At 73.0% G+C, this 230,686-nt stretch carries 189 protein-coding genes, 1 tRNA gene, 3 pseudogenes and 1 riboswitch (1 of these 194 only partly in view); of the genes and pseudogenes, 61 read left to right on the top strand and 132 right to left on the bottom strand.

Annotation, left to right across the window (positions count from 1 at the left end; translation table 11 throughout):
• Window positions 1-146, bottom strand: the 5' end (the start) of a protein-coding gene (locus AC3CHW_RS28090) for a DMT family transporter (RefSeq protein WP_459247111.1). It extends 175 nt beyond the left edge of the window; 146 of the gene's 321 nt are visible here — the first part of the coding sequence; it begins with the start codon at window positions 144-146; its stop codon lies off the left edge, out of view.
• Between the two features lie 165 nt (window positions 147-311).
• Here AC3CHW_RS28090 and AC3CHW_RS28085 point away from each other — a divergent pair.
• A pseudogene (locus AC3CHW_RS28085) lies at window positions 312-776 on the top strand (mycothiol transferase); the annotation flags it as partial.
• A 388-nt stretch (window positions 777-1,164) separates the two neighbouring features.
• Here the strand turns inward: AC3CHW_RS28085 and AC3CHW_RS28080 are convergent.
• The 9 genes from AC3CHW_RS28080 to AC3CHW_RS28040 form a co-directional block, all read right to left on the bottom strand.
• Window positions 1,165-1,530 carry a VOC family protein gene (locus AC3CHW_RS28080; RefSeq protein ID WP_488468307.1) on the bottom strand — a complete coding sequence of 122 codons (366 nt, stop codon included), beginning with the start codon at window positions 1,528-1,530 and terminating at the stop codon, window positions 1,165-1,167.
• Window positions 1,531-1,674: 144 nt separating this feature from the next.
• Window positions 1,675-2,010 (bottom strand): metal-sulfur cluster assembly factor, encoded by a 336-nt coding sequence (locus AC3CHW_RS28075; protein WP_176161018.1) that lies wholly within the window; start codon window positions 2,008-2,010, stop codon window positions 1,675-1,677.
• Window positions 2,007-2,471 carry a Fe-S cluster assembly sulfur transfer protein SufU gene (sufU, locus tag AC3CHW_RS28070; protein WP_176161019.1) on the bottom strand — a complete coding sequence of 155 codons (465 nt, stop codon included), beginning with the start codon at window positions 2,469-2,471 and terminating at the stop codon, window positions 2,007-2,009. The genes AC3CHW_RS28075 and sufU overlap by 4 nt, the downstream gene beginning before the upstream one ends.
• A 13-nt stretch (window positions 2,472-2,484) precedes the next feature.
• Window positions 2,485-3,741 (bottom strand): cysteine desulfurase, encoded by a 1,257-nt coding sequence (locus AC3CHW_RS28065; protein WP_176161020.1) that lies wholly within the window; start codon window positions 3,739-3,741, stop codon window positions 2,485-2,487.
• 115 nt (window positions 3,742-3,856) lie between these two features.
• Window positions 3,857-4,621, bottom strand: coding sequence for a Fe-S cluster assembly ATPase SufC (sufC, locus tag AC3CHW_RS28060; RefSeq protein ID WP_187061408.1), 765 nt, complete (start codon window positions 4,619-4,621; stop codon window positions 3,857-3,859).
• A gap of 7 nt (window positions 4,622-4,628) precedes the next feature.
• Window positions 4,629-4,964, bottom strand: a complete 336-nt coding sequence (locus tag AC3CHW_RS28055; RefSeq protein ID WP_488468306.1) for a non-heme iron oxygenase ferredoxin subunit — start codon at window positions 4,962-4,964, stop codon at window positions 4,629-4,631.
• Window positions 4,961-6,139, bottom strand: a complete 1,179-nt coding sequence (gene sufD / locus AC3CHW_RS28050) for a Fe-S cluster assembly protein SufD (protein WP_398609855.1) — start codon at window positions 6,137-6,139, stop codon at window positions 4,961-4,963. The genes AC3CHW_RS28055 and sufD overlap by 4 nt, the downstream gene beginning before the upstream one ends.
• Window positions 6,140-6,205: 66 nt before the next feature.
• Entirely contained in the window at window positions 6,206-7,627 is a 1,422-nt protein-coding gene (gene sufB, locus AC3CHW_RS28045; protein ID WP_359331770.1) for a Fe-S cluster assembly protein SufB, read from the bottom strand.
• On the bottom strand, window positions 7,624-8,397 hold the full coding sequence (locus tag AC3CHW_RS28040; protein ID WP_488468305.1) for a helix-turn-helix transcriptional regulator: 774 nt from the start codon (window positions 8,395-8,397) through the stop codon (window positions 7,624-7,626). Before AC3CHW_RS28040 ends, sufB begins: the two co-directional genes overlap by 4 nt.
• Window positions 8,398-8,979: 582 nt before the next feature.
• Between AC3CHW_RS28040 and AC3CHW_RS28035 the strand changes: the two genes are divergently transcribed.
• The 3 genes from AC3CHW_RS28035 to AC3CHW_RS28025 all read left to right on the top strand — a co-directional run bounded on the left by AC3CHW_RS28035 (window position 8,980) and on the right by AC3CHW_RS28025 (window position 11,889).
• The gene (locus AC3CHW_RS28035; protein ID WP_398609854.1) at window positions 8,980-9,960 is read left to right on the top strand and encodes an ABC transporter ATP-binding protein; all 981 of its coding nucleotides are present in this window, start codon (window positions 8,980-8,982) and stop codon (window positions 9,958-9,960) included.
• Window positions 9,960-10,760: an ABC transporter permease gene (locus AC3CHW_RS28030; protein ID WP_488468304.1), complete on the top strand. Its 801-nt coding sequence runs from the start codon at window positions 9,960-9,962 to the stop codon at window positions 10,758-10,760. The genes AC3CHW_RS28035 and AC3CHW_RS28030 overlap by 1 nt, the downstream gene beginning before the upstream one ends.
• Window positions 10,761-10,869: 109 nt before the next feature.
• Window positions 10,870-11,889, top strand: a complete 1,020-nt coding sequence (locus AC3CHW_RS28025) for a COX15/CtaA family protein (RefSeq protein ID WP_488468303.1) — start codon at window positions 10,870-10,872, stop codon at window positions 11,887-11,889.
• Here the strand turns inward: AC3CHW_RS28025 and AC3CHW_RS28020 are convergent.
• The 3 genes from AC3CHW_RS28020 to AC3CHW_RS28010 form a co-directional block, all read right to left on the bottom strand.
• Window positions 11,829-13,040: an amidohydrolase gene (locus AC3CHW_RS28020; RefSeq protein ID WP_488468302.1), complete on the bottom strand. Its 1,212-nt coding sequence runs from the start codon at window positions 13,038-13,040 to the stop codon at window positions 11,829-11,831. The genes AC3CHW_RS28025 and AC3CHW_RS28020 overlap by 61 nt on opposite strands.
• Window positions 13,041-13,116: 76 nt before the next feature.
• Entirely contained in the window at window positions 13,117-13,506 is a 390-nt protein-coding gene (locus AC3CHW_RS28015; RefSeq protein WP_488468301.1) for a hypothetical protein, read from the bottom strand.
• A 143-nt stretch (window positions 13,507-13,649) separates the two neighbouring features.
• Window positions 13,650-14,594 (bottom strand): heme o synthase, encoded by a 945-nt coding sequence (locus AC3CHW_RS28010; RefSeq protein ID WP_488468300.1) that lies wholly within the window; start codon window positions 14,592-14,594, stop codon window positions 13,650-13,652.
• A 441-nt stretch (window positions 14,595-15,035) separates the two neighbouring features.
• Here AC3CHW_RS28010 and tkt point away from each other — a divergent pair, with 441 nt between their 5' ends.
• The 5 genes from tkt to pgl are packed head-to-tail and all read left to right on the top strand — an operon-like array spanning window position 15,036 to window position 21,750.
• Window positions 15,036-17,114 (top strand): transketolase, encoded by a 2,079-nt coding sequence (tkt, locus tag AC3CHW_RS28005; protein WP_488468299.1) that lies wholly within the window; start codon window positions 15,036-15,038, stop codon window positions 17,112-17,114.
• 34 nt (window positions 17,115-17,148) lie between these two features.
• A complete protein-coding gene (gene tal, locus AC3CHW_RS28000; protein WP_488468298.1) occupies window positions 17,149-18,291 on the top strand; it encodes a transaldolase in 1,143 nt (380 codons plus the stop codon).
• Window positions 18,292-18,293: 2 nt separating this feature from the next.
• Window positions 18,294-19,829 carry a glucose-6-phosphate dehydrogenase gene (gene zwf / locus AC3CHW_RS27995; RefSeq protein ID WP_398609847.1) on the top strand — a complete coding sequence of 512 codons (1,536 nt, stop codon included), beginning with the start codon at window positions 18,294-18,296 and terminating at the stop codon, window positions 19,827-19,829.
• Window positions 19,826-20,947: a glucose-6-phosphate dehydrogenase assembly protein OpcA gene (opcA, locus tag AC3CHW_RS27990; RefSeq protein WP_488468297.1), complete on the top strand. Its 1,122-nt coding sequence runs from the start codon at window positions 19,826-19,828 to the stop codon at window positions 20,945-20,947. The genes zwf and opcA overlap by 4 nt, the downstream gene beginning before the upstream one ends.
• Window positions 20,944-21,750: a 6-phosphogluconolactonase gene (pgl, locus tag AC3CHW_RS27985; protein WP_488468296.1), complete on the top strand. Its 807-nt coding sequence runs from the start codon at window positions 20,944-20,946 to the stop codon at window positions 21,748-21,750. Before opcA ends, pgl begins: the two co-directional genes overlap by 4 nt.
• 147 nt (window positions 21,751-21,897) lie before the next feature.
• Here the strand turns inward: pgl and pgi are convergent, their stop codons facing one another.
• The 12 genes from pgi to AC3CHW_RS27925 all read right to left on the bottom strand — a co-directional run bounded on the left by pgi (window position 21,898) and on the right by AC3CHW_RS27925 (window position 35,125).
• The gene (gene pgi / locus AC3CHW_RS27980) at window positions 21,898-23,550 is read right to left on the bottom strand and encodes a glucose-6-phosphate isomerase (protein WP_488471189.1); all 1,653 of its coding nucleotides are present in this window, start codon (window positions 23,548-23,550) and stop codon (window positions 21,898-21,900) included.
• 249 nt (window positions 23,551-23,799) lie between these two features.
• The gene (locus tag AC3CHW_RS27975) at window positions 23,800-24,135 is read right to left on the bottom strand and encodes an RNA polymerase-binding protein RbpA (protein ID WP_176161036.1); all 336 of its coding nucleotides are present in this window, start codon (window positions 24,133-24,135) and stop codon (window positions 23,800-23,802) included.
• A 165-nt stretch (window positions 24,136-24,300) separates the two neighbouring features.
• On the bottom strand, window positions 24,301-24,534 hold the full coding sequence (gene secG / locus AC3CHW_RS27970; protein ID WP_176161037.1) for a preprotein translocase subunit SecG: 234 nt from the start codon (window positions 24,532-24,534) through the stop codon (window positions 24,301-24,303).
• 148 nt (window positions 24,535-24,682) lie between these two features.
• On the bottom strand, window positions 24,683-25,459 hold the full coding sequence (gene tpiA / locus AC3CHW_RS27965; protein ID WP_488468295.1) for a triose-phosphate isomerase: 777 nt from the start codon (window positions 25,457-25,459) through the stop codon (window positions 24,683-24,685).
• A 5-nt stretch (window positions 25,460-25,464) separates the two neighbouring features.
• Complete coding sequence (locus tag AC3CHW_RS27960; RefSeq protein WP_488468294.1) at window positions 25,465-26,676, bottom strand: phosphoglycerate kinase; 1,212 nt, start codon at window positions 26,674-26,676, stop codon at window positions 25,465-25,467.
• A gap of 198 nt (window positions 26,677-26,874) precedes the next feature.
• Window positions 26,875-27,879 (bottom strand): type I glyceraldehyde-3-phosphate dehydrogenase, encoded by a 1,005-nt coding sequence (gene gap, locus AC3CHW_RS27955; protein WP_176161040.1) that lies wholly within the window; start codon window positions 27,877-27,879, stop codon window positions 26,875-26,877.
• A 329-nt stretch (window positions 27,880-28,208) separates the two neighbouring features.
• Entirely contained in the window at window positions 28,209-29,207 is a 999-nt protein-coding gene (gene whiA, locus AC3CHW_RS27950) for a DNA-binding protein WhiA (protein WP_176161041.1), read from the bottom strand.
• On the bottom strand, window positions 29,198-30,244 hold the full coding sequence (locus tag AC3CHW_RS27945; RefSeq protein ID WP_176161042.1) for a gluconeogenesis factor YvcK family protein: 1,047 nt from the start codon (window positions 30,242-30,244) through the stop codon (window positions 29,198-29,200). Before AC3CHW_RS27945 ends, whiA begins: the two co-directional genes overlap by 10 nt.
• Entirely contained in the window at window positions 30,241-31,170 is a 930-nt protein-coding gene (gene rapZ, locus AC3CHW_RS27940) for an RNase adapter RapZ (protein WP_176161043.1), read from the bottom strand. The genes AC3CHW_RS27945 and rapZ overlap by 4 nt, the downstream gene beginning before the upstream one ends.
• Entirely contained in the window at window positions 31,167-33,287 is a 2,121-nt protein-coding gene (gene uvrC, locus AC3CHW_RS27935) for an excinuclease ABC subunit UvrC (RefSeq protein WP_488468293.1), read from the bottom strand. Before uvrC ends, rapZ begins: the two co-directional genes overlap by 4 nt.
• Before the next feature lie 301 nt (window positions 33,288-33,588).
• Window positions 33,589-34,500 carry a hypothetical protein gene (locus AC3CHW_RS27930; protein ID WP_398609841.1) on the bottom strand — a complete coding sequence of 304 codons (912 nt, stop codon included), beginning with the start codon at window positions 34,498-34,500 and terminating at the stop codon, window positions 33,589-33,591.
• Between the two features lie 4 nt (window positions 34,501-34,504).
• On the bottom strand, window positions 34,505-35,125 hold the full coding sequence (locus AC3CHW_RS27925) for a papain-like cysteine protease family protein (RefSeq protein WP_176161045.1): 621 nt from the start codon (window positions 35,123-35,125) through the stop codon (window positions 34,505-34,507).
• 270 nt (window positions 35,126-35,395) lie between these two features.
• Between AC3CHW_RS27925 and AC3CHW_RS27920 the strand changes: the two genes are divergently transcribed.
• Window positions 35,396-36,340, top strand: coding sequence for a hypothetical protein (locus tag AC3CHW_RS27920; RefSeq protein ID WP_176161046.1), 945 nt, complete (start codon window positions 35,396-35,398; stop codon window positions 36,338-36,340).
• A 103-nt stretch (window positions 36,341-36,443) separates the two neighbouring features.
• Here the strand turns inward: AC3CHW_RS27920 and AC3CHW_RS27915 are convergent, their stop codons facing one another.
• Both AC3CHW_RS27915 and AC3CHW_RS27910 read right to left on the bottom strand, forming a co-directional pair.
• A complete protein-coding gene (locus AC3CHW_RS27915) occupies window positions 36,444-36,872 on the bottom strand; it encodes a protein-tyrosine phosphatase family protein (protein WP_381164233.1) in 429 nt (142 codons plus the stop codon).
• A 98-nt stretch (window positions 36,873-36,970) separates the two neighbouring features.
• Window positions 36,971-37,393, bottom strand: a complete 423-nt coding sequence (locus AC3CHW_RS27910; protein WP_398609839.1) for a Rieske (2Fe-2S) protein — start codon at window positions 37,391-37,393, stop codon at window positions 36,971-36,973.
• A 249-nt stretch (window positions 37,394-37,642) separates the two neighbouring features.
• Between AC3CHW_RS27910 and AC3CHW_RS27905 the strand changes: the two genes are divergently transcribed.
• The gene (locus AC3CHW_RS27905) at window positions 37,643-37,834 is read left to right on the top strand and encodes a LacI family DNA-binding transcriptional regulator (RefSeq protein WP_488468292.1); all 192 of its coding nucleotides are present in this window, start codon (window positions 37,643-37,645) and stop codon (window positions 37,832-37,834) included.
• Between the two features lie 87 nt (window positions 37,835-37,921).
• Window positions 37,922-38,863 (top strand): carbohydrate kinase family protein, encoded by a 942-nt coding sequence (locus AC3CHW_RS27900; RefSeq protein WP_488468291.1) that lies wholly within the window; start codon window positions 37,922-37,924, stop codon window positions 38,861-38,863.
• Window positions 38,864-39,077: 214 nt separating this feature from the next.
• Here the strand turns inward: AC3CHW_RS27900 and uvrA are convergent, their stop codons facing one another.
• Window positions 39,078-42,077: an excinuclease ABC subunit UvrA gene (uvrA, locus tag AC3CHW_RS27895; protein ID WP_488468290.1), complete on the bottom strand. Its 3,000-nt coding sequence runs from the start codon at window positions 42,075-42,077 to the stop codon at window positions 39,078-39,080.
• A gap of 181 nt (window positions 42,078-42,258) precedes the next feature.
• Here uvrA and AC3CHW_RS27890 point away from each other — a divergent pair, with 181 nt between their 5' ends.
• Complete coding sequence (locus AC3CHW_RS27890) at window positions 42,259-42,972, top strand: maleylpyruvate isomerase family mycothiol-dependent enzyme (protein WP_488468289.1); 714 nt, start codon at window positions 42,259-42,261, stop codon at window positions 42,970-42,972.
• Window positions 42,973-42,976: 4 nt separating this feature from the next.
• Window positions 42,977-43,633 (top strand): MBL fold metallo-hydrolase, encoded by a 657-nt coding sequence (locus tag AC3CHW_RS27885; protein ID WP_459247089.1) that lies wholly within the window; start codon window positions 42,977-42,979, stop codon window positions 43,631-43,633.
• A 156-nt stretch (window positions 43,634-43,789) separates the two neighbouring features.
• Here AC3CHW_RS27885 and AC3CHW_RS27880 read toward each other — a convergent pair whose 3' ends face one another.
• From AC3CHW_RS27880 to uvrB, 4 genes are all read right to left on the bottom strand, one after another.
• A complete protein-coding gene (locus AC3CHW_RS27880) occupies window positions 43,790-44,770 on the bottom strand; it encodes a TerC family protein (RefSeq protein WP_488468288.1) in 981 nt (326 codons plus the stop codon).
• Between the two features lie 318 nt (window positions 44,771-45,088).
• Window positions 45,089-47,062 (bottom strand): TerD family protein, encoded by a 1,974-nt coding sequence (locus tag AC3CHW_RS27875; protein ID WP_488468287.1) that lies wholly within the window; start codon window positions 47,060-47,062, stop codon window positions 45,089-45,091.
• Window positions 47,063-47,356: 294 nt separating this feature from the next.
• On the bottom strand, window positions 47,357-47,935 hold the full coding sequence (locus AC3CHW_RS27870; RefSeq protein WP_176161055.1) for a TerD family protein: 579 nt from the start codon (window positions 47,933-47,935) through the stop codon (window positions 47,357-47,359).
• A gap of 187 nt (window positions 47,936-48,122) precedes the next feature.
• Complete coding sequence (gene uvrB, locus AC3CHW_RS27865) at window positions 48,123-50,249, bottom strand: excinuclease ABC subunit UvrB (protein ID WP_459247087.1); 2,127 nt, start codon at window positions 50,247-50,249, stop codon at window positions 48,123-48,125.
• Window positions 50,250-50,431: 182 nt separating this feature from the next.
• On the opposite strand from uvrB, the gene AC3CHW_RS27860 reads away from it, so the two are divergent.
• Window positions 50,432-50,632, top strand: a complete 201-nt coding sequence (locus tag AC3CHW_RS27860; RefSeq protein ID WP_176161057.1) for a DUF4177 domain-containing protein — start codon at window positions 50,432-50,434, stop codon at window positions 50,630-50,632.
• Window positions 50,633-50,861: 229 nt separating this feature from the next.
• On the opposite strand, the gene AC3CHW_RS27855 is transcribed toward AC3CHW_RS27860, so the two are convergent.
• Complete coding sequence (locus AC3CHW_RS27855; protein WP_488468286.1) at window positions 50,862-51,779, bottom strand: phosphotransferase enzyme family protein; 918 nt, start codon at window positions 51,777-51,779, stop codon at window positions 50,862-50,864.
• A gap of 128 nt (window positions 51,780-51,907) precedes the next feature.
• On the opposite strand from AC3CHW_RS27855, the gene AC3CHW_RS27850 reads away from it, so the two are divergent.
• Both AC3CHW_RS27850 and AC3CHW_RS27845 read left to right on the top strand, forming a co-directional pair.
• The gene (locus AC3CHW_RS27850) at window positions 51,908-52,834 is read left to right on the top strand and encodes a glycerophosphodiester phosphodiesterase (RefSeq protein ID WP_398609828.1); all 927 of its coding nucleotides are present in this window, start codon (window positions 51,908-51,910) and stop codon (window positions 52,832-52,834) included.
• Between the two features lie 306 nt (window positions 52,835-53,140).
• Window positions 53,141-53,728, top strand: coding sequence for a methylated-DNA--[protein]-cysteine S-methyltransferase (locus tag AC3CHW_RS27845; RefSeq protein WP_488471188.1), 588 nt, complete (start codon window positions 53,141-53,143; stop codon window positions 53,726-53,728).
• A gap of 58 nt (window positions 53,729-53,786) precedes the next feature.
• Here the strand turns inward: AC3CHW_RS27845 and AC3CHW_RS27840 are convergent, their stop codons facing one another.
• The 3 genes from AC3CHW_RS27840 to AC3CHW_RS27830 form a co-directional block, all read right to left on the bottom strand.
• Entirely contained in the window at window positions 53,787-54,431 is a 645-nt protein-coding gene (locus AC3CHW_RS27840; RefSeq protein ID WP_488468285.1) for a nucleoside/nucleotide kinase family protein, read from the bottom strand.
• A gap of 82 nt (window positions 54,432-54,513) precedes the next feature.
• Window positions 54,514-54,975: a type II toxin-antitoxin system PemK/MazF family toxin gene (locus AC3CHW_RS27835; protein WP_488468284.1), complete on the bottom strand. Its 462-nt coding sequence runs from the start codon at window positions 54,973-54,975 to the stop codon at window positions 54,514-54,516.
• 183 nt (window positions 54,976-55,158) lie between these two features.
• Complete coding sequence (locus tag AC3CHW_RS27830) at window positions 55,159-55,854, bottom strand: S1 family peptidase (RefSeq protein WP_488468283.1); 696 nt, start codon at window positions 55,852-55,854, stop codon at window positions 55,159-55,161.
• A 501-nt stretch (window positions 55,855-56,355) separates the two neighbouring features.
• Here AC3CHW_RS27830 and AC3CHW_RS27825 point away from each other — a divergent pair.
• A complete protein-coding gene (locus AC3CHW_RS27825) occupies window positions 56,356-56,679 on the top strand; it encodes a DUF6343 family protein (protein ID WP_488468282.1) in 324 nt (107 codons plus the stop codon).
• A 150-nt stretch (window positions 56,680-56,829) separates the two neighbouring features.
• Here AC3CHW_RS27825 and AC3CHW_RS27820 read toward each other — a convergent pair whose 3' ends face one another.
• From AC3CHW_RS27820 to AC3CHW_RS27805, 4 genes are all read right to left on the bottom strand, one after another.
• Entirely contained in the window at window positions 56,830-57,201 is a 372-nt protein-coding gene (locus AC3CHW_RS27820; protein ID WP_176161062.1) for a tetratricopeptide repeat protein, read from the bottom strand.
• Between the two features lie 316 nt (window positions 57,202-57,517).
• Window positions 57,518-57,979 (bottom strand): DUF3592 domain-containing protein, encoded by a 462-nt coding sequence (locus AC3CHW_RS27815; RefSeq protein ID WP_488468281.1) that lies wholly within the window; start codon window positions 57,977-57,979, stop codon window positions 57,518-57,520.
• A gap of 217 nt (window positions 57,980-58,196) precedes the next feature.
• The gene (gene coaE / locus AC3CHW_RS27810; RefSeq protein WP_488468280.1) at window positions 58,197-58,799 is read right to left on the bottom strand and encodes a dephospho-CoA kinase; all 603 of its coding nucleotides are present in this window, start codon (window positions 58,797-58,799) and stop codon (window positions 58,197-58,199) included.
• 162 nt (window positions 58,800-58,961) lie between these two features.
• A complete protein-coding gene (locus tag AC3CHW_RS27805) occupies window positions 58,962-59,909 on the bottom strand; it encodes a PAC2 family protein (RefSeq protein ID WP_398609821.1) in 948 nt (315 codons plus the stop codon).
• 381 nt (window positions 59,910-60,290) lie between these two features.
• On the opposite strand from AC3CHW_RS27805, the gene AC3CHW_RS27800 reads away from it, so the two are divergent.
• A complete protein-coding gene (locus AC3CHW_RS27800) occupies window positions 60,291-61,316 on the top strand; it encodes a right-handed parallel beta-helix repeat-containing protein (protein WP_488468279.1) in 1,026 nt (341 codons plus the stop codon).
• A gap of 119 nt (window positions 61,317-61,435) precedes the next feature.
• Here AC3CHW_RS27800 and rpsA read toward each other — a convergent pair whose 3' ends face one another.
• On the bottom strand, window positions 61,436-62,947 hold the full coding sequence (rpsA, locus tag AC3CHW_RS27795) for a 30S ribosomal protein S1 (protein ID WP_176161067.1): 1,512 nt from the start codon (window positions 62,945-62,947) through the stop codon (window positions 61,436-61,438).
• A 370-nt stretch (window positions 62,948-63,317) separates the two neighbouring features.
• On the opposite strand from rpsA, the gene AC3CHW_RS27790 reads away from it, so the two are divergent.
• Both AC3CHW_RS27790 and hrpB read left to right on the top strand, forming a co-directional pair.
• Window positions 63,318-64,304 carry a class I SAM-dependent methyltransferase gene (locus AC3CHW_RS27790; RefSeq protein ID WP_488468278.1) on the top strand — a complete coding sequence of 329 codons (987 nt, stop codon included), beginning with the start codon at window positions 63,318-63,320 and terminating at the stop codon, window positions 64,302-64,304.
• Between the two features lie 115 nt (window positions 64,305-64,419).
• Complete coding sequence (gene hrpB, locus AC3CHW_RS27785; RefSeq protein ID WP_488468277.1) at window positions 64,420-67,269, top strand: ATP-dependent helicase HrpB; 2,850 nt, start codon at window positions 64,420-64,422, stop codon at window positions 67,267-67,269.
• A gap of 170 nt (window positions 67,270-67,439) precedes the next feature.
• On the opposite strand, the gene AC3CHW_RS27780 is transcribed toward hrpB, so the two are convergent.
• Both AC3CHW_RS27780 and polA read right to left on the bottom strand, forming a co-directional pair.
• On the bottom strand, window positions 67,440-69,290 hold the full coding sequence (locus tag AC3CHW_RS27780; RefSeq protein ID WP_488468276.1) for a lytic transglycosylase domain-containing protein: 1,851 nt from the start codon (window positions 69,288-69,290) through the stop codon (window positions 67,440-67,442).
• 420 nt (window positions 69,291-69,710) lie between these two features.
• Complete coding sequence (gene polA, locus AC3CHW_RS27775; RefSeq protein ID WP_488468275.1) at window positions 69,711-72,440, bottom strand: DNA polymerase I; 2,730 nt, start codon at window positions 72,438-72,440, stop codon at window positions 69,711-69,713.
• 281 nt (window positions 72,441-72,721) lie between these two features.
• Between polA and AC3CHW_RS27770 the strand changes: the two genes are divergently transcribed.
• Complete coding sequence (locus AC3CHW_RS27770; RefSeq protein ID WP_488468274.1) at window positions 72,722-75,004, top strand: FdhF/YdeP family oxidoreductase; 2,283 nt, start codon at window positions 72,722-72,724, stop codon at window positions 75,002-75,004.
• A 73-nt stretch (window positions 75,005-75,077) separates the two neighbouring features.
• Window positions 75,078-75,566, top strand: coding sequence for a PaaI family thioesterase (locus tag AC3CHW_RS27765; RefSeq protein ID WP_217197613.1), 489 nt, complete (start codon window positions 75,078-75,080; stop codon window positions 75,564-75,566).
• Between the two features lie 70 nt (window positions 75,567-75,636).
• On the opposite strand, the gene AC3CHW_RS27760 is transcribed toward AC3CHW_RS27765, so the two are convergent.
• A complete protein-coding gene (locus tag AC3CHW_RS27760) occupies window positions 75,637-76,293 on the bottom strand; it encodes an ANTAR domain-containing response regulator (protein WP_176161072.1) in 657 nt (218 codons plus the stop codon).
• Between the two features lie 99 nt (window positions 76,294-76,392).
• Here AC3CHW_RS27760 and AC3CHW_RS27755 point away from each other — a divergent pair.
• Window positions 76,393-76,465, top strand: a tRNA-Leu gene (locus tag AC3CHW_RS27755).
• Window positions 76,466-76,936: 471 nt separating this feature from the next.
• Here the strand turns inward: AC3CHW_RS27755 and pyk are convergent.
• Both pyk and AC3CHW_RS27745 read right to left on the bottom strand, forming a co-directional pair.
• Window positions 76,937-78,367 (bottom strand): pyruvate kinase, encoded by a 1,431-nt coding sequence (gene pyk, locus AC3CHW_RS27750; protein WP_277322784.1) that lies wholly within the window; start codon window positions 78,365-78,367, stop codon window positions 76,937-76,939.
• Between the two features lie 145 nt (window positions 78,368-78,512).
• Window positions 78,513-79,208 (bottom strand): SIMPL domain-containing protein, encoded by a 696-nt coding sequence (locus AC3CHW_RS27745; protein ID WP_176161074.1) that lies wholly within the window; start codon window positions 79,206-79,208, stop codon window positions 78,513-78,515.
• A gap of 154 nt (window positions 79,209-79,362) precedes the next feature.
• Here AC3CHW_RS27745 and AC3CHW_RS27740 point away from each other — a divergent pair, with 154 nt between their 5' ends.
• Window positions 79,363-81,204, top strand: a complete 1,842-nt coding sequence (locus tag AC3CHW_RS27740; protein WP_488468273.1) for a bifunctional metallophosphatase/5'-nucleotidase — start codon at window positions 79,363-79,365, stop codon at window positions 81,202-81,204.
• Window positions 81,205-81,768: 564 nt separating this feature from the next.
• On the opposite strand, the gene AC3CHW_RS27735 is transcribed toward AC3CHW_RS27740, so the two are convergent.
• From AC3CHW_RS27735 to pepN, 4 genes are all read right to left on the bottom strand, one after another.
• Complete coding sequence (locus AC3CHW_RS27735; protein ID WP_488468272.1) at window positions 81,769-83,226, bottom strand: lysine N(6)-hydroxylase/L-ornithine N(5)-oxygenase family protein; 1,458 nt, start codon at window positions 83,224-83,226, stop codon at window positions 81,769-81,771.
• Window positions 83,223-84,881 (bottom strand): pyridoxal phosphate-dependent decarboxylase family protein, encoded by a 1,659-nt coding sequence (locus AC3CHW_RS27730; protein ID WP_488468271.1) that lies wholly within the window; start codon window positions 84,879-84,881, stop codon window positions 83,223-83,225. The genes AC3CHW_RS27735 and AC3CHW_RS27730 overlap by 4 nt, the downstream gene beginning before the upstream one ends.
• Window positions 84,882-85,341: 460 nt before the next feature.
• Complete coding sequence (locus AC3CHW_RS27725; RefSeq protein ID WP_488468270.1) at window positions 85,342-86,193, bottom strand: SDR family oxidoreductase; 852 nt, start codon at window positions 86,191-86,193, stop codon at window positions 85,342-85,344.
• Window positions 86,194-86,652: 459 nt separating this feature from the next.
• Entirely contained in the window at window positions 86,653-89,181 is a 2,529-nt protein-coding gene (pepN, locus tag AC3CHW_RS27720) for an aminopeptidase N (protein WP_488468269.1), read from the bottom strand.
• 313 nt (window positions 89,182-89,494) lie between these two features.
• Here pepN and AC3CHW_RS27715 point away from each other — a divergent pair, with 313 nt between their 5' ends.
• Entirely contained in the window at window positions 89,495-90,748 is a 1,254-nt protein-coding gene (locus AC3CHW_RS27715; protein WP_488468268.1) for an amidohydrolase, read from the top strand.
• Between the two features lie 21 nt (window positions 90,749-90,769).
• On the opposite strand, the gene AC3CHW_RS27710 is transcribed toward AC3CHW_RS27715, so the two are convergent.
• From AC3CHW_RS27710 to AC3CHW_RS27695, 4 genes are all read right to left on the bottom strand, one after another.
• Window positions 90,770-91,138, bottom strand: a complete 369-nt coding sequence (locus AC3CHW_RS27710) for a chorismate mutase (protein WP_187060298.1) — start codon at window positions 91,136-91,138, stop codon at window positions 90,770-90,772.
• Window positions 91,139-91,684: 546 nt separating this feature from the next.
• Window positions 91,685-91,939, bottom strand: a complete 255-nt coding sequence (locus AC3CHW_RS27705; RefSeq protein ID WP_488468267.1) for a hypothetical protein — start codon at window positions 91,937-91,939, stop codon at window positions 91,685-91,687.
• Between the two features lie 185 nt (window positions 91,940-92,124).
• Window positions 92,125-93,339, bottom strand: coding sequence for a helix-turn-helix domain-containing protein (locus tag AC3CHW_RS27700; protein WP_488468266.1), 1,215 nt, complete (start codon window positions 93,337-93,339; stop codon window positions 92,125-92,127).
• A gap of 792 nt (window positions 93,340-94,131) precedes the next feature.
• A complete protein-coding gene (locus AC3CHW_RS27695) occupies window positions 94,132-95,013 on the bottom strand; it encodes a helix-turn-helix domain-containing protein (RefSeq protein ID WP_488471187.1) in 882 nt (293 codons plus the stop codon).
• 375 nt (window positions 95,014-95,388) lie between these two features.
• On the opposite strand from AC3CHW_RS27695, the gene AC3CHW_RS27690 reads away from it, so the two are divergent.
• The gene (locus tag AC3CHW_RS27690) at window positions 95,389-97,155 is read left to right on the top strand and encodes a glycoside hydrolase family 35 protein (protein WP_488468265.1); all 1,767 of its coding nucleotides are present in this window, start codon (window positions 95,389-95,391) and stop codon (window positions 97,153-97,155) included.
• Between the two features lie 95 nt (window positions 97,156-97,250).
• The gene (locus tag AC3CHW_RS27685) at window positions 97,251-97,649 is read left to right on the top strand and encodes a VOC family protein (RefSeq protein WP_488468264.1); all 399 of its coding nucleotides are present in this window, start codon (window positions 97,251-97,253) and stop codon (window positions 97,647-97,649) included.
• 808 nt (window positions 97,650-98,457) lie between these two features.
• Here AC3CHW_RS27685 and AC3CHW_RS27680 read toward each other — a convergent pair.
• The 4 genes from AC3CHW_RS27680 to AC3CHW_RS27665 all read right to left on the bottom strand — a co-directional run bounded on the left by AC3CHW_RS27680 (window position 98,458) and on the right by AC3CHW_RS27665 (window position 105,025).
• Window positions 98,458-101,577 carry an endo-alpha-N-acetylgalactosaminidase family protein gene (locus AC3CHW_RS27680; RefSeq protein WP_488468263.1) on the bottom strand — a complete coding sequence of 1,040 codons (3,120 nt, stop codon included), beginning with the start codon at window positions 101,575-101,577 and terminating at the stop codon, window positions 98,458-98,460.
• A 183-nt stretch (window positions 101,578-101,760) separates the two neighbouring features.
• Window positions 101,761-103,545, bottom strand: coding sequence for a caspase family protein (locus tag AC3CHW_RS27675; RefSeq protein WP_488468262.1), 1,785 nt, complete (start codon window positions 103,543-103,545; stop codon window positions 101,761-101,763).
• The gene (locus AC3CHW_RS27670; protein ID WP_488468261.1) at window positions 103,538-103,957 is read right to left on the bottom strand and encodes an effector-associated constant component EACC1; all 420 of its coding nucleotides are present in this window, start codon (window positions 103,955-103,957) and stop codon (window positions 103,538-103,540) included. The genes AC3CHW_RS27675 and AC3CHW_RS27670 overlap by 8 nt, the downstream gene beginning before the upstream one ends.
• Window positions 103,958-104,302: 345 nt before the next feature.
• Window positions 104,303-105,025 carry a dienelactone hydrolase family protein gene (locus AC3CHW_RS27665; RefSeq protein WP_488468260.1) on the bottom strand — a complete coding sequence of 241 codons (723 nt, stop codon included), beginning with the start codon at window positions 105,023-105,025 and terminating at the stop codon, window positions 104,303-104,305.
• A gap of 536 nt (window positions 105,026-105,561) precedes the next feature.
• On the opposite strand from AC3CHW_RS27665, the gene AC3CHW_RS27660 reads away from it, so the two are divergent.
• Entirely contained in the window at window positions 105,562-106,431 is an 870-nt protein-coding gene (locus AC3CHW_RS27660) for an SDR family oxidoreductase (RefSeq protein ID WP_198427397.1), read from the top strand.
• A gap of 40 nt (window positions 106,432-106,471) precedes the next feature.
• On the top strand, window positions 106,472-108,262 hold the full coding sequence (locus tag AC3CHW_RS27655; protein WP_488468259.1) for a thiamine pyrophosphate-requiring protein: 1,791 nt from the start codon (window positions 106,472-106,474) through the stop codon (window positions 108,260-108,262).
• Between the two features lie 106 nt (window positions 108,263-108,368).
• Here the strand turns inward: AC3CHW_RS27655 and AC3CHW_RS27650 are convergent, their stop codons facing one another.
• Window positions 108,369-109,568 carry an FUSC family protein gene (locus AC3CHW_RS27650; protein WP_398609798.1) on the bottom strand — a complete coding sequence of 400 codons (1,200 nt, stop codon included), beginning with the start codon at window positions 109,566-109,568 and terminating at the stop codon, window positions 108,369-108,371.
• A 213-nt stretch (window positions 109,569-109,781) separates the two neighbouring features.
• Between AC3CHW_RS27650 and AC3CHW_RS27645 the strand changes: the two genes are divergently transcribed.
• A complete protein-coding gene (locus AC3CHW_RS27645) occupies window positions 109,782-110,810 on the top strand; it encodes an aminoglycoside phosphotransferase family protein (RefSeq protein WP_488468258.1) in 1,029 nt (342 codons plus the stop codon).
• A gap of 297 nt (window positions 110,811-111,107) precedes the next feature.
• Here AC3CHW_RS27645 and AC3CHW_RS27640 read toward each other — a convergent pair whose 3' ends face one another.
• Together AC3CHW_RS27640 and AC3CHW_RS27635 are read right to left on the bottom strand one after the other, a co-directional pair.
• Window positions 111,108-111,839, bottom strand: a complete 732-nt coding sequence (locus AC3CHW_RS27640; RefSeq protein ID WP_197996018.1) for a S1 family peptidase — start codon at window positions 111,837-111,839, stop codon at window positions 111,108-111,110.
• An 879-nt stretch (window positions 111,840-112,718) separates the two neighbouring features.
• On the bottom strand, window positions 112,719-113,528 hold the full coding sequence (locus tag AC3CHW_RS27635) for a S1 family peptidase (RefSeq protein ID WP_488468257.1): 810 nt from the start codon (window positions 113,526-113,528) through the stop codon (window positions 112,719-112,721).
• A 312-nt stretch (window positions 113,529-113,840) separates the two neighbouring features.
• Here AC3CHW_RS27635 and AC3CHW_RS27630 point away from each other — a divergent pair, with 312 nt between their 5' ends.
• Window positions 113,841-114,749, top strand: a complete 909-nt coding sequence (locus AC3CHW_RS27630; RefSeq protein ID WP_488468256.1) for a hypothetical protein — start codon at window positions 113,841-113,843, stop codon at window positions 114,747-114,749.
• A gap of 79 nt (window positions 114,750-114,828) precedes the next feature.
• Here AC3CHW_RS27630 and AC3CHW_RS27625 read toward each other — a convergent pair whose 3' ends face one another.
• The 6 genes from AC3CHW_RS27625 to AC3CHW_RS27600 form a co-directional block, all read right to left on the bottom strand.
• Window positions 114,829-115,554 (bottom strand): alpha/beta fold hydrolase, encoded by a 726-nt coding sequence (locus AC3CHW_RS27625; RefSeq protein ID WP_488468255.1) that lies wholly within the window; start codon window positions 115,552-115,554, stop codon window positions 114,829-114,831.
• A gap of 267 nt (window positions 115,555-115,821) precedes the next feature.
• A complete protein-coding gene (locus tag AC3CHW_RS27620; RefSeq protein WP_488468254.1) occupies window positions 115,822-117,402 on the bottom strand; it encodes a glycosyltransferase family 39 protein in 1,581 nt (526 codons plus the stop codon).
• A 47-nt stretch (window positions 117,403-117,449) separates the two neighbouring features.
• A complete protein-coding gene (locus tag AC3CHW_RS27615; protein WP_488468253.1) occupies window positions 117,450-118,442 on the bottom strand; it encodes a hypothetical protein in 993 nt (330 codons plus the stop codon).
• Window positions 118,439-119,368, bottom strand: coding sequence for an ABC transporter ATP-binding protein (locus AC3CHW_RS27610; RefSeq protein WP_488468252.1), 930 nt, complete (start codon window positions 119,366-119,368; stop codon window positions 118,439-118,441). The genes AC3CHW_RS27615 and AC3CHW_RS27610 overlap by 4 nt, the downstream gene beginning before the upstream one ends.
• A 70-nt stretch (window positions 119,369-119,438) precedes the next feature.
• Window positions 119,439-119,840, bottom strand: coding sequence for a GntR family transcriptional regulator (locus AC3CHW_RS27605; RefSeq protein ID WP_398609791.1), 402 nt, complete (start codon window positions 119,838-119,840; stop codon window positions 119,439-119,441).
• Between the two features lie 166 nt (window positions 119,841-120,006).
• Window positions 120,007-120,747 (bottom strand): SDR family NAD(P)-dependent oxidoreductase, encoded by a 741-nt coding sequence (locus AC3CHW_RS27600; protein WP_488468251.1) that lies wholly within the window; start codon window positions 120,745-120,747, stop codon window positions 120,007-120,009.
• 83 nt (window positions 120,748-120,830) lie between these two features.
• Between AC3CHW_RS27600 and AC3CHW_RS27595 the strand changes: the two genes are divergently transcribed.
• Window positions 120,831-121,424: a MarR family winged helix-turn-helix transcriptional regulator gene (locus tag AC3CHW_RS27595; RefSeq protein ID WP_488468250.1), complete on the top strand. Its 594-nt coding sequence runs from the start codon at window positions 120,831-120,833 to the stop codon at window positions 121,422-121,424.
• Window positions 121,425-121,463: 39 nt separating this feature from the next.
• Here AC3CHW_RS27595 and AC3CHW_RS27590 read toward each other — a convergent pair whose 3' ends face one another.
• From AC3CHW_RS27590 to hisI, 18 genes are all read right to left on the bottom strand, one after another.
• Complete coding sequence (locus AC3CHW_RS27590) at window positions 121,464-122,564, bottom strand: NsdA family TPR-like regulatory protein (protein ID WP_488468249.1); 1,101 nt, start codon at window positions 122,562-122,564, stop codon at window positions 121,464-121,466.
• Window positions 122,565-122,819: 255 nt separating this feature from the next.
• Window positions 122,820-124,280, bottom strand: a complete 1,461-nt coding sequence (locus AC3CHW_RS27585) for a glutamate synthase subunit beta (RefSeq protein ID WP_488468248.1) — start codon at window positions 124,278-124,280, stop codon at window positions 122,820-122,822.
• The gene (gltB, locus tag AC3CHW_RS27580; protein WP_488468247.1) at window positions 124,273-128,895 is read right to left on the bottom strand and encodes a glutamate synthase large subunit; all 4,623 of its coding nucleotides are present in this window, start codon (window positions 128,893-128,895) and stop codon (window positions 124,273-124,275) included. Before gltB ends, AC3CHW_RS27585 begins: the two co-directional genes overlap by 8 nt.
• Window positions 128,896-129,208: 313 nt before the next feature.
• Window positions 129,209-129,940: a VIT1/CCC1 transporter family protein gene (locus AC3CHW_RS27575; protein ID WP_381164081.1), complete on the bottom strand. Its 732-nt coding sequence runs from the start codon at window positions 129,938-129,940 to the stop codon at window positions 129,209-129,211.
• A gap of 282 nt (window positions 129,941-130,222) precedes the next feature.
• A complete protein-coding gene (gene lgt / locus AC3CHW_RS27570; protein ID WP_488468246.1) occupies window positions 130,223-131,215 on the bottom strand; it encodes a prolipoprotein diacylglyceryl transferase in 993 nt (330 codons plus the stop codon).
• 98 nt (window positions 131,216-131,313) lie between these two features.
• Window positions 131,314-132,102, bottom strand: coding sequence for a DsbA family protein (locus AC3CHW_RS27565; RefSeq protein WP_488468245.1), 789 nt, complete (start codon window positions 132,100-132,102; stop codon window positions 131,314-131,316).
• Window positions 132,103-132,251: 149 nt separating this feature from the next.
• A complete protein-coding gene (locus AC3CHW_RS27560) occupies window positions 132,252-132,830 on the bottom strand; it encodes a Clp protease N-terminal domain-containing protein (RefSeq protein ID WP_488468244.1) in 579 nt (192 codons plus the stop codon).
• Between the two features lie 2 nt (window positions 132,831-132,832).
• On the bottom strand, window positions 132,833-133,042 hold the full coding sequence (locus tag AC3CHW_RS27555) for an HTH domain-containing protein (RefSeq protein WP_176161103.1): 210 nt from the start codon (window positions 133,040-133,042) through the stop codon (window positions 132,833-132,835).
• 170 nt (window positions 133,043-133,212) lie between these two features.
• Window positions 133,213-134,028, bottom strand: a complete 816-nt coding sequence (gene trpA / locus AC3CHW_RS27550; protein ID WP_488468243.1) for a tryptophan synthase subunit alpha — start codon at window positions 134,026-134,028, stop codon at window positions 133,213-133,215.
• Window positions 134,025-135,296, bottom strand: a complete 1,272-nt coding sequence (gene trpB, locus AC3CHW_RS27545) for a tryptophan synthase subunit beta (protein ID WP_398609781.1) — start codon at window positions 135,294-135,296, stop codon at window positions 134,025-134,027. Before trpB ends, trpA begins: the two co-directional genes overlap by 4 nt.
• Before the next feature lie 338 nt (window positions 135,297-135,634).
• On the bottom strand, window positions 135,635-135,802 hold the full coding sequence (trpM, locus tag AC3CHW_RS27540) for a tryptophan biosynthesis modulator TrpM (protein ID WP_359328093.1): 168 nt from the start codon (window positions 135,800-135,802) through the stop codon (window positions 135,635-135,637).
• Window positions 135,803-135,810: 8 nt separating this feature from the next.
• Complete coding sequence (trpC, locus tag AC3CHW_RS27535) at window positions 135,811-136,620, bottom strand: indole-3-glycerol phosphate synthase TrpC (protein ID WP_398609780.1); 810 nt, start codon at window positions 136,618-136,620, stop codon at window positions 135,811-135,813.
• Between the two features lie 161 nt (window positions 136,621-136,781).
• Window positions 136,782-137,279 (bottom strand): DUF2752 domain-containing protein, encoded by a 498-nt coding sequence (locus tag AC3CHW_RS27530; RefSeq protein WP_488468242.1) that lies wholly within the window; start codon window positions 137,277-137,279, stop codon window positions 136,782-136,784.
• Between the two features lie 104 nt (window positions 137,280-137,383).
• Complete coding sequence (locus AC3CHW_RS27525) at window positions 137,384-138,136, bottom strand: type 1 glutamine amidotransferase (protein ID WP_488468241.1); 753 nt, start codon at window positions 138,134-138,136, stop codon at window positions 137,384-137,386.
• Window positions 138,137-138,265: 129 nt separating this feature from the next.
• Entirely contained in the window at window positions 138,266-138,499 is a 234-nt protein-coding gene (locus AC3CHW_RS27520; protein ID WP_176161110.1) for an HGxxPAAW family protein, read from the bottom strand.
• Window positions 138,500-138,801: 302 nt separating this feature from the next.
• On the bottom strand, window positions 138,802-139,479 hold the full coding sequence (locus AC3CHW_RS27515; protein ID WP_398609777.1) for a TIGR02234 family membrane protein: 678 nt from the start codon (window positions 139,477-139,479) through the stop codon (window positions 138,802-138,804).
• Between the two features lie 114 nt (window positions 139,480-139,593).
• Window positions 139,594-141,171: an anthranilate synthase component I gene (locus AC3CHW_RS27510; protein WP_488471186.1), complete on the bottom strand. Its 1,578-nt coding sequence runs from the start codon at window positions 141,169-141,171 to the stop codon at window positions 139,594-139,596.
• Between the two features lie 240 nt (window positions 141,172-141,411).
• The gene (gene hisI, locus AC3CHW_RS27505) at window positions 141,412-141,738 is read right to left on the bottom strand and encodes a phosphoribosyl-AMP cyclohydrolase (protein WP_488471185.1); all 327 of its coding nucleotides are present in this window, start codon (window positions 141,736-141,738) and stop codon (window positions 141,412-141,414) included.
• Window positions 141,739-142,381: 643 nt separating this feature from the next.
• Between hisI and AC3CHW_RS27500 the strand changes: the two genes are divergently transcribed.
• Window positions 142,382-143,230, top strand: coding sequence for a hypothetical protein (locus tag AC3CHW_RS27500; protein WP_232543973.1), 849 nt, complete (start codon window positions 142,382-142,384; stop codon window positions 143,228-143,230).
• Window positions 143,231-143,369: 139 nt separating this feature from the next.
• Window positions 143,370-144,002, top strand: coding sequence for a TIGR03085 family metal-binding protein (locus AC3CHW_RS27495; protein WP_488468240.1), 633 nt, complete (start codon window positions 143,370-143,372; stop codon window positions 144,000-144,002).
• 127 nt (window positions 144,003-144,129) lie between these two features.
• Here AC3CHW_RS27495 and AC3CHW_RS27490 read toward each other — a convergent pair whose 3' ends face one another.
• The 10 genes and pseudogenes from AC3CHW_RS27490 to hisD form a co-directional block, all read right to left on the bottom strand.
• Complete coding sequence (locus tag AC3CHW_RS27490) at window positions 144,130-144,588, bottom strand: type II toxin-antitoxin system VapC family toxin (protein WP_359328074.1); 459 nt, start codon at window positions 144,586-144,588, stop codon at window positions 144,130-144,132.
• Complete coding sequence (locus AC3CHW_RS27485) at window positions 144,578-144,847, bottom strand: type II toxin-antitoxin system prevent-host-death family antitoxin (protein WP_359328071.1); 270 nt, start codon at window positions 144,845-144,847, stop codon at window positions 144,578-144,580. Before AC3CHW_RS27485 ends, AC3CHW_RS27490 begins: the two co-directional genes overlap by 11 nt.
• A gap of 96 nt (window positions 144,848-144,943) precedes the next feature.
• Entirely contained in the window at window positions 144,944-145,714 is a 771-nt protein-coding gene (gene hisF / locus AC3CHW_RS27480) for an imidazole glycerol phosphate synthase subunit HisF (RefSeq protein ID WP_187065024.1), read from the bottom strand.
• An 83-nt stretch (window positions 145,715-145,797) separates the two neighbouring features.
• A pseudogene (locus tag AC3CHW_RS27475) lies at window positions 145,798-146,214 on the bottom strand (Rid family hydrolase); the annotation flags it as partial.
• Window positions 146,211-146,936, bottom strand: a complete 726-nt coding sequence (priA, locus tag AC3CHW_RS27470; protein ID WP_387602853.1) for a bifunctional 1-(5-phosphoribosyl)-5-((5-phosphoribosylamino)methylideneamino)imidazole-4-carboxamide isomerase/phosphoribosylanthranilate isomerase PriA — start codon at window positions 146,934-146,936, stop codon at window positions 146,211-146,213. The gene priA and the pseudogene AC3CHW_RS27475, both read right to left, overlap by 4 nt.
• A 90-nt stretch (window positions 146,937-147,026) precedes the next feature.
• Entirely contained in the window at window positions 147,027-147,671 is a 645-nt protein-coding gene (hisH, locus tag AC3CHW_RS27465; RefSeq protein WP_488468239.1) for an imidazole glycerol phosphate synthase subunit HisH, read from the bottom strand.
• Window positions 147,671-147,835, bottom strand: coding sequence for a hypothetical protein (locus AC3CHW_RS27460; RefSeq protein WP_187065020.1), 165 nt, complete (start codon window positions 147,833-147,835; stop codon window positions 147,671-147,673). Before AC3CHW_RS27460 ends, hisH begins: the two co-directional genes overlap by 1 nt.
• An 85-nt stretch (window positions 147,836-147,920) precedes the next feature.
• Window positions 147,921-148,514 (bottom strand): imidazoleglycerol-phosphate dehydratase HisB, encoded by a 594-nt coding sequence (hisB, locus tag AC3CHW_RS27455; protein WP_187065019.1) that lies wholly within the window; start codon window positions 148,512-148,514, stop codon window positions 147,921-147,923.
• Window positions 148,514-149,656, bottom strand: a complete 1,143-nt coding sequence (locus tag AC3CHW_RS27450) for a histidinol-phosphate transaminase (protein ID WP_187086122.1) — start codon at window positions 149,654-149,656, stop codon at window positions 148,514-148,516. Before AC3CHW_RS27450 ends, hisB begins: the two co-directional genes overlap by 1 nt.
• Window positions 149,653-150,981, bottom strand: a complete 1,329-nt coding sequence (gene hisD, locus AC3CHW_RS27445) for a histidinol dehydrogenase (RefSeq protein WP_488468238.1) — start codon at window positions 150,979-150,981, stop codon at window positions 149,653-149,655. The genes AC3CHW_RS27450 and hisD overlap by 4 nt, the downstream gene beginning before the upstream one ends.
• Before the next feature lie 154 nt (window positions 150,982-151,135).
• Between hisD and AC3CHW_RS27440 the strand changes: the two genes are divergently transcribed.
• The 4 genes from AC3CHW_RS27440 to AC3CHW_RS27425 all read left to right on the top strand — a co-directional run bounded on the left by AC3CHW_RS27440 (window position 151,136) and on the right by AC3CHW_RS27425 (window position 154,403).
• Window positions 151,136-152,737: an oxidoreductase gene (locus AC3CHW_RS27440; RefSeq protein ID WP_459247033.1), complete on the top strand. Its 1,602-nt coding sequence runs from the start codon at window positions 151,136-151,138 to the stop codon at window positions 152,735-152,737.
• A 139-nt stretch (window positions 152,738-152,876) separates the two neighbouring features.
• Entirely contained in the window at window positions 152,877-153,617 is a 741-nt protein-coding gene (locus tag AC3CHW_RS27435) for an LON peptidase substrate-binding domain-containing protein (protein ID WP_176161125.1), read from the top strand.
• A gap of 76 nt (window positions 153,618-153,693) precedes the next feature.
• Window positions 153,694-154,230, top strand: a complete 537-nt coding sequence (gene ybaK, locus AC3CHW_RS27430; protein ID WP_459247032.1) for a Cys-tRNA(Pro) deacylase — start codon at window positions 153,694-153,696, stop codon at window positions 154,228-154,230.
• 98 nt (window positions 154,231-154,328) lie between these two features.
• Window positions 154,329-154,403, top strand: coding sequence for a 50S ribosomal protein bL37 (locus AC3CHW_RS27425; protein ID WP_468064039.1), 75 nt, complete (start codon window positions 154,329-154,331; stop codon window positions 154,401-154,403).
• Window positions 154,404-154,554: 151 nt separating this feature from the next.
• Here AC3CHW_RS27425 and AC3CHW_RS27420 read toward each other — a convergent pair whose 3' ends face one another.
• From AC3CHW_RS27420 to AC3CHW_RS27405, 4 genes are all read right to left on the bottom strand, one after another.
• On the bottom strand, window positions 154,555-155,370 hold the full coding sequence (locus AC3CHW_RS27420) for a hypothetical protein (RefSeq protein ID WP_488468237.1): 816 nt from the start codon (window positions 155,368-155,370) through the stop codon (window positions 154,555-154,557).
• Window positions 155,371-155,430: 60 nt separating this feature from the next.
• Window positions 155,431-156,309: an ABC transporter permease gene (locus AC3CHW_RS27415; protein WP_488468236.1), complete on the bottom strand. Its 879-nt coding sequence runs from the start codon at window positions 156,307-156,309 to the stop codon at window positions 155,431-155,433.
• Between the two features lie 439 nt (window positions 156,310-156,748).
• Window positions 156,749-157,729, bottom strand: a complete 981-nt coding sequence (locus AC3CHW_RS27410; RefSeq protein ID WP_398609915.1) for an ABC transporter ATP-binding protein — start codon at window positions 157,727-157,729, stop codon at window positions 156,749-156,751.
• Window positions 157,730-157,930: 201 nt separating this feature from the next.
• On the bottom strand, window positions 157,931-159,235 hold the full coding sequence (locus AC3CHW_RS27405) for an NYN domain-containing protein (protein ID WP_176165959.1): 1,305 nt from the start codon (window positions 159,233-159,235) through the stop codon (window positions 157,931-157,933).
• Window positions 159,236-159,488: 253 nt separating this feature from the next.
• Here AC3CHW_RS27405 and AC3CHW_RS27400 point away from each other — a divergent pair, with 253 nt between their 5' ends.
• Window positions 159,489-159,662: a hypothetical protein gene (locus AC3CHW_RS27400; protein ID WP_187065013.1), complete on the top strand. Its 174-nt coding sequence runs from the start codon at window positions 159,489-159,491 to the stop codon at window positions 159,660-159,662.
• A 410-nt stretch (window positions 159,663-160,072) separates the two neighbouring features.
• Here the strand turns inward: AC3CHW_RS27400 and dnaE are convergent, their stop codons facing one another.
• The gene (dnaE, locus tag AC3CHW_RS27395; protein WP_398609767.1) at window positions 160,073-163,615 is read right to left on the bottom strand and encodes a DNA polymerase III subunit alpha; all 3,543 of its coding nucleotides are present in this window, start codon (window positions 163,613-163,615) and stop codon (window positions 160,073-160,075) included.
• Window positions 163,616-163,806: 191 nt separating this feature from the next.
• On the opposite strand from dnaE, the gene AC3CHW_RS27390 reads away from it, so the two are divergent.
• The 5 genes from AC3CHW_RS27390 to AC3CHW_RS27370 all read left to right on the top strand — a co-directional run bounded on the left by AC3CHW_RS27390 (window position 163,807) and on the right by AC3CHW_RS27370 (window position 170,063).
• Window positions 163,807-165,132 (top strand): DUF2252 domain-containing protein, encoded by a 1,326-nt coding sequence (locus AC3CHW_RS27390; protein WP_176161130.1) that lies wholly within the window; start codon window positions 163,807-163,809, stop codon window positions 165,130-165,132.
• Between the two features lie 85 nt (window positions 165,133-165,217).
• The gene (locus AC3CHW_RS27385; protein WP_488468235.1) at window positions 165,218-166,381 is read left to right on the top strand and encodes a thioredoxin domain-containing protein; all 1,164 of its coding nucleotides are present in this window, start codon (window positions 165,218-165,220) and stop codon (window positions 166,379-166,381) included.
• A 194-nt stretch (window positions 166,382-166,575) separates the two neighbouring features.
• On the top strand, window positions 166,576-167,256 hold the full coding sequence (locus AC3CHW_RS27380) for a hypothetical protein (protein ID WP_176161131.1): 681 nt from the start codon (window positions 166,576-166,578) through the stop codon (window positions 167,254-167,256).
• Between the two features lie 178 nt (window positions 167,257-167,434).
• Window positions 167,435-168,283, top strand: a complete 849-nt coding sequence (locus tag AC3CHW_RS27375) for a thioredoxin domain-containing protein (protein ID WP_488468234.1) — start codon at window positions 167,435-167,437, stop codon at window positions 168,281-168,283.
• A gap of 121 nt (window positions 168,284-168,404) precedes the next feature.
• A complete protein-coding gene (locus AC3CHW_RS27370; RefSeq protein ID WP_488471184.1) occupies window positions 168,405-170,063 on the top strand; it encodes an alkaline phosphatase D family protein in 1,659 nt (552 codons plus the stop codon).
• A gap of 127 nt (window positions 170,064-170,190) precedes the next feature.
• Here AC3CHW_RS27370 and AC3CHW_RS27365 read toward each other — a convergent pair whose 3' ends face one another.
• Window positions 170,191-170,814, bottom strand: a complete 624-nt coding sequence (locus tag AC3CHW_RS27365) for a dienelactone hydrolase family protein (RefSeq protein WP_488468233.1) — start codon at window positions 170,812-170,814, stop codon at window positions 170,191-170,193.
• A 63-nt stretch (window positions 170,815-170,877) separates the two neighbouring features.
• On the opposite strand from AC3CHW_RS27365, the gene AC3CHW_RS27360 reads away from it, so the two are divergent.
• Complete coding sequence (locus tag AC3CHW_RS27360; RefSeq protein WP_488468232.1) at window positions 170,878-171,981, top strand: mechanosensitive ion channel family protein; 1,104 nt, start codon at window positions 170,878-170,880, stop codon at window positions 171,979-171,981.
• 54 nt (window positions 171,982-172,035) lie between these two features.
• Here the strand turns inward: AC3CHW_RS27360 and AC3CHW_RS27355 are convergent, their stop codons facing one another.
• The 4 genes from AC3CHW_RS27355 to AC3CHW_RS27340 all read right to left on the bottom strand — a co-directional run bounded on the left by AC3CHW_RS27355 (window position 172,036) and on the right by AC3CHW_RS27340 (window position 177,007).
• Complete coding sequence (locus AC3CHW_RS27355; protein WP_488468231.1) at window positions 172,036-173,646, bottom strand: Na+/H+ antiporter; 1,611 nt, start codon at window positions 173,644-173,646, stop codon at window positions 172,036-172,038.
• Window positions 173,647-174,028: 382 nt separating this feature from the next.
• Window positions 174,029-174,970, bottom strand: coding sequence for an RluA family pseudouridine synthase (locus tag AC3CHW_RS27350; protein ID WP_176161136.1), 942 nt, complete (start codon window positions 174,968-174,970; stop codon window positions 174,029-174,031).
• Between the two features lie 190 nt (window positions 174,971-175,160).
• A complete protein-coding gene (gene lspA / locus AC3CHW_RS27345; RefSeq protein WP_398607749.1) occupies window positions 175,161-175,757 on the bottom strand; it encodes a signal peptidase II in 597 nt (198 codons plus the stop codon).
• 80 nt (window positions 175,758-175,837) lie between these two features.
• Complete coding sequence (locus AC3CHW_RS27340) at window positions 175,838-177,007, bottom strand: TraR/DksA family transcriptional regulator (protein ID WP_488468230.1); 1,170 nt, start codon at window positions 177,005-177,007, stop codon at window positions 175,838-175,840.
• Between the two features lie 620 nt (window positions 177,008-177,627).
• Here AC3CHW_RS27340 and ileS point away from each other — a divergent pair.
• Window positions 177,628-180,783: an isoleucine--tRNA ligase gene (gene ileS, locus AC3CHW_RS27335; protein WP_488468229.1), complete on the top strand. Its 3,156-nt coding sequence runs from the start codon at window positions 177,628-177,630 to the stop codon at window positions 180,781-180,783.
• Between the two features lie 312 nt (window positions 180,784-181,095).
• Here ileS and AC3CHW_RS27330 read toward each other — a convergent pair whose 3' ends face one another.
• The 16 genes from AC3CHW_RS27330 to rsmH form a co-directional block, all read right to left on the bottom strand.
• The gene (locus AC3CHW_RS27330) at window positions 181,096-182,217 is read right to left on the bottom strand and encodes a DivIVA domain-containing protein (RefSeq protein ID WP_277322714.1); all 1,122 of its coding nucleotides are present in this window, start codon (window positions 182,215-182,217) and stop codon (window positions 181,096-181,098) included.
• Window positions 182,218-182,266: 49 nt separating this feature from the next.
• Window positions 182,267-182,551 (bottom strand): YggT family protein, encoded by a 285-nt coding sequence (locus AC3CHW_RS27325; protein ID WP_176161141.1) that lies wholly within the window; start codon window positions 182,549-182,551, stop codon window positions 182,267-182,269.
• A 65-nt stretch (window positions 182,552-182,616) separates the two neighbouring features.
• The gene (locus tag AC3CHW_RS27320) at window positions 182,617-183,228 is read right to left on the bottom strand and encodes a cell division protein SepF (RefSeq protein ID WP_488468228.1); all 612 of its coding nucleotides are present in this window, start codon (window positions 183,226-183,228) and stop codon (window positions 182,617-182,619) included.
• Window positions 183,229-183,352: 124 nt separating this feature from the next.
• Complete coding sequence (locus AC3CHW_RS27315; protein WP_176161143.1) at window positions 183,353-184,072, bottom strand: YggS family pyridoxal phosphate-dependent enzyme; 720 nt, start codon at window positions 184,070-184,072, stop codon at window positions 183,353-183,355.
• Window positions 184,069-184,830 carry a peptidoglycan editing factor PgeF gene (gene pgeF / locus AC3CHW_RS27310; protein ID WP_488468227.1) on the bottom strand — a complete coding sequence of 254 codons (762 nt, stop codon included), beginning with the start codon at window positions 184,828-184,830 and terminating at the stop codon, window positions 184,069-184,071. Before pgeF ends, AC3CHW_RS27315 begins: the two co-directional genes overlap by 4 nt.
• 36 nt (window positions 184,831-184,866) lie before the next feature.
• Window positions 184,867-186,135: a cell division protein FtsZ gene (ftsZ, locus tag AC3CHW_RS27305; RefSeq protein WP_488468226.1), complete on the bottom strand. Its 1,269-nt coding sequence runs from the start codon at window positions 186,133-186,135 to the stop codon at window positions 184,867-184,869.
• Between the two features lie 298 nt (window positions 186,136-186,433).
• Window positions 186,434-187,234 carry a cell division protein FtsQ/DivIB gene (locus tag AC3CHW_RS27300; RefSeq protein WP_488468225.1) on the bottom strand — a complete coding sequence of 267 codons (801 nt, stop codon included), beginning with the start codon at window positions 187,232-187,234 and terminating at the stop codon, window positions 186,434-186,436.
• Window positions 187,235-187,262: 28 nt separating this feature from the next.
• Window positions 187,263-188,357 carry an undecaprenyldiphospho-muramoylpentapeptide beta-N-acetylglucosaminyltransferase gene (gene murG, locus AC3CHW_RS27295; RefSeq protein WP_488468224.1) on the bottom strand — a complete coding sequence of 365 codons (1,095 nt, stop codon included), beginning with the start codon at window positions 188,355-188,357 and terminating at the stop codon, window positions 187,263-187,265.
• Between the two features lie 6 nt (window positions 188,358-188,363).
• A complete protein-coding gene (ftsW, locus tag AC3CHW_RS27290) occupies window positions 188,364-189,851 on the bottom strand; it encodes a putative lipid II flippase FtsW (protein ID WP_466294453.1) in 1,488 nt (495 codons plus the stop codon).
• Between the two features lie 57 nt (window positions 189,852-189,908).
• Window positions 189,909-191,342: a UDP-N-acetylmuramoyl-L-alanine--D-glutamate ligase gene (gene murD, locus AC3CHW_RS27285; protein ID WP_488468223.1), complete on the bottom strand. Its 1,434-nt coding sequence runs from the start codon at window positions 191,340-191,342 to the stop codon at window positions 189,909-189,911.
• Entirely contained in the window at window positions 191,339-192,403 is a 1,065-nt protein-coding gene (gene mraY / locus AC3CHW_RS27280; RefSeq protein ID WP_176161149.1) for a phospho-N-acetylmuramoyl-pentapeptide-transferase, read from the bottom strand. Before mraY ends, murD begins: the two co-directional genes overlap by 4 nt.
• Window positions 192,400-193,836, bottom strand: a complete 1,437-nt coding sequence (locus AC3CHW_RS27275) for a UDP-N-acetylmuramoyl-tripeptide--D-alanyl-D-alanine ligase (protein WP_176161150.1) — start codon at window positions 193,834-193,836, stop codon at window positions 192,400-192,402. The genes mraY and AC3CHW_RS27275 overlap by 4 nt, the downstream gene beginning before the upstream one ends.
• 62 nt (window positions 193,837-193,898) lie before the next feature.
• The gene (locus AC3CHW_RS27270; RefSeq protein WP_488468222.1) at window positions 193,899-195,605 is read right to left on the bottom strand and encodes a UDP-N-acetylmuramoyl-L-alanyl-D-glutamate--2,6-diaminopimelate ligase; all 1,707 of its coding nucleotides are present in this window, start codon (window positions 195,603-195,605) and stop codon (window positions 193,899-193,901) included.
• 252 nt (window positions 195,606-195,857) lie between these two features.
• Window positions 195,858-197,939, bottom strand: a complete 2,082-nt coding sequence (locus AC3CHW_RS27265; RefSeq protein WP_488471183.1) for a peptidoglycan D,D-transpeptidase FtsI family protein — start codon at window positions 197,937-197,939, stop codon at window positions 195,858-195,860.
• Window positions 197,940-198,770: 831 nt separating this feature from the next.
• A complete protein-coding gene (gene ftsL, locus AC3CHW_RS27260) occupies window positions 198,771-199,469 on the bottom strand; it encodes a cell division protein FtsL (RefSeq protein WP_488468221.1) in 699 nt (232 codons plus the stop codon).
• On the bottom strand, window positions 199,466-200,425 hold the full coding sequence (rsmH, locus tag AC3CHW_RS27255; protein ID WP_176161151.1) for a 16S rRNA (cytosine(1402)-N(4))-methyltransferase RsmH: 960 nt from the start codon (window positions 200,423-200,425) through the stop codon (window positions 199,466-199,468). Before rsmH ends, ftsL begins: the two co-directional genes overlap by 4 nt.
• 385 nt (window positions 200,426-200,810) lie before the next feature.
• Here rsmH and AC3CHW_RS27250 point away from each other — a divergent pair, with 385 nt between their 5' ends.
• The 4 genes from AC3CHW_RS27250 (at window position 200,811) to AC3CHW_RS27235 (ending at window position 206,515) form a co-directional block, all read left to right on the top strand.
• A complete protein-coding gene (locus tag AC3CHW_RS27250; protein ID WP_398607758.1) occupies window positions 200,811-201,380 on the top strand; it encodes a beta-class carbonic anhydrase in 570 nt (189 codons plus the stop codon).
• 346 nt (window positions 201,381-201,726) lie between these two features.
• On the top strand, window positions 201,727-202,725 hold the full coding sequence (locus AC3CHW_RS27245) for an AAA family ATPase (protein ID WP_176161153.1): 999 nt from the start codon (window positions 201,727-201,729) through the stop codon (window positions 202,723-202,725).
• Window positions 202,725-204,089, top strand: coding sequence for a DUF58 domain-containing protein (locus tag AC3CHW_RS27240; protein WP_488468220.1), 1,365 nt, complete (start codon window positions 202,725-202,727; stop codon window positions 204,087-204,089). Before AC3CHW_RS27245 ends, AC3CHW_RS27240 begins: the two co-directional genes overlap by 1 nt.
• On the top strand, window positions 204,086-206,515 hold the full coding sequence (locus AC3CHW_RS27235) for a transglutaminase TgpA family protein (protein ID WP_398607760.1): 2,430 nt from the start codon (window positions 204,086-204,088) through the stop codon (window positions 206,513-206,515). The genes AC3CHW_RS27240 and AC3CHW_RS27235 overlap by 4 nt, the downstream gene beginning before the upstream one ends.
• Before the next feature lie 553 nt (window positions 206,516-207,068).
• On the opposite strand, the gene AC3CHW_RS27230 is transcribed toward AC3CHW_RS27235, so the two are convergent.
• From AC3CHW_RS27230 to AC3CHW_RS27220, 3 genes are all read right to left on the bottom strand, one after another.
• A complete protein-coding gene (locus tag AC3CHW_RS27230; RefSeq protein WP_176161156.1) occupies window positions 207,069-207,476 on the bottom strand; it encodes a DUF3040 domain-containing protein in 408 nt (135 codons plus the stop codon).
• A gap of 304 nt (window positions 207,477-207,780) precedes the next feature.
• A complete protein-coding gene (locus AC3CHW_RS27225; RefSeq protein ID WP_176161157.1) occupies window positions 207,781-208,554 on the bottom strand; it encodes a class I SAM-dependent methyltransferase in 774 nt (257 codons plus the stop codon).
• 115 nt (window positions 208,555-208,669) lie between these two features.
• Entirely contained in the window at window positions 208,670-209,191 is a 522-nt protein-coding gene (locus AC3CHW_RS27220) for an SAV_6107 family HEPN domain-containing protein (protein WP_176161158.1), read from the bottom strand.
• Window positions 209,192-209,744: 553 nt separating this feature from the next.
• Here AC3CHW_RS27220 and AC3CHW_RS27215 point away from each other — a divergent pair.
• The 4 genes from AC3CHW_RS27215 to AC3CHW_RS27200 all read left to right on the top strand — a co-directional run bounded on the left by AC3CHW_RS27215 (window position 209,745) and on the right by AC3CHW_RS27200 (window position 215,632).
• Complete coding sequence (locus tag AC3CHW_RS27215; protein WP_488468219.1) at window positions 209,745-210,695, top strand: ATP-binding cassette domain-containing protein; 951 nt, start codon at window positions 209,745-209,747, stop codon at window positions 210,693-210,695.
• Window positions 210,667-212,898: a YhgE/Pip family protein gene (locus tag AC3CHW_RS27210; protein ID WP_488468218.1), complete on the top strand. Its 2,232-nt coding sequence runs from the start codon at window positions 210,667-210,669 to the stop codon at window positions 212,896-212,898. Before AC3CHW_RS27215 ends, AC3CHW_RS27210 begins: the two co-directional genes overlap by 29 nt.
• 44 nt (window positions 212,899-212,942) lie before the next feature.
• Window positions 212,943-213,611 (top strand): TetR/AcrR family transcriptional regulator, encoded by a 669-nt coding sequence (locus tag AC3CHW_RS27205; protein ID WP_187059679.1) that lies wholly within the window; start codon window positions 212,943-212,945, stop codon window positions 213,609-213,611.
• A 458-nt stretch (window positions 213,612-214,069) separates the two neighbouring features.
• Window positions 214,070-215,632: a phytoene desaturase family protein gene (locus AC3CHW_RS27200; protein WP_488468217.1), complete on the top strand. Its 1,563-nt coding sequence runs from the start codon at window positions 214,070-214,072 to the stop codon at window positions 215,630-215,632.
• A 214-nt stretch (window positions 215,633-215,846) separates the two neighbouring features.
• Here AC3CHW_RS27200 and AC3CHW_RS27195 read toward each other — a convergent pair whose 3' ends face one another.
• The 5 genes from AC3CHW_RS27195 to AC3CHW_RS27175 form a co-directional block, all read right to left on the bottom strand.
• Window positions 215,847-217,028 carry a hypothetical protein gene (locus AC3CHW_RS27195; protein WP_488468216.1) on the bottom strand — a complete coding sequence of 394 codons (1,182 nt, stop codon included), beginning with the start codon at window positions 217,026-217,028 and terminating at the stop codon, window positions 215,847-215,849.
• Window positions 217,029-217,073: 45 nt separating this feature from the next.
• Window positions 217,074-217,991, bottom strand: a complete 918-nt coding sequence (metF, locus tag AC3CHW_RS27190; protein ID WP_387593461.1) for a methylenetetrahydrofolate reductase [NAD(P)H] — start codon at window positions 217,989-217,991, stop codon at window positions 217,074-217,076.
• Between the two features lie 122 nt (window positions 217,992-218,113).
• A complete protein-coding gene (gene thiE / locus AC3CHW_RS27185; RefSeq protein ID WP_398607765.1) occupies window positions 218,114-218,800 on the bottom strand; it encodes a thiamine phosphate synthase in 687 nt (228 codons plus the stop codon).
• 188 nt (window positions 218,801-218,988) lie between these two features.
• Entirely contained in the window at window positions 218,989-219,354 is a 366-nt protein-coding gene (locus tag AC3CHW_RS27180; protein WP_176161165.1) for a helix-turn-helix domain-containing protein, read from the bottom strand.
• Window positions 219,355-219,672: 318 nt separating this feature from the next.
• Window positions 219,673-220,905: an NAD(P)/FAD-dependent oxidoreductase gene (locus AC3CHW_RS27175; RefSeq protein ID WP_488471182.1), complete on the bottom strand. Its 1,233-nt coding sequence runs from the start codon at window positions 220,903-220,905 to the stop codon at window positions 219,673-219,675.
• Between the two features lie 227 nt (window positions 220,906-221,132).
• Window positions 221,133-221,244: riboswitch (TPP riboswitch) on the top strand.
• A 273-nt stretch (window positions 221,245-221,517) separates the two neighbouring features.
• Here AC3CHW_RS27175 and thiO point away from each other — a divergent pair.
• The 5 genes and pseudogenes from thiO to AC3CHW_RS27150 form a co-directional block, all read left to right on the top strand.
• Window positions 221,518-222,711: pseudogene (thiO, locus tag AC3CHW_RS27170) on the top strand (glycine oxidase ThiO); the annotation flags it as partial.
• Window positions 222,712-222,909: 198 nt separating this feature from the next.
• Window positions 222,910-223,134, top strand: a complete 225-nt coding sequence (gene thiS, locus AC3CHW_RS27165) for a sulfur carrier protein ThiS (protein WP_176161167.1) — start codon at window positions 222,910-222,912, stop codon at window positions 223,132-223,134.
• A gap of 10 nt (window positions 223,135-223,144) precedes the next feature.
• Window positions 223,145-224,035: a thiazole synthase gene (locus AC3CHW_RS27160; protein ID WP_488468215.1), complete on the top strand. Its 891-nt coding sequence runs from the start codon at window positions 223,145-223,147 to the stop codon at window positions 224,033-224,035.
• A gap of 210 nt (window positions 224,036-224,245) precedes the next feature.
• Window positions 224,246-226,255 carry a Stk1 family PASTA domain-containing Ser/Thr kinase gene (gene pknB / locus AC3CHW_RS27155; RefSeq protein ID WP_488468214.1) on the top strand — a complete coding sequence of 670 codons (2,010 nt, stop codon included), beginning with the start codon at window positions 224,246-224,248 and terminating at the stop codon, window positions 226,253-226,255.
• 137 nt (window positions 226,256-226,392) lie between these two features.
• Window positions 226,393-227,268: a deoxyribonuclease IV gene (locus AC3CHW_RS27150; RefSeq protein WP_459248710.1), complete on the top strand. Its 876-nt coding sequence runs from the start codon at window positions 226,393-226,395 to the stop codon at window positions 227,266-227,268.
• A gap of 36 nt (window positions 227,269-227,304) precedes the next feature.
• Here the strand turns inward: AC3CHW_RS27150 and AC3CHW_RS27145 are convergent, their stop codons facing one another.
• Window positions 227,305-227,928, bottom strand: coding sequence for a sulfite oxidase-like oxidoreductase (locus AC3CHW_RS27145; RefSeq protein ID WP_176161169.1), 624 nt, complete (start codon window positions 227,926-227,928; stop codon window positions 227,305-227,307).
• Window positions 227,929-228,085: 157 nt separating this feature from the next.
• Here AC3CHW_RS27145 and bfr point away from each other — a divergent pair, with 157 nt between their 5' ends.
• Window positions 228,086-228,565, top strand: a complete 480-nt coding sequence (gene bfr / locus AC3CHW_RS27140) for a bacterioferritin (protein ID WP_398607770.1) — start codon at window positions 228,086-228,088, stop codon at window positions 228,563-228,565.
• A 56-nt stretch (window positions 228,566-228,621) separates the two neighbouring features.
• Here bfr and AC3CHW_RS27135 read toward each other — a convergent pair whose 3' ends face one another.
• Together AC3CHW_RS27135 and AC3CHW_RS27130 are read right to left on the bottom strand one after the other, a co-directional pair.
• Window positions 228,622-228,894, bottom strand: a complete 273-nt coding sequence (locus AC3CHW_RS27135; RefSeq protein ID WP_488468213.1) for a (2Fe-2S)-binding protein — start codon at window positions 228,892-228,894, stop codon at window positions 228,622-228,624.
• 161 nt (window positions 228,895-229,055) lie between these two features.
• Window positions 229,056-230,399, bottom strand: coding sequence for a class II 3-deoxy-7-phosphoheptulonate synthase (locus AC3CHW_RS27130; protein WP_398607990.1), 1,344 nt, complete (start codon window positions 230,397-230,399; stop codon window positions 229,056-229,058).
• Window positions 230,400-230,686 lie beyond the last annotated feature (287 nt).

Below are 230,686 nucleotides of genomic sequence, written 5' to 3'. Positions count from 1 at the left end.
GTGTACGCGAGCAGCGAGAAGGCCACCAGATAGCCGACCAGCGTGCCGAGCGAGGGCCAGAGCTTGCTGAACCCGTCGCTGTACTTCATCGCGATGGTTGCCACGATCTCCGCCGAGATCGCCCCGGCGAGCGTCAGATACACCATGCGGACGAGCGTACACATCGTTGCGTACGTACGTACACAACGTCGCCGAGTCGGCGCGGACCCTTCCCCCTCGCGGACAGAGGCTGACCTGAAGGCTGGCTAGCGTCGGTGTCGTCGGGCCGCAGGGAACGAGCCCGGCGCCCTACATCACCGGAGGACGACCCGATGACGACCGCACCCGCGACCCCGCCGCCGGCCCGCGCGACCGAGCGCGATCCACACGCCGAGCGCGACGCGCTGCTGCACGCGCTCGCCGAGCAGCGCGGCACGCTGCTGATCACGCTGCGGGGGCTCACCGACGCACAGGCCGGGCGGCGCTCCACGGCCAGCGAACTGACCCTGGGCGGCATCCTCAAGCACCTCACCCAGGGCGAGCGGGTGTGGGCACAGCTCATCAGCGAGCGGCGCGGCGAGACGCCGGACGGCATGTGGGACATGGGCCAGTACCACCTGACGGCGGACGACAGGCTGGCCGACCTGCGCGCGGCGTACGCGGCGGCGACCCGGGCCATGGACGCCGCCGTCGGCGCCCTGCCCGACCTGGACGTCGCGGTGCCGCTGCCGCCCGTCCCGTGGGACCCCGAGGCCGCCCCGGAGACCTGGACGGCGCGGCGGGCCCTGCTCCACATGCTGCGCGAGACGGCCCAGCACGCGGGGCACGCCGACATCATCCGGGAGTGCCTGGACGGCGCGAACACCACGGCCCAACTGGGCGACGCCCCGACGCCGGCTGACTCACCCGTCTCACCCGTCGCTCGCGCGGGCCGCGCCACGAACACCGCGCGCTCCAGCGGGCTCAGCGTCTCCAGCACCACCGCGCGTGCCACTCGCCCACACCACCACGTCAGCGGCGACCCACCCGCTCCGCCTCCTGCTGACGACCACGGGATGGGTCGAGCCGGTCCGTTCATGACACGGGACCGGTGTGACGCGCGGCACAGCCCGCGCGGGTCGTCGCAGCTCGCCAGCGGGCCGGCCCCGATCGCACGGGCCGGCCCGCCACCCGGGGAGAGCGCGCTCAGCCCAGCAGCGTCTGCTTGGGCCGCAACACGCAGAACTCGTTGCCCTCGGGGTCGGCGAGCACCCGCCACGTCACCTCCGGGCCCTGTCCCACGTCGACGGGGCGGGCGCCGAGCGCGATCAGGCGGTCCACCTCGGTCTGCTGGTCGTCCGGGTTCAGGTCGAGGTGCAGCCGGTTCTTGATCGTCTTCTCCTCCGGGACGCGCAGGAAGACGATGCCGGGCATCGCGGAGGCGTCCGCGCCGATGATGATCTCCTCGGGGTCCTCGTAGACGATCTGCCAGTCGAGGGCCTGGGTCCAGAAGGCGGCGAGGGCTTTGACGTCGTGTGCGTCGACGGCGACGGTGTAAAGAGAAACAGCCATGCCCGCCAGTCTGCCTGGCGGGCATGGCTGTGTCAGGAGATCACCTCACGTCACGGAGGCGTCGTCCCTGCGCGCGACCTGCTCGGCGACCGGACCGGTGCCCGGCGGGCGACGCCGGGCCCGGGCCGGGCCGCGCGAGGTGGCTCAGACGTTGAACCCGAGCGCCCGAAGCTGCTCGCGGCCGTCGTCCGTGATCTTGTCCGGGCCCCACGGGGGCATCCAGACCCAGTTGATGCGCAGCTCGTTGACGATGCCCTCGGTGGCCGACTTCGCCTGGTCCTCGATGACGTCGGTCAGCGGACAGGCCGCCGACGTCAGGGTCATGTCGAGGGTGGCGATGTTGGCGTCGTCGATGTGGATGCCGTAGATCAGGCCCAGGTTGACGACGTCGATGCCCAGCTCGGGGTCGACCACGTCGTACAGCGCCTCGCGGACCTCCTCCTCGCTGGCGGGCTTGGTGATCGTTGCGTTCTCGCTCATGCGGTCTTCCTCCCGGTGCCCTCGCCCAGTGCCTGGGCCGTGGCGTCCTTCCAGGCCATCCAGCTCAGCAGCGCACACTTCACGCGTGCCGGGTACTTCGAGACGCCCGCGAACGCCACGGCGTCCTCCAGGATCTCTTCCATCGCGTCGTCCGGCTCGATCTTGCCCTTGGACTGCATCAGCTCAAGGAACGTCTCCTGGACCTTGCTGGCCTCGGTGAGTTCCTTCCCCACCAGCAGTTCGTTGAGCACCGAGGCGCTCGCCTGACTGATGGAGCAGCCCTGTCCCTCGTACGACACGTCGGCGATGGTGTCGCCGTCCAGCCGCACGCGGAGCGTGATCTCGTCCCCGCAGGTCGGGTTGACGTGGTGCACTTCGGCGTCGCCATCGCGCAGCCCCCGGCCGTGCGGGTGCTTGTAGTGGTCCAGGATGACGTCCTGGTACATCGAATCAAGCTTCACGAGTCAGCAGCCCCTACCCGAAGAAGTTCCGTACGTGCTCCAGCCCCTCGACCAGGGCATCGACCTCGGCCGGCGTGGAGTACAGATAGAACGACGCTCGCGTGGTCGCTGGAATTCCGTACCGCAGGCAGACCGGGCGCGCGCAGTGGTGTCCGACGCGCACCGCGATGCCCTGCTCGTCCAGTACCTGCCCCACGTCGTGCGGGTGGATGTCGCCGAGCGTGAAGGAGATCGCCGCGCCCCGGTCCTCGGCCGTGGTCGGGCCGATGATGCGCAGGTCGGGGACCTCCTGGAAGCGGCGCACCGCGTACTCGGTGATCGCGTGCTCGTGCGCCTCTATGCGCTCCATGCCGATCGCCGACAGGTAGTCCACGGCCGCGCCGAGGCCCACGGCCTGGGCGATCGGCGGCGTGCCCGCCTCGAACTTGTGCGGTGCCGGGGCGTACGTCGAGGAGTGCATCGAGACGGTTTCGATCATCTCGCCGCCGCCGAGGAAGGGCGGCAGGTCCTCCAGGAGTTCCTGGCGGCCCCACAGGACGCCGATGCCGGTCGGGGCGCACATCTTGTGGCCGGTGAAGGCGACGAAGTCGGCCTGTAGCGCCTGCACGTCGAGCACCATGTGCGGGGCCGCCTGCGAGGCGTCGATCAGCACCAGCGCGCCGACCTCCTGGGCGCGGCGCACGATGGCCTCGACCGGGTTGACGGTGCCCAGGATGTTGGAGACCAGCACGAACGAGACGATCTTCGTCTTGGGCGTGATGATCTCTTCCAGGTTGGACAGGTCGAGCCGGCCCTCGTCGGTGAGCCCGAACCACTTCAGCTTCGCGCCGGTGCGCTGCGAGAGCAACTGCCACGGCACGATGTTGGAGTGGTGCTCCATCTCCGTGATGACGATCTCGGTCTCGTGGTCCACGCGGTAGGGCTCGTCGGCCCAGCCGAGCATGTTCGCCACGAGGTTCAGCGACTCGGAGGCGTTCTTGGTGAAGATCACCTCGTCGCGGCTGGGCGCGTTGATGAAGGCCGCGACCTTGTCACGGGCGCCCTCGTAGAGCGCCGTGGCCTCCTCGGCGAGCACGTGCACGCCGCGGTGCACGTTGGAGTTGTGCCGCTCGTAGTACGCGTTGAGGGCGTCGAGCACCTGGCGCGGCTTCTGCGAAGTCGCCGCGTTGTCCAGGTACACGAGCCTCTTGCCGTCGTGGACCACACGGTCCAGGACGGGAAAGTCCTTGCGGATCGCCTCGGTGTCGAGGAGGCCCGGCAGCGGTGTCACGCCCCTCCCCTTTCGGTCGTCGCGTGGCCCGCGGGGCCCCTCCTCGCGGATGAGCGAGGAGGCACGGCCCGCGGGTCGTGGATCTTCCGCGGGCCGATGGCCTCGCGTGCGGGGGTCACGAGTGCGCGCCGCCCTTCACGTACGCCTCGTAGCCCTCGTTCTCCAGCTTGTCGGCCAGCTCCGCGCCGCCGGACTCGGCGATCCGGCCCTGCGCGAAGACGTGCACGAAGTCGGGCTTGATGTAGCGCAGGATGCGGGTGTAGTGCGTGATCAGCAGGGTGCCGACCTCGCCGCTCTCCCGCACCCGGTTCACGCCCTCGGACACGACGCGCAGCGCGTCGACGTCCAGGCCCGAGTCGGTCTCGTCGAGGATCGCGATCTTGGGCTTGAGCAGTTCGAGCTGAAGGATCTCGTGGCGCTTCTTCTCACCGCCGGAGAAGCCCTCGTTGACGTTGCGCTCGGCGAACGAGGGGTCGATGGAGAGCCGCTCCATGGCCTCCTTGACCTCCTTGACCCACAGCCGCAGCTTGGGGGCCTCGCCGCGGACGGCGGTGGCGGAGGTGCGCAGGAAGTTGGAGACGGAGACGCCGGGCACCTCGACCGGGTACTGCATGGCGAGGAAGACGCCGGCCCGCGCGCGCTCGTCGACGGACATCTCCAGGACGTTCTCGCCGTCGAGGGTGACGGTGCCACCGGTGATGGTGTACTTCGGGTGCCCCGCGAGCGAGTACGCGAGGGTGGACTTGCCGGAGCCGTTCGGGCCCATGATCGCGTGCGTCTCGCCCTGCTTCACGGTCAGGTCGACGCCGCGCAGAATCTCCTGGGGGCCGTTGTCGGCCTCGACGGAGACGTGCAGGTCGTGGATCTCAAGCGTTGCCATGGGTGCCTCAGGACTCCTGGGTGACGGAGACGAGCACAGAAGCGTCTGGGCCGTCCCCTTCGATCTTGACGGGGTATACGGGTACGGGGCGCGTCGCGGGCAGCCCGGACGGCTTGCCGGTGCGCAGATCGAAGCTCGATCCGTGCAGCCAGCACTCGATGGAGCAGTCCTCCACCTCGCCCTCGGACAGCGAGACGTTCGCGTGCGAGCAGACGTCGTTGATCGCGAACACCTCACCCTCGGTGCGGACGATCGAGACGGGCACGCCGTCCAGCTCGACGCGCTTGGGGGTGTCCTCTTCGAGCTCGCTCAGCGCGCAAGCCCGTACGAACGGGGCGCTCATCCGACGGACGCCTCCAGCTCCGCCTCGATCTTGCTGAGCAGGCGGTCCTCGATGTCCGGGATGCCGATCTGCTGGACCAGCTCGGCGAAGAAGCCACGGACGACCAGGCGGCGGGCCTCCTCGGCGGTGATGCCGCGCGCCATCAGGTAGAAGAGCTGCTCGTCGTCGAACCGGCCGGTGGCCGAGGCGTGGCCGGCGCCGACGATCTCGCCGGTCTCGATCTCCAGGTTCGGCACCGAGTCCACGCGCGCGCCGTCGGTGAGCACGAGGTTCCGGTTGAGCTCGTAGGTGTCGGTGCCCTCGGCCGCGGCCCGGATGAGCACGTCGCCGATCCACACCGCGTGCGCGTCCTGGCCCTGCAGCGCGCCCTTGTAGACCACGTTGCTCCGGCAGTGCGGGGTGTCGTGGTCCACGAACAGCCGGTGCTCCTGGTGCTGGCCGTCGTCGGTGAAGTACAGGCCGTACAGCTCGGCCTCGCCGCCGGGACCGCCGTAGATCACCCGCGGGTGCAGTCGGACCAGGTCGCCGCCGAAGGTGACGATGACGGACTTGAACGTGGCGTCGCGGCCCACCAGCGCGGTGTGCTGCGCGACGTGCACCGCCTCGTCGTCCCAGTCCTGCACGGAGACGACGGTCAGCTTGGCGCCGTCGCCGATCACGTACTCGATGTTGGCCGCGAGCGTCGCGTCGCCGGTGTGGTCGACGACGACCAGCGCCTCGGCGAAGTTGCCGACCTCGATGACCTGGTGGCCGTAGGCCACGCCGCCCTCGCCGTGCACGGCGATCCGCACCGGCTCGGTGAGCACCGTGTCCTTGGGCACGGAGATCACGGACGCCTTCTCGAACGAACTGTACGCCTGCGCGGCGACGCGGTCCACCGGCTTGCCGGCCCGGCCGAGCCGCGGGTCCTCGCGGTCCACGGTCTCGACGGTGACGCCCTCGGGGGCGCTCACGTCGATCCGCAGCCCGCCCTTGGCCTCGGCGGTGCCGTCGTGCAGGCCCCGCAGGCGCTCCAGCGGCGTGAACCGCCACTCCTCCTCGCGACCGTGCGGCACCGGGAAGTCCGCCACGTCATACGAGGCGGGGGCGCTGACCCGGGCGTCGATGGGCTGCTGCGGCCCCCCGACCTGAATGGCGCCGTCGGTGGTGCTGCCGGCGGGAGTGTTCTCAGCCATGGCTGTCGTGGTGCTCTCTCTCTGCGTCAGAAAACAGGTGCTGCTCCAGTGGTGCGCGGGTCGGCATCAACCGACCGCGCCCTCCATCTGCAGCTCGATCAGCCGGTTGAGCTCCAGCGCGTACTCCATCGGCAGCTCGCGGGCGATCGGCTCGACGAAGCCACGGACGATCATGGCCATCGCCTCGTCCTCGGACAGACCGCGACTCATCAGGTAGAAGAGCTGGTCGTCACTGACCTTGGAGACGGTCGCCTCGTGGCCCATGGACACGTCGTCCTCGCGGACGTCCACGTACGGGTAGGTGTCCGAGCGCGAGATGGTGTCCACCAGGAGCGCGTCACAGAGCACGTTCGACTTCGAGCCGTGCGCGCCCTCGCCGATCTCGATCAGACCGCGGTAGGAGGTGCGACCGCCGCCCCGGGCCACCGACTTGGAGACGATGTTCGAGGAGGTGTTCGGCGCCATGTGCACCATCTTGGCGCCCGCGTCCTGGTGCTGGCCCGCGCCCGAGAAGGCGATGGACAGCGTCTCGCCCTTGGCGTGCTCGCCCATCAGGTAGACGGCCGGGTACTTCATGGTGACCTTGGAGCCGATGTTGCCGTCGACCCACTCCATGGTCGCGCCCTCGTAGGCCACGGCGCGCTTGGTGACCAGGTTGTAGACGTTGTTCGACCAGTTCTGGATCGTCGTGTAGCGGCACCGGCCGCCCTTCTTGACGATGATCTCCACGACGGCGCTGTGCAGCGAGTCCGAGGAGTAGATCGGGGCGGTGCAGCCCTCGACGTAGTGCACGTAGGCGTTCTCGTCGACGATGATCAGCGTCCGCTCGAACTGGCCCATGTTCTCCGTGTTGATACGGAAGTAGGCCTGGAGCGGAATGTCGACGTGGACGCCCGGCGGGACGTAGATGAACGAGCCACCGGACCAGACGGCCGTGTTCAGCGCGGCGAACTTGTTGTCGCCGGCCGGGATCACGGTGCCGAAGTACTCCTGGAAGATCTCCGGGTGCTCCTTGAGCGCCGTGTCGGTGTCCAGGAACAGGACGCCCTGCTCCTCCAGGTCCTCGCGGATCTGGTGGTAGACGACCTCCGACTCGTACTGCGCCGCGACACCGGCGACCAGGCGCTGCTTCTCCGCCTCCGGGATGCCCAGCCTGTCGTAGGTGTTCTTGATGTCCTCCGGCAGGTCCTCCCAGCTCGCGGCCTGCTTCTCGGTGGAGCGCACGAAGTACTTGATGTTGTCGAAGTCGATGCCGGACAGGTCCGAGCCCCACGTGGGCATCGGCTTCTTGCCGAACAGCTTCAGGCCCTTGAGCCGAAGCTTCAGCATCCAGTCGGGCTCCGACTTCTTGTCCGAGATGTCACGCACGACCTCTTCCGAGAGGCCGCGCTTGGCACCGGCACCGGCGACGTCGGAGTCGGCCCAGCCGTATTCGTACGTGCCCAGGCCCTCGAGCTCGGGGTGAGCAGTCTCCGTGGGGAGAGTCATGCGGGTTTCCTCCCGGACGTGCTTGCGGATGCTGTGGTGGTCTTCTTGGGGATGAACGTCGTGCACACCCCGTCGCCGTGGGCGATGGTGGCCAGACGTTGCACATGGGTCCCGAGCAGGTGGGAGAAGACCTCGGTCTCCGCCTCACAGAGCTGCGGGAACTGCTCGGCGACATGCGCAACCGGACAGTGGTGCTGGCAGAGCTGTTCACCCTGCTGAGGGTTGGGCGCGCTGCGCGCCGTAGCAGCGTACCCGTCGGCGGTCAATGCCTTGGCCAGGGCCTCCGTACGGGACTCCGGGGCCGCGGCCTCGACCGCCTCCCGGTACCCCGCCGCCTGCGCGGCCAGCCGCGCGCGGGCGAACGCCGCCACCGCGGCCTCACCCATCACGCCGCCGCCGGCCGACTGCGCGATCCAGCGCAGCGCGTCGGCCGCCAGTTGGTCGTACGCCTGGTCGAAGGCGTCCCGGCCGCAGTCGGTCAAGGCGAAGACCTTGGCCGGACGGCCGCGACCGCGCGCGCCGTACACCCGCTGCTCGCGGGGTTCGACGATGCCCTCGGCGACCAGGGTGTCCAGATGACGGCGGACCGCGGCCTGGGTGAGCCCCAGCCGCTCGGCGACCGCCGCCGCCGTCGACGGGCCGTGGTCGAGAATGGAGCGCGCCACCCGGTTACGGGTCCCGCGCAGGTCGTCGTGGGTGGATACGGGAGGCACGCCAGCCGCCACGGCCGGCTTGGCCGCGGACCCCTGGTTGTCGCTCGCGTATTTCACAACGCCATTGTTGCGTAATTCCCGAGGCCGATACAACCCGCTCCCCAGGCGACCTCGGTGGGGTACGTCACTTAGGGAGACCTAAGTTGACCTGCGTAAACGATCACGTCGGCGCGGCCCCACCGGCTCCTTCCGCAGGTCGCGCGGGTGCGGCCGGAGGCGGCCGGCCCCCTCCCCGTCCGCAGATCCTGACCTGCGCGGATGGGCGCGCGGACGGCGAAGACCCGCATCGATCGGAGCCGCCTCGCGCGCCGGGGCGCACGGGTCAGGCCGACGCCCGCCGCTCAGCACCGGCGCGCGACCGCGGCGGACCGAGGCGACCCGCGCGCCCGAAGGCGAGCCCGCAAACCAGCCATCCGCCGCCCAACCCGTTGCCCGGCACGCCGCCGGTACGGGCGCACGGCCGGGTGCCGGGCCCCGTTCCGCGCCTGTGGCCCGACCCCGGCCCGCGCTCGGGCGCGCCGCCGGGACGACCGCACCTGCGCGCACGCCCCCTGAGCGCCGGTCGAGCGCCCGCCCAGCCCTCGCCCGAGCGCGGCCCTGCCGGCCGGCAGGCCCCGGGAGCTTCGTAGACTTCCGCCCATGCGAGACGAGCCCTCCCCCAGCCCCCGCCCCAGGCCCGCGCCGGGGGACGTCACCGGGGAGGCGCCGGCGGTCGAGGTCGTCGGCCTGGTCAAGCGGTACGGGACGAAGACCGCGGTGGACGGCCTCACGCTGTCCGTCGCACGCGGCAGCGTCACCGCCGTGCTCGGCCCGAACGGCGCCGGAAAGACCACCACCATCGAGACCTGCGAGGGCTACCGCCGGCCGGACGCCGGGACCGTGCGCGTGCTCGGCCTCGATCCGCTGGCCGACGCGGCCAGGCTGCGCCCGCGCGTCGGCGTGATGCTCCAGTCGGGTGGCGTCTACCCCGGCGCCCGGGCCGCCGAGATGCTCCGGCACACCGCCTCCCTGCACGCCCACCCGGTGGACGTGGACGCGCTCATCGAGCGGCTGGGCCTGGAGAGCTGCGGGCGCACGGTCTACCGCCGGCTCTCCGGCGGACAGCAACAGCGGCTGGCCCTGGCCATGGCCGTCGTCGGCCGCCCCGAACTGGTCTTCCTCGACGAGCCGACCGCCGGCCTCGACCCGCAGGCCAGGCGCGCCACCTGGGACCTGGTGCGGGAGCTGCGCGCGGACGGCGTCAGCGTCGTCCTCACCACGCACCACATGGACGAGGCCGAGCAACTCGCCGACCAGGTCCACATCATCGACGCGGGCAGGGTGATCGCCTCCGGCAGCCCGGAGGAGCTGTGCCGGGGCGGCGCGGAGAACTCGCTGCGCTTCTCGGGCCGCCCCGGGCTCGACGTGGCCTCGCTGCTCACAGCGCTGCCGGCGGAGTGCACGGCCGTCGAGCTGGCCCCGGGCTCGTACCGCATCACCGGGAAGGTCACACCCCAGTTGCTGGCCACCGTGACCTCCTGGTGCGCCCAACACGGGGTGCTGCCCGACCGGCTCTCGGTGGAGCGGCACACCCTGGAGGACGTTTTCCTGGAGCTGACCGGCAAGGAGCTGCGCGCGTGATGGCCGACACCGCTGAGACCACGGAGCCCGGCGGCGGGCCCGGCACCTTCACGCCGCGCCCCGGGGCCGCGCCGCTGGGGCGGATGATCCGCGCGCAGGCCGCCCTCGAGACCCGGCTGCTGCTGCGCAACGGCGAGCAACTGCTGCTCGTCATCATCATCCCGACCCTGCTGCTGACCCTGTTCAGCAGCGTGGACGTCGTGGACACCGGCGACGGCGACGCCGTGGACTTCCTGGCGCCCGGGGTGCTGGCGCTGGCGGTGCTCTCCACGGCGTTCACCGGACAGGCCATCGCGACCGGCTTCGAGCGGCGCTACGGGGTGCTCAAGCGGCTCGGCGCCTCACCGCTGCCGCGCTGGGCGCTGATGACGGCCAAGACGTGCGCGGTGCTGGTGACCGAGGTGCTCCAGATCGCGCTGCTGACGGCGGTCGCCCTCGCGCTCGGCTGGTCACCGCACGGCAACCCGGCCACCGTGGCCCTGCTGCTCCTCCTCGGCACCGCGGCCTTCTCCGGGCTCGGGCTGCTGATGGCCGGCACGCTCAAGGCCGAGGTGACGCTGGCCGCGGCCAACCTGGTCTTCCTGCTGCTGCTCTTCGGCGGCGGCGTCATCGTGCCGCTGTCGAAGTTCCCCGGCGGCATCGAGACGGTGCTGCACCTGCTGCCCGTCGCCGCGCTCTCCGACGGGCTGCGCGACGTGCTGCGGGACGGCGCCGGGGTGCCCTGGTCCAACCTGGGCGTGCTGACCGCGTGGGCCGTGCTCGGCCTGGGCGCGGCGGGCCGCTTCTTCCGCTGGGAGTAGCCCGCCGCAGGCGCCCGTGCCCGCCGTACGGAGGGGGCTCGGGCGGGACGCGCGCCGGGCGGGCACCCCCTCGTGAATCGGTGCACAAGGTGCGGCCTACCATGATGTCGTGCCGAATTCGTGGAATCCCCTTGAGCTGATCGCCCGCCGTTGGACGCCGTCCGCGCGCCTGGTGCGGCTGGCAGCGCTGATCACCGTGGTGATGGCCGTGGTCATCGTCGTGACCGGGGGCGCCGTGCGGCTGTCCCAGTCCGGGCTCGGCTGCGAGACGTGGCCCAAGTGCACCGACGAGAGCCTCACGCCCACCTCGGAGATGGGTGTACGCGGCATCATCGAGTTCGGCAACCGGCTGCTGACGTACGTGCTGTGCGCGGTCATCGGGTTCTTCATCATCGTGGCCCGTGCCGCCAAGCCGATGCGCCGCCCGCTCACCCGGCTCGGCTGGTTGCAGTTCTGGATCGTGATGGGCAACGCCGTGGTGGGCGGGATCACGGTGCTGACGGGCCTGAACCCGTACATCGTCAGCTCGCACTTCCTGATCTCCACCGCGCTGCTCACGGTCGCGATGATCACCTGGCAGCGCACCCGTGAGGGCGACGGCCCGGCCAGGCTGCTGGTCGCGCCCGCGGTGCGGCAGTTGTCGTGGCTGCTGGTGGTCGCCGCCGCCGCGCTGATCGTGATCGGCACCGTGGTCACCGGCTCCGGGCCGCACGCCGGTGACGCGACGAAGGTGCACCGGATCCCGCTGGACTGGCAGGAGATCACCCAGCTCCACGTGGACTTCGTCTACATCGTCTTCGGCCTCACCGTCGCGCTGTGGTTCACGCTGCGCGCCGTGAAGGCTCCGCCGGCCGCCTCGCGCACGGTGGTCGAGCTGTTCGTCGTCCTGCTCTCCCAGGGCGTGGTCGGCTACGTCCAGTACTTCACGCACCTGCCGGAGTTCGTCGTCGGCATGCACATGTTCGGCTCGTGCCTGGTGTGGATCGCGGTGCTGCGGGTCTTCCTCGCGCTGCGCGAGCGGGCGCAGGCGCCGGCCGTCCCCGCCCCCTCCGGCGAGCACGAGGCGCTTCAGCCCCGGGCCGAGGAGGGCGCGGGAGCCGAGGAGCCGGCCTCCGCCGGCAGCCGGTAGACCCGGCGGGCGGTGCCGGAGGCCACCAGGTCGGCGATCCGCTGCGCCTGCGGCGGCGTGCACACCCCCTCGGCGCACCACTCGGCGGCCAGGCGCGTCATCGCCGCCGCGAACTGGCGCGCCGCCACCACGTACAGCTCCGGCAGGCCCCGGGCGCCGGTCGAGAACAGCAGCTTCCCGAACGGCGCGAGGCGCAGCGTCTCCCACGGCGCGGGGCCGACGTCCGCGTACACGTGCGGGAACGCCGCCGCGAGCCGTGCCGCGCTCCGGTGCCCGCCGTGGCCGGGCAGCAGCACCAGATCGGTGCCGAGGCCGACCGTCGCGGCCAGGAAGTCGGCGACCCGGTCGGGCTCGGGGCAGTGCAGTTGGACCGGCAGGCCGGTGGTGAGCGCACTCCACAGCAGGTGGCGCAGGAGCACCGGGTCGCTCGGTCGCGCCCCCCGCGCGCGGGCGCGCAGCCAGCGCTCCGCCGCTTCCCGCACCGCGCGCGCGTCCGGCGGCGCGGCGGGCAGCGGGCCGGGCGCTATGGCGAAGGCCACGACCCGCCGCGCGGGCGCCCCGGCCAGCGCGTCGGCCGTCGCGGCGAGGAAGCCACGGGCGGTGTGCGAGCCGTCGGCGACCTGCCCGGCGAGCGCCTGGACGGGGACGATCTCGTACGTGGGCGCGCCCGTGGCCGAGGCCAGCTCGGCGGCCGACAGCGGCGCCTCCACCGCGCCCGCCGCCAGCAGGTACGTGCCCACGCCGCAGCCGCGCAGCAGCAGCCGGGTCGCCTGGTAGGCGCCGAGGGCGCGGCGCGCGGCGAGGTAGTGCGCGGGCGTGCAGTGCGGCTCGACGCCGAGCAGCGGCGGGCACCAGCGGCGTACGGCGAGCCCGAGCCAACTGTCGAAGAAGGTGGTGCCGGGCGCGGCGGGCCCGCGCGAGCCGACCGCGGCGGCCAGATGTGACTCAAATGCGCCGAGCCCGATTTCAGCATGCGAGACACCGAGGCCGTACTGGTCCACCAAGGGGGGCACCACGAAGCCCGGCTCCTCGTCCGCGACGGAGCCGGGCTCGTCCTGGGAAGCCGCGAGGGGCCGGTCCGCCCCCGCTCGCCGCAGGTGCCGGGGCCCCGGCGGGACGGATCGTCGCCGCTCAGGGCCGTCCAGCAGCATCCGCATCTCCCTGCCCGTGCCGATTCCGGGCGGTCTGACGCGCGCGGGACCGTCTGAGGTGTCGGTGCGGGGAAGGCTACGGGTTGCGGGGGCCACCAAGCTGGATACCGGCCATCCGCGACCACTCGTACGGGCCGGTGCGCACCTGGGCGGCGAACTCGCCCCCGAAGTCGTCGTGCACGGTCAGCCCGGCCAGCTCGACGGCGCGCTGGGCGCTGGCGTACGAGGGGGCGACCAGGTTGCCCCACTCGCCGTTGGCGCCGACCAGGGCGATGCGTACGGAGCCGCGGGCGATGTGCGCGAGCTGGCCCTCGGCGCTCCCGCCGTGGGCGCGCGCGAAGGCGTCGATCTGCTTGGCCAGTCGGGCCGCGTGCCGTTCCACCTTGCCATCGCGGACGGCCTCGTCGGCCGCCGGCGTGCTCGCGTCGGCCCGCTGGGTGTCTTCGGCCTGTTCGGTGTCTGCCATGCCCAGGATGCTACCGATCGGTAGATCACCTTGGCGACGGGGCGGTCGCGTGGCCTGCGCCACGCGGTCGGGGCGGCGCCCCGGGTGCGGGCGCCGCCCCGAACGGCAGCGGTGGGTGGCGGGCGGCTGGCCCGCGCGGGGTCTCAGCGCAGGAAGGGGTCCACGGCCACGGCCACGAACAGCAGCGAGACGTAGGTGATGGACCAGTGGAAGAGGCGCATCTCCTTGAGCTTGGCGCCCGTCACTCCGGACTTGGCCCGCGACTGGAGGGCATGCGCCTCCTTGAGCCAGAAGGCGCCGAGCAGGACGGCGACCGCGGGGTAGAACCAGCCGGTGTAGCCGAGCGGCCACAGCGCCAGCGAGACCGCGACCATCACCCAGCTGTAGACCACGATCTGCCGGGCCACGACCTTGTTGCCCGCCACCACCGGCAGCATCGGCACGCCGACGCGCTCGTAGTCGTCCTTCACCTTCATCGACAGCGGCCAGTAGTGCGGCGGCGTCCAGAAGAAGATGACCAGGAAGAGGACCACGCCGGCCCAGGAGACGGAGTTGGTCACGGCGGACCAGCCCACGAAGACCGGCATGCAGCCGGCGATGCCGCCCCAGACGATGTTCTGCGCGGTACGCCGCTTGAGCAGCATCGTGTACACGAGGACGTAGAAGAGCAGGGCGCTCAGCGCGAGCATCGAGGACAGCGGGTTGACCAGGACCCACAGCCACACGGTGGAGACCACGGTGAGCGTGTAGGCGAAGACCAGGCACTCGCGTGGCGAGACCATCCCGGTCACCAGGGGCCGCTGGGACGTGCGGTCCATCAGCGCGTCGATGTCCCGGTCGATATACATGTTGAACGCACCGGCGCCGCCGGCGGACATGAAACCGCCCACGCACGTGGCGAGCACCAGCCAGAGGTCGGGAACACCCTCGGCGGCCAGGAACATCACCGGAACGGTCGTCATCAGCAGCAGCTCGATGACGCGCGGCTTCGTCAACGCGAGGAACGCCTTGGCACGGGCCCCGAACGGCCGGTGACTGGTGCTCTGGGTAGAGAGCGACCCCGCAGGACGGGATTCGACGGCCGTCACGCACACCCCTGGTTTAGTGACATCAGCGGCAGTGAGCCGCGGGCAGACCAGCAAGCACCGGACATGAAGACCCGGTAAAGACTTGCGCGTACCACGCCACTCTAGACGTTGCCGCTCTCCCGCCCGTCGCCGGGGTGGGGTCGTGTTGGCGACCGGAGCCGACCGCCGGGAACGCGCGGATCCGCTGCGCTCCGTGCGCTCGACGGGCGCTTCTCCGGGTACCCGGGCAGGGTGGAAGGGGGCCGCGGTACCGGCCGACGGCCCCGGCGACGACGCACGGGCGACACCCCGGGGAACCCGCGTGGCCAGCGGCTCAGAGCGGTTGTCCACAGGCTGTAGCGGTCGAATGGATGACCGCTGTCGCGGGGGTAGGCTCGGCCCTGCCCGGCGTGAAGAACCCTCACCGGCATTCGACCTTGTGGAGAGGAGCCCTGACTCAGGGTGAGCACCAAGCCGACCACCACAGATCTTGAGTGGACCGAACTGGACCAGCGGGCCGTGGACACCGCCCGCGTCCTGGCCATGGATGCCGTGCAGAAGGTCGGTAACGGCCACCCTGGCACGGCCATGAGCCTGGCTCCCGCCGCGTACCTGCTCTTTCAGAAGTTGATGCGGCACGACCCGTCGGACGCGAACTGGACCGGCCGCGACCGGTTCGTTCTCTCGCCGGGCCACACCAGCCTCACGCTCTACATCCAACTCTTCCTCTCCGGCTACGGCCTGGAGCTGGAGGACCTCAAGGCGTTCCGTACCTGGGGCAGCAAGACGCCGGGGCACCCCGAGGTCGGGCACACCACGGGCGTGGAGACCACCACCGGGCCGCTCGGCCAGGGCATCGCGAACGCGGTGGGCATGGCCATGGCCGCTCGCTACGAGCGCGGTCTCTTCGACCCCGAGGCGCCGCGCGGCGACTCCCCCTTCGACCACACCATCTGGGCCATCGTCTCCGACGGCGACCTGGAGGAGGGCATCTCCGCCGAGGCGTCCTCGCTGGCCGGCCACCAGAAGCTGGGCAACCTGGTCGCGCTCTACGACGACAACCACATCTCGATCGAGGGCGACACCGCGACCGCGCTCTCCGAGGACGTGCTGGCCCGGTACGAGGCGTACGGCTGGCACGTGCAGCGCATCGAGCAGGCGCCCAGCGGCGACTTCGACGTCAAGGCGCTGTACGCGGCGTTGAAGGCGGCCCAGGACGAGACGGAGCGGCCCTCGATCATCGCGGCCCGCACGATCATTGCCTGGCCGGCGCCGAACGCGCAGAACACCGAGGCGTCGCACGGCTCCGCGCTCGGCGCGGACGAGGTCGCGGCGACCAAGGAGGTGCTGGGCTTCGACCCGGAGCGGCACTTCGAGGTGGACGAGGCGGTGCTCGCGCACGCCCGCGCGGTCATCGAGCGCGGGCGCGCGGCCCGCAGCGACTGGGACAAGCGGATCCTGGCCTGGCGCGAGGCCAACCCGGAGCGGGCCGCCGAGTTCGACCGGATCAGCGCGGGCGAGCTGCCGGCGGGCTGGGAGAAGTCGCTGCCGTCGTTCCCCGTCGGCAAGGACGTGGCCACCCGCAAGGCGTCCGGCGAGACGCTCAAGGCGCTGGGCGCGGTCATCCCCGAGCTGTGGGGCGGCTCCGCCGACCTCGCCGGTTCGAACAACACGACCATCGACGCCTCGTCCTCCTTCCTGCCGGCGGACAACCCGCTGCCGGAGGCGAACCCGTACGGGCGCACGGTCCACTTCGGCATCCGTGAGCACGCCATGGGCTCGACCATGAACGGCATCGCGCTGCACGGCAACACGCGCGTCTACGGCGGCACCTTCCTGGTCTTCTCCGACTACATGCGCCCGGCGGTGCGGCTCGCCGCGCTGATGAAGCTGCCGGTCACCTACGTGTGGACGCACGACTCCATCGGCCTCGGCGAGGACGGCCCGACCCACCAGCCCGTCGAGCACATGTCCGCGCTGCGCGCCATCCCGGGCCTGAACATGGTCCGTCCGGCCGACGCGAACGAGACGGCCATCGCCTGGCGCGAGATCCTGCGCCGGCACCACGACAAGCCGGCGCCGCACGGTCTCGCCCTGACCCGGCAGAACGTCCCCACCTACGAGGCCAACGAGAACACGGCCAAGGGCGGGTACGTGCTGCGTGAGGCCGAGGGCGGCCAGGCCAAGGTGATCCTCATCGCCACCGGCTCCGAGGTGCAGCTCGCTGTCGAGGCGCGCGAGCAGCTCCAGTCGGCCGGCGTGCCGACCCGCGTGGTGTCGATGCCGTCGGTCGAGTGGTTCGAGGAGCAGGACCAGGCGTACCGGGACAGCGTGCTGACGCCGACCGTCAAGGCCCGGGTCGCGGTCGAGGCCGGGATCGGCCTGACTTGGTACCGCTTCGTGGGCGACCACGGGCGCGTCGTCTCCCTCGAGCACTACGGCGCCTCGGCCGACTACAAGGTGCTGTTCCACGAGTTCGGCATCACCGCGGACGCGGTGGTCCAGGCCGCGCGGGAATCCCTCGACGCCGCCGCGCGCTGACGCTCGTATACGACTAGTAGGAGTTGCAATTCCCATGACAGACGCACTCAAGCGCCTCTCGGACGCAGGCGTCGCGATCTGGCTGGACGACCTGTCCCGCAAGCGGATCACCTCCGGCAACCTCGCCGAGCTGATCGACCAGCAGCACGTCGTCGGCGTCACGACCAACCCGTCGATCTTCCAGAAGGCCATCTCCCAGGGCGACGGGTACGAGCAGCAGCTCGCCGACCTCGCGGTGCGCGGGGTGACCGTCGAAGAGGCCGTCCGCATGATCACCACGGCGGACGTCCGGGACGCCGCCGACATCCTGCGGCCGGTCTTCGACGCGACCGAGGGGCAGGACGGCCGGGTCTCCATCGAGGTGGACCCGCGCATGGCGCACCGTACGGACGCCACCGTCGCCGAGGCCAAGCAGCTCGCCTGGCTGGTGGACCGGCCGAACACGCTGATCAAGATCCCGGCCACCAAGGCGGGCCTGCCGGCGATCACCGAGACCATCGGCCGCGGCATCAGCGTCAACGTCACGCTGATCTTCTCCCTCGAGCGGTACCGCGAGGTCATGGACGCCTACCTGGCCGGCCTGGAGAAGGCCAAGGCCGCCGGGCTCGACCTCGCCAAGATCCACTCGGTGGCGTCGTTCTTCGTCTCCCGGGTCGACACCGAGATCGACAAGCGCCTGGACGACCTGGGCACCGAGGAGGCCAAGAAGCTCAAGGGCAAGGCCGCCCTCGCCAACGCCCGGCTCGCCTACCAGGCGTACGAGGAGGTCTTCGGCTCCGTGGACGGCTCGGTCGCGCCGTCGGAGCGGTTCGCCGCGCTGGACAAGGCGCACGCCAACCGGCAGCGCCCGCTGTGGGCGTCGACCGGCGTGAAGGACCCGGCGTACAAGGACACGCTGTACGTGGACGACCTGGTCGCCCCGGGCACGGTCAACACCATGCCGGAGGCCACGCTGGAGGCCGCCGCCGCGCGCGGCGAGATCACCGGCGACACCGTGCGCGCCACCTACGCGCAGTCGCAGGCCGACCTGGACGCCCTCGCCGGTCTCGGGGTCAGCTACGACGACGTCGTGCGGGTACTCGAAGAGGAGGGCGTCGAGAAGTTCGAGGCGTCCTGGACCGACCTGCTGAAGTCCACCGAGGCGGAGCTCAAGCGCCTCACTCCGGCAAAGGACTGACCTTGTCTCAACCCGCACGCGGCGACAACCCGCTGCGTGACGCTCAGGACCGACGGCTCCCGCGCATCGCGGGGCCGTCGGGCCTGGTCATCTTCGGCGTCACGGGCGATTTGTCGCGTAAAAAGCTGATGCCAGCCGTTTACGATCTGGCCAATCGCGGACTGCTGCCCCCGGGCTTCTCCCTCATCGGGTTCGCCCGGCGCGACTGGGAGGACGAGGACTTCGCCCAGGTCGTGCACGACGCGGTCAAGGAGCACGCCAGGACGCCCTTCCGCGAGGAGGTCTGGCAGCAGTTGGCCGAGGGCTTCCGCTTCGTCCCCGGCGAGTTCTCCGACGACGAGGCGTTCAAGCAGCTCAAGGCCACCATCGAGGAGCTGGACGCGGCGCGCGGCACGGGCGGCAACTTCGCCTTCTACCTGTCGGTGCCGCCCAAGTTCTTCCCCACCGTCGTCGAGCAGCTCAAGAAGCACGGCCTGTCCGAGAGCCAGGGCGACTCCTGGCGGCGCGCGGTCATCGAGAAGCCCTTCGGGCACGACCTGGCCAGCGCGCAGGAGCTCAACCAGGTCGTGCACCAGGTCTTCCGGCCGAGCGACGTCTTCCGCATCGACCACTACCTGGGCAAGGAGACGGTCCAGAACATCCTGGCGCTCCGCTTCGCCAACACGATGTTCGAGCCGCTGTGGAACCGCTCGTACGTGGACCACGTACAGATCACCATGGCCGAGGACATCGGCATCGGTGGCCGGGCCGGGTACTACGACGGCATCGGCTCCGCGCGCGACGTCATCCAGAACCACCTGCTCCAACTCCTGGCGCTGACCGCCATGGAGGAGCCGGCCTCCTTCGACGCGAAGGCCCTGGTCACCGAGAAGCTCAAGGTGCTCACGGCCGTCAAGCTGCCGCACGACCTGGGCCGGCACACCGTGCGCGGGCAGTACACGCACGGCTGGCAGGGCGGCACCGAGGTCTGCGGCTACCTCGAGGAAGAGGGCATCGACCCGCAGTCCAAGACGGACACGTACGCCGCCATCAAGCTGGGCATCGACAACCGCCGCTGGGCGGGCGTCCCGTTCTACCTGCGCACCGGCAAGCGCCTCGGCCGTCGGGTCACCGAGATCGCGGTGGTCTTCCAGCGCGCCCCGCACTCCCCCTTCGACACCACCGACACCCAGGAGCTGGGGCAGAACGCCCTGGTCATCCGGGTGCAGCCGGACGAGGGCGTGACGATCCGGTTCGGCTCCAAGGTGCCCGGCACCTCGATGGAGATCCGGGACGTGACCATGGACTTCGCCTACGGCGAGTCCTTCACGGAGTCCAGCCCGGAGGCGTACGAGCGACTGCTGCTCGACGTGCTGCTCGGCGACGCCAACCTCTTCCCCCGCCACCAGGAGGTCGAGGAGTCCTGGCGCATCCTCGACCCGATCGAGGCGTACTGGGACCGGCACGGCAGGCCGGAGGAGTACACCGCCGGGACCTGGGGTCCCAAGGCGGCGGACGAGATGCTCGCACGAGACGGACGGAGCTGGCGGCGGCCATGAACATCGATCTCACGGACACCACGTCCAGCCAGATCAACTCCGCACTGGTGCGGGCGCGCCGGGCCAGCGGGACGCCGGCGGTCGGGATGGTGCTCACCTTGGTGATCGTCACCGACGAGGGCAACCACTACGACGCGCTCAAGGCCGCGAGCGAGGCGTCCAAGGAACACCCCTCGCGCATCCTGGTCGTCATCCGCCGGCCCGGCCGCTCGCCACGCGACCGCAAGATCGCCCGGCTGGACGCCGAGGTCCGGGTGGGCGGCGAGAGCAACACCGGCGAAACGGTGCTGCTGCGCCTGCACGGCGAGTTGGCCAGCCACGCCCACTCGGCCGTGCTGCCGCTGCTGCTGCCCGACGCGCCGGTCGTGGTCTGGTGGCCGGAGGACGCGCCGGAGCACCCGAGCGACGACCTGCTCGGCCAGCTCGCCGCGCGCCGCATCACCGACGCCCAGGCCACCGAGGACCCGGTCGCGACGCTCGCCCTGCGGGCGGGCACCTACACCCCCGGCGACACGGACCTGGCCTGGACCCGGATCACCCCCTGGCGCAGCGTGCTGGCGGCGGCCCTGGACCAGAAGCACGCGCCGATCACCTCGGCCTCGGTCGAGGGCGAGGCGTACAACCCCAGCAGCGAGCTGCTCGCGCTGTGGCTCGCCGACCGGCTGGGGGTGCCGGTCGAGCGGACCGTCTCGGACGGGCCCGGCCTCACGGCGGTGCGCCTGGAGACGGCCGACGGCACGATCTGCCTCGACCGCGCGGACGGCTCGCTGGCCGAGCTGGCGATGCCGGGCCAGCCCGACCGGCACGTGGCGCTGCACCGGCGCGACACCGCCGAGCTGATCGCCGAGGAGCTGCGGCGCCTGGACCCGGACGAGACGTACGCCGCGGCCGTCAAGTACGGCGTGCAGCGGCTGGGCTCGGGCGCCCCGGCGACCAAGGGCGCCGCCAGGACCGGCGCCGTGCGCGGCCAGTCGGCCGCGCCCGCCGCGCCGGCGGAGACCGCGTCGCAGGGTACGTCGGACGGTTCGCCGGAGGGCGAAGGGGGGGCCGAGGCCCCGGCCAAGTCGGGTAAGAAGAAGGCGTCATCGGCCACGGCCAGGAAGGCGTCGTCCACGTGAGCGCGCCGCAGGTCGTGGTCCACCGCGACAAGGAGCTGATGGCCCGGGCCGCCGCAGCGCGGCTGATCACCCGGGTGGTCGACGCGCAGGCCGCCCGGGGCTCGGCCTCGGTCGTGCTCACCGGTGGCCGCAACGGCAACGGGCTGCTGGCTGCGCTGGCCGAGTCGCCGGCGCGGGACGCGATCGACTGGTCGCGGCTCGACCTGTGGTGGGGCGACGAGCGGTTCCTGCCCGACGGCGACCCGGAGCGCAACGTGACCCAGGCCCGCCAGGCGCTGCTGGACGCGGTGCCGCTCGACCCGGCCCGGGTGCACCCGATGCCGGCGTCCAACGGTACCTACACCGGGGACGCCGACGGGGCGGCTGCCGCGTACGCCGCGGAGCTGGCCACCGCCGCCGCGCGGGAGACCGCGTCACCGCCGGCCGGCGCCGGCGGTCGCGGCGTACCGGCCTTCGACGTGCTGCTCCTCGGCGTCGGCCCGGACACGCACGTGGCCTCGCTCTTCCCGGAGTTGCCCGCGGTGCGGGAGACCGAGCGGACGGTGGTCGGCGTGCACGGCGCGCCCAAGCCGCCACCCACCCGGATCTCCCTGACGCTGCCGGCGATCCGCGCGGCCCGTGAGGTGTGGCTGCTCGCCGCGGGCGGCGACAAGGCGGGAGCCGTGGCCATAGCCCTGTCGGGCGCCGGCGAGGTGCAGGCCCCGGCCGCGGGCGCGCGCGGGCAGAGCCGCACCCTGTGGCTCCTCGACCAGAGCGCGGCGGCCGAGCTGCCTCGCGGCCTGTACCCACCGTCGTCGCCCTGAGCGACCGCGTCGCTCGGGACGGCTCGGGCCCTACGCCCGGCCGCCGCGCGAGCGACGCGACAGCGCCCGGCCGCCACCCCGCGCAGGGGGTGGCGGCCGGGCGTTTTCGCAGCCGCGCGGCCCGCTACCGCATCGGCCGCGGCGGACTCAACGCCCGCGCAGGGCCCGGTACTTGGCGACCAGGGTCGCCGTCGAGTTGTCGAGGCCCGGCACCTGTTCGTCGGCGCGCAGCGCCGGCTCGACCCGCTTGGCCAGGACCTTGCCGAGTTCGACGCCCCACTGGTCGAAAGAGTCGATGTTCCAGATGGCGCCCTGAACGAAGACCTTGTGCTCGTAGAGCGCGATCAACTGGCCGAGCACCGACGGCGTGAGTTCGCTGGCGAGGATGGTGGTGGTCGGCCGGTTGCCGTGGAACGTCTTGTGTGGCACCAGTTCCTCGGCCACGCCCTCCGCCCTGACCTCGTCGGCCGTCTTGCCGAACGCCAGCGCCTGGCTCTGCGCGAACAAATTGGCCATCAGCAGGTCGTGCTGGTCCACGAGGCCGGGCGGCAGGTCGTCCACCGGCTTGGCGAAGCCGATCAGGTCCGCGGGGATGAGCTTGGTGCCCTGGTGCAGCAACTGGTAGTAGGCGTGCTGGCCGTTGGTGCCGGGCGTGCCCCACACCACGGGCCCGGTCTGCCAGGTCACCGGCCGGCCCGCGCGGTCCACCGACTTGCCGTTGGACTCCATGTCGAGCTGCTGGAGGTAGGACGTGAACTTGGACAGGTAGTGGCTGTACGGCAGGACCGCGTGTGACTGGGCGTCGTGGAAGCCGCCGTACCAGACGCCGAGCAGGCCGAGGAGGAGCGGCACATTCTCCTCGGGCGGCGCGCTGAGGAAATGCTCGTCGACCAGGTGGAAGCCCGCGAGCATCTCCCGGAACCGGTCGTGACCGATGGCGATCATCAGGGAGAGCCCGATGGCGGAGTCGTACGAGTAACGCCCGCCGACCCAGTCCCAGAACTCGAACATGTTGGCCGGATCGATGCCGAATTCGGCGACCTTCTCCGCGTTGGTGGACAGCGCGACGAAGTGCTTGGCCACCGCGTCCTGGCCGGCCCCCAGCTCGCTCAGCAGCCAGTCGCGGGCGGACGTCGCATTGGTGATCGTCTCGATGGTGGTAAAGGTCTTGGAGGCCACGATGAACAGCGTCTCGGCCGCGTCCAGATCACGGATTGCCTCGTGCAGATCGGCGCCGTCCACATTGGATACGAAACGGAAATCCAGGTGGCGTGCGCTGTACGCGCGCAGCGCGTCATAGGCCATGGCGGGGCCCAGATCGGAGCCGCCGATACCGATATTGACGACCGTCCTGATCCGCTTACCGGTGTGACCGGTCCAGTCACCCGACCGGACGCGGTCGGAGAAGGTCGCCATCTTGGTGAGCACCGCGTGCACGGCGGGCACCACGTTCTCGCCGTCGGACTCGACGACCTTCGACAGCGGGGTTCGCAGCGCCGTGTGGAGCACGGAGCGGCCCTCGGTGACGTTGATCTTGTCGCCGCGGAACATCGCGTCCCGCAGCTCGGCGACGCCGCTCGCCGCGGCCAGCGCCCGCAGCAGTCGCAGCGTCTCGTCGGTCACCAGGTGCTTGGAGTAGTCCAGGTAGAGATCGCCGACCTGGAGGGCGTAGCGCTCACCGCGCGTGGGGTCGGCCGCGAACACCTCGCGCAGGCGCACCTCCCCGAGCTGCTCTCGGTGCTCTCCCAGCGCGATCCACTCCGGCATCTGGTCGAGCCGGGTTCGGCCTTCAGCGTTCATCTCGGACATCAGCCCTATTCTTCTCGTCATTGCGCGCCAGCGTCGCCCAACCTAGTTGATCAGGGCGGTGGGTACGTCCTCATCGCGACCCGACGCACGACATCGCGTCCCGGCGCACGACAAGGGCCCGGCAGCGCCTTCCGCGGGGGAAGTGCTGCCGGGCCCTGTCATGCCGGAGGGGACGTGCGCTGCGTGGCGGTCACGACCCGGGTGCCGGACGGGGTCCGTGCGGGGCGGCCCTGCGGTGCGTCAGATCTCGCCGCGGAGCTTGGCCAGCGCCTCCGCGAGGATCGCCTCGCCGTCCGCGTCGCTGCGCCGCTCCCGCACGTAGGCGAGGTGCGTCTTGTACGGCTCGGTGCGCGGCGGGTCCGGCGGGTTCTCCCGGTCCTTTCCGGCGGGGAAGCCGCAGCGCGGACAGTCCCACGTTTCGGGAATCTGCGCATCGCTGGCGAAGCTCGGCTGAGTCTCGTGCCCGTTCGAGCACCAGAAGGAAATGCGGAGGCGCGGCGCTGACTCGCCTCGCTCCGCCTCCCCCATCGGCCCCGCTCCGACCCGACTTCCTCGGATCGCGTTGCCACTTGCCACGGTTGTAACTCCCTGCGTGATGGTGCCGCGAAGCATCCGATAGGCGGCTCCGCTGCCGGGCGCCCCAGTCTATGTAAGGCCCAACGCGCGTCCAGCGACAGGAGTTACACCCCGCCCCCGAGGACGCAAGCCCAATAATAGGCTGCGCTTACGACGGTGTGTCAGTTAATCCAGCTTCATCAGCACGCCAAGCACGACGATGCATGCGAACCACAGGAGACCGACCACAACGGTGATCCGGTCAAGGTTACGCTCGGCGACAGAAGAGCCGCCGACAGAGGACTGCATTCCGCCACCGAACATGTCGGACAGGCCGCCACCCTTTCCCTTGTGCATGAGCACGAGCATCATCAACAGCCCACTGAAGATGATGAGGGCGATTGAGAACCCAGTTTCCACGGCTGGACCAACTCTCTCGGATGCAAGAATTCTGAAAACGATCTGATGAAACTGATGGAACCGTTGAACGCCGTCGGGGCCGGACAGCGCGTTAACGCCGGTCCCGGCCCCGACAGGGTACGACGGGGTAGCCCCGTCGTCATAGCTGCTACTGGTCGCGGAAGCGGACGATCTTGACGAACTCGTCCGCGTCGAGCGCCGCGCCGCCGATCAGCGCGCCGTCCACGTCGGGCTTGGCCATGATCGCAGCAATGTTGGCCGCCTTGACCGAGCCGCCGTACTGGATGCGCACCTTGTCGGCGAGGTCCTTGTTGTACAGCTCCGCCAGGCGCTTGCGGATGGCGGAGCAGACCTCCTGCGCGTCCTCGGGCGTGGCCACCTCGCCGGTGCCGATCGCCCAGACCGGTTCGTAGGCGATGACGATGGACTCGGCCTGCTCGGCCGGCAGGTCCTCCAGCGCCCCGTCCACCTGCGCGAGCGTGTGCGGCACGTGCTGCCCGGCCTTGCGTACTTCCAGACCCTCGCCCACGCACAGGATCGGCGTGATGCCGTGCTTGTAGGCGGCCTTGACCTTGGCGTTGCAGACCTGGTCGGTCTCGCCGTGGTACTGGCGGCGCTCGGAGTGCCCGACGGCCGCGTACGCGCACTTGAGCTTGGCGAGCATGGGGCCGGAGATCTCACCGGTGTACGCGCCGGAGTCGTGCGCCGAGATGTCCTGGGCGCCGTACTTGATCTTGAGCTTGTCGCCGTCGACCAGCGTCTGCACCGACCGCAGGTCGGTGAAGGGCGGCAGGACGGCGACCTCGACGGTGTCGTAGTCCTTGTCGGCGAGCGCGAAGGCGAGCTTCTGGACGTGCGCGATGGCCTCAAGGTGGTTGAGGTTCATCTTCCAGTTGCCCGCCATCAGCGGGGTGCGGTCACTCACGGTGTTCAGTCCTCCAGTGCGGCGAGGCCGGGGAGCGTCTTGCCTTCGAGGTACTCGAGGCTGGCGCCACCACCGGTCGAAATGTGGCCGAAAGCGTTCTCGTCGAAGCCCAGGATGCGCACGGCCGCGGCCGAGTCTCCGCCGCCGACCACCGAGAAGGCCGAGCTGTCGAGGAGCGCCTGGGCGACGGCCTTAGTGCCGTCGGCGTAGTCGGGGTGCTCGAAGACGCCCATCGGTCCGTTCCAGAAGACGGTGGCCGCGTCGGCGAGCTTCGATGCGTACAACTTGCGGGTCTCCGGGCCGATGTCCAGGCCCATCTTTCCGGCCGGCATGGCGTCCGCCGCGACCGTCTCCGGGTGGGTGGCGGCCTTGGCCGCGAGGTCCGGGAAGGCGGGCGCGACCAGCACGTCCACCGGCAGCACGAACTCCACGCCGCGCTCCTCGGCCCGCGTCAGGTACTCACGGACGGCCGGGAGCTGGTCCTCCTGGAGCAGCGAGGAGCCGACCTCGTGGCCCTGTGCCTTGAGGAAGGTGTAGACCATGCCGCCGCCGATGAGGATGCGGTCGGCCTTCTCCAGGAGGTGGTCGATGACGCCGAGCTTGTCGGAGACCTTGGCGCCGCCGAGGACGACCGCGTACGGCCGCCGCACGTCGTCGGTGAGCTTCCGCAAAACGCCGACCTCGGTGGCGATCAGGTCGCCGGCGGCGTGCGGCAGCTTGGCCGGCAGGTCGTAGACCGAGGCGTGCTTGCGGTGCACCGCGCCGAAGCCGTCGCCGACGTACAGGTCGGCGAGCGCGGCGAGCTGGTCGGCGAAGGAGGCCCGCTCGGCCTCGTCCTTGCTTGTCTCACCGGCGTTGAAGCGGAGGTTCTCCAGCAGCGTGACCTCGCCGTCACCCAGAGCGGCGACGGTGGCCTTCGCGCTGTCCCCCACGGTGTCGGTGGCGAACGCGACGTCCTTGCCGAGCAGCTCGCCGAGCCGGGTCGCGACCGGGGCGAGCGAGTACCGCTCGTCCGGCGCGCCCGCCGGGCGGCCGAGGTGCGAGGCGACGATCACCTTGGCGCCGGCGTCGGCGAGCTTGGCGATCGTGGGGGCGACGGCCCGGATACGGCCGTCGTCGGTGATGGTGGCGCCCTCGAGCGGCACGTTGAGGTCGGCGCGAACGAACACCCGCTTGCCCGCCAGGCCGTCCTTGCTGAGGTCGTCGATCGTCTTCATTGCTTCCTGGACTCCTTGAGTCTCCACGGTGGGCCTGCATGGGACAGGGCCCGGACGACGCGCCGTCGCGTCTCCCGAGCCCTGTCCGCAACACATCTCGGTGACCCGGTGGCCGGGGACACCACCCCGCGCCCCCGTGCCCTCGGCCCGCCCCCACCGTGATCGCGGGGGCGCGCCGGGCAGTGCGGCTGGGGAATCTTAGAGCTGGCCGCCGACGAACGTGGTCAGGTCGACCAGGCGGTTGGAGTAGCCCCACTCGTTGTCGTACCAGCCGACGACCTTCACCTGCGCGCCCTGCGCCATGGTCAGCGAGGAGTCGAAGGTGCAGGAGGCGGGCCAGTTGACGATGTCCGAGGAGACGATGGGGTCCTCGGTGTACTCCAGGTAGCCCTTGAGCTCGCCCTCGGCGGCCTTCTGGAAGGCGGCGTTGACCTCTTCCCTGGAGACCTCGCGGCTCAGCTCGATGACCAGGTCGGTGACGGAGCCGGTGGGCACGGGCACGCGCATGGCGATGCCGTCCAGCTTGCCCTTGAGCTGCGGGAGGACCAGGGCGGTGGCCTTGGCGGCGCCCGTCGAGGTCGGGATGATGTTCTCCGCGGCGGCGCGGGCGCGACGCAGGTCCTTGTGCGGGAAGTCCAGAATGCGCTGGTCGTTGGTGTACGCGTGCACCGTGGTCATCATGCCCTTGACGATGCCGAAGCTCTCGTCGAGGACCTTGGCCATCGGCGCCACACAGTTGGTGGTGCAGGACGCGTTGGAGATGACGTCGTGCTGGGCCGGGTCGTACTTGTCCTGGTTGACGCCCATGACGATCGTGATGTCCTCGTCCTTGGCGGGCGCGGAGATCAGGACCTTCTTGGCGCCGGCGGCGAGGTGCTTGGCGGCGTCGTCGCGCTTGGTGAAGATGCCGGTGGACTCGATGACGATGTCGGTGCCGAGCTCGCCCCAGGGCAGGGCGGCCGGGTCACGCTCGGCCATCGTCTTGAAGGTCTGGTTACCCACCGTGATGGTGTCTTCGGTGTGGCTGACGTCCTGCTTCAGCCGGCCCAGGATCGAGTCGTACTTCAGCAGGTGGACCAGGGTGGCGTTGTCGGTCAGGTCGTTGACACCGACGATCTCGATGTCCGCACCCTGCTCAAGGAGCGCGCGGAAGTAATTGCGACCGATACGGCCAAAGCCGTTGATGCCTACGCGGATCGTCACGAACCGATCTCCTCGTTGGTGTGCCGGTCTGGACGCCGGCGAGCTGTATGGGATGTCCCCGACCGCCCTCGACCCTACCGCGTACGCGACCCGTACGTGACATTTGACCGGGGCCGGACAGGCGCCGCCACCAAGGGCCCGCGAGGCCGCTCCAGCCCTTGTGGGAAGCGGTCGAACGGGCCTTCGCGCGCGCCCGGCAGAGCCCGGACCGCCGGGCCTCTCGGGTACCCGGTCACGACCCCCGGCACACCCTCGGCGCGCCCCCGGCCAGGGCGGTCACGCCGGCGGGCGGGCGCGCGCCGCGCGCGTCGGGTGGCTCGGCGCGGCGGTCAGCCGACGGCGCCTTCCACCATCTCCTCGCCCAGGTCGGCCAGGTTGGACTCGGTGCCCGGGATGCCCAGATCCTGGGCACGCTTGTCCGCCATGGCCAGCAGCCGCCTGATCCGACCGGCCACCGCGTCCTTGGTCAGCGGCGGGTCGGCGAGGGCGCCCAACTCCTCCAGAGACGCCTGCTTGTGCTCCATGCGCAGCCGGCCGGCCGCGGCCAGGTGCTCGGGCACCTCCTCGCCCAGGATCTCCAGGGCGCGCTGCACCCGGGCGCCCGCGGCCACGGCCGCACGGGCGGAGCGGCGCAGGTTGGCGTCGTCGAAGTTGGCGAGCCGGTTGGCGGTGGCCCGCACCTCGCGCCGCATCCGGCGCTCCTCCCAGGCCAGCACCGACTCGTGCGCGCCCAGCCGCGTCAACAGCGCGCCGATCGCGTCCCCGTCCCGGACGACGACCCGGTCAACGCCGCGCACCTCGCGCGCCTTGCTGGCGATCTGCAGTCGGCGCGCCGCGCCGACCAGCGCGAGGGCGGCCTCCGGCCCGGGGCACGTCACCTCGAGCGAGGACGAGCGGCCGGGCTCGGTGAGCGAGCCGTGGGCCAGGAACGCGCCGCGCCAGGCCGCCTCGGCGTCGCAGGTCGCGCCGGAGACCACCTGCGGGGGCAGGCCGCGGATCGGACGGCCGCGGCCGTCGACCAGCCCGGTCTGTCGCGCGAGCTGATCGCCGCCCGCCACCACCCGCACCACGTACCTGCTGCCTCTGCGCAGCCCGCCCGGCGCCATCACCACCAGGTCGGAGGCGTGCCCGAAGATCTCGAGAATGTCCTTGCGCAGCCGCCGGGCCGCGATGCCGGTATCGAGTTCGGCTTCGATCACGATCCGCCCGCTGACCAGGTGCAGCCCGCCGGCGAAGCGCAGGATCGAGGAGACCTCCGCTTTGCGGCAGCACGTCCGGGTGACGGGAAGCCGGGAAATCTCATCCTTCACCGCAGCCGTCATCGCCATGGGCCGATCCTTCCATGCATCCGAAAAATACGGTCATACGCGGCGGCCAACAGCTCGGGGTCGTGCCTGGCCGAGCCTTCCCCGGCCTCGGGCTGGGAACAGCTTCCAGGCACGGCCACCGGCGCCAGCTCGACCGTGCCGCCGAGCCGCGCAGCGGCCTCTCGGAGGGTGTCTCGATCGGGCACGGCAGCCTCGTCGGCCAGCACCACGTCCAGGGCGAGTTTAGGGGCGTGTCGGGCCAAAACCTCCAAATGACGCTGCGGAGAGAAGCCGTCGGTTTCACCGGGTTGTGGCGCGAGGTTCAACGAGAGGACCCGTCGGGCCTTCGTCTCGATCAGCGCCTCCAGCAGTTCCGGCACCAGCAGATGCGGTATCACCGAGGAGAACCAGGAGCCGGGGCCGAGGACGACCCAGTCGGCGTCGAGCACCGCGCTGACCGCCTCCGGCACGGCCGGCGGGTCGTTCGGCACCAGGTGCACCGACTGCACCTCGCCGGGTGTGAGGGCGACGGTGGCCTGCCCGCGCACGGTGCTGATCTCCTCGGGCCGCCCCGGGTCGTGCCCGCGCACCAGCGCCTGGAGTTCCAGCGGTACGGCCGACATCGGCAGCACCCGGCCGTGCGCGCCCAGCAGCCGGCCCACCCACTCCAGGGCCTTGACGTGGTCGCCGAGCTGTTCCCACAGGGCCACGATGAGCAGGTTGCCCACCGCGTGCCCGTGCAGCTCGCCCTCGCTGGCGAACCGGTGCTGGATCACCCGGGCCCAGGTCTGGCCCCAGTCGTCGTCGCCGCACAGCGCGGCCAGCGCCTTGCGCAGGTCGCCGGGGGGCAGCACGCCCAGCTCGTCGCGCAGCCGGCCGCTGGAGCCGCCGTCGTCGGCGACGGTGACGACGGCGGTGAGGTCGCCGGTGATGCGGCGCAGCGCCGCGAGCGAGGCGGACAGCCCCCGGCCGCCGCCGAGCGCGACGACCTTGGGCTGGGTGCCCCGGTTGGTACGGGCTCCGACCAGGCGCCGGAACCGTCGGGAGCGGACGGTCACTCGCGCCCCATGTCCCGGTGCACGATCACGGTCTCCACTCCCTCGGCGGCCAATCGGGTCGCCAGCTTCTCCGACATGGCCACGCTGCGGTGCTTGCCGCCGGTGCAGCCGACGGCGATGGTCACGTACCGCTTGCCCTCGCGGCGGTATCCGGCCGCGATCAGCTGGAGCAGCTCCGCGTACCGGTCGAGGAACTCCTTGGCGCCCGGCTGGTTGAAGACGTAGCCGGAGACCTCCTCGTTGAGGCCGGTGAAGGGGCGCAGCTCGGGGACCCAGTGCGGGTTGGGCAGGAAGCGGCAGTCCACCACCAGGTCGGCGTCGACGGGCAGGCCGTACTTGTAGCCGAACGACATGACCGTGGCCCGCAGCTCCGGCTCCTCGTCGCCGGCGAACTGGGCGTCCATCTTGGCCCGCAGCTCGTGCACGTTGAGGCTGGAGGTGTCGATCACCAGATCGGCGTCGCCGCGCAGCTCGCGCAGCAGGTCGCGTTCGGCGGCGATGCCGTCGACGATGCGGCCGTCGCCCTGGAGGGGGTGCGGTCGGCGCACCGACTCGAAGCGCCGCACCAGGGCGTCGTCGGACGCCTCCAGGAACAGCACGCGGCGCTTGACGTGCTTGGCCTCCAGGTCGGCCAGCGACTCGCGCAGGTTGTCGAAGAAGCGGCGGCCCCGCACGTCGACGACGACGGCGATCCGCGCGACGTTGCCCTGCGAGCGCGCGCCGAGATCCACCATGGTGGGGATCAGGGCGGGCGGCAGGTTGTCGACCACGAACCAGCCGAGGTCCTCCAGGCACTTGGCGGCCGTGCTGCGGCCGGCGCCCGACATGCCAGAGATGATCACCAGCTCGGGGATGGCCACCGGTTCGGCGGCCTCGCCCGTGATGCCCGTACTCACCTGTGCTTCATCTCCATCGATCGCGTTCATGCCGTGTCCCCCCGTTCCGATGCCGCCGCCGTGGGTGCGGCGTCATCTTCGATAATCTCTCCCGTGGCGGTGTTCACCGCCGGGGCGGCCGGAGCCGCCTGTGCCAGGGCCGCGGCGACGGTCTCGGCGGTCTTGCGACCGATGCCGGGCACCTCGCAGAGTTGGTCGACCGTGGCGGCGCGCAGCCGCTTGACCGACCCGAAGTGCTTGAGCAGGGCGCGCTTGCGGGTCTCCCCCAAGCCTGCCACCGCGTCCAGCGGTCCGGCCCTGAAGCTCGCCGCGCGCTTGGTGCGCTGGTAGCGGATGGCGAACCGGTGCGCCTCGTCGCGCACCCGCTGGAGCAGGTACAGCCCCTCGCTGCTGCGGGGCAGCACGACCGGGTCGTCCTCGCCCGGCAGCCAGACCTCCTCCAGTCGCTTGGCCAGTCCGCACACGGCGACGTCGTCGATGCCCAGGTCGTCCAGGGCCCGCTGGGCGGCGGCGACCTGCGGTTGCCCGCCGTCCACGACCACGAGCTGCGGCGGGTAGGCGAAGCGGCGCGGCCTGCCGTCCTCGTCGCGGCCGGAGTCGGCCACCGAGCCCGGGGCGACCGCGCCGGCGGGGGTCAGCTCCTCGACGCTCACCTGGTCCGGGGCGCCCGGGGCGTCCGAAGTGTCCGGGGCGTCGGGCGTGTCGCCCGCGTCACCCGCGTCGGCGAGGTCCCACTCGCCGGTCTTCTGCTTCTCCTGGAGGTAGCGACGGAAGCGGCGGCTGATCACCTCGTGCATCGAGCGGACGTCGTCCTGGCCGGCGAAGGACTTGATCTGGAAGCGCCGGTACTCGCTCTTGCGCGGCAGGCCGTCCTCGAAGACCACCATGGAGGCGACCACGTCGTCGCCCTGTAGATGGGAGATGTCGAAGCACTCGACCCGCAGCGGCGCGGTGTCCAGGCCGAGCGCCTCGGCGATCTCCTCCAGGGCCCGGGAGCGGGTGGTCAGGTCGGAGGCGCGCTTGGTCTTGTGCAGCACCAGGGCGTGCTCGGCGTTCCTGGCGACGGTCGCCATCAGGTCCTTCTTGTCGCCGCGCTGGGGTATGCGCAGGGACACGGCGGCGCCACGGCGGTCGGTGAGCCACTGGTTGAGGGCGGCGGTGTCCTCGGGCAGCACCGGGACCAGCACCTCCTTGGGCACCGCGTCGCCGCTCTCCTCGCCGTACAACTGCTGGAGCGCGTGCGCCACCAGGCCCGCGGTGTCCACGGCCTCGACCTTGTCGGTGACCCAGCCGCGCTGGCCGCGCACGCGCCCGCCGCGCACGTGGAAGATCTGCACGGCGGCCTCCAACTCGTCCTCGGCGACCGCCATCAGGTCGGCGTCGGTGGCGTCGGTGAGGACGACGGCGTTCTTCTCCATCGCGCGCTTGAGCGCCTCGATGTCGTCCCGCAGCCGGGCCGCCTTCTCGTACTCCATCTCCTCGGACGCCTCGCGCATGCGCGTCTCGAGGCGTCGGATGTAGGCGCCGGTGCGGCCGGCCATGAAGTCGCAGAACTCCTCGGCCAGCGCCCGGTGTTCCTCGGCGCTCACCCGGCCCACGCAGGGGGCGGAGCACTTGCCGATGTATCCCAGCAGGCAGGGCCGGCCGATCTGGGCCGAGCGCTTGAACACCCCGGCGGAGCAGGTCCGCACGGGGAAGACCCGCAGCATCAGGTCCACGGTCTCGCGGATCGCCCACGCGTGGCCGTACGGACCGAAGTAGCGCACGCCCTTGCGCTTGGGGCCGCGCATCACCTGCACCCGGGGGAACTCCTCGTTCAACGTCACGGCCAGCGACGGATAGCTCTTGTCGTCGCGGTACTTGACGTTGAACCGGGGGTCGAACTCCTTGATCCACGCGTACTCCAACTGGAGCGCCTCCACCTCGGTGGAGACCACGGTCCACTCGACGGAGGCGGCCGTCGTGACCATGGTGCGGGTGCGCGGATGGAGGTTCGCCAGGTCCTGGAAGTACGAGGACAGCCGCGGGCGCAGGCTCTTCGCCTTGCCGACGTAGATCACGCGCGCGTGCTGGTCCCGGAACTTGTAGACCCCGGGCGAGTCGGGGATCTGTCCCGGCTTGGGTCGGTAGCTGCTGGGGTCGGCCATGGTCACCACCCTACTGGCGGGCAGTGACAGTCCGTCCTCGGTGCGGCGCCGGTTCGGGCCGGGCGCCGGCCACCCCGAGACGGCCGCCAGCCGCCGGTTCGCGCGCCGCGCGCCGCCCGCGCCACCGGGGCGCACGCCCCGGCGCCGGTCGCGGGCCCGCCGACGACAAGGCCGTGCCGCACCAGTCCGGTGGGACCGGTGCGGCACGGCGGGCGGCACCCTGCTGACGAGACGGCGTACGGCACGGGGCGGACCCGGCGCGTAGGAGCGGCGTACGCCTCGGCGTGGTGCGCCGGGTGGGCTAGCGCCGGCGCAGCCGCAGGGCCACCGCGCCGGACAGGCCGAGGGCGACGAGCGCCGCCAGCGCGGTGAGCGCGGAGGTGGCGGTGAGCAGGCCCTCGTCGCCGGCGGACGCGGTGGCGCTGTGCTGGACGGCGTCCCGCGCGCCGTCGGCGGGCCGCGCGTCGGTCGGCGGCGCGGCGTCGGACCGCGGGCCGTAGCCGCCGGCCTCTCCCTTCTTGGCGTACGGGGAGCCGGGGAGCTTGTCCGCGTACGCCTTGTGGACGCGCTCGCGGTAGGCGTCCACCGTCGTGCCGCGCGCGCCGACGGCCCGCTCGGCGTCGGCGTCGAGGGGCAGCACGCGGGCCCCGCGCTGGACGTACCAGGCGTCGATCTGCGGCTCGCGGAAGACGGTGCCGCCGGCGAGCTTCTTCGCGCCCTTGGCCACGTAGTACGTCTCGTCCCCGCCGGTGGCGATGTTGACCACCTTCCAGGAGCCGCCGGTGTGCGCGGTCCACACCGAGGCGACCTGGCCGTCCGCCGACAGTGCCTTGCTGGCCAGGAAGTCCAGCTTGGCGATGGGCGCGCGGTCGGCACCCGAGGCGTCGGCGACGAAGCCCGGCGCCAGGGTGTAGACGGGCACCGTCGCCCCCTCGATCCGCGGCTGCGCCTTCGCCCTGGCGACGGCGCCGTCCCGGGCGAAGAACCGGGCGAGGCTGTCGAGGGTGCTCGGCGCGGTGGTCGCGGCGCGGGCCGCGCTGACGGCGGTGGCCGCGGGGGCCTTGGGCGCCGCCGGGGACTCGCTGGCCGCGGCCTGCGGGGCGCCGGCGACCAGCACGGCGATCGCGGTCGCGAGGGTGGCCGCGCCCACGGTGGAGCGGGCGCGCGACGGCTGGGCGGTCGTGACCGACCTGGGGGTGCGCTCGACGGTCATGACCTCACGCTCCGATCCGGTAGAGCGAGTGGGTCCAGGAGAACTCGTTGTTGCCCACGTACCAGCCGTGCGAGGCCCAGTTGTACCGGTTGTTGGAGGGCCAGGGGTCGCCCCAGTAGACGAAGCCGTTGGCGTTGTCGTAACCGTAGATGACGTGCATGTGGCCTCCGCCCGATGACCACTGGATGCGGGTCTCAATGGGGCGCTCCGCGTTGATCTCGTTCTGTATCGCGCCGTACTGCAGCCAGTCGTTGATGTACGAGCCCGGCCTGATGCCCGCCCAACGCAGCGCAGTCTGCACGTTACCGAGGGTAGCTTGATTGTTGGGGCAGTCGAGGCCCTGCTGCCGGTTGAAGGCGGCGTTGCAGAACTGGTTCTGGCTGTAGTTCTTGCCCATCCAGGTGGCGATCGTGTTGCCCGCGGCCGACCAACACCAGTTGGTCTTCTGCTGCGCCTGCATGGTGATGTTCAGCCGGTTCGCCGCGCGGGTGTCCCGCGTGTCGTCGGTGGCCGCGGTCGCCGTGGCCGTGGGCACGGCCAACACGGCGACCGCGGCGAGCGCGGTCACGGTCAGCCGTCTGGGGTGGGGACGGCGCGCGCGGCGCTGTCGAAGGGTGAGGGGCATGGCGTTCCTCCCAGCGAGCGAGGGGTGTGGGGTGGAGGAGCGCGTCCGGACGCTGCGAGGAGCATCAGGTGTTGTCCGAGCACAGTCAACACGCTTCAATGCGTGGTGATAATCGACGTGAACAGTCGGCGCGACATGTGAACGCCCCTGCGCCCCGCTAGCTGGATCACGGCACGCAAGGCGCCGAATCGGCGGATTCCGATCGTGAATGTTCACGTAGGGCACCGGTGTGTGAATATCCGGCCTGACATGGCTCAGGGGAGGCATGCGATGCGACAGACCGCCGCACAGTCGGATGTGGCCGAGGCCGAGCTGGCCCAGGCCCTGCGCACCGGCCCGTTCCACCTCGCCCTACGCACCGCGCTCGCCGCGCGCGGGCTGGCGCTGCACCGCGTGCAGCACCGGCTGGCGCAGCGCGGCGTCAAGGTCGGCGTCACCAGCCTCAGCTACTGGCAGCAGGGCGCCAGGACCCCGCGCCGCGCGGAGTCGCTACGCGCCGTACGCGCCCTCGAAGACGTCCTGGACCTCCCCAGCCACGCCCTGACCCGACTCCTCGAACCGGCGCTGCGCCCCGAGGCCGAACGCCCCGCCGCCCGCTCCTACCGCACGCTGCACGAACAGGCCGAGTCCGTCGCCCTGTTGATCGCCGACCTCGGTTCCCCCCTCGACGGCGGCCTGCACACCGTCTGCCACCTGGAGCGCATCCACATCGGCGCCCGCCGGGAGCTGGCGGCCCGCGACTCACAGCACGTGGTCCGGGCGCACCGGGACGGCGTGGACCGGTACCTCGCCATCCACCAGGGCGACCACGGCTGCGAGCCCGGCCAGGTACGGGTGCGGGCCACGGACAACTGCCGCGTGGGCCGGCTGCGTTGGCACTCGGGAACGGGCGTGCTGGTCACCGAGTTGCTCTTCGACACCCGACTGCGCGCCGGCGACACGCACGTGTTCAGCTACGTCGTCGAGGACGGCACGGGCGGCCAGAGCACCGAGTACGTGCGGGGCTTCCCGTTCGCGGGCGGCCAGTACGTGCTCCAGGTCCGCTTCGACCCGGCCGCCCTGCCCGTACGGTGCCATCGCTTCGCGCAGGGCTCGGCGGGCGCGGCCCGCAGCGGTCAACGGGAACTCACCCTGAGCGGCCAACACCGCTCCGTCCACCTGGCCGAGCAGGGCGTCCGCCCCGGCATCCTGGGCATCGCCTGGGACTGGTCGTAACCCACGTCCCCGCGCCCGCCGCGTACGCTCGCGCCCGCTCGCACCGTCACGTCCGCTCGCACCGTCACGTACGCCCGCGGCCGGCGTGCGCCGGTGCTCCCGACTACCCGAAACCGGCCACGAAGCGCCGCTGCCACGGCGTCTCCACGGCCCGGGGCGCGTAGTGCCGCCGGACGTACGCCACGGCCTCGCGGGCGGGCACCCCGTCCAGTACGGCGAGGCAGGCCAGCGCGGTGCCGGTGCGGCCGACCCCGCCGCCGCACGCGACCTCGACGCGCTCGGCCTCGGCGCGCGCCCACGCCTGCCGCAGTGCCTGACCGAAGACCGCGCGGTCCGTCGGCAGCCAGAAGTCCGGCCAGCGCACCCACCGGGCCTCCCACGCGACGGGAGGCGGCCTACGGCCCCGCAGGTAGAGGGCGAAGTCCGGTCGCGGCCCGGCCGGCAGCGGATGCCGCAGCCCCCGTCCGCGCACGAGCCGGCCCGACGGCAGTCGCAGCACTCCGGCCGCCTCGGGCTCCCAGGTAGCGATCACACCGCGAGCCTAACTCCCCCGTCACCGCGGCGCCTTGCCCCAGCCCGCCGGCGTTCACTCACGGACGCCTCGCGTCGCCGCCGGCGGGGCCACGGGCGCTACGCCTTGGGGCCCGCCACCAGCTTCCCACCCTCCAGGCGCACCGGCACCGCGGGCAGCGGCGCGCCGGCCGGGCCGTCGAGCACCTTGCCCGTCACCGGGTCGAACCTGCTCCCGTGGCAAGGGCACTTGGCCTCGCCGTCCTCGATCTTGCTGAGCGTGCACCCCGAGTGCGTACAGACCGCGCTGCGCGCCGTGAACTGCCCCTTCGCCGGCTGCGCGACCAGCAGCCGGTCCTCGCGGTAGAGCTTCGTACCGCCCACCGGAACCGCGTCGGGAGCCCCCAGGTCCACCGGGGCGGTCGGCGTCGCCGGCCCGGGCCCGTCGGCGCCCGCCGAGCACGCGGCTGCGCCGAGCCCCGCGACCCCCGCCAGTGCCGCCCCTCGCAGCACGGTCCGACGGCTGGCGGGCTGGCAACTCATGGGAACTCCACGGGGATGTTTCAGGGAACTGGATCACGAAATGAGCACCGTCGACGATACCCGGCCGGAGCTGCGGGCCAGCGCCCACGCGAGCGTTTACGCACCCCGCTCTCGTACGGTAGCTTCGGCCCGGCCCCAGGCGCCGAGCGGCCCCCTCGCCCCGGTGATCGCACCGCCGATCGCGCTCCCGGTCCACGGCCCGGGCGGCGTGGCGAACCGGCCGCGGCACGCCCGTCGAAAGGCTCCGACGTGACGACCCTGCACGACGTGGCGCGCCACGCGGACGTCTCGGTGGTCACCGTCTCCCATGTGCTGCACGCGCCCCGGCTCGTACGCCCCGCCACCCGTGGGACCGTCCTCCGGGCCGTCGACGAGTCGGCTACCCGCCCAACGCCCTGGCCCGCTCCCTCGTCGCCTCCCGCACCCGCGCCGGACCCCTGACCGGGCACACCCCACCGTCCCGCGCGCCGCTGGCCGGCGCGCCCTCGCCTTGACCACCGCCTCACCCCACGGAAAGGACTCCCACCCGTGATCGTCGTCGCCGGAGAAGCCCTGATCGACCTCGTACCGAGCACCGCGACGCCTCCCGAGGCCGACGCACGGCTGACGCCGCTGGTCCCCCGCCGGGGCGGCGGGCCGTACAACACCGCCCTGGCCCTGGGCCGGCTGGGCTCCCCGACAGCGTTCTGCTCCCGTGTCTCCACCGATGGTTACGGGGGAGCCCTCCTCGACGCCCTGCACGCCGCCGGCGTCGACACCGCCCCCGTGCAGCGCGGCCCGGAGCCCACCACGCTGGCCGTGGCCGAGGTCAACGAGGAAGGCTCGGCCGGCTACGTCTTCTACGTCGAGGGCACGGCCGACCGACTCTTCGAACTCCCGGCTGCCCTGCCCCCCGGCACCACCGCGCTCTCGCTGGGCACGTGCTCACTCGTCCTGGAGCCGGGCGCCACCGCGTACGAGGCACTGCTGCGGCGGGAAGCGCGGCGCGGCGTGTTCACCGCGCTCGACCCGAACATCCGGGCCGACCTGATCGCGGACCCCGGCGCCTACCGGGCCCGCTTCGCCAGTTGGTTGCCGCACCTCAACCTCCTCAAGCTCTCGGTGGAGGACGCGACATGGCTCGCCGGTTCGCCCGACGTGGCCGCCGCCGCGCGGGGCTGGCTCGCGGCGGGCCCCGCGGCCGTCGTCGTCACGCATGGCGCGGACGGGCTCGGCGTCCACACACGGGACGCCGCCGAGTTGCGGGTGCCCGGGGTACGGATCGACGTGGTGGACACCATCGGGGCTGGCGACACGGTCAACGCCGCGCTCCTGCACCGGCTCGCCGCGCACGACGCGCTCTCCGGGGCCGCCGTGGCCAACCTCACGCCCGACACCTGGCGGGACATCCTCACCTTCGCCGCCCGCGCCTCGGCCCTCACCTGCTCCCGCGCCGGCGCGGAGCCCCCCTTCGCCGCCGAACTGGCCTGATCCCCAGCCCCTCCCCTGCGGCGCGGGGACGCGGCGGCTCGCCGCCAGGTCGCCGCCTGCACCGGTCATCGACCTGGCGCATGCGTGTACGTACGGCATGGGCGGGGCCGGGCCCGCCCATGCCCGGCCCCTCCGTGGCGGGGCCGGCCCACCTGCCGCGCGAGGCCACGCCCGGCGGGTAGGCGGGCGGGCGCGGCCTCGTGCGGTGCGCCCCCTAGCGCGCGGTCCGCTTCGTCGCGGTCTTCTTGGCCGTGGCCTTCTTCGCCGCGCCGGCCTTCTTCGCCGCCGTCGCCGACGCTGCCGCGGTCTTCTTCGCGGGCGCCGCCTTCTTCGCGGTTCGCTTCCGCGCCGGGGCCGCGTCCACGTCGCTGACCCGGTCGCCCAGCAGGTCCCGGAGGAACTTGCCGGTGTGGCTGGTCGGCACGGACGCCACCTGCTCCGGCGTGCCCTCCGCGACGACGAGCCCGCCGCCGCTGCCGCCCTCGGGGCCCATGTCCACGACCCAGTCGGCCGTCTTGATCACATCGAGGTTGTGCTCGATCACGATCACGGTGTTGCCCTTGTCGACCAACCCCGACAACACCCGGATCAGCTTGCTGATGTCCTCGAAGTGCAGCCCGGTGGTCGGCTCGTCCAGAACGTAGACCGTGCGACCCGTGGACCGCTTCTGCAGCTCGCTGGAGAGCTTGACGCGCTGGGCCTCGCCACCGGAGAGGGTCGGCGCGGACTGCCCGAGCCGCACATAGCCCAGTCCGACCTCGTTGAGCGTCCGCAGGTGGCGCGAGATGGCCGGCACGGCCTCGAAGAAGTCCAGGGCCTCCTCGATGGGCATGTCCAGCACCTCGGCGATGGACTTGCCCTTGTAGTGGACCTCCAGCGTCTCGCGGTTGTAGCGCGCGCCGTGGCAGACCTCGCACGGTACGTACACGTCCGGCAGGAAGTTCATCTCGATCTTGATGGTGCCGTCACCGGAGCAGTTCTCGCACCGGCCGCCCTTGACGTTGAACGAGAAGCGGCCCGGCAGATACCCGCGGACCTTGGCTTCCATGGTCTCCGCGAACAGCTTGCGGACGTGGTCGAAGACGCCGGTGTAGGTCGCCGGGTTGGAACGCGGGGTCCGACCGATCGGCGACTGGTCCACGTGCACGACCTTGTCGACCAGGTCGTCGCCGTCGACCCGGGTGTGCCGGCCCGGAACCGAGCGGGCTCCGTTGAGCTCGCGCGCCAGGTGCGTGTACAGGATGTCGTTGACCAGGGTCGACTTCCCCGATCCGGACACACCGGTGACCGCGGTCAGCACGCCCAGCGGGAACGACACGTCGATGTCCCGCAGGTTGTTCTCCCGCGCGCCGTGCACCGTCAACTGCCGGTCGCGGTCGACCGCGCGCCGCTGCTGCGGGGTCGGGATGGCCTTCTTGCCGGCCAGGTACTGCCCCGTCACCGAGGCGTCGTTGGCCAGCAGCTCGGCCAGCGGCCCGCTGTGCACGACCTTGCCGCCGTGCTCGCCCGCGCCCGGGCCGATGTCCACCACCCAGTCCGAGGTCTTGATGGTGTCCTCGTCGTGCTCCACGACGATCAACGTGTTGCCGAGGTCGCGCAGTCGCACCAGGGTCTCGATCAACCGGTGGTTGTCGCGCTGGTGCAGGCCGATGGAGGGCTCGTCCAGTACGTAGAGCACGCCGACGAGGCCGGAGCCGATCTGGGTGGCCAGCCGGATGCGCTGGGCCTCGCCGCCGGAGAGGGTGCCGGCGGCCCGGTTGAGCGAGAGGTAGTCGAGGCCCACGTCCACGAGGAAGCGCAGCCGCTCGTTGACCTCCTTGAGCACCCGCTCCGCGATGGTCTTCTCGCGGGCGCTCAGCTTGAGGGCGCGCAGGAACTCGGCGCACTCGCTGATCGACATCGCCGAGATGTCGGCGATGGACCGGTCCTGAACGGTCACCGCGAGGACGATGGGCTTGAGCCGCGTGCCCTCACAGGTCGGGCACGGCACCTCGCGCATGTAGCCCTCGAAGCGCTCCCGGCTGGCGTCGCTCTCGGCCTCGGAGTGGCGCCGCTTGACGAACGGCACCGCTCCCTCGAAGGCCGTGGTGTACGCGCGCTCGCGCCCGTACCGGTTGCGGTAGCGCACCTCGATCTGCGTCTTGTGCCCGTTGAGCAGGGCCTTCCTGGCCCGCTGCGGCAGCCCGGCCCACGGGATGTCGGTACGGAATCCCAGCGCGTCCGAGAGCGCGCCCACGAGGCGCGCGAAGTAGTCCTTGGTGTGGCCGTGCGACCACGGGTGGATCGCGCCCTCGTCCAGCGACTTCTCCTCGTCCGGAATGATCAGCTCCGGGTCGACCTCCATGCGGGTGCCGATGCCGGTGCAGTCCGGGCAGGCGCCGAAGGGCGAGTTGAAGGAGAAGGAACGCGGTTCGAGCTCCTCGAAGGACAGGTCGTCGTACGGGCAGTAGAGGTGCTCCGAAAACATCCGCTCGCGCTGCGGGTCGTCCTCGTCGAGGTCCACGAAGTCCAGGATGACCATGCCGCCGGAGAGCCCGAGGGCGGTCTCCACCGAGTCCGTCAGCCGCCGCTTGGCGCTCTCCTTGACGGTGAGGCGGTCCACCACCACCTCGATGGTGTGCTTCTCCTGCTTCTTGAGCTTCGGCGGCTCGGAGAGCTGCACCGTGGCCCCGTCCACCCGGGCCCGGCTGTATCCCTTGGTCTGGAGGTCGGAGAAGAGGTCGACGAACTCCCCCTTGCGCTCGCGCACCAGCGGGGACAGGACCTGGAAGCGGCTGCCCGGGGGCAGCTCCAGGACGCGGTCCACGATCGCCTGGGGCGACTGGCGGGCGATGGGACGGCCGCACTCCGGGCAGTGCGGCTTGCCGATCCGGGCGAACAGCAGACGGAGGTAGTCGTAGACCTCGGTGATGGTGCCGACCGTGGAGCGCGGGTTGCGCGAGGTGGACTTCTGGTCGATGGAGACAGCCGGCGAGAGACCTTCGATGAAGTCCACGTCGGGCTTGTCCATCTGGCCCAGGAACTGGCGTGCGTAGGAGGAGAGCGACTCGACGTACCGGCGCTGCCCCTCGGCGAAGATCGTGTCGAACGCGAGAGACGACTTGCCCGACCCCGAGAGCCCGGTGAAGACGATGAGGGAGTCACGCGGGAGGTCGAGCGAGACATTCTTGAGATTGTGCTCGCGAGCGCCACGGACGATGAGACGGTCGGCCACGCCGGTCGGCACCTTTCTTGAGAGAGGCGGAGCGGAGCGGTGCCCCGGAACCCAGGGTATGGGGGGCGCCCCAGAGAGATGGTGGTTCGATGCCACACACGAGCGTATAGCACGCACATTCGAATTACGGCGAGAGTCTGCCACCTTCACCCGATCGAGTGGCGCGCACTAACGTTGGATCATGACTGACTTCGCGCACGACGCGGCTGCCGTGCAGGCCGCCACCCATCGCCTGCTGACCGCGGTGACCCCACTGGACGATGCGGCAGCCGCCCGTCCGTCGCGGTTGCCGGGCTGGACCCGGGGCCACATCCTGGCCCACCTCGCCCGCAACGCCGACGCCATCGTGAACCTCCTCACCTGGGCGCGCACCGGTGAAGAGACTCCGATGTACGCCAACGACGAAGCGCGCAACGCCGACATCGCCCGCGATGCCGACCGTCCGATGGTCGTGCACCTCGACGACCTCCGTACCAGCGCGTTCCGCTTCAATTCAGCAGCCGCGGCCCTCACCAAGGACCGGTGGGACTACGTGGTCGCCATGCGCAACGCCGTCACCGAGCGCGCGGCCCGGCTCCCCTTCCGCCGCCTGATCGAGGTCGAGCTGCACCATGTCGACCTGGACATCGGCTACGAGCTCACCGACCTCCCGGCCGACTTCGTGCAGCGGGAGGTGGAATTCCTCACCAGCGGCAAGTTCGCCGGCCACGCGGACGTGCCCGCGCTGACGCTCACCGTTCCCGGCGGGCACACCTGGCACACCGGTCGTGCCGGAGAGGAGCCCACCACCGTCGAGGGTACGCCCGTCGCGCTGCTCGGCTGGCTCACCGGTCGCTCCGACGGCTCCGACCTCGCCGCGAACGCTCCGCTGCCCACCCTCCCGCCACTAGGCTGAGGCCATGACGTACAGCGGAGCGGTGGAGGTCGGTGGCCCCGCCGACGTGCACGAACTGACCGATCTCATGATCTCCAAGATCGCGGTCGGCCCGATGAACAACAACGCGTACCTGCTGCGCTGCCGGGCCACCGACGAGCAACTCCTCATCGACGCGGCCAACGACTCCGCACGCCTGCTCGACTTCATCGGCGACGACGGCATCGCCTCGGTCGTGACGACGCACCGACACGGCGACCACTGGCAGGCGCTGGACGAGGTGGTGCGGGCGACCGGAGCGCGCACCCACGCCGGCCGGCACGACGCCGAGGGCATCCCCGTCGCGACCGACGTCCTGGTGGACGACGGCGACACGATCCGGGTGGGGCGGGTCACGCTCACCGCGCGCCACCTGGTCGGACACACCCCGGGCAGCATCGCCCTGATCTACGACGACCCGCACGGGCACCCGCACGTCTTCACCGGGGACTGCCTCTTCCCCGGCGGCGTCGGCAACACCTGGGGCGAGGAGCGTTCGTTCGCGAGCCTCATCAACGACGTCGAGCGCAAGCTCTTCGACGTCCTGCCCGACGAGACCTGGGTCTACCCGGGCCACGGGGCGGACACCACGCTCGGCGCCGAGCGTCCACACCTCGGCGAGTGGCGGGAACGCGGCTGGTAGTCGGCTCGCCGCGGCGTCGCCCGCACAACGGTGCCCCTGACGTGGGACGTCAGGGGCACCGTCTTGTGTGCCGCCGCGCACGGCAGCTTCTCGCTCGATATCCGGAGGGGCGCCGAGCGACGCTTCGCCCGTAGCGCGCCCCTCCGGGTCGACCCGTCAGACGTCGACGCTGTCCTTCTCGGCGTCCGCTTGGGCCTGCTTCTTGGACGCGCGCAGGCTCGTGATCGTGGTGACGACGAGCACCGCGCAGATCACGCCGAGCGAGACCGGGATGCTGATCTCGGGAACGTGCACACCCGACTCGTGCAACGCGTGCAGCACCAGCTTCACGCCGATGAAGCCGAGGATGATCGACAGGCCGTACGAGAGGTGGACCAGCTTCTTCAGCAGGCCACCGATGAGGAAGTACAACTGCCGCAGCCCCATCAGGGCGAAGGCGTTCGCGGTGAACACGATGTACGGGTCCTGGGTGAGGCCGAAGATCGCGGGGATCGAGTCCAGGGCGAACAGGACGTCCGTCGTGCCGATCGCCAGCATCACGATCAGCATCGGCGTGATCAGCCGCTTGCCGTTCTGGACGATGAACAGCTTGGTGCCGTGGTACTGGTCGGTCGACGGGAAGCGCCGCTCCACGAGCTTCAGGAAGCGGTTCTCCTCGAACTCCTCGTCCTGCTCCTCGGCCCGCGCCTCCTGGATGAGCTTCCAGGCGGTCCAGATGAGGAAGGCGCCGAAGATGTAGAAGACCCAGGCGAAGTTGGCGATGATCGCGGCGCCCGCACCGATGAACACGGCGCGCAGCACCAGCGCGATGAGCACGCCGACCATCAGCACCCGCTGTTGGTATATCGACGGCACCGCGAACTTCGACATGATCAGGACGAAGACGAAGAGGTTGTCGACGCTCAGCGACTTCTCGGTGATGTAGCCCGCGGTGAACTCACCGGCCGGCTGGCCACCTCCGAACACCAACAGTCCGAGCGCGAAGAGACCGGCGAGGACGATCCACACCACGGTCCAGGTACCGGCCTCCTTGATGGAGACCTCGTGCGGTTTGCGGCCACCGATGAAGAAATCGATGGCGATCAGGGCGGACAGACCAACGATGGTCAGCACCCACAGGGTCAAGGAAACGTCCACTGCTCCTCCGGCAGATTGCGTACGGCAACTTTCAGCGTTGTCGCTGCCGGAGGTCTCTTCCGCCTGAGTCGGCAGCGCGTGCTGCCGACGGATCAGGCCGACGCCCCGGGACCGAGGTCCGTGATGACGGGAACGTCGCCGTAGGGAGTACTCCCCTCCGCACCAAGAGAGTACAGGGAAAGCCAAGGAATAGTAAAGAGAGTAAAGAGAGAGCTAAAAGCGCAGAACGCGGGGGCGCCCCGGCACCCTCGACCACCGGCTCGGGGTCGAGGCGCCGGGGCGCCCGTCGGCTGTCAGCGCGCGGCGGCCGTCAGGCCGTCAGTCCGCGATGTCGTGCTCCCCGTAGGACTCCCGGGCCCGGGTCACCTGGCTCAGCACGCGCGTCAGGACCTCGCTGCCCTGGGGCGCCAGCGACGGCTCGAACGTCCACGCGTGGCCGACCCAGGGATCGGCGAGGTGGTCGTCGGCTACCGGGGTGACCCGCAGCAGGGCGCGCCACAGCGGGTCGAGCACCGGCCCGTAGGCCCGCGCGTCCTCCCGGTCGGCCACCATCATCAGGTGCACCCCGACGGACGGCCCCTCGTCCGCGAGGTACCGCAACTGGTTCACCGCCCGGTCGTCGAACCCGTGCGGGAAGTCGTTGACGATCAGCAGTTGCTGGGCGGTGTCCAGGTCCCGTGGGAGGGCGTCGACGGCGCCGCTGCGCACCGCCATCTGCACCAGGTCGACCCGCTGGGTCAGCTTCGCCAGCACCGCCGCCACGCCCTGCGCCCCGAGCGCCGGCGCCTCGGGCAGCACGCCCGTGCTGGTCAGTGGGGTGAGCGCGGCGGCGCCCGCCCCCGCGGGGTCGATCACGTGCACCGTGAACTCGCCCACCGGGTAGACGGCGATCAACCGTGCCGCGTGCGCCACGGCGCTCTCCATGGCGAGCCGGCGCATCTCCGTGGGGTCCACCATGGCCGCGTCCGAGGACCCGCCACGCCCGCTGTCCACCCACAGCCCGCGCTCCAACGGCAGCCGGACGATCATGGGTATGCGCAGGTCCGTGCGCTCGGGCAGGTGCAGATCGCCCAGGCGCAGCGCCATGGGCATCTCCATCGGCACCTCGTACGCCTGCCACACCGGGCTGCTCCAGCGGGCGTAGGCCGGCGGTAGTGCCGGCTCGACCACCTCGGCCTCGGCGACGAGCTGGGCCAGGTCGCGGTCCAGCACGGCCCGGGCCTGCTCCACGAGTCGCGTGTGCTTGTCGCGCGCCTCGGTGCGCGCGGCGTCCGCGAGCGGCCCGACACGCGTCCGCGGGTCGGAGAGGACCGCGTCGAGCTCCTTCTCCATCCGCGAGTCCGCGAAGTCGACCGCGCTGCGATAGGCGGCCGTGCTCCGCGCCAGGTCCTCGAACATGCCCCAGACCTGGTTGTACAGCCGCTCCTCCATCGTCCAGCCCGCGGCGTCGCCCGCCACGGGTCGCGGCGGCTGGCCCTGCGGACCGGGCTGCGGGGCGGCCGGGGGCGGGGTCGGCGCGGTGGTCCGTCGGCCCGGGTGCTGGTAGTTCACCGGGCCGCCGGGTTGCGTGGCCGAGGCGTCCGCGCCGCCCGGGTCCGGTGCGCCGATCGGGGCGGGAGCCGCGCCGGCCGCCGCGGGGCCGGGCGCGCTCGCGCCCTGCGGCGGCTCTCCCCCCGTGGTGGCCGTCCGCACCCGGCCGTCGCCGCCGTTGGTCCGCGCCGGCGGCGTGAGCGACCTGGCCATGCCGCGCGCCACCGCGTCGTTGATCTCCGTGGCCAGCGTGGCCGCTTCGGGCAGCCCTTGGTCGTGGAGCATGGCCGCGAGGCCGCCCGCGTACCCCTGGCCGACGGCTCGGACCTTCCAGGCCCCGTTCCTGCGGTAGAGCTCCAGCGCCGTGACGGCGGACTCCGCGTCGAGGTCGGTGATGGTGAACGTGGCGATCTCGTCCCCGTCGAGGTCGGTCACCGCGACGAACGGGGCGGCCAGGCCGCCGAACCGCACCGGCCCGCCCACCCCGGTGGGCAGCGCGAGCAGCACGGTGACCGTGTGGACGGCCTCCGGCATCGCGCCGAGATCGACCGCGAGGCGGTGGTCGGCCGCGGCCTGCCGGGACACCTCGAGCCCCGGCATCTGCGGAGCGGCGGGATGCGCGACCCAGTCGGCGCTCCGCACCTTTCCCTGGTCGTCTCCGAGTGTCGCTCCGGCGACGACGGGCTTGCCCGCCGCTATCCGGACCTCCAAACGGGTCTGAGGCAGCGGGTGGTTCTGCCCCCGGACCAGCTCGGCCGTCATCACTGCGCCCTCTCGTTGGTGGTGTGCTGGGTGCGCCGAATCGCCGTGACGCGCGGTCGGCCTGGCTGTCGTACGGGTGGGGCGGCGGGACCGGGCTGACGCGACGGGGTCCCGCGTACTCGGATGCCGCGTGCTCGGGGGCCGGCTGTCGTACGCGCCGGTCGCCGCTGCCCGCCCGCGGCTCGGCCGCGCGGTGCGCGGCAGGTCCGGGTACGCGCCGCGCCCCGTGCCCTCCCGGTCGAGCGGCCGGGTCGGCAGGGGCGCGCGGCGATCGGGCGTACCCGGTGCCGGTCCTTACAGGTGCGGGACGATCGACGGCATCAGGTCCTGGAACGTACGGCCGTTGGCCGGCGTGCCGAGGGCCGTCATCTGCCAGCCGCTGCCCGCGCGGTGTACCTTCGCCATGATCTGGGCCGTGTACTGCCCGCCGCCCGTGAGCGTGTAGCGCGCCATCTCCTGGCCGTTGGTCTCGTCCACCAGGCGGCAGAAGGCGTTGGCGACCTCGGCGAAGGTCTGGCCGGTGAAGGAGTTGACGGTGAACACGATCTGGTCGATGTGCACCGGAACCCGCTGCAGGTCGACCAGGATCGACTCGTCGTCGCCGCCCTGCCCCGCGCCGCCGACGAGGTTGTCGCCGGTGTGCCGGACCGAACCGTCGTCGCTCGTCAGGTGCCGGAAGAACACCACGTCCACCGGCTGCTTGTCCGCGAAGAGCACGGCCGACGCGTCGAGGTCGACCTCCTTGGTCCGCGACCCGAACAGGCCACGGCGGGGCGCGGACTGCCAACCCAGGCCCATCCGAACGGCGGTCAGAGTGGCGCCGTCGGCCTTCTGAAGGCTGATGGCCTGGCCCTTGGACATGTTGACCGTCACGCGCTGTACCTCTCTCGCTGCTTCCCCGGCCGCCCGTCTGTACGGCCTGCTTGAACCCTATGCACTGCGCCCGCGGCTCTGACCACCCGCGTACGGCTTTGTGTCGCTCTTGCAACACACCGTCGGCGCCGTCCCCTCGCCGGCCGTCTCCGGACGCGCTGGGGGCGCAATCGGCCCGCCTCCCCCGTCAGGCCAGCCCGGCCTCACGCATCTGGCGCAGCTCCTTCTTCAGCTCGCCCACCTCGTCGCGCAGCCGCGCCGCGATCTCGAACTGGAGGTCCGCCGCGGCGGCTCGCATGCGCTCGGTCATCTCCTCGATGATCTCGGCGAGTTCGGCCGCCGGGCGGTCCGTCGGCGTGGCGTCCTTGCCCTTGGCGGCCTTGCCGCGCGGGGACTGCTTGGCCAGCGCGGGCACGGGGGCCTTGCCCTTGCCCTTGTCGGGCTGGCGGTAGCCGGTGCCGAGCAGTTCCTCGGTGTCGACCTCCTCGCGGGCGATGGTCGCGACGATGTCGTTGATCTTCTTGCGGAGCGGCTGCGGGTCGATGCCGCGCTCCGTGTTGTAGGCGATCTGCTTCTCGCGGCGCCGGTTGGTCTCCTCGATGGCCATGGCCATGGCGCGGGTGACCTTGTCGGCGTACATGTGCACCTGGCCCGAGACGTTGCGCGCCGCGCGGCCGATGGTCTGGATCAGCGACGTCCCCGAGCGGAGGAAGCCCTCCTTGTCGGCGTCGAGGATGGCCACCAGGGAGACCTCGGGCAGGTCGAGGCCCTCGCGCAGGAGGTTGATGCCCACCAGCACGTCGTACTCGCCGGCGCGCAGTTCGCGCAGCAGCTCGACGCGGCGCAGCGTGTCGACGTCGCTGTGCAGGTACCGGACCTGGATGCCCAGCTCGACCATGTAGTCGGTGAGGTCCTCGGCCATCTTCTTGGTCAGCGTGGTGACCAGGACGCGCTCGTCCTTCTCGGTGCGCAGACGGATCTCGTGGATCAGGTCGTCGATCTGGCCCTCGGTGGGCTTGACCACGACCTCGGGGTCCACCAGGCCGGTGGGGCGGATGATCTGCTCCACGAACCCGTCGCCACGGGCGAGTTCGTACTTGCCGGGGGTGGCCGAGAGGTAGACGGTCTGCCCGATGCGGGTCAGGAACTCCTCCCACTTGAGCGGGCGGTTGTCCATGGCGGACGGGAGCCGGAAGCCGTGTTCGACCAGGGTGCGCTTGCGGGAGGCGTCGCCCTCGTACATGGCACCGATCTGCGGAACGGTGACGTGCGACTCGTCGATGACCAGGAGGAAGTCCTCCGGGAAGAAGTCGAGCAGCGTGTGCGGCGCGGAGCCGGGTTCGCGACCGTCGATGTGCAGCGAGTAGTTCTCGATGCCCGAGCAGGTGCCGATCTGGCGCATCATCTCGATGTCGTACGTGGTACGCATCCGCAGCCGCTGGGCCTCCAGCAGCTTGCCCTGCTTCTCCATCCGGGCGAGCGTGTCGGTCAGCTCGGCCTCGATGCGGGTGATGGCCTTCTCCATGCGCTCGGCGCCCGCCACGTAGTGGCTCGCCGGGAAGACGTGGAGCTCCTGGTCCTCGGAGATCACCTCGCCGGTCAGCGGGTGCAGCGTGGACAGCGCCTCGATCTCGTCGCCGAACATCTCGATGCGGACGGCCAACTCCTCGTAGACCGGGAAGATCTCGATGGTGTCGCCGCGCACCCGGAAGGTGCCCCGGGTGAACGCCATGTCGTTGCGCGTGTAGTGGATGTCCACGAAGCGCCGCAGGAGGCGGTCGCGGTCGACCTCGTCGCCGAGCTTGAGGTGGACCATGCCCTTCACGTACTCCTGCGGCGTGCCCAGGCCGTAGATGCAGGAGACGGAGGCCACGACGACCACGTCACGACGGGTGAGGAGCGAGTTGGTCGCGGAGTGGCGCAGTCGCTCGACCTCCTCGTTGATCGAGGAGTCCTTCTCGATGTAGGTGTCCGACTGCGGTACGTACGCCTCCGGCTGGTAGTAGTCGTAGTACGAGACGAAGTACTCCACCGCGTTGTTCGGCAGCAGCTCGCGGAACTCGTTGGCGAGCTGGGCCGCCAGGGTCTTGTTCGGCGCCATGACCAGCGTGGGCCGCTGCAGCTTCTCGATCATCCACGCGGTGGTGGCCGACTTGCCCGTACCGGTCGCGCCGAGCAGGACGACATCCTTCTCACCCGCTCGGATGCGCCGCTCGAGCTCGGCGATCGCCGCCGGCTGGTCGCCGCTCGGCTGGTAGGGGCTGACGACCTCGAAAGGCGCCACCTTGCGTTGGATCTGGGATACGGGCCGCATGGAACTACCGTACGGCTCACCACTGACAACGGCCTCGGCACAGCCCCGTAGCCTGGCGTCTCGCCAGCCCACGGCAGTGGCGTTACGCATCGGATCGATCACTCTTCGCATCATTCCGAACACGCCAGGGGCCCAGACAGCCAGTTCACGGCACGGGCGCAACGAACGAAAGGCCATCGACCATGTACGAGTACAAAGTGATCCAGATTCGCGAAAAGCTGATCGGCGGCAAGATGTCGCCCGACAAGATCGAGGATCTGCTGAACAAGCACGCGGCCGACGGGTGGCAGCTCAAGGCTATGACGGCCGCCGACGTGAAGGGGCGCATAGGCCCCGGCGGCGTGGAGGGCCTCCTCGTCACGTTCGAGCGCCCGCGCCGCTGACGCCCCGGGTCGGACCACCGAGCCCCGGACGGGCCGCGCGAGCCGCCGGTCCGGGGCCGACCGCGCGTGCCAGCCCCTCGCGCGGACCGCGCGACGCCGCGACCGGCACGCGCGAGGACGCCCGCCCGTCACGACCGACGGCGCGCGGCGCGGGCAGTGGCGGCGCGGGCACGGAGCGTACGTCACGCCCGTGGGGTCCGGCCCGCCTCGTAGCGGGCGATCTGGCCGGTCAGGGCCGTAGCGACGCGAAGGCGGCCATCCGCCGCTCGTGGTAACCGACGTCCTCGGCGTCGTGCGGCACCCCGCGGGCGACCGCCGACGCGTAGGCCGCCGCCTCCCGTCGCAACCGGTGCCGCATGAGTTGGGCCATGTCCGTGTCGTCCAGCTTCTCGACCGTGCCGCCCTCCGCCAGATAGGCGTCGACGAACCGACGGCAGGCGGCCCAGTCATCGCCGAACTCGCCGGCGAACTCCAGCGCCGCGCCCGCCAGTTCCACCTCGGGCGGGGCGACCAGCGCCTCGTCCCAGTCGAGCACGGCCACCAGCCGACCGTGGGCGTCCACCAGCAGGTTGCCGTGGTAGTAGTCGCCGTGCAACGGATGCTCCCGCCGGGCCCCGCGGGAGAACGCCGCCAACCAGGCGTCGAGCTCCGGGTCGCGCAGGGCGGGATGCGCGTGCGCCATCTCGCCACGCAGCCCGACCGTCAGGTCCGCGACCACCGGACGCCCGGGCACGACCGCCCCGGACAGCGCCCGGTGCAGCCGGGCGAGCAGCCGCGCCGCCTGCTCCGCCTGCCGCGCGTCCGTTTCGTCGGCCCAGCCGCCCTCCACGTACGGCCACAGCGAAACGGGCCTGCCCTCCGCCCGCACGACCGTGCGGCCATCCGCCGTACGCAGCGGCACCACGGCCTCGGCCAGCCCGCCCCGCGCCGCGCGCCGGGCCACCGCGTGGCACCACTCGGCCTCCTCGGACGTGCGCCGGTGCGGCCCGACGCGCACCACCACGGCGCGCGGCGAGCCGGCAGCGCTCGTATCGTTCACGTGATAGGCGGCAGACTCCTCGCCGCCGTGGAGGCGACGCGCGTCACCACCGAGTTCGACCCCCCATGCCTGCCCGACGACTGTCCGGATTCGTCCCGAAAACGGCATTTCCGCGAAGGACACGGCGCACCTCTCGTTCAGTTCCTGTCCATCCCACACCTATCTCTCGGTACGGAATGACTGGGACTCTCTGCCCGTCCTGCCCGTCTCAGAGTCACCCGACGCGAGGAGTCCCCATGCACATCCGTTCCGTCGCCGCAGCTTCCGGCATACTCCTGGGAGCGTCCGTCCTCCTCCTGCCCGCGGCGTCGGCCCAGGCCGCTGACCACCCGCACAGACCGGTCACCGTCGCCCACCGTGGCGCGTCGGCCTACGCGCCGGAGAACACGCTCGCCGCCGTGGACGCCGCCGCCGACCGGGACATCGACTGGGTCGAGAACGACGTCCAGCGCACCAAGGACGGCAAGCTGGTGATCATGCACGACACCACGCTGAACCGCACCACCAACGTCGAAGAGGTCTTCCCCGACCGCACGTCGTGGAAGGTCTCCGAGTTCACGCTCAAGGAGATCAAGCGGCTGGACGCGGGAAGCTGGTTCAGTCCCGAGTTCGCCGGCGAGCGCGTGCCGACGCTCGCGCAGTACATGAACCGGGTGAGCAGGAACCACCAGAAGCTGCTGATGGAGCTCAAGGCCCCCGAGCTGTACCCCGGCATCGAGCGCCAGACGCTTAACGAGCTGCGCCGCCAGGGGTGGCTCGACCGCCAGCACGTCAAGCACCGGCTGATCATCCAGAGCTTCAGCGCCGATTCGGTCAAGACCACGCACGAGCTGCGCCCCGACGTGAAGACGGGCTTCCTCGGCACGCCGGCCGTGGCCGACCTGCCCAAGTACGCGAAGTTCACGGACCAGATCAACCCGAGCCACACGACCGTCAGTTCCGACTACGTCGCCGCCGTGCACGCGCTGCGCGGCGCGCACGGCAGGCCGCTGGAGGTCTACACCTGGACCGTGAACGACGCCGCGAAGGCGGTCAAGGTCGCCGACATGGGTGTGGACGGGATCATCACCAACTACCCCGACGTCATCCGTGACGCGGTGGGGCACAAGGCCAAGCCCGCCGCCGACCGGAACGCGGTGCCGACGGCGAGCGCGGCGGCGTAACACCCGCCCGCCACGGCCGTCGCGGACCCCGGCACGGAGCGCCGCTCCGCGGAGCAGGCGGGCCCGACCGTCCTCAACCGGGGCGGTCGGGTCCGCCTGCGCACGCGTACGACGTGGTCCGCGCGTCCGACATCGCCAGGTTCGCCCCGCCGACGCGCCCGCGCATCCGGTCCCCACGCTCCGCGTTCTCGCAAGTCAACGGCGATTGTCAGTACGGCGATCTACGCTGAACGCGTGAACACCTCAGAGCAGGCGGAGCCGGCGACGCGCGCGGCCCGCCCCGTGGCCACGGCGCCGGAGCGGGCGTTGGACCGGGAGTCGGCCCAGGCGGACGGCGGGGCGGCCCGGCCGGGCGGTCGCACCGTGGCCTGGCAGACCATCGACACACCGATCGGCCCCCTGTTGCTCGCCATGACGGAGCAGGGCCTGATCCAGGTGGTCTTCCACGCCAACGCGGCGAGAAGCGCCGACGCCCTCGATCGGCTCGGCCGCCGGTTGGGGATCACCCCGCCCTCCTCCCCCTCGCCCGAGCACCCGCTGGTCGCGGCGGCGGTCCGGCAGTTCGAGGCGTACTTCGACGGCGAACTGCGGGACTTCACCCTGCCCCTGGACTGGTCGCTGATCTCGGGCTTCAACCGCCGGGTGCTGCGCGAGCTGGCGGCCCACGTCCCGTACGGCACCGTGGTCGGGTATCAGGATCTCGCCGTCAGGGCGGGTGAGCCGGACGCCGCCCGCGCGGTCGGCGTGGCCATGGGGGCGAACCCGATTCCGGTCGTCGTGCCCTGTCATCGCGTCGTCGAGAGCGACGGCGGCATAGGTGGTTTCGGAGGCGGCCTGGAGATGAAGCGCACCCTGCTCGCGCTGGAGGGCGTGCTGCCGCAGCCGCTGTTCTAGGCCACTCGGCCCCTGTCGCGTTGCCGCCTCGGCGCGCGCGGGGCCGGTGGGAGCCCGGTCACCGGGTATCCCCACCGTTCCACGCCGGGTGGCGGGGATCGTCGGCGCGTACGACCACATCGGCGCTCTCGGCGGGGCACACCTCCGCCTCGTAGCGGGCGAACGCGGGCAGGGTCCACTGCTGGTCCCGCTCCGTGCGCCGGGCGAGGGCAGCCGGCGACAACCGGAGGTGCACCGAGAGGTCGAAGGGGAACCAGTGGCCGAGCAGCAGCGGTCCGTGCACCACCAGCACGCCACCGGGCGGCAGCGACACGTAGGGCGAGCGCGTCGCACGGTCGGTGACCGGGTCCCACAGGTCGGGCAGCACGCGTCCGGAGCCGCCCGCGTCGAGGGGGTTGAACACCTCGCGCCACAAGGCGCCGACGTCGGTCCATCCGTCGTAGTACGCGTCGACGTCCTGCCGGCCGAACTCGTAGCGCAGCGACGCGGGACGCAGGAACCCGGCCGTAGCCACCACCAGCACGGACCGGCCGCGCAGCCGCAGGGCGTCGGCGAGCCGCTCGGCGAGCGCGTCGCCGTGCGCGGCCGGCGCGCCGTCCACCGCCACGCGCGGCCAGGGCCCGCCGTCCGCGGCCTCGGTCCGCGTCACCCGGTCGGCGAGCGCGTCGGTCAGCCGTTCCCAGGAGATCGCTTCGAGCCGCACACCACCATCATGCCGGCCGTCCCCGGCGCGCCCACCCGCGCCCCGGTACGCGACGCAGCGGAGCGCCGCAGCGATGGTCCCCTCAACTCCAGCCGTAACGGCGCCGCAGCCGGGCCACGACCCGGTCGAAGAGCGGGCGGGCGAGCGCGCACGCCTCGCGGCGCATGCCGTCGCGGTGCACGCGCAGTATCCGGTCCAGGTCCACCCACGACTCCCGCCCGGCGCTGTCCCACGGGCCCGACCCGATCGGCACCCACTCGCGGTCCTCGTCGTGCCGCTTGCTCGACAGTCGTACGGCGAGCAGGGTGCCGGCCCGCTCCCGCGCCACGACCAGCACCGGCCGGTCCTTGCCCCGCCCGTCGTTCTCCTCGTACGGCACCCAGGTCCACACGATCTCCCCGGGGTCCGGCTCGCCGTCCGGGTCGGGAGCGTACTCGGTGCGCACCGGGCCGACCTGTTGGGGTCGAGCCTCGACCGTGGCCGACGGCCCCAGCCGGCCGGGGTTCTCGGGGGTGCCGTGCGGAGCACGGGGTGCTGAGGTCATCCGGACACGCTAGCCCGCGCGGCGCTGGGCGTCGTGAGCGCGGGGCCTGGCCGGCCCGAGAGAGCATCGGCCGCGCCTACCCCTGGCCGGCGCGGCGCGCCATCGGGCGCCACCCCGGGTGCGGCGAGCAGGCAGCGAGCCGTCGACCTCGTCGGGAGCCGGGGGCGGAATCGCGCCGACGAGTCAGCGCAGCACCAGTCCGTGCTCGGCCAGCACCGGAATGATCGGCTTGTAGTACGTCCTGCCAGCGGTTCGGCAACCGCCGTTGGAGTGGAAGATGAAGCCCAACGCCTTGTCACCGGCGAACGCGGGGCCGCCCACGTCCCCAGGCTCCGAGCACGCGTTGGAGGTGAACAGGCCGGTCACCAGCCCCTCGGGGAAGTTCACCGAGACGTTCACCGACTGCACGATGCCGCACCCGAAGAGGGTCACTCGCCCGATGTGACACATCGAGTGCCCCACGATGGGGCGTGCGGCACCGGTGATGTCCACGAGCTTGCCCGTGCCGAGCCGGATCTCGCCGGGGAACGAGACGGCCGTGTTGGTGTATCGGATGAGGCCGTAGTCGGAGGTGGGGAAGCCCGCGCCTTCCGTGCGTCCGATGGATATCGTCCGCGCCGAGTCCGCGTACCAGGTGGTGTCCGTCTCCGCGCAGTGCCCGGGAACGATGCCGTACGGGCTGCCGCTCTTCTCCGCGTTGAAGCCCACCACACAGGTGCCGCCGCTGCCGGCGTAGATCACATCCCCGCCCGCGACGACGGTCTGTTGGTCCGCGGCGGCAGCGGGCGGGGCTCCGGCGAGAAGCAGCGCGCACACGGCGAGCAGTACGCCTAACCACATCGGGCGCGGCGCGCGGGCGGCGGAGGGGCGAGGTCTCATGGTTCCTCCCAGGTCGGGCGAGCAGGGCATCCTTGGCTGCGCTGAACTGGCGGAGGTCCGCCACATGCGTGGCGCCGACAGCGGCAAGTATGGAGCGGGGCCGGCGCCCGAGGGCACCCCCGTGCGCCGACTCGGCCGCTGGGCCCGCCACTTCGGTTCAGGCCCTTGAGGTTCGCTCCAGGTCCGCGCGGTGCGCGGCGCGGCGCAGAAGAAGGCCCCTCCGCGCGCCGCGAACGCGAGCCCCCCGCGCCCCACTGGTCGGCGGCGATCATCGCGCCCGCGCAGCGGAACATCCACGCCGGGCCTCGCGGGAGGCGTCCGCCCGTCGCGGACGGCTCCCGCGAGGCCCGGCGGCTCCTACGGGACCGGCTGCGTGGATCGGCAGCGGCGCGGGGCTCGCTCATGCCACCGGCGAGGGGCCGGCACGCCTCCGCCACCGCGCGACGACCGTCCGGGCGCCCCGCTGGCAGGAGTACTTTGGACCGTGGGAGATGCGTTGCGATGCTCCGTACCGGCGATGAGCCCCTCCACGCGCGCAGCCCCCTACGGCTGCGCCTCGGCCTGGCCCTGTGGGGTCTGGCCTGGGCCGTCGCGGGCGCCGTCGCCTTCGGCGGCGTCGGCAGGCCCGGCTGGGCCACGGCCTGTGCGGTGATCGCCGGCGTGGCGGCCCTCGACGTCGGCTGCGTCCTACGGCGCCTCCGGCAGGGGCCGCACTACCAACCCGGCCGAGACGTGCCACCGTACGAACCCGTCAGCGACGGTGCCATCGGAGCGCGCCACGGGAACGGTGGCGCCGCCCGGCGCCACCGCCGCCGCGCGCGTTGACCAGGAGTCGAACGTCAGGGGAGGTCGCCTGCGTCGGTGCTCGGTAGGGCGAGCCGCCGTAGGCCGGGCCCTTCGCGCCGCGGCCGGGCAGGCGCCCCGCGCGGCGGCCTCCCGGGGAGCGGGAGACCGCCGCGCGGCTGCGTGCACCTGTTAGCCAGCGTCCCCGAACCGGGCCGCCGCGATGAAGTCCGGGCGGGGGTCGAGGGCCGCGGCCAGTCGGAAGTGACGCGTGGCCTCGTCGGGACGACTGGCGCGCTCCAGCGTGCGCCCCAGCGCGAAGTGCGCGAAGGCGTTGTCGGGCTCGCGCTCCAGGACGTGCTGGAACTCCAGCTCGGCCGCTCGCAGTTGGGCTCCGAGGAAGAACGCCCGGGCCCGCAGGAGTCGGGCCGCGGTGTTGTCCGGGTGCGCGGATATGACGGAGTCCAGCAGCTTCACGGCACCCCGCGGGTCACGCGCCGCGAGCAACTGCTCCGCCGCGCGGTAGTCGATCACATGCGTCTCGGGCGTGGGCTGCCTGGTCACTGCCGTCTCCTCTCCCGGTTCTCCCGGTCACTGGTCGCCGGCTCACTCATGGGCGATGAGGTGCCGTTGACACCCCGCGCCGCCGTACGAGCCCGTCGGGCCGCGTGCCAACGCGCGCCTCGCGATGCGAGATCGCAGACTCTCGTGGCCTCGCGAGATGGTGCCAACGAGGTCCACAACGGTCTGCTCCGGAACTGTATTCCCGCGTCGTCAGCCGCTCACGCGCGCACGCTCCCCCTAACGGCGGCCCCGTTGGCCCCGCCGCCGCACGCCACACCGCCCCCACGCGGTCGGTCGCGCACGGCAGCCCTCCCGCTCACGGGGCGACCACCAGGACCAACAGGCCGAGGAACATCCAGGCCACCCCCGCGCCGGCGAAGCCGTAGTCCCGGACGAGGCGTTCCCGACGGTGGATGACGACCGTGCGCGGATCATCCGGGTCGTAGCGGACGAGGACGTGCTTGCCGATGGTCAACGGCTGCTGCCGGGACGGCGGCACCGGGCAGACGACCTCGATGACCCGCTCGTCCTCCGTGGTGAACTGCAACCGCGGGCGCCCCCCGGCGTGCGACCGCGCCGGCCGCTCCCCCTCGGCGTGCCCGTCCCCCGCGCCAGCCGGGCCCGACGTCTGGAGCGCTGGCTTGATCAGCGCCCATGCCGCGACCCCGCCGCCGCGTAGGCGCCACACGTGCCGGAGGCCGGCCAGCCCGGCCACCAGGGACACCGCGCCGCCGACGACCGCGAACAGCCCCACCACCGAGGCAGGCCCGTACGCCATGCTTGCCCTCCCCCTCGCTTTCGCTCGCAACGCGCGCCCCGCACGCGCGCCCCCGACCCGCGACCCCGTCGCTCCCAACCTCGCTGCACCGCTGCGGGCGCGGCGCGCCGCTCACGGTGCCGGCGCCTCGCCCGTCAGCTCAGCGGATCGGCGGGACCGGCGTCGCTCACCCGCCAGCGACCCGGCACACCCGGCGTCCCGCGCGACCGGGGCGCCGCTATGCGGAGGCCGCTCGCTCCCTGAGCTGCTCCCACACCTTCCTGACCTGTGGCTCCAGCGCCTCCAGCGGACCGTCGTTGTCCACGATCAGGTCGGCTACGGCCTTCCGCTGTTCCCGTGTCGCCTGGGCTGCCATTCGTGAACGCGCCTCTTCCTCGGTCATGCCGCGCAGCCGCACCAGTCGGTCGAGCTGTGTCTGCGGCGAGGCGTCCACGACCAGCACGAGATCGAAGAGGGGCGCCAGGCCGTTCTCCGTGAGGAGCGGTACGTCGTGGACGACGATGGAATCAGCTCCCGCCTCACTCTCCAGCTCGGCGGAACGGTCTCTCACCAGCGGGTGGACGATCGCGTTGAGCGCCGCCAGTCGTTGCGGATCGGCGAAGACGATGGAGCCGAGCTTCGGCCGGTCAAGCCGCCCCTCGCTGTCCAGGATCTTTTCGCCGAACTCCGCCACCACCGCGGCGAGTCCGGGAGTCCCCGGCTCCACCACCTCGCGCGCGATCTTGTCGGAGTCGATCACGACCGCCCCGTAGGAGGCGAGCAGCCGTGACACCTCACTCTTGCCCGCACCGATTCCGCCCGTCAGCCCCAGCTTCAGCATGCGCCCAGCCTATGCGGCCAGCCTCGCGCGAACAGGGCCCACCCCGGCGCGGCCCGCCGGCGAGCGCGGCCACCACCGAACCGGCCTCGGGCGCGCCCCTACGCCGCGACAGCGGCACAGCCTGCACCGCACCGCCAGCCGACGCCACGCCACAGGGCTGGCTCAGACGTCGCCGTCGCGCTCCGCGCGCTCGGCCAGGAACTGCTCCAGCTCCGCGCCGAGTTCCTCCGCCGACGGCAGCTCGGCGGGTTCGGCGACGAGGCTGCCGCGCGTCTCGGCGCCGGCTATCGCGTCGTACTGGTGCTCCAGGCCCCGGACCAGGGACACCAACTCCTCGTCGCCCTCGGAGATCTGTCGTTCGATCTCCTCCTGGGTACGGAGGGCGGCGGTCCGCAGGGCGTGGGCGACTCCGGGCAGCACGAGGCCCGTTGCCCCGGTGACCGCCTCAAGCGCCGTCAACGCCGCGTCCGGGTAGGGCGACCTGGCCACGTAGTGCGGTACGTGCGCCGCCACGCCGAGCACGTCGTGCCCGGCCTCGCCGAGTCGGAACTCGATCAGCGACTCGGCGCTGCCCGGCACCTGGGCCTCGTCGAACAGGCCCTGGTAGCCCGGCGTCAGGTCGACCCGGTTGCCGTGCGGCGTCAGACCGACCGGCCGGGTGTGCGGCACGCCCATGGGTATGCCGTGGAAGTTGACCGTGAGTCGTACGCCGAGCCGCTCCACGACCTGGCGCACGGCCGCCGCGAAGCGCTCCCACTCCACGTCCGGCTCGGGGCCCGACAACAACAGGAAGGGCGCGCCAGTGGCGTCGCGCACGAGGTGGAGCTCGATCACGGGCGTCTCGTAGGCCGTCCAGCGGTCGCGCTCGAAGGTGAGCAGCGGACGCCTGGCCCGGTAGTCCACGAGCCGGTCGTGGTCGAAGCGCGCAACGACCTGGTGTGGCAGGCCCTTCAGCAGCTTCTCCACGATCTGCGCGCCCGTCTCACCCGCGTCGATGTAGCCATCGAAGTGGTAGAGCAGCACCAGCCCGGCCGAGTCGCGCGACGATATCGCGTCCACCGCCGCGAGCCCGCTCGGCTCCCATGCGTACAAGTCCTGGGGTTCCAACACCGTGAGCGCTCCTCCTCGTTCTCGTTGAGGCCAACGCCGCCGTCACCGCCCGCATTCCCGGTGATCACTTTCGTTGTACGGACCGGGGCGCGAACGCCAGGCCAGGCTAGACGAGCCGGGCCGGAGCCGGGACACGGTTCGCGACGGACCGGGCCGCGCCGGGCCGAGCCGCGCCTGAGGAGGTCGGGCCCGACGAGGTCGGATCGGGCGAGGTCGGATCGCGCGGCGGTGTGCCGCAACCCCGTCCCTGTTGACGCGTTCACGTAATGCCCCTACGTTCCCGACCCGTCCCGGCGTACGCGTCACACGCGCCCACCCCACCGAACGACGCCCCACGCGCCAGCAGCCCCGCACACCGCCCCCGACCCAGAGGCAGCCCCCATGCGCACTCGCCCCGTCCGTTCCAGCCGCCCCCGCCGCTCACGCGGCCCGCTCTCGCTGTCCACCACGGCGCTCGCCTGTGGCGGGCTGCTCGCCGCTGGGTCCGCCCTTCAGGGCCCCGCACACGCCACGCCCGTCCACTCGGCCGCGACCGTTCCCGTCTCCTCCGCCCAGCAGCTCAAGGACGCGCTCGCCGCCGCCAAGCCGGGCGACACCATCAAGCTGGCCGACGGCACCTACCGCGGGAACTTCAAGACCACGCGCGCCGGCAGTCGCGACTCCCCCATCACCCTGATCGGCTCGACCCGGGCCGTCCTGACCGCCGGCGGCGGCTACGGCCTGCACCTGAACGGGGCCGACGGCTGGAGCCTGCGCGGTTTCACGGTCACCGGCGGTCAGAAGGGCATCGTCCTGGACGAGGCCGACGACGTGCACATCGATGGCGTCACCGTGCACGACCTCGACATGGAGGGGGTGCACTGGCGCACATCCAGCTCCGACGGCTCGATCAGGAATTCCACGATCCGGAACACCGGCACCAACGGTCGCGGCATGGGCGAGGGCGTCTACGTGGGCAGCGCCGGCGGCACCTCGGACAGGAGTGACAACGTCCTGATCGAGAACAACACGCTGGGCCCGGGCATCGGCGGCGAGAACATCGACATCAAGGAAGGCACCACCGGCGCCCGGATCATCGGCAACACCTTTGACGGCGGCGGCCTGACGGGTGCGAACTACGACGACTCGTGGGTGGACATCAAGGGGAACGACGTCCTCGTCGAGAACAACGTCGGCAAGCGCACCACCAACGACGGCTACCAGACGCACGAGGTACAGGACGGCTGGGGCTGTCGCGCCACGTTCCGCGGCAACAGGTCCGACCTCGCCGGGGCCACCGGGCCCGACCGGTACGCCATCAACGTGACCAACCACGACGCGCGAAGCTGCCCCGTCACGGTCACCCGCGACAACACCGTCTCCGGCGGCAGGGGCCTGACCAATCCCGGCGTCCCCGTGCGCGACTGAACCGCTCGCGACGGCCCCGCCAACGCGGGAGTCCCGGAAACGGGAAAACGGCGAAGGCCCACCCCTCGCGCAGAGGGGTGGGCCTTCGCCGTCAGCTAGTGCTCAGCAGGGGGAGAGCTTCAGCTCTGCCCACCGGCCAGCTTCTCGCGGAGGGCAGCCAGCGCCTCGTCGGAGGCCAGGGCACCGGAGGTGTCGTCCGACTCGGAGGAGTACGAACCACCGGAGACGTTGCCCCCGCCGCTCGCACCGCCGGCGGCCGGAGCGGCAGCGCCCTCGGCAGCGGCCTGCTCGTCGGCCTCGCGGGACTTGATGACCTGCGCCTGGTGCTGCTCGAAGCGGGACTGGGCCGTGGCGTACTGGCCCTCCCACTCCTCACGCTGCTTCTCGTAGCCCGGCAGCCAGTCGTTGGCCTCGGGGTCGAAGCCCTCGGGGTAGATGTAGTTCCCCTGGTCGTCGTACGAGGCGGCCATGCCGTACAGCGTCGGGTCGAACTCGACCGAGGCCGGGTCGGCGCCGAAGGACTCGTTGGCCTGCTTCAGCGAGAGGCTGATGCGGCGGCGCTCCAGGTCGATGTCGATGACCTTGACGAAGATCTCGTCGTTGACCTGGACGACCTGCTCCGGGATCTCCACGTGGCGCTCGGCCAGCTCGGAGATGTGCACCAGGCCCTCGATGCCCTCGTCGACGCGGACGAACGCGCCGAACGGGACGAGCTTGGTGACCTTACCCGGGACGACCTGCCCGATCTGGTGGGTCCGGGCGAACTGCTGCCACGGGTCTTCCTGGGTCGCCTTGAGCGACAGGGAGACGCGCTCGCGGTCCATGTCGACATCGAGGACCTCGACCGTGACCTCCTGGCCGACCTCGACGACCTCGGAGGGGTGGTCGATGTGCTTCCAGGAGAGCTCGGAGACGTGCACGAGGCCGTCCACGCCACCCAGGTCCACGAAGGCACCGAAGTTGACGATGGAGGAGACGACGCCCGAGCGCACCTGGCCCTTCTGCAGGGTGGTGAGGAAGGTCTGGCGGACCTCGCTCTGGGTCTGCTCCAGCCAGGCACGGCGGGACAGGACCACGTTGTTGCGGTTCTTGTCCAGCTCGATGATCTTGGCCTCGAGCTCCTTGCCCACGTAGGGCTGGAGGTCGCGGACGCGGCGCATCTCCACGAGGGAGGCCGGCAGGAAGCCACGGAGGCCGATGTCGAGGATGAGACCACCCTTGACGACCTCGATGACGGTACCGGTGACGATGCCGTCCTCTTCCTTGATCTTCTCGATGGTGCCCCAGGCACGCTCGTACTGGGCGCGCTTCTTCGAGAGGATCAGGCGGCCTTCCTTGTCCTCCTTCTGGAGAACAAGGGCTTCGATCTCGTCACCGACGGCGACGACCTCGTTGGGGTCGACGTCGTGCTTGATCGAGAGCTCGCGGCTCGGGATGACACCTTCGGTCTTGTAACCGATGTCGAGCAGGACCTCGTCCCGGTCGACCTTCACGATGACGCCGTCGACGATGTCGCCGTCGTTGAAGTACTTGATCGTCTCGTCGATCGCGGCGAGGAAGGCTTCCTCGTTACCGATGTCGTTGACCGCTACCTGCGGGGTGGTGGCGGTGGTCTCGGTGCTGCTCGTCATGTGGGAAAGGGCTCCGGTACGGACATTGAAGTCGTAGGTACTGCTACGCCGGGAGCCCGTATCGCACTGCCGAAGTCGGCCAGCCTTGGAGGCGTGAGCTTCGCGGCCTCCCCGGGGGGAGAGCCACGAGCGCCTCGACAACCGAGGGGACATACAACAGATGCAAGCGCAACCTGCTCCGTCTGAGGTACGCAGGCTCGCAGCGCAACTTGTAGCATACGGGGGCAGCCGGGCAGGGTCAATGCGCGAAGAGCGCACGTGGGAAGCGAAACGCCAGTTGCCCGGCGTTCGTGTGGTCCGGGCCGCCATCGGGGGTCACTCACGGTGTTCGCGGCCGCAGGTCGATTCAGAGAGTACGACGACACCGACGATGAGCCAAGACCGCCGGCCGACCGACGCGCCCGACGCCTCCACAGCGCCCGAAAGTGGCCCACCCGGCCCGTCATCCGCACCTCCCCACGCCCCGGCGCGCGCCGCGGCCGGCGTCGCGCGGGACGCCGTGGACGAGGTGCTGGCCGCCGCGCGGGACAGTGCGGACGGGGACGAGGACGACGTCACCGCGACCCGGCGCCGCGCCGGGGACGACGAGAGCAACCGGGCCAGCCGGGGCTGGTGGGAGCGCAACGCCGACGAGTACCAGGACGAACACGGCGCGTTCCTCGGCGACGACCGGTTCGTCTGGGGCCCGGAGGGCCTGGACGAGGAGGAGGCCGGGCTGCTCGGCCCGGTCGCGGGGCTCAGGGGGCGCAGGGTGCTGGAGATCGGGGCCGGGGCCGCGCAGTGTTCGCGCTGGCTCGCGGCGCGGGGCGCGCGGCCGGTCGCGCTCGACCTCTCGCACCGCCAGCTCCAGCACGCCCTGCGGATCGCGGACGGGGCCTCGCCGGCCGCGTCGGTACCGCTGGTGCAGGCCGAGGCGGGCCTGCTGCCCTTCGCCGACGGCAGCTTCGACCTGGCGTGTTCGGCGTACGGGGCGGTCCCCTTCGTGGCCGACCCGGTGCGGGTGATGCGCGAGGTGCGGCGTGTGCTGCGGCCCGGCGGGCGCTGGGTGTTCTCGGTGACGCACCCGATCCGCTGGGCCTTCCCCGACGAGCCGGGCCCGGAGGGGCTCTCGGTCGCGGCCTCCTACTTCGACCGCACGCCCTACGTCGAGCAGGACGCGGCCGGGCACGCCGTCTACGTCGAGCACCACCGGACGCTCGGCGACCGGGTCAGGGACGTGGTGAGCGGCGGCTTCCGGCTCGTGGACCTCGTCGAGCCCGAGTGGCCGCAGTGGAACACGCAGGAGTGGGGCGGCTGGTCCCCGCTGCGCGGCCGGCTCATCCCGGGCACGGCGATCTTCGTGTGCGAGCGGGACTGAATCGTTCCGCTCGCGCGCGTCGCGCCCGGGGGTTGTCGCCCGGGCTGACTGGCTGGCTGCGCGGACCTTAGCTTGGGGTGGGCCAGGATGACGGGCGGACGGCCACACCGTGGCGATGTCAGTGGTCGCTGCGAGGATAGGACGCGTGACGATCCGTACTGACGTGCTCGACCACCTGCCCGTCCGCAGCGCCGTGCCCGCGCTGTGGGACGCCCTGGAGACGCGCGGGACCGCCGTGCTGTGCGCGCCGCCCGGTACGGGGAAGACGACGCTGGTCCCGCTCGCCCTGGCCGGTCTGCTGCGTCCCGGTGGTCCGGTGCGGCGGGTGGTGGTGGCCGAGCCGCGGCGGATCGCGGCCCGGGCGGCGGCGCGCCGGATGGCCTGGCTGTTGGGCGAGGAGGTCGGCGAGCGGGTCGGCTTCACGGTGCGTGGCGAGCGGCGGGTCGGGCGGCGGACCGTGGTCGAGGTGGTGACCACCGGCGTGCTTCTGCAAAGACTGCAACGCGATCAGGAGCTGTCCGGCGTGGCCGTCGTGATGCTGGACGAGTGCCACGAGCGGCACCTCGACGCGGACACCGCCGCCGCGTTCCTGCTCGACGTACGGTCCACGCTGCGGCCCGATCTGTGGCTGGTGGCGGCCTCGGCGACGACGGACGCGGAAGGCTGGGCCGCGCTGCTCGGCGGGGCCGGCGTCGGCTCGACCACGCCGGCGGGCGACGTACCGACCGGCGGCGCTCCGGGGTCCGCCGGCGGTGGGTTCGCCGTCCCCTCCACCGCAATGGGAGGCGCCGGGGCGGGCGGGGGCCCGGCGAGCGGCCGGGGCGGTGCGGCGCGGGACGCGGCGGACGCGGGTCGGGGCGCGGAGGTTCGGGACGCGGGTGACCGGGTTCGGGGCGCGGGGGGCGGCGGCGCGCCCATCGTGACCGCGCACGGCACGGCCCATCCCGTGGACGTGGTGTGGGCGCCGCCGGAGCGGGCCGTGCGGCCGGCGCACGGCATGCGGGTCGATCCGGTGCTGCTGGAACACGTCGCGGCCGTGGTGCGGCGGGCCCTGCGGGAGCGGGACGGTGACGTTCTCTGCTTCCTGCCGGGGGTCGGGGAGATCAGCCGGGTGGCCGGACAGCTCGGGGGCGGGGAGCGGCTGGGCGCCGAGGTGCTGCAGGTGCACGGGCGGGCGCCGGCGGCGGTGCAGGACGCGGTGTTGGCGGGCGGTACCGGCCGGCGCCGGGTGGTCCTGGCCACCTCGGTCGCCGAGTCGAGTCTGACGGTTCCCGGGGTGCGGGTGGTGGTGGACGCGGGGCTGGCCCGGGAGCCGCGCACCGACCACGCGCGGGGGCTCGGTGCGCTCACGACCGTGCGGGCCTCGCGGGCCGCGACGCGGCAGCGGGCTGGCCGGGCGGGGCGCGAGGCGCCCGGTGTGGTGTACCGCTGCTGGTCAGAGGCGGACGACGCGCGGCTGCCGCGCTGGCCGGCGCCGGAGATCGCGGTGGCCGACCTGGCGTCGTTCGCCCTGCACTGCGCGTGTTGGGGCGACCCCGACGCCTCGGGCCTCGCGCTGCTCGACCCGCCACCGGGCGGGGCCATGACCGCCGCCCGGGAGGTGCTGGTGGCGATCGGCGCGACCGACGACGCGGGCCGGGTGACGGAGCGCGGGGCGCGCATGGCGCGGCTGGGGCTGCACCCCCGACTGGCGCGGGCGCTTGTCGACGGCGCGCGCGAGGTGGGCCCGCGCCCGGCGGCCGAGGTGGTGGCCCTGTTGAGCGAGGAGCCGCCACGGGAGTACGGAGACGATCTGAGCGCCGCCCTGCGCGCCGCGCGGCGCGGCGGTGACGCCTACGCCGGGCGCTGGCGCGCGGAGGCGCGCCGGTTGGCGGGGGCGTTGGGCGAGGCGCGGGGCGACGGTGCGGGCGCGGGCCGGGGAGGCGGCGGTACGGGGAGCGGCGCCTCGCGGGATGGCGGCGGGCAGGGGGCGGGGTTCGACGACGCGGTCGCCGGGCTGGTGGCCGCGTTGGCCTTCCCCGAGCGGGTGGCCCGGGCGCGTGGGGGCGGCGCGCTGTTGATGGCGTCGGGCACGGGCGCGGAGTTGGCGGCCGGGTCCGGGTTGCGGGAGGCGGAGTGGCTGGCCATCGCCGTGGCCGACCGGCCGGTCGCCGCCGCGTCGGCGCGGGTGCGGCTCGCGGCGGTGATCGACGAGGAGACGGCGCGGACGGCGGCGGCCACGCTCCACACCACCGCCGACGAGGTCGGCTGGTCCGTCGACCGCGGCGATCTGGTGGCCCGCCGGGTCGAGCGGCTGGGACGTATCGAGGTGCGCGCCAAGCCGCTCGCGAGGCCCGATCCGGAGCGGGTGCGGGAGGGGCTGCTCGACGGGCTGCGCGGCGAAGGGCTCGGGCTGTTGCGCTGGTCGGCCGATGCCCACTCGCTCCGGCAGCGGATGGCCTTCGCGCACCGGGTGCTGGGCGAGCCGTGGCCCGACGTGAGCGACGCGGCGTTGCTGGATCGGGCCGACGCGTGGCTGGCCGGCGCGCTGGACCGCGCCCGTGGCCGGGCTGACCTGGGGCGGGTGGACGCCGGCCAGGCGCTGAGCCGGCTGCTGCCGTGGGCCACGGGGGACGCGGCGCGGTTCGACGAGTTGGTGCCGGAGCGGATCGAGGTGCCGAGCGGATCGCGGATACGGGTGGACTACGCGGAGGAGCAGCCGGTGCTCGCGGTGAAGCTCCAGGAGTTGTTCGGCTGGCAGGAGACGCCCCGGATCGCCGGCGGGCGGGTGCCCGTGGTCGTGCATCTCCTGTCGCCGGCCGGCCGCCCGGCCGCCGTCACCGCCGACCTGGCCTCGTTCTGGCGCGAGGGCTACCGCTCCGTACGGGCCGAGTTGCGCGGCCGGTACCCGAAGCACCCCTGGCCACAGGACCCGTCGGCGGCCGAACCCACCCGGCACACCGCGGCGCGCGCACGGCGGGGGTAGCGAGGGCGGGGCGGGGCCCCGCGGCGGCGGATGACGCCCCGGGCCGGCGGGCGCGCCGTGAAGCGTCGGGCTCGTCGCGTGGACGGGCACTCGGGTCGCGGTCGCCCGGGCCGCGACGGGCCGGGCGCCGGCGGGAGGGTTTCCCGTCGGCGCCCGGTGTGGATGCTGGCTCAGGCGACCGTCAGCGTGAGCGTGAAGGCGGCGCCGTCGGCGGTGGTGAGGCGGAGCAGGAAGGTGCCCGAGGTGCCGTCGGTGAACACCTGCGGCAGGACGAGCTGTCCCTTGGCGTCCGTCTTCAGGCCGTCGAGCGTGCGCACGGGCTTGCCCTGGGCGTCCTTGAAGTAGGGGCCCTTGTCGTTCGGGGCGGCGTCAGTGGCAGAGCTGATCATGGTCGCGGTGAACTTCACGTCCGCGGCCGGCTTGCCCCGGTGGGTGGCCCGCACCGTGATCGGCTCGACGAACGAGGCGTCCGGCTTCGCGGTGAGCGGCAGCGTGTCGGTCCGCGTCACCGCGTCGGCCGTCGGCGTGGGGGCGGGGCGGGGGACTACGGACCCGGTGAAGTCGACCGCGCCCTTGGGCTCGTCCACCAGCGTGGCCCGCACGGTGAACGTGCCGACCTTCTTACCGGCCATGATCTTGGGGGCCTGTGCCGTGCCGTCCAACCGCGAGAAGACGGTGACCTGGTCCGTGAGGCCGTAGAAACGGGCCTCGGTCTCGCCACGTATCTCGAACCGCACGCGCACCCCGGCGAGCGGCTTGCCCTTGCTGTCGACCGCCCGGACCTCGGGCGACGTGTCGAAGGACGTGCCCTCGGTGGCCGTGAACCGCTGGGCGCCGACCCGCGTCAGGGACTTCTCGGGCTTGGGGGCGGGTGGCGTGGTCGGCGGGGGCGTCGTCGGAGGGGTGGTGGGCGGCGTGGTCGGCGGTGTGGTCGGCGGCGTCGGCTTGGTCGGGGGCGTCGGCGGTGTGGTGGGCGTCGGCGTGGGCTTGTTCGGCTTGCCCGGCTTGTGCGGGGGCTCGGGCCGTTGCGGCGTGCCGGGCCGCTCGGTGCCGCCCGGGCGCTGCGTCTGCTGCTTGCCGCCCTTGTCCCCGCTGTGGCCCTTGTGCCCACCCGGCTTGCGGGCGGGGTCGCCGTCGTCGTCGGGGCGCTGGTCGCCGCGGGTGCCGGGGCCGTCGTCCTCGGGCAGCGCGCCGGTGCCGTCCGGCACCTCGTGCGCGCCGGTCCGGTAGTACTCGAACCAGGACAGGACCGTCCGCAGGTACTCCTGTGAACGGTTGTAGCCGAGGATCGCCTTGTCCAGATCGGCCTTGACCGACAGGTCGCGGTCGTTGGCGCACAGGTAGTGGGCCGCCGCCAGGGCCGCGTCGTAGATGTTGTTGGGGTTGCGCTCGCCGTCCCCGTTGCCGTCCTGGCCCCAGGTGGCCCAGGTGGACGGGATGAACTGCATCGGCCCGACGGCCCGGTCGTGCGTGGTGTCGCCGTCGTACGCGCCACCGTCCGTGTCGGTGATCCGCGCGAAGCCGTTGCCGTCGAGGACCGGTCCGAGGATCGGGCTGTACGTGGTGCCCTCGCGGTCCACGGCGCCGCCGCGGGCCTGGCCCGATTCGACGCGGCCGATGGCGGCGAGCAACTGCCACGGGAGTCGGCACTGGGCGCGGCTTTCCGCGACGGACGACTCCGCCTTCCGGTACGCGTCGAGCACGGTGGCCGGTATGCCGGAGTCGGCACCGCCCATCTCGGTGGGTTCGTTGGCGCCGCTCGGCCGGTCGCCCGGCCGGGTGGGGTGCTTGGGGCTGCGCAGCGGCGGGAGGTCGGTGTGGTACGAGGAGTCGCCGCTGATCGCGTCGTCCGCGCTCGAAGGCGCCTCGCCCGCGACGTCTCTGTCCCGGTCTCTGGTCTTCTCCGAGTGCTCGCCCGCGAAACCCGGGGCCTGAGAGGCGGTCAGCGCGGCCATCGCGACCGCTGCCACCGCAGTCGTCGCCGCCCCCTTGCGCAGCCGCCGACTGATGTGCGCTGCCATCGTCCATCCCTCCCGATCGACCGTGCCGCGCTCCCCCGCGCGACAACGCTGGTGACCCTACGGCAACTTGTGGTCCGCATCTACTGACACACAATGTTCCTTTTTGAACGGGTACACAGGGGGCTCTGGCCGTGGTGATCGCGGTGTTCTCGCGGAGTTCCGTCGGTGACGAGGACGCCGCCCGCGGGCCAAGCGTTCCCACGTCGGGCGATGTTTACCGGGAGTTCCGCTGGCCGAAAGGGTCCGAGAAGCGGCGGGGCGAAGGGCCGGCGGCCACCGGGGTGGCGGACCACCCGGCGCGCTGCCCTTCCCGCCGGCGACCGTTGCTCCTTCGTGCCCGGCCGCTGCTCGTTCGGTCCCCCGCGGCTGCACGGGCGGGCGCGCGGGGGCCCGCTCCCTGGCCGGCCCCCGCGACGGGGCTCAGTGCGCCGCCGACTCCCAGTCGCTGCCCGCGCCGACCGAGACGTCGAGGGGGGCGCTGAGTTCCACGGCCCCGGACATCTCGCGCCGCACCAACTCCTCCACGCGCTCCCGCTCCCCCGCCGCGATCTCCAGCACGATTTCGTCGTGCACCTGGAGCAGCATCCGGGAGGTAAGCCGTGCCTCGCGCAGGGCGCGGTCGACGCGCAGCATGGCGATCTTGACGATGTCGGCCGCGGTCCCCTGGATGGGGGCGTTGAGCGCCATGCGCTCCGCCATCTCGCGGCGCTGCCGGTTGTCGCTGTTGAGGTCCGGCAGGTAGCGGCGGCGACCCAGCATGGTCTGGGTGTAACCGGTGGCCCGCGCCTCCTCCACCACGCGCTGCAGGTAGTCGCGCACCCCGCCGAACCGCTCGAAGAAGGTGTCCATCAGCTTGCGCGCCTCGTCGGGCGCGATGGTCAACTGCTGGGACAGGCCGAAGGCGGACAGCCCGTACGCCAACCCGTACGACATCGCCTTGATCTTGCGCCGCATCTCCGGGTCCACCTCGGTCTTGGCGACGCCGAAGACCTGGGAGGCAACCGTGGTGTGCAGGTCCTCGCCGGAGGTGAACGCCTGGATGAGGCCCTCGTCCTCGGAGAGGTGGGCCATCACCCGCAGTTCGATCTGACTGTAGTCGGCCGTCATCAGCGACTCGTACCCCTCGCCGACGACGAAGCCGCGGCGGATGGCGCGGCCCTCGTCCGTGCGCACCGGGATGTTCTGCAGGTTCGGGTCGGTGGAGGACAGCCGGCCGGTGGCCGCCACCGTCTGGTTGAAGGTGGTGTGGATGCGGCCGTCGGGGGCGATCGTCTTGATCAGGCCCTCGACGGTGGAGCGCAGTCGGGCCTGCTCCCGGTGGCGCAGCATGATGACGGGCAGCTCGTGCTCGGTCTGGCCGGCGAGCCAGGCCAGGGCGTCGGCGTCCGTCGTGTAACCCGTCTTGGTCTTCTTCGTCTTGGGCAGGCCCAACTCCCCGAACAGCACCTCCTGGAGCTGCTTGGGCGAGCCGAGGTTGAACTCGTGGCCCACCGCGGCGTGCGCCTCCCGCACGGCCTGCTGCACGGCGGCGGCGAACTGCTGCTCCATCGACTCCAGCCAGCCGCGGTCGGCGGCGATCCCGGCCCGCTCGAGCCGGGCCAGCAGCTCGGAGGTGGGCAGCTCGATGTCGTGCAGCAGCTCGGCCGCGCCGACCTCGGTCAGCCGCCCCTCGAACGCCTCGCTCAGGTCCACCACGGCCCGCGCCTGCGTCATCAGCGCATCCTGCTCGGCCTGGTCGTCGGCGCCGAAGGCGAGCTGCCCGCTGTCGGCCGCAGCCGGGGCCAGCTCGCGCCCCAGGTACTCGACCGTCAGCGCGTCCAGGGCGAAGGACCGCCGCCCGGGCTTGACCAGGTACGCGGCGAGCGCGGTGTCCATCCGCACGCCGGCGATGGTCCAGCCGTGCTCGGCGAAGACCCGCATCGCGCCCTTGGCGTCGTGCATGACCTTGGGCCGCTCGGGGTCGGCGATCCAGGCGGCGAACGCCCGCTCGTCCGCCGCGTCCAGCTCGGCGGGGTCGAACCAGGCGGCCGGGCCGGCCGCGGTCGCCAGCGCGATCTCGCTCACGCTGCCGCTGCCGAGCGCCCAGGCGTCCACGGTCGCCACGCCGAGCGGCACCCCGCCGTGCTCGGCGAGCCAGGGCGCCAGCTCGCCGGCGCCCAGCGCCACGCCGTCCACCGCCACGCCCGCCGCCGGGGCCACGGTCTCCTCGACCGCGCCCGGGTCCGCGGCCAGCAGCCGCTCGCGGAAGTTCTGGTGCCGGAACTCCAGCGCGTCCAGCACCACCGTCAGCGCCTGCCGGTCGTACGGCGCCCGCAGCAGGTCGGCCGGGCCGCAGGACAGCTCCACGTCGCGGACCATCTCGGTCAGCCGGCGGTTGAGCTTGACGGACTCCAGGTGGTCCCGGAAGTTCTGCCCGGCCTTGCCCTTGACCTCGTCGGCCCGCTCGACCAGCGCGTCGAAGGAGCCGAACTGGTTGATCCACTTGGCGGCGGTCTTCTCGCCGACGCCGGGGATGCCGGGGAGGTTGTCCGACGGGTCGCCGCGCAGCGCCGCGAAGTCCGGGTACTGCTGCGGCGACAGCCCGTACTTCTCCTGCACCTTCTCGGGGGTGAAGCGCGTCAGCTCGGAGACGCCCTTGGTGGGGTAGAGCACCGTGACCTGGTCACTGACCAACTGGAAGGAGTCCCGGTCGCCGGTGACGATCGAGACCTGGAAGCCGTCGGCCTCGGCTCTGGTGGCCAGGGTGGCGATCACGTCGTCGGCCTCGAAGCCCTCGACCGCGAAGCGGCGCACGCTCATCGCGTCCAGCATCTCGCCGATCAGCTCCACCTGCCCCTTGAACTCGTCGGGGGTCTTGGAACGCGTCGCCTTGTACTCCGGGAACTCCTCGGAGCGCCAGGTCTTGCGGGAGACGTCGAAGGCGACCGCCAGGTGCGTGGGCTGCTCGTCACGCAGGGTGTTCGCCAGCATCGAGGCGAAGCCGTAGATGGCGTTGGTCGTCTGGCCCGTGCTCGTACTGAAGTTCTCCGCGGGCAGGGCGAAGAACGCCCGGTAGGCCAGGGAATGCCCGTCCAGCAGGAGCAGGCGCGGGTGCTCGGCCGGCTCGCCGGAGGGCTGTGTCGCTGTCGTCTTCGATGCTTTCTCTGCCACGTCCCCGATCCTGCCACGCCCCACTGACAATCCCGAGCCACCGGGCTGCGGCCGGCCCCCGCCCCGGGCGCGGGTCGGGAGCACGGGCGGGCGCGCGGACCCGCTGTCAGTGCCTCGTGACAGGATTCACCCGCACCGGTCCAGCACCGGACGCCCGGCCCCGGCTCGCCGACGGCCGGGCGGCGACCAGCCACCGTACGCGGCGGACCGCGCGCCACGGGTCCGCTCGCGGCGACCGACGGCGCACGTCAGTCGCGACCGACCGCGCAAAGGGGAGCGTCATGGCAGCGAAGCCGCCCGCAGGGGACCCGGTCCAGGACGCGCCCGAGGTGAGCCCGCCGCAACGGTCCGCGGCCGGGCTGCCCGGCGTCGCGCACTCGCTGTTGGCCGCCCAGCGGCAGATGGGCGTGCGCCGCACCGCGCTCACCCTCCTCAAGGTCAACCAGAAGGACGGCTTCGACTGCCCCGGCTGCGCCTGGCCCGAGCCGGACAAGCGGCACACGGCGGAGTTCTGCGAGAACGGCGCCAAGGCCGTCGCGGAAGAGGCCACCCTGCGCCGGGTCACGCCCGAGTTCTTCGCCGCCCACCCGGTGGCCGACCTCGCCACGCGCAGTGGGTACTGGCTCGGTCAGCAGGGCCGCCTCACCCAGCCGATGTTGTTGGACGAGGGCGCCGAGCGGTACGAGCCGATCACCTGGGAGCGGGCGTTCTCGCTCGTCGCCGACGAGTTGCGGGCCCTCGACTTCCCCGACGAGGCCGTCTTCTACACCTCGGGTCGCACCAGCAACGAGGCCGCGTTCCTCTACCAGCTCTTCGCCCGCGAGTTCGGCACCAACAACCTGCCGGACTGCTCCAACATGTGTCACGAGTCGTCCGGTTCCGCGCTGACCGAGACGCTCGGCGTCGGCAAGGGCAGCGTGCTGCTCGACGACCTCTACCAGGCCGACCTGATCATCGTCGCCGGGCAGAACCCCGGCACCAACCACCCGCGGATGCTCAGCGCGCTGGAGAAGGCCAAGGCGAACGGGGCGCGGGTCATCACCGTCAACCCGCTGCCCGAGGCGGGCCTGGAGCGGTTCAAGAACCCGCAGACCGCGCGCGGCCTGGCGCTCGGCGGCACCCCGCTGGCCGACCTGTTCCTCCAGGTCAGGCTGGGCGGCGACCAGGCCCTGTTCCGGGCCCTGAACCGGATGATCCTGGAGGCCGACGGCGCCGTGGACGAGGAGTTCGTCCGCGCGCACACGCACGGCTTCGAGGAGTTCGCCGCCACCGCCCGCGCGGCCGACTGGGACGAGACGCTGCGCGCCACCGGGCTGGCCCGTGCCGACATCGAGCGGGCCTTTCAGATGGTCCTCGCCTCCCGGCGCACCATCGTGTGCTGGGCGATGGGGCTCACCCAGCACAAGCACTCGGTGCCCACCATCAGGGAGGTCGTCAACTTCCTGCTGCTGCGCGGCAACGTGGGCCGGCCGGGGGCCGGGGTGTGCCCGGTGCGCGGCCACAGCAACGTGCAGGGCGACCGGACGATGGGCATCTTCGAGCGGCCCGCGCCCGAGTTCCTGGACGCGCTGGAGGCGGAGTTCGGCTTCGCGCCGCCGCGCGAGCACGGCCTGGACGTCGTACGGGCCATCAGGGCGCTGCGGGACGGGCAGGCCAAGGTCTTCTTCGCGATGGGCGGCAACTTCGTCTCCGCGACGCCGGACACCGAGGTCACCGAGGCCGCGATGCGGCGGGCCCGGCTGACCGTGCACGTCTCCACCAAGCTCAACCGCTCGCACGTGGTGACCGGGGCGCGGGCGCTGATCCTGCCCACCCTCGGGCGCACCGAGCGTGACACCCAGGCCAGCGGCGACCAGTTCGTCACGGTCGAGGACTCGATGGGCATGGTGCACGCCTCCCGGGGCCGCCTTGAGCCCGCCAGCGCGCGGTTGCTCTCCGAGCCGGCCATCGTCTGCCGGTTGGCCCGGCGCGTGTTGGGGGAGCGCAGCCGCACGCCGTGGGAGGAGTTCGAGCGGGACTACGGGCTGGTGCGGGACCGCATCGCGCGCGTGATCCCCGGCTTCGAGGACTTCAACGCGCGGGTGAGCGCGCCCGGCGGGTTCGTGTTGCCGCACGGCCCCAGGGACGAGCGCCGCTTCCCCACCGCCACCGGGAAGGCCAACTTCACCGCGGCGCCGGTGGAGTATCCCGAGGTGCCCGAGGGGCGGTTGCTGCTCCAGACGCTGCGCTCGCACGACCAGTACAACACCACCATCTACGGCCTGGACGACCGCTATCGCGGCATCAGGAACGGCCGCCGGGTGGTCCTCGTCCACCCCGACGACGCGCGCGAGCGGGGGCTGGCGGACGGCGCGTACGCGGACCTGGTCAGCGAATGGCGGGACGGCAGCGAGCGGCGCGCGCCGGGCTTCCGCGTGGTGCACTACCCGACGGCCCGGGGCTGCGCCGCCGCGTACTACCCGGAGACCAACGTCCTGGTGCCGCTGGACGCGACGGCGGACACCAGCAACACGCCGGCGAGCAAGTCCGTGGTCATCCGCCTGGAACAGACGGCCCCCGTATAAGCGTTCGTTCAGTCAGCTGATAGGTAAGACGGAGCACAGACCGAACAAGCGCCGCGGATCGGAGCCGGACAGCATGGGTGAGCAGACCACCACCACGTTCCCGCAGGAGATCATCGACCAGTACGAGGGACTGGGGCTGGATCTGCCCGCCCTCTTCTCCGCCGGTCACCTGGGCGAGCGCATGGGGTTGCGGATCGTCGAGGCGGCGCCCGAGCGCGTGGTGGGCACCCTCCCGGTGGAGGGCAACACCCAGCCGTACGGGCTGCTGCACGGCGGCGCGTCCGCGGTCCTCGCCGAGACCCTGGGGTCGGTCGGCTCGATGTTGCACGGCGGCCCGCACAAGATCGCCGTGGGCGTCGACCTCAACTGCACCCACCACCGTGCCGCCCGCTCCGGGCTGGTCACCGGGGTGGCCACGCCGGTGCACCGGGGCCGCTCGACCGCTACGTACGAGATCGTCATCAGCGACGAGGAGGGCCGGCGCGTGTGCACCGCGCGGCTGACCTGTCTGCTGCGCGAGGTCGAGGTGCCCGCCGCCGCGAGCGCGTCCGCGGCGGGCTGAGCACCGGGGCCGGTGACCGGCGGCGGGCGGGGCTGCCAGGCAGGCGCCGGGCCCGCCGCCGGTCGGCGGCTCAGGGCTCCTTGGAGCTCTTGGCCGCCTTCTTCTCCTCCGCGTCCTCGATGACCGCCTCGGCCACCTGCTGCATGGACATGCGGCGGTCCATCGACGTCTTCTGGATCCAGCGGAACGCGGCGGGCTCGGTCAGCCCGTACTGGGTCTGGAGCACGCTCTTGGCGCGGTCCACCAGCTTGCGCGTCTCCAGGCGCTGGGAGAGGTCGGCGACCTCCTTCTCCAGCGCCTTCAGCTCGGTGAAGCGGGAGACGGCCATCTCGATGGCGGGGACCACGTCGCTCTTGCTGAACGGCTTCACCAGGTAGGCCATCGCCCCCGCGTCGCGGGCCCGCTCGACCAACTCGCGCTGGGAGAAGGCCGTCAACATGAGCACCGGGGCAATGCTGTCCGCGGCGATCTGTTCGGCGGCGGAGATGCCATCCAGGATCGGCATTTTCACGTCGAGGATGACGAGGTCGGGACGGTGTTCCCGGGCCAGCTCGACGGCCCGCTGGCCGTCTCCGGCTTCGCCGACGACCGAGTACCCCTCTTCTTCGAGCATTTCCTTCAGGTCGAGGCGGATCAGGGCCTCGTCCTCGGCGATGACGACACGTGTGGTCAACGGCGGGACGTGCGACTGCTGCTCATCGACGGGCTCAGGCTCGACGTCGCTCACGGGACTCCTCGAATCAGGCAGGTGGTGCCCCACGAGCCTACCTAGCTCCTGTATGTTTGACGCACAGCGTCTTTCCGCTAACCTCTGTTTCTGAGGCCAGCCCTGGTAGTCCAATGGCAGAGACGATACTCTCAAACAGTATTCAGTGTGGGTTCGAATCCCACCCAGGGCACTTGTCTTCGCTTTAAAGGTTCGTTCAGCACAGGCGCGATTCATTCGCCGTGGTGAACGTCGCGGCCTCGTTCCAGCCGAATGCGAGTACGCCGACCGATATCCGCTCTGGCGAGCGGCGGAGCGTACGCACGGTAAATGCACGGGTAGCCACGTCTTACCGTTTCCCTTTCGCGTCTCCCCTCCCCCGGTGCCCGCGTGGCCGGGCCACGTACCCGCGCCCCGAAGGGCACATCTCACACGTGGCACGTGAATACGGATTCCGCGCGACGAAAGGGGACGCGGCGCGCACGGCCGCGAAATGGGCCACAACGCGCAGACGCCCAGCGAGCCGAATTTCCCGGCCCGCTGAGCGGATCACTTGCCCCGTTGTCGACGTGTCCGTCTCGACGAGTCCGTCTCGACGTGTCCGTGTCGACGAGTCCGTGTCGACGAGTCCGTGTCGACGAGTCCGTGTCGACGTGTCCGACGCTTACTGGCCCGGGTCGTCGCCGATGCGGTGGACGCGGACCAGGTTGGTGGAGCCGGGGACGCCGGGCGGCGAGCCGGCCGTGATGACGACGACGTCGCCCCGCTGACAGCGGCCGATGCGCAGCAGTTCCTCGTCCACCTGGGCCACCATGGCGTCCGTCGACTCCACGTGCGGGCCGAGGAAGGTCTCCACGCCCCAGGTGAGGTTGAGCTGGGCGTAGGTGTCCGGGTCGGGCGTGAAGGCGAGGACCGGGATCGGCGAGCGGTAGCGGGACAGGCGGCGCACGGTGTCGCCGGACTGGGTGAAGGCCACCAGGAACTTCGCGCCGAGGAAGTCGCCCATCTCGGCGGCGGCCCGGGCGACGGCACCGGCCTGGGTGCGCGGCTTGTTCCGCTCGGTCAGCGGGGGCAGCCCCTTGGCCAGCACGTCCTCCTCGGCCGCGACGACGATGCGGCCCATGGTCTTGACCGTCTCGATCGGGTACTTGCCGACGCTGGTCTCGCCGGAGAGCATCACCGCGTCCGTGCCGTCCATGACGGCGTTGGCCACGTCGGACGCCTCGGCGCGGGTCGGCCGGGAGGCGTCGATCATCGAGTCGAGCATCTGGGTCGCCACGATCACCGGCTTGGCGTTCCGCTTGGCCAGCTTGATGGCGCGCTTCTGCACCATCGGCACGGCCTCCAGCGGCATCTCGACGCCCAGGTCGCCGCGGGCCACCATGATCCCGTCGAAGGCGTCCACGATGGCTTCCAGGTTCTCCACCGCCTGCGGCTTCTCGACCTTGGCGATCAGCGGCAGCCGGCGGCCCTCCTCGGCCATGATCCGGTGGACGTCGCGGGCGTCGTCGGCGTTGCGGACGAAGGACAGCGCGATGACGTCCGCGCCGGTGCGCAGCGCCCAGCGCAGGTCCTCGACGTCCTTGCCGGACAGGGCGGGGACCGAGACCGCGACGCCGGGCAGGTTGAGCCCCTTGTGGTCGGAGACCATGCCGCCCTCGATGACGGTGGTGTGCACGCGCGGGCCGTCGACCGAGGTCACCTCCAGGGTGACGCGGCCGTCGTCGACGAGGATGCGCTCGCCGCGCGTGACGTCGGCGGCCAGCCCCTCGTAGGTCGTCCCGCAGCGGTGGCGGTCGCCCTCGATCTCCTCGACGGTGATGGTGAACTCGTCGCCGCGTTCAAGGAGTACGGGTCCTTCGCGGAACCGACCGAGGCGAATCTTCGGACCTTGAAGGTCGGCGAGGACACCGACGCTGCGGCCGGTCTCCTTGGAGGCTTGGCGCACCCTCTGGTACCGCTCCTCGTGCTCCACGTACGAACCGTGGCTGAGGTTGAAGCGGGCGACGTCCATGCCGGCCTCGACAAGCCTCTTGATCTGCTCATACGAGTCGGTGGCTGGGCCCAGGGTGCAGACGATTTTTGCTCGGCGCATGGGTCGAGCCTATGACCTACCAGCGGGTAGAGGACCGTGAACTCCCTACAGCCCAACGACCTTTGCATGAAAGGCTCTTGACAACTAATGAAACGTGCGCGGGTCCGCTCCTATGAGCGATTTCCGGCGGCCTGATCCACCCTTCTCACAGTGCGGGACGCGTCATCGTGAACCTGGCGTTGACGTGCGCGTACACGGTCTGCCGCCGCGGTTCCAGGTCGAGGGCGGGCGGCTGCTCCGCCGCGCCGCCGTAGCCGGGGGCCGCCGCGCGCATGCTGGCGGCGGGCGGGGGCAGCGGGGCGTTCTCGGCGCCGATGTCGGCGAGTTCGACGATGGCGGCCAGTTCCGCGCCGAGTGCCTGCGCGTACTCGCGGGCCCGCTTGACCGCCTCGCGCACGGCCTCCTGGCGCGCCTCGCGGTGCGCGGGCGAGTCGGGGCGCAGCGCCCACCAGGGGCCGTCGACGCTGGTCAGCTCCAGGTCGGCGAGGCGGGTGCTCAGCTCCCCCAGCGCGCTGAAGTCGGCGAGCGTGGCGGTCAGGTAGACCCGGCCGTGGTAGGCGCGGACCCGCTCGTGGCGGCCCTTGTCGGCGAGTTGCGGGGTGATGCTGAAGGCGCCGGTCTCCAGCTCCTCGACGGCGTCGCCGTACGACCGGACGAGGTCGAGGACCTGGTTGTTGCGGCGGGTGAGGTGGTCGAGCGCGCCGCGCCGGTCGGTGCCGCGGGCGCTGACGGTGATGCCGACGCGGGCGATCTCCGGGTCGACCTCGAGCCGGGCCTCGCCGCGTACCGCGACGCGCGGGGTCTCGGGCGTTCCGTAGGACAGCGGTGTGGTGGTTGTCATGGGGCTCACTCTCGCAGTCGGCCCGCACATCAGGTAGTCATGTGATCGAAACCCGCCCGGGGTGTCGCACCCAGCGACGCGGGTGGAGAATCCTCGCGCGTGACGCCGATGCGGACACGCCGCGCATCGCCGCCAGAACACGGAGAACAACGACATGCCGCTGGACCGTAGGAAGTTCCTGGGCCGCTCCGCCGCGACGGGCGCCGCCGTGGCGCTGGCCGGCACGGCGACCGTGGCCGCGTCGCCCGCCGCCGGGCGCCGGCCGGGCAGGCGGTACGAGTTCAGCGTCCTGGGCACCACCGACCTGCACGGCAACGTCTTCAACTGGGACTACTTCACCGACGCCGAGTTCGACGACAAGGACCACAACGACATCGGGCTCGCCAAGATCTCCACGCTGGTGAAGCAGGTCCGCGCGGACCGCGGCGCGCGCGACACGCTGCTGATCGACGCCGGCGACACCATCCAGGGCACCCAACTGTCGTACTACTACGCCAAGGTCGACCCGATCACCGGACCCGGCGGTCCGGTGCACCCGATGGCGAAGGCGATGAACGCCATCGGGTACGACGCGGCGGCGCTGGGCAACCACGAGTTCAACTACGGCATACCGGTGTTGCGGAAGTTCGCCGAGCAGTGCGACTTCCCGCTGCTGGGGGCGAACGCGCTGGACGCGCGGACGGCCCGGCCGGCGTTCGCGCCGTACTGGATGACGCGGCTGCGGACGCCGTTCGGGCGGCCGGTACGGGTGGCGGTCCTGGGGCTGACCAACCCCGGCATCGCGCTGTGGGACAAGGCGCACGTCCAGGGCAAGCTGACCTTCCCGGGGCTGGTCGAGCAGGCGGCGAAGTACGTGCCGCGGCTGCGGTCGATGGGCGCGGACGTGGTGGTCGTCTCGGCGCACTCGGGCACCAGCGGCACCTCCTCCTACGGCGACCTGCTGCCGCACGTGGAGAACGCGGCGGCACAGGTGGCGCAGCGGGTGCCGGGCATCGACGCGATCCTGGTGGGGCACGCGCACGCCGAGATCCCGGAGTACCGGGTGGTGAACGAGGAGACGGGCCGCGAGGTGGTCCTCTCGGAGCCGCTGAAGTGGGGGCAGCGGCTGACGGTGTTCGACTTCGGCCTGGTCTGGGAGCGCGGCCGGTGGCAGGTGGAGTCGGTGACCTCGAAGGTGCTGAACTCCAACACCGCCGCCGAAGACCCGGAGATCACGCGGTTGCTCACCGGGGAGCACGAGAAGGTCGTGTCGTACGTGAACCAGGTGATCGGCACCTCGGCGCGGCGGATGGCGGCGGACGAGGCGCCGTACAAGGACACGCCGATCATCGACCTCATCAACCACGTGCAGGCGCAGACGGTGCGGGCGGCGCTCGCGGGCACCGAGCACGCGAAGGTGCCGGTGCTCTCGCAGGCGTCGTGCTTCTCGCGTACGGCCGTGGTGCCGGTGGGCGAGGTCACCATCCGCGAGGTGGCCGGCCTGTACCCGTTCGAGAACACCCTGGAGGCGCGGCTGCTGACCGGCGCGCAACTGCGGGAGTACCTGGAGCACTCGGCGCGGTACTACGTGCGGACGCCGGCCGGGGGCGGGGTCGATCCGGCGAAGCTGACCAACGCGAACGGCACGCCGGACTACAACTACGACGCGGTCAGCGGCGTGACGTACGAGATCGACATCGCCAAGGAGCCGGGGCGGCGGATCGCGAAGCTGTGCTTCGAGGGGCGGCCGGTGGCCGATGACGCCCGGTTCGTGCTGGCCGTGAACAACTACCGGGCCAGCGGCGGCGGCAACTTCCCGCACGTCGCGACGGCCAGGCAGGTGTGGTCGACGTCCGAGGAGATCCGGAACACGATCATCGCCTGGGTGCGGGCGAAGGGGACGATCGATCCCGAGGAGTTCGCGACCCAGGACTGGAAGCTGACCCGCGACGGGGCGCCCGTCTTCTACTCGCCGCTGGAGCACCGGCCGTACGCGCAGTGCCCCTGCTGCGGCTGAGGTGACCGCCGAACGCTCGGCGGAGCCGGTTCCGACGCCCCTGAGCCACGGCGTCGGGCCGGGTCGGCGCGGATGGCGGGTCGGGCGGATCGGTCGGACCGTTCGGGGCACATGCCAATGTGACGTGCCGTCAGTCAGGAAGCGTTAAAGGGCGTCAACAACCGTTAAAGGGTGTCAATAAATCTGACACCCGCCGGTCCGGGTCAGCACAATGAAAGGATGAATGAGGAGTTCGCCGCCGCGTTCGAAGCCGTGCGCCGGGATCTAGCTGCCTCATGCGCCGTGCGACCTCGTTTCGCCGAGGATGCATGGGCTCAGGAGCTCGCGGGCGTGGGTGGGGTCGCGGGGGTCATGCTGTACGAGCCGGACGGCACCGGGATGGGCATCTCCACGATGCTCGGCCAGCCGCGGGCGCAGCAGGTCGCGGAGCTGGCCGACCAGGTGCAGGAGTGGGCGGTGGAGGCGCTGTGCGCGGCCACGATGCCGGCGGTGTGGCCCGAGTGTCCCGCGCACCCCAACGCGCACCCGCTGGCGCCGGTCGTCCTGCACGGTCAGGCGGTGTGGTCATGTCCGCGCGACGGTGTGACGGTCGCGCTGATCGGGGAGCTTGCCGCCACGCTGACCACCGCCGCAGACCGCCGGGTCGAGGCCGAAGGTGGTGAACGCCGTTCGGCGCGGAAGCGCAAACGCCAGCCGACCCGTGACTGAGTTGAGGATGACGGCGCCACGCCAGGCGGCGAGCCCGAGGTCCGGCGCGCCGACGCCGTGGGTGTGCCGCTCGGCGTTCTGCACGTAGATCGAGCCCTTGATGGCGGGGTCGAGGACCAGCCGCTGCTGCTCGTCCACCAGGGGCCGGCCGGCGGTGTCCCGGGACAGTTGGGGCTGTAGGTCGGCGAGGAGCGTGTCGATGGAGCGCTCGCGGTAGCCGGTGGCCAGCACGACCGCGTTGGTCGTCAGCCTGCTGCGGGTGTGCTGGTGTTCGTGTTCGACGTGCAGCTCGATGGTGGAGGTGCCGACGCGGCCCGCGGTGCGCACCCGTACGCCGGGGGTCAGGACGGCGTCGGGCCAGCCGCCGTCGAGCGTGCGGTCGTACAGCTCGTCGTGGATGGCGGAGATGGTGGCCTGGTCGATGCCCTTGTAGAGCTGCCACTGGCCGGGCAGCAGCGCGTCGCGGGTGGACTCGCTGAGCCCGTGGAAGTAGCGCGTGTAGTCGGGCGTGAACTGTTCCAGGCCGAGCTTGCTGTACTCCATGGGCGCGAACGCCGCCGTACGGGTGAGCCAGTGCAGGCCCTCGCGCCCGTGCGGGCGGCGGCGCAGCAGGTCGAGGAAGACCTCGGCGCCCGACTGGCCGGAGCCGACGACGGTGACGTGGTCGGCGGCCAGCAGCTCGGCCCGGTGGTCGAGGTAGTGCGCCGAGTGCAGCACGGGCACGCCGTGCGCGTCGGCGAGCGGGCGCAGCGGCTCGGGCACGTGCGGCGCGGTGCCGACGCCGAGCGCCAGGTGGCGCGCGTAGGCGCGGCCGAGCGCGACCACCTCGTCGTCGGCGTCCAACTGGGCGTAGTCCACCTCGAACAGCTCGCGGTCCGGGTTCCAGCGCACCGTGTCGATGTGGTGACGGAAGTACAGGCCGGGCAGGTGCTCGCTGACCCAGCGGCAGTAGGCGTCGTACTCGGCGCGTCTGATGTGGAAGCGTTCGGCGAAGTAGAAGGGGAAGAGTCGGTCCTGGTCGTGCAGGTAGTTCAGGAACGTCCAGGGGCTGGCGGGGTCGGCGAGGGTGACGAGGTCGGCGAGGAAGGGCACCTGGAGCGTGGTGCCCTCGATGAGCAGGCCCGGGTGCCAGCGGAAGGCGGGCCGCTCCTCGTAGAAGGCGGTGCGCAGGCCGGGGACGCCGTAGGCCAGGGCGGCCAGGGAGAGGTTGAACGGGCCGATGCCGACGCCGGCGAGGTCGTAGGGCTGTTCCGGGGTGGTGGCGGGCGCCTGCGGTAGGGCGTCGGGTCGCGGGGTCGGGGCGGTGGTGCTCATCCGGTGCGGTGGCCTTCCACGAGTTTCACCAGCGCTTCGAGGTCGCTGGCCTGGATGTGCGGGTTCAGGAGGGTGGCCTTGAGCCACAGGCCGTCGGGGCGGGCCGCGCGGCCCAGGACGGCCCGACCCTCGGCGAGGAGCCGGCGGCGCGCCCGGGCCACGGCGGGCGGGTCCGCGCCGGTGGGGCGGAAGAGGACGGTGCTGATGGTGGGCCGGGAGTGCAGTTCGAGGCCGGGGGTGGCCTCGATGAGGTCGGCCAGGTGCTGGGCCGCGGCGCAGGTGCGGTCGATCAGCTCGGCCAGCCCCCTGCGCCCCAGGGCCCGCAGCGTGACGGCGACCTTGAGGATGTCGGGGCGGCGGGTGGTGCGCGCGGAGCGGCCGAGCAGGTCGGGGAAGCCGGCGGCGGTGTCGTCGGCGGCGCTCAGGTAGTCGGCGCGGTGGCCGAGCGGCGCGAGGTCGACGGCGTCGGGCACGACCAGCAGCCCGGCCGCGACCGGCTGCCAGCCCAGCTTGTGCAGGTCCAGGGTGACGGTGTGGGCGCGCTCGATGCCGCGCACCCGGGCCGCGTGGACGTCGCTGAACAGCAGCGGCCCGCCGTACGCGGCGTCGACGTGCAGCCGGGCGCCGTACGCGGCGGCCACGTCGGCCAGCTCGGGCAGCGGGTCGATGGCGCCGCTGTCGGTGGTGCCCGCGGTGGCTACGATCAACTGCGGTGCCTCGTCCGGTAGTTGGCCGAGGGCGGCGGCCACGGCGGCGGGGTCGAGCACGCCACGGGGGGTGGCGACCACGACCGGGTCCGGCAGCCCGAGCAGCCAGGCCGCGCGCACCACGCTGTGGTGCGCGTTCTCGCCGCAGACCACGCGGAGCGCCGGCGGCCCGTGCGCCGGCCGGTGCGGGTGCGGCGGGCCGGGGTGCGGTGCGTCGGGGTGGCGGCGGGGGTGCGGCAGGGCGTACGGGCCCGGCCACGGGTCGGCCGGTGGACGCTCGGAGGCGGGCCCGGCCGGCGCGGGGTCGGCCGCCGTGCGGTCGCCGGGGGCCCCGGGGGCGTACGCCGGGGCGTGGGCCGCCGAGCGGTCGGCCGGCCTGGCGGTGGGGGGTGCCGGGACGCGGGCGGGGCGGCCGGCTGCCGCCTCGCGGGCCAGCAGGAGGGCGAGTTGGTTGGCCTCGGTGCCGCCCGTGGTGACCAGGGCGTCGGCGGCCGGGGCGGCCGGGTAGACCAGGGCGGCGAGGGCCCGGCTGGTGCGGGCTTCCAGCTCGGAGGCGGCCGGGGCCTGGTCCCAGGAGTCGAGAGAGGGGTTGAGCGCGCTGGCGGCGAGGTCGGCGGCCACGGCGACGGCCAGCGGCGGGCAGTGCAGATGGGCGACGCAGTGCGGGTCGGCGGGGTCCGCGGCGCCGACGGTGACGGCGTGCACCAGGGCGCGCAGGGCCTCGTCCGCGCCGGTGCCCTCGGCGGGGATGGCACACCCCACGGCGTCGCGCACGGAGCGCGCCACGGCCTCGGGTCCGCCCGCGGGCAGCGGTCCGGCGCGGTCGCGGGCGCCGGTGGCGAGCGTGTCCAGGACGGCGTCGAGCAGCGGGCGCAGCGCGCGCGGACCCGCGGCGCCGCCCGCGAGGGGCGGCAGGGGCGGTTCGGCGTCGGCAACGGGCACAGGCACGGATGTGCCCTCCAATAGGCAGTCGCGGGTTTGAGGTTGGCCTAAATTACTGGCGTCGCCATGGGCCGCGACGGCCCTTGCCCGGACACCACTCGTTAGGGGTAGCCACGTGCTCGTACGAGGGATGCGCGGGCCGCGGATCACGGGCGTTCCCGACGAGGATCACGCCCCCTCGGCCGGTCACACGGCGCACGGCCTCGCGGGGCGGGAGGCGGGGCTGACCGCGGGGCGGTACCCGGGCTGGCCGTGGGGCGGGCGGGGCCCCGCTCCCGCCCGTTGCCCCTTGGCGCGCGACGGGCACGGCGTGCGACGGGCACCGCGTGCGACGGCCCCGCGTCCCCGGCCCGGGTGGGGCGGGGGCGCGGGGCCGGGGCGACGGAGGCTGACGGCGCCGTGGGCGTCGTGGGCGCGGCCGGCGGAGGTGGGCCCGTGACGGGGGCGGGGCAGGCTCCGAGGCGGGTCAGGCTCCGGGGCCGGTGAAGGCCGCCGCGTGGTCGGACGCCCACTGGGCGAAGGTCAGCGCCGGGCGGCCGGTGACCTCGGCGACCGCCGTGGACACCTCGGGCTCCTCGGCCGCCGCGGCGGCCAGCGCGTCCAGGACCGTGTCGAGCATCCCCGGCGGGACGTGCGGGAACAGCTCCGGCTTGACCTCCGCGCGCGGGATCTCCTCGTAGCGCAGCTCGCGGCCGAGCGCCGCGCCGATGATGCCGACCTGCTCCGCGTTGCTGAACGCCTCGGGCCCGGTGAGGCGGTAGATCGCCGTGTGGTGCCCGTCGTCCACGAGGGCGCGGACGGCGACGGCGGCGATGTCCGCCTCGTGGATCGGCGCGCTGCGCGCCCCGGCGAACGGGGCGCGCACGACGTCGCCGGCGCGGATCTGGGGCGCCCACTGGAAGGAGTTGACGGCGAATCCGTTGGGCCGCAGCAACGTCCACTGGGCACCGCTGGCCATGACCGCGCGCTCCGGCGCGACATGGTGCGCGACGAGCGGGTTGGTCTCGTCCGGGTCGTCGTCGACGGCGCCGCTGGAGAGCATCACCACCCGCCGGACGCCGGCCGGGATCGCGGCGGCGAGCACGGCCGGGGTGTGCTCGCCGACCGCGCTCAGGTTGATGAAGAGGCCGGTGGCGCCGGCGAAGAGCGCGGCCAGGGCGGCGGGGTCGGCGAAGTCGGCCCGTACCGCCTCGGCGCCCGTGGGCAGCGCGGCACGGTCGGGGTCACGGGTCAGGCCGCGTACGGGCTGGCCCTCGGCGAGGAGTTGCGAGACGAGCGAGCGCCCCACGTTGCCGGTGGCTCCGGTCACGACGATCACGGCGGTGCCGCCTTTCTGTTGGCCCACGCCCCGACCGGCACGCGGGTCGCCCGAGCACGGCCGGATCGGCCGGAACGGATCGACCGGCCGGAACGGATCGACCGGCGCCGCGTCGCCCGAAGGCGCGCTGGCCGGTGGTGAACCGCCCGCGCGGGGCGGAGCGTTGGGGGCCCGGCGGGGTGCGCCGGGGTCTGGACTGCTGGTTGGCACGCGCCAGACTAGTTAACCGGATGCCACCTCCGGATCGCCAACTAGGCGGAGTCCGCCTGCGACCAGAGACCTAGGACCGGCGGGCGGCGAGCGCCGGGTGGTGCACCCGTTCGCTGTTCGCACGCCCGGCGTGCGCCGCGGCGCAGCTCCTCGCGACACAGCCCCGCCCCACGGCCCCGCCCGGCGCCCCGGCGCCCTCGCGCGCGGCTCCCGGGCGCCGGCGGGCGCGGGCGGGTGGCTGGCCCCGGGTCAGCCCGAGGTCGCCGGGGTGGCCGTGGCCTGCGCGGCGCGGACCCGCAGGGCCCGGCGCAGGTCGTCGAGTTCGTCGGCGAAGCGGCGGCGCAGCGCGGGGATCGGGTTGGCCTCGCGCAGGCAGTCCTCGCCGAGCCGCAGCGTCCGCTCGTCCACCGCGTGGTGCGGGAAGCCGAAGCGGCCGACGGCCTGGGCGATGGCGGGGCCGCGCCGGGCGGCGAGGTCGGCGACGGCGGGGAAGTAGCGCGCCAGGTAGGCGCGGAGCAGCTCGTGCTGCTCCGGCTGCCAGAAGCCCTCGGCGGTCGCGGTGGCCAGGTACGTCGACAGGTCGTCCTTGTCGAAGAGTTCGGCCCAGGCCGCCTCCTTGGCCGCCACGTCGGGTAGCGCGGCGCGGCAGCGCGCGGCGCCCTCCTGGCCGGTGGCGCTGGAGTCGCGGGCGAGTTCCTCCTCGATGTCGGCGAGTGTGACGGCGCCGAGCACGGAGCGTCGCAGCAGCAGCCGCCAGCGCAGCTCCGGGTCGAGTTCGGGGCCGCCGGGCACGGCGCCCGCGGCGAGCCAGTCGCCGAGTTCGGCCGGGTCGGCGGTGCTGTCGGCGAGGGTCTGCACGGCCGCCAGGCGCAGCCCGGGCGCCGAGCCGTCGGCGGTGCGGGCGAGCAGCTCGCGGCAGGTGTCCACGAGGGTGGCCAGGGCGGCGGGGCGCTGCTCGGCGGGCAGGTAGCGGTCGGCGATCTGGCCACGGGCGAAGGCCAGCACGCCCTGCACGATGACGACGTCGCTCTCCCGTGGGAGGTGGGCGCGCAGCACGTCGAGGTAGTCGGTGGGTGCCAGCTTCCCGTCGCGCACCAGGTCCCGGGCGGCGTTCCAGACCACGGCGCGGGAGAGCGCGTCGGGCAGCCCGGACAGGGCGGCGGCGATCGTCTGCCAGGACCGCTCGTCGAACCCGATCTTGACGTAGCTGTAGTCGCCGTAGTTGACCAGGACGAGGTCGGGGCGGCGGCCGGCGGCGGCGTGCGTCTCGTCCTCGGGGACGTTCCAGCGCAGCGGCGTGCGGGGGACGAGGCGGCCGGTGTCGGCGTCGAGGTCGTAGCAGCCGATGGTGAGCTGGTGCGGGCGGCTGCCCTCGTGCAGCAGGCGCAGCTCCCAGCCGTCGGGGCCCTCGCTGATCTGGGGGGTGAGGGTGTCCACGCCGGTGGTGCGCAGCCAGGCGTCGGCCCACTCGGGCACCGGGCGGCCGGAGGCGCGGGCGAGGGCGTCGATGAAGTCGGCGAGGGTCGCGTTGCCGAAGCGGTGCAGCGTGAAGTGGTCGTTGATGCCCGCGAAGAAGTGCTGCTCGCCGAGCCAGGCGACGAGTTGGCGCAGGGCCGAGGCGCCCTTGGCGTACGAGATGCCGTCGAAGTTCAGCCGGGCGGCGGCCGTGTCGGGCACGCCGTCGGGCTCGGGGGCGACGGGGTGGGTCGAGGGGCGCTGGTCGGCGTCGTAGCCCCAGCTCTTGCGGCGGACGCCGAAGTCGGCCCAGGTGTCGGTGTAGCCGGTGGCCTCGGTGAGGATCTGGAAGCCCATGTACTCCGCGAACGACTCGTTCAGCCAGATGTCGTCCCACCAGCGCATGGTGACCAGGTCGCCGAACCACATGTGGGCCATCTCGTGCGCGATGACCATGGCGCGGCTCTGCCGCTCGCCCTCGGTGACGGCCGAGCGGAAGACGAACTGGTCGCGGAAGGTGACCAGGCCGGGGTTCTCCATCGCGCCGGAGTTGAACTCGGGCACGAACGCCTGGTCGTAGGAGTCGAACGGGTAGGGCTCGTCGAAGATCTCGTGGTAGCGGTCGAAGCAGCGCCGGGTGATGTCGAAGAGCTCGTCGGCGTCGGCGTCGAGGTAGGCGCCGAGCGAGCGGCGTACGTGCAGTCCGAACGGCAGCCCCGCGTGGCGGGTGCGCACCGAGTGCCAGGGGCCGGCGGCGACCGCCATCAGGTAGGTGCTGATGGGCTGGGTGGGGGCCAGTTGCCAGCGGCCGTCCGCGGTGTCGCCGACGCGGGTCGCGACACCGTTGCCGAGCACGGTCCACTCGGGCGGCGCGGTGACCGTGACCTCGAAGACCGCCTTCAGGTCGGGCTGGTCGAAGCAGGCGAACACCTTGGGCGCGTCGGACATGCAGCACATGGTGTAGAGGTACGTTTCGCCATCGGCCGGGTCGGTGAAGCGGTGCATGCCCTCACCGGTGCGCGAGTAGTGCATGTCGGCCTCGACCAGCACCTCGTGCTCGCCCTCGCCGAGCCCGGTCAGCGGGTAGCGACCGTCGGCGTACAGCGTGGGGTCGAGCTCGTTGCCGTCGAGCGCGATCCGGTGCAGCGCGGCGGCCTCCAGTTCGATGAAGGTGTCGGTGCCCGCCTCCAGCACGCACAGGCGTACGGAGGTGGTCGAGCCGAACACCTCGGCGCCTCGGGTGAGGTCGAGGTCGATGGTGTAGCGGCGGAGGCCGATGCGGGCGGCACGGTTCTGCGCTTCGTCGCGCGTGAGTACGGACATGGGGACATGCTGCCGTACGGCTCGCGTTCCGTGCAGGCCGCGGTGGGTGCCGGGCGCGCGTCGGGTGCCCGGAGCCCGGCCCCGGGCGGCGCGGCGGGCGGGCGGGCCGGGGGCCGGGACCGTCCACGGGCGCGGCCGGCCGGGTGGGTGGGTGGGTGGGGCGGCGGTGCCCCGGGGCGCGGTGGCAGGGTGGGGGCATGACGATCGCCGTACGCACCCCGCGTCCCCCGCTCCCGGCGTGGCCCGGGACCACCCCCCGTCCCGCGCCGCTGGCCGCGCCCGCCGTGGCCCGCCGCCCCGCCGGGGGCACGCGATGACGGCGGCCGAGAGCGACGGGTCCGGCGGGGAGCGCCCGGCGGAGGTCGCCGCGCGGCGGCGGGCGCTGGAGCGGATCGACGCGTTCGCCGGCCGGCTCACGGAGCTGAGCCGGAGCCTGCACGCCGACCCCGAGGTGGCCTTCGCCGAGCACCGGGCGGCGGGACGGCTGGCGGCGCTGCTCGAGGAGGCCGGGTTCGCCGTCCGCCGTGGCCCGTACGACCTGCCGACGGCGCTGACCGCCTCGTACGGCACGGGCCCGCTGACGATCGGGGTGTGCGCCGAGTACGACGCGCTGCCGGAGCTGGGGCACGCCTGTGGGCACAACGTGATCTGCGCGGCGAGCGCGGGGGCCGCCATCGGTCTGGCGGCGGTCGCCGACGAACTCGGCTTCGCGGTGCGGCTGCTCGGCACCCCGGCCGAGGAGGCGGGTGGCGGCAAGGTGCTGATGCTCGACCGTGGGGCCTTCGACGACGTGACGGTGGCGATGATGGCGCACCCGGGGCCGGCGGACGACGTCGATCCGCGCTCGTCCACGACGTCGGTCGCGCGCTTCGACGTGACGTTCACCGGACGCGCCTCGCACGCGGCGCTCGCCCCGCAGTTGGGGATCAACGCCGGTGACGCGGCCGTGGTGGCGCAGGTGGCGGTGGGGCAGTTGCGGCAGCAACTGCCGGACGGTTACCGGGTGGCGGGCATCGTCCGCGAGGGCGGCGCGCAGTCGAACATCATCCCGGAGCGGACCGTGCTCTCCTTCGAGGTACGCACGCCCACGGCGGAGGAGTTGGCCGCGCTGCGCGAGCGGGTCGCGGACTGCTTCCGCGGCGCCGCGCTCGCCACGGGGTGCGCCGTGGCCATCACGGCGACCCAGCCGGACTACCTCGACCTGCGCAACGACGCCTGGCTGATGGCGCGGTACGCGGACGGGCTGCGCGCGGCGGCCGGCCGCTCCCCCGCCGAGCCGGCCGGCCCGCCCCGGCGCATCGGCGCGTCGACGGACATGGGGAACGTGACCCGGGCGCTGCCCGCGATCCACCCGCACCTGGGCCTCATCGGCTCCAGCGGCACGCCGCACACCAGAGAGTTCGCCGAGTGGACGGGCGGTGCCGCGGCCGACGACGCGGTGCTCGCGGCGGCCCGCGCCATGGCCTGGGCGGGCATCGCGCTCGCCGCCGACGAGGAGCGCCGCGCGCACTACCTCGACCTGCGCGCCGCCGGCGTGGGCGGCGCGGCGACCAGCGCGGACGGCTGATCCGCGGCGCCGGCCGCGCTCCTACGGGGTGCCGCCGCCGTTGGCCACGACGTCGTCGGCGATCTGCTCGTGGTGCCGGATCACCTCGGCGATGATGAAGTTCAGCAGTTTCTCGGCGAACCCGGGGTCGAGCTTGGCGCTCTCGGCCAGCTCGCGCAGCCGGGCGATCTGCCGGGCCTCGCGCGCCGGGTCGGCCGGCGGCAGCTTGTGGTCGGCCTTGAGGCGGCCGACCCGCTGGGTGCACTTGAAGCGCTCGGCGAGCATGTGGACGACGGCCGCGTCGATGTTGTCGATGCTGTCCCGCAGCCGCGAGAGCTCGGCGCGTACGGCCGCGTCGCCCGGGGTTGCGGTGTCCGTCTCTCCGGTGTCCGTCTCCCCGGTCGGCGGCACGGAGGTGGCCCGCTCGGCGGAGCGTGCGGGCAGGTCGGGCTGGTCGTTCATCGCGTGGGTCTCCCGATGCGGTCACGGGCGGCAAACGGCGCCACGCTAACAGGGCGCGCCCGGCGCCGGGCGGCCGGCCGCGACCACGCCCCCGCCTCGGCCGCGCCGTTCGGCGGCGCGCCGGGTCGCGGGCGGGGCGCGGACGGCGTACGAGCAGGGCGCGGGCGGCGTACGGGCAGGCACGGACGGGGTACGGGTTCGGCGCCTGCGGGCCCGGGCGGGGGTCCGGGCCGGGGGTCCGAGCGCGGCCCGGGGCTTGTGGTGCGCGGGGGCCGCGCGCTGCCGGCGCTCTCGCGCCCCGACCACGCACAGCCCGCCCTCATCGATTCGGCAGCGCATCAGACAGCGCCCCCGACCGGCGGGGACGGCATGTGCTGTTCCAGTACGTGCTGCCTCAGCTCCTGGCCCAGCCGCTGGTACTCGGCCGCGCGTCGTCCCGCGCGGGCACGCTGCCGGCGGGCGGCGAGAGACCGGCACTGAGGGCAGTTCCCGCGACTACTGGGCGCCATGGGAGTCACCCCCGACCGCGTGGTCCTGCTTCTGGTGCGCTCGCCAAGCCCCAGCCGCGGCGCGGGCCTGCTCGGAGTCGCGCAGAACCTGCGCGCGCTCGGCGACGATCCACAGCGCCCGGCACTTCGCGCAGGACGGCCGGCCGGTGGCCGCGATGTCTTCCCGCGCTTCCCGGTCGTGCTTGTCGATCAACGCGGCGAACTTCGCGTCGGGCGGGTTCGGGGCGGGGGTGTCGCTCATCGAGCCACCCCCAGCCGAACGCTACGGATACGGTCGCACGGACACGTACGCTTGAACATGGCTGCCTGCCTTCCAGGTGGTCCACGCCCCCGGATCGGTCAGACGGTCGCGGGGGTCTTGCGCTACGTCAGCGAACCGCGACCGACAGCAGCGGACCAGGGACGGAACGTCCCACTTCTGAGGGCTTAGTCAGCCACCCCCAGGAATACGGCAAGCTTTCGCAGGCCAGGCGGGCGATTCGGCCCGGCCCGCAGATCGCTGACAATGGACACGGCGAGCGTGTGGTGACGGAGCCATGCCGGAGCGACCCGGTGCAGGGTCTGGAGAGCGCGCACGGCCCCGGCAGCATCTCCGACGTCCGTATACGCGCGGGCAACGTCGAGCAACAGCCACGAGCGCCACGACGGGGGGACGTGTGCGTTCAGGCGCATCCCACGGGCGATATCAAGCGCCTCGGCAGGCCGCTCGTGTTGGGCCGCCAGACGCACGCGCTCGATACGCACGGACGACGTACTGAACACCGAAAGCAACTTGCCGTCAACGGGCGCCGGAAGTCGGGCCAGCCGCTTGGCCGCGGTCTCAGCGGTTCGCATCATCTCGTCGGCCGTGTCGTAGTCGTCGCTCCTGGCGTAGGAGGTAGCTGCTGACATCAGGAGGCCGCCCCAGACTCGGACGCCTTCAGCAGTCTGCGCGTGACTCCGCTCCACCTCGTCGCCGGCGTACACGGCCACGTGCTTAGCGTCGGACAGGCGATTCTGCCGCTGATAGGCCCACGCCACAGACCCAGAGATCATCGGCGCCAACAACGGGTCAGACGACTGTCGCGCGGCTTCTATGGCGCGCTCCAGCGCGGCTAAGGCCAGGTCGGATTTCCCGAGCCGAAGGGCGAGATGCCCGCTGAGTTGTAATGCCTTGCCGAGCGCCGCCTGTCCGGCCGCTCGCTGGTCGGGATCGCCCACTGCGGCCAGGAGCCGAGCATCATCGATGATGCCCGGAAGTTGCTCCATAACGCGGCCGAATTGCGCCGCGTGATAGAGCGTCCACCCTGCCGCCAGTTCGGCGCGCAGCAGCGGGAGCGACAGCGGCTCAGCGGCCGACGGCTCCGGGGGCGGGGCGAACAGCGGGGGCATGATGGCACGACGCACGGCTACCAACTGCGGGGGTTCGACATCCCCGCTTGACGGGACCCCGGGCGGATCACCCAACAGACCCGTCAGCTCCACGCCGAGCCCCTTCGCGAGGGCGTGCAGCGTGGGTAGGCGAGCGCCGTGCTTACGGTGCTGCTCCAGCTTTTGAATCACGTCAACGGACACACCTGAACGCTCGGCTAGTCCTTCTTGGGTGAGGTCAGCGAGGCGACGGAGCTTCGCGATCCGATCACCCAGATGCTCAACTGCCATGCTGTAGACGCTACTCCGCTCGGCGGCGGGAGCATCGTTCACCGGAAACGGGCCTACCATGCCGGCGTCGCTCACTAGGTGCTGGGCCCAGCTCTCGACCCGCGTCGGCTCACATCACGATGGACATGGCACCACTCATCGAGGGCTGAATCACAGCGCTAGGCTGAACAGCCTTCCCGCTAGAAGGGGCCGGCATGGGCGATTCATCGAGTTTGGGCGATAGGTCGCGATCAGTGGAAGTTGCAGAAAACCGGGCCTCCACGAGATAAAGCCGCAGGTCGATTGCTCTGGTCCCCGCGCGTGCGGGGATGGCCCCTGGCCCGAGACCGTCCGCGTCCTGGTCACCGGCTGGTCCCCGCGCGTGCGGGGATGGCCCCTCGCTGAGGAACCGCGCGATCTCGCCCAACGACTGGTCCCCGCGCGCGCGGGGATGGCCCCTTCTCCTTGCGGAGAGAGACGTTGAAGCGTTCCTGGTCCCCGCGCGCGGGGATGGCCCCTGCGGGCACGACGCCACACCCTGCGGGGCATACCTGGTCCCCGCGCGTGCGGGGATGGCCCCGTCTCGACCGGCCAGTGCCGGCGCTCGGGCGTCTGGTCCCCGCGCGTGCGGGGATGGCCCCTTCACCGTGGGCTTCGGCGGGGGGTGGCGGGCTCTGGTCCCCGCGCGCGGGAAGGGCCCCAGAAAGGGCCGCCCCGGATGCAGCCCGGGAAGCTGGTCCCCCGCACGCGGGATGGCCCCCCGCCAACCACCAGGGTCGCAGCGCCCCCGGCAGGGTCCCGTCCCGTCCCGGCTCAGGTCACGGCGGGCGGCGTGGAGCGGATGGTCGGCGGGTGGCGCGGGTCGGGGACGGCGTCGCTCCAGCCGCCGGGGGCGGCGCGGCCCTGCTGTTCGCGGAAGCGGCCGGGCGCGATGCCGACCCGGCGGGTGAACAGCCGGTTGAAGTAGGCGGGGTCGTCGTAGCCGACCCGGCGGGCCACGGCGGCCACCGACAGTTCGGTGCCGACCAGCAGTTCCTTGGCCCGGCCGAGCCGGATGCCGAGCAGGTAGTCCTTGGGGCTCGCGCCGGCCGCGCGGCGCACCACCGCACGCAGTTCGGCCGCGGTCATGCCGTGCCGGGCGGCGTGTTCGGCGACCGACAGCGGCAGGAAGGCGTCGCGCGCCAGCGCGCGCAGCACCGGATCGGTGTCCCCCGCGGTGTCCGCGCGCGCCCGGCGCAGCGCGACCAGCAGTTCGTGCACGGCGGCGGAGGTCTCGACTTCGAGCAGCGGGTTGCCCGGCTGGGCGGCGCGGGTGATGCGGCCGATGGCGGCGCGGGCGGTGACCGTGTCGGTCAGGGCGACCACGGGCCGGTCGGGGTCGATGTAGCCCAGCTCGGTGTACGCGGCGACGGCCGTCCCCGTGAAGTCGACGAAGCTCTCGTCCCAGCCGGTGTCCCGGCTCGCCCCGTAGTGGTGCGGTACGCCCGGGGTGAGCCAGATCAGGGCGGGCGCGGTGACCGGGCGGCGGGTCCCGTCGGCGCCCTCGAACCAGCCGCTGCCCGCGCTTACCACCACCGCCACGTAGTGGTCGAGGACGCGCGGGCCGACCGTGGGCAGCGCGCCGTGCTGGAGGCCGACGCCGAGGCAGACCAGGCCGAGCTGGTGGTGGACCGGGGTGGGCATGAAGTACCGCATCCAGGTCCGGTAAGCGCGCTCCTCCACGGCCTGCCTCTCGTTCTGTCGCTGGATGACCGGTCCTCGGGGTACCAAGATCTTCTGCGCCACGTGGTCGACGGTATCCGGCCAGGGTGGCCGATGCCCCCGTCGCCCGGCCGGGCCGGGCTCCGCGGTGGGCCCCGAACGGACCGCACGCCCGAAGATCACCCACCGGACGCCTCGCCGCCAACCCCCGTTCATCCAACGGCCGCGCGCCGCCCTTGATGCCCACCACCGCCCGGGCGCCGCCCCGCTCCGTCCACCCAGCGCCGACCTTTGTCCATGGACCGGCCGCCGGTCGGCGGGCGAGGGTGTGGGCGTTGGCGGGCCGGGGAGCGAGAGGCGGTGCGGGGCGTGGCGGAGTTCGCGGTCACGGACGAGGGGTTCACCTGGGACGGGCGGCCGGTGCGGCTGCTTTCGGGGGCCGTGCACTACTTCCGGGTCCCCGAGGAGTACTGGGCGCACCGGCTGGCGATGGCCCGCGCGATGGGTCTGAACTGCGTGGAGACGTACGTGCCGTGGAACCTGCACGAGCCGCGGCGCGGCGAGTTCCGCGACGTGGCGGCGCTGGGCCGGTTCCTGGACGCGGCGCACGCGGCCGGCCTGTGGGCGATCGTGCGCCCGGGCCCGTACATCTGCGCCGAGTGGGAGAACGGCGGGCTGCCGCACTGGCTGACCGGGCCGCTGGGCTCGCGGGTCCGGACCCGCGATCCGGAGTTCCTGGCCGCGGTGGACGCCTGGTGCGAGCGGGTGCTCGCGCAGGTGGTGCCCCGGCAGGCGGACCGCGGCGGCCCGGTGGTCATGGTGCAGGTGGAGAACGAGTACGGCTCGTACGGCAGCGACCAGCGCTACCTGCGGCACCTGGCCGACGCGCTGCGACGGTGCGGGATGGGCGTGCCGCTGTTCACGTCGGACGGCCCCGAGGACCACATGCTCACCGGCGGCTCGCTGCCCGGGGTGCTGGCGACGGTGAACTTCGACGCGGGCGCGCGGGAGGCGTTCGCCGCGCTGCGCCGGCATCGGCCGCGCTCCCCGCTGATGTGCATGGAGTTCTGGTGCGGCTGGTTCACGCACTGGGGTGCCGAGCCGGTGACCCGGGACGCGGCGGAGGCGGCCGGGGCGCTGCGGGAGGTCCTGGAGTGCGGCGCGTCGGTCAACCTGTACATGGCACACGGCGGCACCAACTTCGGCGGCTGGGCCGGCGCCAACCGGGCCGGCGAGCTGCACGACGGGGCGCTGCGGCCCACCACGACCTCGTACGACTACGACGCGCCGATCGACGAGCGCGGCGCGCCGACGGAGAAGTTCTGGCGCTTCCGCGAGGTGCTCGCCGACCACGCGCCGGGCCCGCTGCCCGCGCCGCCGCCGGTCCCCCCGTCGCTGGGCCGGCCGGTCGCCGTGCGGCTCGACCGGTGGGCGCCGCTGGACGGCGTGCTCGACGCGCTGGGTGGGCCCGAGACGCACACCGCGACGCCGCCCACCTTCGAGGAGTTGGACGTGGACCGTGGCCTCGTCCGCTACCGGTTCGAGGTGCCGGGGCCGCGCGCGCCCTACCCGCTGCGCGTGCTCGGGCTGCGGGACCGCGCGCTGGTCACCGTGGACGGGGTGCGCGCCACCGTCCTTGACGAGCGGGACGCGCTGATCGGCGAGGTGGCCGGGCCCGCGACGGTGGACCTGTGGGTGGAGTCGCTGGGCCGGGTCAACTACGGCCCGCGGCTGGCCGAGCCGAAGGGCATCACCGGCGGCGTGCTGCACGAGCGGCAGTACCTGCACGGCGTACGGGCCAGGCCGTTGCGGCTCGACGCGGTCGAGCGGCCCGGGGCGCCGGCGCGGATCGCGTACCGGCCGGCGCCGGGGGGCGCGGAGCCCGGCCTGTTCGCCGGCTCCTTCGAGGTGGCCGCGCCGGGCGACGCGACGCTCGAACTGCCGGGCCTGGTACGCGGCTTCGCCTGGGTCAACGGTCGCTGCCTGGGCCGCTACTGGTCGCGCGGCCCGCAGCGCGGCCTGTACGTGCCGGGCCCGTGGTTGCGGGCGGGCCACAACGAGTTGCTGCTCCTCGAACTGGAGGGCACGCCCGCCGACGCCGACGCCCGGGCCGCCGGGCCCGCGCTGCTGAGCTGAGCGACGGGGAGCCGGCGGGGGCCGGCGGGCGCCGGCAGGACCCGGGCCGGGCGCGGGAGGTGGACGCGGAGGCCCCGCTTCGGCACCCTGCCTCCATGATCGCGAAACTCCAGTGCACCGTCATCGACTGCCCCGACCCCACGGCCATGGCGGGGTTCTACGGCACCATCCTCGGCTGGCAGCGCAACACCGACGACCCCGACTGGGTCACCCTCACCTCCCCCAGCGGCCAGCAGTTCGCCTTCCAACGCGTCGCGGACTACCACCCACCGCGCTGGCCCGACCCGGCCCACCCGCCGCGCTTCCACCTGGACCTGGAGGTGGAGACCCGGGAGGACGTGGAGCGGGCCCAGCGCGAGGTGGAGGCGCTGGGCGCCACCCTCGTCCACGACACGGGTGGCGCCCGCGCCGGCTTCCGCGTCTTCACCGACCCGGTGGGCCACCCCTTCTGCCTGTGCTACGGGCAGGGGCTGGGCCCCGAGCCGGCGGCCTGAGCGGGGCGGAGCCCTGACCGGGCGCCGGGAGCCCTGGCGGGGCGGGCGGACCGGGGCGCACGGGGCGGGACCGGGGCGCGTGGGGTCGGGCCGGGGCACGCGGGGTGAGGCCAGGGCGCGCGGGTCGGACCGGGGCACGCGAGCAGGGTGCCCGGAGCCGTGCCCGTACGCGACGGCGAGCGCCCGGCCGGCCGGCGTTCCCTCGGTGCCCGTGCGCCAGGTCGCCGGTCGGCGCGCTGGCGCACCAGCACGAGCCGTTCCGTGGCGCCTGGACCGACATGCGGGCGACGCGCTGCGCCATAGAAATACGGACAGGAGCAGCGGAAATAGAGACTCTTACCAATGAGCGAACGAAACAACAAGAGCTTGATGCATGTCTTTTGAAACATCGGCATGGAATTTTTTTGCCCAACTTGACCCGCTGCCGTTTTTGCTGGTCACTGGGCACGCAACTCGCTCGGTTGTGACCCTGATGCCGATAGTTACGGGCGTGATGCCGAACTCTGCCGTCAGGCGATTTGGCGAGATACGGAAACCCGATGCATCGTCAGGCCATGAACTCGCAGCCTGACTTCTGCCCTGCGTTCGAGCTGCGCATCGGCAGCATGATCCACGTCACCGTTCAGCGCGTCCCAGGTTGGCTCGTCAGCCTCATCACCGCAGCTGGCGGAGCTGTTGGCGCATATTGGTGGCAGCGTTAGGTCCCGGCAGGCCAGGGCCAGTTACGCGTCTTCGGCCGACCGGGGCCAGCGCGGGCCCCGGCCGGCCGAAGGCGCCAAGCCGCTCTCAGTCCAGTCTCGGCCCGGTCTCAGTCCAGCTCGCGCACCGTGAACGCGTCCAGGACGAACTCCGCCTTGCCGTCGTCCCCCACCTTCCGCAGGCCGACCCAGGCGTCGCCGTCGGACGGTGCCGTGAAGGTGTGGCGCCAGCGCGCCGGCGCCGTCGCCACCGGCAGCGGCGCGCGGCTCAGCTCGCGCGGCGCCGGCTCGTCCACGCCGGTGACCCACGCGTACTGGCCGGGCCGCTCGTTGGCGTAGCGGAAGGAGATCTCGTAGCGGCGCCCGGGGCGGAAGCGCACCGTGTGCGGGACGGTGCGGTAGACCAGTCCGCGGTTCTCGCCCCGGGACTTGAGGGACTGGCCGCCGTCGAGCACGTCGTCGACGGTCTTCCCGTTCCAGCCGCGCTGGGTGTACGGGGCGTGCCGCTGCGCGATGTGCGTGCGCGGGTCGTTGGTGCCGCCCGCGTCGCCCTTGACGAACGGGCCCCAGCCGTGCGGAACGTGCTCGAAGTCCTCGTGGACGAGCACGTCGCGGTCGTGGCCGCGCGGGTGGCGGGTGGGCACGACGCGCACGTTGTCGAATCGGACCCGGGCCGCGCCCGCCGCCGCGCGGAGCGTCAGCTCCACCGGGCCGCCGCCCTCGGGCACGGTGAAGCGGGTGAGCAGGCGTTGGAAGCGGGTGTCCTTCTTGCGGTCGGCGGCCACGTGGTTGACGGCGGTCGAGCGGTCGGCCCAGTTGCTGGCGGTGATGCCGTCGGCGGTGCGTACCTCCAGGGCGGCCCGGCGCCGCTCGCCGGCCCGCGCGCCGACCTCGACCTGCACGGACGCGGCGTACTCGCCTGGGGCGAGGCGGCCCAGCCGCTGCCCGACGGCGGCCGGCCCGCCGGCGTCGATGACCAGCTCGTAGTCGCCGCGCTCGCTGCGGGCCACCCGCGCCGGGCCGCTGACCCGCCAGCCGGCCAGCGTGCCGGCGTGGAAGCCGGGGTCGTGCACGGGCGTGTGCGCGCCCCAGTTCGGTGCGCTCTGACGCGGGGCGGTGTCGCGGTAGACGACGTAGGGCGTCGCGGCCTCGGCGGCCACGGTGACCTCGCCGCCGCGTACGGGCAGCCGGCCCACGCGCGCGCGGCCCTGGTCGGTGAGGCGGTAGAGGGTGACGTGTCGGGCGTGGGACCAGCCGCGCGGCAGGCGCCAGGTGGTGCTGCCGCCCCGCGGGTTGTAGTGGTAGAGCTTGGCCGGGTCGGCGGCGTCGCGCGGCTCCCAGGGCAACAGGTAGGCGCCGCCCGCGTAGACCACGCGGCCCGCGGTGGTGATGGTCCGCTGGCCTTCGGCGTCGGAGACGGTGGTCGCGCCGGGGCCGAAGAAGGTGATCTCGTGCGCGTGCCAGGACTTGATCGGGTACGCCTGGAGGTACTTGGCGGGCAGGCTGTCGGTCCAGATCTGCTGGTAGAAGGCGTTCCAGTCGACCTTGCCGACCCAGCCCTCGAAGTTGCCGGTGCGCGGGATGCCCAGCAGCGGTTCCCTGTCGGCGAAGACGTCCTTCTGGTGGTTGCGGACGAAGCGGATCAGCCGGGAGTTGATGCCGCGTGAGGTGTCGGGTCCGTAGTCGGTCTCGGTGGCCCAGTGCGACCACAGGGACGAGCGCTCAAGACCGTGGCCCCATTCGGTGGTCACGTGCCAGCCCTGCGCGCGAAGCTCGCGCTGGAGCCGGTCGGAGTTCCAGCCGGACTCCCGGAAGACGTCGATGTAGAGGGTGTTCAGGCCCGCGTCGGTCTCCTCGCGCAACTGCCGGAAGCGGCGCGCGATGTCGCCGGAGACCAGGTCGCGGCGGGCGTCGATGCGGTACGACTGGTCGAGCCAGTCCCACTGTTCGTCGTCCTTGTTCACCAGCGTCTCGGAGAACGCGCCTGCCACCGGGTACGCCTCGGTGGCGTTCACGTGCACGGCGAAGTCGCTGTTCCACCGCCTGCCCTCGCGCAATAGCGCGTTCAGGTCCCGCAGGCCGCCGGCGCGCTCGTTGTAGTTGCCGCCGTAGTCGGGGTGGGCCGAGTCGTGGCCCTCGGACGCGTACCCCTTGAGCAGCGTGTACTGCCGCAGCCCGTCGGTGGCCAGCGCGATCCGCTTGACGTTGTCGAGGGTCGCCAGGAACGGGTTGGTGGCCTGGCTGGCGAAGTTGAACGGGATGTGCGGTACCACCCGCAGGTGCTGTTCGTCGGCGCCCAGCGGGTTGACCATGATGTCGCGCAGGGCGATCGCCGCGTCCTGCCAGTCGACCCGCCCGTCGCCGCCACGGTCGCGGGTGACGATGACGGTGGCGTACGGCAGCGGCTCGGTCATCCGCTCCGGCGCGCCCGCCGCGCGGTAGGTCCACTGGCCGCAGGCGAGTTGGGCTTTGGTGTAGCCGTCCCGGCGCACCGTCTGCCGCCACAGCCGGCCGTTGTCCCAGGTGGCGCCGGGTGTCCCCGCCGGCAGGTCGAAGACGGTGTTGGTCTCGATGGCCGCGCCGATGCGGTCGGTGGCCACGACGGCGTATGCGCAGCCGACCGGCTCGGGGTCGACCGGGGTCGCGTCGCTCACCTCGATCAGGGTGTCACCGCTCTTCGCCCGGTCCAGTTCGATCCGGGCGGCGAGCAGCGTGGCCCCCGGCTGGTCGCCGCGCACGCTGAGCAGCGCGAGGTCGGGGACGCGCAGCGTGCCCACGGGCAGCTCCGGCGCCTCGGCGATGTGGGTGACCCGCCAGTCCACGCGCCAGTCGGTGACCCGGATCTCCACGGTGATCTCGGTGCCCGCCGCGAAGGCCAGCGTGTAGACGGCCCGGTCCGCGCCCGCCACGCAGGTCACCGTGGGCGTGTGCGCGACCCCGTCGACGAGGACGGTGGCGACCGGGTCCTCCTGGCCGTGCAGGACGGCCCCGGTGGCGCGGTCCACGTACGCCACGACGCGCGGGAATCCGGCGTCCACCCGCACCTCCAGGGCCGCGGAACGCAGCCGCAGCGGACCGCGCGGCCGGCGCCGTGGCGCGCCGGGCGCGCCGTGCGCGGCGGTGCCCAGCGGCGCGAGCGCGGTGCCCACGCCGACCAGTGCCGTCCCCGCCACCAGCGTTCTCCTGGCCGGCCGCCCCGTCCCCTGCTCTCGTGCGCTCTCCGATGCCACGGTGTGCTCCTCACGTCGCCGGTTCCTGGTGTGGGGACACTCTGGGCCGCGTCCGTGGGGGTCGCGATGGACAAAGCCGGGGCGGCTGTTGGACTAAGGCCGTGGGACGCGGGGCGCCCTTGGGCGCGTGCGGGGGGCGACTGGCCGCCGGCCCAGGCCCGGTAGCCGGCGGTCGGCGATACCTCAGCGAATCTGGGCGTGCGGCCAGAGCAGGCCGTCCTCGGTGCAGATGACCACCCAGTGCCCCGGTCTCGGGGTGCCGATGACCTCGACGCGTTCAAGGCCCGGCTTGTCCGGCCGGTCGCTCCGCTTCCTGACGTCCCGTCCGTGGAAGAAGTGGAGGGGCACGGTGAGTGGGGGCAACATGGGCCGTTCCTCCTCCAGCGGGATTCCATCGGGTTCACCCCGCATGGACGACGCCTCGGGCGCACCGTCGTACCGCAGCCACGCGAACGGGTGTTGCATCACGATCTCGCCGATGCCGTCGGACCTGCCCTCTACCACGAACCCGGTCTCCATCACCATCGAGACGGCGTACAGGCCAGAGCCGTACAGCACGCGGCGCAGGCGACGAAACCTCCGAGTGTCCTGGATGTGAAGGAGCGTCTGGCACAGCGAGAAGAGAAAGGCCAAGCCGAGGGTTACGCGGGAGCCGCGTTCGTACCAGGTGTCGCCAGTCAGGGCACCCGACACCGCTGCCAGCGAGACGAGGGTCGACAGCCACAGCAGGGCCCGCCAGGCAGCCGTCCTGAGACGCCGGTAGACCCGGTCGGTCTTGTACTCCTCGATGGTGGACTTTGGCGCGTGAAGCGTGCCCGGCCAACGCCCCTGAGACCTGGCCTGGTGGAAGGCGCGCACCTGCCACTCCTGCCACTCCACGGTGCCCGCGTCGTCCGGCAAGACGAACGCGACGGTGCCGCCCGAGGTGTCGGCGCGCAGGTCCGTCACCTTGCGGCCCGTTTCGCGGGGGTGGACGGCGTGCCACGTGACGGCCGCCCGGCTGTACAGCTCGGCGGTGGCGGGTGCGCCATCGGCCGCCGCGGTGATCTCTTCGCGGCGGGTCGTCAGGAACGCTCCGTACTGGGGCAGACGGACGAGCAGGAGACCGCTGAAGTCGGTGTACGTGGCCAGCGGGGCCCGGAGGCCGTCGGGGTCGGTGTAGACCGGGCGTACGTCGAGGGGAAGGGCATCACCTCCGGCGGTGTGGCCCGGACCGGCCGCCCCCTCCCGTTCGGCCGGCCGCTGCGGGCGTCGCGCGAGGGGAATGGCGCCGACCGCGGCTTCCGTCTTCATATGCGGGGTCTGCCCGGAGGCCAGAAGCCGGCGGTGGACGTACTGGAAGACGTCGTACGCCGTGACCAGGTCGTCCCAGCCAGAGGCACCGGTTCTCAGCCCGGCGACCAGGTGCCGGGTAAAGGGGCTGGCCGCGCCCGCCCGCTCGGCGTCGGCGGAGGTGTCCGCACTGCTGGAGCTGGTCATCACGAACCGACCGTGCCCCGCCAACTGGGCCGCGGGGTCTGTTCCCTTCACGGCGGCGGCGCCGCTGAAGCAGCAGTCCAGGATGACGACGATCGACCGCGCCGCGCACCCGTCGATCAGCGCGTTGATGAACTCAAGGTCGACGGAACGCGCCTGAAGACGTCCGACCGTGGTGTCGCGCGCGCACAGGCGCAACCTGTTGCGGAGGTCGAGGAGGCCGTGCCCGCTGTAGTAGAGGAAGAGCTGTTCGTGCGGCAGCGCGCGCCCGAAGAACTCCTCCAGTTCGTCCCTGATGTGCTGTGCGGTCTGTTCCAGGACCGTCCCCACCGCGTCGGCCTCGTGCAGACCCGTCTCGGGATCCGTCAGGGCCGCGGCCAGCAGGGGAACGTCCGTCGGCGGCCCGAGGAGGGTACGCAGCCGGTCGGGGTCACGGGGGAACGCGGAGTTGCCGATCAGGAGCGCTCGGTATGCCCTGCCCGACTCAGTCACCCGGAGCGCCGTTCTGGTCGTCCGGCTCGCCGGGGGTTGGCGAGTCCCCCGCCGCCGCGCGCAGGCCATGCTCCAGCGCGCTGCGGAGGGTGTCGTTGTCGATGGTGGTGCCCGTTACGGTGAATTCGCCGCGCCGACCGTCAACGGTCCAGGTCAGACGCACACTTCGGCCGCGATCACGCTTGAGCCACGCGACGAGCGCCGCCACCAGCCCGGCGACGATGCCGGGGCCCGTGAGGTGGAGCACCACATCGGAGAGCGCCCCCTTGGCCCCCGAGACCGGCTCGGAGCGACGCACCACACGGCCCGCCGCCTCTTCGAGTGCGCTATGCAGGAGAAGTACCTGGCTCCGCCAGCGGGCGTCGTCTTCGTCGAAGCGGTCGCTCCGAGCCGCTAAGTGAACCTCCGCCATGGTTTCGCCCGCCCCCCCATGCCCCGGTCTCCTGCCGTTTGTAGCACGAGGTGTGGGCCACCTGGCAGCCTCGTGCCGTCTGTGCTGGGCCCGCGGCTGGTATATCCAGCGGCGCATCAGTCATCTGCGCACCGTCCTGCGTGAGGCGGCCCCGCTCGTGAATATCGGCGTCTGACTGCTGGCTGCTCCCGTAGCGGTACTGAGCCCCGGCGATTCGTCGCCGGGGCTCAGTACCGCGGTTGATCTGCCCTGTGAGCCGGGACGCAGCCGCTCAGCGTTGTTCTTCGGCGGGCTCCCTGGCCACCATCGGCTACCGCCCGCCGCCGCCGGTCGCCGGCCCCGGCCTCACCTCAGGTGGCGGTCCAGGAACCGGCACGTGTCCTCCAGCTCGAAGGGCGGGGTGCCGGTGTGTCCACCGAGGTTGGCGTGCAGCGTCTTCTCCTCGCTGCCGAAGGCGTCGAAGAGGTCCAGGGCCCGCTGCCGGGGGTTGCCCTCGTCGTCCCACTGGAGCAGGAACAGCAGCGGGATGGTGAGCCGCCGGGCCTCCTCGCGCTGGGCCCGGGGCACGTACCCGCCGGCGAAGAGGCCGGCGGCCATGACGCGCGGCTCGGCCACGGCGAGGGCGATGCCGAGGGCGGCCCAGCCGCCGGAGTACCCGACCGGGCCGTCGGTCTCGGGCAGCTCCAGGAGGGCGGCCAGGGTGGACCGCCACTCCGGGACGGCGTTCTCGACCAGCGGGCCGACGACGGATTCGAGGATCTCGTCGGCCGGTTCGCCGGCCCGCAGCGCCCGCCGCAGGTCGGCGCGGGCCCGTTCGTCGGCGGCGGACCGGGGGCGGTCGCCGCACCCGGCGGCGTCGATGGTGGCCACGGCGTACCCGCGCGCCGCGGTGTACCGGGCCCGGGCGACAAGCCGGGGGTCCGCCTTGGGCAGGCCGTTGTTGTGGGACATCAGGACCAGTGGGGCCGGAGTGGTCCGCGGTGTCCACAGGGTGCCGGGGGTCTCGCCGAGGGTGAACTCGCGTTCGCGGACGCCGTCGGCGAGCCGCTGTTCGGAAGTGACGTGCATGGTCGTGTCCTTACGGGAGTGCGCGTGAGCGGCGCTCCCGGACGACCTGTCGCCCGACCGTGACCCCGAAGGGGAGCACCCATGTCGATACTGCGTTCACGGGTACCACCTCCTCGTTCCTTCGCACGGCCGCCAGGAGGCTAGCAACGACCGCCGTGGCCGCCAACGGGTTTTCGCCCCGGGGCCCTGGGCTCCGGACTTTCGGCTCCGGGCCGGCCGCCGCGCCATGCGAGAGACCGGCGCTACCCGGGAGGCCGGCACGGCCCGGGAGGCCGACATAGCCCAAGAGGCCGGCGCCGGCCCGGGAGGCCACCCCCGTGGCGCCCGCCCACGGGCCGCGGGCCCCGCCCGCACGGGTACGGGTCCCGCCCGCACGGACGCGGGCCCGCTGGCCGGGGCTTCCGGGGGAGTTACGTGGGCCAACCAGGGGGAGCGGCGACGTACCGGGTGTTCCGGGGCCTTCGGTGGGAACCCGTGGGCTGTTGTTGCCCCGTACCCGGGGCGCCGCGAGGCGGCCCCGGCGGTCAGGAGGACTTGTGAGCGATCCAGTCGAGAAGCACCCCCGCCCCGAATTCCCCGAGCAGGACCAGGCCCACCCGGGCTGGACCGGTCCGATGGACCCGCCGCCCGACCACGGCGAGGACTCCTACCAGGGCAGCGCCCTGCTGACGGACCGCGTGACGATCATCACCGGCGGCGACTCGGGGATCGGCCGCGCGGTGGCCCTCGCCTTCGCCCGCGAGGGCGCCGACGTGCTCTTCACCCACCTGGCGGAGGAACGGTCGGAGGCCGAGCGGACGGTCGAGCTGGTGACGGAGGCCGGCCGGCGGGCCGTACCGGTCGAGTGCGACCTGCGCTACGAGGAGCAGTGCCAGGCGGTGATCGACCGCGCGCTGTCGGAGTTCGGTCGGATCGACGTCCTGGTGAACAACGCCGCCTACCAGATGAGCCAGCCGGACGGCATCGAGGCGATCACCACCGAGCAGTTCGACCGGGTGCTGCGCACCAACCTGTACGCGCTGTTCTGGCTGTCGAAGATGGCGCTCCCGCACCTGCCCGCGGGCGGCTCCATCATCAACACCACCTCCGTGCAGGCGTACAAGCCCAGCCCGCACCTGCTCGACTACGCCACCACCAAGGGCGCCATTGTCACCTTCACGCAGGGGCTGGCGCAGATGGTCGCCGAGCGCGGTATCCGGGTCAACGCGGTGGCGCCGGGGCCGGTGTGGACGCCGCTGATCCCGGCGACGCTGCCGGAGACGGCCGAGTTCGGCAAGCAGTCGCCCCTCGGGCGGCCGGCCCAGCCCGCCGAGATGGCGCCCGCCTACGTCTTCCTCGCCTCCGACCGGGCCAGCTACATCACCGCGGAGGTCGTGAACGCCACCGGCGGCACTCCCCTGCCGTAACCGCCGCCGCCCCAGAACGCACCACTCGGAGAGGAATGCCGTGTCCATCAAGGTGTCCGACTACGTCCTGCAACGGCTGCGCGCGTGGGAGGTGGAGCACGTCTTCGCGTACGCCGGCGACGGCATCAACGGCCTGCTGGCCGCCTGGGAGCGGGCCGACAACCAGCCCCGGTTCGTCCAGGCCCGGCACGAGGAGATGGCCGCCTTCCAGGCCGTGGGGTACGCCAAGTTCTCCGGCAAGGTCGGGGTGTGCGCCGCGACCTCGGGGCCGGGGGCGATCCACCTGCTGAACGGGCTCTACGACGCCAAGCTGGACCACGTGCCGGTGGTGGCGATCGTCGGGCAGACCAACCGCAGCGCGATGGGCGGCTCGTATCAGCAGGAGGTCGACCTGCTGAGCCTGTACAAGGACGTGGCCGCCGAGTTCTGCGAGATGGTGACCGTTCCCGAGCAGTTGCCGAACGTCCTCGACCGGGCGATGCGCACCGCCTACGCCAAGCGCACCGTGACCGCCGTGATCATCCCCGCCGACGTGCAGGAGCTGGACTACACGCCGCCGCAGCACGCCTTCAAGATGGTCCCCTCCAGCCTCGGTGTCAGCTCGTACGCGCCCGTCCCGGGCGACGCCGAGCTGGACCGGGCGGCCGAGGTGCTCAACGCCGGCGAGAAGGTGGCCATCCTCGTCGGACAGGGCGCCCGGGGCGCGCGGGCCGAGGTGGAGCAGGTCACGGAGGCGCTCGGCGCGGGCGTGGCCAAGGCGCTGCTCGGCAAGGACGCGCTGCCCGACGACCTGCCGTACGTGACCGGCGCGATCGGCCTGCTGGGCACCCGCCCGAGCTACGAGCTGATGCAGGGGTGCGACACGCTCCTGGTGATCGGTTCCAGCTTCCCGTACAGCCAGTTCCTGCCCGAGTACGACCAGGCCCGGGCGGTGCAGATCGACATCGACCCGTTCATGGTCGGGCTGCGGTACCCGTTCGAGGTCAACCTGGTCGGCGACGCGCGGGAGACCCTCGCCCGGCTGCTGCCGCGCCTGACGCGGAAGAAGCACGGGTCGTGGCGGAAGAAGATCGAGAAGAACACCGCCCGCTGGTGGGAGGTGATGGAGCGGCGGGCGGCCGTGGAGGCCGATCCCGTCAACCCGGAGTACGTCGTGCACGCCCTGGACGCGGTGCTGCCGGACGACGTGATCCTGACCGCCGACTCGGGCTCCGCCGCCAACTGGTACGCGCGCCACCTGCGGCTGCGCGGGACCATGCGCGGCTCGCTCTCCGGCACGCTGGCGACCATGGGTCCCGGCGTGCCGTACGCGATCGGCGCGAAGTTCGCCTATCCGGACCGCCCCGCGCTGGCCCTGGTCGGCGACGGGGCGATGCAGATGAACGGCATGGCGGAGCTGATCACCGCCGCCAAGTACTGGCAGGACTGGTCCGACCCGCGACTGATCGTCGCCGTTCTCAACAACGGGGACCTCAACCAGGTCACCTGGGAGATGCGCGCCATGTCGGGCGCCCCGCAGTTCCTGCCGTCGCAGGCCATCCCCGACGTGCCGTACGCGGACTTCGCCCGCTCCATCGGCCTGGACGGGGCGCGGGTGGAGAAGCCGGCCGAGGTCGCGGCAGCCTGGCAGCGGGCGCTCGCCGCGGACCGGCCGTTCGTCCTGGACTTCCGGGTGGACCCGGCCGTGCCGCCGATCCCGCCGCACGCGACGCTGGACCAGATCGAGGCCGCGGCGGCCTCCCTCATCAAGGGCGACAGCGACCGCGGCGCGGTGCTGCGGCAGGGGCTGAAGGCCAAGGTGCAGGAGATGCTGCCGGGCGGTCACGACTGACGCCGGCCCACGCGGCCCGGTCCCGTGGGCGCTCCCGAGCGCCCACGGGGCCGGGCCGTCGGCGGGACCGGTGGTCAGCGAGGCCAAGGGCCAGCGGGACCGGTGGTCACGGGCGGCCCGGCTGGTCGCGGTCGTCCTCCGCGTCCCGCGCGGCGTCGCCCCGGTCGGTGTCGGGAGCCAGCTCGTACAGCAGTTGCTTGCTCTCCACCAGCAGGGCGCCGCTGACCGTGGTCGCCCCGAAGCGCTGGTGCCGGAAGTCGTCGACGAACTGGTCGTACAGGGCCCAGGCCCGGTCGCGGCTACGCCGCGCCTCCGCCTGATCGGGCCGCTCCCCGCGCAGCGAGCGCTCGGCGTTGGCGCACAGGCTCGCCACCTCGGCGACGAGATCGGCGTACCGGCTCAGGAACGCGCTCTCCGGCACCACGAGGCGGGCCTCCTCGCCCGCCGTGCCCTCCAGGGAGCGCGCGATGGCGGTCAGGTGGCCGGCGACGCGCGTCCAGCGGGCGTCCTCCTCGGCCGGCGGTGGGGCGGGGCCGACGCGGCGCAGCCGCCAGCCGGGGTTGGCCCGCGCGCTCTCCGCGGTCCACTGCCGGGCCTCCGCCAGTTCCCGGGAGAGCTGTTCGAGCCGCCGGGCGCGGTCGTGCCACTGCGCGGCGTCCGCGGCGGTCCACTCGTCCCGCAGCGCGTCGGCCATGGTCCCCAGGAGTTCGGCGCTCTCGTGCATCAGGCGCAGCAGCCGCTCGTGCACGCTGCGCAGGTGCACCGGCGGCAGCACCAGGGCGTTGACGCCGATGCCGATGACGGCGCCGATCAGGCACTCCAACAGGCGGTGGCCGACCGCGTTCAGCGAGTAGGCCCCGTAGGTGATCACGAACAGGGCGGTGGTGGCGCCGTAGAGCCCCTGTGCCCCCAGCCGGCGGTAGGTGCCGAACAGGACCAGCACCGGCAGCGCGATGACCATGGCGCCCAGCGTGTTGCCGCCGGTCATGGCCATCGCCGCCGACGCCCACAGGGTTCCCGCCATGATCACGCCGAGTTGCTGGACGCCGGACCGCAGGGAGCGGTAGACGGTGGCCTCGACCAGGGCCAACGCCGTCCACGGGGCCAGCAGCGCGAGCGGGGCCTTCAGCCACCAGCCCGTCAGCGCCCACGCCGCGATGGCCGCGCCCGCCGCCTTGAGCGCCTGCGTCATGGTGTCCCGCTCGGGGCCCGACTGCCGCACGGCGAGGCGCGCGCTGCGCCAGGCCGCCTCCACCTCCGCCCGCAGCCGGTCGCCCACGGTCATCAGCCTGTCGCCGGTCGACAACGGCGCCTCCTCCGCGTAGTCAACGCACCCGAGTGTCCACGACCGCGCGCTCCCGTCCGCCGGGCCACGCCCGACCGCGCCGGTCCGAGACCGTGGGTACCCCGACCGCCCCGTTCCAGCCCTCCCCCACGCGCACCGCGCCCGAGGTCCGGCCCATCGTGGCCGCCCGACAACGCCCGGACGGGTCGCGCGCCGGCGTGGGACGATGCGCCGATGGAATCGGAACTGTCGTTCGGGGACGGGTTACGGGCCACGCTGGGCCAGCCCCGTGACCCCCGCCTGCTGGACAGCAGCCCGCGGTCGCGGGTGTGGCGCGTGGAGCTGGCCGCCGGGCCCGCGGTGGTCAAGCAGGTCGTCGGCGGGGCCGACGCCGACGAGCGGTACGCGCGCGAGGTGGCCGCGCTGGAGCTGGCCGGCGCGGCCGACGAACCCGTGGTGCCCGCGGTGTGGGGCACCGATCCCGGCGAGCGGGTGCTGGTCATGGCGTACGTCCCGCACCGGCGGCCGGCCGCCGGCTGGATCGTCCGCTACGCCAGGGCGCTGGCCGCGCTGCACGCCAGCGGCGGGCCCGAGGTCGTCGACGCGCTGCCCCGCTGGCAGGGCCCGGACGACGCCGACGTCGACTCCTTCCTCGCGCTGGCCGACACGCTCGGGGCCCGCGCCGACCCCGGCGTGGCCGCCGAGTTGCGCGCGCTGACCCGCCGGCTGGTCGCGGCCCCCGGGCGGGCGCTGCTGCACGGCGACCCGTGCCCCGGCAACGACCTGCACACGGCGGACGGGGTCACCTTCATCGACCTCGAAGGGGCGTCCTGGGGCAGCGGCCTGGTGGAGCTGGCGTACCTGCGCGTCGGCTTCCCCACCTGTTGGTGCGTCACCTCCGCCTCCCCCGCGCTGCTGGAGCGGGCGGAGCGGGCCTACGCGGCGACCTGGCGCGCCCGTACCGGTACCGACCTGCGCGTCGACCTCGTCGACGCCTGCGCCGGCTGGCTCATCAGGGGCGACGCCCTGGTCGAGCGGGCCCACCGGGGCACCGTCGACCAGTTGGCCCGGCTCCCGCACGAGGACTGGACGTGGGGCACCGTCTCGGCCCGGGAGCGGCTGGCGCACCGGTTGGCGGTGGTGGCCGAACTGGCGCGCGGGCGCGCGGAGGTGCGCGGGTTGGCCGCGCTCTGTGCCGAGCTGCGCGACCGGATGCTCGCTCACTGGCCCACGCTGCGCCCGGCCCCGGCCCGCCGCCCGTAACACGGCGGGCCCGCGCCGTTTCCCGCCCTGCCGGCAGCGCGACGAGGCGCGCTCGCGCGTGCTGGCCGCCGCGGAGGAACTGTTCCACCAGGGCGGCGCGTGAGGTCCGGCCGGCCCCGCCACGCGCGCACGGGCCGCGCCCGTCGGCGCGGCCCGTGCGGTGGTGCGACGTACTCGTTCCACTGGCCCGAAGGGGCCGCCGGTCCGTGCGGTGCCGCGTCGCGCGCCGTGGGGCGATGCCCGTCGCGCGGGCCCGTGGGCGCTGGGTACGCGGCGCCGCCCGGCGCCGGGAGGGCGCTAGCCGAGCTGGCTGGCGGCGCTCTTGATGGCCGTGGCGAAGTGGCTCACCTGCGTGTAGACACCGGGCTTGCCGGCGCGCGCGCAACCCTCGCCCCAGCTCACGATGCCGACCTGGACCCAGGCACCGGCGCCGTCCTTGCGGAACATCGGGCCACCGGAGTCACCCTGGCAGGTGTCCACGCCGCCCTGCTGGAGGCCGGCGCAGATCTCCTCGGCGGCGATCAGGCCGCTGTACGAGCCACCGGCGGCCTTGCAGGTGGCGTCGCTGATGAAGGGCACCTTGGCCTTGAGCAGGTAGCGCTGCTGCGCGCCGCCCTCGCGGTTGGCGCCCCAACCCGCGATGTCGAAGGTGCCGTTGTCGTACGCCGTGGTGGTGGCGATGTTCAGCGTCGGCAGGTTGATGGGCTTGGCCAGCTTGATGAGGGCCCAGTCCTTGCCGTTGCCGTTGTAGCCGGGGGCCTGCAGCACGTGGGTGGACCTGACCTTGATGGCGCTGGTGCTCTGCAGGTCGACCGAGCCCGCGGTGGCGGTGATGCTGGTGTTGGGGCCGCTGCCGTCCACGCAGTGGGCGGCGGTCAGGACGATGTCCTTGGCGTACAGGGAGCCGCCACAGCCCATCGACAGGCGGACCATGAACGGGAACTCGCCCTGGGCCGCGCGGGTGCCGCCCACGACCCGGGTGCTCGGGCCGCTCGGGTCGCTCTGGGCTATCGCGGTGCTGGGGCTCATGCTGATGGCGGCGAGGGCGACGGCGCCCGCGGCGATGCATCTCTTGACGTGCTTGAAGATCTTCAACGGATGTCCTCTCGTGGGTGGTTGGCGCACAATTGGCAGAATCATGACAACCAGAATCCGGACACCGCTGCCATAGAACATCCGTTGAGACAGAGCAGCGGACCGCACAACATCCGGACTCAATGGAGCGAGACCGTGAAAGTGCCGCTCGAATTATGTGGAGCTTTGAGACACGGTGGCAAGGGCTGAGTTCCGGACACCGCAGAAGATCTTCCGGACAGTTCCGAGAGGGCGTGCGTGATTCCCACGGATTGCGGGGCATGCCCATCGATCGGCGCCACCGGGAATTCCGATAAACGGACGCACGCTCGCACCGCACGCCATTCGCCGCGACAGCGCGAGGCCGAACCATCCGACCGGATAGCCGCGTTCCGCATGAACGGCGCAGCTCAGGGCCTTGACATCGGAGAGCGGAAACGACCGCGCCGCGGGCCCGCACACCTCACCCGGGCCGGAGTGCCCATCCTCCGCGGACGCGACAACGCGCCGCGTAAAGGCGCTTTCCCGCAATGTGGCGGTGGGCCGCGACGGGGCCGTAACGGAAATGCGGTGGGCGCGAAACACGGTCTCGGGCGGGGCGTCGGTAAACACCGCCCGACCCGTTTCCGGGCATGCGGAATTCCGCGTCCGCCCGGTGCGCGCACGCGGAATGAAACGGGCAGCGGACGGGCGCCCCGCACCGCACGGCGGGCACCCGACAGCGCCAGGGCGGGCACGCCGTACGGGGCGACACCGACGCCGCCCCGTACGAGCGCTCACACCCGCGACACCGCCACCGGGCCCGCGCGTCGGCGGGTCCGGTGGCGGCCGGGATCAGCTACCGAGCTGGTCGGCAGCGCTCTTGATGTCCTGGGCGAAGTGGCTCACCTGCGTGTAGACACCGGGCTTGCCGGCGCGCGCGCAGCCCTCGCCCCAGCTCACGATGCCGACCTGGACGAACTCGCCCGCGTCGTCCTTGCGGAACATCGGGCCACCGGAGTCGCCCTGGCAACTGTCGACGCCGCCCGCCTCGATGCCGGCGCAGATCTCCTCGGCGTCGACCAGGCCGCTGTACGAGCCGCCCGCGGCCTTGCAGGTGGCGTCGTCGACGAAGGGCACCTTGGCCTTGAGCAGCTTCTGCTGCTGGCTGCCGCCCTCGCGGTCGGCGCCCCAACCGGCTATGTCGAACTCGCCGTTGTCGTACGCGTCCGTGTCGGCGATCTTCAGCGTCGGCTGGTCGATCGGCTTGTCCAGCTTGATCAGGGCCCAGTCCTTGCCCGTGCCGTCGTAGCCGGGGGCCTGGAGGACCTCGGTGGACGTGGCCTTCTGCGCGGCCGGGTCGTCCAGGTCCACGACGCCACCGGTGACACCGATGTCGGTGTTCGGGCCGCTGCCGTCCACGCAGTGCGCGGCGGTCAGCACGATGTCCTGGGCGTACAGGGCGCCGCCACAGCCCATCGACAGCCGGACCATGAAGGGGAACTCACCCTGTTCGGCCGGGGTACCGCCGACGATCCGGGTGCGCGGGCCCTCGGAGGCGTCCGAGGTGGCCTGCGCGAAGGCGGTGCCGGGGGTGAGGCTGAAGGCGGCGAGGGCGACGGCGCCGAACGCGGCGCCTCTCTTCACGTTCTTGAGGAGGGACAACGGGGTTCCTTTCGTGGGGGGTTGACCGCGTTTGGCGGACCCGTCCACACAAGAAATCCGGCGCCCCTCGCCCGTGATCCACCAAAGAAACTTGGTGCAGACCAGGCGTTGAGCCGTAAAGCGTCCGGACCCCGTGGGGTGAGCCCGCAAAGCGCCCTGTGATTATGTGTAGAGAGTGATCCGCGTGACAAGGGCTTCCTACCGGCCAGTTGAGGGCGCGATCCGCGCGGCCCGGTCCGACGCGCTGACGTCACCCGGCGCCATCCGTAAGGTTGAGCCAGGTCAGCGGGGTTGACGGCGCGGGGGTGGGACGTGGCGACGACGGGCAGCGAAATCCAGCACGGATATCCGCACGTGGAGACGGTGCGCGCGGCCATCACCGCCCTCTACCGGCGCCTGTCCCAGGACACCGTGCGCGGCTTCGCGCTGAGCGTGCCCCCCGCCGACGTCGCCTTCCCGGACGACGACGACCTCTACCTCGGCGTGCAGCGCATCGCCCGCGTCATGGTGCGCCACCTGCGCCTGCCCGACGCACGCATGATCATCAGCTTCCGGGACATGGAGCACGCGGGGAACGTCGAACTGACCGCGGGCCCCGAGTACTTCATCGAGCTGAACGCCCGGTTCAAGACCCACCGGCGCGACATCGGGGCCGCCCTCGCGCACGAGGTGATGCACGTCTACCTGCACCGGCTCGACCTCTCCTTCCCCGGCACCCGGGACAACGAGATCCTCACCGACACCGCCGCCGCCTACCTCGGCGCGGGCTGGCTGCTGCTCGACGCCTACCGGGAGAGTTCGGTCTCCCGGCAGAAGCTCGGCTACCTCACGCCCGAGGAGTTCGGCTACGTACTCGCCAAGCGGGGCCAGGTGTTCGGCGAGGACATCGCGCCGTGGTTCACCAGCCCGCAGGGGTACGACGCGTACGCCGACGGCCTGGCGCGGGCGCGCCGCGACGAGCGGCAACCCCCCTTGGCCGGCAGCGGTTGGGCCAGCCGCCGCCGGTACGCCAAGGACCGGCGGCACGCGCAGGAACACTTGCGCGCGGGGGGCGCGCCCCCCAGCGTCGAGCCGGGCGCCGGCTACGCCTTCGAGGGGCGGGCCCCGCTCCAGGTGCGCTTCCCCTGCCCGGTGTGCCACCAGCGCATCCGGGTGCCGGTCCGGGGCAGGTTGCGCGCCCGGTGCGGGCTGTGCGGGACGGTCCTGGAGTGCGACACGTAGCGCTCGGCGCGGCCCGCGCCGCGCCGAGCGGCCGGTCGCGGCAGGCGCCCGCGACCGGCCGCCCGTGGCGGGAGCCGGCTCACACGAGCCCGACCGGCTCCTCGCCGCGCACCCAGCCGAGGACGGAACGCATGAAGCCGTCCAGGTCGTCGCGGTGGATCGAGTGGCCCGTGTTCTTGACCGTGTGCACGGTGAAGCCGGCCGCGCGGAGTTGTTCCTTGTGCGCCTCGGAGACGACGTGGCTCGGGTCGGCGGCCTGTACCAGGGAGGGCACGACGGGCCGCTCGGGTATGTAGTCGATGGCGTACTCGCCGCCCACCGCGTCCGCCGTCGCCGGGTCCCAGGCCGCGATGCCGGCGACCTCCGCGTCCACGTCGCCCTCGTCCCAGTGCGGGTTGAAGTTGGCGATCATGCTGCGGGTGGCCTTGCGCAGCGCCCGCAGCGTCTCCGGGTTGGTGGGCCGCTCGCCGGTCTCCAGGGCCCAGGCCGGGTCGCTGTAGACGGCCCGCTTGGGACGCAGGTGCTCCACCGCGAAGGAGAGCGAGAGGCCGCCGAGCGAGTGCCCGATGGCCAGGTCGGCGCCGACCGGCAGGTTCTCCTCCAGGTCGGCGGCGAACAGCGGAATGCTGTACTCGGCGGCGCGCTCACTCGCCCCGTGCCCGCGCAGGTCGACCGCGATGACCCGGTACCCGTTCTCGGCCAGCGCCGGGCCGACCCGCCGCCAGGTGCGGTGGTCCGACATGATCCCGTGGATGAGCAGCGCGATCCGATCCCCCGCGCCCCACTCCCGCGTGTGCAGCCGCATGATGGTGCCTCTCCCGTCCGTACGCACGGTGATGTCGCATCCCACACCCCCGTCGGTCTCGTCCGCTCCGGATGCGTCGCCCCCGGGCCGCGCCACCCCGCCGCGCCGGGCCGATGGCCTGGCGCGACGGGGACCAGCGCGGCCGGCGGTCGTCCGCGGAACCGTAGCCGCTTCAACCTACCGTCACGCGACAGGCCCCCCGCCGCGACTGTCTACCATCCGGGACACGGCGTGGCCTGCGCCGTCGCCGCCCCGGTCCGCCGGGTTTCAGCAGGTGCCCGGTCGGGCGTAGCGCACGACGCGCATGCCCCGCACCGGGCGCCGCTCGCAGACCGTGAAGTGGTCGCGCAGCACGGCGCGTTCGACCGCCTCCTGCGGACTGGGGCGGGCGGACGGGCGCGGGTCGGTGATGACGGTGACGCGGTGCGCGCGCAGCATGCGCGCCCGGATGACCGCCGGTGGCAACTCCGTGCCCCACAGCGTGCCCGAGGAGGACGCGTCCTGGGCCAGCGCCAGGTCACGCAGCCCGTGGAACTCGCCCGGGGCGGACATCAGCGGCTCGCGGCGGTGGAACGGCAGGAACAACAACCCGTCCCCGGGCTCGGACAGTTCGCCGACGGCGCGGGCGGCGGCCACGGTGTCGTCGAGCCGGCTGTCCGGCGTGCGCAGCGTCAGCGCGTACGGCACCTGCGCGACGAGCAGCGCGGCGACCACGCCGCACAGCACGCCGACGGTGGCCGGGCCACGGGCCCGGGCGGCGCGCAGCGCCCGGTCGAGCGCGGCGCCGAGCAGCAGGGCGAACCCGAGCCAGCCGTAGAGCACGTACCGGTCGACGTAGATCGGGTGCAGGGCGGAGGCGGCCATCAGCAGCGCCGTGGGCACGACGAACAACGGCAGCGCCAGCGCCGGCAGCCCGATCCGCCCGCGCCGTTCCCCGACCGTCCGGGCCAGCGCGCCGGCGGCGAGCGCGAGCCCGAGGAAGGCGGCGACCTGCCCGACGCCCGGCCCGGAGATCCACGCGACCTGCTGCGCCTGCTGCTGGCTGACCACGACCAGCGGCGCGAGCGGCACGGCGGCGCCCGCCGCGGCCCGCGCCCAGGACCAGAACGCGTCGCCGCGCACCCGCGCGCAGCGCAGCGTGAGGCCGTGCGCGAGGAGCGCGAGTACCGCGAACTCGTGCAGCAGACAGGCCAGCGCCATCGTCGCCGCGTACCCCCACCACGCCCGCCGGGTGCGCCCGGCGACCGCCCGCAGCAGCAGGTACGTGCCCCACACGACGCAGGCGCAGACCAGCGCGTAGGAGCGGCCCTCCTGCGCGTACCGCTGCACCGGCGGCAGCAGCGCGAAGACCAGCCCGGCCGCCAACCCGGCGCCGGGGCCGGCCAGTCGGCGGCCGATGAGGGCCACGCCGGCGGCGGCGCCGGCCATCGCGAGGACCGACGGCAGCCGCAGCGCCCAGAGGCCGCCGTCCCAGCAGGCGAACACGGCGTACATGAGCAGGTAGTAGAGGCCGTGCACGACGTCGACGGTGCCGAGCGTCCGCAGCATCGCGCCGAGGTCGCGGTGCGCCACCTGGTACGTGGTGGACTCGTCGCGCCACATGCTGTGCTCGCGTTCGAGCCCCCATAACCCGGTGGCGAGCGTGAGCACGGCCGGGAGGAGGACGAGCGCGTACGGGCCGGCCCGGCGCGGCAGTCGTGTCCGCAGCCGCCTGGCGAAGGCGCCGGCGGGGCGGGCGGTCGGGGTGGCGGCGGCGCGCGGTTCGTCGGCCGGCGTGGCGGGCTCGGCCGCTGTGTTCGTCGGAGTGGCGGTGTCAGCGGCGCGGGCGCGCGGCGGGGTCAGGGCCATGGGTCGGCGGAACTCCGTTGTCGAAGGGGGCCACGGGGCGTCGACGGTCAGGCCGTCCGGCGACCGCCCCACCAAAGGCAGCCGGCGACGAGGGCGGCGGCGACGGTGAGGCAGATGCCGGCCACGATCCACTGGATGGGCCAGTAGGCACTCGCGGGGTGGTACTCCGTGAGCACGGCGACCACGTCATGCCGGTTCAAGCAGCGCGTCAACTCCGCGTCCACGCCCGGACAGACACCGAGGTCCAGCCTCTCGCCCGAGGACGTCTCGTACCACCAGCCGTCATGGCGCGAGTAGCGGGGCACGTCGGAGTCGGAGTCGGAGCCGAGGGCCGTCCGAGCCGAGATGGGGGACAGCAGATGGTGCAGGAAGTCCATCTCCCGTGCGCGGTAGATCAGTCCGCCGCACACGGCGAGGGAGATGGCCATGGCGGGCACCGTCCGACGCACGAGCAAGCCGATGGTCGCGCCGAGCACGGCCGCCAGGACCGCGACCGCCACCGCGGCCGGTCCCGCGGTCAGCATGGGAACGGGCGTGTTCCACACGAGGGAACCGAAGTCGCGCCAGGTCGAGTGCCACCACCATCCGTACAACGCGGTCAGGACCGTGGTGGCGAGCAGCGTGAGCGTGACGGCGTGGGCGAGCTTCGCGGCGAGCCAGCGGCGCGGGCTGATCGACTGGGCGAGGGCCACCCGGTACGCCCCGGTCTCGAAGTCCCGTGCGAACAGCGGGGCGCCGATGAACGCGGCGACCAGCAGCGGGACGTAGCGGAGCGCCTGGCCCGCGTTGACCAACGTGTCGCGGTAGGCGTTCTCGAACTTGGCGGTGACGTGGTGCGGCACGGCCTCCCACTCGGACGTCGGCACGCCCTGGCAGGTGGGGAGCAGGATGTCGCAACCCGCGATGCCGTGGTCGTGCTGGAAGGCCCACTGGTCGTGGAACCAGTAGCCGAAGCAGGCGGCGGCCACCGCGGTCAGTGCCAGCACCGTCCAGGCCGTGGCCCGGTGCTGCCGCCAGACCACCCAGGTCAGGCCCTTCACGCGGCGACCTCCGAGACATCGGTGGGGCCGCCGTCGAGCAGCAGCGGCGGTGCGGTGGGGTTGCGGAGGTAGCCGAGCAGGATCTCCTCGACGGAGGGCTCGCGGGTGATCCACTCGCCCTCCAGCTCGGTGCCGCCCGGCCGTACCAGCGCGGTGAGTTGGCGGCCGGTGGCGCGGGCCTCGACCACCGTGTGGGCGGCGAGTTCGGGCGGCAGCCCGGGGCTGCCCGCCCGGTCTCCGGCCCGTTCGCTGTCCCGGCGGGCCCCGGTCACCAGGGTGTGCGCGGACTGGATGGCCTCCGTGTCGCCCGCGAGCCGGAGTCGACCCGCGCCGAAGAGCCAGAGGTGGTCGCTGACGCCGTCCAACTCGGCGAGCACGTGCGTGGCGATCACCACGGTGGTGCCGTGCTCGGCGGCCTCGGCCATCAGGGCGCCCATCATGCGGCTGCGCCGCAGCGGGTCCTGGTCGGCCATCGGCTCGTCCAGCAGCAACAGGTCGGCGCGCTTGCCGAGCGCGAGGGCCAGCGCGACGCAGGTGCGCTGGCCGCCGGAGAGGGTCGATATCCGCACCCCGGTCGGTATGTCGACGTCCCGGAGGATCCGCTCCGCGACAGCCTGGTCCCAGCCGGGGTTGAGCTCGCGGCCGAGCCGCAGCGTCTCCGCGACGGTCAGCCGGGGAAACAGCGGCTTGTCCTGCGCCACGTACGCCACCCGTCGCCGGGTGACGGGCGCCGAGGGCGCCGCGCCGAACAGCCGCAGTGTGCCGGTCGTCGGCGTCAACAGCCCGGCGGCCATAGCCAGCAGCGTGCTCTTGCCCGAGCCGTTCGGGCCGATCACGGCACAGATCCGCCCGGCGGGCAGCCGCAGCGTGACCTCACTGAGTGCCCAGTTCCGTCGGTACCTCTTGCCCAGTCCGCGCGCCGTCATGGCCGCCCCCGGGTCCCCCGCGTACTCGCCGGTCACCCGTTCCCCCCACTCGTCATCTTCGTTCCCCTGGTCAGTTCGCCGTCGGCGGCACATCGCCGAGGCGTTCGTCGAGGACCGAGGCGAACAGCGCCGCCACGTCCTCCCGGTCGAGCCCGGCCTCGCGCGCCCGGTCCACCCACGCCGCCAGCTCCGCGCGCAACGGCGACCCGGCGGCGGACTCGGGCCGAGCGAGGGAGCGCCGCACGAAGGTTCCGAGGCCCGGTCGGGGTTCGACCAGGCCCTCGCGCTCCAGCTCGCGGTACGCCTTGAGGACGGTGTTCGGGTTGATCGCGGTGGCCGCGACGACCTCCTTGGCCGTGGGCAGCCGGTCCCCCGGCTGCAACAGACCAAGGCGCAGCGCCTGCTTCGTCTGCTGGACGATCTGCAGATACGTGGCGACGCCGGCACGCCGGTCGATGCGGTACTCGATCACCCGCACCACCCTTTCACTAATCAGTTAGTGGATTGATGGTGAAGTGCGAACGGCACGCTGTCAAGAAACGCCGACGGCGCGCGACGCCGACCCCGGGTGGGGCGGGCGTCACGCGCCGTCGGCTGACCGGCGTCCTACCGGTCGGGCGTCCCCGCGCGGGGCGGCCTCAACGCGTCATCCGCGCCCCGCCGTTGACGTTCAGGACCTGGCCCGTGACGTGCCGGGCGGCCGGCGAGCACAGGTACGCCACCGCGCCCGCCACGTCGTCCGGCACCCCGGCGCGGCCCACGGCGGTGGCGGCCACGAGCTGGGCCCGGCGCTCGGCGGTCAGCACGTCGCCGAAGAACTCGGTCTCGGCGACGTAGCCGGGCGAGACGACGTTGGCCGTGATGTCCCGGGCGCCCAGCTCCGCCGCGAGGTCGAGGTTCCAGGCGGCCAGGCCGGCCTTGGCGGCGCCGTACGAACCGGCGCCCTGGTCGGCCGCGATGGAGCCGATGTGCACCACGGCTCCGCCGCCGGCCAGCCGGTCGGAGACGGCGTGGGTGGTCAGCGCGGCGCTGACCAGGTTGGCGTCGAGGTTGGCCCGGAAGCGGGCGGCGAAGGCGCGCAGTGCGGCGGCGGGGTCGGCGCCGCGCGGCTCCCCGTCGGCACCGAAGTCGGTGTTCCCGCCCGCGTTGTTGACCAGCACGTCGACGCGGTCCGGCAACGCGTCGAGCAGCGCGGCGAGTTGGGCCGGGTCGGTGTGGTCGCACACCAGTGGCGTGCCGCCGATCGCGTCGGCGGTGGCGGCCAGCGGGTCGCGCCGACGGCCGGTGAGGAAGACGGCGTCACCCGCGGCGGCGAAGTGCCGGGCGACGGCCCGGCCGATGCCCGTGCCGGCGCCGGTGACCAGGATGGTGCGGGGCATAGAGTGACCTCCACAAGCTTTCGTTAAGCTCTAAACACAGACCTACGTTTAGATCTAAACGCAATCGACGCCGGAGGACAACCATGACCGCGGCCGACCAGCCACCGGACCGTTCCGCCCACCCCACGGAGCCCGCGCCGCAGGCGGCCCCCGCCGACCCGGTCGCCGCCATCGCCGCCGCCTGGGAGCGCGAGCGACCCGGCACCCCGGTCTCCTCGATCGGGATCGTCACCCCGATCTGGCGGCTGGCGAAGCTGCTCGGCGACGACCGCCGGCGGGTCCTGGCCCGGGCCGGGATCGACGCCGCGACGCTGGACCTGCTGAGCGTGCTGCGCCGGCAGGGCCCGCCGTACACCCTGAGCACCCGCGAACTCGGCCGACGTTCCCTGGTCACGGCCGGCGCCGTCTCCCAGCGGGTGGCCCGGGCCGAGCGCGAGGGCCTGGTCACCCGCGCCCCCGGCGCCGGCCGCCCCCGCACCGTCCAGGTCACTTTGACCGAGGCCGGCCACGCGCTGGTCGAGTCCACGGTGGACCAGGTCCTGACCCGGGAGGCCGACCTGCTGACGGGCCTGACCGGCGCGCAACAGCGGAAGCTGACGGAACTGCTACGCCTGCTGCTCAGCGATGTGCAGCGGCGGCTCGGCGACGACCGGATCACGCACGTGGGGCAGGAGTGACGGAGACGCGGAGCCCGCGGCGAACGGCCGGGGGCCGGGTCAGCGCACCGTCGACCCCTTGAGCGCCGCGACCTCGCGGGCCCGGCCCGCCAACTGGCGCACCGCGCGCACCCGCGCGTGGGCGCGCAGATGGCCGCGCAGGGTGGCGAAGTGCTCGTCGCCGCGCGCCGTGGACAGCGTCCGGTAGTCGTCGAGGAACGCCGACCAGGTGGCGCAGCCGGCGTCGAGGTGCCCCAGGGCGAACTGCCGCTTGGCGAGCACGGCGTGCGCGTGCAGCCTGCCCTGCCGCTGCCGCTCCGGCTGGGCCCGCAGGGACGCCTGGAGCGCGGCGACGGAGCCCGGCAGGTCGCCGCCCTCGGCGAGGACGTGGGCCACGTGGAACTCGTACGCGGCCCGGTCGTAGCCACCCACCGCGTCGCGCCGCGCGTCCGCCCTGGACAGCGCCGACTCCGCCTCCCGCAGCCGGGCCCGCGCCCGCCGCCGGTCGCCGACCATGGCGGCGGCGTGTGCCTGCTGGCCGCGCAGGAACGCGACGAGGCGCGGTCCGGCCGGCGGCGCCGCCTCGGCCGCCGCGTCCGCCAGGTCCCGGGCCCGCCGCCCGTGGCCGAGGTGGGACGCCTGGAGGCTCATGCCGCGCAGCGTGCGGCAGTAGGTGAGGTGGTCGCCGGCCTCCCGGGCCAGGTCCAGGGCCGTGACGTAGTACCGCTGGCCGAGGCCCTGCCGGCGTTCGTACATCGCCATCCAGCCGATCAGGTAGGTGAGGTCGGAGGCGGCGGACAGCATGTCCGCGCGGACCGGTTCGCTGGCCTGGGCCCGCAGGTACGGCGCCACCGTGTTGACCAGGAAGGCCGCCGCCATCGGGCGGGCGTGACCGCCGCCCAGCTCGTCCAGGACGTCCGCGATCCGGTCCGTCATCGTGCGCACCGTGGCCACCTCGCCCGGCCCGATCCGCCCGGCGGAGCGCGCCCGCCCCCCGCTCCCCTCGGCCCGGGCGGGACCGGCGAACGCCGGCACGGCGAGCGTGGCGGAGTACAGGCTGGCGGCGAGGAGCCGGCGCCGGGCGGGGTTCATGTCCTCGGTCCCGAGGTCGGTGAGCTGGCCCACCGTGTCTCGGCGCGTGTGCGGAACCCGTTCGGCCACCCGTCCTCAACTCCCCGCCCCGCAAGCGATGTTCGGGCACGGCACGATGCCGCGACCACCGTACCGTCACCCGTGGCCGCCCGGTCACCCCGCGCGAGGACGCGGCGGGCGCGGGCCGTGCCCGCCGCGTTGGGGAGACGAAAAAGCGGCGCCTGCCATCCGGTCGGGGACGGGCAGGCGCCGCGTGTTCCGCACGGCGCTGTACGGGACACCTCCGGCACAGGCCGGTAGTGCGGGGGCCGGGCGGGCCGTGGGTCAGACGGTCAGGGCCCGGTCCGTGGGGCGGATCGGTGCGGGCAGGGCGCTGGCGCCGGTCAGGTAGGCGTCCACCGCGCGGGCCGCCGAGCGGCCCTCGGCGATGGCCCAGACGATGAGCGACTGGCCTCGGCCCGCGTCACCGGCGACGTAGACCCCGTCCACGTTGGTGGCGAAGTTCGCGTCCCGGGCGACGTTACCCCGTCCATCCAGGTCCAGGCCAAACTGCTCGACCAGACCGTTGCTCTGGTCGATGCCGGTGAAGCCCATCGCGAGGGTGACCAGCTCGGCCGGGATCCTGCGCTCGGTGCCCGGCTTCTGCTCGAACCTGCCGTCCTTGAACTCGACCTCGACCAGGTGCAGGAACTTCACGTTCCCGTCCGCGTCGCCCTCGAAGTGGGTGGTGGAGACGGAGTAGACCCGCTCGCCGCCCTCCTCGTGGGCCGAGGTGACCTTGTAGAGCATCGGGAAGGTGGGCCAGGGCTGGTGGCCCGGGCGCTCCTCGCTCGGCCGGGGCATGATCTCGAGCTGGGTGACGGAGGCCGCGCCCTGGCGGTGGGCGGTGCCCACGCAGTCGGCGCCGGTGTCGCCGCCGCCGATGACGACCACGTGCTTGCCCTCGGCGGTGATGGGCGGCGCCACGAAGTCGCCCTCCTGCACCTTGTTGGCCAGCGGCAGGTACTCCATCGCGGCATGGATGCCGTTCAGCTCGCGGCCGGGCACCGGCAGGTCGCGGGAGACGGTGGCGCCCGCGGCGATGACCACCGCGTCGTAGCGCCGGCGCAGGTCGGCGGCGTCGATGTCGCGGCCGATCTCCACCTCGGTACGGAACTTGGTGCCCTCCGCGCGCATCTGCTCGATGCGGCGGTTGATGTGCCGCTTCTCCATCTTGAACTCGGGGATGCCGTAGCGCAGCAGCCCGCCGATGCGGTCGGCCCGCTCGAAGACGGCGACGGTGTGGCCGGCGCGGGTGAGCTGCTGAGCGGCGGCGAGGCCGGCCGGGCCCGAGCCGATGACGGCGACGGTCTTGCCGGACAGCCGCTCGGGCGGCTGCGGGGTCACGTCGCCCGACTCCCACGCCTTGTCGATGATGGTGACCTCGACGTTCTTGATGGTCACCGGCGCCTGGTTGATGCCGAGCACGCAGGCGGCCTCGCACGGCGCCGGGCACAGCCGCCCGGTGAACTCCGGGAAGTTGTTCGTCGCGTGCAGCCGCTCGCTGGCCTCGCTCCAGTCCTCGCGGTAGGCGTAGTCGTTCCACTCGGGGATGAGGTTCCCGAGCGGGCAGCCGTTGTGGCAGAACGGGATGCCGCAGTCCATGCAGCGGCCCGCCTGCTTGCTGATGATCGGCAGCAGCGAGCCGGGGACGTAGACCTCGTTCCAGTCCCTGACGCGCTCGCCGACGGGGCGGGTCGCGGCGACCTCGCGGTCCGTGGTCAGAAAGCCCTTGGGGTCAGCCATGCGTCGCCGCCTCCATCATCTTCTCGGTGGTCTCGGACTCAGAGAGCCCGGCTCGCTCGGCGGCGTCCTTGGCGGCGAGCACGGCCTTGTAGGTGGGCGGGAAGACCTTGCTGAAGCGGCGTGCCGCGGCTTCCCAGTCGGCGAGGAGGGCCGCGGCCACGGTGGAGCCGGTCTCCTCCTGGTGGCGGCGCACCACGTCGTGCAGCCACCGCGTGTCGGCCTCGTCCAGCGGCTCGACGGCCGCGGCCAGCTCGCGGTTGACCTGGGCCGGGTCGAGGTCGATGACGTACGCGACGCCACCGGACATGCCGGCGGCGAAGTTGCGCCCGGTCTCGCCGAGCACCACGGCCCGGCCGCCGGTCATGTACTCGCAGCCGTGGTCGCCCACGCCCTCGGAGACGACGGTCGCGCCCGAGTTGCGCACGCAGAACCGCTCGCCGACCCGGCCGCGCAGGAACATCTCGCCGCCGGTGGCCCCGTACGCGAGGGTGTTGCCCGCGATGGTGGAGTACTCGGCCAGGTGGTCGGCCCCGCGGTCGGGGCGGACGACGATCCGGCCGCCGGACAGGCCCTTGCCGACGTAGTCGTTGGCGTCGCCCTCCAGGCGCAGCGTGATGCCGCGCGGCACGAAGGCGCCGAAGGACTGGCCGGCCGAGCCGGTGAAGGTGATGTCGATGGTGTCGTCGGGCAGGCCCGCGCCGCCGAACTTCTTCGTCACCTCGTGGCCGAGCATGGTGCCCACGGTCCGGTTGATGTTGCGGATGGCGACCTGGGCGCGCACCGGCTGCGCGGCGGTGGCGTTCGGCGCGGCCAGCGCGTCGGCCGCCAGCTTGATCAGCTCGTTGTCCAGCGCCTTCGCCAGGCCGTGGTCCTGCTCGGCGATCTGGTGCCGGACGGCGCCGGCCGGCAGGTCCGGGACGTGCAGCAGCGGCGCCAGGTCCAGGCCGCTGGCCTTCCAGTGCTCCACGGCCCGCGAGGTGTCCAGGAGTTCGGCGTGCCCGACGGCCTCCTCCAGGGTGCGGAAGCCCAGCTCGGCCAGGAGCTCGCGGACCTCCTCGGCGATGAAGTGGAAGAAGTTGACGATGTACTCGGCCTTGCCGGTGAACCGCTCGCGCAGCACCGGGTTCTGGGTGGCGATGCCGACCGGGCAGGTGTCCAGGTGGCACACGCGCATCATGACGCAGCCCGAGACCACCAGCGGCGCGGTCGCGAACCCGAACTCCTCGGCGCCGAGCAGCGCCGCGATGACCACGTCACGGCCGGTCTTGAGCTGGCCGTCGGTCTGCACGACGATGCGGTCGCGCAACCCGTTGAGCAGCAGCGTCTGCTGCGTCTCGGCCAGGCCCAGCTCCCAGGGGCCGCCGGCGTGCTTGAGCGAGGTCAGCGGCGAGGCGCCGGTGCCGCCGTCGTGGCCGGAGATCAGCACGACGTCCGCGTGCGCCTTGGAGACGCCCGCCGCGACCGTGCCGACGCCGACCTCGCTGACCAGCTTGACGTGGATGCGGGCCCGTGGGTTGGCGTTCTTCAGGTCGTGGATGAGCTGGGCGAGGTCCTCGATGGAGTAGATGTCGTGGTGCGGCGGCGGCGAGATGAGGCCGACGCCGGGCGTGGAGTGCCGGGTCTTGGCCACCCACGGGTAGACCTTGTGGCCCGGCAGTTGGCCGCCCTCGCCGGGCTTGGCGCCCTGGGCCATCTTGATCTGGATGTCGTCGGAGTTGACCAGGTACTCGCTGGTGACACCGAACCGGCCGGAGGCCACCTGCTTGATGGCCGAGCGCCGCTGCGGGTCGTACAGCCGCTCCGGGTCCTCGCCGCCCTCGCCGGTGTTGGACTTGCCCCCGAGCTGGTTCATGGCGATGGCCAGCGTCTCGTGCGCCTCGCGCGAGATGGAGCCGTACGACATGGCGCCGGTCGAGAACCGCTTGACGATCTCGGAGACGGGCTCGACCTCCTCCAGCGGGATCGACGGCCGCTCGGACCTGAGGCCGAACAGGCCGCGCAGCGTCATCAGCCGCTCGGACTGCTCGTTCACCCGCTCCGTGTACTGCTTGAAGATGTCGTACCGGCGGGCGCGGGTGGAGTGCTGGAGCCGGAAGACGGTGTCCGGGTCGAACAGGTGCGGCTCGCCCTCGCGGCGCCACTGGTACTCGCCGCCGATGTCCAGGGCGCGGTGCGCGGAGGGCACGCCGCTGGCCGGGTACGCCTTGGCGTGCCGGGCCGCGACCTCGGTGGCCACCACGTCCAGGCCCGCGCCACCGATCTTGGTGGCGGTGCCGTGGAAGTACGCGTCCACGAACGCCTGGTCCAGGCCGACGGCCTCGAAGACCTGCGCGCCGCGGTAGGAGGCGACGGTGGAGATGCCCATCTTGGACATCACCTTGAGCACGCCCTTGCCGAGCGCCTTGATGAGGTTGCGGATCGCCGCCTCGGGCTCGACGTCGGACAGGAAGGTTCCCGCGCGCACCAGGTCCTCGACGGACTCCATGGCCAGGTACGGGTTGACGGCCGCGGCGCCGTAGCCGATGAGCAGCGCGACGTGGTGCACCTCGCGCACGTCGCCGGCCTCCACGAGCAGCCCCACCTGGGTGCGCTGCTTGGTGCGGATGAGGTGGTGGTGGACGGCCGAGGTGAGCAGCAGCGAGGGGATGGGGGCGTGCTCGGCGTCGGAGTGCCGGTCCGAGAGGACGATGAGGCGGGCGCCGTCGGCGATGGCCGAGTCGGCCTCGGCGCAGATCTCGGCGATCCGCGCGGCCAGTGCCGGTCCCCCGCCGCCGACCCGGTACAGGCCGGAGAGGGTGGCGGCGCCGAGCCCGTCCCGGTCGCCGTCGGCGTTGATGTGGATGAGCTTGGCCAGCTCGTCGTTGTCGATCACCGGGAAGGGCAGGGTGACGCTGCGGCAGGAGGCCGCGGTCGGCTCAAGGAGGTTGCCCTGCGGGCCGAGCGAGGAGATCAGCGAGGTGACCAGCTCCTCGCGGATGGCGTCCAGCGGCGGGTTGGTGACCTGCGCGAAGAGCTGGGTGAAGTAGTCGAAGAGGAGGCGGGGCCGGTCGGAGAGGGCGGCGATGGGCGAGTCGGTGCCCATCGAGCCGATCGGCTCCGCGCCGTTGGCCGCCATCGGCGCGAGGATGACCCGCAGCTCCTCCTCGGTGTAGCCGAAGGTCTGCTGGCGGCGGGTGACCGAGGCGTGGGTGTGCACGATGTGCTCGCGCTCGGGCAGGTCCTCCAGCTCGATCTCGCCGGCCTCCAGCCACTCCTGGTAGGGCGCTTCGGCGGCGAGCGCGCTCTTGATCTCGTCGTCCTCGACGATGCGGTGCTCGGCGGTGTCGACCAGAAACATCCTGCCGGGCTGGAGCCGGCCCTTGCGTACGACGCGGGCCGGGTCGATCTCCAGGACGCCGACCTCGGAGGAGAGCACGACCAGGCCCTCGTCGGTGACCCAGTAGCGGCCCGGGCGCAGCCCGTTGCGGTCCAGGACGGCGCCGACCTGGGTGCCGTCGGTGAAGGTCACGCAGGCCGGGCCGTCCCAGGGCTCCATCATCGTGGAGTGGTACTGGTAGAACGCGCGCCGCTGAGCGTCCATCGAGGCGCTGTTCTCCCACGCCTCGGGGATCATCATCAGCACGCTGTGCGGCAGCGACCGCCCGCCCAGGTGCAGCAGTTCGAGGACCTCGTCGAAGGAGGCGGAGTCGGAGGCGCCGGGGGTGCAGACGGGGAAGAGGCGGTCGATCGAGCGGCCGTCGCCGGCCAGCAGCTCGCTGGCCAACTGCGACTCGCGCGCCCGCATCCAGTTCCGGTTGCCCTGCACGGTGTTGATCTCACCGTTGTGCGCGACGAACCGGTACGGGTGCGCCAGCGGCCAGGACGGGAAGGTGTTGGTGGAGAAGCGCGAGTGCACCAGCGCGATGGCGGTGGCGAACCTGCGGTCGGACAGGTCGGGGAAGAACGGCTCCAACTGCCCGGTGGTGAGCATGCCCTTGTAGACCAGGGTGCGCGCGGACAGGGAGGGGAAGTAGACCCCGGCCTCCCGCTCGGCGCGCTTGCGCAGCACGAACGCCTTGCGGTCCAGCTCGATGCCGCTCAGGGAGCCCTCGGCGTCGGCGACGAAGAGTTGTGAGAACGCGGGCATGGTGGCCCGGGCGGTGCTGCCGAGCAGTTCGGGGGCGACGGGCACGACCCGCCAGCCGAGGACGGCGAGCCCCTCCTCGGCGGCGATGGCCTCGGTCCGGGCGACGGCCGCCGCGGCCTCGGGGCCGTCGCCGGGCAGGAAGGCGATGCCGACGGCGTACGCGCCGGGCTCGGGCAGCGGGAAGGCGACGCTCTCGCGCAGGAAGGCGTCCGGCACCTGGAGCAGGATGCCGGCGCCGTCGCCCGAGTCCGGGTCGGAGCCGGTGGCGCCGCGGTGCTCCAGGTTGCGCAGGACGGTGAGGGCTTGTTCGACTAGCTCGTGGCTGGGCTCGCCGGTGAGGGTTGCGACGAAGCCGACGCCACAGGCGTCGTGCTCGTTACGGGGGTCGTACAGGCCCTGGCGGGCGGGGCGCCCCTGCAGCGGTGACCAGGCGGCGGTGGCGCCGCTGCCGGTCACGGAAGGCACGGGCCGGGGGTGCGCGGAACGCATCGGCTCTCCCGTCGTCGTCGGTGGCAAGTGCTGATACCGAGGGACGACGTTGGCCCTCTGTGAATTTGGTGCAGGCTACATGATGGCCCGCTGCCCAAGAAGCGGATACTTCATTCCAGCATGCGGACACCGCAAGAGCGCGGTGGAGCGGGGCGAGGGGCTGAACGGGGCGCGCCCGCTGGGTTCGCGGAGCGAGCGACGTTGCCCGCGACGCTCGGGCTGTATGCCCGTTCGCGAGCGAACCGAAACCGCGCGGTAATCCGCATATTATGCGCAAGCCTGCATGATTCACCAGCAGAGGCCGCCCTCGAGATCACCCGACGGCCGTCCCGAACAGGGCGCCGAGGGCGTACGTCACGCCGGCCGCGGCCCCGCCGAGCACCAGTTGCCGCAGGCCACTGAACCACCACGTCCGGGCCGTCACCCGCGCCACGACGGCGCCGCACCCGAACAGACCGACCAGCGCCAGCAGGACGGCGGGCCACAGGGACGAGGCGCCGAGCAGGTACGGCAGGACGGGCAGCAGGGCGCCCAGCGCGAAGGCGCCGAACGAGGAGAGCGCCGCCGTCAGCGGCGAGGGCAGGTCGTCCGGGTCCACGCCCAGCTCCTCGCGGGCGTGCACCTCAAGCGCCCGCTCCGGGTCCGCCGAGAGCTGTCTGGCCACCTCGCGGGCGAGCGCCGGCTCGACCCCGCGCGACTCGTACAGGGCCGCCAGCTCCAACATCTCGTCGCCCGGGTGCTTGCGCAGCTCGCGGCGCTCGACCTCCAACTCGGCCAGCACGAGTTCGCGCTGCGAGGCCACCGACGTGTACTCCCCCGCGGCCATCGAGAACGCGCCGGCCGCGAGCCCGGCCAGGCCGGTGATCACGATCGTCTGCTGGGTGACGGCGCCGCCCGCGACGCCGGTCATCAGGGCCAGGTTCGAGACGAGGCCGTCCATGGCGCCGAAGACCGCTGGCCGCAGCCAGCCGCCGTTGACGTCGCGGTGGGTGTGGTTGTCACGGTGGGCGACGTGGGGCGGTTCCGCGGCGGCGATGACGGACATGGGGTAGAGCTCTCCCTTCACACGGCGACGGAGGACTCAACCGCCGCCAACGCCTCGAAGGTACGCTCGAATTCCCCGTCGCCGCCAGCAAGGAAGGCCGAACTTACCTCGCTGACCTGCGCGGATGCGCACCCCGTCACGCGGGGTGAGCGACGCGGGGAGTCCGTCGCGGAAAGTCCGGCGCGAAGAGCCCGGCGCGGGGCACGGCACACGCGCGAGGCCGCCGGACCCCTCGGTCCGACGGCCTCCGTGTCGCTCGCCGCGGGCGCTCCCGCCCGGGGCTCAGCCCTTCTTCGACGGCGCGGCGTCCCCGGCCCCGCCGGTCGCCCCGTCCTCGTCGGCCGGCGTCGCCCGCGCGCCCCGCGGCTCCTTCACCGTGCTGACCGGGGACGCCCCGACCGGTGCCGCCTTCGCGGCGGCGGGCTCGCCGTCCGACGCGCCGCCGCCGTCGCCGACCGCGGCCGGCTCGACCACCGCCTCGCGGCCCGGGCTGTGCCGCGCCGAGAGCACCATGTAGGCCACCGCAGCCAGGAAGACGACGATCGAGGTCCAGTTGTTCAGCCGCAGGCCGAGCACCTCGTGCGCGTCGTCCACGCGCAGGTACTCGATCCAGAACCGGCCCACCGTGTACGCCGCGACGTACAGCGCGAAGGCCCGGCCGTGGCCGAGGGTGAAGCGCCGGTCCGCCCAGATCACCAGCAGCGCCACGCCCACGCACCACAGCGACTCGTACAGGAACGTCGGGTGGTAGGTGCCCGCCACGGTGCCGGTGTCGGTGTCCGCGTCGATCTTCAGCGCCCACGGCAGGTCGGTCGCCTTGCCGAAGAGTTCCTGGTTGAACCAGTTGCCCCAGCGGCCGATCGCCTGGGCGAAGGCGATGCCCGGGGCGAGCGCGTCCGCGTACGCCGGCATCGGGATGCCCCGGCGGCGACAGCCGATCCACGCGCCGAGCGCGCCGAGCGCGATGGCGCCCCAGATGCCGAGGCCGCCCTGCCAGATCTTGAAGGCGTCGACCCAGTCCTCGCCCTCACCGAAGTACAACTGGTAGTCGGTGATGACGTGGTACAGCCGGCCGCCGACCAGGCCGAAGGGCACGGCCCAGACGGCGATGTCGGCCACCGTGCCGACCTGGCCACCGCGGGCGACCCAGCGCCGCCCGCCGTACCAGACGGCGACGAAGACGCCGATGATGATGCAGAACGCGTAGCCGCGCAGCGGGATCGGCCCGAGGTCGATCACGCCGGATGAGGGGCTGGGGATGTAAGCGAGGTCCATGACAGGGGTGACGCTACCCTGCCGGGCGGGAAGCGCGGCAACCCACCCGGCACAACGGCTGCATAACGGGCCACGGGCGGGGCCCGGTCCGACGTCGGTCAGCGGCCCTTCTCCCTGGCCGCCTCCGCCACCTCCTTCTTCAGCTTCTCCGGGGTCAGCGGGTCGTCCTGGTCCCCGTAGACGTTCTCACCGTTGAGCAGGACCGTCGGCGTGGCCCCGTGGCCCGACTTCTCGAACGCCTTGTCCACCTTCTGCACCCAACTGTCGTGGGTCCCCTTGTTCACGCAGGCCCGGAAGGCCGGGGTGTCGAGGCCCGACACCTTCCCCGCCAGCTCGATCAGGTAGCCCCGGTCGGCGAACGCGTCGTCCTGCTCGCGTGGCTGGTTCTGGTAGAGCAGGTCGTGGTACGCGGAGAACTTCCCGGCGTCCTGGGCGCAGGCGGCGGCGTTGGCCGCGCGCAGCGAGCCGCTGCCGCCCAGGTTCCCGTCGATCAGCCGGACCAGGTGGTACTCGATCCTGAGCTGGCCCGCCTCGCGCAGTTCGGTGATCGTCTTGCGGAAGCCGTTCTCGAAGCCGGCGCAGCCGGGGCAGCGGAAGTCCTCGAACACGGTGAGGGTCGCGGGCGCGTCGGCCGCGCCGGCCGGGATGGCCACCCGCTTCTCGCCCGTGGCGCCCTTGGGGTCGACCACCGGCCCCCGCGCGTCCGCTTCGTCGTCGTCGCTCTGGCTGGCGATCAGGGCGCCGATGCCGCCCACCGCGCCGAGCACCACGACGATGATCCCGGCCGCGATGTAGGTGCGCTTCCGCTTCTGTCGCGCCTCGTCCTTCGCGCGCTGTTCCTGCAGCCGCTCGCGAGCGCTGCGCTTGTCCTTACGGTTGTGACTCACGCCCGTGCACAACGAGACGACCGGGCGGGGCTGCGCTCCGGGGCCCGGTATTCGCCCGATCGAGCGATGGGCGGGCGATTCTCACGGCGTGGGCCACGGCGGGATCGGCCCCACGGTGGGGGCCCCAACCCCGCCGTGGCGCGGCCGGGTCAGCTCGCCGCGCGTCCCGGCCACGGCACGGCGAGCGCGCGCTCGATGTCGGCCCACGACGCCCCGTGCTCGGCCATCACGTCCGCCACCACGCCGGGCCCCGAGGCGAGCCCGAGCAGCAGGTGCTCGTCGCCGATCGCGCGGTCGCCGCGGCCCTGGGCGACGCGCAGCGCGCGTACGAGCACGGACCTGGCCTCGCGCGAGAACGGTCGGTGCCCGCGTGGCCACCACCGTCGCGGGCCGCGCTCGGTGGCCAGCGCGTCGGGCCCGTGCGCCTCCTCGACCCGGGCGACGACCTCGCCGACGTCGATGCCGAGTCGGGCCAGGGCCGCGATGTCGGCGCGCGAGAGCCCACCCACCCGCCGGGCCTCGCGCAGCGCCGTGGTCAGCTCCGTACGCCGCCGGTCGACGCCGAGCGCGAGCAGGGCGCGGGCGCCGGGGGCCTCGCCCGGGTCGAGGAGGTCGAGCAGGGCGAGCAGCAGGTGCTCCTCGGTGATGGTGCGCGCGTCGGCGCGTTCCGCGTGGCCGACCGCGCCCTCCACTGCGGCGCGGGCATCCTGGCTGAACTTCTCGAACATCGTCAATGCCTCCCGTGTTTCTTGTGCACGGCCTGCCGGCTGACCCCGAGTTCGTTGGCGATCTCCTGCCACGACCAACCCCGGGCCCGGGCGCCGCGCACCTGGACGGCCTCCAACTGCTCCACCAGCCGTCGCAGCGCGGCCACCGCGCGCAGCCCGACCCGCGGGTCACGGTCGCCCGCCTGCTGGGCGAGATCGGTTGCCTCAGTCATGACGTCAACCTACGTTGACACTCGGCGCGTGTCAACCACGGTTGACACGGCGGCGCGCACCACACCGCCGGGCCGCGACCGGGCCCCGCCCCACCCGCGCCGGAACGACCGCACCCCGGGCAGCGGGGCTGCCCGGGGTGCGGGGTGGGATCGGCCGTGCGCCGGTGGCGTCAGGCGCGCTGGCGCACGCCCTTGGCCAGGTCGGCCGCGAGCGCGCGCACGCCGGCCAGGCCCGTCTCGACGTCGGGCGCCTGGAGCAGCTCCTTGACGAACGCCGACCCGACGATCACGCCGTCCGCGAACTGGGCCACCTCGGCGGCCTGTTCCGCGTTGGAGACGCCGAGGCCCACGCACACCGGCAGCTCCGTGCTGGCCCGGGTGCGCTCCACCAGCTCCTGCGCCTCGCGGCCGACCGACTCGCGGGTTCCGGTGACGCCCATGAGCGAGGCCGCGTACACGAAGCCGCTGCCGGCCGCCGTGATCTTGGCCAGGCGCTCGTCCCGGCTGCTGGGCGCGACGACGAAGACGGTGGCCAGGCCGTGCCGCTCGGCCGCCTCCCGCCACACTCCGGACTCCTGCACCGGCAGGTCGGGCAGGATGCAGCCGGCGCCGCCCGCCTCGGCGAGCTCGGCGGCGAACCGCTCGACGCCGTAGCGGTCCACCGGGTTCCAGTACGTCATGCACAGCACCGGCGCGCCGGTGGCCGCGTGCACCTCGCGGACCGTGCGGACCACGTCGACGATTCTGACGCCGGCGCGCAGCGCGATGTCGTCGGCGGTCTGGATGACCGGGCCGTCCAGGACCGGATCGCTGTGCGGCAGGCCCACCTCCACCAGGTCGCAGCCGCCCTCGACCATCGCGGAGATGGCGCGCACGCCGTCGTCCACGGTGGGGAAGCCGGCCGGCAGGTAGCCGACCAGCGCGGCCCGGTTCTCGGCCTTGGCCCGCGCGAGCACGTCGCTCAGCAGAGTGATGTTGCCGCTCACTTGTCCCCCTCGTGCGTGGCCGCGTCGGACCGCTGGCCGGCCTGCTCGTCGTACAGCCCGAAGTAGCGGGCCGCGGTGTCCATGTCCTTGTCGCCGCGCCCGGAGAGGTTGACCAACAGCAGTCCCTCGGGGCCGAGTTCGCGGCCCAGATCCAGCGCGCCGGCCAGCGCGTGGGCGCTCTCGATGGCGGGGATGATGCCCTCGGTCTGCGACAGCAGCCGCAGCGCCTGCATCGCCGCGTCGTCGGTGGCGGAGCGGTACTCGGCCCGCCCCGCGTCCTTGAGGTAGGCGTGCTCGGGCCCGACGCCCGGGTAGTCGAGCCCGGCGGAGATCGAGTACGGCTCGGTGATCTGCCCGTCGTCGTCCTGGAGGACGTAGGAGCGGGAGCCGTGCAGGATGCCGGGGTCGCCGACGCTCAGCGTGGCGGCGTGCTCGCCGCTGTCGATGCCGTGCCCCGCGGGCTCCACGCCCACCAGGCGCACGCCCTCGTCCGGGAGGAACGCGTGGAAGAGGCCGATCGCGTTCGAGCCGCCGCCGACGCAGGCCACGGCGGCGTCCGGCAGCCGTCCGGCGCGCTCCAGGAGCTGACGCCGGGCCTCGACGCCGATGACCCGGTGGAAGTCGCGGACCAGCGCCGGGAAGGGGTGCGGCCCGGCGACGGTGCCGAACAGGTAGTGGGTGCGGTCCACGTTGGCCACCCAGTCGCGGAACGCCTCGTTGATGGCGTCCTTGAGGGTGCGGCTGCCGGACTTCACGGCGACGACGTCGGCGCCGAGCATCCGCATCCGGGCCACGTTCAGCGCCTGGCGCTCGGTGTCGACCTCGCCCATGTAGATGGTGCACTCGAGGCCGAAGAGGGCGCACGCGGTGGCGGTGGCCACGCCGTGCTGGCCGGCGCCGGTCTCGGCGATGACCCGGGTCTTGCCCATGCGCCGGGTGAGCAGCGCCTGCCCCAGCACGTTGTTGATCTTGTGCGAGCCGGTGTGGTTGAGGTCCTCCCGCTTGAGGAAGATCCGCGCCCCACCCGCGTGCTCGGCGAAGCGGGGCACCTCGGTCAGGGCGCTGGGCCGCCCCGTGTAGTTGACCATCAGCTCGCCCAGCTCGGCGGCGAACGCGGGGTCGCCCTTGGCCTTCTCGTACTCGGCGGCGACCTCGTCCACCGCGGCGACCAGCGCCTCGGGGATGAACGTGCCGCCGTACGCGCCGAAGTAGCCGTCGGCGCTCGGGATCTGACCCTCGGGGTCGGGGATGAAGAACTCGGAAGTCATTCGGTGTGCTCCTCGAACGGGGCTGGCACCCCGTGGATGTCACGCAACGGCCGGCACGGCACGCGGGGCGGCCCGCCCACGCCGCGAGTTCGCGGGAGGGCGGCGCGCCGCTCGCCGGGCGGCGGGGCGGGAGGGAGTGGGACACGAAGGGTCGCAGGGGTCGCACGCCGGTGCCGTGGCACGCGGCAGAGCGCGCCGGGGCGTACGGCCCGCCGGCGCCACGCCGACCGGTCGCGCCAGCGCGCGGCACGGCCCACGGGCGCGCCGTCCGGGGCCGGTGGCCGCCGGAGGGCGGGGCGTGGGTGGCGTGTGCGTGCGGTGGCGGGGCGCGGTGCGGCTCAGCGGCCGGTGCGCGCCCCCGGCCATCGACGGCCGTTGATCTGGCCCGGCTCGCTGCCGATGTGGTAGCGCACCCGGCGGCCCCGCACCCGGCGCGCGGGCGCCCGGCAGCCGCGGTGCCAGGGAGGCAACGCGCGGCGGTCGGGCTCGGCGGGGGCGGCGGACACGGCGGGGATCAGCTCCGGCCGTGCCGCAGCGCGGGGTGGGCGCCCGCGGCCACCAGGTCGGCCACGGCGGTCTTCGGGTCGCGGCCGGTGACCAGCGACTCGCCGACGAGCACGGCGTCCGCGCCGTCGTTCGCGTAGGCGATCAGGTCGTGCGGCCCGCGCACGCCCGACTCGGCGATCTTCACGATGTGCGAGGGGATCTCGGGGGCGATCCGGGCGAAGTTGCCCCGGTCCACCTCCAGCGTCTTCAGGTCGCGCGCGTTGACCCCGATGATCTTCGCGCCGGCGGCCACGGCCCGCTCGGTCTCGTCCTCGTCGTGCACCTCCACGAGCGGGGTGAGCCCGATCGACTGGGCGCGCTCGATCAGCGAGACCAGCGCCTCCTGGTCGAGGGCGGCGACGATCAGCAGGACGACGTCGGCGCCGTACGCCCGCGCCTCCCACAACTGGTACGAGGTGACGATGAAGTCCTTGCGCAGCACGGGGATGTCCACCCGGGCCCGCACGGCCTCCAGGTCGGCCAGCGAGCCGCCGAAGCGCCGCTGCTCGGTCAGCACGCTGATCAGCGCCGCGCCGCCCGCCTCGTAGTCGGCGGCGAGGCCGGCCGGGTCAGCGATGGCGGCGAGCGCGCCCTTGGAGGGGCTGGAGCGCTTGACCTCGCAGATCACCTTGACGCTGTCGCCCTTGAGCGCGGCCACGCCGTCCTTGGCCTGCGGTGCCTTCGCGGCGCGCTCCTTGAGCTCGTCGAGGCTGACTCGCGCCTGCCGTTCGGCGAGGTCGGCACGGACTCCTTCGATGATCTCATCGAGCACACTCACGCGAGCGGCCCCCTTCCGATGGAGCTTGGTGGTCGGCGCCGGTGCGGCGGACGATCGCATCACCAGACATGGGCGATGGTATCTGCCGAGCGAGGGAGGTCGCGCATCCGGTTGACGACAGCGCCACCATCCGGACGCTCCGACGGGCTCGGGACGGGCGGTCAGGGGGCCAGCGACGTCCCGAATGGCAGGTTGCGGACGAGGGTGAACGCGAGCACCAGGAGCCCCACCGCCCACCCCAGGTACCGCCGCCCACGGGGGCGCGCGGGCCCGCCCCGGAACCCTCCGGGCGCGCCTGGCGCACCGCGCCCCGGCCCGACCGACCGGGGCCGGGCCGCGCGGCGGACGAACCAACAGGTCCACACGGTGGCGAAGGCGACGTATCCGGCCACCGCGAGCGCGTTGGCGCCGAGCGCCGCCGCGAGGTCGCCGTGGGCGACGGAGTGGGCGCTGCGCAGCCCGCCGCAGCCCGGGCAGAGCAGGCCGGTGTACTGGAGCATCGGGCAGGCGGGGTAGTGCCCCGGCTCGTACGGGTCGACCGTGGCCACCCCCGCGAAGGCGGTCACCACGCCCGCCAGCACGGCGAGCGGGGCCAGCAGGCGGCGCGGCGGCGCATCACGGAGGCCGCGGTGGCTGACGGGGCGGAGCTGCTCGGACACGGTTCGAGTCTGTGCCCGGGCGGGCCCGCGCGCAGCCCCGTCGGCGCCGGCCGCGGCCGAACGGAGGGGTGCCAGCCCTCCGCGGGAGGGGCGCCCCGTCGGGGTCAGCCGGCGGCGCGGGCCTCGAACAGGCCGCGCAGGTGGGCCAGGCTCCGGTCGGCCAGCGGGCGCAGGGTCGGCGCCGTGGCGCGGGCGTCGCGGCGCAGCCGGTCCAGGGCGTCCGGGCCGAGGGCGCCCGCCGCCTCGACGGCGAAGGAGGGCTCGGCGAGCCAGTCGTCGAGCAGTTCGGGGGTGACCTCCAGGTGGAACTGGAGGCCCCAGGCGGCCGGGCCGGCCCGGAACGCCTGACACGGGGTGCCGTCGGTGCTGGCCAGGACGCGGGTCTTCGGGCCCGGCACGATGCGGTCGCCGTGCCAGTGCAGCACCGCGGGCGCCTCCGCCAGCGGGCCGACGACCGGGTCCGCGCGGTCCACGTCGCGCAGCGGAGCCCAGCCGATCTCGCTCTCCCGGCCGAGTTCGGCGCCGGTCCGTACGGGGATGCCCTGGGCGCGGGCGAGGAGCTGGGCGCCCAGGCACACGCCCAGCGTCGGCACGCCGGCGCGCAGCGCGTCCGCCAGCAGGTCCCGCTCCAGCTTCAGCGCCGGGTGGCCCGCCAGGTCGTCGGCGTTCATGGGGCCGCCCATGACGACGAGCCCGGCCAGCTCCGCCACCGGGGGCAGGTCGTCCGCCGCGGCGCCGGGCGTCTCGACCAGGTTCCGTACGTCCACGTCGAGATCGCTCCCGCGCAGGGCGTCGAGGATCAGGCCGGGCTTCTCGACCTCGACGTGCTGGAGGATCAGGACGGTGCGCGCGGGCATGACGGGGTCTCCTGGAAGGCGCTGGGAGCGCTGAGCGCAGGCGCGTGGGGAACGGGTCGGGCCCGGGGCGGCGCCCCGGGCCCGTGGGCCGCACGCCGGCGCGCGCGGCGCGCTCGGGTGCGGTACCGGTTACGACTGCGAGCCGTGCTGCACCACGTGCGGCTGCTTCCGCTTCGGCTGTCCCATGCCGGCGGCCGACATGCCCATGCCCACGATGCCGCCGAGCACGACCACACCGAGCCCCGCCCAGAAGCCCACCGGCTTGGCCATCACGGTGAACGCACCGGAGATGCAGAAGCCGATGAAGGCGATGGTGACGCCGGTCCAGGCGGCCGGGGTGTGTCCGTGACTGGTACCCGCCATGAGTTCTCCTCGTTCGTTGTGTCGCTCCCCCCGACCGCGCCGGGCGACCAGAGGCCGCCTGAGCGGGGTTGACGGGGAGATGCCCCCGGGATCGGGGCATGGGGCTCGTGCGTCCATTGTCGCTGACGCGTTGCCGCGAGATCAGCCTGGGGTGGGCCGAGTGGGAGGCCGACGTACGGGCCGGGGCCCGCGGCCCCGCTCACCCTGGCGGCGGCCAGGGCTACGCAGGGTCGCCGGCGACCGGCGCGGCAGGATGCCGGGGCGGCTCGGCCCGGGTGCGGGCCGGCGTCGCCGGCGGGGGCTCAGCTCTCGCGGCCGGTCGGGTCCTCGCCCCGGTCCAGGGCCTTCCACAGTTCCTCGGGCCGGTCGGGGTCGGGCGCGGGCCGGCCACGGCGCGGGCGCGGGCGGTCGCCGCCGGCGCGCTCGTACCGGCCCGACATGGCGGGCCAGGCGCGGCCGTAGCCCAGCGCGAGGAGGCCGGCCAGGAAGATCAGCACGCCACCGGCGAACGCCGCCCAGGGCCAGGGCGTGTAGGTGACGCCGTGGATGGCGGTGTCGGTGATGCCGGTGGTCTCGGCGGCCTTGGCCTCCAGGGCGGCGGTGTCGTCCAGGGCCAGCAGCGAGCCGACGGCGGTGCCGGCGCCGCACAGGGCGAGGATGCCGGCGACCGCGTACCGGCCGAGCCCGCGCACCGCGAACACCGCGACCAGGGCGGCCAGGCCCACGATCGCCAGCGCCCCTGGCAGGCCGGTGATGTCCTGTCCGTCGACCGTGCGGCGCAGGTCGCCCTGGGCGAAGGCGGCGTTCCCCTCGGCCCAGGTGCGACCGGACGCGAGGAGCACCAGGGCGGCGCCGAGCGCGGCGAACAGCAGCCCGGCGGCGAGGCTGAGCTTGGTCTGCCTGCCCGCGGCGGCGCCGCGTCCGGCGCGTGCGGCGGCCTCGGCCTGGCTACGGGGCTGGGGTACGGCGGCTGTACTCACGCCTACCACTATCCCTCACCGGGTGGTGCGGCAGGTTGCGCGGGGTGGCCGGCCCCGTTCACCTGGGCCGGCGCCGCCGCGTCGGCCGCGCGGGCGAAGGGGCCACCGGCCCGCTCACGCCCGCCGCAGCCGGCCCGCCGTGCTGACGGCGCGCAGCACGGCCGCCGCCTTGTTGCGGCACTCGGTGTTCTCGGCCGCCGGGTCGGAGTCGGCGACGACGCCCGCGCCCGCCTGCACGTACGCCCGGCCGTCGCGGAGCAGGGCGGTCCGGATGGCGATGGCGGTGTCCGAGTCGCCGGCGAAGTCGAGGTAGCCGACGCACCCGCCGTACAGGCCGCGCCGGGTGGGTTCGAGCTCCTCGATGATCTGCATGGCCCGTGGCTTGGGCGCGCCGGAGAGGGTGCCGGCGGGGAAGCAGGCGGTGAGCACGTCGAAGGCGGTGCGGCCGGGGGCCAGGGTTCCGGTGACGGTGGAGACGATGTGCATGACGTGGCTGTAGCGCTCGATCGACATGAAGTCCACGACCTCCACGCTGCCCGGCTCGCACACCCGGCCCAGGTCGTTGCGCCCGAGGTCGACGAGCATCAGGTGCTCGGCCCGCTCCTTGGGGTCGGCCAGCAGTTCCTCGGCGAGCGCGGCGTCCTCCTGCGGCGTCGCCCCGCGCGGCCGGGTGCCGGCGATCGGGTGCAGCATCGCGTACCCGTCCTCGACCTTGACCAGCGCCTCCGGGCTGGAGCCCACGACGTCGAAGGCGCCGGTGCCGTTGGTGTCGGGGAAGCGGAAGAGGTACATGTACGGGCTCGGGTTGGTGGCCCGCAGCACCCGGTACACGTCGAGCGCGCTGGCCTGGCAGGGCGTCTCGAACCGCTGCGAGGGCACCACCTGGAACGCCTCGCCGGCGTGGATGCGCTCCTTGATGTCGCGCACCACGTCCATGTACGCCTCGCCGCCCCACAGCGCGGTGAACTCCGGCAGTTCGGCGGCCGGCAGCACGGTGGGGCTGGTGGGCACCGAGCGGGCCAGGTCGGCGGTCATCGCGTCGAGCCGGGCGATCGCGTCGTCGTACGCCTCGTCGACGCCGGTGGCCAGGTCGTTGTGGTTGATCGCGTTGGCGATCAGGAGCACCGTGCCGTCCCAGTGGTCGAGCACGGCGAGGTCCGAGGTGAGCAGCATCGTCAGTTCGGGCAGGCGCAGGTCGTCCCGGCCGGTGTCGCCGATCTTCTCCAGCCGGCGCACGATGTCGTAGCCGAGGTAGCCGACCATGCCGCCGGTGAACGGCGGGAGGTGGATGAGCCCGCCCAGGTCGCGGGGGGTGTGCAGGGCCTCGACGGTGGCGCGCAGGGCGGTGAGCGGGTCGCCGTCGGTGGGGACGCCGACCGGCGGGGCGCCGAGCCAGTGCGCCTGGCCGTCGCGCTCGGTGAGGGTGGCGGCGCTGCGCACGCCGATGAAGGAGTAGCGGGACCAGGAGCGGCCGTTCTCCGCGGACTCCAGGAGGAAGGTGCCGGGCCGGCCGACCCAGCCCGCCTCGTCGGCGCCACCCGCCCCGCCGGCGGGGCCGCTGGCGGCCTCGTCGGGGGAGCCCGCCAGCTTGCGGTAGAGGCCGACCGGGGTGTCGCCGTCCGCCAGCAGCCTGCGGCTGACGGGGATGACGCGGCGGTCCGCCGCCAACTTCCGGAAGGTCTCGCGGTCCATGGTGCCCGTCGCGTCCGTCATACCCGCATCGCCCGTCGTGTCGTACGCATCAACTGTCCTGGTGGTCCGCGGCCGGCCCTGGGTCTGGCCCGGGCCGGCAGCGCTCTCGCATGGGGGTGAGGCCGCCACCGGGCCCTGCCCCGGCGGCACGGCCGGGGCCCTGGTCGGTGGCTGTGCCCCGTTCGGCGTCCGGCGTTCGGCGTCCGCGCGGGAAGCCGGTGGTCGCTTCGGCAGCGGAGCCTACTGCCCGAGCGGCAGGCCGCCCGCGTCGAAGCAGGTGCGGTCGCCGGTGTGGCAGGCCGCGCCGACCTGGTCCACCTTGACCAGCAGGGTGTCGGCGTCGCAGTCCAGGGCCACGGACTTGACGTGCTGGACGTGTCCCGAGGTGTCGCCCTTGACCCAGTACTCCCGACGGCTACGGCTCCAGTAGGTGCAGCGGCCCGTGGTCAACGTGCGGTGGAGGGCTTCGTCGTCCATCCAGCCGAGCATCAACACCTCGCCGGTGTCGTACTGCTGGGCGATGGCGGGCACGAGGCCGTCGGGACTGCGCTTGAGCCGGCCCGCGATGGCGGGATCGAGGCCGCCGGCACGGTCGGCCGGGGCGCTGCCGCCGGCACGGTCGGCCGGGGCGCTGCCGCCGGCACGGTCGGCCGGGGCGCTGCCGCCGGCACGGTCGGCCGGGGCGCTGCCGCCGGCACGGTCGGCCGGGGCGCCGTCGCCGGCACGGTCGGCCGGGGCGCCGGATGGGGAATCGGGGCTGGGCATGGGCCCATTATGCCCAGCGGGCGGGGCCCGGGCGGGCCCGTTTCGCCGGCCCGGGGCGCGCGCTGGGCCGCGACGCCCCCGTGGGGTCGCACGGCCGCTCACATCGTGGACAGCCGCGCGGCCCGGACGCCTCGATCCCCGTCGATCCCCGTCGATCCCCGCGCGCGAACCCCCGCGTCGCCGCCACCTCGCACGCGCACCCCGGCACACACACTTCCCCCCGTGGACGGCCACGTTTCGGCCACATCAGCCCCGGCCGCGCCCCCACCGGACGGTCGACTTCCGGCCACCCGCGCTCCAGTTGTCCCACGGCGTTCGCCCCTCCCCCGCCGGCCCCGGGGTGAGTTGCCCCGCTGCGTGCCACTCTGGGCGTACCCTGGGCCCCGCCTGCCGCCCGGGCCGGCCCGATGGCGATGCGCGGTGGCGCATGCGGCATGCTTTCGCTATGACGTTTCCGCCGCCGAACGACCCTCATCAGCCAGGAAACCACGGCGGCTTCGGCCCGCCGCAGCAGGGTTTCGGGCCACCCGCCCAGCCCGGAGGCCCGCCGCACATGGGCGGGCCCCCCATGCCGCCCGGCGGGCAGATGCCGCCCGGCGGGTACGGCGCCTACCCGCCGCCCCCGCCCCCGCCGCCCCGGCGCAACAACACGAAGACCGCGGTCATAGCCGTGGTCTCGGTGCTCGCGGTCGCCGTCGTCGCGGGCATCGTGGTCGCCGCGACCGGCGGTGACGACAGCAAGGACGACAAGGCCAAGAACAAGCCAACCGACGGGCAGCCGAGCGCCACCGCCCCGCGCGTCCCGAGCGGCATGCCGTCGATCGAGATCCCGAAGCCGTCCGGCTCCCCGGGCCAGGGCGCCCCGGTCGGGGGCGGCACCGACACGCCCAGCAGCGGCCCGTCAGCCGACGCCTCGGAAACCCCCTCCGACCTGGTCCCCTACGTCGTGCTCAGCCCGGGCACCTGCTTCGACCACCCAGGGCTCGACACCAGCGTGAAGAAGGTCGAGAAGCGTTCGTGCAGCGGTCCGCACGACGGCGAGGTGATCTCCAACGCGACGCTGACGGGCACCTTCAGCACCGAGAAGGAGATCCAGACCAAGGCCCTGTCGCTGTGCGAGAGCGCCGCCAAGAGCCGGATGAAGACCATCCCGGCCACCAAGACGTACTACTACTACGCGCTGTACCCGTCGCAGCCGACGTACAGCATCCGTGGCCAGGACCAGGTCTCCTGCTCCCTGACGCTCAGCTCCACTCCGGACGGCCCGAAGCTGACGGAGAAGCTGCCGAAGTAGCACACCGCGGGCCGGCGGAGGGGCCCGCGCCGCGGTGACCGACGGTGGCACGGCCGCGCCGCGCGCGAGCGGCGGCGCGGCCACGCCACTCGGCCCGACAGCCGTGGCAGGGCGTGGCCACCGGCCGTAGGCTGGCGGTATGTCTACGTACGCGAAGCGTGAACGACTGCTGCTCGCCGACCTGTTGGAGGCGGCGGGTCCGCAGGCCCCCACCCTCTGCGAGGGCTGGACCACCCGCGACCTGGCCGCCCACCTGGTGGTGCGCGAGCGACGCGGTGACGCCGCGGCGGGCATCGTGCTCAAGCCCCTGGCGGCCCGGCTCGCACGGGTGCAGGACGAGTTCGCGGCGAAGCCGTACGAGGAGTTGCTCCAGCTCATCCGCACCGGCCCGCCCCGGCTCTCGCCGTTCGCCCTCAAGCAGGTGGACGAGGCCGCCAACGTCGTCGAGTTCTACGTGCACGCCGAGGACGTCCGCCGGGCCCAGCCCGACTGGACCCCGCGCTCGCTCGACCCGGTCTTCTCCGACGCCCTGTGGAGCCGCGTCGAGCGCTCGGCGCGGGCGCTGGCCCGCAAGAGCCCGGTCGGCCTCGTCGTGCGCACCCCCGACGGCCGTACGGTCGTCGCCCGCAAGGGCACCCCGGTCGTCACCGTCACCGCCGACCCCGGCGAGGCGCTGCTCTTCCTCTACGGCCGCCAGCAGGTGGCCCGCGTGACCACGGAGGGCGACGCGGACGCGGTGGCCCGCGCCCGGGAGGCGCCGCTGGGGCTGTGAGTCGGGGATGGTCGGCCCGTATCGCCACACGCCGCGTGACGCAGGGCGGGGGTGTCGATGATCAGGTGGCGGGTCGAGCCAAGGCTCCGTGCGCCGTTCCCAGGCGTACGCACGAAGGGCATGCGGTCTACCGGTCGCGCGGGACCACGGGCCGGGTGACGGGGACGATGTCGAGGAGGCCGCCCAACCCCCGGTAGTCGTCAGGGTTGGTGGTGAACAACGGCAGGTCATGGGCCATGGCCGTGGCAGCGATCATGAGGTCCGCCAGTCGACGCCGCGGCTTTCGACCAACGCTGACGACGGCCGCGCACACAATGCCGTACAAACGAGCGGTTTCCGCATCGAACGGAAGCGGGTCGAACTCGTTCTCAGTGCGTTGCAGAATGCCGAGGCGGCGGGCGCGCTCCATGTGCTCGTTGTAGTCGTCCTGCTCCCCGTCGCGTCGCACCTCGTGCGGCCCTGCGGACAGTTCAGCCAACGTGACGGCACTGATCGCCACTTCCGCCGGCAGTTCCTCGGGATCGATCCAGTCACGCAGAATGACGATGTTCGTGTCGAGCAACCCCTGTGGAAACTCAGCGGGCATACGGATCGTCCGTCTCCTGCTCCACCGCGACTTCCTGGTCCGCTCGAAACGCGTCCAGCGAGATCCTCGACGCGGTGCGGGACGTGGCCGCGAACTCCTCCCGGGGAACGAACCTTCTGCGCCGCCGCAGGGGCACCAACTCTCCGATCTGGTGCCCGTCCCGGGTAACAGTGAAGGACTGGCCGTGCTGTACGGCGTCCATGATCTCTTTGGACCGGTTCCGTAGGTCGCGTTGCGTGATCTCCGGTTGCACTGTCATGACAACCAGCATAGCGAGGTGCGGCACACGGTGCTACGCGGTAGCACCCTCGACCGTCGAGGCGTCCGCGTCCCGCCCCCGCGCGCCCCCGGCGCGCTACCGCACCGGGTGGCCCGCCTCGCGCAGCGTCCCCTTCACCTCGCCGATGGACAGGTCGCCGAAGTGGAAGACGGAGGCGGCCAGGACCGCGTCCGCGCCGGCCGTGATGGCCGGGGGGAAGTCGGCGAGCTTGCCGGCGCCACCGCTGGCGATGACGGGGACGCTGACCGCCGCGCGGACGGCCTTGATCATCGCGGTGTCGTAGCCGTCCTTCGTGCCGTCGGCGTCCATCGAGTTCAACAGGATCTCGCCGGCGCCGAGTTCGGCCGCCTGGTGGGCCCAGGCGACGGCGTCCAGGCCGGTGCCGCGGCGTCCGCCGTGGGTGGTGACCTCGTAGCCGGAGTCGGTCTCGGTGCCCTCCGGGCAGCGACGCGCGTCCACGGACAGGACCAGGACCTGGCGCCCGAACCGCTCGGCGATCTCGCGGATCAGCTCCGGGCGGGCGATGGCCGCGGTGTTGACGCCGACCTTGTCCGCGCCCGCGCGCAGCAGCTTGTCCACGTCGTCGGGGGCGCGGACGCCGCCGCCGACGGTGAGCGGGATGAAGACCTGTTCGGCGGTGCGGCGGACCACGTCGTAGGTGGTCTCGCGGTTGCCGGAGGACGCCGTGATGTCCAGGAACGTGAGTTCGTCGGCGCCCTGCTCGCCGTAGAGCCTGGCCAGTTCGACCGGGTCGCCCGCGTCCCGCAGGTTCTGGAAGTTGACGCCCTTGACGACGCGGCCGTTGTCCACGTCGAGGCAGGGGATGACTCGGACCGCGAGGGTCATGGGGTTCGTCCTTCGGTGGTGCTGGCGTGCGTGGTGCTGGCTCGCGTGGTGCTGGCCGGGCCGTCGGGGCCGGCCGGGGGCGCCGCGGTGGGGCGGAACGCCTCGAGTTCCACCTCGACCAGCACCCGCGAGTCCACGAAGCCCGAGACCACGACCAGCGTGGTGGCCGGGCGCGCGGCGTCGAAGAACTCCTTGTGGGCGCGGCTGACGGCGTCCACGTCGCGGGCGTGGGTGAGGTAGAGGCGGGTGCGTACGACGGACGTGGCGTCCAGGCCGAAGTCGGCCAGCGCGGCCAGCGCGTGCCGCAGGGCCGCCCGGGTCTGCTCGTACGGGTCGCCCTCGCCCTGGAGCACGCCGTCCACCAGCGGCATCGTCCCGGCGACGAGGACCCGGTCCCCGGCCGCCACGGCACGTGCGAAGCCGATCGTCTCTTCCCAGGGGCTCTCGCTCTGGCGCCGTTCGATCGTGCCCTGGTGCCGGGCGGGCTCGGGAGTGGTCATACGGATACGGCCTCCAACGCTTCTTCCAAGGTGAACGCCTTGGCGTAGAGCGCCTTGCCGACGATGGCACCCTCGACGCCCTCCGGTACCAGACTGGCCAGCGCGCGCAGGTCGTCAAGGGAGGAGACGCCGCCGGAGGCGACGACGGGCCGGTCGGTGGCGGCGCACACGTCCCGCAGGAGCTGCAGGTTCGGGCCCTGGAGCGTGCCGTCCTTGGCGATGTCGGTGACGACGTAGCGGGCGCAGCCCTCGGCGTCCAGCCGGGCCAGGGTGGTGAACAGGTCGCCGCCGTCGCGGGTCCAGCCCCGGCCGCGCAGCGTGGTGCCGCGTACGTCGAGGCCGACGGCGACGCGGTCGCCGTGCTCGGCGATGACCTTGGCGACCCACTCGGGGGACTCCAGGGCCGCGGTGCCGAGGTTGACCCGGGTGCAGCCGGTGGCCAGCGCGGCGGCCAGCGAGGCGTCGTCGCGGATGCCGCCGGACAGTTCGACCTTCAGCTCCATGGCCCGGGCGACCTCGGCGATCTGGTCCCGGTTGTCGCCGGTGCCGAACGCCGCGTCGAGGTCGACCAGATGCAGCCACTCGGCCCCCGCCCGCTGCCAGGTCAGCGCGGCGGCCAACGGGTCGCCGTAGGAGGTCTCGGAGCCGGACTCCCCGTGCACGAGGCGGACGGCCTGGCCGTCGCGTACGTCGACGGCGGGGAGGAGTTCGAGCTTGCTCATCTGGTGTCAGTCTTTCGGGTCAGGGACGTGCGCAGACAAGGTCGTGGAAGGCGTCCGTCGGCGGCCCCCGAGGGGGCCGCCGGGCGGCCCCTAGAGGGTGCCGAGCCAGTTGGTCAGCAGGTGCGCTCCGGCGTCGCCGGACTTCTCGGGGTGGAACTGGGTGGCGCGCAGCGGGCCGTTCTCGACCGCGGCGACGAACGGTTCGCCGTGCGTGGTCCAGGTGACCTGGGGCGCGCGCATCGCCGGGTTGGCGACCTCGAGCGACCACTCGCGGACCGCGTAGGAGTGCACGAAGTAGAACCGGGCGTCCGCGTCCAGGCCGGCGAAGAGCGCGGAGTCCTCGGCGGGGGTGACCGTGTTCCAGCCCATGTGCGGTACGACAGGTGCCTTCAGCGGCTCCACCGTGCCCGGCCACTCGTCCAGGCCCTCCGTCTCCACGCCGTGCTCGATGCCGCGCTCGAAGAGGATCTGCATGCCGACGCAGATGCCGAGCACGGGCCGGGAGCCGGCGAGCCGGCGGCCGACGATCCAGTCGCCGCGCGCGGCCCGCAGTCCCCGCATGCAGGCGGCGAAGGCGCCGACGCCGGGGACCAGCAGGCCGTCGGCCGTCATGGCCCGCTCGTAGTCGCTGGTGATCTCCACGTCGGCCCCGACGTGGGCCAGCGCGCGCTCGGCGGAGCGCACGTTGCCGAAGCCGTAGTCGAAGACGACCACCGAGGGCTTGCGTCCACTCATCAGTACAACCCATCAATCCGCAGGACGCCGGCGACCAGGCACAACGCGGCGCTGATGCCGAGCAGCACGATCACGCCCCTGGGCATCCCCTGCTTGGCGAAGGAGATGACGCCGCCGAGCAGGAAGAGCCCGACGACGATGAGGACGGTGGAGAGGCCGTTCACAGGTTCCTTCCGGGGGTGGTCGGCGCGGGCCGGGCCGCGGGGCGCGCGGCGGGCGTCGCCGGGTACGGGGCGGCCGTGCGGCGGCTCACAGCGCGCCCTTGGTGGAGGGCAGGATGCCGGCCGCGCGCGGGTCGCGCTCGCTCGCGTACCGCAGCGCCCGGGCCAGCGCCTTGAACTGGCACTCGACGATGTGGTGCGCGTTGCGCCCGTACGGCACGTGCACGTGCAGCGCGATCTGGGCCTGCGCGACGAAGGACTCCAGGATGTGCCGGGTCATCGTCGTGTCGTAGCTGCCGATCATCGGGGCGATGTTCTCGGGCTCGGTGTGCACCAGGTACGGGCGGCCCGACAGGTCCACGGTGACCTGGGCCAGCGACTCGTCCAGCGGGACCGTGCAGTTGCCGAACCGGTAGATGCCGACCTTGTCGCCGAGGGCCTGCCGGAACGCGGCACCCAGCGCGAGGGCGGTGTCCTCGATCGTGTGGTGCGTGTCGATGTGCAGGTCGCCCTCGGTCCTGACGGTGAGGTCGAAGAGGCCGTGCCGGCCGAGCTGGTCGAGCATGTGGTCGTAGAAGCCGACCCCGGTGGAGATCTCGGTCCGCCCGGTGCCGTCCAGGTCGATCTCGACCAGGACGGAGGTCTCCTTGGTGGCGCGCTCCACGCGTCCTACGCGGGTCATCACTCGTTCTCCTTCAGTACCGCCCGGACCGCGTCCAGGAACGCGTCGTTCTCCGCCGGTGTCCCGGCGCTCACCCGCAGCCAGCCCGGCACGCCGTTGTCGCGGACCAGCACGCCGTGGTCGAGGATCGCCCGCCACATGCCGTGCGAGTCGGCGGCCGGGTCGCCCCAGCGGCCGGTGAGGGCCGTGGGGATGCCGAACTGCACGAAGTTGGCGTCCGAGTCCGTGACCGGGCAGCCGATGGCGCGCAGCTCGGTCACCAGCCGGTCCCGCTCGGCCTTGAGCTGCTCGACGTACCCGAGCAGCGTATCGGTGTGGTCGAGGGCGGCCAGCGCGGTGGCCTGGGTGACGGCGGACAGGTGGTAGGGCAGCCGCACCAACTGCACGGCGTCCACCACGGCCGGGTCGGCGGCCAGGTAGCCCAGGCGCAGCCCGGCCGCGCCGAACGCCTTGGACATGGTGCGGCTGAGCACCAGCCGTGGCCGGCCGGCGATCAGCGGCAGCAGCGAGGGCTGGTGGCTGAACTCGCCGTACGCCTCGTCGATCACCACCAGGGCGCCCCGCTCGCGCGCGGCCTGCGCCGCCTCGTACAGGGCGAGCACGGTGTCCGCGGCCACGGCGGTGCCGGTCGGGTTGTTCGGCGAGCAGACGAAGACCACGTGCGGGCGCAGCCGGGCGATCTCGGCGGTGGCGGCGGCCACGTCGATGGTGAAATCCTCGCGCCTGGGCCCGGAGACCCAGCCGGTGCCGGTGCCGCGCGCGATCAGGGCGTGCATCGAGTACGAGGGGTCGAAGCCGATCGCGGTGCGGCCCGGTCCGCCGAAGGTCTGCAGGAGCTGCTGGAGGATCTCGTTGGAGCCGTTGGCCGCCCACACGCCGGCCGTCTCCACCCGGTGGCCCGCGGTGCGGGTCAGGTAGGCGGCGAGGGCGGTGCGCAGCTCGACCGCGTCCCGGTCGGGGTAGCGGTTGAGGTTCCGGGCGGCCTCGGCGACGCGCCGGGCGATGTCGGCCACCAGCTCGTCGGGGAGCGGGTAGGGGTTCTCGTTGGTGTTCAGCCGCACCGGGACGTCGAGCTGCGGCGCCCCGTAGGGGCTCTTGCCGCGCAGTTCGTCCCGGACGGGCAGGTCGTCGATGCCGCTCACGTGGTGATCTCCGGTACCTTCCAGCCGAACCTGGCCTTGATCGCCGCGCCGTGCGCCGGCAGGTCCTCCGCCTCGGCGAGGGTCACCACGTGGCGGGCGACGTCGGCGAGCGCGTCCCGCGTGTAGTCCACGATGTGGATGCCGCGCAGGAAGGACTGGACGGACAGGCCCGACGAGTGGCAGGCGCAGCCGCCGGTGGGCAGCACGTGGTTGGAGCCGGCGCAGTAGTCGCCGAGCGAGACGGGCGCGTACGGGCCGACGAAGATCGCCCCGGCGTTGCGCACCCGCTCGGCGAGGGCGGCGGCGTCCCGGGTCTGGATCTCCAGGTGCTCGGCGCCGTACGCGTCGACGACCCGCAGCCCCTCCTCGACGCCGTCCACCAGGACGAGCGCGGACTGCCTGCCGGCCAGCGCCGGTGCGATCCGGTCCTCGACGTGCTTGCTGGCCGCGACCTGGGTGGCCAGCTCCTTCTCGACCGCGTCGGCCAGCCGGGCGGAGTCGGTGACCAGCACGGCGGCGGCGAGCGGGTCGTGCTCGGCCTGGCTGATCAGGTCGGCGGCGACGTGCTCGGCGTCGGCGCTGTCGTCCGCGAGGATGGCGATCTCGGTCGGGCCGGCCTCGGTGTCGATGCCGATCCGGCCGGTGAAGTAGCGCTTGGCGGCGGCGACCCAGATGTTGCCGGGCCCGGTGACCATGTTCGCGGGGGCGCAGGACCGCGTGCCGTAGGCGAACATGGCGACGGCCTGGGCGCCGCCGGCCGCGTACACCTCGCGCACGCCGAGCAGCGCGCAGGCGGCGAGGATCGTCGGGTGCGGCAGACCGCCGAACTCCGCCTGGGGCGGCGAGGCCAGCGCGATGGAGGTGACGCCGGCCTCCTGCGCCGGGACCGCGTTCATGATCACGGAGGACGGGTAGACGGAGCGGCCACCGGGCGCGTACAGCCCGACCCGCTCGACCGGCACCCACTTCTCGGTGACGCTGCCGCCGGGCACGACCTGGACGCGGTGCGGGTCGCGGCGCTGTTCGCGGTGGACGAGGCGGGCCCGTCGGATGGACTCCTCCAGGGCCGCGCGCACCTGCGGGTCGAGGTCGGCCAGGGCCTGGTCGAGCGCCTCGTCGGGCACCCGCACGCGCTCAAGGCGCACGCCGTCGAAGCGTTGGGCCAGCTCGATCAGCGCCGCGTCGCCGCGATGACGCACGTCTTCGCACAGGGGCCGCACCTTCTCCAGGGCGGCCGACACGTCGAAGTCGGCTCGGGGCAGCAACGCGCGCAGGGCGGCGCCCTCGGGGAGGGCGGCGCCGCGCAGATCGATTCGGGAGATCACGCGGTCAATTGTCTCAGACGTGTCCCGAGCGCCGTCGCGGCGTACCAAACGCTGATACGCGCCCCCTAGGTTGGCCCTGACCTGTGGTGTTCAACCGGTCACGGAACGGGCATGGGACCCGTACACACGTACGGGCGCGGAAGGAGCGGCAGCGGTGACGGAACCACATGAGGGGGACCCGCCCGACGGGCTGGACCTGACTCCCGCCGAGTGGGGCATGTGGCAGGCGTTCCGCACCGGCAGCACCTTCGACCTGCGCTCCCCCAACCAGCACCGCAACGACCCGACCGGCCCGCACGCCTGGGGCCCCGAGCGCAGCGTGCGGGCCCGGGTGCTGGCGATGCTGCTGCTCGAGCCGCCGCCGGCACAGCCGGGCCGGGTCGCCGCGCTCAAGCTCAACGGCGCGTACGTGACCGGCACCCTGGAGCTGTCCGGCGGCACCATCGCCCCCTTCGTCGAGCTGCGCAACTGCCGCTTCGAGCAGGAGGTCCTGCTGCCGGAGAGCCGGTTCACCACGCTGCGCCTGGTCGGCTGCGCCATCCCCCGCATCGAGGCCGCCCGGCTGCACACCGAGGGCGACCTGCACCTGCCGCGCTGCACGGTGGACCGCGGCATCCGGCTGACCGACGCGCAGATAGGCACGGACCTGCTGCTCAACCAGCTCGTGGTGCGCAAGGACCGGTTCGGCAGGTCGATCACCGCGGACGGGCTCAGCGTCGCCCAGGACTTCCAGGCCGAACTGATCGAGTCCTACGGCGAGTTGACCATGCGCGGCGCGCACATCGGCGTCTCGCTCAGCCTGCGCGGCAGCAAGCTGCGCAACCCGTACGGCCGCCGCGCGCTCAACGCCCCGCAGCTCAGCGTGGAGCGCACGCTGTACCTGACGCCCGCGGGGGTCACCGGCTCCCCGTTCTCGACCGGCACCACCCCGCCGTACGGCACGACGCTGCCGCCGGCCGGGGGCCCGCGCACCCAGCGCTTCGAGTGCGAGGGCGGGGTGCGCCTGGACGACGGCCGGTTCGGCGACGCGGTCGACTTCGACCAGGCGCGCTTCACCATGGCCAGCGACCAGGAGCTGTCGATGCGCCGGGTGCAGACGCCGGAGCTGCGGTTCCTGTGCGAGCGGCAGCAGAGCGGGCGGGTCGTGCTGTCCGGCGCGAAGGTGGTCAACCTGGTCGACAAGTCCACGAGCTGGCCGGGGCCCGGCGGCCTGGCGATGGCGGGGTTCGGCTACGAGTCGCTGATCCCGCGCGGCCACTTCCCGCTCACCCGGCGCCTTGAATGGGTGGCGGCGGCCACCCCGGAGTACGCGCCGGAGCCGTACGAGATGCTGGCCACCGCGTTGCGGGACAGCGGCGAGGAGGAGTTCGCCCGCGAGGTGCTGCTCGCCAAGCAGCGCCGCCGCCGCGAGACGCTGCCGCTGGCCGGCAAGGCGTGGGGCTACCTGCAGGACTGGATGGTGGCCTACGGCTACCGGCCGGGCCGGGCGGCGGTGTGGATCGCGCTGCTGTGGGCGGTCGGCGCGGTCTTCTTCTCCCGCCACCGGCCCGAGCCGGTCAAGGAGGGCGAGGGCCCGGAGTGGAACGCGGCGCTGTACACGCTGGACGTGTTGTTACCGGTGATCGACCTCGGCCAGGCCAACTACTGGACGCCGAACGGGACGGCCCAGTGGGTGACGGCCGTGCTCGTCCTCCTCGGCTGGGTGCTGGCCACGACGGTCGCGGCCGGCGCCTCGCGCCTGCTGCGCCGCAACTGACCGGCCGCGCACCGGGCTCCCGGCGCCCCGGCGCGCGGCGGTGCGCGCCCCCTGTGGTGGGCCCCGCCCGGGCGCGTTCGGGCCCGCCGTGTCACGCCGCGATCGGCACAGCCGGGGCGGGCCATTAGGCTTACCCGTCGTGACTGCCGCCCGCCTGCCGCTCTTCCCGCTGAACACCGTGCTGTTTCCCGGGCTCGTGCTGCCGCTCAACATCTTCGAGCAGCGCTACCGCGCCCTGATGCGCGACCTCGCGGCCCTGCCGTCGGACGAGCCGCGCAACTTCGCCGTCGTCGCCATCCGCGACGGCCGCGAGGTCGCGCCGACGGCCCCCGGCCTACCCGACCCGACCGCCGAGCCGGAGCTGGGGGCGGCGGCCGGGTTCGGTGACGACCCGATGCGCGCCCTGCACACGGTGGGCTGTATCGCGGACGCGGCCACCATCCGCGAGCAGGAGGACGGCACGTACGAGGCGGTCGCCACCGGCACCACCCGCTTCAAGCTGCTGTCCGTCGACGCCTCGGGCCCCTACCTGACGGCCGAGGTCGAGCCGCTGGAGGAGAGCGCGGGCGACGGTGCCGGTGCGCTGGCCTCCGGGGTCATCCGGGCGTTCCGCACGTACCAGAAGCGGCTCGCCGGGGCGCGTGAGCGCTCGGTCGCCACCTCCCAGGACCTGCCGGACGAGCCGTCGGTGCTGTCCTACCTGGTGGCCGCCGCCGCGGTGCTCGACGTGCCGGCCAAGCAGCGGCTGCTGCAGGCCCCGGACACGGCCAGCCGGCTGGCGGAGGAGCTGAAACTGCTGCGCGCCGAGGCCGCGGTGATCGGTAAGCTCCCGTCCCTGCCCATGGTCGACCTGACCCGGCGCCCCACCAGCCCCAACTGACCCACGCGGTAGCACGGGCCGGCCCGGTGGGCCCGTACGGCGACCGAACGCCCCGACCCAGCGGGAGAGCGCCCTCGTGGGAAAGAAGTCGCAAACCGGCACGAAGGCGGCGAAGGCCAGGAAGCAGCCGTCCGGTGGCACCCCGGCCACCGTCGCCCTCGCCGACGCCGGTGTCGAGTTCACGCTGCACTCGTACGTACACGACCCGAACGACCCCGCCTACACCTCGTACGGCGAAGAGGCGGCCCGGGCCCTCGGAGTCGCGCCGGAACAGGTCTTCAAGACGCTGGTGGCGGACGTGGACGGGGCGCTGACCGTGGCCGTCGTGCCGGTCTCGGGCTCGCTCGACCTCAAGGCGCTGGCCGCCGCGGTGGGCGGCAAGCGGGCCGCGATGGCCGACCCGGCCGCCGCCGAGCGGGCCACCGGGTACGTGCGGGGCGGCATCTCGCCGCTGGGCCAGCGCAGGCGGCTGCGGACGGCCATCGACGCCTCGGCCGCCGAGCACGCCACGGTGTGCGTGTCGGCGGGCCGACGCGGCCTTGAGGTCGAACTCTCCCCCACCGACCTCGCGACCCTCACCGACGCGGTGCTGGCCCCGATCGCCCGCGCCTGAGCCCCGGCAGCGCCCGCCCCCTGGACGGCGGCCGGCCCCCGCGCTACGACAGGCGGTGCGGGCCGCCGTTCGCGCGCCCCGCACCCGGGAGGTCGCTCATGTCCAAGCGCACCCGCAAGCGCCGCTGGCGGCTACGGAAGACCAAGGCGAACCACGGCCGCCGCCCGGCCTGACCGCACCACGCACGAGGGCGGGACCGGCCCGCCGGTCCCGCCCTGCCCTCTTCACGTCTCGCGCGTGGCTCCCGCCCGTAGGCCGCCCTCGCACGCGTTCCCGTACGGGTCCTCGCACCGGGTCGTACGACGTGACCCGCGCGCCGGTCGGCTACCGGCCCTCCGCGGGCGGGCCCGACGTGCCGGGCGGTTGCCGGGTGGACGCGCCGTGGCCGGGCTCGGGCTGTCCCTGCGGCTGCCCCGGCCCCTTGTCGAGTCCCCGGCCCGCGGCCGGTCCTGGCGGGTTCTCGTCGGCCTGGTGCGGGGTGGTGGCGGGCTGGCCCGTGGCGTACGGCAGGTCGTCGGGCTCGGGATCGCGGGGGCCGAACAGGCCGGTGAGGATGAGCTGCGTGACCATCGCGGCCACCGGCCAGGCCAGCAGCGCGCCCTTGGCGCCCAGTTCCAGCGGGCCGTCGAAGGTCACCCGCTCGCCGGCCTCGCGCGCGCTGGCGGCGATGTCCGTGTCGGGGCCGAGGAAGACCCCGAACCGCCAGCCGAGCCACGAGCCGAGCAGGCCGCCGAGGGCGAGGGCGAGCACCACCGGCACGCCGGCCGCGCGGCGGAAGCAGAAGACGACCGCCGCCGTCACCAGGCCCGCGCCCAGGCCGATCAGCACGAAGGTGCCGTCGGCGCCGATCGCCTCCTCGCTCTCGGAGTTCTTCGGGTAGACCGCGTTGCCGATGAGGACCATCTGCACGCGCGGCGCCAGCCACACCCACAACACCCCGAGCAGCGCCCCGGCGGCGGTGAGGGCGCCGGTGATCACGGCCGCGTCCCGCAGCTCCGCGCGCAGGCCGGGTCCCGCACCGTGCCGCCCGGCACCGTGCGCGGCGTCGGCGGGGGTCGGGTACGCCGGGTGGGGCTGTGCGCCGGAGCCCGGCGCGGGGGGTTCAGATGGTTGGTCTGAGGGTGTCAACGGTGCGGTCACTCCGTCATCGTGCCAGGTGGGCGGGGGGTGTGCGGCGGCAGGCGGCGTGCTGGGCCCATGTCACCGCACCGCGGCCCTGCGGTAGGCCCAGGTGGCGGCGGCCAGCGAGATGACCCCGACCGCCGCGCACACGCCGAGGTTCACCCCGACGGCCAGCCAGTCGGGGTGCGCGTCGAAGGAGCGGGTCAGCGCCTCCACGCCGTAGGTGGAGGGCAGGAGGTCGCGCGCGTACGCCACCAGCGCGGGCATCCGCTCGACCGGCAGCACGCCGAGCAGCAGGGCCGCGGACATGCCGAGCTGTCCGCAGAGCGTGGCCAGCTCGGGGCGCGGCGCGAGCAGCCCGAGGACCGCGCCGAGGCCGGCGAGCGCGGCGCCGGCCAGCGGGATCACCGCGAGCAGCACCCACAGGTGGGTCATCGGCAGCCCGAACAACACGCTGCCGGCGACGGCCGTGACGATGGTGCCGGGCACGGTGAAGGAGGCGTACGCGCCGGCCGCGCCGAGCACCACGGCCGCCGGTGGCACCGGCAGCGTCGCGTAGTGGTCGAGGCCGCCGCTGGCGCGCAGCGCTCCGAAGTACTGGGCGAGCAGGTTGAGCGCGACGAAGGCGACGACCAGGACGCTGGCCCCGGAGACCACGGCGCGCGCCTCGCTCCCGCCGTCCACGACGCCGCGCATCAGGATCATGATGCCGATGGACTGGAAGGTGGCCACGAACAGCAGCGGGATGCGTGCCACCCGGGCCCGCGAGAGCTGGGCCCGGTACACGGCGGCCAGCGAGGGCAGCAGCCGCGCCCGCGCCGCGAGCGGGGCCGGCTCCCGGACGCCGACCGCGTCCTCAAGGTTCTGGGAGTTCTGGGCGTTCTGGCCGTCTTGCGCACCCTCGCTCGGCGCGGCGGCGGCACGGGCGGGCACGGCCGCCGCGGACACGGCACTCACGTTGTGCTGCTCCTCTTCCGTACGAGCTGACCTGCCACGGCGCCACGCGCGGCCCCGCGGCCCCGATCGCTGCGGCGTCCCCCGCAACATGTCATGCGACCTGCCTCCCGGTCCGCCGCCCGGCCCCGTTCGTTCCCTGTCCCGCCGTACCGTGCCCCGGTGGGTCGTGCCCCGCGGCGGGTGGGCCGCGCTCCCGGTCGCGCGCCCGCGCTCCGCCGGCGCGGACCCGAGCCGGTGCCGGCGCCCGGCGCGCGGTCGCGGCCCCCGGCCGAGGGGCCGCTGTCCGCGCCGGCTCCGGCCGCCCGGCCCACCAGCGTACGAGGCGCCCGCGCGGGCCGGGCAACCGCCCGCGCGTCGCCGCCGCGCCGGGGCCGGCCGACGCCGGCGCGGCCCGGGTGGGCGCGCGGGCCCGCCGGGCGCCGGGCGCTCGGTGCGCGGCTCACGCCTTCACCAGCCCGTCGGGGCCCTCGGCTCGCCCGCCCAGGGCCAGGTACACGTCCTCCAGGCTGGGCGTGGCCAGGGTGAAGTCGTCGAGGGCGGCGAAGGCCGGGCCGCCGGTCACCGCGGCGATCACCGCGCGCGCCTCGTCGGGCGCCAGCCGCAGCGTCCAGCGCCGCCCGGTCGGGCGGGCCACGTCCTTGAGGGCCGCGACCTCGGGCACGTCCAACGGCGGCTGGTCGCGCCACACCAGGTCGACCCGCACGTCGCCGGCGACGAGCGCCTTGAGGCCCGACGGCGTGTCGCAGGCGATGACCCGGCCGTTGTCCATCACCGCCACCCGGTCCAGGACCGTCTCGGCCTCGATGACGTTGTGCGTGACCAGCAGCACGGTGGTGCCGCTCGCGGCCCGCCGGCGGTCGATGGCCGCCCACACGGCGCGCCGCGCGATGGGGTCCATGCCGGTGGTCGGCTCGTCGAGCACCAGCATGGGGCGCTCGCCGACCAGCGCGGCGGCCACGCACGCCAGCCGGCGCTGGCCGCCGGAGAGCTTCTTGATGGCCCGGCCCGCGATGGGGGCCAGGCCGAGTTCGTCCAGTACCGCGTCCCGCTCTGCGCGCGCCCGGCGCGCGTCCAGGCCGCGCAGCCGCCCCGTCGTCTCGGCGGCGAGCGCCACGGTCAGATCGTCCAGGGCGGTGGACTCCTGCCCCAGGTAGCCGACGAGGCGCGAGGCCCGGTCGGGATGGCGCACCAGGTCGTGGCCGAGCAGGTCGACGCTGCCCTCGTCGGGCCGCAGCAGCCCGGTGAGCTGGCGGACCAGGGTGGACTTGCCGGCGCCGTTGGGCCCGAGCAGTCCGAAGATCTCGCCGCGCCGCACGTCCAGGTCGATGCCGTCACTGGCGCGGATGGCGGGCCCCTGCGGGACACCGCGTCGGGCCCGGGCGCCGGGGTACGTCTTGACGAGGCCGCGGACCACGCACACCGCGCCGCCGCCCGCTCCCTTGGTCCCGGAGTCGCGCTCCGGCTGCTTCGCGCCCGTCCTCACGAGCTACGAGGGTACGCGCCCCGCCCCCGCCGCCCTGCTCCGGGGCGGCTCCCTCGGCCTCGCGGGACGCCCGCGCGGTGGCCCGAATCGGCCGTGGTCAGCTCCGCGCGGCGGGCGCCAGGTCGGACGAATGGGCCACTAGTCCCGCGCGGGGGCGTGGTCGGCCGCCATCCGGGTGTCGATTTCGCGCCAGAAGCCGGCGCGGATGGCGTACCGGTCGTGCTCGTCGATCTGGTCGTCCTTGTGCGCGAGGAGGCCGAAGCGGGCCGCGTACCGCAGCAGCTCGCCGTCGATGCGGTGCGGGATGCGCGGGTACTCCGTGGAGAGCTGCTGCACGTGCGCGGGGTCGGACAGGCGCGCGATCCAGCGCCGGGCGAAGACCTGGCCCACCTCGAAGGGGTCGCCGCTGACGGCGGTGATGTCCTCCTCGCGGTCGGCCCAGCGCTGCTCGGCCGTCGTGAGCTGGGCCAGCATGGGCAGCGACGCGGTTTCAGGGGGTTCGCCGGTGGCGGGGGCCGGACCCCGCTCCACCCAGCCCTTGTCGGACGACCAGCGCAGCGTCGCGGTGGCCACGGCCGCCGGGGCCGCCGACGCCTGGGACGCCACGACGCCGGGCCGTCCGAGGCCGGCCAGATCCTTGGGCGTGGGGACGGTCCTGGTGCCGTTGCCCGCGCCGCCCTCGCCGGAGGCCGCCGCGGGGCGTTCCTCGGCCTCCCGCTGGGCGGCCGGCTCCTCGGCGGCGGGCGCGGTGCGCGCCGTGCCGTTGTGCGCGGCGGGGCGGCTGGGCTGGGAGCCGGCGGCAGCCGCGGCGGCGGCCGTCTCGGGCAGCGGCGCGGAGAGGATGGCGGCGATCTCGGGGCGGGGCACGGAGCTGGGCACGCAGGGTCCCGACAGTTCCTTGGCCCGTACCGCCTGGGTGATCCAGGCCCGGTCCAGGACCCGCCGCTCGTCGGCCTCGGCCACCAGGTCCTCGGACTGGTTGTAGTCGCCGTCGGCGGCCTGGACGGCCCACAGGTGGACCGCGACCCCGTGCTCCTTGGCGGACATCAGCCCGGGCAGCAGGTCGCCGTCGCCGGTGACGAGGACGATGTCGGAGCAGGCCCGGTTGCGGGCGAGTTCGGTCAGCTCCGCGTGCATCGCGGCGTCCACGCCCTTCTGTGCCCAGCGCCCGTCGCTGCGGGTCAGGGCGCCGAGCCGGACGGTGACCCGGGGCATCACCCGCAGCCTGCGGTGCTCGGGCTGCGGCACTCGGTCGGGGGCGCCGTCGAACCAGTAGATGCGCAACAGCGGCTGTTGCGTGTCGGCCTCGGCGCGGTCGCGCAGCCCCTTGATGAGGGCGGTGTGGTCGACGGTGATGCGGGAGCGGGCGGGCTCGCCGGCGAGCAGGCTCGCGGCGGCGCCCAGCAGGTACCCGGCGTCCACCAGGACGACGCAGCGGTCCACGTTCCACCCTCTTTCCTCATGGTCCATGCGCGGCAGCCCGACGCGGCACTGCCCCGGCTTTTTGCTTTGGCTTTCCATTGAGTCTGCCCGACCGTACGAGGGTTATCAGCCGGAACTCGATCATCGGCGTGGCGGATACGGAACGGCCCAGCCCATCCCGCCCTTTACGCGGGGTAATTGCCCGACATGCAGGCTCCCCATAGTCGTGCCAGGGTGTTTTCCGGGGGGAAACCCTCGCACGGGAGGCACGACGATGGGCAAGCACAAGCGCGACCGGAATCAGCGGCAGAAGGCCAGCGACGCGGAGCGCGGCCAGCAGGAGGCACAGAAGACCGCCATCCAGGCACAGAACCAACACCAGGGCCAGGCCCAGGGCAGCCCGACCGACGTGGCCCGCAAGCACCAGCGTCGCTTCGGCCACAACTGACGCGCCGCTCACCGACACCGACGCCCCGGCCCCGCGGCCCCCTCGGCGTACGCCCGCCCGGGCACCGCCGAGCGCCGAGCCCACGGCCGGAAGCGGAACCGCGCCCGCGGCGGCCGGCACCCCGCCGTACGAACACCTCTGGGCGATCCGAACGTTCAGCCGAAACAGTAACCACAGCAAACCGATACAGGCACAACACACACAAGAAGCGCAGTAAGCACAGCAGACCCAAAAGAACTCCGACGGTGCGGAATTCACGCCAGAGAAGCGGTGAACGCACAAAAGGGGCGCGTCCCGCATGGGACGCGCCCCTTTATCGTCGCACTCGCCGCTCTTTCCGCCCGCCTCACCGCCGGCCCGCGCGGCCCCGCCCGCCGCGCGCGTCGCCTACGCGCCCAGGCGGGAGTCGTCTACGCGCCCAGGCAGGACGGGCCGAGCAGCACCTTCAGGTCGCCGAAGAGCGCCGGGTCGGCCGTGACACGGTGCCGGTCGAGGCGCAGCACGGTGGTCTTGCGGGCGCCCTGGAGCTTGATCCGCACCTCGGTGGAGCCGCGGTGGTGCGTGAGCACCTCGCCGAGCTTCTCCACCAGCGGCGGGGTGACCTTGACGGTGGGGATGGTGATGGTGACCGGTGCGTCGACGGACGCCTCGGACAGGTCGGGAACCATCATCTCCATGGCGACCAGCCGAGGCACGTCCTCGCGCTTGTCGAGCCGGCCCTTGACGAAGACGACCGTGTCCTCGACCAGTTGGGTGGAGACGAGCTGGTAGGTCGCGGGGAAGAACATGCAGTCGATCGAGCCCGCCAGGTCCTCGACCGTCGCGATGGCCCAGGCGTTGCCCTGCTTGGTCATCTTGCGCTGGAGGCCGGAGATGATGCCGCCGATGGTGACGATGGCGCCGTCCGCGTGCTCGCCGCCGGTGAGCTGCGCGATGGCCGCGTCCGCCTTGTCGTTCAGCACGTGCTCGATGCCGAACAGCGGATGGTCGGAGACGTAGAGGCCGAGCATCTCCCGCTCCTGGGCGAGGAGGTACGCCTTGTCCCACTCGATGTCGGAGAACTCGACGTCGAGCCCGAAGCCCGGTGTGTCGTCGGCGCTGTCGTCGCCCATGCCGCCGAAGAGGTCGAACTGCCCCTCGGCCTCCTTGCGCTTCACCGCGACCACGTTGTCGATCATGGTCTCGTAGTGCGCCATCAGGCCCTTGCGGGTGTGGCCCATCTCGTCGAAGGCGCCGGCCTTGATCAGCGACTCGGTGGTGCGCTTGTTGCAGCAGACCGCCTCGACCTTGTCGAGGTAGTCGGGGAAGGAGGCGAACTTCCCCTTCGCCTTGCGGCTGCGGATGATCGAGTCGACCACGTTCTGGCCGACGTTGCGCACGGCGGTCAGGCCGAAGAGGATCACGTCGTCGCCCTGGGCGGCGAAGTTCGCCTCCGACTCGTTGACGTTCGGCGGCAGCACCCGGATGCCCATGCGGCGGCACTCGTTGAGGTAGATCGCCGACTTGTCCTTGTCGTCGCGCACCGAGGTGAGCAGCGCCGACATGTACTCGGCCGGGTAGTTGGCCTTGAGGTAGGCGGTCCAGTAGGTGACCAGGCCGTACGCGGACGAGTGCGCCTTGTTGAAGGCGTAGCCGGCGAACGGGACCAGCACGTCCCACACGGCCTGGATGGCCTCGTCGGAGTAGTTGCGCTCCCGCATGCCCTTCTGGAAGGGGATGAACTCCTTGTCGAGGACCTCCTGCTTCTTCTTGCCCATGGCCCGGCGCAGCAGGTCGGCCTGGCCGAGCGAGTAGCCGGCGAGCACCTGGGCGGCCTTCTGCACCTGCTCCTGGTACACGATGAGGCCGTAGGTGATGCCGAGGACCTCCTTGAGGGGCTCCTCCAGCTCCGGGTGGATCGGGGTGATCTCCTGCTGGCCGTTCTTGCGCAGGGCGTAGTTGGTGTGCGAGTTCATGCCCATCGGGCCCGGCCGGTACAGGGCCGAGACGGCGGAGATGTCCTCGAAGTTGTCGGGCTTCATCAGGCGCAGCAGGGAGCGCATGGGCCCGCCGTCGAACTGGAAGACGCCGAGCGTGTCGCCTCGGCACAGCAGCTCGTAGGTCTTCGGGTCGTCCAGCGGCAGCGAGAGCAGCTCGATGTCGATGCCCTTGTTGCGCTTGATGAGCTTGACCGCGTCATCCATGATCGTCAGGTTGCGCAGACCCAGGAAGTCCATCTTGAGCAGACCGAGGTCTTCGCAGGTGGGGTAGTCCCACTGGGTGATCGTCACGCCGTCGGTGTGCCGCACCCACACCGGTACGTGGTCGGTGATGGTCTCGCTGGACATGATCACGCCGGCGGCGTGCACGCCCATCTGCCGCACCAGGCCCTCGACGCCCTTCGCGGTGTCGATCACCTTCTTGACGTCCGGCTCGTTCTCGTACATCGCCCGCACCTCGCCCGCCTCGCTGTAGCGGGGGTGCTTGGGGTTGGTGATGCCGTCGAGGTTGATGCCCTTGCCGAGCACGTCGGCCGGCATGGCCTTGGTGATGCGGTCGCCCATCGCGTACGGGTAGCCGAGCACGCGGGAGGAGTCCTTGATCGCGTTCTTCGCCTTGATCGTGCCGTACGTGCCGATCATCGCGACCTTGTCGGCGCCGTACTTCTCCGTCACGTAGCGGATCACCTCGGAGCGCCGACGCTCGTCGAAGTCGATGTCGACATCGGGCATGGACACGCGCTCGGGGTTGAGGAACCGCTCGAAGATCAGCCCGTGTTCCACCGGGTCGAGGTCGGTGATGCCCAGCGCGTACGACACGATCGAACCGGCCGCCGAGCCTCGGCCCGGGCCCACCGCGATCCCGTTGTTCTTGGCCCACATGATGAAGTCGGCCACCACGAGGAAGTAGCCCGGGAACCCCATCTGAATGATGATGTCCATCTCGTACTCGACGAGCTTCTGCCGGTCTTCCGGAACGCCGCCGGGATAGCGACGGCCCATGCCGCGCTTGACTTCCTCCTGGAACCAGGTGACCTCGCTGTACCCCTCGGGTACGTCGAACCGGGGCATCAGGTCGCGCTTCTCGAACCAGCCCGTCGTGTCGATCTGCTCGGCCACCAGGAGGGTGTTGGCGCACCCCTGCTGCCAGGCGTCGGAGGAGTCCACCGCGTACATCTCTTCGGTGGACTTGACGTAGTAGCCGGTGCCGTCGAAACGGAACCGGTCCGGGTCCGAGATGTTCTTTCCGGTCTGGATGCACAGCAGTGCGTCGTGCGCCGACGCCTCGTGCGCGTACGTGTAGTGCGAGTCGTTGGTCACCAGCGGCGGAATGCCCAGTTTCTTGCCGATGTCCAGAAGGCCGTCGCGGACCCGCTTCTCGATGTCGAGGCCGTGGTCCATCAGTTCCAGGAAATACCGGCCCTTACCGAAGATCTCCTGGTATTCGGCCGCCGCTTTCAGCGCCTCGTCGAAATGGCCGAGCCGCAACCGGGTCTGCACCTCGCCGGAGGGGCACCCGGTCGAGGCGATCAGGCCCTCCGCGTGCTCGGCGATCACTTCCTTGTCCATACGGGGCCACTTCGTCAGCCACCCCTCCTTGTACGCGTCCGACGAGAGCCGGAAGAGGTTGTGCAGACCCGTCTTGCTGGCTGCCCAGATCGTCTTGTGCGTGTAACCACCGGAACCCGAGACGTCGTCGCGCTTCTGGTGCGGCTGGCCCCACTGGATACGCCGCTTGTTCCGCCGCGACTCGGGGGCCACGTACGCCTCGATACCGATGATCGGCGTGATGCCCGCCTTCGTCGCCTGCTGGTAGAAGTCGTAGGCGCCGTGCAGGTTTCCGTGGTCGGTCATGGCGATATGCGACATGCCCATCTTGGTGCACGCCTCGAACATGTCCTTGAGCCGCGCCGCACCATCGAGCAGCGAATACTGAGTGTGCACGTGCAGATGCGTGAAGGGCGGCTTGGCCACGGTGGAAGACCTCCGGCGAACAGTGGGTGACGGATGCGGTCCCCTCCTCCCCGCGGGGTGAGCCAGGAGGGAAAGATGGCTCCGAAGTCTACTTCGGGCTACTGACAGCGGGCGGGCACTCGCGGCGGGCGCCGCGCGTTGGACCGGCCGGAACGACTGTTCCACGCGACGCATCCCAGGAGGACCCAGCGATGGCGACCGAGCACGGCCAGGCCGCACAGCGCGGCGAGCAGATCCTCGCCGTCTTCGACACCGCCTTCGGCGAGCTGCTCGCCGCGGACCCGGCGGCCTTCCGGGTCAAGTTCCGGAAGATGGCCGCCTCGGCGTTCGCCTTCTACCGGGGCACGGCCTCGCTGTTCTACGGCGACCTGGAGGCCGACCGCGAGGGCGGGCCCTACCTGGACGAGCGCACCAGCCGGGTGTGGATCCACGGCGACCTGCACGCCGAGAACTTCGGCACCTACATGGACGCCAACGGCCGCCTGGTCTTCAACGTCAACGACTTCGACGAGGCGTACGTGGGCCCCTTCACCTGGGACCTCAAGCGCTTCGCGGCCTCCGTCGCGCTGATCGGCTACACCAAGGCCCTCAGCGACGAGGCGATCACCTCCCTGGTGCGCACGTACGCGGGCGCCTACCGCGAGCGCGTCGCGGCCCTGGCCGCCGGCGCCAAGGACGAGGAGGTGCCGCCCTTCACGCTGGACACCGCCGACGGGCCGCTGCTCGACGCGCTGCGGGTGGCCCGCTCGCTGACCCGGTTCGGGCTGCTCGACTCGATGACCGAGATCCGCGACTTCGAGCGCCGCTTCGCCCCCGGCGGCGGCTCCATCGAGCTGGACGCGGCGACCCGGTACAAGGTGCTCGCCGCCTTCGACGGCTACCTGGAGACGCTGCCGGAGTCCAGCCTGGACCGGCCCGACTCCTACCGGGTCAAGGACGTGGTGGGCCGTCGCGGGATCGGCATCGGCAGCGCGGGCCTGCCCTCGTACAACATCCTGCTCGAGGGCAACAGCGACGCCCTGGAGAACGACGTCGTGATCTACCTCAAGCAGGCGCAGACCCCGGCCGTCGCCTCGCACGTCACCGACGCGCGGGTGCGCGACTACTTCCAGCACGAGGGGCACCGCACGGTCATCTCGCAGCGCGCGCTCCAGGCGCACGCCGACCCGTGGCTGGGCTGGACCGAGCTGAACGGCGCGGGGCAACTGGTCGCCGAGGTCTCGCCGTACGCCGTGGACCTGGACTGGTCCGACATCGACGACCTGGACGAGATCACCGCGGTCGTCGCGGACCTGGGCCGGGCCACCGCCACGATGCACGCGGCGGCCGACGACGAGAGCGGCCACTCGCTGGTGCCGTTCTCCACCGAGCGGGCCATCGACGCGGCCATCGCCGCCGACGAGGACGGTTTCCCCGAGCTGCTGGTGGACTTCGCGCACTCCTACGGCGCCCGGGCGCGGGCCGACCACCAGATCTTCGTGGACCTCTTCCGCAACGGAGCGATCCCCGGACTGTGACCTCCCCCACTCCGGCGCCGGCCGGAGTCGGGCGGGGCCGCACACGCCGCCGAACTCCTGTCCGGCCCGGCTAATGTGACTGGCCATGCAGCCAGGTCAGCAGCAGCCCGAGGGCGAGCAGCCCGCACAGGCCCCGCCCTCCAGCCCGCCGCCCCACGCCCCGTACCCGCCGCAACCCGGCTCGCCCGCCCCGCAGCCCGGCGCCCAGCCGCCGCAGCCGGACCCGTACGCCCAGCAGGGCCAGCCGGTCCAGTCGGGCGCCGTCGCGGGACTTCCGCCCGTGGGGCCGCCGGCCGGTCCCGTCGGCGGCGCGTGGGGCCCGCCCGGGGCGCCGCGGCCGGCGGCCGGTGACGCGAAGCGGCGCGCGACGCTGACGGTCGTGGCCTCGGTGGCCGCGATCGCGCTGGCGGTCACCGGCGTCCTCGTGCTCGGCGGCAAGGGCGGCGACGGCGCCAAGGACGGCGCGGGCCCCGTCGCCAAGGACGGGTTCGTCGGCGGCGGCGACGGGCAGGGCGCGGACGGCGCCACCGGTGGCGCCGGCGACACCAGCGGCGGCACGGACGGCGGCACCGGCGAGTCCACGGGCGGAACCGGCGGCTCCGGCTCCACGGGTGCCAGCGGGGGCACGGGCGGCGGGCAGCGGCCGAGCGGTGAGCTGACCAAGCCGGCGCACAGCGCCGGCCCGGACGGCACCACGGTCGTGATCGGCGAGCCGAAGGCCACCGGCACCCTGGAGGTGTACGAGGATCTGCGCTGCCCGCCGTGCGCGCAGTTCGAGCAGAACGTCGGCGCCACCATCATCAGGGACATCAAGGACGGCAAGTACAAGGCCCAGTTCACGATGGCCACCTTCCTCGACCGCAACATGGGCGGCTCCGGCTCGCACAACGCCCTCAGCGCGCTGGGCGCGGCGCTGAACGTGAGCCCGGAGGCGTTCCTGGGCTACAAGAAGGCCCTCTACGACGAGCGCAACCGTCCCCCGGAGGGCACGGACTCCTTCGCCTCGGACGCCTACCTGCTCAAGGTCGCCGGCCAGGTGCCCGCGCTCGGCTCGAACTCCGAGTTCCAGGGCCACGTGCGTGCCGGCACCTTCGACGTCTGGGCGACGAAGATGTCCGAGACGTTCGACGCGAGCGGGGTGGCGTCCACACCGACGGTCAAGCTCAACGGCCAGAGCCTGGGCGGGGACGGCATGAGCCCGCCGTCGACCGCCGCGGACTTCACCAGGGCTGTGGACGCGCGGCTCTAGCCGTCGCCCCGAACCTCCCTCCCGGGCCCGCGCCCGCACCGCGCGTACCACCCCCGCGGCACGGCCGACCGGACAGCCCACGTACGTGACATGGGTCACATGCGGCGGGCTGAGCGGCGTCGGCGCGGGACCGGACGGGGAGATGCCGAATCTTGACACGCCACTTATCCGCGGCCGTGGCACACTCTCCGGCGATGGACATATCGGCGGCACGGTTGCGAGCGGTACGCGCGGCGCTGTTCACAGCGCTGTGCGTGACGCTGTCCGCTGCTTCCCACGTGCTGCTCTCCCGTGCCCCGCTCCCCCTGACGACCGTCGTGCTGCTGTGCGTCGCCGTCTTCGGCATCGCCTACGCGCTGGCGGGCCGCGAGCGCGGTTACGGCTCGATCGCCGCCCTGCTCGTACCGCTCGAACTGGCCGCCGACACCGTCTTCACCGCCGGCCAGCACGCGTGTTACGGACAGGCGGGCGGGCCGGTGGCCGGTCCGCTGCGCTCGATGGGCGTGGACCTGCTGTGCCACGGCGGCGACGTCGGCTCGCCGCTGGCCCAGATGACCGCCGACGGCAACAGCGCCGCCGTCACGGTCGGGTCGGGCACCGACTCGGCCGCGCCGTGGCTGCTGCTCGCCGCGCACGTGGCGATCGGCCTGGTCGCCGCCGCGTGGCTGCGCCGGGGCGAGGCCGCGCTCGGCCAGTTGTTGCGGGCGCTCGCCGCCTTCGCGTTCCGCCCGCTCCTGGTGGCCTTCGCCGCCGCGGCGAACCCGCCGCCCCGCGCACCGGGTCGCCCCGCGCGGCGCGCCCTGCCCGCGCGGGGCCTGCCACTCCTCCTGCACTCCGTCGTCAGACGCGGTCCGCCGCTCGCCCTCGCGGCCTGAGCCCAGCGCCCGCCGCGAGCGGCCAGCGCCCTCGCGCGGGGCCGAACGCCCAGCGCACCGAAGCCGGCACACCGGACGCCGCGGTACGCCGCGCGCCCGCGTACGCCGGCTCCCGCGGTGCTCACGAGGCCGCCCGCGACCGAACCCCCAGCCCCACGACGACGGAGAAGACACAGCCATGAGCAAGCGAAACAACCAGCAGAACAAGCAGGCGGCCCGTGAGCGGCTGCGCGCCGAGCGGGAGAAGCAGGCGAAGAAGGAGAAGACGCGGCGGCAACTGGTCGTCGGCGGCTCCATCGTCGCGGTCCTCGCCGTGGCCGGCGGCATCGGCGTGGCCATCGCCAACATGAACGAGGGCGCCGAGACCAAGGTCAGCAACAAGGAGTGGAAGAGCGAGGCCAAGAAGAAGGCGTTCGCGAAGCCGGCCAACACCGCGGGCGACAAGGGCACCGAGGTCGTCATAGGCAAGAAGGACGCCAAGAACACCCTCACCGTCTACGAGGACATGCGGTGCCCGGTCTGCTCCACCTTCGAGCAGAGCACCGGCGAGACGCTGCTGAAGGACATCGAGGACGGCAAGTACAAGGCCCAGTTCAAGATGGGCACCTTCCTCGACGACGTGCCGCAGATCAGCGGCTCGGGGTCGAAGAACGCGCTGAGCGCGCTCGGCGCCGCCCTGAACGTCAGCCCGGACGCCTTCCTGGAGTACAAGAAGGTCCTCTTCGACGCGAAGAACCACCCCGACGAGCGCGAGGACGAGTACTCCGACGACAAGCGCCTGGTCGAGCTGGCCCAGGACGTGAAGTCGCTGAAGGACAACAAGAACTTCGAGAAGGCCGTGACGGACGGCACCTACGACAAGTGGGCGCTGGAGATGTCGAAGGTCTTCGACAAGGCGAAGGACGAGGGGATCACCGGCACCCCCGCCTTCCAGCTCAACGGCAAGAAGCTCACGGTGGGCAAGGACAACCCGCCGATGTCGCCCGAGGAGTTCACCGCCGTGGTCGACCAGAACCTGAAGAAGTAGTCAGCGCACCGGCGACCTGACAGCGGCGGGCGGGCGAACACTCGGTGTTCGCCCGCCCGCCGCTCTTACCCCACCGGCCTACTGGCCAGTATGGTCAACGGCCGTGACCTCCCCAGACGCCATATCCCAGGCAACCGAGACCTCCCCCGCGAGCCGCGCGACCGGCATCACCCGCCGCACCGCCGTCACGGCCGCCGCGACCACCGCGGCCCTGCTCCCGCTCGGGCTCCCCGCGGCGCACGCCGCCGACCCCGGCCCCGCCTTCCTGCACGGCGTCGCCTCCGGCGACCCGCTGCCCGACGGCGTGCTGCTGTGGACCCGCGTGACGCCGAGCCCGGACGCCGTGCCCGGCTCCGGCCGGGGCGCGGCGGTCGAGGTCTCCTGGGAGGTCTCCGAGTCCCAGGACTTCGCCGCGCCCACCGCGCGCGGCAGCGTCAGGGCCACGGCCGACGGCGACCACACCGTCAAGGCCGACGTGCGCGGGCTGCGGCCGGCCACCGCGTACTACTACCGGTTCGCGGTCGGCGACGTGCGCTCGCCGGTCGGGCGCACCCGTACCGCCCCGGCGGCGGACGCCTCGGACGGCAACGTGCGGTTCGGCGTGGTCTCGTGCGCCAACTGGGAGGCCGGGTACTTCTCGGCATACCGGCACCTGGCCGCGCGCCGCGACCTGGACGCCGTGCTGCACCTGGGCGACTACCTGTACGAGTACGGGACCGGGACCTACCCGGAGGGCAAGGACGTGGTGCGCCAGCACTCGCCCCGGCACGAGATCGTCACCCTCGCCGACTACCGGGCGCGGCACGGCCACTACCGCACCGACGCCGACCTGCGGGCGGTGCACGCCGCGCACCCGGTCGTCGCGATCTGGGACGACCACGAGTTCGCCAACGACGCCTGGTCGGGCGGCGCGGAGAACCACACCCCGGGCACCGAGGGCGAGTGGGCGCGCCGGGTCGCGGTGGCCAAGCAGGCGTACTTCGAGTGGATGCCGGTGCGGCCGAGCACCGAGGGCACCACCTACCGCCGGCTGCGCTTCGGCTCGCTGGCCGATCTGCATCTGCTCGACCTGCGCTCGTTCCGCTCGGAACAGGCGAAGGCGGGCAGCGGCGCGGTGGACGACCCGGAGCGCACCATCACCGGGCGGGCCCAGCTCGACTGGCTCAAGTCCGGACTGGCGGCCTCGAACGCGCGCTGGAAGCTGGTCGGCACCTCGGTGATGATCTCCCCGTTCGCGTTCGGGTCGCTCCCCGCGCACCTGCTCAAGCCGCTGGTCGAACTCCTCGGCCTGCCCACGGAGGGCGTCGCGCCCAGCGTCGACCAGTGGGACGGCTACACCGACGACCGCCGCGAACTCCTGGCCCACCTGCGCGAGCGCGGCATCGACAACACGGTCTTCCTCACCGGCGACATCCACATGGCCTGGGCCAACGACGTGCCGACCAGGGCCGCGACGTACCCGCTCTCGCCCTCGGCCGCGACCGAGTTCGTGGTCACGTCGGTGACCTCGGACAACATCGACGACCTGCTGAACGTCGCGCCGCACACGGTCTCGCTGGCCGCGGTCGCCGCGATCAAGGCGGCCAACCGGCACGTGAAGTGGCTGGACATGGACTCGCACGGCTACGGCGTGCTCGACGTGACGCAGCAGCGCACGCAGATGGACTACTTCACCATCTCCGACCGGACCGACCCGAACGCCACCGCCTCCTGGGCCCGCTCGTACCGCACCCGGTCCGGCACCCAGCGCGTGGAGCGCGCCGACCAGCCGGTGCGCTAGCGAACGCGGCTCGGCGCCCGCCCCGGCCCGTGCGGCGGGGGCGGGCGCCGAGCAGGGCGGGCGCCGAGCGGGGTGGGCGCCGAGCGGGGCGCCGAGCGGAGTGGACGCCGAGCGGGGCGAGGGCGGCTCAGGCGACCTCGTCCAGGAAGGCCAGCGCCACCTTCCAGGTGTTCTCCGCGGCCTCCGCGTCGTAGTCCGGCAGCTCGGGGTCGGTGAACAGGTGGCCCGCGCCCGGGTAGCGGTAGACCTCCACGTCCGCGCCGGCCCGGCCCATGCGCAGGTACCAGGCGCTCAGCCAGTCGTGCGGCTCGAACGGGTCCGGGTCGGCGACGTGGAGCTGCACCGGCAGCCCGTCGGTCGCCGCGTCCTCCGCGATGTCGGACGTGCCGTGCAGCAGGAGCAGGCCACGCGCCTTGGCGTCGCCCAGCGCCAGGGTCTGCGCGATCGAGCCGCCCAGCGAGAAGCCCGCGTAGACCAGACCGCGGTCGGAGAGCGGGGCCACCGCGCGCACGGCGCGCACCAGCAGCTCGTCCGTGCCGATCTCCTCCCTGATCGCCATGCCGTCCTCGACGGATTCGCAGGTTCGGCCCTCGTACAGGTCGGGCACATGCACCTCGTGCCCGGCGGCGCGCAGCCGCTCGGCAGCCGCGTGGACTGCCGGCCGCAGCCCGTACGCGGAGTGGAAGAGCACAATCGTCGATGTCGGGGCCACCGGTGTCACATCCCTGTCGCTGTTTCGTTCCCACCCCATCGTGCCAGTTACGGTGGCGGGCGGTGACCCGCGAAGAGGACCCGAAGAGGAGCTGAGTAGTCCATGGAGGACGTGCTGCGACCGCTGATCGTGATCGGCGGTTCGGTCGCGCTCACCGTCGTCGTCGGCTGGCTGGTCGATCGACTGCTGAGCAAGACCGACCAGCGCCACCCGGAGACACCGCTGTGGGGGTTGCTTCGGCGCTGCCGCTTCCCGTTCCAGGTAGCGCTGTGTACGAGCGTCATCCACGGCTCGTACCGGGAGACGCACCTGCTCAGTGACGAGGACCACTGGGAGGCGGTGGGCCTGGTGCTCACCCTGGTGAGCATCGTCATGGTGGGCTGGTTGATAGTGCGCGTCTCGGCCGCCGTCATCGAGTCCAGCTACGCGCGCTACGCCACGGGGCGGCGTGATCCCGCGCGCGCCCGGCGGGTGCGCACCCAGCTCACGCTGATCCAGCGGGTGGTCACGGCGGTGGTGGGCGTGGTGGCCGCCGCGGTGATGCTGCTCCAGTTCCCGGCGATGCAGGCGTTCGGCACCTCGATGCTGGCGTCGGCCGGTGTGCTCGGCATCGTCGCCGGTATCGCCGCCCAGTCCACGTTGGGCAACCTCTTCGCCGGGCTCCAGATCGCCTTCGGCGACACCGTCCGCATCGGGGACACGGTGGTGGTGGAGGGCGAGTGGGGCACGGTGCACGAGATCACGCTCACCTACCTGGTCGTCCGCACCTGGGACGAGCGCATGATCACGATGCCGGTCTCCTACTTCACCAGCAAGCCCTTCGAGAACTGGTCCCGCGGCGGCGCCCAGATGACCGGCACCGTCTTCTTCCAGCTCGACCACGCGACGCCGGTGGCCCAGATGCGCGAGCGGCTGCGCGAGATCCTCGACGAGTGCCCCGCCTGGGACGGCCGGGCCTGGAACCTCGTCGTCACCGACTCCACGCCGACCACCATGGAGGTACGGGCCCTGGCCACCGCGCGCAACGCCGACGACCTGTGGACGCTGCGCTGCGAGGTCCGCGAGAAGCTGCTGATCTGGCTGCGCGACGAGCACCCGTACGCGCTGCCGCGCGTCCTCACCGCGCCCGCGCCCGGCCAGGACCCCGCCCGCCTGCCGGCGCAGGGCCCGTCCCCGGAGCCGGCCGAGGCCGCGTCGCGGCCCTGACCGGGCGCGGCGCGGGCGGGCGCGGCCCCGGTCAGGGTCCCGGCGCGGGCCGGCTCAGCCCTGGTCGGGCGGCGGTGCGCCGCGCAGGCTGCGCATGTCCAACTGGTGCAGCACCCGGTCGGCGATCTCCGGATCGGCGCCCGGCTCGCTGCGGGCGCTCAGCACCTCGTGCCGGGCGGCCGACAACAGCTCGCCGTTGATGCGCTGGAGCCGCTTGAGGCGCGCCACCCGCTTCTCGTGCCCCTCCCGCCGGTCCTCCTCCAGGATGTCCGGGTAGATCCGCACGCCGAGGTCGTACGCCCGGCGCGCGACCTGCTCCAGGAGTTCGTCGGGCAGGTCCTCCTCCTCCTGGATCTCCTTGAGCCGGCGGCGGGTCGCCCGCAGGACGCGCTCGGCCAGCTCGCGCTCGAACGCCTGCTCCGCCTTGGCGTCCGGGCTCACCCGCAGCCGCCGCACCAGCCACGGCAGGGTCAGGCCCTGGATGACCAGGGTCGCCAGCACGACCGAGAAGGCGATGAAGAGGATCTCGTCCCGGGCCGGGAACCCGTCGCCGCCGTCCACGGTGAACGGGATGGCCAGCGCCAGCGCGACCGAGGCCACCCCGCGCATCCCCGACCACCACATGATCACCGTCTCCCGCCAGCTCATCGGGATGTCCTCGTCGTAGTCCCGGCGCTGGTGCAGCCGCCGGGCCAGCCAGGCCGCGGGCAGCAGCCACAGCAGCCGTACGCCGACCACGACACCGACGACGGCCGCCCCCGCGCCCAGCAGTTCGCCCCAGCGCCCGGACACGGTGCCGAACACGTTGTGCAGCTCAAGGCCGATGAGCCCGAAGGCGACACCGGTCACCAGGGTGTCCACCACCTCCCAGAAGGTGCGCCCGGCGAGCCGCCCCAGCACGTCGTCGGCGTCCATCGCGTGCTCGGTCAGGAAGAGCGCGGTGGTCAGCACCGCGAGCACGCCGGAGCCGTGGAACTCCTCGGCGAGCACGTACGCGGCGAACGGCACGAGGAGCGTCAGCCCGATCTGGAGCGTCGGCTCCTCAAGGCGTCCCATCAGCCGGGCCGTCGCCCAGCCGAGGCCGAGTCCGACGGCCACCGCCACCACCGCCGACAGCGCGAGCGTGCCGAGCGCGGCCGGCAGCGAGAAGCTGCCGCTCACCGCGGCGGCCAGGGCCACGTGGTAGAGCACGATGGCCGTGACGTCGTTGAACAGGCCCTCACCCTCCAGGATGGAGACCATGCGCCGCGGCAGCCCGAGCCGGCCGGCCACCGCGGTGGCCGCGACCGGGTCCGGCGGGGCGACCAGCGCGCCGAGCACGACGGCGCCGGCGAGCGGCAGCCCGGGCACGATGGCGTGCGCGAGCGCGGCCACCGCGGCGGTGGTGACGAAGACCAGCGCCACCGCGAGCAGGAAGATGGCCCGCTTGTTGGCCGCGAACTGTCGCCAAGAGGTGCGCTGCACGGCCGCGTACAGCAAGGGCGGCAGCACCAGCGGGAGGATCAGCTCGGGCGGCACCCGCACGTTCGGCACCCACGGCACCAGCGCGAGGCCCACCCCGATCAGGGTCATCAGCACCGGCGGCGGCAGGCTGAGCCGTTCCCCGACGGGGACCATCACCACGGCCCCGAGCAGCAGCAGGAGCAGCAGGGCGAGCTGGTCCACGGGCCGAACCTTCCGATGACGGTCAGGTGATCACGGCTTCCAGCGTGCCATTTCCGCCCGCCACCCGCCGCGCTCGCTCCGGGTCCGGTCACCCGGCGCACCCGACGCCGCGCCCCGGCACGGCGCCGAGGCACCCACGGCACCCGCGCGGGACGCGCGCGGCGTACGCGGGGCGGGTACGCGGGACACGCGCACGACGTACGCGGGGCGGCTCGGGTGCGCGCGGCCCCGGCCGTGACGCGCCCAGCGGGTGACCCGGACCCGAAGGCTCGCCCGGTCGGGTGAGCCGCCGGGTTCGGGCTGGTCACGGTGCGGGCGCTCGAAGTGCCGGCGGGGCGCGGCGTACGACGGGGTGGTGCGGCAGCCTCGGGGGCGCGGTGGGTCAGGCGCTGTCGGCCCGCACCCGGTCCAGGGCCTGCTGGAGGTCGTCGGGGTAGCCGCTCTCGAACTCCACCCAGCGCCCGTCCGCCGGGTGCTCGAACCCCAGCCGCATGGCGTGCAGCCACTGCCGCGTCAGCCCGAGCCGCTTGGCCAGCGTCGGATCGGCGCCGTAGGTGAGGTCGCCGGCGCACGGGTGGCGGTGGGCGGCCATGTGCACCCGGATCTGGTGCGTACGCCCCGTCTCCAGCTTGATGTCCAGCAGGCTCGCGGAGCGGAACGCCTCGATGAGGTCGTAGTGGGTGACGCTGGGCTTGCCCTCGGCGGTGACCGCCCACTTGTAGTCGGCACTCGGGTGCCGGCCGATCGGCGCGTCGATGGTGCCGCTCATCGGGTCCGGGTGGCCCTGCACCAGCGCGTGGTAGCGCTTGTCGACCGTGCGCTCCCGGAACTGCTGCTTGAGCAGCGTGTACGCGCGCTCCGACTTGGCGACCACCATCAGGCCCGAGGTGCCCACGTCCAGCCGGTGCACGATGCCCTGGCGCTCGGCGGCGCCGGAGGTGGAGACGCGGTAGCCGGCGGCGGCGAGGCCGCCGATGACGGTGGTACCGGTCCAGCCGGGGCTCGGGTGGGCGGCGACGCCGACCGGCTTGACCACGACGACGATGTCCTCGTCGTCGTGCACGATCTCCATGCCCTCGACGGGCTCGGCGACGACCCGCACGGGCGGCGCCGCCCGCGGCATCTCCACCTCCAGCCAGGCGCCGCCGGAGACCCGGTCGGACTTGCCGGCCTCCGAGCCGTCCACCCGCACCTTCCCCGCGGCGGCGAGTTCGGCCGCCTTGGTGCGGGAGAAGCCGAACATACGGGCCAGCGCGGCATCGACGCGTTCGCCCTCCAGGCCATCGGGTACGGGCAGCGTGCGGATCTCGGGAAGCGTGCTCACCCGACGAGTATGCCGGACGAGCGACACGCCCCCGCACGCCCTGTCCCGCGCCGGGGCCCGGCCCACCGCCTCCGGGCCCGGCGGCGCGGGGAACGTCGATGCCCGGCCGGGCGCCGTGGCCCGGCCGGGCATCGGTGGAGGTCGGTCGGGGGCTGGTGGGGGACGACGGAAGGTCGGCCCCCGCGAGGGGTCAGTCCCGGTGCACCGTGCCGTCCGGGTCCAGGCCCCGGAAGGAGAGGATCACGATGAGGATGCCGCCGCAGACGATGGCGGAGTCGGCGAGGTTGAAGACCGCGAAGTGCGCGGGCGCGATGAAGTCGACCACCGCGCCCTTGAACCCGCCGGGCGTGCGCAGCAGCCGGTCCGTGAGGTTGCCGAGCGCCCCGCCGAGCAGCAGCCCGAGCGCGATCGCCCACGGCACGCTGTACAGCTTGCGCGCGATCCGGGCGATCACCCCGATCACGATGGCGGCGATGCAGGTGAAGACGATGGTCATGGCCTCGCCGAAGCCGAAGGCGGCGCCGCGGTTGCGTATCACCTCAAGCTGCAGCCAGGTGCCGAGGATCTCGATCGCGCCCTCGTGCTCCAGCTCGGAGACCACGACGATCTTGGTCACCAGGTCGAGCAGATAGGCGAACGCGGCGACCACCAGCAGCACGGGAATCCGCCGCTGGCCCCGCCCGCCGTCCGTGCCCGGCTCCGCCGCGGCATCGGCTTGCGCTGCCTTGTCGGCCTCTTCCGGCCGCTCCGGCTCTGGCGTTCCGATGGCCTGCTCCGCCTCTGTCACGTAAGTCCCTCTACGTCGCTCCCCGCGCGCCACGCCACGCCCGGTAGAGCACGAGGGTACGACACCGCGGGCGAGCGCCGTCAGCGGCGTTCCTGCCGCTGCTTGCACTCCACACACAGGGTGGCCCGCGGAAACGCCTGCATCCTGGCCTTGCCGATCGGCTTGCCGCAGTTCTCGCACAGCCCGTACGTGCCGGCCTCAAGGCGGGCGAGCGCGCGCTCGCTCTGCAACAGCATCTCGCGGGCGTTGCTGTTCAACGCCATCTCGTGCTCGCGCGTGACGTTCTTGGTGCCGGTGTCGGCCTGGTCGTCGCCCGCCCCGTCGCCGGAGTCCCGCATCAGACCGCTGAGCGCCTCCTCCGACGCCTGGATCTCGGCGCGCAGCCGCTCGGCCTCCTCCTGCAACGCGGTGCGCGCCTCCCGCGCCTCCTCGGGCGACCAGGGGTCCTCGCCCGGCCGAACGGCCAGCTCACCGGGTTCGGCGGCGGTGGCCGCGCGCGCTCCCGGCAGCGCGGCCACCTCCGTCACGGCCCGCTTGGCGGTCGACGCCCCACCCGGAGTCTCCTTAGCAGCCACGTTCTTGGCTCCCGTCTTCTTCGCGGGCACCGCCTTCTCGGCAGGTGCAGCCTTCTTGGCCGTGCTCTTCAGCGCCGGGGCGGCCACGGTGTTCGCGGCGGGCGCGGCGGTCGTGCCCTGTGGTGCGGTCGTGCCCCCGGGCCCCGACGCGTCGGGACCGGGTGCTTCCTGGTCGTACGGTGCCGGCGCGGTGTCGCGCTCGGTGGTCGTCTTCGGTGCGACCTTCTTCGCCGCGGACGTCTTCTTCGCCGCGGCCTTCGTCGCCGTCGTCTTCTTGGCCGCCGCCTTCGTGGCCGCCGCCTTCGTGGCCGACGTCTTCGTGGCCGACGTCTTCTTCGCCGCGCTCTTCTTCGTCGTGGCCTTCTTGGCAGCCGCCTTCTTCGGCGCGGCCTCCGTTGCTGCGCTCGGGTCGTGCGCCGTCTGCTTGGTCGCGCCCCGCTGCGTCGCGCCCCGCTGCGTCGCCGGCTGCCCGGCGGATGGCGTGGCGGGTCGCCCGGCCCGCTTCCCCACCGGCTTCCCCGCCGGCGGCGCGGCTCCGCCAGCGACCGTCTCCTCCCCTCCCGCAGGCGCCCCCTCCCCCGTGGTGGGAGGCGCGACGGAGGTGCTGTGCCGCGCGGACGGGGCCGCTGGGGCCGGGGCCGTGGAGTGCCGCACGGCGGTCTTCTTCGCCACCATGGCCGCAACCCCTTCACATATGGTGACCTTGCGCGCGAATCGTGCCGGAACGATAAAACGACTCCCACCACGCGGCAACAGGGCACGCCGACCTCCGGGGCCCGGGCACCTCCGCCCGAGAAGACGCGGTAATCGGCCCGCTACCTGGCAGGCCGGTCACATCCGTTGTGCCCCGCCGCACGCGCGGTAATCCGGCCCCCGGCCACGTCAACGCCCCCGACGTCCACGGCGCCCGCCACCCGCCGGCGCGTACGCGGGGGTAACCCCCGACCGGCCCGCGCCGGGCTCCCCCGACGCGGAAACCCGGTCGGCCGGTCGGCGGACGGGTCGTACACTGTGCGCAGCGAGAGGCGTGGAAGGGGACGAGTAGCGCCGAAGGCGGCCACGAGCGACTCGGGGACGGTGTGAGCCCGAGGGTCAGCGCGGCGTGAAGATCACCCCGGAGTCGTCGGAAGAAAGCGTCCGCGAGGCGGATGCGAGTAGAACCGACAGCGCGACCCCAATGAGGGGGCCGTGAGCACCGCTCACGGCCAAGGAGGGTGGTACCGCGGGAGCAGCCCTGCTCTCGTCCCTCCGACGGACCACGCAGCAGCCGTTCCGCCGGAGGAAGAGACACCCTCATGACGCCACAGTCGTCGCAGCCGCCGCAGTACCGCCCGGTGCCCGCCCAGGTCGACCTGCCTGCCCTGGAGCACGCCGTGCTCGACTTCTGGCGCGAGAACAAGATCTTCGCCCGGTCGCTCGAACAGTCCGACGGCAAGCCGGAGTGGGTCTTCTACGAAGGCCCGCCCACCGCCAACGGCATGCCGGGCGCCCACCACATCGAGGCCCGCGTCTTCAAGGACGTCTTCCCCCGCTTCCGCACCATGCGCGGCTACCACGTCGCCCGCAAGGCCGGCTGGGACTGCCACGGGCTGCCCGTCGAGCTGGCGGTCGAGAAGGAGCTGGGCTTCAACGGCAAGAAGGACATCGAGGCGTACGGCATCGCGGAGTTCAACGCGAAGTGCCGCGAGTCGGTGACCCGTCACACCGACGCCTTCGCCGAGCTGACCACGCGCATGGGGTACTGGACCGACCTCGACAACGCGTACCGCACCATGGACCCGAGCTACGTGGACTCCGTGTGGTGGTCGCTCAAGGAGATCTTCGGCAAGGGACTCCTCGTCCAGGACCACCGTGTCGCCCCGTGGTGCCCGCGCTGCGGCACCGGCCTCTCGGACCACGAGCTGGCCCAGGGGTACGAGACCGTGGTCGACCCGTCGGTCTACGTGCGGCTGCCGCTCACCTCGGGGCCGCTCGCCGGCGAGGCCGCGCTGCTGGTCTGGACGACCACGCCGTGGACGCTGGTGTCCAACACCGCCGTCGCCGCGCACCCGGACGTGCGCTACGTCGTCGCGACCGACGGCCGACAGAAGCTGGTGGTCGCCGAGCCGCTGCTGGCCAAGGCGCTGGGCGAGGGCTGGGAGGCGACCGGCGACTCCTTCACCGGGCGCGAGATGGAGCGCTGGACGTACCAGCGCCCGTTCGAGCTGGTCGAGTTGGAGGGCGCCAACTTCGTCGTCTGCGCCGAGTACGTCACCACGGAGGACGGCACCGGCCTGGTCCACCAGGCCCCCGCCTTCGGTGAGGACGACCTCAGGACCTGCCGGGGCTACGGCCTGCCGGTGATCAACCCAGTCCGCCCGGACGGCACCTTCGAGGAAGAGATCGAGCTGGTCGGCGGCCAGTTCTTCAAGAAGGCCGACGAGGCCCTGGTCGCCGACCTCCAGGCGCGCGACCTGCTGTTCCGACACGTGGCGTACGAGCACAGCTACCCGCACTGCTGGCGCTGCCACACGGCGCTGCTCTACTACGCGCAGCCGTCCTGGTACATCAGGACCACGGCGGTCAAGGACCGTCTCCTTCAGGAGAACGAGCGGACCAACTGGTTCCCCGACTCGGTCAAGACCGGTCGCTTCGGCGACTGGCTCAACAACAACATCGACTGGGCGCTGTCCCGCAACCGCTACTGGGGCACCCCGCTGCCCATCTGGCACTGCGAGGAGGGCCACCTCACCTGCGTCGGCTCCCGCGCCGAGCTGACCGAGCTGACCGGGACCGACCAGTCGGGCCTCGACCCGCACCGCCCGTACATCGACGCGGTCACCTTCGGCTGCCCGCACGAGGGGTGCGCGCTGACGGCGGAGCGCGTGCCGGAGGTCATCGACGCCTGGTACGACTCGGGCTCGATGCCCTTCGCGCAGTGGGGCTACCCGTACCAGAACAAGGAGCTGTTCGAGAAGCGCTACCCGGCGCAGTTCATCTCCGAGGCGATCGACCAGACCCGCGGCTGGTTCTACACGCTGATGGCCGTCGGCACCCTGGTCTTCGACAGGTCCTCGTACGAGAACGTGGTCTGCCTCGGCCACATCCTCGCCGAGGACGGCCGCAAGATGTCCAAGCACCTGGGCAACATCCTCCAGCCGATCCCGCTGATGGACCAGCACGGCGCGGACGCCGTCCGCTGGTTCATGGCCGCCGGCGGCTCTCCGTGGGCCGCGCGCCGGGTCGGGCACGGCACGATCCAGGAGGTCGTGCGCAAGACCCTGCTCACGTACTGGAACACCGTCGCCTTCCAGGCCCTGTACGCCCGCACGTCCGGCTGGGCCCCCAGCGCCACCGACCCGGCGCCGGCGGACCGGCCGCTGCTCGACCGCTGGGTGCTGAGTGAACTGCACGCGCTGACCGACCAGGTCACCGCCGCCCTTGAGGCGTACGACACGCAGCGCGCGGGCAAGCTGCTGTCCGCGTTCGTGGACGGCCTGTCCAACTGGTACGTGCGCCGCTCCCGGCGCCGCTTCTGGCAGGGCGACGCCGCGGCGCTGCGCACCCTGCACGAGGCGGTGGAGACCGTGACCCGGCTCATGGCCCCGCTCGTCCCGTTCATCACCGAGCGCGTCTGGCAGGACCTGGTGGTTCCGGTCGACCCGGACGCCCCGGACTCGGTGCACCTGGCGACGTGGCCCGAGGCGGACCCGGCGTTGATCGACCCGCTGCTCTCGGAGCGGATGCTGCTGGTGCGCCGGCTGGTCGAGCTGGGCCGCGCCTCGCGCGCCGAGTCCGGCGTCAAGACCCGACAGCCGCTGTCGCGGGCCCTGATCGGCGTCGCGGGCTTCGAGTCGCTGCCCGAGGAACTGCGGGCGCAGATCGCCGAGGAACTCAACGTCACGTCGCTGGCCTCGCTGTCCGGGATGGGCGGCTCGCTGGTGGACACCACGGCGAAGGCCAACTTCCGCGCCCTGGGCAAGCGGTTCGGCAAGGGCGTGCAGGCGGTGGCCAAGGCCGTCGCCGAGGCCGACGCCGCCGCGCTCTCGCTGGCGCTGCGCGAGGGCACCGCCGCGGTGACCGTGGACGGCGAGCGCGTGGAGCTGGCGCCCGACGAGGTCATCATCACCGAAACCCCGCGCGAGGGCTGGTCGGTGGCCTCCGACGCGGGCGCGACCGTCGCCCTCGACCTGGAGATCACCCCGGAACTGCGCCGCGCGGGCCTGGCCCGGGACGCCATCCGGCTGATCCAGGAGGCGCGGAAGAACTCCGGGCTCGACGTCGCGGACCGGATCGCGGTGCGCTGGTCGGCCTCGAACCCGGAGACCGCCGCGGCCGTCGCCGAGCACACGGCGCTCATCGCCGACGAGGTGCTGGGCACCGACTTCGCCGACGGCGAGGCCGACGACAGCTACGGCGAGCCGTTCACGGACGAGCCGCTGGGCCTGACCTTCCGGCTGCGCAAGGTGTAACCCCGGCCCCGGCCCTGACGGCGCCCCCGGTCCGCGCACCCCGCGGACCGGGGGCGCCGTCACGTGCGAGCACCGCCGCGCCGTACGACACCCGCACCACCCCGCCACCCCCGCGACCACTCCCCCGCACCGCGGCGCGCCTCACCCGCGCAGGGGACCCCCCGCACCGTGCGCCGGGTTCAGCAGCACGGGGGAAGCGCGCCCGCTCCGGCGTGCGCCGGCAGCACAACGGGCCGGGCCCCTGGGAAGTCCCAGGGGCCCGGCCCGTACGTGCGCCGACAACTGGCGCCTAGGGGCGCCCGGTCGGGGTGATCAGTTGTCGTCCTCGTCGATCAGGAAGCCCCGCATCGGCGAAGGAGCCTGCTGCATCGGCTGCGGACCCTGCGGTCGCACCGGCGCCATCGGCTGCGTCATCGCCGGGGACATCTGCTGCTGCCCACCGTACGAGGGGCCGCCGCCGTTGCCGCCCATGCTCTGGTTGCCACCCATGCTCTGGTTGCCGCCCATGGTGTGGCCACCGCCACCGCCCATGGAGCTGGCACCGGCCGCGGCCATCGAGCCGCTCATCGAGGGGGACGGCGGCAGCGAGGCGGTCGCCGGGGTGCGCGGCGGGGCCAGCGAGTCGTCGGCCTGGTTCTCCAACTGACGGAGCTGGCTCTCCAGGTACGACTTCAGACGGGTGCGGTACTCGCGCTCGAAGCCCCGCAGGTCCTCGACCTTGCGCTCCAGCGTCGCGCGGGCCGACTCCAACGAGCCCATCGCCACGCGGTGCTTCTCCTGCGCGTCCCGCTCCAGCGCGTCGGCCTTGGCACGCGCGTCGCGCTCCAGGCCCTCGGCACGGCTGCGCGCCTCGCCGACGATCTTGTTGGCCTCGGAACGGGCCTCCGCGATCGCCTGGTCAGCGGTCTGCTGCGCCAGCGAGAGCACTCGGGCCGCGCTGTCGCCGCCGGGGCCCTGGCCGGGCTGCGGGAGCTGCGGGCCGCCGGGGCCCATGGGGCCACCCATCGGACCGTGCTGGCCCATCGGGCCCGGGCCACCCTGGCCCATGGGGCCGGGGCCGTGCGGGCCCTGCGGGCCGTGGCCGCCGGGGCCGGCCGGAAGCTGCGGTGCGCCACCGGGCAACTGGGGCGGTCCGCCCATCTGTTGCTGTTGCTGCTGGGGCGGCACCGGCTGCGGACCTGATATGGCGGCGGGCACGGGGGCGCCGGGTCGGTCCTGCTGCTCCTGCTTGCGCATGCCTTGCTGCTGGTTCTGCGCGGCGGCACGCGTCGCGGCGGCGAGCTTGGCCCGGAGGTCCTCGTTCTCGCGCAGCAGTCGGGTCAGTTCCGCTTCGACTTCGTCGAGGAAGGCATCGACCTCGTCCTCGTCATAGCCTTCTCGGAGGCGGACGGTCGTGAACTGCTTGTTCCGCACGTCCTCGGGGCTCAACGGCATCTCTTCTTCACCTCAACGTTGTCGTCGGCAATCGGCAAGACCGTATCGTTCACAGCTGACTCACGACGGAGATCAGGATGTAAACGATGATCATCAGTACGAAGAAGGACAGATCGAGCGCCACGCCCCCGAGACGCAGCGGCGGGATAAACCGCCGCAGAAGCTTGAGTGGCGGATCGGTGACAGTGTAAGTGGCCTCAAGGACCACCACCATCGCCTTGCCGGGTTGCCATGAGCGGGCGAACTGGAACACGTAGTCCATCACCAGCCGGAAGATCAACACGACCAGGAAAACCAACAGCGCGACGTGGATCACGTCCAGTGCGATGCCCATCCCCGCGCGTCCCTCTCCCCTTGCTCGTACGTAGCCTTGCGGCCGTGATTGCCAGGTATTGCGTCTCAGCTCTGGTTGAAGAACCCGCCCTCTGCAATACGGGCCTTGTCCTCCGCCGTGACATCGACGTTAGCAGGCGACAACAGGAACACCTTCTGCGTCACCCGCTCAATACTTCCGTGCAGACCGAAGACTAGACCGGCCGCGAAGTCGACGAGTCGCTTCGCGTCAGTGTCATCCATCTCAGTCAAATTCATGATCACGGGTGTGCCCTCGCGGAAGTGTTCCCCGATGGTACGGGCCTCGTTGTAGGTGCGAGGGTGCAACGTGGTGATGCGGTAGGGCTCCCGCTCGGACACGACCTTGGGCATGATCACCGGTGCGTTCTTCTCCAGGCTTTGACGTTCGGGTGTGATAGACGCCACGGGGGCGATGCGGGCGGGGCGCCCGGTTTCCGCTACGAGCGGAGCGGGTTCACGCTGCGCTGGCGGGTGGGCGACTCGCACCGGTTCGTCCAGTTCCGGTCGCGATTCGGTCTCCGGCTGGTGCTGCCGCCGCGCACGCTCCGGTTCGGGTTCGGGCTCGAAGTCGTCGTCGGGGTCGAACCCCCGGCCGTCGTACCCATCGTCCTCCACGAGGCCGAGGTAGACCGCCATCTTGCGCATAGCGCCGGCCATTCTCTGCGTCCTCCGCTCTGTGGTGGATCGCTTCCGCCACCAGATGCCTTGAATCCACGCGGCCTGCCCACCTCTTGGCGGGAATGACCATATTTTCTACTGTGGTCCGACTTGCTTGGCGACGTTACCCGAGCCGGGGTCGGACTCCGAGCACCGCAGTGCCGACGCGTAGATGTGTCGCACCAGCGGCCACGGCGTCCTCGAGGTCTGAACTCATCCCTGCCGAGACCATGGTCGCAGCCGGATGAGCCACGCGCAGGCTCGATGAGATTTCCCTCAACCGCTCGAAAGCCGCCCGCGGCCTGCCCGCGTACGGTCCGGCGAGCGGAGCGACCGTCATCAGCCCACGCAGCCGCAGCCCTTCGGACTCGGCCACCGCGTCGGCGAGGTCGGCCACGCCGTCGGGCGCGATGCCGCCCCGGCCCCCGGCGTCCCCCGACTCCGCGTCAAGGGCCACCTGGAGCAGGCAGTCGAGCTCGCGGCCGGCGCGTACGGCGGCCGTTGACAGCGCGTTGACCAACCGCTTCCGGTCAACGGACTGCACGAGGTCAGCGTAACTGGCCACGGAACGAACCTTGTTCGACTGCAATTGCCCCACAAAGTGCCATCGCAACGGCAGATCCGTACATGCGGCGGCCTTGGGCGCGGCGTCCTGGTCACGGTTCTCGGCGACCTCGCGTACCCCGAGTTCCGACAGCAGCCGTACGTCGCTGGCCGGGTAGGTCTTGGTCACCACGATCAGGGTGACCTCGGAGCGCTTGCGCCCGGAGGCGGCGCACGCGGCGGCGATGCGCTCCTCGACCCGAGCCAGATTGTCCGCCAACTCACTTCTACGACCGGTCACCGCTCCGCCTCCCCGTCCTGGTCAGCCGCCTCCGAAAGCCACACGTAGCTCGCCAGCCGCCCGGTGTCGCGCTCGCGCCGGTAGGAGAAGTGGTCCGTCGACTCCAGGGTGCAGACCTCGGACGAGACCGTCACCTCGACGCCGAGCGCCGCGAGTTGGGCCCGTACGCCGCCGGCCACGTCGACCGCCGGCGTGCCCCAGCTCGTGGTGGCCCAGGCCGCGGGCACCACGTCCGCCACCGCGGCACGCATCGCCGCCGGCACCTCGTAGCAACGACCGCAGACCGAGGGGCCGGTGCGGGCGATGATCCGGGCGGGCTCCGCGCCGAGCGCGACCATGGCCTCGACGGTCGCCGGGACGACCCCGGCGACGAGCCCCGGCCGCCCGGCGTGCGCGGCGCCGGCGACGCCGGCCACCGGGTCCGCGAGGAGCACCGGGGTGCAGTCGGCGGTGAGCACCGCGAGGGCGAGGCCCCGACGGGCGGTCACCACCGCGTCGGCCTCCGGGATCTCGCGGTCGCCCCACGGACCGTCGACGACGGCCACCTCGCGGCCGTGCACCTGGCGCATCCACACGACGCGTTCCGCGTCGATGCCGAGCGCCCGCGCCGCGCTGACGCGGTTGGCCCGAACCGCGGCCGAGTCGTCGCCGACCGCGCCGCCGAGATTGAGCCGGTCATACGGAGCGGCGCTCACCCCGCCCCACCGGTCGGTGAAGGCGAAGTGCGCGCCGCTCGTCTTCTCGTGCTGGCCTATCACGGTGTGTGGATCACTTCAGTCGTCTCACGCGGCCGGCTACTTCAGGAAGTCCGGCACGTCGAGCTCCTCGGCCGCGCTGTCCTGGTAGGGGCGGGCCGGGGGAACCTGCGGCGAGCTGATGGGCGGGGCCGGGGTCTGGCTCGGGTACCCGCTCGGCGCCTCGGAGACCGGGGCCGGCTCGGGTTCGACCGGTTCGGCCGCCGGCACGCTCTCCCGCGAGGAGACGCTGGTCAGGCCGCCGTACGAGGGGCGCGGCTCGGCCGAGGTGGCCGGCCGGCCGGACTGCCCGGCGGTGGTGCCGTCGTCGCGGCCGCCGTACGAGCCCAGCGCCTTCTCCCGGCTGCCCTTGGCCGGCGGCTGGCCGCCGTCGAAGCCGGCGGCGATCACGGTGACGCGGACCTCGTCGCCGAGCGCGTCGTCGATGACGGCGCCGAAGATGATGTTCGCCTCCGGGTGTGCCGCCTCGCTGACGAGCTGTGCGGCCTCGTTGATCTCGAAGAGACCGAGGTCCGAGCCGCCCGAGATGGACAGCAGCACGCCTCTGGCACCGTCGATGGACGCCTCGAGCAGGGGCGAGGAGATCGCCATCTCGGCGGCGGCGACGGCGCGGTCGTCGCCGCGCGCGGAGCCGATGCCCATGAGGGCCGAGCCCGCCTCCGACATCACGGACTTGACGTCCGCGAAGTCCAGGTTGATCAGGCCGGGGGTGGTGATCAGGTCGGTGATGCCCTGCACGCCGGACAGCAGTACCTGGTCGGCGGACTTGAACGCGTCAAGAACGCTGACCTGACGGTCCGAAATGGACAGCAGTCGGTCGTTGGGGATGACGATCAGGGTGTCGACCTCGTCCCGCAGGCCGGCGATCCCGTCCTCCGCCTGGTTCGCGCGGCGGCGACCCTCGAAGGTGAACGGGCGGGTGACCACGCCGATCGTCAGGGCGCCCAGGGAGCGCGCGATGTTGGCGACGACGGGAGCGCCGCCGGTGCCGGTGCCGCCGCCCTCACCCGCGGTGACGAAGACCATGTCGGCCCCCTTGAGGACCTCCTCGATCTCCTCGCGGTGGTCTTCGGCCGCCTTGCGGCCGACATCGGGGTTGGCGCCCGCGCCAAGGCCACGGGTGAGTTCCCGACCGACGTCGAGCTTGACGTCGGCGTCGCTCATCAGCAGGGCCTGTGCATCGGTGTTGATCGCGATGAACTCGACGCCCTTGAGCCCGACCTCGATCATCCGGTTGATGGCGTTCACGCCACCGCCGCCGATGCCGACGACCTTGATGACTGCGAGGTAGTTCTGCGGTGCTGCCACGTCGAAGGCCTCTCGCCTCGATTTACGTGTCGCCGCCCCGCTGTTGTCGCGGTGCGTCGACGGATGCCGATGGGGCGGTCCTCATTGCCGACCCAAACCCTAACCCTGAAGTTTAGGGTTATCTGTGTGCCTGTTCCTTGAAGTCTTCGGGACAGGACACTAAGTCGACAAGTGGCGCGCGTTCAACGAACACGCCGAACCTCCCGTTTTTCTTTTCACCCTATGTGATCACCCAGGGGGCTAGCCAGCCAGGGGGCTGGCCTGCCGCGACGGGCGTCAACTCGGCGATAAATCCCGGTCAACTCCCGGCCGCCGCAGGGGCACCCGGCACGCTGACGTCGAAGTGCTCCGCTTCGCGCTCCGCTTTCATCAGCGCGAGCAGCGCGGTGGCCTTCGCCTCACCCCGTTCGGGGCTGCCCCAGCGCACCGAACGGCCGCCGGACAGCTCAAGGCTGATGGCGTCGTAGGAGCGTACGCGGAGGACCCGGGTCTGGGCGCGGACCTTGGGCGGCAGGCTGGTGGCCACCTCGACCGCGGCGCGGCGCAACCGTTCTTCACCGAACCTCCGCAGACTGGGCGAGCGTTCCGCTTCCATTTCCAGTCGGGGAATGCCCTTCGGCGCCTTGGCCACCGTGGCGAATCGCACTCCCTCGGCGTCCATTTCGATGAACTTTCCGGCCTTTTCCAGTACGAGTTCCGGCTGACGCTCGGTCACATTGAGGCTGATTGTGTTCGGCCAGGAGCGCTCAACGTGTACGGAGTCGATCCGGGGCAACCTGGCCCGTAGTCGCCTCTCCATCGCGTCGGTGTCCACCGAGATGAGCGGCGAGTCCATCGGCACCGCCGCCACCTCGCGCACCTGACCGGGGCGCAACACCTCGGTGCCGCGCACGCGCACCTTCTCCACCCGCAACCAGGAGGAGCCGTACAGCAGCCAGGTCCCGCCGCCGCCGACGAGCACGGCGGCGACGAGGAGCAGCACGAGCGTGCGGCGGCTGGGGAGCCGGAACCCGCCGCGCGCGGGGGGCGGCGGCGGGCCGGACGACGAACGGTTCTCACGGTGCGCGCTGCCGCGCTGGGCGGTCGTCGGTCCGGCCACGCTCCCAAGCCTCCTGCTGTTATGGCCGCTACCCGGCCCGGCGGGCGGCGATCGCCTCGTACACCATCCCGACGAGGAGTTCGTCGGCGTCCCGGCGGCCGAACTCCGAGGCCGCGCGCGACATCTCGAACAGCCGGTGCGGATCGCCGAGTACGGGCAGCACGTTGTTCTGCACCCACTCCGGCGTCAGCTCGGCGTCGTCGACGAGCAGCCCGCCGCCCGCCTTGACGAGCGGTTGGGCGTTCAGCCGCTGTTCGCCGTTGCCGATCGGCAGCGGGACGAAGGCGGCCGGCAGCCCGACGGCGGAGAGTTCGGCCACGGTCATGGCGCCCGCGCGGCAGAGCATCATGTCGGCCGCGGCGTACGCCAGGTCCATCCGGTCCACGTACGGTACCGGGATGTAGGGCGGCATTCCGGGCATGTTGTCGACGCGCGGCATTTCGTTCTTCGGGCCGACCGCGTGCAGGATCTGGATTCCGGCGCGCTGGAAGAACGGCGCGACGGACTGCACGACCTCGTTCAGCCGCCTGGCACCCTGCGAGCCCCCGGAGACCAGCAGGGTCGGCAGGCCCGGGTCGAGGCCGAACGCGGCGCGGGCCTCGGGCCTGACCCGGGCCCGGTCCAGCGTCGCGATGGTGCGGCGCAGCGGGATGCCCACGTAGTGCGCGTTGCGCAGCTTGCTGTCCGGGGTGCTGACCGCGACGAACTTCGCGTACCGGGAACCGATCTTGTTGGCCAGGCCCGGTCGGGCGTTGGCCTCGTGGACGATGATCGGCACGCCGAGGCGCTTGGCGGCGAGGTAGCCGGGCAGCGCGACGTAGCCACCGAAGCCGACGACGCAGTCGGCCTTGGTGCGCTCCAGGATCTGCTCGGCGGCCTTGATGGTGCCGCGCAGCCGTCCGGGCACGGTGATCAGCTCGGGCGTGGGCTTACGGGGCAGCGGCACGGCGGGGATGAGCCCGAGCTCATAACCCCGCTCGGGCACGAGTCGGGTCTCCAGGCCCTTCTCCGTGCCCAGCGCTGTGATCCCCACGGTCGGGTCCTGCCTACGCAGGGCGTCCGCGAGGGCGAGCGCTGGCTCGATGTGGCCGGCGGTCCCCCCACCGGCGAGTACGACATGCACCGAATTTCACCGCTCTCCGGACGGACGTTTCTTGACGCGCCGTCTCATCGTCTTCCATCTCACCCCAGGCTGCCGCATGGCCAACGCAGCTCGGGCACCGGGCTCCGCACGCGCGAAGGCGATCAGCAGACCGATGGCGAACATGGTCGGGAGCAGGGCTGAACCTCCGTAGGAGAACAGCGGCAGGGGGACACCGGCGATCGGCAGCAGGCCGAGCACCGCACCGATGTTGACCACGGCCTGCGCCGTGATCCAGGTGGTCACACCTCCCGCGGCATACCTCACGAAGGGGTCCTCCGTGCGTCCGGCCACGCGGATACCCGCATAGCCTAGAGCCGCGAAGAGGGCGAGCACTGACAGTGTCCCCGCCAGGCCGAGTTCCTCGCCGGTGATGGCGAAGATGAAGTCCGTGTGCGGCTCGGGGAGTTCACCCCATTTTTCCATACTGGCGCCGAGCCCGGAACCGAACCAGCCGCCGTTGGCCAGCGCGTAGATACCGTGCACGGCCTGCCAGCACTGGTCGTTGGCGCCGGGGTCGGTGGCGCCGATGCAGGCCAGGCGCGACATCCGGTTGGCGCTGGTCTTGATGAGGACGAGCCCGACGACGGCGGCTGCCCCGAGCACGCCGACAAAGAGTCGGGTCGGTGCGCCGGCCAGCCACAGCAGCCCGAACAGGACCGCGGTCAGGATGATCGCGGTGCCCATGTCGCCGCCCAGCATGATCAGCCCGAGCAGTACGAAGGCGGCCGGGACCAGCGGCACCAGCAGGTGCTTCCACTGGCCGAGGAGGTTCTTGTCGTGCTTGCGGGCGAGCAGGTCGGCGCCCCAGAGCACGAGGGCGAGCTTGCCGAACTCGCTGGGTTGGAGCTGGAAGGGGCCGCCAACGGAGATCCAGTTCTGGTTGCCGTTGACCGCGACTCCTATCCCGGGCACCTGGACCAGGCACATCAGGAAGACGGAGACGGCGAGCAGCGGATAGGCCAGCGCCCGGTGCGCCCTGATGGGCAGGCGTACGGCGGCCAACATCAACAGCCCGCCGATGACGGCCGCGAGCAACTGCTTGCGGAAGAAGAAGGAGGGGGCGAGCCCGGACTGGAGGGCCTTGATCTGCGAGGCGGAGTAGACCATCACCAGGCCGAGCACGGTGATCAGCACGCTGCCGCCGAGGATCAGGTAGTAGGCGGTCAGCGGCCGGTCCCAGGCGCGGCGGGCCCGCTCACGCAGCCGCGCCAGCGCCGCCAGCGGGCTGCGCCGCGCGGGGCGCGGCCGGGGCGCGCGACCGGGCGGCCCGCCACCGGGCCCGGGCCGGGCGGCGGCGCGCGGGGGGCGCGCGGTGGCCTTCCCGCGGAGCGCGAGGCCCATGCCGAGGCCGTCGCCCGGCAGTGGGCCCGCGCCGCCGGCCAGCGCCGGGCGCGCGGCGGCCAGGCCGGGGCGGGGCCATCGGGCCCGCCAGGTGCCGCGGGTGGCGGGGCGCGCGGAGTCGTCGGCCATCATCTCGGTGTCCCCTCCACTGGTGTGCGGCGCCGTGGTCCACGGCACGGGGACCAACGGCTACTCGTGCGCGGCTCGTCCGGGGGCGAGCGCACGCACGGCGTCGGCGAACGCTTCGCCGCGCTTGTTGTAGTTGGTGAACATATCCATCGAGGCGCACGCGGGAGCCAGAAGCACGGTGTCGCCCGGTTCCGCGAGTCCGACGGCCGCCTGGACCGCCGCGGACATCGCCCCAGTGTCCGTCCGGTCGAGGTCGACGACCGGGACCTGCGGCGCGTGTCGCGCGAGGGCGTCCCTGATCAGCGCGCGGTCGGCGCCGATCAGGACGGCGCCGCGCAGCCGGCTGGCCGACGCGCTGACCAGTTCGTCGAAGGTGGCGCCCTTGGCCAGGCCGCCCGCGATCCACACGACCGGCTCGTACGCGGCCAACGACGCCTGCGCGGCGTGCGTGTTGGTGGCCTTCGAGTCGTCCACGAAGTCGACCCCGTCCACGGTGGCCACGTGCTCGATGCGGTGCGACTCGGGCCGGAAGGCGCGCAGTCCGTCGCGGACGGCGGCCGGGGGCACGCCGTAGGCGCGGGCGAGCGCGGCGGCGGCGAGCGCGTTGGCGATGTTGTGCGGCGCCGGCGAGGCCAGGTCGCTGACCTCGGCCAGCTCCTGGGCCTGGCGCTGCCGGTCCGCCACGAAGGCGCGGTCGACGAGGATGTCGTCCACGAGGCCGAGTTGGGAGGGGCCCGGCGTGCCGAGGGTGAAGCCGATGGCGCGGCAGCCCTCGGCGACGTCGGCGGCCCGGACCAGTTCCTCGGTGGCGGGGTCGGCCACGTTGTAGACGCAGGCGACCTGGTTGCCCTCGTAGACGCGGCCCTTGTCGGCGGCGTACGCCTCCATGGAGCCGTGCCAGTCGAGGTGGTCGGGGGCCAGGTTGAGCACGGTGGCCGAGTGCGCGCGCAGCGAGGGCGCCCAGTGCAACTGGTAGCTGGACAGTTCGACGGCGAGGACGTCGTACTCCCGCTCGCCGAGGATGACGTCGAAGAGCGAGACGCCGATGTTGCCGACGGCCGCGGTGCGCAGTCCGGCGGCCTCCAGGATGGCGGCGAGCATCCGTACGGTGGTGGTCTTGCCGTTGGTGCCGGTGACGGCCAGCCAGGGGGCGGCGGGGCGGTCCTGCTCGGCGCGGAGTCGCCAGGCGACCTCCACGTCGCCGACGACCGGCACGCCGGCCTGGGCCGCGGCCTCGAACAGCGGGCTGGTCGGCTTCCACCCGGGGGTGGTGACGACCAGTTCGGTGCCCTCCGGCAGGGTCACGCCGTCGCCGAGGCGGACGGTGATGCCGAGCGCCTCGAGTTCGGCCGCCTCGGCGCGCTGGCGCTCGCCGTCGCTGCCGTTGACGACGGTCACCAGGGCGCCGAGGCCCCGCAGCGCGCGCGCCGCGGGGACCCCGGAGACGCCGAGGCCGGCGACGGTGACGCGGCGTCCGGCGTACTGGCTCGTCACTTGGCCGCCGCCCAGCCCGCGTAGAAGATGCCGAGGCCGACGATCACGCACATGCCCTGGATGATCCAGAACCTGACCACCACCAGCACTTCGCTCCAGCCCTTCAGTTCGAAGTGGTGTTGGAGTGGTGCCATGCGGAACACGCGCTTGCCGGTCATCCGGAAGGAGCCGACCTGGATGACCACGGACATCGTGATCAGCACGAACAGGCCGCCGAGCAGCGCGAGCAGGAGTTCGGTGCGCGAGCAGATCGCCAGGCCGGCGAGGGCGCCGCCGAGGGCGAGCGAACCGGTGTCACCCATGAAGATCTTGGCCGGCGAGGTGTTCCACCACAGGAAGCCGAAGCAGGCGCCCATCAGCGCGGAGGCGACGATGGCCAGGTCCAGCGGGTCGCGGACCTCGTAACACGCCTGGCCGGCGGTGGGCATGTTGGCGCAGGACTCCTGGTACTGCCAGACGCCGATGAAGGTGTAGGCGCCGAAGACCATCACCGAGGCGCCGGTGGCCAGACCGTCGAGGCCGTCGGTGAGGTTCACGCCGTTGGACATCGCCAGGATCATGAACAGCGCCCAGATCACGAAGATCACGGGGCCGATCTGCCAGCCGAAGTCCTGGGTGAAGGAGAGCTTGTCGGAGGCCGGGGTCTGGCCGCGGGCGTCCGCGAAGTTGAGCGAGAGGATCGCGAACGCGACGCCGACGATGAGCTGGCCGGCCATCTTGGCCTTGGCCCGCAGGCCCAGGCTCCGCTGCTTGACGATCTTGATGTAGTCGTCGAGGAAGCCGACCAGGCCCATGCCGGCGAAGAGGAAGAGCACGAGCACGCCGGAGAACGTCGGCTCGCTCGAGGTGATCACCTTCGTCAGCGCGTACGCGATGATGGTGGCCAGGATGAAGGCGATGCCACCCATGGTGGGCGTACCGCGCTTGCCGTGGTGGCCGCGGGGGCCGTCGTCACGGATGTACTGCCCGTATCCCTTACGGGCGAGGAGCTTGATCAGCAGCGGCGTGCCGACCAAGGTCAGGAAGAGTCCGATCACTCCGGAGAAGAGGATCTGCTTCATCGCCCGGCACCCTCGCCCTCGGCCGTGCCCGGTTCCCCCAACAGCTCCGCCGCGACCTGCTCCAGGCCGACCGACCTGGACGCCTTCACCAGCGCGATGTCTCCCGGGCGCAACTCTCTGCGCAACAGTTCGACCGCCGCCCGCGCGTCGGACACGTGCACCGACTCCTCACCCCACGAACCCTCGTTCTTGGCGCCCATGTCGATCCAGGCGGCCTCCTGGCCGCCGACCGCCACGAGCTTGCTGACGTTGAGCCGGACGGCCAGCCGTCCGACCGCGTCGTGCTCGGCGAGTGACTCCTCGCCGAGTTCGGCCATCTGACCGAGCACCGCCCACGTGCGTCCCCCCTGCGCCCGGTGGGCCGTGCCCATCGCCACGAGCGCGCGCAGCGCGGCTCGCATGGACTCGGGGTTCGCGTTGTAGGCGTCGTTGACGATCGTCACGCCGTCCGCGCGCTCGGTGACCTCCATCCGCCAGCGGGAGAGCTGTCCCGCCTCGGAGAGCGCCTCGGCGATCTCAGGGGCGGACATGCCCAACGCATGGGCGACGGCGGCAGCGGCGAGCGCGTTCGACACGTGGTGCTCACCGTACAGGCGCATGGTCACGTCGCCGCACCCGGTGGGTGTGTGAAGCGTGAAGCTGGGCTGACCGAGGTCGGTAAGCCGGACATTCTCGGCGCGTACGTGGGCGTCGGCGCCCTCGCCGAACAGCAGGACCTCGGCCTTGGTGCGCGCGCTCATGGCGCGCACCAGCGGGTCGTCGGCGTTGAGCACGGCGACACCGCCCGCCTCGGCCGACGGCAGTCCCTCCACGAGTTCGCCCTTGGCCTGGGCGATCTGCTCCCGGCCGCCGAACTCCCCGATGTGCGCGGTGCCGACGTTGAGCACCAGGCCGATGTGCGGGGGCGTCAGTTCGGCCAGGTAGCGGATGTGGCCGATGCCGCGCGCGCCCATCTCCAGGACGAGGTGGCGGGTGGCGTCGTCGGCGCGCAGCGCGGTCAGCGGCATGCCGATCTCGTTGTTGAACGAGCCCGGCGTCCACACGGTCGGCCCGAGCCGCTCCAGGAGTTGGGCGATCAGGTCCTTGGTGCTGGTCTTGCCGGCCGAGCCGGTGAGGCCGACGACGCGGGCGCCGAGTCGCTCGACGACGGCGCGGGCGAGCGCGCCGAGCGCGGCCACCACGTCGTCCACGACGATGGCGGGCACGCCGACGGGGCGCGTGGCGACGACCGCCACCGCGCCGGCGGCGACGGCGCGTTCGGCGTAGTCGTGCCCGTCGACCCGCTCGCCGGCGAACGCGGCGAACAGGCCGCCGGGGCGCACCTCACGGGAGTCGATCACGACGGGCCCGGTGACCCGCTGGTCGAGGTCCGGTATGTCGTACGGCTGCCCGCCGACGATGGCGGTGACCTCAGCGAGGGACAGCGAGATCACAGGTCACCTCCGGCGGTTCCCGTGAGCTGCCTTGGAGAGGGTGATGCGCGCATGGCGGTGGGTCATCCCTGGTCGTCGTGGTGCTGCGTACGAGAGGCGCTGGGCGCTGCGGATGCGTAGTACGGGTGGCCCGGGTGCTGGCGGGCCGCCTCGATGGCCTCGCGCAGCACCTGGCGGTCGTCGAAGGCGCGCACCACGCCGGCGATGTCCTGGCCCTGTTCGTGGCCCTTGCCCGCCACGACGACGGTGTCGCCGGGCTCGGCGCGGGCGACGGCCGCGGCGATGGCGATGGCGCGCTCCTCCTCGACCAGTACCGTGCCGCGCTCGTGGGTGGGCACCTCGGCGGCGCCGGCGAGCATCGCGGCCAGGATCGCCAACGGGTCCTCGGAGCGCGGGTTGTCGGAGGTGAGCACGGCGGTGTCGGACAGCCGGGCCAGGGCCGCGCCCATGGCGTGGCGCTTGTGCGGGTCGCGGTCGCCGCCGCAGCCGAGTACGGCGTGCAGCTTGCCGTCGGTGACCTTGCGCAGGGCGCGCAGCACGGACTCGACGGCGTCGGGCTTGTGCGCGTAGTCGACGACGGCCAGGTAGGGCTGGCCGGCGTCCACGCGCTCCAGGCGGCCCGGCACACCGGGCACGGCGGCGACGCCGTCGGCCGCGGTCTGCGGGTCGATCCCGGCGACGACCAGGGCGGTGATCGCGGCGAGCGCGTTGGCGACGTTGAAGGTGCCGGGCAGCGGGGCGGCGGCGCGCACCGCCTGACCCTCGGGGCCGAGCGCGGTGAACGTCGAGCCCAGCGGGCCGATCTCGACGCCGGCGGCGCGCCAGTCGGCGTCCGGGTGGCCCTCGGCGGAGAACGTGGTGACCGGGATCTGGGTCTCGCGGGCGAGCCGCTGCCCGTACTCGTCGTCGAGGTTGATGACCGCGGCCCGGCTGCGGGCCTTGGTGAACAACTGCGCCTTGGCCCGGTAGTAGTCCTCCATGTCCGGGTGGAAGTCGAGGTGCTCGGGGCTGAGGTTGTTGAAGACGGCGATGTCGAAGACGCAGCCGTCGACGCGACCGAGCACGAGCGCGTGGCTGGAGACCTCCATGGCGACCGAGCGCACGCCGCGCTCGCGCATCACCGCGAACAGCGCCTGCAGGTCGGTGGCCTCGGGCGTGGTGCGCTCGGACTTGATCCGCTCGTCGCCGATGCGGGTCTCCACGGTGCCGATGAGGCCGGTCAGCTCGGCGGCCCGGGCGCCCTCGTTCCGGCCCGCGGGCGCGTCCGACGCGTGGTCGGCCGCCAGGGCGGCGCGCAGGCCGCCCTCCATGAGGTACGCGGTGGTGGTCTTGCCCGAGGTGCCGGTGATGCCGATCTGCAGCAGGTCCTCGCCCGGCTCGCCGTAGATGGTGGCCGCCAGCGCGCCCATTCTGGCCCGCGGGTCCGGTACGACCAGCGCCGGGAGGCCGGCCGCCGCCACCCGTTCGGCTCCCGCCGGGTCGGTCAGCGCGGCGACGGCTCCGAGGTCGGCGGCCTGGGCCGCGAAGTCGGCGCCGTGTACGCGGGCGCCCGGCAGCGCGGCGTAGACGTCGCCGGGGCGTACCGCCCGGGAGTCGTGGGTGATGCCGGTGGCCTCGGCGCCCTCCTCGGTCGCCGCCGGGGCCTCGATACCGAGCTGACCGGCCAGCTCCGCGAGGGGGGTGGGGCGGACCCGTACGGGGCGGGGCGGACCCGGGTAGACCGGGGCGGCGTCCTTCTGGGTGGTTTGAGACTGATCAGCGTGTGGCACGGCGGTGAGCGTACCGGGCCCATGGGGTCCGCCGCGAAATGAGGGGGGCCGGGGCCCGGCGCTCGCGGGGCCCGGGCGGACGGCGGCGGACCTCGACGGGGCGGGGGTCGCGGGGCGCCCGGGCACGCCGTCGGGGCCCGCGACGGACGAGGCGTCGCGGGGGTTTTCCCGTGGGCCGAACGGGGGGTGCGCCGGGGGCCGCGAGCCGTGGTTCCCGGGGCCGGGGGTGATCGTACTCACGGCGGCCCGTGCTCACTGTCCGGGCTGGTAGGTGACGGGCAGCCGGGCGGGCTGCTTGCCGGTGGGGGCCACCCGCATGGTCTTGAGCGCGAACTCCATCACCTGCTTGTAGATCGGGCCGCAGACCTGGCCGCCGAAGTAGCTGCCCTTGGTGGGGTTCTGGACGGCGCAGTAGACGGTCACCCGTGGCTTGTCGGCGGGCGCGAAGCCGGCGAAGGAGGCGGTGTAGCCGTGGTAGCGGCCGGTCTTGGGGTCGACCCGGTTGGACGTACCGGTCTTGCCCGCGACGCGGTAGCCGGGGATCTTGGCCTTCGCGCCGGTGCCCTCCTCGTCGTCGACGACGGACTCCAGCATCCGGGCGAGCGTCCTGGCCGTCTTCTCGCTGACCACCCGGGTGCGCTGCGGCTCGGGCGCGGGCGTGAACCGCCCGTCGGGCCCCTTGGTGCCGCGCACCAGCGTCGGTACGACCCGCTCGCCGCCGCCCGCGATGGTGGAGTACACCGAGGCGGCCTGGACGGCGTTGAGCGACAGGCCCTGCCCGAAGGGGATCGTGTACTGCTGCGAGGCGCTCCAGTCCCCGGGCTTGGCCAGGATGCCGGCGGTCTCGCCGGGGAAGTCGAGCCCGGTGGGCTGGCCGAGGCCGAACCGGCGCAGGTAGGAGTAGAGGACCTCGTTGGCCTCGGGCTGGTTCTTGCCCAGTTGCTCGGTGGCCAGGATGGTGCCGATGTTGCTGGACTTGGCGAGCACGCCGTTGAGCGTCAGGTACCAGGTGGGGTGGTCGATGTCGTCGGCGAACGCGCGGTCGGCCCGGGGCAGCCGGTTGGGCACCACGACCCGGGTGTGCGGGGTCGCGGCGCCCTCTTCCAGGACGGCGGCCAGCGACATGAGCTTGCTGGTGCTGCCCGGCTCGTAGGCGTCGGTGAGCGCCGCGTTGCCGAGGGCCGCCGGGTCGGCGGCGGAGACGTTGGCGGGGTCGAAGCCCGGCGCGTTGGCCAGCGCGAGGATCTCGCCGGTCCGGGTGTCCTGGACGACGACGTAGCCACCGTCGGCCTTCGACGCGCGCACCTGGTCGCTGATGGCCTTCTGCGCGGCCCACTGGAGGTCGCGGTCGATGGTCAGCTCGACGTCCGAGCCCGGCACGGCGGGCTGCTCCTTCACGTCCGCGGTGGGCACCTGCCGGCCGCCGGACTGGGCGTAGACGCGCTTGCCGTCCTTGCCGGCCAACTCGGTGTTGAGCATCTGCTCGATGCCGGCGCTGCCCTTGCCCTGGGCGTTGACGAAGCCCAGCACGCCGGCGGCGAGGTCGCCGTTGGGGTAGACCCGCTTGCTGTGCCGCTCCCGGTTGATTCCGGCCAGCACGTTGACGCCCCGGCCCTTGGCCTCCTTGTCGGAGAGGGCGCTCTTGAGGTCCTTGATCTGGTTCCACACCTGCGGCGTGCGCTGCCGGGCGAGCACGGCGTACTTCGACTTGGGGTTGGCCGTGAGCCTGCCGACGAGCTCGCGCTCGCTCACGCCCAGGATCGGCGAGAGCAGCGCCGCGGCCTGCTGCGGCGCGTCGTTGACCTTGGCGCGCTCGGGGGTGAGCAGGTCGGGCGCCGCGGTGATGTCGTACGCGTCCACGGTGGTGGCCAGCTCGACGCCGGTGCGGTCGGTGATCGACCCGCGCTCGGCGGCGAGGGTGACCGGGATGTAGCGGTTGACGTTGGCCTTGGCGGTGTAGGCGTTGGCGTCCACGGCCTGCACCTGGAGCAGCCGCACGACGAAGGCGAGCATCACGAGCGTGAGCGCGAGGCTCACCAGGCGCAGCCTCGGGCGCGGGTTGCGCAGCCGCGACGGCGGACGGCCCGAGCCTCCCGCTCCGCCCGAGCCGCCGCGTGGCCTGGGCGGCCGTGGCCGCCCGGAGCCCGGCCGCTCCGGGGTGCGGCGCCCCGCGGCGGGCGCCTTGGGTCGGGCGGGGCGCTCGCGCTCCGCCTCCCGCCGGTTGCCGGGCGCGCGCTCGGCCTCGGCTCGGCCCGCGTCGCGCCGGCGCGCGTCGCTCGGGCCGGGGCCCGCCGCGTTCGCGCCGGCGCCCTCGCGCCGCTGGCGCGCGCCCACGCGCTCGCCCCGCTCCCCGTCCGCGTACGGCGGCCGGGGGCGGGCTCGGCCGGGGGCCGCCGCGCGCTGCTCGCCGCCGGTGCGTTCCTCGTCCCGGGGCCGGACGACGCCGCGCGGCCGGCCCTCATCGCCCGGTCGCGGGGTGGCGGGCCGGCCGGCCGGGCCGTACGGGCCCCGCGCGCGCAGCCGCTCCGCGTCCCCCTGCGGGGCGCCGGCGGCCGGCGGGCGGACGCCGCGCGCGCCCGGGCGCGCCCCGGGCGCCTGGCCCGGCGCGCGCTCCGCGCGGCGCGGGGGCTCGCTGGCGTAGGGGCGTGCGCCGTCGCGTCGGGGCGCCGCGTCACGGGGGCCGAGTGGGCCGCGCGGGCCGCGCGGCGCGCCGTCCGCGCGGCGGGCCCGCTCGTCCGGTCCGCCGCGCTCGCGTGACACGCCCCGCTCGCGTGGGCCACCGCTCTCGCGCGGGCCGGCCCGCTCCGACCGCTCGTCCCTCGGGAGCGGGCGTCCGCGCCCCGCGCCGTCGGCCGGGCGTCCGTCGTCGCGCCGGGCGGCGCCGCGCGGGCGCGCGGGACCCGTGCCGCCGTCCGCTCGGCCCGGCTCGCGCGGGCCACCGGGCGCGCCCTGCGACCGGCGGGCCTCGCGTGCCGCGCGGCGCTCCTCCCACTCGCGCGCGCCCCGTGGGGGTCCGCCGTCGCGCGGCTCCCTCGGCGTCCGGTCACCGCCGGCGCCGCCGGCGCCACGACGGTCGCGGGGCGCGCGCCGGTCGCCCGGCTCGCGGGGGTCTCGCGGCTCCCGGCCGGTCATCCGCGGCCTCCGTCGTCGATGTGCGGCACAACGTCACCTGCCGAAGGTCGGGGTGGAGTTCGCTGGTGGAGCGGCGCCGGGCGCCGGTGGCTGGCCGACGGGCGCGGCGCCCGGGGCGGCGTGGCCGGTGGCGGGCGCGGTGGCCCCCGGGCCCACCGTGGGGCCGGAGGGGGTGGGCGTCGGGGTGCCGGGGAGGGACGAGGGGGCCGGGGCGACGGGGGCGGGTGCGGCCTCCGGCCGGCTGGGCGTCGTGGTGGTGCCCGGGCCGCGGGTGGGGCCGGACGGGGCGGGGGTCGGTGGGCTGGACGGCTGGAGCGCGGGCGGCAGCGCGGCCGTCGGGCCGCTCCGCGTCGTCGGCTCCTTCGTCGCCGGCGCCGGCACGCCGCGCACCGTGCCGTCCGGGTTCAGGAACGCGGGGCCGCCGCCCGGCACCAGGCCCAGCTCGCGGGCCCGCCGCTCCAGGGTGTTCGGCTGGGCGAGTTCGTCCACCTCTTGTTGCAACGCCTGCTGCTCGTCCGTCAGGTCGTCGGTCTGCCGCTCCAGTCGGCTCAGTTCGAAGGAGCCCTGGTTGAGCGAGGAGTTCAGCACCAGCAGCGTGATCAGCCCGGAGCCCAGGAGGACGACGACCAGCAGCACGAACGGGGCCCGCCGGGCCGAGCCCCGGCCCGTCGGCCGCAGTCGGACCAGCCGGTTCATCCGGCCGTCGCCGGTGCGCTGCCGCGGGCCGCTCACGGGGCCTCCTCGCGGATGCGCTGCGCACCTCGCAGTCGGGCCGGGGCGGCGCGCCGGTTCTCGGCCACCTCCTCCTCGGAGGGCAGCTCGGCCCCGCGCGTGAGGAGTTTGAGGCGCGGCTGGTACTGCTCGGGCACGACGGGCAGGCCGGGCGGCGCCGTGCTGGCGGCTCCGGCCGCGAACACCTGCTTGACCAGCCGGTCTTCGAGGGAGTGGTAGGCGAGTACGGCGATCCGGCCGCCCACGGCGAGGCGGGACACGGCGGCCGGGATGGCCCGTTCGACGCTCCGCAGCTCGCCGTTGACCTCGATGCGCAGCGCCTGGAAGGTGCGCTTGGCGGGGTTGCCGCCGGTGCGCTTGGCCGCCTGGGGCAGCGCTTCGCGGATCAACTCGACCAGCCGGGCGCTGTTGGTGAAGGGTTCCTTCGCGCGCTCGCGCACCACGGCCTCCACGATCTTGCGCGCGAACTTCTCCTCCCCGTACGTGCGCAGCACCCGCACCAGATCGCCCGGCGGGTAGGTATTGAGCACCTCGGCGGCGCTGATGCCGGTGCTCTGGTCCATCCGCATGTCGAGCGGGGCGTCCTGGGCGTAGGCGAAGCCACGGTCGGCCTCGTCCAACTGCATGGAGGACACGCCCAGGTCGAAGAGGACGCCCTGCACGCGCGGGACGCCCACCCGGTCGAGGACCTCGGGCAGTTCGTCGTAGACCGCGTGCACCAGGGTGGCGCGGTCGCCGTACGGGGCCAGCCGCTCGCCGGCGAGCCTGAGCGCGGCCGGGTCGCGGTCGAGCGCGATGAGCCGGGCGGCGGGGAAGGTAGTGAGCAGCGCCTCGCTGTGCCCGCCGAGCCCCAGCGTGCAGTCCACCACCACCGCCCCTGGTTCGGCGAGCGCCGGAGCGAGCAGATCCAGACAGCGCTGGAGCATCACGGGAACGTGGAGAGCGTTGCTGCTCATGCGCCCTTCCAGGGAGGGTGAGGGGGTCGCGTGCCGCCGGGTCCCCGCCCGCTCGCTGAAGGGGAAGCGGCCTACTGGCGCCGGGGAAGTGACGTCAGGCGGCCGGGAGCGGGAGGAGGCCGAGTGGCACGTACACGCCGCACACGCGGGAGGTTTGTCGATGTGAGAAGGGGAGCGCCACGTCTCCCACTTCGCGTCACTTTAGTCCACTCGTCCCTTCGGTCAACCAACTGGCCAGCGCGTCTCCCGCCTGTTCTTCGCCGCCTGATTCACCCGTCCGGCGCAGCCAACCACTCCCTGTGGGTTACCTCACATAGGGCCTGGTTGATCGGCTTTACCCCGCCCTCTCGCGGCATTTCGGGCCGGCGCCGGTTACGGTCGTGCCATGTCGACCTCTGCGCCCTCACCGCTGCCCCCTCCCCCGGACAGTGACAGTGCCGCCGTGGGTGCCGCCGTGGGAACGGTGACCGACGCCCTCGTCGCCGCCAACCAGCGCTACGCCGCCTCGTTCGCCGATCCCGGCATGGACGCCCGCCCGGTGCGCCGCGTCGCGGTCGTCGCCTGTATGGACGCCCGCGTCGACCTGCACGCGGCGCTGGGTCTCGAACTCGGTGACTGCCACACGATCCGCAACGCGGGCGGTGTGGTCACCGACGACATCATCCGCTCGCTGACGATCAGCCAGCGGGCGCTGGGCACCCGCAGCGTGGTGCTGATCCACCACACCGACTGCGGCCTGCTCAGCCTGACCGAGGACTTCCGGCACGAGATCGAGGAAGAGGTCGGCCAGCGCCCCGCGTGGGCGGTCGAGGCGTTCCGCGACCTGGACGCGGACGTACGGCAGTCGATGCAGCGGGTACGTACCTCGCCGTTCCTGCCGCACACCGACGACGTGCGCGGCTTCGTCTTCGACGTGACCACCGGGCTGCTGCGGGAGATCACCCCGCGCTCCTGAGCCAGCCGCCCGAGCCCGGCCGGCTGGGCGTCGCCCACCCGACCACCTCGTCGCGCGGGGAACCTGCGATCATGACGAGCCCGCCAGGCGACCGGGCCGCGCACGCCGCCCCGCCACGGGCGGCGATCGCGATGAGAGCACCACAACAGCACAGTCAAATCCGCCGCAACACCCCCGCGTCCGGCATTTCGCCCCGAGTTATCCACAGGCGAGTGACGGGGAGTGGCAAGGGCGGCAAGAATGCCTACGTGACATCACGCCCCGCCACCGTGGAGTGGTGTCGGTGTTTGGGGTGGGCCGGTCCACAGCGTGGACGCGGCTCGGGGAACGGGCCGAGGAGGGCCGGGTGACGACCTATGACGATCGAGCGAGCCTCAGTGATCTGACCGCCACAGCGGATCGAGTCCGCAGGTCGGTGGAGGAAGTGATCGAGGGCAAGCCCGAGGTCGTGCGCCTTTCGCTGACCGTGCTGCTCGCCGAGGGGCACCTACTGATCGAAGACGTGCCGGGCGTGGGCAAGACGATGCTCGCCAAGGCGCTCGCGCGCTCCATCGACTGCTCGGTGCGTCGCATCCAGTTCACCCCCGACCTGCTCCCGTCGGACATCACCGGGGTGAGCATCTACGACCAGCAGCGCAAGGAGTTCGAGTTCAAGCCGGGCGCGATCTTCGCGCAGATCGTCATCGGCGACGAGATCAACCGCGCCTCCCCCAAGACCCAGTCGGCCCTCCTCGAATCGATGGAGGAGCGGCAGGTCACCATGGACGGCGAGACGTACGAACTGCCGAGCCCCTTCATGGTCATCGCCACGCAGAACCCGGTCGAGATGGAGGGCACGTACCCCCTGCCGGAGGCGCAGCGGGACCGCTTCATGGCCCGGGTGTCGATCGGCTACCCGCACCCCGAGGCGGAGCTCCAGATGCTCGACGTGCACGGCGGCGTCTCCCCGCTGGACGACATGCGGCCGGTGGCGCACGCGCACGACATCGTCAAGCTGGTCGACGCGGTGCGCACGGTGCACGTGGCCGAGCCCGTGCGGCGCTATGCCGTGGAGCTCGTCGGCGCCACGCGACACCATCCGGAGCTGCGGCTGGGCGCGTCACCACGGGCCACGCTGCACCTGGTGCGCGCCGCGAAGGCAGCCGCGGCCCTCGCCGGCCGGGAGTACGTGCTCCCGGACGACGTGCAGGCCCTGGCCACCCCCGTGCTGGCGCACCGCCTGCTGCCCACGGCCCAGGCCCAGCTGGGCCGCCGTACCTCGGAGCAGGTCATAGGCGAGATACTGCACCGCACGCCGGTGCCCTCGCCGTACGGCCAGCAGCCTCCGGGCGCCCGGAGGGCGTGATGTCCGCCGGGGGGACGTCGGTGGACCGGGACCCCGGGCTGGGGGGTGTGCACGCGGCGCTCGCCGGGTTGACGACGCGCGGCAGGTCCTTCCTCGCCGCCGGCGTGGCCGCGGCGCTGTGCAGCTTCGTGCTCGGCCAGGCGGATCTGCTGCGCGTCGGGCTGCTGCTCATCGCGTTGCCGCTGGTCTGCGTGGCCGTGGTCTACCGCACCAGGTACCGGGTGGCCGGCAGCCGGCGGCTCGACCCGGGCCGGGTGCCGGCGGGCTCGGAGGCCAGGGTGCAGTTGCGGATCGACAACGTGTCCCGGCTGCCCACGGGCGTGCTCATGCTCCAGGACCGGGTGCCGTACGTGCTGGGCCCCAGGCCCCGCTTCGTCCTCGACCGCGTCGAGACGGGCGGTCGCCGCGAGGTCTCCTACCGGGTCCGCTCCGACCTGCGCGGGCGCTATCCGCTGGGGCCCCTGCAACTGCGGCTGACCGACCCGTTCGGCATGTGCGAGCTGACCCGCGCCTTCAGCGGCTACGACACGCTCACGGTGGTGCCGCGGGCCGAGCCCCTACCCCCCGTGCGACTGTCGGGCGAGGCCGCGGGGTACGGGGACGGCAGGCACCGCTCGCTGGCGCTGGCCGGCGAGGACGACGTGATTCCGCGCGGCTACCGGCACGGTGACGACCTGCGCCGGGTGCACTGGCGCTCCACCGCGCGCTACGGCGAGCTGATGGTGCGCCGCGAGGAGCAACCCCAGCGCGCCCGCTGCACGGTGCTGCTCGACACCCGCCGGGTGGCGCACCAGGGCGCGGGCCCCGACTCCCCCTTCGAGTGGGCCGTCTCCGGCGCGGCATCGGCCGCGGTGCACCTGCTGGAGCGGGGCTACTCGGTGCGGCTGCTCACCGACACCGGCAGCTCGGTGCCCGGCCACGACGGCGCCGGCGGCCACGCCAGCGCGCACGACTCGGCGGACGCGGCCGGACTGGTGTTGGACACCCTCTCGGTCGTGCGGCACTCGGACGGCGCCGGGTTCTCCCGCGCCCACGACGTGCTGCGCGGCGGCAACGAGGGCCTGCTCGTCGCCTTTCTCGGTGAGCTGGACGAGGAGCAGGCGTTGCTCGTCGCCAGGATGCGGCAGCGCAGCGGCGTGGCCGTGGCGTTCGTCCTCGACGGCGCCGCCTGGGCGCGGGGCGGGGCGTGGACGCGACCGCGGCACCTGGACGAGCGGCTGCGCCTGTTGCGGGACGCCGGCTGGGCGGCGCTGCCGGTCGCCCCCGGGACGCCGCTGCCCGAGCTGTGGCGGCAGGCGGATCAGTATCGAGCGCAGCACGGTGGCGTCACGGCGCCCGGCGCGGCGGACGGAGGCTGGGCATGAGTGGAAGCGCCCGGCTGGCGCTGTGTGCGACGCTGGCCACGCTGGCGGCGAGCTGTGCCCTGCTGCCGCTCGTGGACGGCTCCGGCTGGCTCCTGCAGGCGATGGTGCTGCTCGGCGTCCAGGCCGTGATCGGGGTGCTGGCCCGCCGGGTGCCGCTGGCCCGCCCGCTGACCATCGCGGCCCAGGCCCTGGCCGGGCTGCTCCTGCTGACCCTGGCCTTCGCGCGCGACCAGGCCGTCGCGGGCGTGCTGCCGACCCCCGCCGCCTTCCGCGAACTGGGCCGGCTGCTGAGCACGGGCGTCGACGACGTCGAGCGGTACGCCATCCCGGCGCCCAGCACCACCGGCATCGAGCTGCTCCTCATCGGCGGCGTGCTCGTGGTCGGCCTGGTGGTGGACGCGCTCGCGGTGACGTTCCGCAGCGCCGCCCCCGCCGGGCTGCCCCTGCTCGCCCTGTTCTCCATCGCGGCCGGCCTGTCCGACGGCGGCTCCGACTGGCTGTGGTTCCTGGCCGCCGGCGCCGGCTACCTGGTGCTCCTGCTGGCCGAGGGCCGCGACCGGCTGTCGCAGTGGGGCCGCGTCTTCACCGGCGGCACGGGCCCGCGCGGCCAGGGCCGGGCGTCCTCGGGCCTGGACGTGGGCAGCACCTCTCCCTCGCCGGTGCGCACGGGGCGCAGGATCGGCGTCCTCGCGCTCGGCATCGCGCTGGCCGTGCCGGCCGTGCTCCCGTCGCTGGACGGCGGGCTGCTCGACCAGCAGGCCGGCAACCGCACGCGGGGCAACGGCACCGGCGGCACGATCTCGGCCGTCGATCCCGCGGTGTCGCTGCGCGAGAGCCTCAACCAGCCGGAGGACAAGGAGGTGTTGCGCTACCGCACCTCCAGCCCCGAGACCCGGGACATGTACCTGCGCATCGTGGCGCTCGACAAGTTCGACGGCTCCTCGTGGAAGCCGTCCGAGCGCCCCGTGCAGGACATCCCCGACATCCTCCCCTCCCCCGCCGGACTGGGCCCCGACATCCGCACGAACCCGGTCGAGACCCAGCTCCAGGCGGCCGACTGGTACGCGCAGAACTGGCTCCCGATCCCCTACCCCGCCTCCGAGGTCCGCCTGGACGGGCGCTGGCGCTTCGAACCCGAGGGCCGCACCATCGTCGGTGACCGGGGACAGACCACGCGCGGCATCCAGTACGCGGTATCCAGCCTGGCCGTGGACCCCACCGCCGCCCAGCTCTCCCAGGCTCCGCCGCCACCCCCGGAGCTGCTCCGCGAATACACCCAGGTGCCCGACTCGCTGCCGTCGGTCGTGGCCCAGACGGCGGACAAGGTGACCCGGGGCGCGAGCAACGCCTACGAACAGGCCGTCAAGCTCCAGGACTGGTTCTCCCTCGAGGGCGGCTTCCGCTACGACACCCAGGTGGAGACCGGCAGCGGCAGCAAGGCCATCGCCCGCTTCCTGCGGGACCGGGAGGGCTTCTGCGTCCACTTCTCCTTCTCCATGGCGGCCATGGCCAGGACGCTGAACATCCCCGCGCGCGTCGCCGTCGGCTTCACCCCCGGCACCGCGCAGACCGACGGCTCCATGTCGGTGGGCCTGCGGGACGCGCACGCCTGGCCCGAGCTGTACTTCGAGGGCATCGGCTGGACGCGCTTCGAGCCCACCCCGAGCCGGGGTACGCAGCCCGACTACACCATCGAGGAGCTTCCCTCGGACGACGGCTCGGCCCAGCCGCTGCCGCAGCCGAGCCGTTCGACCGAGCCGTCCCCCCGTCCCTCGCCGTCGGAGAGTTGCACGGTCGACATGAAGCGGCTCGGCGAGTGCGGCGGGCCCGCCCCGAAGGAGCCGGACGAGGACGACAAGGACAGCGGGTTCCCCTGGGTCAGGGTCACGCTGATCGGCGGAGGTGCGCTGGCCGCCGTGGCCATCCCGCTGCTGCCGCTGCTCTGGCGGGTGCGGACACGGTCGCGGCGGCTGGGTGAGTCGGCCGGCCGCACCCCGGAGGCCGCCACCGCGCGCACGGTGGCCGCCTGGCAGGAGCTGCTGGACACCGGCTGGGACTACGGCATACCCCCCGACGACTCGCTGACCCCACGCAGGGCCGCGGCCCGCATCGTCGGCGTGGGCAAGCTGACTGGACCACCGGCGGAGGCCGCGCACCGCGTGGCGGCGGCGGTGGAGGAGACCTGGTACGCACCCCGGCCACGGCCGGCGGCGGGCCTGACGGAGGACGTACGACTCGTGGCGGCGGGGCTGCGCGAGGCGGCCACCAAGCCCGCGCGGCTGCGGGCCCTGTTGCTGCCCCGCTCGGCCTCGCGGATCACCGAGCAGGCCGCCCGGCGCTGGGCCGAAGTGCTCGACCGCTGGCGCACCTCCGCCTGGCAGCGCAGGCTCAGCAACCTGCGTTTCCCGAGCCGGCAGCGCGGCTGACGCGGGGCGCCCGGCGGGTGGTTCGCCGGCCGGGCGGCCCGGGGCCAACCCCGGCGGTTGGCTGTGGGTCGATCTGGCCGACTGGCCGGTTGGTGACTGACCCGCTGGTCGATTGGTCGATTGGTCGACTGCCGACGGGCCGGGTGGCTCGCGGACCCGCGAGGGGCGAGGGGCGCATGGGCCCCGGACATCGCTCGTGTCCGGGCGGTCCGCGCCCGGCCCGCCCACGTCCGTCCCCTCACCACGGCACCGCGGCGCGGCGGCACACGACGTGACACACGGCCTCCGCCCACCTGGCGTACGGCTCACAGGCGCGACCCGTCCCGGTGCGGCACCGCGGCGGAAGCCGGCGTCGCGGACAAGCCGCGCCGGCATGCGAAAGAGCTGTGGCGGAGCCGCCAACACGCGGTGCTCCGCCCACAGCTCTTCGCTGGTGAACGTGGTGTTCAGGGGTGCTGATCCGAGAGTCGGGTCGAAGGGCCCGACTCCGCGTCGGCGAGGGTTCGTCGTCCAGGACACCCGCGCCGTCGCGCTGACGGAGTGCGGTGAATCCCTAGTGACCCTGTTCGTCGCGGCGGCGCTGCCACCGCTCCTCGATGCGATTCATCATCGAACGACGCTGGTGACGGCTTGGCTTGCGCGGCGCCGCCGCCCCGCCACCACCCGTCGCCTGCGCCTGCTCGCCTGGCTTGGGCGCCTTGCGCCAGCCGGTCACGGCCAACACGGCACAGCCCAGCATGACGAGGAAGCCGACGACGCTGATCCAGATCTGCTGGGCGACCATCCCAGCCATAAGGAGCGCGATGCCCACCAGAAAACCCGCGACCGCCTGGTAGACCCGTCGCCGGGTGTACGTGCGCAGGCCGCTACCCTCAAGCGCTGTCGCGAACTTGGGATCTTCGGCGTACAGCGCTCGCTCCATCTGCTCGAGCATGCGCTGCTCGTGCTCCGAGAGCGGCACGGAGTCCTCCTACTCGTCGGTCGCGGGGGGCGACCGGGGTGCGACCCTTCCAGGATAGGCAGGGAATCGCCCCCGTGAAACCCGCCCCTCTGCGCCAATTCACCCACCAGAACCGCAGTGGTGCCTGATAGCTCTGAGACGTCCATTCCCCACCCACCGACCCGCCATGCCGGACCGTGTGCCTTCGATCATACGGGGGGAACGGGCTGATCGGGTGGCCTGTGGTCGACTGCACGCCGGTCCCACGGCCATTGCCACGCGCTAGCCCACGCGAGTGACGGATGGGGCTGTGCTCACCGCGGGATCACGGCCGCTCGGCCAGTACGTGCAACTGGGTGGCGACGGAGTGGAAGGCCGGCTGTTCCGCCGCCGCGGCCTCCAGCCGCAGCAGCGCGTCCATGGCGCCGGGCTCGGTGTCCACCAGGACCCCGGGGACCAGGTCGGCGAAGACGCGGACGCCGTGCACCGCGCCCACCCGCAGCCCGGCCGCCGTCACCAGGTCGGAGAGCTGGTCGGCCGTGAAGCGCCGCGGCACCGGGTCGCCCTCGCCCCAGCGGCCGGCCGGGTCGGTGAGCGCCTGCCGGGCCTCGGTGAAGTGCCCGGCCAGCGCGCGGGCGAGCACGGCGCCGCCGAGCCCGGCCGCGAGCAGGCTGAGCACGCCCGCGGGGCGGAGCGCGGCGACGGCGTTGCGCACGCCCTCGGCCGGGTCGTCCACGTACTCCAGGACGCCGTGGCAGAGCACCGCGTCGTAGCCGCCGCGCTCCACCACGTCGAACAGGCCGTGCGCGTCGCCCTGCACGCCGCGCACCCGGTCGGCCACGTCCGCCTCGGCGGCCCGGCGCTCCAGCGCGAACAGCGCGTTGGGGCTCGGGTCCACCACGGTCACCCGGTGCCCGAGCCGCGCGACGGGCACGGCGAAGTTGCCGGTCCCGCCGCCGGTGTCGAGTACGTCCAGGGCGTCGCGCGCACCATCGCCGCCCTGTTGCTCGGCCTTGACCCGGCGGTCCAGGGCGTCCTTGAGGACATCCCAGACCACGGCGGTACGGAGGGATGCGCGGGGGCGCAACGGGTCTGACACAGCGGGTGGCTCCTCGGCGCGGCGCCGACTCGGCCTGTGGCGGGGTCGGCGGGAAATGACGTCGTGAAGCCCCAGCCTATTGCCTCCGGCGCCGCGGCCGGCCGCGGCGGTGCGGTCAGCCGTGCGCCGCGTCGTCGCGTGGCGCCTGCCGGGGCAGCACGGGTTGCAGCACCAGCATGCGCTCGACGATGCGCAGGAACATGCTCGCGTCCCGGAGCAGGTCGTCCGCGTCGCGGTCGCTGGCCGCGCCGCGTATGCCTGCCTCGGCCCGGGCCCGGCGTGCGGCACCGGAGGCGAACAGCGCGCTCCACTCGGTCAGTTCCGGCGCGACTTCGGGCAGTACCTCCCAGGCGCTGCGGATGCGCTGCCGCCTTCGCGGGTTGGTCTCCGGGCGGCCGTGGACGGCGAGCACGGCGGCGGCCGTGCGCAGGGCGGCGAGGTGGGCGGTGGCGAACCGCTCGTTGGGCGCCGCCAGCGCGGCGGCCTCCTCCAGGCCCTGGTGGGCCTGGGTGAGCAGGTCGAGGGCCGCGGGCGGGGCCGTGGCCCGGCGGATGACGGGGTGGACATCGCTCGCGGGACCGGTCAACGAGGGGGCAGCGGCGGCACGGTGCCGTCGTGCGGCGGCGGTACTGGCCATGACGAACCTCCTGTCGTCGTCGGGCGGCCCGCCCGTGTGGTAAGAGGGCCGCCGTATGTGTCCATCGTGGGGCACACCACTGACAATCGGCGCTGACCTGCACGAACGCCCGATACGCGGGGGTCCGGCGGCTCCTGGTGGGTCCGGACGGCGCCGCCCTTCCCGAGTGCCGGCCCTCCCCTCCCGCCAGCCGGCCCGGGCGCCCTCGCCGGCCCCGCGCCTCCGCCCGCCCCGGCACCCACCGCATCGAGCCAATTCCGCGGCGACCCACCACCGCTCCCGCGCGCCTCCCCGCGCCCCCGCCCGCCTCCGAGCGCCACGCGCTCCCGTGTCCGGTGCCGCCCGACGCCGCCCCGTACCGCCACCGCACGAACCCCCGGGCCGTCCTCCCCCGCTCCCCCACCCGTCACCCGGGTGGTGTAGCGGCGCCCTCCGCGTGCATACTTTTTAGACTGACCAGTCAGAACAAAGGAGCCTCGTGTTGCGATCCCCTTGTCCTGCCGAGGAGGCTCACTCTCGGTCCGGGGCGGCCGTCACGGCCGAGGGGCTGGGCGTGCGCGGGCCGCGCGGTTGGGCCTTCCGCGACATCAACGTGGCGGCGGAGCCCGGCGCGCTGATCGCGATCACGGGCCCGTCCGGGTCCGGCCGCACCTGCCTGCTGCTCGCGCTCACCGGTCGGATGCGCGTCGCCGCCGGCCACGCGGAGGTGGGCGGCCACCGGTTGCCGCGCCAGATGACGGCCGTACGCCGCAGCACGGGGCTCGGCCCCGTACCGGGCGTGACCGATCTCGAACCGGCGCTCACCGTCGCCGAACACCTGCGGGAACGCGCCCTCCTCACGCGGCGGTTCGGCGGATCGCTGCGCGGCCTGTTCCGGCCGCGCTCCGCGCGTGCGGCCGAGTCGCGTGCGCGGATCGAGGACGCGCTCCACCGCTCCGGCCTGGACGTGGACGCGCTGCCCAAGGGCGCCCGGACCGCCGTGCGCGACCTGGAGCGCCTTGAGGCCCTGCGGCTCTCGGTGGCCCTCGCGCTCATCGGGGCCCCGCGCCTGTTGGCCGTCGACGACACGGACCTCAAGCTGTCGCCGGCCGACCGGGCGCGCGCCTGGTCGATGCTGCGCGGCATCGCGGAGGGCGGCACGACGGTCCTCGCGGTGTGCAGCGAGCCGCCGGCGGACGCCGTGGTGCTGTCGACCAGCTCGTACGACCGGCCGCGGACGGACGATCCGGCGCACGCGCGGGAGGAACAGGAGGAACAGGAGGAACGGGAGGAGGCCAGCGACGCCCCGGCGAGCGGGCCGGCCGCCCAGCGGCCCGCGCCGGCGGCCGGCGCGTCCGAGGCGGCGTCCGCGCCGCGCGGCGCGGACGGGGCCGGCGGGCAGCGCGACGGACGGAACGACAAGCAGCGCGACCAGCAGGGCAACGAGCAGGGCGACGGGCGGCACGACGCCCGCGAGCACGAGGGAGGGGCGTTCGATGCGATCGCCGAAGCTGGCCGCGCTTGAGCTGAAGCGGTTCGGCCGGGGGAGGCTGCCGCGCGCCGCGCTCGCCGCGATGACGCTGCTTCCCCTGCTGTACGGGGCGCTCTACCTGTGGTCCTTCTGGGACCCGTACCACCGCCTCGACAAGATCCCGGTCGCGCTCGTCAACGCGGACGAGGGCGCCTCGGTAGACGGTAAGAAGCGGGTGGTCGGCGACGACCTCGTGCGCGGGTTGCGGGACAGCGACACCTTCGACTGGCACGAGACCAGCGCCGAGCAGGCGCGCGAGGGGGTGGAGAACGGCACGTACTACCTGTCGCTGACCGTCCCCGCCGACTTCAGCGGCCAGCTCGCGTCCAGCTCCGGCGACGCCCCGGAGACCGGTGCGCTGAAGGTGCGCACCAACGACGCCAACAACTACATCGTGGGCCAGATCTCCCGCAGCGTCTTCTCCGAGGTGCGCGCCGCCGCCTCGGCCAAGGCGTCGCGCGGCTTCTACGACAAGATCTTCGTGAGCTTCTCCGACATCCACGGCAAGACGGAGGAGGCCGCCAAGGGCGCCGACAAGCTCGGCAAGGGCATCGGGGACGCGAAGAACGGGGCAGACAAGCTCCACAAGGGCCTCGACAAGGCCGAGAAGGGCAGCAGCTCCCTCAAGGGCGGCGTGACGAAGCTGCACTCCGGGGCCGGCCGCCTCAAGACGGGCGCGGGCGACGTGGCCGACGGCACCCAGCAGCTCGCCGACAAGGTCAACGGCGCCTACCGCGACAACGCGGAAGCCCGCGCCTTCCTCAAGGAGCACGGCAAGGACATCGGCGAGGCCGCCCGGCTCGTCGCCGACACCTCGCAGCGCGTCGGCGACAACCTCGACACGCTCCCCGAGTCCACCGGCACCGCGGCCCGCAAGGCCCGTACGGCGGCCGACGACCTCGCCACCGAGTACCGCGAGCAGTGCACGGACGCCGGGCCGCCCACGGGAGCGCCGAGCGGCGGCGCTCCCAGCCCCACCGCGAGCCCCACACCCCCGACGGCCACCACCCCCGACACGCCCGCCCCGGGCACCACTCCCACCACTCCCACCCAGCGCCCGGGCCCGCCCGGCACGCCGCCCGGCTCGGTGTGCGCCTCACTGGGCAACGCCGTGGACGCCGCGGAGCGCGCCGCCGACGTCGCGCGGGACCTCGACGCGCTGGTGCGCGGCAACACCAAGGGTCTGGACGAGCTGGCCCGGAACCTGGACGACGTGCACGGCAAGGCCGTCTGGCTGGCCGAGCGCGCCCCGCACCTGAGTCGGGACATCGACTCCGCCGTCGCCAAGATCAACGCGCTCAACGACGGCGCGCACCGGGTCGCCACCGGCGCCGTCGACCTGCACACCGGCCTCACCAGCGCCAAGAGCGGAGCCACCTCCCTGCACACCGGCGTCGACGACCTGTACACCGGCGCCGGCACCCTCGACGGTGGCCTGTTCAAGCTGGTGGACGGCTCCGAGAAGCTGTCCGGCGGCCTGCACGACGGCGTCCGGAAGATCCCCGACTACGACAAGGAGCAGCGGGACGCCCGTACCGAGGTGATGGCCGACCCCGTCCAACTCGCCTCCCAGTCGATGCACGCGGCACCGAACTACGGCACCGGCTTCGCGCCGTACTTCATCCCGCTCTCCCTGTGGGTCGGCGCGATGGTGGCGTACATGCTCATCCAGCCGCTGAACCGGCGTGCGCTGGCCGCCGGGGCCTCGCCCGTGCGGATCACGCTGGCGGGGTGGCTGCCGGTCGCGGCCGTCGGCGCCCTCCAGACGGCGGCGCTGATGGCCGTGTTGCACTGGGGGCTCGGCCTGGAGATGACCCGCGCCGCCGGCACCGTGGCCTTCCTGGCGCTGGTCACCTGTTGCTTCGCGGCGATCGTGCAGTGGCTGAACGCGCGCTTCGGGCCCGCCGGGCGCATCCTCGTCCTCGCGGTGCTGATGTTGCAGTTGACGTCGGCCGGCGGTACCTACCCGGTGCAGACGAGCCCGGCGTTCTTCAACGCGCTGCATCCGCTGCTCCCGATGAGCTACGTCGTGGAGGCGCTGCGCAGGTTGATCACCGGCGGTGGCCTGGGGCCGGTGTGGCAGGGCAGCCTGGTGTTGCTCGCCTTCACCGTCGGCGCGCTCGCGCTGACCACTCTCACGGCCCGGCGCAAGCAGGTGTGGACCATCGACCGGCTGCATCCGGAGCTCACTCTGTGAACGGCGCGAGCCGGCCGACCCCGCCGACGGGCAGAATCGGGGGCATGAACACCAGTGCCGCGTCCGCCCCGAAGACGCCCCCGGGGCCACCCGCCGACAAGCGCCGCGAGGGCACGCGGCGCAGGCTCTTCGAGGCGGCGGTCACGCTCATCGCGGAGCAGGGCTTCTCCTCCACCACGGTGGAGGAGATCGCCGAGCGCGCCGGGGTCGCCAAGGGCACCGTCTACTACAACTTCGCCAGCAAGTCGGTGCTCTTCGAGGAGTTGTTGCGGCACGGCATCGAGCTGCTGCGGGACGCGTTGCAGGAGGCCGCCGACACGGTGGCCGCCCGCGGCGGCGGCAGCGTGGACGCGCTGGACGCCATGATCCGCTCCGGGCTCGCCTTCATCGACCGCTACCCGGCGCTGACCCAGCTCTACGCGGCCGAGCTGTGGCGCACGAACCGAGCCTGGCAGTCGACCCTGATGGTGGTGCGCGCCCAGGTGCTCGCCGTCATCGAGGCCGTCCTGCGGGACGGCGTGGCCAGGGACGAGCTGAGCGCCGAGATCGACATCGGGCTGACGGCGTCAGCCCTGTTCGGGATGGTGTTGGTGGCCGGGGTCGACTGGAAGTCGTACCAGCCGCAGCGCAGCATCGACGACGTGCACGCCGCGCTGTCGCTGCTGGTCCAGGGCCGGGTGGGTGGCACCAGGGCCCCGGGCCCGGCCGCGTAGCGGGACGGGCGGCGGGCCGGGCTGCTGGGCGGGGCCTGGGCCGGCGGGTGCGCCGGCGCCGCGCGCCCCGGAGCGCACGCGAAGGCGCTGTCCTGGCGTCGATCGATCCCCCTCGACCGACCCCAGAACAGCGCCTCCCCCGTACTCCCCCGTTGCTCCCCCGTACCCCCGTTCCCCCCGTGTCCGGCGGCCCCGAGGGGCCGCCGCGTCGCGGTGGTCCCCCGAGCCAACCCGCCCCCCGTGCTCGGCAGGGTCGCCGCGCCCTCCGCCGCCCCGTGTCGGCGGTGTGACGCCAGCGTCCCTGCCGCGGCCCTCACTCTTCCGTCTCCGCAGGTGGAGCCCCATCCGCGCACCTACTCATCTGGGTGACTGAGTACGTGTACCTACCGCGTGAGTGGCCGCGCCCAGGTCGGGGCCGGTCGGCGGCGTTGTCAGAGGGGGCGGATAAAGTCGCGGGCATGGCACGGATTGCGGTGATCGGCGCCGGGATGGGCGCGATGGCAGCCGCCGCCAGGCTGGCCGTCGCGGGCCACCGGGTGGCGGTGTACGAGCGCGGCGCGACGCACGGCGGCGGCGTGGGGCGGCTTGAGCGGGACGGCTTCGCCTTCGACACCGGCCCCGGCCTGCTGCACCTGCCCGCCGTCTACCGCGACCTGTTCGTCAAGACCGGCAAGGAGCCGCTGGAGCGGTGCGTCGAGCTGCGCCAGGTCGATCCGGCCGGCGCCCACGTCTTCCCCGACGGCACCACGGTCACGCTGCCCAACGCGTCCCGGGCCGGCGTGGTCAGCGCGCTGGACGCCGCGTTCGGCGCCGGGTCGGGCGAGCGGTGGAGCGATCTGATCAACCGCGCGCGCGAGGTCTGGGACGCCACCCGGCGCCCGCTGCTTGAGGAGCCGCTGCGCGCCGACCGGGCCGCGCTGGCCGACGACCCGTATCCGGCGCTGCGGCGCGGCTGGTTCCAGCGCGGCCCGGCCCCGCTGGCCAAGGTCGCCCGGCGCGAGCTGGCCGACCCCCGGCTGGCCGCGCTCCTGGAGAGCCAGGCCCTGGCGTACGGCCTCGATCCGCGCGCGGCGCCGGCCAGCGCGAGCGTGCTCGCCTACCTGGAGCAGACCTTCGGGAGTTGGTACGCGCGGGGTGGGATGCGCGCGCTGGCCGACGCGCTCCACGCACGCTGCCTGGCACGCAGGGTGGAGTTCACCTTCGGCGCGGAGGTCACGGCCGTGCTCGCCAAGGACGGTCGTGCCGCGGGCGTCGAGTTGGCGGACGGCACCACGGTCGCCGCCGACGCGGTGGTCGCCGGCGTGAGCCCGGAGCAACTGGCGCGCCTGCTCCCGCCGGAGGCCGCCGTCGCCGGCTCGGCGCCGGCCGCGGCGGGCGGCGAGGAGAGCGGGCCGCAGGCGCCGCTCGGCCGGTTCTCCGTGCTGCTGGCGCTGCGTGGCGCCCGCCCCATCGACGCGCCGCACCGCACGGTGGTGCACCCGGCGGACCCCGACGCGGAGTACGCGGAGTTGTTCCCGACCCGTCCCGGCCGGCGGCGGGCGGCGGCTCCGGTGCCCGGCCCGGGGGTGGCCACGGCGCCGACGGTGACGGTGTCGCGGCCCGACGACCCCGAGTTGGTGCCGGACGGCGACCACGAGGCGGTGACGCTCACGGCCGCCGCGCGCCCGCACACGGCGGTGGACTGGGCCGACGCGGAGTTGGCCGAGCGGTCGGCGGACCGGCTGGTCGCGGCGGCCGAGGCGGCCGTACCGGACCTGCGGGACCGACTGCTGTGGCGCGAGATACGCACGCCGTACGACACGGCACGGGACACGGGCGTCGCCACCGGCAGCGTGCCGGTCCCCGCGCTCGCGGGGGCCGGCGGCCGGTACCTGGCCCCGGCCAACCCGGGCCAACTGCCCGGGCTGTACCGGGTGGGCGGCTGGTCGCACCCGGGCGGCGGCCTCGCGCACGCGGGCATGTCGGGCGCCATGGTGGCCGGGCTCATCGTCGACGGCGCGGACTGGCGCGGCTCCCAGTAACCACCCCACCCGAGGGCCGGCTCCCTGCCACGGCCGGGCCGCCGCGCCGTCCGGCGCGCGGCCGTCGCCCAGCGCGCGGCGGTTTCGTACGCGGCGGGCCCGCACGCGCCGACTGCCGCCCGGTAGCCGGCGCCTGGACAGCGGCGCGTTCCCCGTCCCGCGCCCGCGATCCGGCGGTCGCGGGCGGCGTCGGGAGCGGTGCGGTGCGGCGGTGTCAGTAGCGGTACTGGCCGTCCGGGTCGTGGTGGCCCGGGTAGTACGGGTCGGGCTCGCCGGGGGGCGGGGCGACCGGCGGCGTCTCGCCGTCGCGCTGCTGCGGGACCCACGCGCCCTCGGGCGGCGCCTGCGGGGAGAACTGCTGCGGCACGCCGTAGCCGGGCGCGGGGTAGCCGGCCGGGTCGTATCCGTCGTTGCCGAGGCCGCCCGGGTCGTAGCCCGTGCCGTAGCCGCCGGCGGCCTCGCCCGGGAAGCTCGCGGGTGCGGAGTAGCCCGCGGCCGGGTCGTAGCCGCCCGGGGCGTAGTCGTGCGGGGCGAGGTCACCCGCGGCGAAGCCGGTCGGGGCGAAGGCGTTCGGGGCGGCGGCGGGCTGGCCGTAGGGGTCGTGCGGGGCCTGGCCGTAACCGCCCTGGTCGTACGGGCCCGGCGCGCCGAGGGGGTCCGGGCCGTAGCCACCCAGCGGGTCGCCGGTGTGGGCGTAGGGGTCGTCGGCGGGCGGGGGCGACGGGGTGCCGTAGGGCTGCTCGGGGTAGCCGGCGTACGGGTCCGCGGCGTAGCCGTCGTAGCCGCCGGGCGGGTAGCCGTGCTGGCCGTCGCCGGCGCCCTGGCCGTCGTAGGCCGCGTACGCCTCGTACCCGCTCGCACCGCCAGGACCGGCGGCGGCGCCGACGTCGCCGGCGGGGGGCGGGCCGCTCGGCGCCGCGGCGAACGGGGTGTCGGCGGAGTCCGTGCGGTATATGCCGTAGCCGTCGGTGTCGTCGGGCAGCGGTTCCGGCTGGTAGGTCGGCGGGACGGGCGCCTCGGCGGGAGCCGGCGGGGTCTCCGGCTCGGCCTGGAGGTCGGAGACGCGCAGCGTCGGCTCGGCCGCGGGGGCGCCGCCGCGGCGGCGCCCCTTCCCGCCGCCGGTGGCGCGCCCCGCGCCGCCCGGGCCGCGCAGCGACCAGCCGGTGGCGAAGCCGCGCCGGAAGGAGAGCGTGACGTAGGTCTGGCCGACCGCGAAGGCCGCCGTACCCGCGCCGATCAGCGGCACCGATCCGAGGACGACGCCGAGCACGACGCCGAGGAAGCCGGTGAAGGCCAGCAGTCTCCAGCGCAGTCGCGCCTTGTGCTGCAACAGCACCTCGCCGAGCAGCCACAGGGCGACGATGCCGAACGCACAGTAGAGGACCGCCATGCCCATGTACGCCCCTCTCATCCGGCCGCCGGTGCGCGGCCGTCACCGCGGTCAGGGCCGTTGGTGCAGCCCCAGGTTCTCGTAGATTTCCAACGTCGCCGTGGAGTGGTTCAGGGTGATGAAGTGCAGCCCGGGGATCTCCTCGGCCATCAACCGCGCGCACAGTTCGGTGGCGTAGTCGATTCCGATTGAGCGTACAGCCGCCGGATCGTCCTTGACCGCCAGGATGCGCGAGGCGAGTTCGGGCGGGAACGCGGCGTTGCTCAACTGCGCGAACCGCTCGATCTGGCGGACGTTGGTGACCGGCATGATCTCCGGAATGATCGGCGTGGGGCAACCGGCCGCCGCGACCCGGTCCCGCAGGCGCAGGTAGTCCTCCGGGTAGAAGAACATCTGGGTGATCGCGAAGTCGGCGCCCGCGCGGCACTTGTTGATGAAGTGCCGGATGTCGGTCTCCCAGTCCTCGGAGCGCGGGTGCATCTCCGGGAAGGCCGCGACGCCGACGCAGAAGTCGCCGGACTCCTTGATCAGCTCGACGAGTTCGGCGGCGTACGAGACGCCCTCGGGGTGGCGCACCCACTCGCCCATCGGGTCGCCTGGCGGGTCGCCGCGGACCGCCAGCATGTTGCGGATGCCCGCGTCGGCGTACTGGCCGATGACGTTGCGCAACTCGGTCAGCGAGTGGTTCACGGCCGTGAGGTGGGCGACCGGGGTGAGGGTGGTGTCGGTGGCGATCCGCTCGGTGGCGCGGACGGTGCCCTCGCGCGAGGAGCCGCCCGCGCCGTACGTCACGGACACGAAGGTGGGAGCGACGGCCTCAATGCGGCGAATGGCATTCCACAGGGTCCGCTCGCCCTTCTCCGTCTTCGGGGCCGCGAACTCGAACGAATACGACTGTTCACCGGATGCGAGGAGTTCGCGCACCGTGCGGGCGTGATCGGTCCGGGTGGATGCTGTGCCAAGGGCCATACCAGCAGGTTATCGAGCCGCGCCCGAGGCCCCCAACCATCCGCTGCGTTATGCCCGAATAGCGCGGATCGCTCCAGGGTTTTCGGACACCGGCCCGGTCGCGGGCGGGCCGCTCCGGGCGGCTACGCCGCGCGCTCCCGCACCCGCTTGGCCAGGTGGGCGGTGGCCTCGGCCGGGTCCGTGGCCTCGGTGATGGCGCGCACCACCACGACCCGGCGGGCCCCGGCGTCCAGGACCTCGTCCAGGTTGCCGGCGTCGATGCCGCCGATGGCGAACCACGGACGGTCGGAGTCGAGCGACGCCGCGTACCGCACGAGGTCGAGCCCGGGGGCGTGCCGGCCCGGCTTGGTCGGGGTCGGCCAGCAGGGGCCGGTGCAGTAGTAGTCCACGCCGGGCTCGACGGAGGCGGCACGGGCCTCGGCCTCCGCGTGGGTCGACCGCCCGATCAGCACCTCGTCGCCGAGGATGGCGCGGGCGGCGGGCACCGGCAGGTCGCCCTGGCCCAGGTGCAGCACGTGGGCTCCCGGCTGGTGGGCGCCACGGGTGGCGAAGGCGACGTCCGCGCGGTCGTTGACGGCCAGCAGCGCGCCGTGCCTGCGGCACGCCTCGGCGAAGACGGCGAGGTGGTCGAGTTCCTCGGCCGCCTCCATGCCCTTGTCGCGCAACTGCACGATGTCCACGCCGGCGGCGAGCACCGCGTCCAGGAACTCCGGCAGGTCTCCCTGGCGCTTGCGGGCGTCGGTGCACAGGTACAGCCGGGCGTCGGCGAGTTGCTCGCGCGCGGCGGCTGCGGTGACTGCGGCGGCCATGGGATGGCCTCCCCCCAGATCAGCGGCGTACGGGCCGGGCGCGGGGTCGCCGGCCCGGCCCGTACGCCGGACGGTTACGTGCTGTGGGCACTACGAAACGGATCGCGAAGCGGGTCGCGCGGGATCGCGCGTGCCCGGGCGCCGTGGGCCGGTGGCCCGCGACGGCGCCCCGGCACCGCGTGTCCGCCCTACACCGCGAGCGCCTGCGCCCGGCGCTTCACCTCCGTGCCGCGGTTCTCGCGGAGCGCCTGCGCTGGGGTGCCGGGGAGTGTCGGGTCCGCAGTGAACAGCCACTCCAGCATCTCTTCGTCGGTGAAGCCGTCGTCCCGCAGCAGCGTCAGGGTGCCTACCAGGCCCTTGACGATGCGGCCGTCGCCGATGAACTCGGCTGGCACGTGGAGCGCCCGGTTCTCGCCACGGCGCACCGCGATCAACTGGCCCTCCTTGACCAACTGCCGCACCCGGGTTACCTCGACGTCGAGCAGTTCGGCGATGTCGGGGAGGGTGAGCCAGGCAGGGACGAGAGCATCGGTCTTTGCGTCAATCTCGGTCACGGGACAAGCCTGCCATCTGGGACTGACACTCGGTAGCCGAAAGCGGCCGGCTTTCTCCCCCTCACGCCCCTCCCACCCGCTCTGACCAGCGGGTTTACGCTGAGAAGCGATCCGTGACGGCCACCGGACGACACCGCCGTCGGACCCCCCTCCGACCGGGTCGCGGCCGGCGCGGGTGCCCGTCCGCCGCGCCGCGTACGCGCCAGGCGACCACCCCGCCCGGCCCGTGCGGCAGCCGCCCGCGGGGCGCGGCGGGCCCCGCGCGGCGCGCCCGGAAGCCCCGGCCGTCGTCGCCGCCGCCCCGCCGTGGCCCGCGCGTCAGCGGACGGCGGACTTGAGCGGCACCGACGGGTCGGCCGCGCGGGCCTCGTCCAGATGGGCGCCCTGCTCGATCAGCTTGCGGCCCTGCGTCAGGTCACGCGGGCGGCCCACCGCCAACAGGGCGATCAGGGCACCGTCGCGCAACCAGCACACGCTCCAGGCGGCACTCGTCGGGTCGCCGCGCCAGACCATCGCGTCCGCGGCCGTGTGGTGCCCGGCGTACTGCACGAACCGGCCGAACTGCTCGGACCAGAAGTACGGCACCGGGTCGTAGACCGGCCCCGTGAAGTGCGCGGCGTCGCCGCCGACGATGTGGGCCGCGACCGTGCGCGGGCCCTGGAGCGCGTTGTCCCAGTGGTGCACGAGCAGCCGCTGGCCGTAGCGGGCCGAGGGGAAGGAGACGCAGTCGCCGACCGCGTACACGTCAGGGGCCGAGGTGCGCAGCGCGCCGTCGGCCCGCACGGAGCCGTCGGGCCCGAGGGCGATGCCCGAGTCCGCCAGCCAGCCCGTCGCGGGCCTGGCCCCGATGCCGACCACCACGGCGGCGGCCGGCAGCCGGGTGCCGTCGGCGAGCGAGACGGCCCCCGGCTCCACCGCCGCGACCCGCGCCCCGGTGCGCAGCACGGCCCCGCTGTCCGCGTACCAGCCGACCATGTGCGCCGCCACCTCGGCCGGCAGCGCGCCCGCCAGCGGGCGGTCCGCGGCCTCGACGACCGTGACCGCGCAGCCCGCCTCGCGGGCTGCGGTCGCGAACTCGGCGCCGATCCAGCCGGCCCCGACGACCACGATGTCGTGCTGGCCGGCGAGCACCGGTTGCAGCCGCTCCGCGTCGTCCAGGGTGCGCAGCAGGTGCACCCCGGGCACGCCCTCGCTGCCGGGCAGCGCGATCGGCTCGGCGCCGGTGGCGATCACGAGGTGCGCGTACGGCACCGGGCCCGCGTCGGTGTGCACGAGGCGCTCGGCCGGTCGCACGCCGGACACCCGGCGCCCGAGGTGCAGGTCGATGCCGAGCGCGGCGAAGTCCACGTCGAAGGCCGACCCCTCGGCCTTGCCGAGCAGCACCGCCTTGGACAGCGGCGGCCGGTCGTAGGGCTGGTGGGGCTCGGCCCCGAGCAGCGTGATGGTGCCGGGCCAACCCTGTTCACGCAGGGCGACCGCGGTCTGTACCCCGGCCATGCCGGCCCCGACGATCACGACCCTGCGGTCGTCGCCGCTCGGGCCACCGGTCACGGCGCGGCCCAGGCCGCCGTTGCGTGTCTCCTCGGTGTCCTCGCTCACGCGATCACTGTAGGACGACGCGTGTCGCGGGCCGCAGCGCCGTGCGGGGAGATCTCCGACACAAGGTCACCCGCCGTGACACCGCGCGCCCGCGTCCCGGGCCCGGGTCGGTGGCCTGACCACGGATGCCGGCCCCGCTCCGTTTCGGGGCCGCGGGGGGCGTACTAGGGTGGCGGGTGCACACCACTCGCGGGAGCCCGGACGCACCGGGCTGAGAGGGGGGCTGGCGGCCCCCGACCGTACGAACCTGATCCGGGTCATTCCGGCGAAGGGAGGGGCTGGACGCCCATGCACGCGTCTGCCGAAGACGGGGCCACCGCGACCGCGCCCCCGCACCACGACGACCCACACCGTCCCCCGCTCGGGGCGCGCCCCGACGCCGCGCGCCCCGACGACCCGGCCGTGGCCACGCGGCGGCCCACACCGGACGGCGCGGCGGCCACGACCGGCGCCACGCCCCGCGCGGACGGCCCGCCGCCCACCACCGCCGCGCCCGCGCCCGGCAGCGTCGCCGAGCACCGGCCCGACGGGGCCGGGGCCGCGGCCTCCGACGTCCGGTGTGACGTGCTGGTCATCGGCGGCGGCATCATCGGCCTGGTCACCGCGTGGCGCGCCGCCCAGCGCGGGCTGCGCACCGTGCTGGCCGACCCGGCGCCCGGTGGCGGGGCCGCCCAGGTCGCGGCGGGCATGCTGGCCGCCGTCACCGAGACGCACTTCGGCGAGGAGACGCTGCTCGGCCTGAACCTGGCGTCGGCGCGCCGCTACCCCGACTTCGCCGCCGAGCTGACGGAGGCGAGCGGCCAGCCCACCGGCTACCGCGCCTGCGGCACCCTCGCCGTCGCGCTCGACAGCGACGACCGCGCCCAGCTCCGCGACCTGCACGCCCTCCAGCAGCGCTGCGGGCTCGACGCGCGGTGGCTGACCGGGCGCGAGTGCCGGCGCCTGGAGCCGCTGCTCGCGCCCGGCGTGCGCGGTGGCGTATGGGTCGAGGGCGACCACCAGATCGACCCCCGGCTGCTCGCCGCCGCCCTGCTGACCGCCTGCCGGCGCGCCGGGGTCACCTTCCGGCACTCCTGGGCGCGGCGGCTGACGCTGGCCGGCGCCGGGGACACCCGGGAGGCCGCGGAGCACGCCGACGGCCGGCGCGCGACCGGTGCCGTGCTGGCCGACGGCGCCCGGGTCGCCGCGGGTCAGGTGGTCCTCGCGGGCGGCAGCCTCAGCGGCCGGCTCGCCGGGTTGCCCGCCGACGTGGTGCCGCCGGTGCGGCCGGTCAAGGGGCAGTTGCTGCGGCTGCGGGTGCCGGCCCCGCTGGCCGCCGCGGGCCCGTTCCTGTCCCGCACCGTACGGGCCGTGGTGCGCGGCGGGCAGATCTACCTGGTGCCCCGGGCGAACGGCGAGCTGATCGTCGGGGCGACCACCGAGGAACTCGGCTGGGACACCACCGTCACCGCGGGCGGCCTGTACGAGCTGCTGCGGGACGCCCACGAGGTGCTGCCGGGCGTCACGGAGCTGGAGCTCGTCGAGACGCTGGCCGGGCTGCGCCCCGGCTCGCCCGACAACGCGCCGCTGCTCGGCCCGAGCCGACTGCCCGGCCTGGTCCTGGCCACCGGCCACCACCGCAACGGCGTGCTGCTCACCCCGGTGACCGGCGACGTCCTGGCCGACGTGCTGACCACCGGCGAACTGCCCCCACACGCCCGCCCGTTCACGCCCCTGCGCTTCTCACCAGCACCAGCACCCGCACCCGCATCAGCACCGGCGCCAGCGACCGCGCCGGCACGCGCGACGGCCAACGGCGCCCGCACGCCGCCGCCGTACGACACGTCACGGCCGTACGACACGTCACCGCCGTACGACACGTCACCGGTCGCGCCCGCCGGGCCCGCGCCGGTCCCGGCGTCCGACCGGCCCGCCCCGGCCACTCGGCCGACCGACGCACCCCAGGAGCCGTAAGCCATGACCGTCTCCCCTCCCGTCACCCTCACCGTCTCCGTCAACGGCGAGCCCCGGCAGGTGCCGGACGGCACCACGCTCGACCAGCTCGTCGCCACGCTCACCACCGCGCCGGGCGGCGTCGCCGCCGCCGTCAACGAGGCGGTCGTCCCGCGCGGGCAGTGGCCCGCCACCGCGCTGTCCGCCGAGGACCGCGTCGAGGTGCTCACCGCCGTACAGGGAGGCTGATCCGTCCCTCATGTCCCACCCCGCACTCGACCACCACCACTCCCCCGGCACCCCGTCCGACCCGCCCGTGGGCGCGGACGGGGCGCCCGCGCCCGGCTTCCTGCCCAGCGCGGACCCGCTGACCATCGGTGACCGGGAGTTCGCCTCCCGGCTGATCATGGGCACCGGCGGCGCGCCCAGCCTGGAGATCCTGGAGCGCGCGCTCATCGCCTCCGGCACCCAGCTCACGACCGTCGCCATGCGCCGTCTCAACCCGCGCGTGCAGGGCTCGGTCCTGTCCGTACTCGACCGGCTCGGCATCCAGGTGCTGCCGAACACCGCGGGCTGCTTCACCGCGGGCGAGGCCGTGCTCACCGCCCGGCTGGCGCGCGAGGCGCTGGGCACGGACTGGGTCAAGCTGGAGGTGGTGGCCGACGAGCGCACGCTGTTGCCGGACCCCATCGAGCTGCTTGACGCGGCCGAGACGCTGGTGGACGACGGGTTCACGGTGCTGCCGTACACCAACGACGACCCGGTGCTCGCGCAGAAGCTGGAGGACGTCGGCTGCGCGGCGATCATGCCACTCGGCTCCCCCATCGGCTCCGGGCTCGGCATCCGCAACCCGCACAACTTCCAGCTCATCGCCGAGCGGGCGCGGGTGCCGGTCATCCTCGACGCCGGTGCCGGCACCGCGTCCGACGTCGCGCTCGCGATGGAGCTGGGCTGCGCCGCGGTCATGCTCGCCTCGGCCGTGACGCGCGCGCAGGAGCCCGAGCTGATGGCCGAGGCGATGCGGTACGCGGTCTCGGCGGGCCGTCTCGCCAGCCGCGCGGGCCGCATCCCGCGCCGGCACTTCGCGCTGGCCTCCTCGCCCGAGGAGGGCAGGGCGCACCTCGACCCGGAGCGGCCCGCGTTCGAATAGCCACACCCAAGGGGCGCCGGCGGCGGCCCGGGGCCGGCCGGTCGCGCGGGGGGCCGGCCGGCGGCCCGGGCAGGCGGGGCGGCCGGCCGCAGGACCGGGTGGGCGGTTCGCACGGGAGTGCCACCCTCCGGTCACCGTTCGGCTTCAGTCGCGGCCGGCGCCACCGCTGGTGAGTCCGGGTGTCGGGCACGGCTCGTAGACTCCTCTGTCGTGGATACGACCCTGCAGGACCCGCTCGTCGGGCAGGTACTCGACGGCCGCTACCGGATCGAGGCGCGGATCGCCATCGGCGGTATGGCGACGGTCTACCGGGCCGTCGACACCCGACTCGACCGCGTGCTCGCGCTCAAGGTGATGCACCCGACGCTGGCCACCGACGACGCGTTCGTCGAACGGTTCATCCGCGAGGCCAAGTCCGTGGCCCGGCTCGACCACCCCAACGTGGTGGGCGTGTTCGACCAGGGCACGGACGGCACGTACGTCTACCTCGCGATGGAGTACGTGGCCGGCTGCACGCTGCGCGACGTGCTGCGCGAGCGCGGGGCGCTGCAGCCGCGCATCGCCCTGGACGTGGCGGAGCCGGTGCTCGCCGCGCTGGGCGCGGCCCACCTGGCCGGCCTCGTGCACCGCGACATGAAGCCGGAGAACGTGCTGATCGGCGACGACGGCCGGGTCAAGGTCGCCGACTTCGGGCTGGTGCGGACGGTGGACGCGGCGACCAACACCTCCACCGGCGCCGTCCTCGGCACCGTCTCCTACCTGGCGCCCGAGCAGATCGAGCACGGCACGGCCGACACCAGGGCGGACGTGTACGCCTGCGGCGTGGTCCTGTACGAGATGCTCACCGGCGCGAAGCCGCACACCGGCACCACCCCGGCCCAGGTGCTCTACCAGCAGTTGCACGAGGACGTCCCGGCGCCCTCGCGCAGCGTGCCGGGGCTCGCGCCCGCGCTGGACGACCTGGTGGCCGAGGCGACCGCCCGCGACCCCGAGCAACGCCCGGCCGGCGCCGTGGAACTCCTCGGCCGGCTGCGCACCGCCCGCTCGGGCCTGACCGACGCGCAGCTCGACGTGGCCCCGCCGCGGGCCAAGGCCGGCACGCTCGGCGCCCCGGTGCCGCGCTCCGGCAGCGGCCCCGACGACCGTACGAGCGTGATCCCACGGGTCGCCGCGGCGCGCGCCTCGGCCACCCGGCGGCAGCCGGCGCCGAGCCCCGCGGCCGGTGGCGCGGCGGCGGAGGACGAGCTGAACCGCACCAGCGTGCTGCGCCCGCGGCTGCTGGCCGAGCGCCCCGTCAACGACGACCCGCCACCGCAGCCCGTCCGCCGGCGCCCCGGCGGGCTGCGCATGCCGCGCCGTCCGGTGCTCACCGCGGTGACGGCGCTGCTGCTGGTCTTCGGCGTCGGGCTCGGCATCTGGTACATCAACTCCGGCCAGTTCACGCACGTGCCCGCCGTGCTGAGCATGAAGCAGGCCGAGGCCGAGAAGAAGGTCCGGGACGCGGGGCTCGACGTCAAGATCAAGCACGGCTTCAGCGACGTCGTGGAGAAGGGCCGGGTGATCTCCACCCACCCCGAGAGCAACGCCCGCATCCGCAACACCGGAACGGTCACGCTCACGGTCTCACGCGGCACGGAGATGGCCGAGGTGCCGAACGTGGCGGGCATGTCGCTGCGGGACGCCAAGAAGAAGATCGAGGATGCCGGGCTCAGTCTCGGCAAGGTGACCAAGCGGTTCAGCGAGGAGACCCCGCGGGGCGACGTGCTGGGCTCCGAGCCGGCGGCCGGTACGGAGCGGCGCCCGGACTCGGCCGTGGCGGTCACCGTGAGCAAGGGCGCCCCCATCGACCTGCCGGACGTCGTCGGCGACGCGCTCGACGACGCCGAGAGCGAGCTGCGGGACGCCGGCCTCGACGTGAGGATCGCCGAGCCGGTCTTCTCGGACGAGGACAAGGACACCGTCGCGCTGCAGAACCCGCCCGAGGGGTCGCGCGTGGCCGAGGGCGACACGATCACCCTGACGCCGTCCAAGGGCAAGGAGATGATCGAGGTACCGCACGTCGAGGGCAACCACCTGGACGACGCCAAGCGGAAGCTGGAGGACGCGGGCTTCAAGGTCGGCGTCAACCGCTTCTTCTTCGGCGACACGGTCTTCGACCAGTCGGTCGACGGCGGCGACGAGGCGCCGAAGGGCAGCAAGATCACCCTGCGGGTGCGCTGACCCGACGCCGCCGCGCCCGCCCTCGGGCGTGCTGGCCCCCGTCGCGCCGGGGGGCCAGCCCGCCCGGGGCGGCGGGGGTGGCCGACGCCACCCGGGCCGGCGCTCCGGACGGGGTGGCCGGCTGGCACCCTTGGTGCGTGAGCACGTCTGCCATCCGCACCCGCAACCCCATCGGCGGCCACGTACCCGTGGCCGGAGGGCTCGCCTCCGTCGGTCTGTCCTACGCCCGCGACCTCGGCGCCGAGAGTCTCCAGGTCTTCGTCGCCAACCCGCGCGGCTGGGCCACGCCGGCCGGCAACCCGCGCCAGGACGAGGAGTTCCGCGCGGCCTGCGCGGCGGAGTCGCTGCCGGCGTACGTGCACGCGCCGTACCTCATCAACTTCGGCTCGCACACCGAGGCGACGGCCGAGAAGTCCGTGGAGTCGCTACGGCACTCGCTGCGCCGGGGCCGGGCCATCGGCGCGCTCGGGGTGGTTGTGCACACCGGTTCGGCCACCGGCGGCCGGCCCCGCGCGACCGCGCTCGCGCAGGTCAGGGAGCGGCTGCTGCCCCTGCTCGACGAGCTGACGCACGACGACGACCCCTGGCTGCTCCTTGAGCCGACCGCGGGGCAGGGCGCGTCGCTGTGCGCGCTCGCCGAGGACCTGGGCCCCTACTTCGACGTGCTCGACCGGCATCCGCGGCTCGGCGTGTGTCTGGACACCTGCCACGCGTTCGCCGCCGGGCACGACATGGCCGCCGCCGGGGGCACCAAGGCGCTCCTCGACGAACTGGTCGCGGTGGTGGGCGAGGGGCGACTGAGACTGATCCACGCCAACGACTCCAAGGACGTCGTCGGCGCCCACAAGGACCGGCACGCCAACATCGGCGCCGGCCACATCGGGGCGGACGCCTTCGGCGAGCTGTTCACGCACCCGGCCACGGCCGGCGTGCCGCTGGTGATCGAGACCCCTGGCGGCAAGGAGGGGCACGCCGCGGACGTGGCCCGGCTCAAGGAGTTGCGCGCGGCCTGACGGCGCCCGCCGGGGCGGGCCGTCGCGGGGCACCGACTAGAGCTCGGGACCGTCGCCCGGCTCCTCCTGGTAGGAGTAGCGCTGCTCGCGCCAGGGGTCGCCGAGGTTGTGATATCCCCGCTCTTCCCAGAAGCCGCGACGGTCGGCGGTCATGTACTCCACGCCGCGCACCCATTTCGGGCCTTTCCACGCGTAGAGCTGGGGAACGATGAGGCGGACCGGAAATCCGTGCTCCGCCGTCAGCGGTTCGCCGCCCTTGTGCGTGGCGAAAATCGTCCGCTCGGCCGCGAAATCCGCGAGTCGCAGATTCGAGCTGAACCCGTATTCCGCCCACACCATCACATGGGTGACGTCTTCGGCCGGCGGGGCGAGTTCGAGGAACAATCGGGCAGGCACGCCGCCCCACTCCGCGCCCAACATGCTGAACTTCGTCACGCAGTGCAGATCGGCCACGACCGTGGAGTAGGGAAGGGCCGCGAATTCCTCGTGCGTCCAGCAGTGCTTGTCCCCGTCGGCCGTCGCGCCGAATACCCGGAACTCCCAGCGGTCGGGTCGGAACCTGGGCACCGGGCCGTAGTGGGTGACCGGCCAGCCCCGTTGTAGCCGTTGCCCCGGAGGTAGCTGTCCCTGCTCCCCTTCGCGGCTTTCCGGCTGACCCATGCCTCCATGGTGTCAGACCTTCGGGGGTGGTCGTGACCAGCGGCTCTGCTATTCGGGCAACTCATACTAAGCATGCACTTACTGGACGGTGTCGCCGGCGCGGTGCGAGGATGCGCGCGAACTCACGTTCCCGCTTGGATTGGAAGGAGTCTCTGCGATGCAGGGCGACCCCGAGGTCATCGAATTCCTCAACGAGCAGCTCACCGGTGAGCTCACCGCGATCAACCAGTACTTCCTGCACGCGAAAATGCAGGAGAACTTCGGTTGGACCAAGCTCGCGAAGTACACCCGGCACGAGTCGTTCGACGAGATGAAGCACGCCGAGGTGCTGACCGACCGGATTCTGTTCCTGGAGGGCCTACCCAACTACCAGCGGCTGTTCCACGTCCGGGTGGGGCAGACGGTGACCGAGATGTTCCAGGCGGACCGGCAGGTCGAGGTGGAGGCGATCGATCGCCTGCGGCGCGGTATCGAGGTCATGCGGGCCAAGGGCGACATCACGTCGGCGAACATCTTCGAGAGCATCCTCGAAGACGAGGAACACCACATCGACTACCTGGACACCCAGCTCGAGCTGATCGAGAAACTGGGCGAGCCGCTGTACCTCGCGCAACTCATCGAGCAGCCCGACAGCTGATCCCGTATTCGCCGGAGCGGTACCCGTACGCGCGGAAGACCACGCGGGGCGTGGCGTCAGGCGGCCTCGGCGGTGGACAGCGACGCGGGAGCGGCCGGCTGTTCGGCGGCCAGCGCGGCGGTGGCACCGTCCGGACCGAGTCGGTCGAGGACCGCGCGCCGGGGGCAGCCCGCCCCCCGCCCCAGGAGCGCCTGGATGCGGCGTACGCACGAGCCGCAGTCGGTGCCCGCCTTGCTGGCGGAGGCTATCTGGCGAGGGGTGCACGCGCCGCTTTCCGCATGCTCCCGTACCTGCTGCTCGGTGATGCCGAAGCATGAGCAGACGTACACGCGGTCACCCCCGTACGGGATTGATAGGGAAACCTCATCACCATTGATCGCTGAGGTTACCCTTACCTTACCCGGCACCCCACGGGGATAACAGTCGGGGTCACAGCAGTGGGGCGCGGATCACAGATCCGCGCCCCACACGCCGTTTCAGGCCCCGTCCGTCACTGGTGCCGGTACATCTCCGCGACCAGGAACGCCAGGTCAAGCGACTGGCTGCGGTTGAGTCGCGGGTCGCACGCCGTCTCGTAGCGCTGGTGCAGGTCGTCCACGAAGATCTCGTCGCCGCCGCCCACGCACTCGGTGACGTCGTCGCCGGTCAGCTCGACGTGGATGCCGCCCGGGTGGGTGCCCAGGCCCTTGTGGACCTCGAAGAAGCCCTTGACCTCGTCCAGGACGTCGTCGAAGCGCCGCGTCTTGTGGCCGGAGGCCGCCTCGAAGGTGTTGCCGTGCATCGGGTCGCAGACCCAGGCGACCTGCGCGCCGGAGGCGGTGACCTTCTCGACCAGCGTGGGCAGCTTGTCGCGGACCTTGTCCGCGCCCATTCGGGTGATGAAGGTGAGCCGCCCCGGCTCGCGGTTCGGGTCGAGCCGCTCGATCAGGGTGAGGGCGTCCTCGGCCGTGGTGGTGGGGCCGAGCTTCACCCCGATCGGGTTGCGGATCTTGGAGGCGAACTCGATGTGGGCGCCGTCGAGCTGCCGCGTGCGCTCGCCGATCCACACCATGTGCCCGGAGACGTCGTACAGGTCGCCGGTGCGCGAGTCGACGCGGGTCAGCGCCGACTCGTAGTCGAGCACCAGGGCCTCGTGCGAGGCGAAGAACTCGACGGTCTTGAACTCCTCCGGGTCCACGCCGCAGGCGTTCATGAAGTTCAGCGCGCGGTCGATCTCGCGCGCCAGCGCCTCGTAACGCTGCCCGGACGGGGACGACTTCACGAAGTCCTGGTTCCAGGCGTGCACCTGGCGCAGGTCGGCGTACCCGCCGGTGGTGAAGGCGCGCACCAGGTTCAGCGTGGCGGCCGACGCGTGGTACATCCGCTTGAGCCGCTGCGGGTCCGGGATGCGGGCGGCCTCGGTGAACTCGAAGCCGTTGACGGAGTCGCCCCGGTAGGTCGGCAGCGTGACGCCGTCGCGGGTCTCGGTCGGCTTGGAGCGCGGCTTGCTGTACTGGCCGGCGATCCGCCCGACCTTGACCACCGGCACCGAGCCGGCGTACGTGAGGACGGCGCCCATCTGCAACAGCGTCTTGAGCTTGTTGCGGATCTGGTCGGCGCCGACGGCGTCGAACGCCTCCGCGCAGTCGCCGCCCTGGAGCAGGAACGCCTCGCCGCGGGCCACCGCGCCCAGCCGGGCACGCAACTGGTCGCACTCGCCGGCGAAGACGAGGGGCGGATAGGACTCGAGCTCCGCGATCACATCGCGCAGAGCCTCGTGGTCCGGCCAGTCAGGCTGCTGCGCCGCGGGCAGGGAGCGCCAGGTGTGTCCACCGGCGTGGGTTTCAGCGTTCACGGTCACGTTGTCAACATTAAGGGGTCTCTCCGGGCGTCCATGCCGCCGCCCACTGGTTGAGACGGTTTCCGACCGGTTCCTGGCTCGATGCCGACACCTTGTTGACCTGCGATGGAGGGCTTCACGACCGGTTGTGGCCCGTCCGCTTCGCGTGCCCCGGGGCGCCGCTGCCCGCACCGCCCAACCCGTGGACGCGGTACGGCCGCGGCCCGTCCCGCTTCGGGTAGGGTGCCGCCCATGCACACGCAGCTCAACCGTTTCTGGTGGTGGACCGCTCACTCGGCGGC

The sequence above is a fragment of the Streptomyces sp. MGP-BFMKR1 genome (assembly GCF_057766585.1).
This window is presented reverse-complemented; position numbering and strand designations above follow the sequence as displayed.

Excerpts from the sequence above, each read along its gene's own strand:
- AC3CHW_RS27910 (WP_398609839.1), bottom strand. The coding sequence starts at position 37,393 with ATGAGTTGCCAGCCCGCCAGCCGTCGGACCGTGCTGCGAGGGGCGGCA.
- hisH (WP_488468239.1), bottom strand. The coding sequence starts at position 147,671 with ATGAGTGGACGCAAGCCCTCGGTGGTCGTCTTCGACTACGGCTTCGGC.
- AC3CHW_RS27330 (WP_277322714.1), bottom strand. The coding sequence starts at position 182,217 with ATGCCGTTGAGCCCCGAGGACGTGCGGAACAAGCAGTTCACGACCGTC.
- metF (WP_387593461.1), bottom strand. The coding sequence starts at position 217,991 with ATGGCCCTTGGCACAGCATCCACCCGGACCGATCACGCCCGCACGGTG.
- AC3CHW_RS27205 (WP_187059679.1), top strand. The coding sequence starts at position 212,943 with ATGAACACCAGTGCCGCGTCCGCCCCGAAGACGCCCCCGGGGCCACCC.
- tal (WP_488468298.1), top strand. The coding sequence starts at position 17,149 with ATGACAGACGCACTCAAGCGCCTCTCGGACGCAGGCGTCGCGATCTGG.
- AC3CHW_RS27500 (WP_232543973.1), top strand. The coding sequence starts at position 142,382 with ATGACGTTTCCGCCGCCGAACGACCCTCATCAGCCAGGAAACCACGGC.
- AC3CHW_RS27200 (WP_488468217.1), top strand. The coding sequence starts at position 214,070 with ATGGCACGGATTGCGGTGATCGGCGCCGGGATGGGCGCGATGGCAGCC.
- AC3CHW_RS27825 (WP_488468282.1), top strand. The coding sequence starts at position 56,356 with ATGCTCCGTACCGGCGATGAGCCCCTCCACGCGCGCAGCCCCCTACGG.
- AC3CHW_RS27210 (WP_488468218.1), top strand. The coding sequence starts at position 210,667 with ATGCGATCGCCGAAGCTGGCCGCGCTTGAGCTGAAGCGGTTCGGCCGG.
- AC3CHW_RS27860 (WP_176161057.1), top strand. The coding sequence starts at position 50,432 with ATGTACGAGTACAAAGTGATCCAGATTCGCGAAAAGCTGATCGGCGGC.
- AC3CHW_RS27220 (WP_176161158.1), bottom strand. The coding sequence starts at position 209,191 with ATGGCCAGTACCGCCGCCGCACGACGGCACCGTGCCGCCGCTGCCCCC.
- AC3CHW_RS28080 (WP_488468307.1), bottom strand. The coding sequence starts at position 1,530 with ATGGCTGTTTCTCTTTACACCGTCGCCGTCGACGCACACGACGTCAAA.
- AC3CHW_RS27495 (WP_488468240.1), top strand. The coding sequence starts at position 143,370 with ATGTCTACGTACGCGAAGCGTGAACGACTGCTGCTCGCCGACCTGTTG.
- bfr (WP_398607770.1), top strand. The coding sequence starts at position 228,086 with ATGCAGGGCGACCCCGAGGTCATCGAATTCCTCAACGAGCAGCTCACC.
- ftsW (WP_466294453.1), bottom strand. The coding sequence starts at position 189,851 with ATGATGGCCGACGACTCCGCGCGCCCCGCCACCCGCGGCACCTGGCGG.
- AC3CHW_RS27365 (WP_488468233.1), bottom strand. The coding sequence starts at position 170,814 with ATGGGGTGGGAACGAAACAGCGACAGGGATGTGACACCGGTGGCCCCG.
- AC3CHW_RS27700 (WP_488468266.1), bottom strand. The coding sequence starts at position 93,339 with ATGGCAGTTGAGCATCTGGGTGATCGGATCGCGAAGCTCCGTCGCCTC.
- rpsA (WP_176161067.1), bottom strand. The coding sequence starts at position 62,947 with ATGACGAGCAGCACCGAGACCACCGCCACCACCCCGCAGGTAGCGGTC.
- AC3CHW_RS28035 (WP_398609854.1), top strand. The coding sequence starts at position 8,980 with ATGCGAGACGAGCCCTCCCCCAGCCCCCGCCCCAGGCCCGCGCCGGGG.
- AC3CHW_RS27695 (WP_488471187.1), bottom strand. The coding sequence starts at position 95,013 with ATGCGGTACTTCATGCCCACCCCGGTCCACCACCAGCTCGGCCTGGTC.
- AC3CHW_RS27715 (WP_488468268.1), top strand. The coding sequence starts at position 89,495 with ATGACGGCGGCCGAGAGCGACGGGTCCGGCGGGGAGCGCCCGGCGGAG.
- AC3CHW_RS27340 (WP_488468230.1), bottom strand. The coding sequence starts at position 177,007 with ATGGTGGCGAAGAAGACCGCCGTGCGGCACTCCACGGCCCCGGCCCCA.
- coaE (WP_488468280.1), bottom strand. The coding sequence starts at position 58,799 with ATGCTGAAGCTGGGGCTGACGGGCGGAATCGGTGCGGGCAAGAGTGAG.
- AC3CHW_RS27850 (WP_398609828.1), top strand. The coding sequence starts at position 51,908 with ATGCACATCCGTTCCGTCGCCGCAGCTTCCGGCATACTCCTGGGAGCG.
- AC3CHW_RS28055 (WP_488468306.1), bottom strand. The coding sequence starts at position 4,964 with ATGAGCGCCCCGTTCGTACGGGCTTGCGCGCTGAGCGAGCTCGAAGAG.
- AC3CHW_RS27585 (WP_488468248.1), bottom strand. The coding sequence starts at position 124,280 with ATGGCTGACCCCAAGGGCTTTCTGACCACGGACCGCGAGGTCGCCGCG.
- AC3CHW_RS27160 (WP_488468215.1), top strand. The coding sequence starts at position 223,145 with ATGTCCCACCCCGCACTCGACCACCACCACTCCCCCGGCACCCCGTCC.
- AC3CHW_RS27620 (WP_488468254.1), bottom strand. The coding sequence starts at position 117,402 with ATGGCCCTGACCCCGCCGCGCGCCCGCGCCGCTGACACCGCCACTCCG.
- AC3CHW_RS27930 (WP_398609841.1), bottom strand. The coding sequence starts at position 34,500 with ATGACCGTCGAGCGCACCCCCAGGTCGGTCACGACCGCCCAGCCGTCG.
- rapZ (WP_176161043.1), bottom strand. The coding sequence starts at position 31,170 with ATGAACGCGATCGATGGAGATGAAGCACAGGTGAGTACGGGCATCACG.
- AC3CHW_RS27670 (WP_488468261.1), bottom strand. The coding sequence starts at position 103,957 with ATGGCGGAGGTTCACTTAGCGGCTCGGAGCGACCGCTTCGACGAAGAC.
- lgt (WP_488468246.1), bottom strand. The coding sequence starts at position 131,215 with ATGGACCTCGCTTACATCCCCAGCCCCTCATCCGGCGTGATCGACCTC.
- AC3CHW_RS27830 (WP_488468283.1), bottom strand. The coding sequence starts at position 55,854 with ATGAGACCTCGCCCCTCCGCCGCCCGCGCGCCGCGCCCGATGTGGTTA.
- AC3CHW_RS27360 (WP_488468232.1), top strand. The coding sequence starts at position 170,878 with ATGGAGGACGTGCTGCGACCGCTGATCGTGATCGGCGGTTCGGTCGCG.
- thiS (WP_176161167.1), top strand. The coding sequence starts at position 222,910 with ATGACCGTCTCCCCTCCCGTCACCCTCACCGTCTCCGTCAACGGCGAG.
- thiE (WP_398607765.1), bottom strand. The coding sequence starts at position 218,800 with ATGGCCGCCGCAGTCACCGCAGCCGCCGCGCGCGAGCAACTCGCCGAC.
- pepN (WP_488468269.1), bottom strand. The coding sequence starts at position 89,181 with ATGTCCGTACTCACGCGCGACGAAGCGCAGAACCGTGCCGCCCGCATC.
- AC3CHW_RS28020 (WP_488468302.1), bottom strand. The coding sequence starts at position 13,040 with ATGCTGCTGGACGGCCCTGAGCGGCGACGATCCGTCCCGCCGGGGCCC.
- gltB (WP_488468247.1), bottom strand. The coding sequence starts at position 128,895 with ATGCGTTCCGCGCACCCCCGGCCCGTGCCTTCCGTGACCGGCAGCGGC.
- opcA (WP_488468297.1), top strand. The coding sequence starts at position 19,826 with ATGAACATCGATCTCACGGACACCACGTCCAGCCAGATCAACTCCGCA.
- pyk (WP_277322784.1), bottom strand. The coding sequence starts at position 78,367 with ATGCGCCGAGCAAAAATCGTCTGCACCCTGGGCCCAGCCACCGACTCG.
- AC3CHW_RS28075 (WP_176161018.1), bottom strand. The coding sequence starts at position 2,010 with ATGAGCGAGAACGCAACGATCACCAAGCCCGCCAGCGAGGAGGAGGTC.
- AC3CHW_RS27925 (WP_176161045.1), bottom strand. The coding sequence starts at position 35,125 with ATGCCCCTCACCCTTCGACAGCGCCGCGCGCGCCGTCCCCACCCCAGA.
- AC3CHW_RS27745 (WP_176161074.1), bottom strand. The coding sequence starts at position 79,208 with ATGACAACCACCACACCGCTGTCCTACGGAACGCCCGAGACCCCGCGC.
- AC3CHW_RS27525 (WP_488468241.1), bottom strand. The coding sequence starts at position 138,136 with ATGCCCGCGCGCACCGTCCTGATCCTCCAGCACGTCGAGGTCGAGAAG.
- AC3CHW_RS27575 (WP_381164081.1), bottom strand. The coding sequence starts at position 129,940 with ATGTCCGTCATCGCCGCCGCGGAACCGCCCCACGTCGCCCACCGTGAC.
- AC3CHW_RS27685 (WP_488468264.1), top strand. The coding sequence starts at position 97,251 with ATGATCGCGAAACTCCAGTGCACCGTCATCGACTGCCCCGACCCCACG.
- AC3CHW_RS27765 (WP_217197613.1), top strand. The coding sequence starts at position 75,078 with ATGGGTGAGCAGACCACCACCACGTTCCCGCAGGAGATCATCGACCAG.
- AC3CHW_RS28015 (WP_488468301.1), bottom strand. The coding sequence starts at position 13,506 with ATGGCAGACACCGAACAGGCCGAAGACACCCAGCGGGCCGACGCGAGC.
- AC3CHW_RS27510 (WP_488471186.1), bottom strand. The coding sequence starts at position 141,171 with ATGGACCGCGAGACCTTCCGGAAGTTGGCGGCGGACCGCCGCGTCATC.
- AC3CHW_RS27560 (WP_488468244.1), bottom strand. The coding sequence starts at position 132,830 with ATGTTCGAGAAGTTCAGCCAGGATGCCCGCGCCGCAGTGGAGGGCGCG.
- AC3CHW_RS27195 (WP_488468216.1), bottom strand. The coding sequence starts at position 217,028 with ATGGGCATGGCGGTCCTCTACTGTGCGTTCGGCATCGTCGCCCTGTGG.
- uvrB (WP_459247087.1), bottom strand. The coding sequence starts at position 50,249 with ATGCGGCCCGTATCCCAGATCCAACGCAAGGTGGCGCCTTTCGAGGTC.
- AC3CHW_RS27485 (WP_359328071.1), bottom strand. The coding sequence starts at position 144,847 with ATGACAGTGCAACCGGAGATCACGCAACGCGACCTACGGAACCGGTCC.
- AC3CHW_RS27595 (WP_488468250.1), top strand. The coding sequence starts at position 120,831 with ATGACCGCGGCCGACCAGCCACCGGACCGTTCCGCCCACCCCACGGAG.
- AC3CHW_RS27490 (WP_359328074.1), bottom strand. The coding sequence starts at position 144,588 with ATGCCCGCTGAGTTTCCACAGGGGTTGCTCGACACGAACATCGTCATT.
- AC3CHW_RS27250 (WP_398607758.1), top strand. The coding sequence starts at position 200,811 with ATGTCGACCTCTGCGCCCTCACCGCTGCCCCCTCCCCCGGACAGTGAC.
- AC3CHW_RS27890 (WP_488468289.1), top strand. The coding sequence starts at position 42,259 with ATGACTGACTTCGCGCACGACGCGGCTGCCGTGCAGGCCGCCACCCAT.
- AC3CHW_RS27400 (WP_187065013.1), top strand. The coding sequence starts at position 159,489 with ATGGGCAAGCACAAGCGCGACCGGAATCAGCGGCAGAAGGCCAGCGAC.
- AC3CHW_RS27380 (WP_176161131.1), top strand. The coding sequence starts at position 166,576 with ATGGACATATCGGCGGCACGGTTGCGAGCGGTACGCGCGGCGCTGTTC.
- AC3CHW_RS27740 (WP_488468273.1), top strand. The coding sequence starts at position 79,363 with ATGCCGCTGGACCGTAGGAAGTTCCTGGGCCGCTCCGCCGCGACGGGC.
- AC3CHW_RS27325 (WP_176161141.1), bottom strand. The coding sequence starts at position 182,551 with ATGGGCATCGCACTGGACGTGATCCACGTCGCGCTGTTGGTTTTCCTG.
- AC3CHW_RS27555 (WP_176161103.1), bottom strand. The coding sequence starts at position 133,042 with ATGACTGAGGCAACCGATCTCGCCCAGCAGGCGGGCGACCGTGACCCG.
- AC3CHW_RS27145 (WP_176161169.1), bottom strand. The coding sequence starts at position 227,928 with ATGGGTCAGCCGGAAAGCCGCGAAGGGGAGCAGGGACAGCTACCTCCG.
- AC3CHW_RS27320 (WP_488468228.1), bottom strand. The coding sequence starts at position 183,228 with ATGGCCGGCGCTATGCGCAAGATGGCGGTCTACCTCGGCCTCGTGGAG.
- sufC (WP_187061408.1), bottom strand. The coding sequence starts at position 4,621 with ATGGCAACGCTTGAGATCCACGACCTGCACGTCTCCGTCGAGGCCGAC.
- AC3CHW_RS27790 (WP_488468278.1), top strand. The coding sequence starts at position 63,318 with ATGAGCCAAGACCGCCGGCCGACCGACGCGCCCGACGCCTCCACAGCG.
- AC3CHW_RS27240 (WP_488468220.1), top strand. The coding sequence starts at position 202,725 with ATGTCCGCCGGGGGGACGTCGGTGGACCGGGACCCCGGGCTGGGGGGT.
- sufD (WP_398609855.1), bottom strand. The coding sequence starts at position 6,139 with ATGGCTGAGAACACTCCCGCCGGCAGCACCACCGACGGCGCCATTCAG.
- AC3CHW_RS28030 (WP_488468304.1), top strand. The coding sequence starts at position 9,960 with ATGGCCGACACCGCTGAGACCACGGAGCCCGGCGGCGGGCCCGGCACC.
- hisF (WP_187065024.1), bottom strand. The coding sequence starts at position 145,714 with ATGACCCTCGCGGTCCGAGTCATCCCCTGCCTCGACGTGGACAACGGC.
- AC3CHW_RS27645 (WP_488468258.1), top strand. The coding sequence starts at position 109,782 with ATGGAATCGGAACTGTCGTTCGGGGACGGGTTACGGGCCACGCTGGGC.
- AC3CHW_RS27835 (WP_488468284.1), bottom strand. The coding sequence starts at position 54,975 with ATGACCTCAGCACCCCGTGCTCCGCACGGCACCCCCGAGAACCCCGGC.
- pgi (WP_488471189.1), bottom strand. The coding sequence starts at position 23,550 with ATGAACGCTGAAGGCCGAACCCGGCTCGACCAGATGCCGGAGTGGATC.
- rsmH (WP_176161151.1), bottom strand. The coding sequence starts at position 200,425 with ATGAGCAGCAACGCTCTCCACGTTCCCGTGATGCTCCAGCGCTGTCTG.
- AC3CHW_RS27885 (WP_459247089.1), top strand. The coding sequence starts at position 42,977 with ATGACGTACAGCGGAGCGGTGGAGGTCGGTGGCCCCGCCGACGTGCAC.
- hrpB (WP_488468277.1), top strand. The coding sequence starts at position 64,420 with ATGTCAGTGGTCGCTGCGAGGATAGGACGCGTGACGATCCGTACTGAC.
- AC3CHW_RS27625 (WP_488468255.1), bottom strand. The coding sequence starts at position 115,554 with ATGCGGCTGCACACGCGGGAGTGGGGCGCGGGGGATCGGATCGCGCTG.
- AC3CHW_RS27705 (WP_488468267.1), bottom strand. The coding sequence starts at position 91,939 with ATGAGCGACACCCCCGCCCCGAACCCGCCCGACGCGAAGTTCGCCGCG.
- AC3CHW_RS27520 (WP_176161110.1), bottom strand. The coding sequence starts at position 138,499 with ATGGCGGGTACCAGTCACGGACACACCCCGGCCGCCTGGACCGGCGTC.
- AC3CHW_RS27390 (WP_176161130.1), top strand. The coding sequence starts at position 163,807 with ATGGCGACCGAGCACGGCCAGGCCGCACAGCGCGGCGAGCAGATCCTC.
- AC3CHW_RS27610 (WP_488468252.1), bottom strand. The coding sequence starts at position 119,368 with ATGACGGCGCGCGGACTGGGCAAGAGGTACCGACGGAACTGGGCACTC.
- ileS (WP_488468229.1), top strand. The coding sequence starts at position 177,628 with ATGACGCCACAGTCGTCGCAGCCGCCGCAGTACCGCCCGGTGCCCGCC.
- AC3CHW_RS27600 (WP_488468251.1), bottom strand. The coding sequence starts at position 120,747 with ATGCCCCGCACCATCCTGGTCACCGGCGCCGGCACGGGCATCGGCCGG.
- AC3CHW_RS27780 (WP_488468276.1), bottom strand. The coding sequence starts at position 69,290 with ATGGCAGCGCACATCAGTCGGCGGCTGCGCAAGGGGGCGGCGACGACT.
- uvrC (WP_488468293.1), bottom strand. The coding sequence starts at position 33,287 with ATGGCCGACCCCAGCAGCTACCGACCCAAGCCGGGACAGATCCCCGAC.
- trpB (WP_398609781.1), bottom strand. The coding sequence starts at position 135,296 with ATGACTTCCGAGTTCTTCATCCCCGACCCCGAGGGTCAGATCCCGAGC.
- priA (WP_387602853.1), bottom strand. The coding sequence starts at position 146,936 with ATGAGCAAGCTCGAACTCCTCCCCGCCGTCGACGTACGCGACGGCCAG.
- AC3CHW_RS27770 (WP_488468274.1), top strand. The coding sequence starts at position 72,722 with ATGGCAGCGAAGCCGCCCGCAGGGGACCCGGTCCAGGACGCGCCCGAG.
- AC3CHW_RS27640 (WP_197996018.1), bottom strand. The coding sequence starts at position 111,839 with ATGAGCCCCAGCACCGCGATAGCCCAGAGCGACCCGAGCGGCCCGAGC.
- AC3CHW_RS27960 (WP_488468294.1), bottom strand. The coding sequence starts at position 26,676 with ATGAAGACGATCGACGACCTCAGCAAGGACGGCCTGGCGGGCAAGCGG.
- AC3CHW_RS27920 (WP_176161046.1), top strand. The coding sequence starts at position 35,396 with ATGCGACAGACCGCCGCACAGTCGGATGTGGCCGAGGCCGAGCTGGCC.
- AC3CHW_RS27800 (WP_488468279.1), top strand. The coding sequence starts at position 60,291 with ATGCGCACTCGCCCCGTCCGTTCCAGCCGCCCCCGCCGCTCACGCGGC.
- AC3CHW_RS27385 (WP_488468235.1), top strand. The coding sequence starts at position 165,218 with ATGCAGCCAGGTCAGCAGCAGCCCGAGGGCGAGCAGCCCGCACAGGCC.
- mraY (WP_176161149.1), bottom strand. The coding sequence starts at position 192,403 with ATGAAGCAGATCCTCTTCTCCGGAGTGATCGGACTCTTCCTGACCTTG.
- AC3CHW_RS27735 (WP_488468272.1), bottom strand. The coding sequence starts at position 83,226 with ATGAGCACCACCGCCCCGACCCCGCGACCCGACGCCCTACCGCAGGCG.
- AC3CHW_RS27235 (WP_398607760.1), top strand. The coding sequence starts at position 204,086 with ATGAGTGGAAGCGCCCGGCTGGCGCTGTGTGCGACGCTGGCCACGCTG.
- AC3CHW_RS27855 (WP_488468286.1), bottom strand. The coding sequence starts at position 51,779 with ATGCCGTTTTCGGGACGAATCCGGACAGTCGTCGGGCAGGCATGGGGG.
- hisB (WP_187065019.1), bottom strand. The coding sequence starts at position 148,514 with ATGACCCGCGTAGGACGCGTGGAGCGCGCCACCAAGGAGACCTCCGTC.
- sufB (WP_359331770.1), bottom strand. The coding sequence starts at position 7,627 with ATGACTCTCCCCACGGAGACTGCTCACCCCGAGCTCGAGGGCCTGGGC.
- whiA (WP_176161041.1), bottom strand. The coding sequence starts at position 29,207 with ATGGCGATGACGGCTGCGGTGAAGGATGAGATTTCCCGGCTTCCCGTC.
- AC3CHW_RS27375 (WP_488468234.1), top strand. The coding sequence starts at position 167,435 with ATGAGCAAGCGAAACAACCAGCAGAACAAGCAGGCGGCCCGTGAGCGG.
- AC3CHW_RS27875 (WP_488468287.1), bottom strand. The coding sequence starts at position 47,062 with ATGACGGCCGAGCTGGTCCGGGGGCAGAACCACCCGCTGCCTCAGACC.
- AC3CHW_RS27665 (WP_488468260.1), bottom strand. The coding sequence starts at position 105,025 with ATGCACGTCACTTCCGAACAGCGGCTCGCCGACGGCGTCCGCGAACGC.
- AC3CHW_RS27815 (WP_488468281.1), bottom strand. The coding sequence starts at position 57,979 with ATGGCGTACGGGCCTGCCTCGGTGGTGGGGCTGTTCGCGGTCGTCGGC.